157 protein-coding genes and 1 riboswitch are annotated in these 172342 nt (G+C 63.4%); of the genes, 101 read left to right on the forward strand and 56 right to left on the reverse strand.

The genetic code is table 11. From position 1 onward, the window contains the following. Positions 1-52: 52 nt before the first annotated feature. Positions 53-562 (reverse strand): peptidylprolyl isomerase, encoded by a 510-nt coding sequence (locus VME63_RS10330; RefSeq protein ID WP_325432947.1) that lies wholly within the window; start codon positions 560-562, stop codon positions 53-55. A 93-nt stretch (positions 563-655) separates the two neighbouring features. Then, the gene (locus VME63_RS10335) at positions 656-2407 is read right to left on the reverse strand and encodes a 3-hydroxybutyrate oligomer hydrolase family protein (RefSeq protein WP_325432949.1); all 1752 of its coding nucleotides are present in this window, start codon (positions 2405-2407) and stop codon (positions 656-658) included. A 176-nt stretch (positions 2408-2583) separates the two neighbouring features. On the opposite strand from VME63_RS10335, the gene VME63_RS10340 reads away from it, so the two are divergent. Together VME63_RS10340 and typA are read left to right on the forward strand one after the other, a co-directional pair. After that, on the forward strand, positions 2584-2865 hold the full coding sequence (locus VME63_RS10340) for a hypothetical protein (RefSeq protein WP_325432951.1): 282 nt from the start codon (positions 2584-2586) through the stop codon (positions 2863-2865). 250 nt (positions 2866-3115) lie between these two features. Beyond that, the gene (gene typA, locus VME63_RS10345) at positions 3116-4945 is read left to right on the forward strand and encodes a translational GTPase TypA (RefSeq protein WP_325432953.1); all 1830 of its coding nucleotides are present in this window, start codon (positions 3116-3118) and stop codon (positions 4943-4945) included. 103 nt (positions 4946-5048) lie between these two features. Here typA and VME63_RS10350 read toward each other — a convergent pair whose 3' ends face one another. The 5 genes from VME63_RS10350 to VME63_RS10370 all read right to left on the reverse strand — a co-directional run bounded on the left by VME63_RS10350 (position 5049) and on the right by VME63_RS10370 (position 12208). Further along, positions 5049-6926 (reverse strand): beta-galactosidase, encoded by a 1878-nt coding sequence (locus VME63_RS10350; RefSeq protein ID WP_325432955.1) that lies wholly within the window; start codon positions 6924-6926, stop codon positions 5049-5051. A gap of 140 nt (positions 6927-7066) precedes the next feature. Beyond that, positions 7067-9067, reverse strand: coding sequence for an enterotoxin (locus VME63_RS10355; protein ID WP_325432957.1), 2001 nt, complete (start codon positions 9065-9067; stop codon positions 7067-7069). Between the two features lie 110 nt (positions 9068-9177). Next, a complete protein-coding gene (locus tag VME63_RS10360) occupies positions 9178-10107 on the reverse strand; it encodes a 1-phosphofructokinase family hexose kinase (protein ID WP_325432959.1) in 930 nt (309 codons plus the stop codon). Beyond that, on the reverse strand, positions 10104-11045 hold the full coding sequence (locus tag VME63_RS10365; protein ID WP_325432961.1) for a carbohydrate kinase family protein: 942 nt from the start codon (positions 11043-11045) through the stop codon (positions 10104-10106). Before VME63_RS10365 ends, VME63_RS10360 begins: the two co-directional genes overlap by 4 nt. Then, positions 11042-12208 (reverse strand): tagatose-6-phosphate ketose isomerase, encoded by a 1167-nt coding sequence (locus tag VME63_RS10370; protein WP_325432963.1) that lies wholly within the window; start codon positions 12206-12208, stop codon positions 11042-11044. The genes VME63_RS10365 and VME63_RS10370 overlap by 4 nt, the downstream gene beginning before the upstream one ends. Before the next feature lie 92 nt (positions 12209-12300). Between VME63_RS10370 and VME63_RS10375 the strand changes: the two genes are divergently transcribed. From VME63_RS10375 to agaR, 3 genes are all read left to right on the forward strand, one after another. Beyond that, positions 12301-13218, forward strand: a complete 918-nt coding sequence (locus tag VME63_RS10375) for a fructose-bisphosphate aldolase (protein ID WP_325432965.1) — start codon at positions 12301-12303, stop codon at positions 13216-13218. Positions 13219-13416: 198 nt separating this feature from the next. Further along, on the forward strand, positions 13417-14685 hold the full coding sequence (locus VME63_RS10380; RefSeq protein ID WP_325432967.1) for an amidohydrolase family protein: 1269 nt from the start codon (positions 13417-13419) through the stop codon (positions 14683-14685). Next, entirely contained in the window at positions 14678-15484 is an 807-nt protein-coding gene (agaR, locus tag VME63_RS10385; RefSeq protein ID WP_325432969.1) for a transcriptional repressor AgaR, read from the forward strand. The genes VME63_RS10380 and agaR overlap by 8 nt, the downstream gene beginning before the upstream one ends. Here the strand turns inward: agaR and VME63_RS10390 are convergent. Next, complete coding sequence (locus VME63_RS10390; RefSeq protein ID WP_325432971.1) at positions 15481-16110, reverse strand: class I SAM-dependent methyltransferase; 630 nt, start codon at positions 16108-16110, stop codon at positions 15481-15483. The two genes, agaR and VME63_RS10390, sit on opposite strands and share 4 nt — an antisense overlap. A 160-nt stretch (positions 16111-16270) precedes the next feature. Between VME63_RS10390 and VME63_RS10395 the strand changes: the two genes are divergently transcribed. From VME63_RS10395 to VME63_RS10405, 3 genes are all read left to right on the forward strand, one after another. Next, positions 16271-17848, forward strand: a complete 1578-nt coding sequence (locus VME63_RS10395) for a DUF1800 domain-containing protein (RefSeq protein ID WP_325432973.1) — start codon at positions 16271-16273, stop codon at positions 17846-17848. A gap of 9 nt (positions 17849-17857) precedes the next feature. After that, a complete protein-coding gene (locus VME63_RS10400) occupies positions 17858-19057 on the forward strand; it encodes a DUF1501 domain-containing protein (protein WP_325432975.1) in 1200 nt (399 codons plus the stop codon). A 190-nt stretch (positions 19058-19247) separates the two neighbouring features. Further along, complete coding sequence (locus VME63_RS10405) at positions 19248-20777, forward strand: DUF1800 domain-containing protein (protein WP_325432977.1); 1530 nt, start codon at positions 19248-19250, stop codon at positions 20775-20777. 7 nt (positions 20778-20784) lie between these two features. On the opposite strand, the gene VME63_RS10410 is transcribed toward VME63_RS10405, so the two are convergent. The 3 genes from VME63_RS10410 to VME63_RS10420 are packed head-to-tail and all read right to left on the reverse strand — an operon-like array spanning position 20785 to position 22550. Further along, a complete protein-coding gene (locus VME63_RS10410) occupies positions 20785-21252 on the reverse strand; it encodes a DUF1579 family protein (RefSeq protein ID WP_325432979.1) in 468 nt (155 codons plus the stop codon). Positions 21253-21258: 6 nt separating this feature from the next. Beyond that, positions 21259-22188 carry a sensor domain-containing protein gene (locus VME63_RS10415; RefSeq protein WP_325432981.1) on the reverse strand — a complete coding sequence of 310 codons (930 nt, stop codon included), beginning with the start codon at positions 22186-22188 and terminating at the stop codon, positions 21259-21261. Further along, complete coding sequence (locus VME63_RS10420; RefSeq protein ID WP_325432983.1) at positions 22185-22550, reverse strand: PadR family transcriptional regulator; 366 nt, start codon at positions 22548-22550, stop codon at positions 22185-22187. The genes VME63_RS10415 and VME63_RS10420 overlap by 4 nt, the downstream gene beginning before the upstream one ends. Before the next feature lie 293 nt (positions 22551-22843). Here VME63_RS10420 and VME63_RS10425 point away from each other — a divergent pair, with 293 nt between their 5' ends. Continuing rightward, the gene (locus VME63_RS10425) at positions 22844-23260 is read left to right on the forward strand and encodes a hypothetical protein (protein WP_325432984.1); all 417 of its coding nucleotides are present in this window, start codon (positions 22844-22846) and stop codon (positions 23258-23260) included. 64 nt (positions 23261-23324) lie between these two features. Here VME63_RS10425 and VME63_RS10430 read toward each other — a convergent pair whose 3' ends face one another. Both VME63_RS10430 and VME63_RS10435 read right to left on the reverse strand, forming a co-directional pair. Continuing rightward, positions 23325-23981 (reverse strand): hypothetical protein, encoded by a 657-nt coding sequence (locus VME63_RS10430; RefSeq protein WP_325432985.1) that lies wholly within the window; start codon positions 23979-23981, stop codon positions 23325-23327. A 477-nt stretch (positions 23982-24458) separates the two neighbouring features. Continuing rightward, positions 24459-25172, reverse strand: a complete 714-nt coding sequence (locus tag VME63_RS10435) for an alpha/beta fold hydrolase (RefSeq protein WP_325432986.1) — start codon at positions 25170-25172, stop codon at positions 24459-24461. A gap of 388 nt (positions 25173-25560) precedes the next feature. Between VME63_RS10435 and VME63_RS18460 the strand changes: the two genes are divergently transcribed. Together VME63_RS18460 and VME63_RS10440 are read left to right on the forward strand one after the other, a co-directional pair. Beyond that, positions 25561-25971, forward strand: a complete 411-nt coding sequence (locus VME63_RS18460; RefSeq protein ID WP_414648241.1) for a DUF6228 family protein — start codon at positions 25561-25563, stop codon at positions 25969-25971. Between the two features lie 266 nt (positions 25972-26237). After that, positions 26238-26798, forward strand: coding sequence for a DUF998 domain-containing protein (locus VME63_RS10440; protein WP_325432987.1), 561 nt, complete (start codon positions 26238-26240; stop codon positions 26796-26798). Positions 26799-27064: 266 nt separating this feature from the next. On the opposite strand, the gene VME63_RS10445 is transcribed toward VME63_RS10440, so the two are convergent. Next, positions 27065-28483 carry a nitrilase-related carbon-nitrogen hydrolase gene (locus VME63_RS10445; protein ID WP_325432989.1) on the reverse strand — a complete coding sequence of 473 codons (1419 nt, stop codon included), beginning with the start codon at positions 28481-28483 and terminating at the stop codon, positions 27065-27067. Further along, a complete protein-coding gene (locus VME63_RS10450; protein ID WP_325432991.1) occupies positions 28480-29058 on the reverse strand; it encodes a TetR/AcrR family transcriptional regulator in 579 nt (192 codons plus the stop codon). The genes VME63_RS10445 and VME63_RS10450 overlap by 4 nt, the downstream gene beginning before the upstream one ends. A gap of 306 nt (positions 29059-29364) precedes the next feature. On the opposite strand from VME63_RS10450, the gene VME63_RS10455 reads away from it, so the two are divergent. The 18 genes from VME63_RS10455 to VME63_RS10540 all read left to right on the forward strand — a co-directional run bounded on the left by VME63_RS10455 (position 29365) and on the right by VME63_RS10540 (position 49151). Beyond that, on the forward strand, positions 29365-29592 hold the full coding sequence (locus VME63_RS10455) for a hypothetical protein (RefSeq protein ID WP_325432993.1): 228 nt from the start codon (positions 29365-29367) through the stop codon (positions 29590-29592). A 112-nt stretch (positions 29593-29704) separates the two neighbouring features. Next, positions 29705-29899 carry a hypothetical protein gene (locus VME63_RS10460; RefSeq protein ID WP_325432995.1) on the forward strand — a complete coding sequence of 65 codons (195 nt, stop codon included), beginning with the start codon at positions 29705-29707 and terminating at the stop codon, positions 29897-29899. Beyond that, positions 29896-30342 (forward strand): HIT family protein, encoded by a 447-nt coding sequence (locus tag VME63_RS10465; protein ID WP_325432997.1) that lies wholly within the window; start codon positions 29896-29898, stop codon positions 30340-30342. Before VME63_RS10460 ends, VME63_RS10465 begins: the two co-directional genes overlap by 4 nt. A 169-nt stretch (positions 30343-30511) precedes the next feature. Further along, complete coding sequence (locus VME63_RS10470; RefSeq protein ID WP_325432999.1) at positions 30512-31207, forward strand: response regulator transcription factor; 696 nt, start codon at positions 30512-30514, stop codon at positions 31205-31207. Continuing rightward, complete coding sequence (locus VME63_RS10475; protein WP_325433001.1) at positions 31200-32558, forward strand: HAMP domain-containing sensor histidine kinase; 1359 nt, start codon at positions 31200-31202, stop codon at positions 32556-32558. The genes VME63_RS10470 and VME63_RS10475 overlap by 8 nt, the downstream gene beginning before the upstream one ends. Positions 32559-32718: 160 nt before the next feature. Further along, on the forward strand, positions 32719-33897 hold the full coding sequence (locus tag VME63_RS10480) for an efflux RND transporter periplasmic adaptor subunit (protein ID WP_325433003.1): 1179 nt from the start codon (positions 32719-32721) through the stop codon (positions 33895-33897). A 44-nt stretch (positions 33898-33941) separates the two neighbouring features. After that, positions 33942-37145: a CusA/CzcA family heavy metal efflux RND transporter gene (locus VME63_RS10485; RefSeq protein WP_325433005.1), complete on the forward strand. Its 3204-nt coding sequence runs from the start codon at positions 33942-33944 to the stop codon at positions 37143-37145. After that, positions 37082-38602: an efflux transporter outer membrane subunit gene (locus tag VME63_RS10490; protein ID WP_325433007.1), complete on the forward strand. Its 1521-nt coding sequence runs from the start codon at positions 37082-37084 to the stop codon at positions 38600-38602. The genes VME63_RS10485 and VME63_RS10490 overlap by 64 nt, the downstream gene beginning before the upstream one ends. A gap of 555 nt (positions 38603-39157) precedes the next feature. Then, the gene (locus VME63_RS10495) at positions 39158-39964 is read left to right on the forward strand and encodes a hypothetical protein (protein WP_325433009.1); all 807 of its coding nucleotides are present in this window, start codon (positions 39158-39160) and stop codon (positions 39962-39964) included. Between the two features lie 1036 nt (positions 39965-41000). Further along, complete coding sequence (locus tag VME63_RS10500) at positions 41001-41627, forward strand: hypothetical protein (protein ID WP_325433011.1); 627 nt, start codon at positions 41001-41003, stop codon at positions 41625-41627. A gap of 101 nt (positions 41628-41728) precedes the next feature. Next, positions 41729-42223 (forward strand): hypothetical protein, encoded by a 495-nt coding sequence (locus VME63_RS10505; RefSeq protein ID WP_325433013.1) that lies wholly within the window; start codon positions 41729-41731, stop codon positions 42221-42223. 171 nt (positions 42224-42394) lie between these two features. Beyond that, positions 42395-42772: a DUF2946 domain-containing protein gene (locus VME63_RS10510; RefSeq protein ID WP_325433015.1), complete on the forward strand. Its 378-nt coding sequence runs from the start codon at positions 42395-42397 to the stop codon at positions 42770-42772. A gap of 276 nt (positions 42773-43048) precedes the next feature. Next, positions 43049-44068 (forward strand): transporter, encoded by a 1020-nt coding sequence (locus VME63_RS10515; protein ID WP_325433017.1) that lies wholly within the window; start codon positions 43049-43051, stop codon positions 44066-44068. A 55-nt stretch (positions 44069-44123) separates the two neighbouring features. After that, complete coding sequence (locus VME63_RS10520) at positions 44124-44651, forward strand: TlpA disulfide reductase family protein (RefSeq protein ID WP_325433019.1); 528 nt, start codon at positions 44124-44126, stop codon at positions 44649-44651. A 58-nt stretch (positions 44652-44709) separates the two neighbouring features. Next, positions 44710-45597 (forward strand): ferritin-like domain-containing protein, encoded by an 888-nt coding sequence (locus VME63_RS10525; RefSeq protein WP_325433021.1) that lies wholly within the window; start codon positions 44710-44712, stop codon positions 45595-45597. 246 nt (positions 45598-45843) lie between these two features. Continuing rightward, the gene (locus tag VME63_RS10530) at positions 45844-47079 is read left to right on the forward strand and encodes an SGNH/GDSL hydrolase family protein (RefSeq protein WP_325433023.1); all 1236 of its coding nucleotides are present in this window, start codon (positions 45844-45846) and stop codon (positions 47077-47079) included. Positions 47080-47127: 48 nt separating this feature from the next. After that, positions 47128-48123 carry a beta-propeller fold lactonase family protein gene (locus tag VME63_RS10535; RefSeq protein WP_325433025.1) on the forward strand — a complete coding sequence of 332 codons (996 nt, stop codon included), beginning with the start codon at positions 47128-47130 and terminating at the stop codon, positions 48121-48123. 23 nt (positions 48124-48146) lie between these two features. Then, complete coding sequence (locus VME63_RS10540; RefSeq protein WP_325433027.1) at positions 48147-49151, forward strand: sterol desaturase family protein; 1005 nt, start codon at positions 48147-48149, stop codon at positions 49149-49151. Positions 49152-50011: 860 nt separating this feature from the next. On the opposite strand, the gene VME63_RS10545 is transcribed toward VME63_RS10540, so the two are convergent. After that, positions 50012-50407: a carboxypeptidase-like regulatory domain-containing protein gene (locus tag VME63_RS10545; protein WP_325433029.1), complete on the reverse strand. Its 396-nt coding sequence runs from the start codon at positions 50405-50407 to the stop codon at positions 50012-50014. A gap of 258 nt (positions 50408-50665) precedes the next feature. Here VME63_RS10545 and VME63_RS10550 point away from each other — a divergent pair, with 258 nt between their 5' ends. From VME63_RS10550 to VME63_RS10565, 4 genes are all read left to right on the forward strand, one after another. Then, positions 50666-50935, forward strand: a complete 270-nt coding sequence (locus VME63_RS10550) for a hypothetical protein (RefSeq protein WP_325433031.1) — start codon at positions 50666-50668, stop codon at positions 50933-50935. 263 nt (positions 50936-51198) lie between these two features. After that, entirely contained in the window at positions 51199-52941 is a 1743-nt protein-coding gene (locus VME63_RS10555) for an alkaline phosphatase family protein (RefSeq protein WP_325433033.1), read from the forward strand. A gap of 138 nt (positions 52942-53079) precedes the next feature. Beyond that, complete coding sequence (locus VME63_RS10560) at positions 53080-54510, forward strand: cytochrome-c peroxidase (RefSeq protein ID WP_325433035.1); 1431 nt, start codon at positions 53080-53082, stop codon at positions 54508-54510. Positions 54511-54741: 231 nt separating this feature from the next. Continuing rightward, entirely contained in the window at positions 54742-55371 is a 630-nt protein-coding gene (locus VME63_RS10565; RefSeq protein WP_325433037.1) for a DNA-3-methyladenine glycosylase, read from the forward strand. Between the two features lie 12 nt (positions 55372-55383). Here VME63_RS10565 and VME63_RS10570 read toward each other — a convergent pair whose 3' ends face one another. From VME63_RS10570 to VME63_RS10585, 4 genes are all read right to left on the reverse strand, one after another. Then, positions 55384-56325, reverse strand: a complete 942-nt coding sequence (locus VME63_RS10570; protein WP_325433039.1) for an aldo/keto reductase — start codon at positions 56323-56325, stop codon at positions 55384-55386. 92 nt (positions 56326-56417) lie between these two features. Next, entirely contained in the window at positions 56418-57881 is a 1464-nt protein-coding gene (locus tag VME63_RS10575; protein ID WP_325433041.1) for an efflux transporter outer membrane subunit, read from the reverse strand. 15 nt (positions 57882-57896) lie between these two features. Beyond that, positions 57897-59396 (reverse strand): MFS transporter, encoded by a 1500-nt coding sequence (locus tag VME63_RS10580; RefSeq protein WP_325433043.1) that lies wholly within the window; start codon positions 59394-59396, stop codon positions 57897-57899. After that, the gene (locus tag VME63_RS10585; RefSeq protein ID WP_325433045.1) at positions 59393-60484 is read right to left on the reverse strand and encodes an HlyD family secretion protein; all 1092 of its coding nucleotides are present in this window, start codon (positions 60482-60484) and stop codon (positions 59393-59395) included. Before VME63_RS10585 ends, VME63_RS10580 begins: the two co-directional genes overlap by 4 nt. Positions 60485-60632: 148 nt before the next feature. On the opposite strand from VME63_RS10585, the gene VME63_RS10590 reads away from it, so the two are divergent. Both VME63_RS10590 and mug read left to right on the forward strand, forming a co-directional pair. Continuing rightward, positions 60633-61262 carry a TetR/AcrR family transcriptional regulator gene (locus VME63_RS10590; protein WP_325433047.1) on the forward strand — a complete coding sequence of 210 codons (630 nt, stop codon included), beginning with the start codon at positions 60633-60635 and terminating at the stop codon, positions 61260-61262. Next, positions 61259-61819 carry a G/U mismatch-specific DNA glycosylase gene (mug, locus tag VME63_RS10595; protein ID WP_325433049.1) on the forward strand — a complete coding sequence of 187 codons (561 nt, stop codon included), beginning with the start codon at positions 61259-61261 and terminating at the stop codon, positions 61817-61819. The genes VME63_RS10590 and mug overlap by 4 nt, the downstream gene beginning before the upstream one ends. 42 nt (positions 61820-61861) lie before the next feature. Here the strand turns inward: mug and VME63_RS10600 are convergent, their stop codons facing one another. Continuing rightward, a complete protein-coding gene (locus VME63_RS10600; RefSeq protein ID WP_325433051.1) occupies positions 61862-63076 on the reverse strand; it encodes a lipase family protein in 1215 nt (404 codons plus the stop codon). 184 nt (positions 63077-63260) lie between these two features. On the opposite strand from VME63_RS10600, the gene VME63_RS10605 reads away from it, so the two are divergent. From VME63_RS10605 to mfd, 8 genes are all read left to right on the forward strand, one after another. Beyond that, positions 63261-64202 (forward strand): peptidylprolyl isomerase, encoded by a 942-nt coding sequence (locus tag VME63_RS10605; protein ID WP_325433053.1) that lies wholly within the window; start codon positions 63261-63263, stop codon positions 64200-64202. A gap of 148 nt (positions 64203-64350) precedes the next feature. Continuing rightward, a complete protein-coding gene (locus VME63_RS10610; RefSeq protein WP_325433055.1) occupies positions 64351-66462 on the forward strand; it encodes an AsmA family protein in 2112 nt (703 codons plus the stop codon). A 110-nt stretch (positions 66463-66572) separates the two neighbouring features. Then, positions 66573-67502, forward strand: coding sequence for a DMT family transporter (locus VME63_RS10615; protein WP_325433057.1), 930 nt, complete (start codon positions 66573-66575; stop codon positions 67500-67502). 80 nt (positions 67503-67582) lie between these two features. After that, the gene (locus VME63_RS10620; protein WP_325433059.1) at positions 67583-68530 is read left to right on the forward strand and encodes a 23S rRNA (adenine(2030)-N(6))-methyltransferase RlmJ; all 948 of its coding nucleotides are present in this window, start codon (positions 67583-67585) and stop codon (positions 68528-68530) included. Between the two features lie 38 nt (positions 68531-68568). Beyond that, positions 68569-69084 (forward strand): Slp family lipoprotein, encoded by a 516-nt coding sequence (locus VME63_RS10625; protein WP_325433061.1) that lies wholly within the window; start codon positions 68569-68571, stop codon positions 69082-69084. A 99-nt stretch (positions 69085-69183) separates the two neighbouring features. Continuing rightward, entirely contained in the window at positions 69184-70092 is a 909-nt protein-coding gene (locus VME63_RS10630; protein WP_325433063.1) for a cation diffusion facilitator family transporter, read from the forward strand. Between the two features lie 140 nt (positions 70093-70232). Beyond that, positions 70233-70835 carry a GNAT family N-acetyltransferase gene (locus VME63_RS10635; protein ID WP_414648242.1) on the forward strand — a complete coding sequence of 201 codons (603 nt, stop codon included), beginning with the start codon at positions 70233-70235 and terminating at the stop codon, positions 70833-70835. Between the two features lie 101 nt (positions 70836-70936). After that, the gene (gene mfd / locus VME63_RS10640; protein ID WP_325433067.1) at positions 70937-74389 is read left to right on the forward strand and encodes a transcription-repair coupling factor; all 3453 of its coding nucleotides are present in this window, start codon (positions 70937-70939) and stop codon (positions 74387-74389) included. A gap of 61 nt (positions 74390-74450) precedes the next feature. Here mfd and egtD read toward each other — a convergent pair whose 3' ends face one another. Further along, a complete protein-coding gene (gene egtD, locus VME63_RS10645; protein WP_325433069.1) occupies positions 74451-75428 on the reverse strand; it encodes an L-histidine N(alpha)-methyltransferase in 978 nt (325 codons plus the stop codon). Next, a complete protein-coding gene (egtB, locus tag VME63_RS10650) occupies positions 75425-76630 on the reverse strand; it encodes an ergothioneine biosynthesis protein EgtB (protein WP_325433071.1) in 1206 nt (401 codons plus the stop codon). The genes egtD and egtB overlap by 4 nt, the downstream gene beginning before the upstream one ends. A 164-nt stretch (positions 76631-76794) precedes the next feature. On the opposite strand from egtB, the gene VME63_RS10655 reads away from it, so the two are divergent. Continuing rightward, entirely contained in the window at positions 76795-77340 is a 546-nt protein-coding gene (locus tag VME63_RS10655) for a DUF6491 family protein (protein WP_325433073.1), read from the forward strand. Between the two features lie 69 nt (positions 77341-77409). Here the strand turns inward: VME63_RS10655 and VME63_RS10660 are convergent, their stop codons facing one another. From VME63_RS10660 to VME63_RS10670, 3 genes are all read right to left on the reverse strand, one after another. Continuing rightward, the gene (locus tag VME63_RS10660; protein ID WP_325433075.1) at positions 77410-77793 is read right to left on the reverse strand and encodes a hypothetical protein; all 384 of its coding nucleotides are present in this window, start codon (positions 77791-77793) and stop codon (positions 77410-77412) included. A 64-nt stretch (positions 77794-77857) separates the two neighbouring features. Beyond that, on the reverse strand, positions 77858-80044 hold the full coding sequence (gene rlmKL / locus VME63_RS10665) for a bifunctional 23S rRNA (guanine(2069)-N(7))-methyltransferase RlmK/23S rRNA (guanine(2445)-N(2))-methyltransferase RlmL (protein WP_325433077.1): 2187 nt from the start codon (positions 80042-80044) through the stop codon (positions 77858-77860). Then, on the reverse strand, positions 80041-80568 hold the full coding sequence (locus VME63_RS10670; protein ID WP_325433079.1) for an alpha/beta hydrolase: 528 nt from the start codon (positions 80566-80568) through the stop codon (positions 80041-80043). Before VME63_RS10670 ends, rlmKL begins: the two co-directional genes overlap by 4 nt. Before the next feature lie 244 nt (positions 80569-80812). On the opposite strand from VME63_RS10670, the gene VME63_RS10675 reads away from it, so the two are divergent. The 4 genes from VME63_RS10675 (at position 80813) to VME63_RS10690 (ending at position 83520) form a co-directional block, all read left to right on the forward strand. Next, positions 80813-81379 carry an N-acetylmuramoyl-L-alanine amidase gene (locus VME63_RS10675; protein WP_325433081.1) on the forward strand — a complete coding sequence of 189 codons (567 nt, stop codon included), beginning with the start codon at positions 80813-80815 and terminating at the stop codon, positions 81377-81379. Positions 81380-81440: 61 nt separating this feature from the next. Continuing rightward, positions 81441-82307: an acyl-CoA thioesterase II gene (gene tesB, locus VME63_RS10680; RefSeq protein ID WP_325433083.1), complete on the forward strand. Its 867-nt coding sequence runs from the start codon at positions 81441-81443 to the stop codon at positions 82305-82307. Between the two features lie 14 nt (positions 82308-82321). After that, on the forward strand, positions 82322-82720 hold the full coding sequence (locus tag VME63_RS10685; RefSeq protein WP_325433085.1) for a hypothetical protein: 399 nt from the start codon (positions 82322-82324) through the stop codon (positions 82718-82720). Positions 82721-82809: 89 nt separating this feature from the next. Then, complete coding sequence (locus VME63_RS10690) at positions 82810-83520, forward strand: arginyltransferase (protein ID WP_325433087.1); 711 nt, start codon at positions 82810-82812, stop codon at positions 83518-83520. On the opposite strand, the gene VME63_RS10695 is transcribed toward VME63_RS10690, so the two are convergent. The 3 genes from VME63_RS10695 to VME63_RS10705 form a co-directional block, all read right to left on the reverse strand. Continuing rightward, positions 83521-85065 carry an FMN-binding glutamate synthase family protein gene (locus VME63_RS10695; RefSeq protein ID WP_325433089.1) on the reverse strand — a complete coding sequence of 515 codons (1545 nt, stop codon included), beginning with the start codon at positions 85063-85065 and terminating at the stop codon, positions 83521-83523. Between the two features lie 75 nt (positions 85066-85140). Next, a complete protein-coding gene (gene purT, locus VME63_RS10700; RefSeq protein WP_325433091.1) occupies positions 85141-86322 on the reverse strand; it encodes a formate-dependent phosphoribosylglycinamide formyltransferase in 1182 nt (393 codons plus the stop codon). Positions 86323-86391: 69 nt separating this feature from the next. Then, a complete protein-coding gene (locus VME63_RS10705; RefSeq protein WP_325433093.1) occupies positions 86392-86778 on the reverse strand; it encodes a DUF423 domain-containing protein in 387 nt (128 codons plus the stop codon). An 81-nt stretch (positions 86779-86859) separates the two neighbouring features. Here VME63_RS10705 and VME63_RS10710 point away from each other — a divergent pair, with 81 nt between their 5' ends. From VME63_RS10710 to VME63_RS10720, 3 genes are read left to right on the forward strand one after another with little or no spacing between them, the layout of a single operon-like run. Then, positions 86860-87474 carry an SCO family protein gene (locus tag VME63_RS10710; protein WP_325433095.1) on the forward strand — a complete coding sequence of 205 codons (615 nt, stop codon included), beginning with the start codon at positions 86860-86862 and terminating at the stop codon, positions 87472-87474. Further along, positions 87471-87926 (forward strand): copper chaperone PCu(A)C, encoded by a 456-nt coding sequence (locus VME63_RS10715; protein WP_325433097.1) that lies wholly within the window; start codon positions 87471-87473, stop codon positions 87924-87926. The genes VME63_RS10710 and VME63_RS10715 overlap by 4 nt, the downstream gene beginning before the upstream one ends. Before the next feature lie 24 nt (positions 87927-87950). Continuing rightward, positions 87951-88721 carry a metallophosphoesterase gene (locus tag VME63_RS10720; protein ID WP_325433099.1) on the forward strand — a complete coding sequence of 257 codons (771 nt, stop codon included), beginning with the start codon at positions 87951-87953 and terminating at the stop codon, positions 88719-88721. A gap of 21 nt (positions 88722-88742) precedes the next feature. On the opposite strand, the gene VME63_RS10725 is transcribed toward VME63_RS10720, so the two are convergent. The 7 genes from VME63_RS10725 to VME63_RS10755 all read right to left on the reverse strand — a co-directional run bounded on the left by VME63_RS10725 (position 88743) and on the right by VME63_RS10755 (position 96981). Then, positions 88743-89618: a cytochrome c oxidase assembly protein gene (locus VME63_RS10725; protein ID WP_325433101.1), complete on the reverse strand. Its 876-nt coding sequence runs from the start codon at positions 89616-89618 to the stop codon at positions 88743-88745. A 94-nt stretch (positions 89619-89712) separates the two neighbouring features. Next, positions 89713-91635, reverse strand: coding sequence for a GldG family protein (locus VME63_RS10730; RefSeq protein WP_325433103.1), 1923 nt, complete (start codon positions 91633-91635; stop codon positions 89713-89715). Then, positions 91636-92370: an ABC transporter permease subunit gene (locus VME63_RS10735; protein WP_325433105.1), complete on the reverse strand. Its 735-nt coding sequence runs from the start codon at positions 92368-92370 to the stop codon at positions 91636-91638. Further along, the gene (locus tag VME63_RS10740) at positions 92367-93305 is read right to left on the reverse strand and encodes an ABC transporter ATP-binding protein (RefSeq protein WP_325433107.1); all 939 of its coding nucleotides are present in this window, start codon (positions 93303-93305) and stop codon (positions 92367-92369) included. The genes VME63_RS10735 and VME63_RS10740 overlap by 4 nt, the downstream gene beginning before the upstream one ends. A 138-nt stretch (positions 93306-93443) precedes the next feature. Continuing rightward, positions 93444-94808, reverse strand: coding sequence for a polyketide cyclase (locus tag VME63_RS10745; protein ID WP_325433109.1), 1365 nt, complete (start codon positions 94806-94808; stop codon positions 93444-93446). Between the two features lie 225 nt (positions 94809-95033). Beyond that, positions 95034-95675, reverse strand: a complete 642-nt coding sequence (locus VME63_RS10750) for a response regulator transcription factor (RefSeq protein ID WP_325433111.1) — start codon at positions 95673-95675, stop codon at positions 95034-95036. An 82-nt stretch (positions 95676-95757) separates the two neighbouring features. After that, positions 95758-96981: a sensor histidine kinase gene (locus VME63_RS10755; protein ID WP_325433236.1), complete on the reverse strand. Its 1224-nt coding sequence runs from the start codon at positions 96979-96981 to the stop codon at positions 95758-95760. Between the two features lie 250 nt (positions 96982-97231). Here VME63_RS10755 and VME63_RS10760 point away from each other — a divergent pair, with 250 nt between their 5' ends. The 10 genes from VME63_RS10760 (at position 97232) to VME63_RS10805 (ending at position 104393) form a co-directional block, all read left to right on the forward strand. Continuing rightward, positions 97232-97855, forward strand: a complete 624-nt coding sequence (locus VME63_RS10760) for a GNAT family N-acetyltransferase (protein WP_325433113.1) — start codon at positions 97232-97234, stop codon at positions 97853-97855. Further along, complete coding sequence (minC, locus tag VME63_RS10765) at positions 97852-98625, forward strand: septum site-determining protein MinC (RefSeq protein ID WP_325433115.1); 774 nt, start codon at positions 97852-97854, stop codon at positions 98623-98625. The genes VME63_RS10760 and minC overlap by 4 nt, the downstream gene beginning before the upstream one ends. Before the next feature lie 68 nt (positions 98626-98693). After that, positions 98694-99509 carry a septum site-determining protein MinD gene (gene minD, locus VME63_RS10770; RefSeq protein WP_325433117.1) on the forward strand — a complete coding sequence of 272 codons (816 nt, stop codon included), beginning with the start codon at positions 98694-98696 and terminating at the stop codon, positions 99507-99509. A gap of 5 nt (positions 99510-99514) precedes the next feature. Continuing rightward, complete coding sequence (gene minE / locus VME63_RS10775) at positions 99515-99790, forward strand: cell division topological specificity factor MinE (RefSeq protein ID WP_325433119.1); 276 nt, start codon at positions 99515-99517, stop codon at positions 99788-99790. A gap of 34 nt (positions 99791-99824) precedes the next feature. Next, positions 99825-100304 carry a hypothetical protein gene (locus VME63_RS10780; RefSeq protein ID WP_325433121.1) on the forward strand — a complete coding sequence of 160 codons (480 nt, stop codon included), beginning with the start codon at positions 99825-99827 and terminating at the stop codon, positions 100302-100304. 32 nt (positions 100305-100336) lie between these two features. Then, the gene (locus tag VME63_RS10785) at positions 100337-101440 is read left to right on the forward strand and encodes a glycosyltransferase family 9 protein (RefSeq protein ID WP_325433123.1); all 1104 of its coding nucleotides are present in this window, start codon (positions 100337-100339) and stop codon (positions 101438-101440) included. A 43-nt stretch (positions 101441-101483) separates the two neighbouring features. Continuing rightward, positions 101484-101559, forward strand: a riboswitch (Fluoride riboswitch). Between the two features lie 68 nt (positions 101560-101627). After that, a complete protein-coding gene (gene crcB / locus VME63_RS10790) occupies positions 101628-102014 on the forward strand; it encodes a fluoride efflux transporter CrcB (protein WP_325433125.1) in 387 nt (128 codons plus the stop codon). 22 nt (positions 102015-102036) lie between these two features. Then, a complete protein-coding gene (locus VME63_RS10795; protein WP_325433127.1) occupies positions 102037-102399 on the forward strand; it encodes a DUF190 domain-containing protein in 363 nt (120 codons plus the stop codon). After that, positions 102396-103514 carry a cyclopropane fatty acyl phospholipid synthase gene (cfa, locus tag VME63_RS10800; protein ID WP_325433129.1) on the forward strand — a complete coding sequence of 373 codons (1119 nt, stop codon included), beginning with the start codon at positions 102396-102398 and terminating at the stop codon, positions 103512-103514. The genes VME63_RS10795 and cfa overlap by 4 nt, the downstream gene beginning before the upstream one ends. Before the next feature lie 6 nt (positions 103515-103520). Then, positions 103521-104393, forward strand: a complete 873-nt coding sequence (locus VME63_RS10805) for a TraB/GumN family protein (RefSeq protein WP_325433131.1) — start codon at positions 103521-103523, stop codon at positions 104391-104393. Between the two features lie 21 nt (positions 104394-104414). Here the strand turns inward: VME63_RS10805 and VME63_RS10810 are convergent, their stop codons facing one another. Next, positions 104415-104876: a hypothetical protein gene (locus tag VME63_RS10810; RefSeq protein ID WP_325433133.1), complete on the reverse strand. Its 462-nt coding sequence runs from the start codon at positions 104874-104876 to the stop codon at positions 104415-104417. Between the two features lie 266 nt (positions 104877-105142). On the opposite strand from VME63_RS10810, the gene parC reads away from it, so the two are divergent. The 7 genes from parC to VME63_RS10845 all read left to right on the forward strand — a co-directional run bounded on the left by parC (position 105143) and on the right by VME63_RS10845 (position 111518). Further along, positions 105143-107383: a DNA topoisomerase IV subunit A gene (parC, locus tag VME63_RS10815; protein ID WP_325433135.1), complete on the forward strand. Its 2241-nt coding sequence runs from the start codon at positions 105143-105145 to the stop codon at positions 107381-107383. Positions 107384-107522: 139 nt separating this feature from the next. Continuing rightward, complete coding sequence (locus VME63_RS10820; RefSeq protein ID WP_325433137.1) at positions 107523-108017, forward strand: hypothetical protein; 495 nt, start codon at positions 107523-107525, stop codon at positions 108015-108017. Positions 108018-108131: 114 nt separating this feature from the next. Beyond that, complete coding sequence (locus VME63_RS10825) at positions 108132-108971, forward strand: alpha/beta hydrolase (protein WP_325433139.1); 840 nt, start codon at positions 108132-108134, stop codon at positions 108969-108971. A 14-nt stretch (positions 108972-108985) separates the two neighbouring features. Next, on the forward strand, positions 108986-109345 hold the full coding sequence (locus VME63_RS10830) for a hypothetical protein (RefSeq protein ID WP_325433141.1): 360 nt from the start codon (positions 108986-108988) through the stop codon (positions 109343-109345). Next, positions 109342-109791 carry a DMT family transporter gene (locus tag VME63_RS10835; RefSeq protein ID WP_325433143.1) on the forward strand — a complete coding sequence of 150 codons (450 nt, stop codon included), beginning with the start codon at positions 109342-109344 and terminating at the stop codon, positions 109789-109791. The genes VME63_RS10830 and VME63_RS10835 overlap by 4 nt, the downstream gene beginning before the upstream one ends. Positions 109792-110044: 253 nt before the next feature. Beyond that, entirely contained in the window at positions 110045-110299 is a 255-nt protein-coding gene (locus VME63_RS10840) for an acyl carrier protein (protein WP_325433145.1), read from the forward strand. Between the two features lie 4 nt (positions 110300-110303). Further along, positions 110304-111518, forward strand: coding sequence for a beta-ketoacyl-[acyl-carrier-protein] synthase family protein (locus VME63_RS10845; RefSeq protein ID WP_325433147.1), 1215 nt, complete (start codon positions 110304-110306; stop codon positions 111516-111518). A gap of 24 nt (positions 111519-111542) precedes the next feature. Here the strand turns inward: VME63_RS10845 and VME63_RS10850 are convergent, their stop codons facing one another. Continuing rightward, positions 111543-112031, reverse strand: a complete 489-nt coding sequence (locus VME63_RS10850) for an 8-oxo-dGTP diphosphatase (RefSeq protein WP_325433149.1) — start codon at positions 112029-112031, stop codon at positions 111543-111545. A 94-nt stretch (positions 112032-112125) separates the two neighbouring features. Between VME63_RS10850 and VME63_RS10855 the strand changes: the two genes are divergently transcribed. Together VME63_RS10855 and VME63_RS10860 are read left to right on the forward strand one after the other, a co-directional pair. After that, complete coding sequence (locus VME63_RS10855) at positions 112126-112938, forward strand: phosphodiester glycosidase family protein (RefSeq protein WP_414648244.1); 813 nt, start codon at positions 112126-112128, stop codon at positions 112936-112938. Continuing rightward, on the forward strand, positions 112935-115358 hold the full coding sequence (locus VME63_RS10860) for a penicillin acylase family protein (RefSeq protein ID WP_325433151.1): 2424 nt from the start codon (positions 112935-112937) through the stop codon (positions 115356-115358). Before VME63_RS10855 ends, VME63_RS10860 begins: the two co-directional genes overlap by 4 nt. A 94-nt stretch (positions 115359-115452) precedes the next feature. Here the strand turns inward: VME63_RS10860 and dapE are convergent, their stop codons facing one another. Next, positions 115453-116604 (reverse strand): succinyl-diaminopimelate desuccinylase, encoded by a 1152-nt coding sequence (dapE, locus tag VME63_RS10865; RefSeq protein WP_325433240.1) that lies wholly within the window; start codon positions 116602-116604, stop codon positions 115453-115455. Positions 116605-116989: 385 nt separating this feature from the next. On the opposite strand from dapE, the gene VME63_RS10870 reads away from it, so the two are divergent. Continuing rightward, positions 116990-117838 carry a hypothetical protein gene (locus VME63_RS10870; protein WP_325433153.1) on the forward strand — a complete coding sequence of 283 codons (849 nt, stop codon included), beginning with the start codon at positions 116990-116992 and terminating at the stop codon, positions 117836-117838. A gap of 74 nt (positions 117839-117912) precedes the next feature. Here VME63_RS10870 and VME63_RS10875 read toward each other — a convergent pair whose 3' ends face one another. The 7 genes from VME63_RS10875 to map form a co-directional block, all read right to left on the reverse strand. Continuing rightward, on the reverse strand, positions 117913-118272 hold the full coding sequence (locus VME63_RS10875) for an arsenate reductase (protein WP_325433155.1): 360 nt from the start codon (positions 118270-118272) through the stop codon (positions 117913-117915). Further along, positions 118269-118544: a hypothetical protein gene (locus VME63_RS10880; RefSeq protein WP_325433157.1), complete on the reverse strand. Its 276-nt coding sequence runs from the start codon at positions 118542-118544 to the stop codon at positions 118269-118271. The genes VME63_RS10875 and VME63_RS10880 overlap by 4 nt, the downstream gene beginning before the upstream one ends. Next, positions 118544-119056: a ceramidase domain-containing protein gene (locus VME63_RS10885; RefSeq protein WP_325433159.1), complete on the reverse strand. Its 513-nt coding sequence runs from the start codon at positions 119054-119056 to the stop codon at positions 118544-118546. Before VME63_RS10885 ends, VME63_RS10880 begins: the two co-directional genes overlap by 1 nt. After that, positions 119053-119880, reverse strand: a complete 828-nt coding sequence (gene dapD / locus VME63_RS10890) for a 2,3,4,5-tetrahydropyridine-2,6-dicarboxylate N-succinyltransferase (RefSeq protein WP_325433161.1) — start codon at positions 119878-119880, stop codon at positions 119053-119055. The genes VME63_RS10885 and dapD overlap by 4 nt, the downstream gene beginning before the upstream one ends. 81 nt (positions 119881-119961) lie before the next feature. After that, positions 119962-120465 carry a PepSY domain-containing protein gene (locus VME63_RS10895; protein WP_325433163.1) on the reverse strand — a complete coding sequence of 168 codons (504 nt, stop codon included), beginning with the start codon at positions 120463-120465 and terminating at the stop codon, positions 119962-119964. A gap of 88 nt (positions 120466-120553) precedes the next feature. After that, positions 120554-123196, reverse strand: coding sequence for a [protein-PII] uridylyltransferase (gene glnD, locus VME63_RS10900; protein ID WP_325433165.1), 2643 nt, complete (start codon positions 123194-123196; stop codon positions 120554-120556). 194 nt (positions 123197-123390) lie between these two features. Then, positions 123391-124155, reverse strand: coding sequence for a type I methionyl aminopeptidase (gene map / locus VME63_RS10905; protein ID WP_325433167.1), 765 nt, complete (start codon positions 124153-124155; stop codon positions 123391-123393). A 593-nt stretch (positions 124156-124748) separates the two neighbouring features. On the opposite strand from map, the gene rpsB reads away from it, so the two are divergent. Both rpsB and tsf read left to right on the forward strand, forming a co-directional pair. Next, positions 124749-125645, forward strand: a complete 897-nt coding sequence (gene rpsB / locus VME63_RS10910; protein WP_325433169.1) for a 30S ribosomal protein S2 — start codon at positions 124749-124751, stop codon at positions 125643-125645. A 62-nt stretch (positions 125646-125707) separates the two neighbouring features. Further along, entirely contained in the window at positions 125708-126589 is an 882-nt protein-coding gene (gene tsf, locus VME63_RS10915) for a translation elongation factor Ts (RefSeq protein ID WP_325433171.1), read from the forward strand. Positions 126590-126661: 72 nt separating this feature from the next. On the opposite strand, the gene VME63_RS10920 is transcribed toward tsf, so the two are convergent. After that, the gene (locus VME63_RS10920) at positions 126662-127084 is read right to left on the reverse strand and encodes a VOC family protein (protein ID WP_325433173.1); all 423 of its coding nucleotides are present in this window, start codon (positions 127082-127084) and stop codon (positions 126662-126664) included. A 129-nt stretch (positions 127085-127213) separates the two neighbouring features. Here VME63_RS10920 and pyrH point away from each other — a divergent pair, with 129 nt between their 5' ends. From pyrH to tilS, 17 genes are all read left to right on the forward strand, one after another. After that, entirely contained in the window at positions 127214-127936 is a 723-nt protein-coding gene (gene pyrH, locus VME63_RS10925; protein ID WP_325433175.1) for a UMP kinase, read from the forward strand. 166 nt (positions 127937-128102) lie between these two features. After that, entirely contained in the window at positions 128103-128660 is a 558-nt protein-coding gene (frr, locus tag VME63_RS10930; protein WP_325433177.1) for a ribosome recycling factor, read from the forward strand. A gap of 274 nt (positions 128661-128934) precedes the next feature. Beyond that, complete coding sequence (gene uppS / locus VME63_RS10935) at positions 128935-129672, forward strand: polyprenyl diphosphate synthase (protein ID WP_325433179.1); 738 nt, start codon at positions 128935-128937, stop codon at positions 129670-129672. Positions 129673-129688: 16 nt separating this feature from the next. Then, on the forward strand, positions 129689-130510 hold the full coding sequence (locus tag VME63_RS10940; RefSeq protein ID WP_325433181.1) for a phosphatidate cytidylyltransferase: 822 nt from the start codon (positions 129689-129691) through the stop codon (positions 130508-130510). 10 nt (positions 130511-130520) lie between these two features. Then, on the forward strand, positions 130521-131693 hold the full coding sequence (locus VME63_RS10945; RefSeq protein WP_325433183.1) for a 1-deoxy-D-xylulose-5-phosphate reductoisomerase: 1173 nt from the start codon (positions 130521-130523) through the stop codon (positions 131691-131693). 35 nt (positions 131694-131728) lie between these two features. Beyond that, on the forward strand, positions 131729-133078 hold the full coding sequence (gene rseP, locus VME63_RS10950; RefSeq protein WP_325433185.1) for an RIP metalloprotease RseP: 1350 nt from the start codon (positions 131729-131731) through the stop codon (positions 133076-133078). Positions 133079-133296: 218 nt separating this feature from the next. After that, entirely contained in the window at positions 133297-135729 is a 2433-nt protein-coding gene (gene bamA / locus VME63_RS10955) for an outer membrane protein assembly factor BamA (protein WP_325433187.1), read from the forward strand. Between the two features lie 151 nt (positions 135730-135880). Further along, positions 135881-136909 (forward strand): UDP-3-O-(3-hydroxymyristoyl)glucosamine N-acyltransferase, encoded by a 1029-nt coding sequence (lpxD, locus tag VME63_RS10960; protein WP_325433188.1) that lies wholly within the window; start codon positions 135881-135883, stop codon positions 136907-136909. After that, entirely contained in the window at positions 136902-137375 is a 474-nt protein-coding gene (gene fabZ / locus VME63_RS10965; protein ID WP_325433190.1) for a 3-hydroxyacyl-ACP dehydratase FabZ, read from the forward strand. Before lpxD ends, fabZ begins: the two co-directional genes overlap by 8 nt. Next, complete coding sequence (gene lpxA / locus VME63_RS10970) at positions 137372-138145, forward strand: acyl-ACP--UDP-N-acetylglucosamine O-acyltransferase (protein ID WP_325433192.1); 774 nt, start codon at positions 137372-137374, stop codon at positions 138143-138145. Before fabZ ends, lpxA begins: the two co-directional genes overlap by 4 nt. Positions 138146-138186: 41 nt before the next feature. Continuing rightward, entirely contained in the window at positions 138187-139425 is a 1239-nt protein-coding gene (gene lpxB / locus VME63_RS10975; RefSeq protein ID WP_325433194.1) for a lipid-A-disaccharide synthase, read from the forward strand. 12 nt (positions 139426-139437) lie between these two features. Further along, on the forward strand, positions 139438-140088 hold the full coding sequence (gene rnhB, locus VME63_RS10980; RefSeq protein WP_325433196.1) for a ribonuclease HII: 651 nt from the start codon (positions 139438-139440) through the stop codon (positions 140086-140088). A gap of 232 nt (positions 140089-140320) precedes the next feature. Continuing rightward, the gene (locus VME63_RS10985) at positions 140321-140533 is read left to right on the forward strand and encodes a hypothetical protein (protein ID WP_325433198.1); all 213 of its coding nucleotides are present in this window, start codon (positions 140321-140323) and stop codon (positions 140531-140533) included. Positions 140534-140696: 163 nt separating this feature from the next. Then, positions 140697-144236, forward strand: a complete 3540-nt coding sequence (dnaE, locus tag VME63_RS10990; RefSeq protein WP_325433200.1) for a DNA polymerase III subunit alpha — start codon at positions 140697-140699, stop codon at positions 144234-144236. Positions 144237-144433: 197 nt separating this feature from the next. Beyond that, positions 144434-145390: an acetyl-CoA carboxylase carboxyltransferase subunit alpha gene (locus VME63_RS10995; RefSeq protein ID WP_325433202.1), complete on the forward strand. Its 957-nt coding sequence runs from the start codon at positions 144434-144436 to the stop codon at positions 145388-145390. A gap of 91 nt (positions 145391-145481) precedes the next feature. Further along, the gene (locus VME63_RS11000) at positions 145482-146234 is read left to right on the forward strand and encodes an NYN domain-containing protein (protein ID WP_325433203.1); all 753 of its coding nucleotides are present in this window, start codon (positions 145482-145484) and stop codon (positions 146232-146234) included. Beyond that, positions 146227-147531, forward strand: coding sequence for a tRNA lysidine(34) synthetase TilS (gene tilS / locus VME63_RS11005; RefSeq protein WP_325433204.1), 1305 nt, complete (start codon positions 146227-146229; stop codon positions 147529-147531). The genes VME63_RS11000 and tilS overlap by 8 nt, the downstream gene beginning before the upstream one ends. A 6-nt stretch (positions 147532-147537) precedes the next feature. On the opposite strand, the gene VME63_RS11010 is transcribed toward tilS, so the two are convergent. Continuing rightward, entirely contained in the window at positions 147538-148830 is a 1293-nt protein-coding gene (locus VME63_RS11010) for an MFS transporter (protein WP_325433206.1), read from the reverse strand. Positions 148831-149021: 191 nt separating this feature from the next. Between VME63_RS11010 and VME63_RS11015 the strand changes: the two genes are divergently transcribed. Both VME63_RS11015 and VME63_RS11020 read left to right on the forward strand, forming a co-directional pair. Beyond that, positions 149022-149279: an exodeoxyribonuclease VII small subunit gene (locus VME63_RS11015; RefSeq protein WP_325433208.1), complete on the forward strand. Its 258-nt coding sequence runs from the start codon at positions 149022-149024 to the stop codon at positions 149277-149279. Then, positions 149263-150147: a farnesyl diphosphate synthase gene (locus VME63_RS11020; protein WP_325433209.1), complete on the forward strand. Its 885-nt coding sequence runs from the start codon at positions 149263-149265 to the stop codon at positions 150145-150147. Before VME63_RS11015 ends, VME63_RS11020 begins: the two co-directional genes overlap by 17 nt. 48 nt (positions 150148-150195) lie before the next feature. On the opposite strand, the gene VME63_RS11025 is transcribed toward VME63_RS11020, so the two are convergent. The 3 genes from VME63_RS11025 to pmbA all read right to left on the reverse strand — a co-directional run bounded on the left by VME63_RS11025 (position 150196) and on the right by pmbA (position 152520). Next, entirely contained in the window at positions 150196-150567 is a 372-nt protein-coding gene (locus VME63_RS11025; protein WP_325433211.1) for a DUF4870 domain-containing protein, read from the reverse strand. Between the two features lie 48 nt (positions 150568-150615). Beyond that, complete coding sequence (locus tag VME63_RS11030; RefSeq protein ID WP_325433212.1) at positions 150616-151050, reverse strand: DUF4870 domain-containing protein; 435 nt, start codon at positions 151048-151050, stop codon at positions 150616-150618. 96 nt (positions 151051-151146) lie between these two features. After that, positions 151147-152520, reverse strand: coding sequence for a metalloprotease PmbA (gene pmbA, locus VME63_RS11035; protein WP_325433214.1), 1374 nt, complete (start codon positions 152518-152520; stop codon positions 151147-151149). A gap of 100 nt (positions 152521-152620) precedes the next feature. Between pmbA and VME63_RS11040 the strand changes: the two genes are divergently transcribed. Both VME63_RS11040 and yjgA read left to right on the forward strand, forming a co-directional pair. Next, positions 152621-152851: a DUF1653 domain-containing protein gene (locus VME63_RS11040; RefSeq protein ID WP_325433216.1), complete on the forward strand. Its 231-nt coding sequence runs from the start codon at positions 152621-152623 to the stop codon at positions 152849-152851. Further along, on the forward strand, positions 152848-153387 hold the full coding sequence (gene yjgA / locus VME63_RS11045) for a ribosome biogenesis factor YjgA (RefSeq protein ID WP_325433218.1): 540 nt from the start codon (positions 152848-152850) through the stop codon (positions 153385-153387). Before VME63_RS11040 ends, yjgA begins: the two co-directional genes overlap by 4 nt. Before the next feature lie 80 nt (positions 153388-153467). Here the strand turns inward: yjgA and tldD are convergent, their stop codons facing one another. Beyond that, positions 153468-154907, reverse strand: coding sequence for a metalloprotease TldD (tldD, locus tag VME63_RS11050; protein WP_325433219.1), 1440 nt, complete (start codon positions 154905-154907; stop codon positions 153468-153470). Between the two features lie 104 nt (positions 154908-155011). Between tldD and VME63_RS11055 the strand changes: the two genes are divergently transcribed. Further along, positions 155012-155254 carry a hypothetical protein gene (locus VME63_RS11055; protein WP_325433220.1) on the forward strand — a complete coding sequence of 81 codons (243 nt, stop codon included), beginning with the start codon at positions 155012-155014 and terminating at the stop codon, positions 155252-155254. Here the strand turns inward: VME63_RS11055 and VME63_RS11060 are convergent. Next, positions 155237-159100, reverse strand: a complete 3864-nt coding sequence (locus VME63_RS11060) for a YhdP family protein (RefSeq protein ID WP_325433221.1) — start codon at positions 159098-159100, stop codon at positions 155237-155239. The two genes, VME63_RS11055 and VME63_RS11060, sit on opposite strands and share 18 nt — an antisense overlap. A 12-nt stretch (positions 159101-159112) precedes the next feature. After that, entirely contained in the window at positions 159113-160600 is a 1488-nt protein-coding gene (gene rng, locus VME63_RS11065) for a ribonuclease G (RefSeq protein ID WP_325433222.1), read from the reverse strand. A gap of 199 nt (positions 160601-160799) precedes the next feature. Between rng and VME63_RS11070 the strand changes: the two genes are divergently transcribed. The 4 genes from VME63_RS11070 to VME63_RS11085 all read left to right on the forward strand — a co-directional run bounded on the left by VME63_RS11070 (position 160800) and on the right by VME63_RS11085 (position 167964). Next, positions 160800-161345: a mismatch-specific DNA-glycosylase gene (locus tag VME63_RS11070; protein ID WP_325433224.1), complete on the forward strand. Its 546-nt coding sequence runs from the start codon at positions 160800-160802 to the stop codon at positions 161343-161345. Between the two features lie 76 nt (positions 161346-161421). Next, positions 161422-163326 carry an LTA synthase family protein gene (locus VME63_RS11075; protein ID WP_325433226.1) on the forward strand — a complete coding sequence of 635 codons (1905 nt, stop codon included), beginning with the start codon at positions 161422-161424 and terminating at the stop codon, positions 163324-163326. A 245-nt stretch (positions 163327-163571) separates the two neighbouring features. Beyond that, positions 163572-166760, forward strand: coding sequence for an efflux RND transporter permease subunit (locus VME63_RS11080; protein ID WP_325433228.1), 3189 nt, complete (start codon positions 163572-163574; stop codon positions 166758-166760). After that, positions 166744-167964 carry an efflux RND transporter periplasmic adaptor subunit gene (locus VME63_RS11085; protein WP_325433230.1) on the forward strand — a complete coding sequence of 407 codons (1221 nt, stop codon included), beginning with the start codon at positions 166744-166746 and terminating at the stop codon, positions 167962-167964. Before VME63_RS11080 ends, VME63_RS11085 begins: the two co-directional genes overlap by 17 nt. On the opposite strand, the gene VME63_RS11090 is transcribed toward VME63_RS11085, so the two are convergent. Both VME63_RS11090 and VME63_RS11095 read right to left on the reverse strand, forming a co-directional pair. After that, on the reverse strand, positions 167965-169251 hold the full coding sequence (locus VME63_RS11090) for a cytochrome c (RefSeq protein ID WP_325433232.1): 1287 nt from the start codon (positions 169249-169251) through the stop codon (positions 167965-167967). After that, positions 169248-169955 (reverse strand): c-type cytochrome, encoded by a 708-nt coding sequence (locus VME63_RS11095; protein WP_414648245.1) that lies wholly within the window; start codon positions 169953-169955, stop codon positions 169248-169250. Before VME63_RS11095 ends, VME63_RS11090 begins: the two co-directional genes overlap by 4 nt. 139 nt (positions 169956-170094) lie before the next feature. Here VME63_RS11095 and VME63_RS11100 point away from each other — a divergent pair, with 139 nt between their 5' ends. Both VME63_RS11100 and VME63_RS11105 read left to right on the forward strand, forming a co-directional pair. Next, positions 170095-171714: an amidase gene (locus tag VME63_RS11100; protein WP_325433234.1), complete on the forward strand. Its 1620-nt coding sequence runs from the start codon at positions 170095-170097 to the stop codon at positions 171712-171714. Between the two features lie 167 nt (positions 171715-171881). Then, positions 171882-172342 (forward strand): hypothetical protein (locus VME63_RS11105; RefSeq protein WP_325433235.1); only part of this gene is annotated, 461 nt, incomplete at its 3' end.

Raw genomic sequence — 172342 nt, forward strand, 5'->3', positions numbered from 1 at the left:
AACCGGGCCTTGTGGACAGGACGGGCAGCCCGGTGTCTGCCCGCGCAGAATCTCAGCCGCGTGCGTCCAGCGTCTCGTTCCACTCCTGCACGCGGTCGGCCTTGGCGGCGAGCAGCGCATCCACGTCGCCCTCCACGGTGACCTTCTCGATGACGTCGTTCTGGCGGATCGCATCGACCACCTGCTGGTCGTTCGCGTCCACCACCTCGCCGAACACGCTGTGTTTGCCGTCCAGCCACGGCGTGGCGCCATGGGTGATGAAGAACTGGCTGCCATTGGTGCGGGGACCGGCGTTCGCCATGGAGAGCACGCCCGGTTTGTCGTGGCGCAGTGCCGGGTGGAACTCGTCCTCGAAGCGGTAGCCCGGGCCGCCGCGGCCGCTGCCTTCCGGGCAACCGCCCTGGATCATGAAGTCGGCGATCACGCGGTGGAACGACAGGCCGTCGTAGTAACCACGGCGCGCCAGATTGACGAAGCTGGCCACCGTCACCGGGGTTTTATCGTCATGCAGGCGCAGGTGGATCGGGCCGCGATTGGTGGTGAGGGTGACGTTGATGGCCATGGATATTCCTTCTCTTTGCTAGAACGGGATGCCTGCACAGGGCGGCGCGCTTAATCGATTAGGATACCGCCGACCCCGTGCCGTGCAACAGAATCAGTCCAGTCCCAGCATCCCCCGCTGCAACGGACCGGCCCCGCGCGGCGTCCCGGCCGGCGTGGGGAGATCGGCCGGCCACGGCCGCTCGGCGTAAAGATGGGCCCATAGACGGTCCAGCGCGGCGTAGCCATAAGGCAGCAGCGGCAGGTGCCGGTCGCCGAAACCGGGCAGCGCCAGGAAGGCGTCGAAGTGCTGGGCGTGCGGCAGTTTCCAATACAGCGGCTTACGTCCGTGCTCGCCAAGCCAGGCGACATAGGGTTCGGAGCTGAATGTGGTTGGAAGCAGGCCGTCGTCGGCGCCATGCAGCACCCACAGCGGCAGGTTCTCGCGCGGCAATCCCACGGCAACGGCCGCGACCGACGCGCGCAGCGTACGGGCCTGTGCGTCATCGCCGGTCCACAGGCTACGCAGTTGTTCGCAACCGGCCAGTTGCGGATCGATGCTGCCGTCGGTTTGGCCGAACAAGCCCACGCCGTTGCCGGGCGGAATGCCTGACGCGTCCGCCCACCAGCCTGCGCGCGTCGCCGCGTCGGCGACACCGGGCTTGCCGTCCGCGAGCGTGCCGGCGTAACGGTAGCCGCCGGGCATCTCGTGCGCGCCGCGCCGCAGATACGCCGAGGCATACGCCGCACCGAGGGTGCGCCACAGATCGAAAGCCACGCTCAGCGCCGCGGTCGCCATCGCCTGATCGGTCCAGCCCGCGCCACGCAAGCGTTCATATGCTTGCGCTGCCTGTGCGGGTGGCGTCGATGCACTCAACTGGCCACGCTCGCGCAGACTCGCGCCGCGCGCGGTCCACGCGGCAGGTGCTTGACCGTGCACATCGCGCGCGAACGGCACGGCAGCAAAGCGCGCATCGGTCAACGCGCACGGTAGCCAGATGGCCGCTTCGGTAGCGTAGTCATACAAGGCGCGTCCGCGCCCTGGCGTATACACGTTCGGCTCCAACGCCACCACGCCCGCGAGCATGCGCTGATCGTCGATGCCTGCAGCCTGCAACACCGCCCCGCCGCCGTTGGAAAGACCGGTGGCGATGATGCGCGTATTCTGCGGCGTGAATGGTGCCTGCCCCGGGAAGGCGCGATCGAGCATCGCCAAGCCGAACCGCGCGGCCTGCAGTACGTGGCGCCCCCAATCGGCCTCGGGGTTGTCGCCCGAATGCGCATGCTTGATCGCAATGCCCTCGCCGTGGGAGGCGGGCGGCTCGAACTCCAGCAACGCCGCACCGCGCTGTGCGCGCTCGCCACTCAAACCCACGCCGCTATCGTCGGAGAAATCGAAATAGCCCGTGCCCGCGCCCTTGTCGGTGTAAGCCACCGCGCACCCACGCGGCAAACCCCACGCACCGGCCAGCGCGATCGCGCCATAGATGCCGCGCGAACCCGACGAGGCCGTCACCACCAGGCAACGGTGCGCATGGTCAAAGTTGTCCGGCACCTGCAGCAGCACCCGATGCGGCGCATGCGCGCCAGAAAGCTTTGCGAAGGCGTGGTATTCGACGCCCGGAACGTGCGCAACCGCACCGTACACCGTGCCGTAACCACCAAGCGGGCCCAGGTCGGCAATCCCCTTCCAGCTGGTTTGAATCGCGCGTCGGCGCAACTCCTGCGCGCTGGGACGCTGCGCATCGGCGAACGCCGCCGGCGCGCCCCGCAAGCCGGCAAGGCCAAGCCCCGCGCTGAGCAGATCGTCATGCTCGCGATGCGCGGTGAGGCGAACTTCGCCTTGCACGATGTCGAGGTCCCGCATGGAAGACTCCGTTGAAGATGTCCATGCCGCGACGGCGGCAATCGGCCTGGCAACAGTAGCGCGGCATGCAGGGATATTCATCCGCGTGCAAACAACGCCAAGCAACGCAAGCTTGCGCGCTTGCGATCGTCATGAACGGCAGGCAAGCTTGCGCGCTTTCATCACGCGGAGCGGTCATGTCCAAGCAAACCAACATCCTGCAGATTCTTCCCGCCACCGGCTGGGTCGCCGTCTATGACGAGAGCGGCGAGGAAAGCGCCGCGAGCCTGGTGTGCTTCGCCCTGGTGGAAACGCTCGATGGCGGCAACAGGCAGCACGAGGTGCGCCCGATGCACGCCGACGGCAAGCGCATCGTGTTCGCCGATGAGGCGGCCAACTTCCTGCGTGTGGAAGAACTGTCCGAGTTCGCCGGGGACGACGACGAGGAAGAAGAGGTCGAGGACGACGCCGAGGCGTAATCGGCGCGATGCCGGGCCCCAGGGCCGCGCCAGCGCTTCGCGGCCCGGCAACCTGAACAGGGGCGCATGACGCATGCCGCCCCGTGTCCGCCGATACGGGGTTTTCATGCGGGAAACGGCCCCGCCCGGCCCGCGCCGAGGCCTCGCTCAGGCGGGGCAAGCAAGATGTCACATAACCCCGTATAATCCGTAGGTTAACCCTGACCCAAATCTGCGAGGCGGCCTTGCGGCCCGCCCAAGCCCTTTATCCATGTCCATCGAAAACTTGCGCAATATCGCCATCGTCGCCCACGTCGACCACGGCAAGACCACCCTCGTCGACCAGCTGCTGAAGCAGTCGGGCACCCTGTCCGAGCGCACCGTGCTGGCCGAACGCGTGATGGACAGCAACGACCAGGAAAAGGAACGCGGCATTACCATCCTGGCCAAGAACACGGCCATCACCTGGCGCGGCAACCGCATCAACATCGTCGACACCCCAGGCCACGCCGACTTCGGCGGCGAGGTGGAGCGCGTGCTGTCGATGGTCGACACTGTGCTGATCCTGGTCGACGCGATGGACGGCCCGATGCCGCAGACGCGCTTCGTGACCCAGAAGGCGTTCGCGATGGGCTTCAAGCCGATCGTGGTGGTCAACAAGATCGACCGCCCCGGCGCGCGTCCGGAGTGGGTGGTGGAGCAGGTGTGGGATCTGTTCGACCGCCTCGGCGCCACGCCCGAGCAGATGGAATTTCCGATCGTCTACGCCTCGGCGCTGAACGGCTACGCCTCGCTCGACCAGGACGCCCGCGAAGGCGACATGACCCCGCTGTACCAGGCGATCATGGACCACGCGCCCAAGCCCGACGTCGACCCCACCGGTTCTTTCCAGATGCGCATCAGCCAGCTGGATTACAACAACTTCGTGGGCGTCATCGGCATCGGCCGCATCCAGCGTGGCACCCTGAAAAAGAACATGCCGGTGGCGGTGATCGATCGCCACGGCAAGAAGCGCCAGGGCAAGGTGCTGCAGGTGCTGGGCTTCCTGGGCCTTGAGCGCATCGAGCAGGACACCGCCGAAGCAGGCGACATTGTCGCCATCTCCGGCATCCAGGAGCTGACCATTTCCGACACCGTGTGCGCGCTCGACGCGCCCGAAGCGCTGCCCGCGCTCACCGTGGACGAGCCGACCATCAGCATGACCTTCCAGGTGAACAACTCCCCGTTCGCCGGCAACAAGGATCTTTCCGGCGGCAAGTTCCTCACCAGCCGCCAGCTGAAGGATCGCCTGGACCGCGAGCAGGTGCACAACGTGGCACTGAAGGTCGAGCAAGGTTCCGATGCGGACAAGTTCCTGGTGTCCGGCCGCGGCGAACTGCATCTGTCGGTGCTCATCGAGAACATGCGCCGCGAAGGCTATGAGCTGGCAGTGTCGCGCCCGGAAGTCATCATCAAGGAAATCGACGGCCAGAAAATGGAGCCGATCGAACAACTGGTCGTGGACGTGGAAGAAAACCACCAGGGCCCGGTGATGGAACGCCTGGGCACGCGCAAGGGCCAGCTTAAGAACATGGAGCCGGACGGCAAGGGTCGCGTGCGCCTGGAATACATGATTCCAGCGCGTGGCCTGATCGGCTTCCAGAACCAGTTCAAGACCCTCACGCAGGGTTCGGGCCTGCTGTTCCACGTGTTCGACCATTACGGCCCGAAGGAAGAAGGCCAGATCGCCAAGCGCCAGAACGGCGTGATGATCGCCAACGCCGCCGGCACCACGCCGGCCTACTCGCTGGGGCCGCTGCAGGATCGCGGCAAGCTGTTCGCGGCCGAGGGCGACTCGGTCTATGAAGGCCAGCTGGTGGGCATCCACGCCAAGGACAACGACCTCACCGTCAACGCGATCAAGCCCAAGCCGCTGACCAACATGCGCGCCTCGGGCAAGGACGATGCGATCCAGCTGACGCCGGCCACCAAGTTCTCGCTGGAACAGGCGCTGGACTTCATCGACGACGACGAGCTGGTCGAAGTGACGCCGAAGGAAATCCGCCTGCGCAAGAAGCACCTGACGGAGAACGATCGCAAGAAGGCTTCGCGCAGCGCCTGATCGTTACCCCGCAGTTCAAATGAAAAGCCGCCGCCAGGCGGCGCCCCAACCCGGCCCTCCCCTGCCGCACGCAGGGGGAGTTGGGGTTGAGGCTAGCGGGCGATCACCATTTCAAATGTTCGCTGCTGCGTATCGTCGCCGGCGTGGTGCGGTGCATGTCGAACACCAGTAATTCATTGCTTCCCCGTGCAAACCACGATGCGGGGCAATACAGACGCTGCTGCGGCCCGATGCGCCAGTAGCGGCCCAACAGCTTGCCGTTCACCCACAGATAGCCCTTGTCCCACTCGCTCATGTCGATGTAGCAATCGCCGAGCTTGTCGAGGTTGAGGAATGCCTTGAAGAACAGTCCGGGACGAAGCTTCGAAGGCGAATCGGGCCTCATTGGCGGCAGTCCCGCCACGTACGCCTCGTCGATCGGCAGGCTGTGCGCCTGCCAGTCGTGCAGCTCCTCGCCGTCGAGCGTCACCGCGCCGACGATGCCCTTGAAGTCGTACATCGCCTGGCCGTAGCCCACGTGGCCAAAACTGTCCACGAGAATGTCCACGGTCGTGCCCGCGCCGTTGGCAGGCGGTGGAATGTCCACGTAGTGCTGCACGTGCAGGCCGGGCTTGTCCACGCGCGAGACGTAATCCAGATACGTGCCGTCGCTGAACACCGTGCCGTAATCGCGCAGGCCCTCCATGTTCAGCAAGCCGCCGTGCAGCAGCGTCTTGCGATACAGCACCATGCCATGATCCTGGGCAAACAGGATTTCGTTCGGATCTGGCTTCTTCACCGTGTGCGCCGGGATCGGCAGGTTGTCCCAGATCGATGCGAAGGGGTGCGCGAGCACCTCGGCGAACGTCATCGTCGGCGGCGCGGGCGGCGGCGCGGGCAGCGCATGCGGCACGTGCGCGGCGAGCAGCGCGCGGAACGCGTGATAGTCGGGTGTCGCTTCGCCGCGCTCGTTGATCGGCGCGCCGTAGTCGTAGCTGGTAATCACCGGCTCGAAGTTGGCGTAGTCGTCGCGCGCATTGGCGCCCGCGGTGAAACCGAAATTGGTGCCGCCATGCACCACGTACATGTTGAACGAACGGCCTTCGGCCAGCAGCTTGCGCAAGGTGGGCACGAAATTGCCGATCTGGAAATCCGGATCGCCCCAATGCGTGAGCCAACCCGGATAACCCTCGCCCATCCACACCGGCGCTTCACCGGCGATTTCCTGAGCGGCGGCGAAGTCGGTGTCGCCATCCAGGCCCAGTGCGGCGCCGGGCACATAGGTTTTCTGTTTCTCGATCGCGCCCAAGCCATCGGAAATGGAGAACGGCCCCTCAATGCCGCGTGCCTGCCACATCGAGCGCAGCTTCAGCAGATAGGCCAGATCGTGGCCGAACGAGGCGTACTCGTTCTCGATCTGCACCATCAGGATCGGGCCGCCGCGGCCGGCCATCAGCGGCGCGATCTTCAGCGCGATGGCATCCATGTAGCGCTGCACCGCCTGCATGTAGCGCGCATCGTCCTTGGTGCGCACGCGAATGGACGGATCGCGCAGCAGGTAGGCCGGCAGTCCGCCCAGATCCCACTCGGCGCATACGTAAGGACCGGGGCGCAGGTACACCCACATGCCTTCCTGCTGGCACAACTGGATGAAACGCACGAAATCGCGCCGCTCGGTGGTGAAGTCGAATACGCCCGGCTCGCTTTCCAGGTAATTCCACATCAGGTACAGGGAGATGGTGTTCAGCCCCATCGCCTTGGCCATGCGAATGCGATGCAGCCAGTATTCGGCGGGAATGCGCGCCGGGTGCATTTCGCCGCTGCGGATCTGGAACGGCACGCCGTCAAGCAGGAAATGCTGCTGGCTCAATTGGAAGCGGTGCGGCTTGCCGTTGGGAACCGGCTCGGCGCCGGATGCTTTGGAAATTTCGCCATAAGCCAGCGGCACGCTTGCCGCCAACGGTGTCAAAAGCGCAAATCGAAGAAAATCGCGTCGTTGCATGAAACCCTCACACCCTCGCCTCATCTGGCCGTCCAAATACCCTGCCCCTCCCCGATGTGCAGTCAGGGAGGGGCAACGTCAGCACGATGGATACGCAAGCGTTTACGCGACCCACCACGCAACGGAGGGCGCAGGGTACATCAAGGCGTCAATTGAAGGGTCAATACTTCAAACGGCGCCAGTGTGATCGTCCGCACATGATCGGCATCCAACTGCGAGGGCACCTCGCCGCCGCTGTGCCACACATCGCGCACGCTGAACCGGCGCGCCGCCCCCGCCGGCAACTCCAGTTGTCGCTGCAGATCGATCACCGCGGTTTGCGGATGCGCGTCGGGGTTGCGCAAGGTGATGATCGACCTCGCCGGCGACCATGCGGCCCAGCCGTAGACATCCAGGCGGCCGGGATCCCCGCCGATCCAGTGCGAGTCTTTCAGCACGTCGGCATTCGCGCGCGACCATTTGGCGGCGTCGGCCAAGGTATCCCAGTCTTGCTGAGTCAACAGCGAAGGCGTGATGTACATCTCCTGCAATTGCGTGCCGGTGGCGAAGTAGGAGTGCACCTCGTTGGCGAAGTCGTGCCCCGGATCGGTATTGAGGCGCTTGTTCATCTGCGCGTAGATGATGCCGTGAAGCATCAGCGATTGGATCGGGAACAGCGGCCCCTGCACCACGATGTTTTCGTAGGTCTGCTGGTCGCGATAGGTGATCCACTGCTCGCGCTCGCTGCCCACGCCCGCGTGCCAGTCGTCTTCGCCGCCGCGCCAGATCGAGTCGGCATAGCGCAGCCAGAACGGCGACGCCCAGGTACCGGTAGTGAGATTGATATAGATGTCCGGCTTGGCGGCGCGTATGTCGCCGATCAACGCTATCGCCGCGGCAAAATCGCTGTCGAAGCGGCTGCCGGGAAATACCTTGTCGGCATTGCCGGTGCCGTCGAACTTGAACTGGTTGATGCCGTCCTGGTTCACCAGCTGCATCACCACGTCGTGGAAACGCCGGTAATACTTGGGACCGGAAAGCGCCAACCCTCCGTCGATGATTTCGTAGCCGGCCGCCGCACCGTTTTTGACGCGCTCTTCCTTGGGCTTGCTGTAACCGCCCCAAGGCGACAGCCACATGCCCGGCGCCGCGCCGTACTTGGCCGCGGCCTCGCGCAGGGGCACGAAGCCGTGCGGAAAATCCTTGCTGAAGCGCCAGCTGCCGGAACGATCGTCCCAGCCGTCGTCAAACAGAAAGGAGTCAAGCTTCACACCGCGCTTCACACTCAGCTCCTGGCCAAACGCGTTGATGCGATCCAGCGCCTGCGCCTGGGTATAGGGTGTGAAATAGCCGATGTCGTACCAGGAGTTGTAATGCAGAAATGGGCGATACGGATGCGCCCGCTCGCGCTCGATGTAGGTGGCGAAATCGCGCCGCAATTGCCCGGCGCGCACCACGCCGACCACCGCCGAATAAGTGATCGACTGGCCCTTGCGCAGCGGCAGGCTACGCGCCATCGACAGCGTCACGTGGCCCCACGCATCGCTATCGGAAAGCGGATTTTCCAACCCAAGGTAGAACTGACCGGCGACCACGGGCGAACCTTTCACGGTGCCGACCACTTCGGCATGCGCCGGGGTGGCGCGCAGCAGGGAAACATCGGTCAACGGCTCGTCCTGCTTCAATGCGGTGATCGTGACGATCTCGCGCAGATAGGCCGAACCCGTGCGTTGCACCAGCCGCCAGTCCACGCGAAAGCGTCCGTCGGTATCGTTGAACGTGGCGCCGACGTCCTCGCCAGGCAAGCGCTCGGCGAGATTGGAGGCATGCGCATCCACGGGCAGCACATGCATCGCCAAGGGCGAGGCCAGATGCATGTCGCTGGCGCGGATGCTCTGCTTGGCCGGCAGATCCAGCGTAAACAGCTCGTCCACCCTCAACACCTGGCGATTGTCGCGATCGGTGACCGAGACACCCGTAAGCTTGCCATCCACCACGCTCCAGTCGGCAACGATGGCGGCATTGCCGAAGCTGGCCTGCTCACCGTGCGCGGCATACACGGGCGCACCGGGATCGACAATCGCGGCATCGCCGGCACACGCCGTGCCGGCACTGCCCAGCCAGGTGACGCATGCGGCGAGCGCGAGAGTTTTCCTGTACATGCGCGAACGCGGCCGGATGCGTGTCCAGTTCAGCGAAGAGCGATACCGATGGAGCATGCAAAACCTCTTGAGCCCGTGACGGAGCGCGCACCAGCGCGTGCTCCATCGATTTAGTCCAGACGGCGCACCTGCACCGCGCAAAGCAGCGCATCCACGCAGGATCGCTCCACGAAACCGGTTTCCTGCGATTGCGCATTGGCCACGCCGCAGGCCACGCCGAGCCGCAGCGCGTGTTCCAGTGATTGATTCCGTTGCAGCGCAACCGCGATGCCGGCGAGGAAGCAATCGCCCGAGCCGACACTGTTGCGTACCTGGGTCGCCGCAAGGTGCGCATGCCAGATGCCACTGTGATCGGCCGCGATCGCGCCCTGTTCGCCCAGCGTTACCACGGGCATCGCGATGCCCTGCGCGCGCAACGCATGCAACGCCTCCTTGGCTGCGGCAAGGTCGCTGACGGCATGGCCCGTCCATTCGCTGATTTCGTCACGGTTGGGCTTGACCAGAAAAGGATGGGCGCCGACCGCATGCCGCATCACCTCACCGCTGGCATCGACCAGGCAACGCTTGCCAAGACGGTTGACGTGCTCGATCAGCTGGGCATACACGGTGGCCGCAAAACCGCGTGGCACGCTGCCGGAAAGGATCACCAGCCCGCTTTCGTCCACCATCCGGCGAAAGTCGCGCAGCAACGCCTCGCGTTCGCCTTGTCCCAGCAAAGGCCCCTGCCCCAGCACTTCGGTGATGCTGCCGCCGGCATCCTGCAGTGCAAGGCAATGACGCAACGAAGCGGCAACCTCCACACCATGAAACCGTACGCCGCGCTCGCTCATGCGCTGTTGGATCAGGTCGCGATGCGGCGCGTCGGTCAAGCCCACCAGTTGCACGCTTTCGCCCAGCGCGGCGATGGTCTGCGCCACGTGCACGCCTTTGCCGCCGGGATAGACCTGCTCATCGCGTGCGCGATGCACCTGGCCGGGGATCAGCGCATCGAGATGAATGAATCGATCGATCGCCGTGTTGAACCCGGCAACCGCGATCATGGCGTACCCGCCACCAGCGCAAGCGCCTCGGCCGCCGTCGCCTGGCTTGCGGTACCGCCGACGCCGCGCGTGGACAAGCTGCCGCACGCGCTGCCCCAGCGCATGCCATCGGCCAGCGGCATGCCGCGCAGCCATGCATGCAGGAATCCAGCATCGAAGGAATCGCCGGCACCGGTGCTGTCGATCGCATCGACGGCATAGGCCGGCACCTCAAGCCACTGGCTCTGATGCAGCGCGCCGCATCCTTCGCGACCGCGCTTGACGATGGTCTGGGTGCGTCCGTTCTGCAGCGAGGCGAGGGCCTGGCGCACGTCGTCGTGGCCGGTGATGGCCTGCAGTTCCTGCTCGTTGGGCAGAAACACATCGACGTGGCGCAAGACCTCGAGCAAGTCGCCTTCCCATCCCTGTGCGGGATCGAAACCCGGATCGAGCGATGTCGTCAGTCCCGCTGCCGCGGCGCGCGCGAACAACTCGTGGCACCCCGGGCGCAGCGCTTTTTGCAGATAGTAGGAAGATACGTGCAAATGATCGGCGCTCGCCAACCACTCGTCCTTGATGTCCTGCGCGCGCAGTTGCGCTATGGCACCGGCAAACGTCACCAGCGCCCGATCCTGCGGCGTGGACAGCGATGCGGTCACGCCTGTACGCAGGCTGCTGTCCGGGCGCAGGGTGCCCACGTCGATGCCCGCTTCGCGCAACGCCTGCAGGCAGAACATGCCCGAGGCGTCCACGCCGAGCAGGCCATGAAACGCTACCGGGTTGCCCAACCGCGCAAGCCCCATCGCGCAGATCATCGAGGAGCTGCCTGGCGTCATGACGAAATCCTCGGCCAACACTTCCTTGCCCGGCATCGGCAAGGCGTGACAGCCCTTGAAGACGAAATCGACATTGATCTCGCCCACGATCAGGATGCGCGGCGTGCGCCCGTGCGAGGTCATTTTGCCGCTCCGTGGATGGCGAAGTCTTCGACCACGCGCGTCAGCACGCCCGCCGAAGGTGCGTCGGGGCGGCCGCTCAACGCCAGGCAGCGAAACAGCGCCAGCAGTTGCGCCACCACGACACCGGCCAGCAGCGCGGGGATCTCGGTATCGGCATCCAACACCGATGGCGCGATGCGGATATCCGCTGCGGCCAGCACATCGTCGGGCACCTCGTCGCCCACCACGATTTTGGCCATGCCCAACTGCTTGCGCGACAGCTCGCGCAGCACGTCGTATTCGTAGGCGCGAATCGACGGATCGGGAGCAAGCATCGCCACGATCACCGTGGACGGCTGGATGAACGACATCGGCCCATGCCGCAGGCCGAGAAACGTTTCGGCCATCGTCACGACTTTGCCGCCGGTCATCTCCAGCATTTTCAGCGCGCCTTCGCGTGCCGCGCCGAAAGCCGCGCCACTGCCCAGGTACACCACCGAGTCGACATCGCGTTGCGCCAGTTCCGCCAACACGTCGGCGTGCGTATCCAATACATGCTGCGTGCCGGATGCGGCGCGCCGTATGTCCTGGGCGGTCAACGCCGCGTGCGTGCCCTCGAGCAAGCCCGCGCCGCCCAACAGCAGATTGGTGAAGCTGCTGGTCATGACCAGGCTGCGATCGTTGGTGCGCTCGTCCAGTACCAGTACGGTAACGCGCGGATCGTCCCGGTAAAGCGTGGCCAGCTTGCCTTGCGCATTGCAGGTGATCACCAGGTGCCGCCACGCCGGCGCGTGCTGCAGCAAGTGGTTCAGCACGCCGGCACTTTCCGGACTGTCGCCCGAGCGCGCCAGCGAGATCAGCAGGCCCGGCCCGCGTGGCAGTACGCTGGACGCATGCGTCAGCAAGGTGCCGGCGGGGATGGCCTGCACCGGTACGCCAAGGCCTGCTTGCAGCAGGGGCGCCAGGGTCTGGCCGATGTACATCGAGCTGCCCGAGCCGGTCAGCGCCACGTGGCCGGGCCGCGCACCGAGCGCTTTGGCCAGCAGCGCCTGCGCCGCGGTGCCGCGCAACAAATCGAAAGTGTCCTGCCAGGTGGCCGGTTGCTGCAGAATTTCCCGCAGGGTGTCTGCATAACCGGCGTCCCGCTGGGCCTGCACGGGCATGTCGTGGAGCGCGCTCAGCATCGATCCATCTTTCGTTTTCTTTTGAAGTATTGACATTTTGCTCAATTCGAACGAATGTGAAACCATCCGATGACGCTCTCAGAGTATTCGAAATGAAAGATCACTTACAACACCTTTCGAAAGCTTCCGAAAAGTTTTCGCAGCTGTCTCTCTCGCACGGCAAGCGCACCCGCCTTTGGCGCCTGATGTACGGGTATGGCCCGCGCAACGGCAGCCTGCTGGTGTTGCCGCTGGACCAGGGCCTGGAACACGGCCCGAGCGATTTCTTTCCCAACCCGCCGGCGATCGATCCGGAGTATCAGTTCCGGCTGGCCGTGGAGGGTCGGTTCTCCGCCATTGCGCTGGGGGTGGGGCTGGCCGAAAAGTACATGGGCCAATGGTGCGGACAAGTGCCGCTGATCCTCAAGCTCAACGGCAAAACCAACATTCCCAGCGATGCGGAGGCCACCTCGCCGCTGTTCGCCTCGGTGGAAGACGCGGTGCGGCTGGGTGCCGACGCGGTCGGCTACACCATGTATGTCGGCTCGCCGCGCCAGCACGACGAATTCCGCCAGTTCGAAAAGGTGCGCCAGGACTGCGAGCGCCTGGGCATGCCGCTGGTGCTTTGGTCCTACCCGCGCGGCGCGGCCATCGACGCCAAGGGCGGCAAAGGCAGCCTGTACGCGCAAGATTACGCCGCGCGCGTGGCGCTGGAGCTGGGTGCGGACATCGTCAAACTGCACGAGCCGGACGACAGCCGCGGCAACGTCCCGGCGCCGTACCAGCCATTGCAGGAAGATGCGTCCGCCCGCACCCAGCGCGTGGTGCGCTCGGCGGGACGCACGATGGTGCTGTTTTCCGGCGGCGAAAAGAACGACGACGACGCGGCGGTGCTGCGCAAGGTCGAGTTCTACATGGCTTGCGGCGCGAACGGCGTGATGTTCGGCCGCAACATGTGGCTGCGGCCGCTCGACCAGGCCATTGCGCTGGTGCAGCAGGTGCATCAGATCATGGCCAGGCATCCGCGCTGAAAGGGCACTGGCGGCGCGCGTTCTCTGTCAGGCCCACTTGCCCGGCGAGTGTCCCCGCGGGCCTGTCTACACGGTTTGCGTGGCCCGCGCCGGGGAGCGCGCCAGCGCATTGGCGCCGCATCGGGCGCTTCACCCGCGACGTGCCTGGACCGACACTAGCGCAGAGTTTCCAGTCCGCCCTTGGGAAATACTTCGGCGATGACGCATAACATCCGCAAACCGCAAACCGCCCGGCCCGCGCCCTGGTCGTTCCGCCAGCAAACGCGCGGCGGCTGCTTCTGCTGCGCGCCGCCGCACGGCGCGGGCACCATCCAGGCCGGCGGCAAGAACCCGCTGCAGACGGCTCCCGACCAGGGCAAGGCCAGCTTGCCGCTGGAGGATTTCAAACCGCGCAGCATGCTGCGCGTTCCCAAAACCCGCATCGAGCAGCCGCGCTTTCCGGTGATCGACGCGCATACCCATCTGACATGGTCGAGCAAGGTCCGCAACGGTGTCTCGGTGGGCGAGGACATGGTCGTGTTCGCCAGGCCCCAAGACCTGCTGCCGGTGATGGACCGCAAGGGCGTGCGCACGCTGGTCAATCTCACCGGCGGCGTGGGTGCGGGCCTGGAGCAGACCATCGGCCTGTTCGACCAGGCCGCGCCGGGGCGCTTCATCACCCTTACCGAGCCTTCCTACGCGTACTTTCCCGAGCCGGACTATCCGCAGCGCCAGGCCGATGCCATCGACCATGCCCACCGGGTGGGCGCGCGCGGCCTGAAATTGCTCAAAACGCTGGGCCTGTATCTGCGCGAGCAGATCGACAGCGGCCCGCTGGTGGCGGTGGACGACCGGCGTTTCGACCCGATGTGGGAAGCCTGCGCCGCGCATGGCATGCCGGTATTCCTGCACGTTTCCGATCCGGAGGCGTTCTTCCTGCCCACCGACGAATACAACGAGCGTTACGAGGAACTGGCCAGGCATCCGGACTGGTCGTTCTACGGCCCCGAATTTCCCAGCAACGAAGCGATCCTGGCCGCGCGCGACCGCCTGATCGCCCGCCACCCCCGGACCACCTTCGCCCTGATGCACGTGGGCAACTGGGCGGAAAACCTCCAGGCCGTGGCCGATACCCTGGACCGCTTTCCCAATACCCTGGTCGACATCAGCGCCCGCATCGGCGAGCTGGGGCGCCAGCCGCGCGCGGCCAGGCGCTTTTTCGACCGCTACCAGGACCGGATCCTGTTCGGCACCGACGCGGTGCCCTCGCCCTATGGCGACGACGTACCCCAGCAGCTGTTCGGCGACGAGCTGTACGAGATCTACTACCGCTTCCTGGAGACCGAGGACGAATACTTCGACTACGCCCCGGCCCCGGTGCCGCCCCAGGGGCGCTGGTCGATCTACGGACTGGGCCTAACAGACAGCATTCTGCGCAAGATATACCATGACAACGCCGCCCGACTGCTAAGCATCCGCCATGAATGAAGCCCGCGCCTCCGCCCCCTCCCAGCGCCTGTTGGTCGAGGAGCGTCGACGCCTGATCGTCGAATACGTCGAGTGCAACGGCCGCGCCACCGTCGAAGAGCTGGCGGCGCGCTTTGGCACCTCCTCGGTCACCATTCGCAACGATCTGGAAACGCTGGCGCGCAATGCCGCGATCGCACGTTCGCACGGCGGCGCGCTGCCGGTCACGCAGGCCACCGCCAACGACATTCCGCTGAACATCAAGGAGACGCGCTCGCACGCGCAGAAAGTGCGCATCGGGCACGCCGCCGCCAAGATGATCCGCGAAGGCGAAACCATCATCCTCGACTCCGGCTCCACCACGGTGGAGATCGCGCGCCAGATCCGGCAGATGAAATTCGAATCGCTGACCGTAGTGACCAACGCGCTCAACATTGCACTGGAATTATCGACGCTGCCGCACGTGCGCGTGATGATGCTCGGCGGCATGCTGCGCCATACCTCCTATTCGCTGGTGGGGCCCGATGCGGAGCAGGCGCTGTCGCGCATTTCCGCCGATCGCCTGTTCCTGGGCGTCGATGGCCTGGATCCGGTGGTGGGCGTGACCACGCCCGATCCGCTGGAAGCCTCGCTCAATGCGCTGATGATCCGCGTCTCGCGCGAAACCGTCGCGGTGTTCGACGCGAGCAAGCTCGGCCAGCGCAGTCTCTCGGTCATTACACCGGTGCAAACGCTCAACACCGTGATCACCGACAGCAGTGCCGCGCCGGAGATGGTGGAAGCGCTGCAGGAAGCGGGCGTGCAGGTGATGCTGGTCTAGCGGGCCGACGTCCGGCCGCTCTTGTAGAGCTGCGCACGCTCCAGCGCGGCGATGTGCCGTTCCAGCCGCGGCCCAAGATAGCAATGCGATCCGCACGGCAGTAGCCCCACGTCGCCGAACGCGCGCAGATACCACGATGGCGAACGCAAATAGAGATCCTGGTGATCGCCATCCACGTCGTCGCGGTTGGTGAACACCTCCAGAAACGCCACGCCTTCGAGCATGTCGCCGATGCCAGCCATGCCCGCGCGCAGCTCGGCCGGGCGCAGGTAATGCAGCACGTCGGTGCACACGATCAGATCGAACCGCGTATCGAAGCGCAACTGCGCCAGCTGACCGAAACGCGCAAGGCCGATGTTGCGGCTGCGCCCAAAACGCCGCACCACATATTCGCTGGAATCCAGGCCCCGATAATGCACGCCCGGCCGCAACGCGCGCAGCGGTGCGCGCCATACGCCTTCGCCGCAGCCGACGTCGAGCACATTACGGATCGGCCGTCCCAGGTAATACTCCGCCTGCGCCACCGCCATCGCCACTTTGCGCTTGAGCACGGCCGCCGAGGTCACGGCGTGGCTGGGGTTTCGGTACCACTTGTCGAAGTACGCCTGGTCGTAAGTTTTGCGCATGCTTGGACTCCGCTGGGCCCTGCATGGTAACCCTGTCTTAACTCCTTGACCGGAATTTTGTGAATCACGGCGGAATATTCGCGTTTTCTGAAGATATTCGCGTCAGCCTCTTACGCACCCGCACGTTGAGGCGATAAGACACACAAAAGGGGCGTGTTCCATGCAAGCAGATTCAAAGCGGCACAAACCGACGCGAACCTTGCGGTGGCTGGGGCTATGCCTGCTCGCCGCGCCGCTTGCCTGGCCGCTGCTGGCCCAGGCACAAGGCGGCAAGGCACTGACCGCCGACGACATCGCCTGGCTGCGCCGCGATGGCTTCGGTCTCGACAGCGCCACCATCGAGCGCTACCGCGAACTGGGCCGTATACGCTTTCTCGACGAACAGCTCGCCGGTGGCGACGATCCGCTGCCGCCGGCCATCGCCCCACTGATCGACAGCTACGAAGCCTTCAACACCACGCCGGCCACACTCGTGGCCGATTACCGCCAGGAGCAGAAAAAAGCCAAGGAGGTCGATGCCGCCAACGCCAGTGCCAAGGAGATGGCCAAGAAAGACGTGCAGAAATATCGCCGCAGCATCTTCAAGCAAAGCGAGGAAGTGGAACTGTTGCGCGCCATCTACGGCCGTAACCAGCTCAAGGAACAGATGGTGTGGTTCTGGCTCAATCACTTCAGCGTCTACGCGCCCAAGGGTGGCGTAGGACTGTTCACCACCGACTACGAGGAAAACGCCATCCGCCCGCACGCGCTGGGCAAGTTCAAGGATCTGGTCATGGCCACCTTGGAAAGCCCGGCCATGCAGCTGTACCTGGACAACGCGCATAACGTGCGCGGCAAGACCAACGAAAACTACGCCCGCGAGCTGATGGAGCTGCACACGCTCGGCGTCAACTCCGGATACACGCAACAGGACGTACAGCAACTTGCCCTGATCCTTACCGGCGCCGGCATCGCGCCGCAACGCGGTCCCAACGTGATCGACGGCATCGACGGCAATTTCCTCAACCAGCGGCCGGGTGTAGTGCGCAACGGCCTGTTCGTTTTCCTGCCGGGACGGCACGATTTCTCCGACAAGCAGTTCCTTGGGCACGATATCAAAGGCAGCGGCTTCGACGAGATCGAGCAGGCGGTGGACATGATCGTGCACCAGCCGGCCTGCGCCAGGTTCGTGTCGCGGCAGATCGCGCAGTACTTCGTCGCGGACGATCCGCCGCCAGCGCTGGTCGATGCCATGGCCGCCACGTTCCAGCGCACCGACGGCGACATCGCCGCCGTGCTGCGCACCATGTTGTTGTCCAAGTACGTCACCGCCGGTGCCGGCAAGAAGTTCAAGGATCCCACCCAATTCCTGGTCTCGGCGATGCGCCTTGCCTACGACGGCAAGCCCATCAACGATGCCGATCCGCTGGTGAACTGGCTCAACCAGATGAACGAACTGGTATACGGCCACATCACGCCCGACGGCTGGGCGCTCGATAGTGCAAGCTGGTCCAGTTCCGGACAGATGGCCAAACGCTTCGACGTCGCGCGCGCCATCGGCAGCGGCCGCAATCGCCTGTTCGCCGACAGCGACGGCCAGGTCCGGCGCGCCGATCCGCCCATGCTCAATTCCACGCTGTTCCAGCAGACGATCGAACCGACCTTGTCAGCCGCCACGCGCGATGCGCTCGGCAAGGCCACCTCGCAAGTGGAATGGAATACCTTCCTGCTGTCTTCGCCTGACTTCAACTATCGCTGAGGTGATCGCATGAACCGCCGCGAATTTCTACTTGCTGCCGCAGCCGCCGCCGCAGCGCCCGCTCTTTCCTTTTCAGGCCGACTTTTCGCCGCGCCGGCCAACTCCCCGCGTTTCCTGTTCGTGTTCCTGCGCGGCGGCTACGACTGCAACAGCTTCCTGGTGCCCTATAGCAGCGACTTCTACTACGACTCGCGCCCGACCATCGCCATCGCCAGGCCCGATGCCAACAACCCCAACACCACGCTTCCGCTCGACGCGAACTGGGGCATGAATCCGGTGTTGCGCGATTCGATCTACCCCCTGTGGCAGAAAAAGCAGGCCGCGTTCATCCCCTTCGCCGGCACCGACGACTTGTCGCGCAGCCACTTCGAAACGCAGGACAACATTGAGCGCGGCGAACCGCTGCAACATGGCGGCAACTATCGCTCCGGCTTCATGGCGCGCCTGTCCGGCGTGCTGACCGGCGTGCCGGCGATCGCCTTTACCAACAGCCTGCCGCTGAGCTTCCAGGGCTCGGGCAAGGACATTCCGAACATTTCGCTCAAGGGCGACACCAAGGCGCACTTCGACGACAGGCAATCGGCGATTCTCGCCGGCATGTACAAGAACACCGCGCTCGCCTCCGCCGCCGCCGACGGGCTGAGCCTGCGCTCTACCGTCTCGATGGACTTGCGCAACGAGATGGTCGCCGCCAGCCGCGGCGCGCCGAACGCATCCGGTTTCGCACAGGAAACGCAGCGCATCGCCACCTTGATGCGCGACCAGTACCGCCTCGGCTTCGTGGACGTCGGCGGCTGGGACACGCACGTCAACCAGGGCAACGTCACCGGCGGCCTGGCCAACAACCTACGCAACCTCGGCCAGGGCCTGGCCGCCTATGCGGCGGCGCTGGGCAACGAGTGGAATAACACCACCGTGGTCGTCGTTTCCGAATTCGGCCGCACGTTCCGCGAAAATGGCGATCGCGGCACCGATCATGGCCACGGCACCGTGCATTGGGTGCTGGGCGGCAATGTCAGCGGCGGGCGCATTGCCGGCGAGCAAATCGCGGTCAACCAGCAGAACCTGCTGCAGAATCGCGACTACCAGGTGCTGAACAACTACCGCGACGTATACAGCGCCTTGCTGGGCCGTCTATGGGGCTTGCGCGGCCAACAGCTGCAGGTGGTATTCCCGCAGGCGCGGCCGCGCGATCTGCGCCTGGTGTGACGAACCTCACGATGCGAGGGCGACCGCATCGTGACAACAGGCGTCGCTGCGCACTCCCCGGCCGCGGCGATGCCCTGCGCGGCAGCGCGCGTAGCGCCACGTTTGCCCCCATGCAAACGAATTTGCTCTAATCAGGGCCCAGCTTGTTCCCGCTCCGCGCCCTCCACTACCGAACCGTGGAACTCAACGCATGCGTCCATCCACCGTGACCGCGCTGTCGCTGACGTTAACCTTGCTGATGACCCCGATCGCAGCGCAGGCATCGGGCAAGGCGGGCTTCAACCAGCAAGACGCGGCCTGGTTGAAGCGCGACAGCTTCGGGCTGGATACGGCCAGTGTGGCGGCCTACCGCGCACTCGGCCGCAAGGCACTGCTGCAAAAGCAGCTCGACGACCGCCTCGGCGACGCGCTGCCACCCGCGATCGCCGCGCAACTTGCCTCCTACGAATCGTTTTCCACGCCGCTGGAACAATTGCTCGTGTCGATACAACAGGCACAACAGCAAATCAAAATCATGCCCGACGGCCCCGAAAAAGTCGCCGCCAACAAGGCGCTGCAAACGCGGGGCAACCGGATCGGGCTGGAAGCGCAACAAGCCGAACTGCTGCAAGCCATCTACGGCCCCAATCAGCTGAAAGAGCAGTTGGTATGGTTCTGGCTCAACCATTTCAGTGTCTACGCGGGCAAGGGCCGCGTGCGCTGGGAACTGGCCGACTATGAGAAAAACGCGATCCGCCCGCATGCGCTGGGCAAATTCCGCGACCTGGTCATGGCCACCCTGCAAAGCCCGGCAATGCTCGAATTTCTCGACAACGCGCAAAACGCGAAAGGGCACGTCAACGAAAATTACGCCCGCGAGTTGATGGAACTGCATACGCTGGGCGTCAACGCCGGCTATACGCAGCAGGACGTGCAGCAGCTTGCCTTGATTCTTACCGGCGTGGGCATTGCGCCGGTCAATGGCAAGCCGCAGACATTCGCCCCCAGAATGGCGCCGCTGGTCATTCGCCACGGGCTGTTCGAATTCAACCCGCAGCGTCACGATTTCAGCGACAAGCTATTGCTTGGCCATACCATCCGCAGCGGTGGCTTCGACGAAGTCAAACAGGCGGTGGACCTGATCGTGCGGCAGCCCGCCTGCGCACGGTTCATCTCGCGCAAATTGGCCGAGTACTTCGTAGCCGACAACCCGCCGCCCGCGCTGGTCGCGAAGATGGCCGCCACCTTCCAACGCACCGACGGCGATATCGCGCAGGTCGTGCGCACCCTGTTCGAATCGCGCGAACTGCTCGCCAACGCCGGGAAGAAGTTCAAGGACCCGATGCGGTTCGTCGTCTCCTCCGTACGACTGGCTTACGACGGCACCCCCATCGCCAACGCGCAGCCCCTGGTGGGCTGGCTCAACCAGCTCGATGAACCGCTGTTCGGGCGTATCACGCCCGATGGCTGGCCGCTGGACAATGCGAGCTGGTCCAGCTCCGGCCAGATGGCCAAACGCTTCGACATCGCACGCGCCATCGGCACCGGCAACAACCAGCTGTTCACCCCCGCCGGCAGCACCGCGCGCGGCGCGGGCTTTCCAATGCTGACCACGCGCCTTTATTACGACGCGATCGAGCCCACGCTGTCGCAGGCCACGCGCGGTGCACTGGCCAAGGCGACATCGCAACAGGAATGGAACACGTTCCTGCTTTCCTCGCCCGACCTCAATTATCGCTAAGCCCGTTTCACTCGGCGTGATGCGCGCGATGGTAATCGCCGCGCATCACCTCTTGCCAATTTACACCGCCGTCAAACGAGCTCTCCAACCGCAGGCAATAGCTGTCGTCGCCGGGCATTTCGTAGATGTGCCGGGTCTGGCCGCGCGAAGACACGCGAAGAAAGACCAATCGGCTTCCGTCCCAATGCCCCAGCGCCGGCTGCGCGGGTGCGTAACCATAGCTGTCAAACCAATACAGCGCATATTCGCCAGGCTCGGGCCCTGCCATGAACACCGCGTGCGCCTGCAACGACGAAGCGCCATCGCGCTCCTCGCGATAGTCCTGCAACAGCACCTTGCCGCCAAGGTCGAAATGAGCGCTGACCCGCGCGCTCGCCGCACCACCCTGTCCCCAGCGCGTGGTAGCGATCTGCTCTTCGCCCAGCCAGTCGCCAGCCAGCGCGGCAAGCACATCGTTACCTTCCTGCGAGGTCATCGCGCACTACTCCCCCGCCGCATTGGCAACCAGCATGTGCCTGGCGATCTGCCCATGCAAATGCCCCAGGCCGCGCACCATGTGCAACGTCGCGAACAACAGCAGGATGCCTAGTACGCACAGGGTGAAGGCACCTGGCCAGCCGTTCCACCAGGACACAAAATCGCAGATGCGGCCCGAAGCGTCGCAGCTGTTGTAATCGAGGTGGTAGCTATCGGCCACCGCCTTTAAGATCGGCGCACCCGCAAAGCTGATCGAGATGCTTATCATCGTGATAGTGAGCGTGAAATAGATGATGCCCAGCGGAAGCATCAAAATCATGTAGAACAGCGTGCCCCACGTGCGCGGGTCGCTGAACATCGCGCCCACCCGCTTCCAGAACGACATGCCGCGCGTGGAAAACGATGGCCTGCGCGGCATGCGCACACCAAGCATGGTTTCCACGATGCGCCCCTCCACCAGCGACAGCACGCGCACCGAGCCGAAGAACAGCACAATGAACGGAATGCCGATGATCAGCACCGCCAGGCCAAAGGACAGCGAAATGCCCGTTACTGCCCAGGTGAAATAGAAGATGCCCGTCGCCAGCGCCAACACCATGTAGAACAGTGCACCGTAAGCACGAGGGTCCGCGGCGACGCCGAAAAAGCGTCCGAAAATCGAACGCTGCTTCGGCGGTACCGGCGTACGCAACGCGCGCTGGATCTTGATTTCCTGATCGCGGTAGATGTCGGCAACCTCTTCCGGTGCGCCGTAACTACCCACCACCTTGGTCAGCATGTCCGCTTCGCCGCGCCCCGGCTGCTCGGCAAGTTCGGCGCGCAGATGTTCCTCCGCGTCGTACAGCGCATCCTGGATCAACGCAGGATCCGCACCGCGCAGAGCCGCGCGCAGCTGATCCAGATATTCCGCAATGGTACGCGGCGTGCCTGTCATCGCAACTCTCCTTGCAAAACCCTATCGACCGAATCGCGCGTGGCTTCCCACGCCGCGACCCACTCACGCAGAACTTCGCGCCCCAACTTCGTGATGCGGTAATAACGGCGTGGCGGCCCGCTTACCGATGGCTCCACCTCGCTGCCCAGCAAACCGCCGGCCTCCAGGTTCCGCAACACCGGATACAACGCACTCTGCTTGCCCGCAAGCACGCCCTCCCCAAGCTCTTCCAGCCGCTTGGCGATCTGATACCCATATAACGGCTGCCGCGACTGCCCAAGCACCGCCAGCAACACCAGCGACACCGTGCCGGTGGAAAGCTCTTTCTGAAACTTCTTGAGTTGGCCCGCGCTATCGTCCACGGCTGACCCGCTCTTCCGCTTATGTTGGAGTGCACTGTAGTGTGAAGTAAATAATAGTGCATGGGCCTGAAGTCATGGCCGGTATCCCCCCTTTTTGGGCATGACACCAATGTATGTACACGTTGTACAAACATTGGTGTCAGAGGGGGTGTACATACATTGGTGTCAGCCGGCTCGGCTGGTCCTGAGACTAGGCACTAAAGAAGCCTGACACAGCCGCTCGGAGTATCTACATCCGCGCTAAATAGCGCCCTCCAGGAGTCCAACAGGACAATGTGCGGACTTAGGCAGGATTGAACAGCACTTTCGGCGAGCCCCCTTCACGAGTGCCTGATTTGAGGCAAGCCACATTCAACGCGATGCAGCTTCAGGCGAAAAATGAAACAACCGTAACCGCAATGGGTATTGGCAGCTTGGCGTCCTTGCCTGAATTCAATGGAAAGCCGAAGTACACCAGCGATGGATCCTTCCTGTTTTTCGATGGATCCGGTCTCTTTCCCGTTCAATGGCAGGGCGAGGTTCTGTTGGCCAACATCAGCAACTCCTGCTGGGGCTTCACTTCGGATGCCTGCAATGAAGATCTCCTGCTTGGCATTTGGCGCTGGGACGGTCGAGACTTTATGCCTGTGCTTGGCATGGTTCGGCATAAGCTACGCGGGGATTTTGTGTCTGACGAGTGGCTTCCGGCTGACCTTGAATTATCGAATTGAGTTATGTCAACAGCCAGTCTTTGGCAATGGCAGTGAACGCCAGCAGAATTTGGCCCGTTTTTAGCTAATTTGGTTTATAACCGAGAGTCTGCGATCTACGTTGGTCAAACTTGGGCATCTGCGCATACGGAATTTGGAAGTCAGGTAATTTCGAGCCGTTCTCACCCGCAATGTCTCCAATCGTCACCTCCTTACGAGACTCGGATAGTTTGACGCTGAAGAAAGGCGAGGGTCCATTGTCCTCCATGCACTCCCCACCGTATGAAAATCGCTGGCCGTTGATGAGTAACACTTTGTCGCGATACACGGTAAGTTTCAAATCCGGATCACCAGGCCCGCACTGCCCCTGCACCATGTTGTTCAAACTCCACGGAGAAATAACGATGAGGTAGTCATGCCCGCTTAGCCGGCAAGAGACTTTCCAATCCGCAATCTTTTCGCGATGAGTTCCGTGAACGGCATCATCAGGGACGCCCTCCGGCGGCGACACATATTTGACAAGCGATCCCAGCCACTTGGACTGATAGCCGGCGGGCGCTGAATACCCGGTTTCATCAAAATTATCGTAGTTTGCTTCTTGTATATCGATCGTGTTGGAGCTTTTGTTGCAGCTCACAAGAGCAAAGTTCCAAATGTTATCTGCAAGGACTGGTCGGCTGGCAAATGCGGATCCCGCCATCACTAGCATGGTCAAGAAGCGAAAAAAAATAGCGTAACGCACAGAAATATTCCTTCTTCTCTGTCAGAGATTACGATCTGAATGAAGAACGGAGACGGACCAGCTCAAGAAAGATCGACTGCCTCCGCCCCGTACGTATGTCTTAGAGCTCCCCGATTGATCGCGATTCTTCCAAAAATGGATGGAAAACACGCTGCGATTTCTAGCGAATTGAGGACTCCCCTACGCACAATAAGGGGCAAGAGAGCATGAGGCCAGTCATGATTGGTAAGGCCCACTCTGGGTTGCGGAGCGGACCTCCCTGTGCCGCAATCGATGTTTGGCTTTACGCCGGATTGTTAGCCAGACGTGGGGTAGGTAAAGTTCCTATAGGTCAGGGCTTCAGGGGGACGACCAAGCATGCACGTAACCTAAGGAGAAGGGATGGCAAAGGCAACACTCGCGCAATCCGAAGCTGGTGGCCGGAAGCGGCGGGGCCTGCAACGTAGGTCGCGCGCGCGGGGCCATCACCCCCCCTTCCTAGCAAGATGAGCCTTCCTTCAACCAGCACCGCATATGGCCAGTGACCACGGCCGGTTGCTCCAAGGGTATGAAGTGCCCGGCGCTGGGGACGATCGCCAGGCGCGCCCCTGGTATGTGCCCGGCCATATCCCGGTGGATCTGCGGGGGCGTTCGTTGATCCTCCTGGCCGGCCATAAGCAAGGTGAGACAACGGATGGCTGAGAGGTCGCCCGAAAAGCCCTGATAGCTAAGCAGCGCGCGCATCTGCCGCGCGGCGACGACCGCCCCCAGGGATCGCCCCATCGCAAAGAACAGCTCGCGCACATGAGGCGTCGCTTGATTGCAGGGCGCGACATACCCAGGAAAGGCCTGCTCAAGGTAGGCATCTATCTGCCCACCCTCGAGTTCGGCGATCACGCCCTGGTAGTGGTCGCGCACGTGTTGCGGCAAACCACGCGAACTCGTACTCATCAGCGCAAGACTGGAAACGCGGTGCGGCGCTTGGGCCACCACTTCCAGCGCGACACATCCGCCCATCGAAAATCCAGCCAATGCAAAGCTCTCCGGCGCCCTCGCCAGCACGGATTCAGCCATCGCGGCGATGGCGTCTTCCTCGATGACCTGGAGAACATGCGCATCTACGTCGGGAGCGAGGCCTTCGACCTGCGCCTGCCAAAGCCTCTCGTCACACAGCACGCCGGGAATCAGCACCAGTGATCGTCGAACCGACATAGTCGTTCCTGCCTAGCCTTGTCGCCCAGCATTCTCGCTGACAGAGTTCAGGCCGTCGACTGTCCGCTTCCGCAACCCGGAGCGGATGTTTGGTTAGAACCAAATTTGACCGCGGCAGCAACGTGTCCAACATCAGTACGTTGCATCGACTGAACCGCAAGTCTGTTCAAACACCATCTCAATCAAAAAATGCACACTTTCTTAGGCGCGTCCGACTCAAAGCGGACGCGTCGGTACTAGCGAGATGCCGACTAAACGGGGGCCTAATGTTCGCTGTGGCTTTGGTAGGTGTGCTTTTGGCGGTGTAATGGATGCCGTCGTGGATCGCCCTTGCGTTCTTTGCTCGCCCATAGCTTTACAATATAAAGAATAACTTGGAGCAACACGAATGATCGAATTTGAAATCAAGGACGTTGAAAGCAGTGCTTATCTTCGATTTGAGGGAAAAATAACTCAGGGACAGGTTGCGTACGACGGGTGCTCCTTTGCTCTGAAATTGCACTCGACGAATGTAAGTGCTACGACTCACGCATACGATTGTCAATTCAATAAATGGACTCGGTTCTTCGAAGAGCTTGCTTCGAATTCGGGCGGTTGGAATGGTGTAACTGATTGTGAGTCTCTGGAGGGCGATCTTCGCTTAGAGGCAACATCAGATTCCTTAGGCCACATTCGATTACGAATTCGACTTCGCAACGTAGATCCACGGACTATGTGGTCAGCTGAGACGTCAATCACCCTTGAGGCAGGACAGTTAGATACGTTGGCCAAACAGGCGAAGGCTTATTTCGGGTGTTGATGTCATGCCCACTTTTTGGTGGGCATGACACCAACGCGCGGATTTAAGCAAGATTGAACAAAAACTTCGGCAACGCCCTCTCACTAATGCTGATTGGCGGCAAGCCTGTCGGCCTGTCCGCCTGTCCGCAAATCTGTCCGCGGACACTCGATGTCGCAGATGGGCTGCATGCATTACATTGATACGTAACAGCCTTTTGGCATTCCTCTCAATGGTATGAGTTTTGCTGGTCGAGATATTTCGATGCTTGGCACTGGGGGAGAGTTATGCGTCAAATTTTGCTGCGTTTTGCTACGGTGTTGCCGCTGCTGGGGATGCTGATACCCATGATGGCCGGATTATTTGCGCCTGGATATTCATCGATTCACCAACACATGAGCGAATTGGAGCTTCTGTCTCCGAGCATTGCTCTGGCTTGCCGCTTCGGCGCCATAATCAGCGGCCTATCCATCATGGGTTTTGCCTTGGCATTGGTTTTACAGCAAGAATCAAGAATGCTGTTTACAGCCGGCATGGCCGTTATCTTTGGCATTAGTATGATTGCGAATGGGATATTCACCATGGGAAGCCCATGGCATGGCATGTATGCGATTGGCCTTTCAATCATTCTGGTTCCCGCTTTTTTTGCAGCGGAATCCAATAGAAATGATCGCATTTCGCTTGTAGTGAGCAGTATCACGCTGGTTTACATGTGGGCACTCATGACTGGGATCGATCCAAAGCCGATCCACGGGCTGACACAGCGCATTGCCACAATCCCGATGTTTGGATGGTTTAGTTACGCGAGCCTCACGCTGCTAGGCGGAGCGACGAAACGTGCTCGGTAGCCACGAGGTTGGCGTCAGGAAGTGTATGACATCACTGCAATTCGTAGTCATTTGATACAGCTGCACTGTCCGCTTCCGACTGCAGATTCAGCCGATCGATGCAACACATTAGAGGCTGCGTGAGCAGCATGTAGTATTGCATTGTCCCCCTGAATCCGCCGTCGGTAGCGGGCATCCCTGCCGAATCAGCGAACGACTCCGCAGTCACCACGCAACCTCACTACTGAAGCTTCGCGCTACTCAAAACCGGGGCGCCGGCATTCTGGTCAATGTTCGACGCTAGGCAACAAGGCGGCGCGTCGCAGCCGCCGCCAGACTGGCAGCCCTGCGCCAAGTGCCAGAGCGAAGATCCCGCATAGCCACGGGAAGGCGTTGCCGATCCGCGTATAGAGCGTTGACCCTGATCCCAGCGGCAGGTCGGCAACGATCATGGTCAAGCCCGTAGGCGCATCCTTCTTGAGAGCGACCAGGCGCCCTTGCGCGTCGCTGGCGAACACCAGGCCGTTATGGGCGGCCCGCACGATCGAAAATCCGCCTTCGACGCCACGCATCACGGACATGATTCCGTGCTGCCAGCCATCGATGCCCATGTCGCCCGCGGGCACGCCCATCAAGCGGATGCCCTCGGCGGCATCGGAACGAATGGTGTCGGGAAAATCCATGTCTTTGCAGATCTCCACGGCGCGGCCATCGCCCAGCCAACCTGAGACATGACCCGGTGTGAAATCGTCCTCCAGGCCCGGCACCGGGTGGCGCTTGTCGTAGCGCTGAATCCTGCCATCGGGCGCGATCGCAAGCGCGAAGTCGGCGACCGGCGTCTGGGAATGGAAGCCGGCAATGATCTGCACACCCGTATCCTTGGCGGCGGCAACGAGCGGCGCAACGATCGTGCTCAGTCCGGCGGGGGGCGATGCCATGCCGCCTTCCGGGGTAACCGCGAATCTGGCGCCTTCCCGGGCGGCTGCACGGATCTCGCGGGCGTAAATTTCGGTCACCGCGAGATCGGCGGACACGGTCTTCGCCCGCCAGGAATCCGCTACCGCCGTCTCATCGACGATTCCCGCCACCCGCAACACGTCGGGTTGCGGGTGCGTGAGCCGCACGATACCGAACACCAAATTGGCCGCGCAGATCGTCAGCCCGAGGCCGACCGCCGCCGTGTTTCGTTTGAGCCGCAGCGCCATGGCGAGAGTATTGGCGAAGAGGCAAATCAGGAACGTAACGGCGTACATCCCCAAGAGCGATGCGCCCTGAATCAGGACGGGCGCCGACATCGTGCTGTAGGCGAGCGATCCGTAGGTACCGTTCGGGGACTGCAGTTCCATCAGGAACTCGAACGCTGTCCAACACGCTGGAAACGCAAACAGCGTGAGGAGCGGTGGTGCCCTGTGCTGCACGAAGCGCGCAAACCATACCGCGACGCAAAACAGCCCGATATCGACCACCAGAATCGACGTCATGACGAGCGGTGGTATGAGGTGGAGGTAGGGGGATTGCAAAATATAGCCCGCACCGCTGAGGAGCGCGAGGGCGCTCGCCCCGATCACTTGCCACGTGCGCTTATCGCCATAGGCGAGCCACAACAGCGGCACGGGTGCGAACCAGACCAGGGGCCAGACGTGGTCGTATCCCTGTGAGAGATAAAACATGATGCCGCTCAACACGGCGGCCAGCACGGTGATCATTCGTTTTTCCCGGACGGTTTGAGGGAATCGAGGAACTGACGCTGCGCCGCACGGTAAAGCGCCTTGAACTGTTTTTCGCTCGCAAAACGCCTGGCGCGCTGCATCGACACGAATCCCTGTCCGTAAGCCGCGAGCGCCATAGCGATCCCGAGTGTAGGCTCGTCGCGGAACCGACCATCAGCCTTCGCCTGATCGATGCGAGCCATCGCGAGCGCAATGGCCGGCGAGCGGCCCGCGGCGAAATCATCAGGGAACCGGCGCGCCGCGGGCGCGGGCAGGAAGAACGCCGCGTCAAACCTGTGTGGCTGCGTGAGCGCGAAATCGAGATAGGCCTCCATGAGTGCCTCCAGCCACTTCACCGGGTCTTGGGTGCGGATGCCTCGAACGATCGCCTCCCATGCGGAGATGCCGTCTTGCATGAGGGCGTTGAGCAGTTCGTCCTTGTTCTTGAAATGACGGTAGAGCGCCATCGGCGAGAGGTCCGCCCGCTGAGCGACCCTGCGGATGGTCAGCCCTTCGAAGCCTGCGGATTCGAGCACAACTTTCGCGGCGGAGAGTATGCGGTCCTTGGTCATGCGTACACTGTACACAAATGAGTACTAAGTACGCAAGCTGGTCTTGCGACCATAGTCTCAGGGACCGAGGTACTCACTAAAGTGAATGCACTTCCGGAAACCAAAGTCTGTGCAGTTTGAAGTGGGCGTGCACGTGCCTTGCTTACTGGCGGACAGCCAAGTTTGTACACTTTCCACAAAAACAAATGCTTAGAATTCATGGGCACTCGCCTTAAGCGACCCTTTGACAACGAAAGTATGTGCTGAAAACATTTGGGAGAGCGTCGGTTTCCGACCGAGGCGGACATAAGCGAATGAGGGCACGCGATGAAAAATCCGAAAGCCTTTTATGGACTAACCATCACCGTATTGACCGTCGCAGGGCTGCTGATTGCGATTTATGGTGTGCCCATGCTCTCCGAACAGGACTCGCCGTGCCATTACGCTGGAACAACTTCGTTTGGCTGCTCCTCATCGTTCGGAACGTTTATGACATTTTTATCTGCGGGAGTTGCGTTGGCTATTGGTGGAATCTGGACCCTATTCGGCCGCTAGAGAGATGCGTGCCGCTAAAGCGATGCCTGATGATGGATTAATTCATGGCGCCCGATTCCCACCCGGAGCGGAGGCAAACCCTGCAAAACAAGGTTCAGCATGAGGAGGCATCGTGGGAAAGTGGCGGGAGCTGGAAGATTTCACGACACGCTTTGAGCACATGGGCGTCCCAGAGCTTATCCGTTGGAAAGCTTATTTCGCGCAACACGCACAATTTTTGCAGCCCAAAATCCGCAAGCAGGCAATGAAACGCGTATATAGCATCGACAAAGCCATTCATCAAAGATCTCAGGATGCAGATGAATGATGGTGGCCAAGCAGCCATACGAGTGTCCGTTCTGCGGTATAGCCAAGACGCTTCCATCGCCTGCTCTAGAATCTGCTGTTGTCCTGGTGGATGCCAACGTGTTCGCTTTGATTCCGACTCACCATTACGCGGGAATAAAAGGCAACTGCCTGGTGATACCTCGGGGCCACTACGAGAACGTATTGGACATCCCGGACAACCTTGGTAGCGAGTTCTTTCGCGCCACGCGTCGCCTGGCGCACGCCATGCAGAATGCCTTCAGGTGTGAAGGAATCTCCACTCGCCAACACAACGGTCCGGCCGGCGACCAAGATGTGTGGCACTACCATCTTCATGTATTTCCTCGCTACCCAAATGACGGGCTGCATGCGGGGCGTAAAGTGCCCTACTCTACCGAGGAGCGAATGGAGTTGGCAGCCAGCCTTCGCGCCGCTTTGCGGTAGCGCACCTTGCTTGCCGGTTGTACGGCCTGGATAGGGTGCTGCTACAAGGTTGATCCCAACATTTATAAACCACCCTTTTCCGATTGAGGCAATAATAGAAATAACAGTATCTGATCGTAGTTTCACGAGGAAAGTCGAGCATGTCGAACAACCCAAAGCGAGCTCACGCATGCGCTGCCTGCTGATCGAAGACGACATGCAAACCGCCCGCTTCATCCGCGACGGGCTGCTCCGTTCGGGTCATGAAGTCACCCTGTGCGGAGACGGCGCCACCGGGTTGCAGCAAGCGGCCCAGCCCGCGTGGGATGTGATCGTGCTCGATCGCATGTTGCCGGGTGGCATGGACGGCCTTGCGTTACTCGCAAAACTACGCGAGCAGGAAAATCGTACGCCAGTGCTTGTTTTGAGCGCGTTGGCCGGCCTGGACGAGCGCGTGCGCGGCCTGCGGGAGGGGTGCGATGACTATCTGGCCAAGCCGTTCGCCTTCGAGGAGTTGCTGGCCCGCATCGAAGCCCTCGGCCGGCGTGCTTCCATCGCGGACAGCGCCAACGTCCTTAACATCGCGGATCTGTCCATGGATACGCGCACGCGCCGAGCCTATCGCTCAGGAAAACTGATTGCGCTGCAACCGCGCGAATACCAGCTTTTGGAATATCTGGTACGCCACAAGGGTGAAGTAATCACGCGCAAGCGGCTACTGTCGGCGGTCTGGGGCTATCATTTCGATCCCGAAACCAATGTCATCGACGTCCAGATGAGCCGCCTGCGCAACAAAGTGGATCGCGATTTTTCCACCGCGCTAATTCATACCGTGCGCGGCGTTGGCTACACCATCCAGTCACCCGATGAGCCGGTGCATGACTAGCCTGCGCCACTCCATCGTTTTCCGTCTCGCGCTAAGTTACGGCCTGTTGTTTCTGCTATCACTCGCTGCCATCTCGTCGGTTTTCTACGTCGGAACCGCCGGCCTGTTGGCGCGCAATACCGACGGACAGATTGTCGCCATCGCTCACCAGTTGGAACAGGTACATGAACGCAGCGGCACGGGGGCGCTATTGCAGGCCATCCATACCCTGCTTACGGACGACAAGGACGTGGAAACCGAGGAGTACCTGGTACTCGATCCGCAAGGTAGAAAGCTAATTGGCAATCTCACCGCATGGTCCCATCTACCCACTAAAAACGATGCGCTGACGAAGGTGCAAGTACAACGTCTCGGACACGACTCGACCAGCCGCCTGCTTGTGCATCGCTTTGAAGACGGCAGCCTGCTGCTCGTTGGCCGTGACTTGCAGGAACAACACCAGCTCGAACGAATGATCCTCGGCGCGCTGGGCATTGGCGGCCTGCTGGGGCTGCTGCTAGCCATGCTGGGTGCACTGTTATTCCGCGCGCAACTGCAACCGCGTCTCACCGCCATCCAGCTCACAACGCAGGATGTTTCCGCGGGAAAACTCGACCGGCGCATCGCAACTAGCCCGGCCAAGGATGAGCTGGCGGGCATCGCGCGCGACGTCAATCGCATGCTCGATGACATCGAGCGACTGATGGACACGGCCCGCAATGTCTCCAACACCATCGCGCACGACCTGCGCACGCCGCTGGGCAGAATTCGCAGCGCCTTGGAAGAAACCTTGCAGCCTCCTGCTGAAACGGCACAATGGCAGCGCGCTGCACACTATGCGATCGATGAAATAGACACCTTGATCGGTGTCTTCGAAAAGCTGTTGCAAATCGCCGAAGCGGAATCCGGCGTGCGCCGGCAACGTTTCGAAATACTGCCGCTACGCGCCATGCTGGATGATCTGCTGGAACTCTACCAACCGGCCGCCGAAGCACAGGGCATGCGACTGACCTTGGACGTTGAGGGCACCCCCACCGTACTGGCCGATCGGGACCTGATGGCCAACGTGCTGGCCAATCTGCTCGACAACGCGTTCAAATACGCCGGCCAGGGCGCATGCGTCGGTGTTTCCGCCGTGCAGGCCGAGCAACACGTTTCCCTGGTAGTGCAAGACAATGGGCCGGGCATACCGCCTGATGTCATGGCCCGCGCCACCGAGCGTTTCTTTCGCGTGGATGACAGTCGCAGTCAGCGCGGCAACGGCCTTGGCCTATCCATCGTCGCGGCGGTGGTGTCGCTACATCATGGCGAATTGAAGCTGGAAGACGCACGGCCAGGACTGAGAGTGAGCATCCTGCTGCCACGAGCCTGAACTCCTCGCCTCCACTCACTCCGGCGCAGAGGGGCGCCCATGCTGGGCCGGCCGCCGTCAACCTTTCCAAATCGTAACTGTTTCGCACTTGCCGCCACCGGCTATGGTCAGGCGGGCGCCAGCGCGCCCGCTTCCCACCGCCGCGGACCAAGATCGTTCCATGCCCACCCAGCGCTCACGCATCCCCATCATTGCCGTCGCCGTCCTCGTCGTCGCGAGCCTTGGCTACATATGGTTCGCCCATCGTAGCTCATCTCCGGCGGCGGCAAGCGCCATAGCCGGCGCGGGCAGCATTACGCTGACCGATACCCAAGCCAAGCAAGTCGCCGTAACTGCGGTGGGTACGCATACGTTCGATACATGGCTCGATGCCGTCGGCAATATCGACTACGACCAGGACCATCTTGCACAAGTCTCCGCTCCCTACGCAGGCCGAATCGCGAGCGTGGCGGCCAAAGCAGGCGACAAGGTTCAGAAAGGGCAGTTGTTGTTCACCATCGATAGCCCGGATCTGCTGCAGGCGGAATCGACCTTGCTCGCTGCCGATGGCGTACTCACATTGAGCCGCAAGACGCTTACCCGCACGCAAAAAATGCTAGCCATCCAGGCCAGCGCAGAGAAGGACGTAGAACAAGCCACCTCCGACGAGCAGACGGCCGAAGCCAACTATCGCGCAGCCCGCAAGACCGTAATGCTGTTTGGTAAAAACGAGGCGGATATCGATCGCCTGCTCGCCACGCGCAAGGTGGACGGCGCGTTGCGGGTTCTCAGCCCTTTCGACGGCATAGTCGTCGCACGCACCGTAGCGGTGGGCGACTTGGCACAACCAGGCAATTCACCCTCACCCTTCACAGTGGCGGACCTCTCCACCGTGTGGATGGACGCCTATATGCCTGAAAACGATGCGGCCGCATTGAAACTGCATCAGCCAATGGCCATCACCCTGCCCGCGTTGCCGGGAAAAACCCTCCATGGCGAGGTGAGCTACATCGGCAAGGCGGTCGATCCCAACACGCATACCGTGACGGTGCGCGCCGATGTACCTAATCCGTCGGGTGAACTGCTGCCGCAAATGCTGGCCAACGCCGCCGTGCAGACGGCAACACCCGAGCATTCGCCCGCGGTGCCTGAAGACGGTGTCGTGCGCGAGGGTGATGGCACGACCATGGTTTACGTCACGCAGGATGGGCGCCGTTTCGAACAACGCGTGGTCAAGATTGGAAAGCGCCAGCATGGCCTGGACCAGATACTCAGCGGGTTGCAAACCGGCGAGCACGTCGCCGGCGAAGGCGCGCTATTCCTCGACAACATGCTGTCGCAGCAGCCGGACGACGATTGACCCGCCGACCCCCTACCCGCCCCGCTTCCGAATAAAGGCATCCCGTGTTACGAGGCATCATCGCTTTTGCGCTGTCCCGACGTTCCGTCGTGATCATGGCCCTGCTGGCGTTTTTCGTCGCGGGGCTGGTCGCATACGCCAAGCTCAACATCGAGGCTTATCCCAATCCGGCCCCGGTGATCCTGGAAATTACGGCACAGGCACCGGGCTTGTCCGCCGAGGAAATGGAGCGGCTCTATACGCGCCCGATGGAACTTGGCGTTGCCACCACGCCAGGCGTGGACAACATTCGCTCCACCTCGTTCTACGGCCTGTCGTTCGTGCGCGTAACGTTCAAGTACGGTGTCGACTACAACTTTGCCTATACGCGCACAGCCATCAATCTGCAGCAGAACGTCACTCTTCCCAACAATACGCAACCTCAGATCCAGGCGTCGAGCCTGGTGGGTGAAATTTTCCGTTATCAGTTGGTAGGTCCACCGCATTACGGCCTGACCAACTTGCGTACGCTGCAAGACTGGGTGGTGTCGCACCGTTTGCTGTCGGTGCCCGGCGTCGGTCAGGTGGTGACCTGGGGTGGCACCACGAAGGAATACCATGTCGATGTAGACATGTCCAAACTGGAGAGCTACAAGCTCACCCTGCCGCAGGTGATCAATGCGCTGGGCAATGCCAATGAAAACGTCGGCGGCCGCACCATCAACCTCGGCCAGCAATCGGTGAACGTGCGTGGCGTTGGGCTGATCACCGATACCAACGACATCAATCAGGTGGTTTTGTCGCAGAACAACGGCACACCTGTTCTGGTGAAGGATATTGCCACCACTTCTATCGGCTCTGCGCCGCGCCTTGGCAAGGCCGGCCGTGACGATCAAAACGACGTGGTGACGGGCATCGTGGTGATGAACCCCACCGAACGGACCAATGAAGTCATTGCGCGCGTAAAAGCAGAGGTAGACCGACTCAATCACGACGGCACCTTGCCGCCCGGCGTAAAAGTGGTGCCGTTCTACGACCGCTCCACACTGGTGGCAGTGACGACACATACGGTTCTGCACAACCTGCTCTTCGGCTGCCTGTTGGTGTTCCTGATCCAGTGGGTTTTTCTCGGCGACCTGCGCAGCGCATTCATCGTGAGCGCCAACATACCTGTCGCGCTGTTCTTCAGCATCATCATCCTCGTGATGTGCGGCGAATCGGCCAACTTGCTTTCGGTCGGTGCCGTCGACTTTGGCATCATTGTCGACTCGGCCGTGATCATGATCGAGAACATCTTTCGCAACCTGCAAAAGAGCGAGGACGAACAAAAGGAGCTGCTGCACTACTACGCCGAAAGTCGCGGCGGCGCGGGCCCTACCGGACCGGGTGGTCGCGGCTGGACCGATCGCATCCGCATGCTCTACGTCAGCGCCATGCAGGTGGATCGCGCGGTATTGTTCTCGTCTGCCATAACGGTGGCCGCCTTTATCCCCCTGTTCACGATGCAGGGCGTGGAAGGGCAGATCTTCAACCCGATGGCTCGCACGTACGCGTACGCCCTGTCGGGCGCATTGATCGCCACGTTCACGGTTACGCCTGTGCTTGCGTCGTTGTTGCTTCCTCGGCATGTCAACGAAGTGGAGACGATCTTCGTACGCCTCATTCGCCGCATCTATTCGCCGGTGCTTCGCTGGGCCTTGCACCGCCGCAAACTCACCGTGGGGCTTGGCTTGTGCTTTCTGCTGTTGGCTGCGCTGCTGCTGCCGCGCATCGGCACTGAATTCCTGCCCTCGCTGGAGGAGGGAAACCTTTGGATACGCGCCAGCATGCCGCCGACCATTTCGCTCGAATCCGGCATGAAAATGGTCGATCGTATGCGACACATCATAAAGTCCCATCCGGAAGTGATTACAGTGGTATCCCAGCATGGGCGCCCCGACGATGGCAGCGATGCGGCAGGCTTCTACAATGTAGAGCTGTTCGTACCGCTCAAGCCCGAAGACGACTGGCCAAGCGGCCATAGCAAGGCGAAGCTGATTGCGGACCTGCAGAAGCAGTTTGCGGCTGAATTTCCCGGCGTAGGCTTTAACTTCTCGCAGTACATCCAGGACAATGTGGAAGAGGCGCTATCGGGCGTAAAAGGCGCCAATGCGGTGAAAATTCTCGGCCCGGACCTGGGCGAACTGGAAAAACTGGCCGACGAGGTCATGCACCAAATGCAACAGGTGCGGGGCGTGCAAGATCTTGGCGTCTTCCACGTACTGGGCCAGCCCAACCTGAATATCACGGTCGATCGCGCCAAAGCGGCGCGGTACGGCCTTAACACCGGCGACGTCAATACCGTCATCCAGGCAGCGCTCGCAGGCGCGCAGGCCACCACCGTGCAGGAGGGTGAAAAGCAATTCGCCTTGATGGTAAGGCTCTCGCCGCGCTATCGATCCAGCATCGACGCGATTGGCAACATCATGGTCGGCTACACAAATTCCGCCGGCAATACGGCCTATGTGCCATTACGTGAAGTGGCCAACATTACGTTGGATACCGGCGCATCGTACATCTATCACGAGAGCGGCGATCGGTATATACCGGTGAAGTTCAGCGTGCGCGGCCGCGACCTTGGAAGCACCGTGGAGGAAGCGCAACGACGTATCGCGCAGAATGTGAAACTGCCCAGCGGCTATCACCTGTCGTGGGCGGGCGAATTTTCCGACCTGCAGGCGGCGAAACAACGGTTGGCGGTGGTGCTGCCGATCGCCATCGGCCTGATTCTTGCGCTGCTTTTCACGCTGTTCAATTCGATGCGCGATAGCTTGCTCACATTGGCTGCCATTCCGTTCTCGATCGCCGGCGGCATCATCGCACTGTATGTGTCGGGACTGAACTTGAGCGTTTCGGCCGCCATTGGCTTCGTATCGCTCTTCGGTGTGTCGGTGATGAACGGCATTCTTGTCATCACCTATTTCAATCATCTGATTTTCGAAGGCAAGCCGCCCGTAGAGGCGATGTACATGGCCGCCGAACAACGCATGCGTCCCATGCTGATGACGGCACTTTCCGCCTGCATCGGCCTGTTTCCGGCTGCCATTTCGCAAGGTATCGGAAGCCAAGTGCAACGTCCCCTTGCCACTGTGGTGGTGGGAGGTATGTTGCTGGGTCCCATCATGCTGCTGATTGTTGCGCCGGCATTACAAGTCATGGTGGTTGAGTGGTCGCAGGCGCGTCGCGCACGGCACCAACATTTGGCGGGCGAAGAAGGAGGTGCGGCATGAGTCGGCTTCCGCTTGCTCTTCGCGCCCGCCGCCTTGGAGCGTTTGCTCTCCTCGTGCTGTGCAATGGCTGCTCCGTCGGTCCGAATTACCAGCGGCCCGACGTGCCAACGCCGGATCGCTTCACGCGAGCCACGCGGCCAGGAGCTGTCGATAGCGCGCCCAAAGTGCCTGATGCCCAACACTTCGTGGAGGAAGCCGTGCCCCGGGATTGGTGGACGGCATTCAACTCGCCCGCATTGAACGATCTCGTCCAGCGTGCATTCGCGCACAATCCCACCATCGACGCGGCCCAGGCCGCGTTGCGCCAGGCGCAAGAAGATGTCGCCGCACAGCGCGCAAGCTATTTCCCCACCCTACAAGCCAGCTATTCCCCCTCGCGGAATCGTAACGCTGTCGGCACCATTTCCCCGACGCTTACCTCCGGTCAAACCTATTACACCCTGCATACGGCGCAACTCACCGTGGGTTATGTACCTGACGTGTTTGGGTTGAACCGTCGCACGGTGGAGTCGCTGCGTGCGCAAGCGGACATGCAACGCTATGAGTTGGATGCAACCTATCTCACCCTTGCCGCCAACGTGGTGAATACGACCCTGCAGGAGGCGAGCCTGCGCGAGCAGATCAAAGCGGCCAAGGCCACCATCGACGCCAACGTCCGTACACTCTCCATACTGGAACAGCAAGCCAAGGTGGGAGGCGCCACCGGCCTGGATGTAGCAGCCCAGGCCGCGGCGGTCGCGCAAGCCAGACAGGCGCTGCCTGCACTACAGAAGCAACTCGAACAGACACGTGATGCGCTTGCCGTGCTGATAGGCGAACCACCCTCGCAGATCGGCCCCACGCAAGTTGACCTGGCCACGTTGCATTTACCGGCAACACTGCCACTAAGCCTCCCGGCGGAGGCTATACGCCAGCGTCCGGATGTCTTGGCAGCCGATGCTCAAGTGCACGCAGCGTACGCCGAAGTCGGCATCGCGGTTGCCAATCGCCTGCCGCAATTCGCACTGTCGGCGCAATACGGTGGCAGCTCCACGCAATTCAGCCAGATGTTTGCCGATGACAATGTCTTCTGGAGCCTTACGGGTACTGTTTCGCAAACCTTGTTCGATTTCGGCGCACTGAAGCATCATCAGCGCGCGGCCGAAGCTGCCCTCGACCAGGCCAAAGCACAATATCGCAACGTGGTACTGACCGCCTTCCAGAATGTCGCCGATACCTTGTATGCACTCGATGAAGACAGCAAGGCACTCGCTGCCGCCACAGAAGCCGAAACCGCTACGCGTAAAACGCGCGACATCACTGAAAAGCAGCTTCACCTGGGCCAAGTCAATGCTCCCACACTGCTCGCCGCCGAGGAGGCCTATCAGCAAGCAGTGATAGCAAGGGTACAGGCCGCCACCGCGCGTTATACCGACACGGTAGCGCTTTACCAGGCACTTGGCAGAGGCGGGATATAGTCCATTCGCGGCGCGGATTTCGGTCCGGTTAACCAGTCATTGCGCAGAGCACCGCCTCGCCCATGCTGACTAGCAGAAGGTGAGCCCTCCCCCGCCAGGTCATTGGGCTATATTTTGGGGAGGGCTGTTTTCGACCCGAGGTGACCACCTTACTAGCACCAGCAAACAATCGGTGGATTTAGGCTTATGAAGGTGAAGGAATTGGTTGATAGAACGCAACGCCTCGCAAAAGGTTGGATGGACTATCGCCGCAGGCAATGGACCGCAGGTCTGATGACCATTGGTTCTGTTCCGTTGGCGATATTCATTGGCCTGAGCATTGAATCTCTATCCGGCTCAAACGGGCTTGTAACACCCTCTCTCGTCCTGCTCGCCCTACTTCTGTTCGGCTCGTGGAGTTGGTTTGTGCTGTATCGTTGCCCGAATTGTCGAAGGCACTTCCACGTAACTGTTGCGTGGCGTTTAACTAATGGGCGGCGATGCCCCCATTGTGGTTTAGAGCGCTATCAGATCAACTAAGCAACGTCTTGTTTCGGCTGAGCCTGGGGAGTCTACATGGCAGTGATCCCGCGACCGTCGTTTTTGGCGTTCTTGCTGGTGTTGCTCGTTTGTGGCGCACAGGCGCAGGACGTGAAGTCGCCCCCTTCACGGGGACGGCTCATCTCATCGATCGACTTGTCACAGCCTTTCGGCGCCAAATCAGGCTGGCGCTTCATGGCTTTGCAAGGCCCTGACACCTCTGAGCCGGTAATGATGGACTCCATCCCCGGAAAAATTCAGCTCTGTATTACCCGCGATGGCGGTGTATCTTGTTTTCCAGATCTTGATCGCGTCCTGCGTTTGTCTTCGGGAGACGACGGTTATTCCGATCCGCATTATTTGATCGATGCCCGAATCGTGCATCCTCGTGCCAATCGGCCGCTTCTCTTCATGCAGGTCGGCAGCGAACACTCCCTCGACGGTGACCAGCGCCTGGCAACCGTAGTGCTGGCCTATGATCAGATGCGCGAAAACTTCACTGTCGTATATGAAAAGCAGACCAACAAAAACAACAATCAGGAAACCCGCTATATCGCTGATGGCCCTCTGATGGGAGCCATCATTTCCGCCGAACCGACCGGCGACGCGCCTTTCGGTTTCTGGATCACCGTCGACAGGCTCGGAGCTGCTGGCAGATACAAGCAAGTTCTGCGCTACCGCAGTGCTACCCGATATGGGGATGGTAATCCTCTACGCGTCATCGATTCCGAAATGCCAGGAATCCTTAAGCGACTAAGCCTCTGGCATCCCGGCGATAAGTTGCCCTTGCCCCCTGGCGAATGCGCGAAACCACGCCTGATCGGTCAGGAGCTGTGGTGCTGAGGCTCTCCTGGGATGGATTTCGTGGCCTTAGAGAGCCAATCGTATGGCGTGCGCTCCGACCCAGGGTGGCACTGTGTGTATCGTAGTTTTCATGGTTAATGAGGGTACGCATGGACAGAAACACTACGTACATCATAAGCGCAGAACACCCATTTCAAGGAAAGGGGGATCAATGAACTATCGGCGGATCGCGATCTTTTCGTTGCTAGAGCTTTTGGCGCTGCTAATCCCTGGAACATTGTTGGCAGGAATGTTCGGCTGGAAGCCTCTTTCCTTTGGCCCAGACCTTGAACAAGCAGTGGCGACATGCAGATTGATTGACCGTGCGGTTACCTAACACTTCGTGTAGGTGAAGTGTGGAAAGCGGGACGAAGGCAGTAAAGGAGTGCTTGAGGGTTGAATTAGCTCTCTCAACAGTGCCTGCATGAAGACGCATGGTGGTCAATAGTCGTGTACGCTTCTCTTTTTGAGTTGCGTTCGCTGCATACCTATTCCGATAAAGGTCATACGAGGCACATAAACGACAGCAAGAACGCCCGCCAGGCATGCTTATTGTGGAATCTTAAGAAGACACGAATGTTAGCTTTCGGCAATCCATGACGAACATTGAGATGGAGCATGATGAAACTGCGAGCCCGATTTCGTGCATGGTGGGATGCCAGGAAGCCACTATCGTTAAACAAATGCCTGGCGGTGGAATTTGATGCCGACATTGTTTGCGTCCATGTCCTTCAGCGGATATCCGCGAGCTGGGAGCAGGCTTTTCGTTGGGACGAAATCGTAAGAGTGTGCTTCAAGGATGGCGGGATATATAGCTCCGACATTCTTTTCATTGAACTCCGCGGCAGGGAAAAACCGGCTGTGGTTCCCACCGAGGCACGGGGAGGGAGCGAGTTTTTTGCTGACCTCTGTGGGAGAGGACTGTTCCCGCTGGATGTTATGCGCTCTGCAATTCGGGAAACTGGTGGCAAGACGCATTGTTGGCCGCAAAAGTAGCGACCGCCTCCCACCCGATATCGCATGAAAAAGGAGTGTTATGGAATACCGTTATCCGAAGTGGTTACCCTATACGCTGCTGGCGTTTTTCGCTGTCCTTGCGGGCGCGGGTCTTTTCGCCCTTGGAACGATCCCATCAACACCTTCATGCATGCGGGGCGAGATCGCTTTTGGGATAGCCTGGATGCTCCTCCTTGCACTTCTACTAATCGGCTACTTTTATCTCCGCAGCTACTGTATTTCGGTGAACGGCGACGCGGTGATGATCAAGGGTTCTCTTCATACGAGGACAATCGCAATTTCGTCGATAGCACAGATCGTGACAGTCAGTACGCCACGTGGAGGTACAGATTCCTGGCTCTTAAGCGAGCACAATAAGGTGCTGGCTAAACTTGACGGCTCGCTGGATGGCTTCGACTCTCTGCTCTATGACCTTGAGCAGCACGGACGCCCGTATCAGACCACGGTGTTCAGACGGGGATCGTCAGGGTCCTGGGAATGGCGGATCGCCGGCGATACGCATTGGGTATCTAGCAATGGACCAAGCCTATTTCGCAAAAATGATCAACGAATACGCATCATTTTGCTCGTCGGTTTTTCTTTGATGACGATCATGGCTGGCATTGCATGGTGGCTTAACCAAGGCGGTTTTGATGCGTTACTGTAAGGTCCACTCCCCATAGCTGACATGCGGTGGGCGATAAGCGACGATGCCCGCTTCCGTAACCTGGAGCGGACCTTTCGTTACGAAGCATTTAGGTGGAATTGATGAGCGAAGTCATAACAGTGTCTGCAAGACGTACCTTCAAGCGAAGCTTCGTCGTTGCAGTGCAGCTCTGGTTTGGTGCGCCTTCCGGATACGCTGCCACAATTGGCTTGGCAGCATTGATGGCATATCTCTTCTATGACGGTCGCTCACCATGGATGACCGGCATTACCGGCATAGCGTGGGTCGCCCTAATGATCCCGTTTGTTCTTGCCATGCAAGCGTGGAAGATCACGCGTTGGTATCACGCTTTGGGGCAGCCAATCCTTAGCTTTGATGCCGAAAGTGCGACTTTGAGAAGTGGCGACATTGTGACCCGAATTCCGTGGTCCGGAGTAAAGCGCATCAAACTCACTGGCAAGACCTGTTTTATATACATAACACCCCGTTTGGCGTGGTATTTCGCGCGGGACGAAGCCAACAGGCAGGACGAGAAGGGCATATTGAATTTCGCTCAGAGAGCAAACGTGCAACTGGTTGGAAAGGATACTGAATAGCGTCCGCGTTCGACCTGAAGCGGACGTCTTAGCCTCACCAGACCAAGCCTAACTAGCCCGTTCCGTGGAAAAATGCCCATGAGCGGCATCGTGTCGCGTCGTAGTAAGCGCCCAGCTACCCGTAATAGAATGTCCCGCACTGCGGTTTCGCCGCTGCTTTAGGGATTTATCGTGCTCCGTGCGAAGGGCCCACAACGGTACGTGGCATGGCTGGCGATGCTGGCCATGGCGCTTATTGTGGTCGTGCCGCTCGTTACCCGGCTGATACCGGGTGCCCAGACCATGGGCGCCGACGATGCGTCCTGCCCCTACCATTCGGCCGCAGATTCCGCCCATTCGCGCTCGCCGCACATGCCTGCCCACCCGATGGAGTGGTGCGGCTACTGTTGCCTGCTGCACCATAATCCGTTGCTTGGCTCAGAAACGGTGGTTCATTGGGTCGCCGTGGTGCTGCCCGCCGTCATTCCGGCTCCGCATGCGGCATTAGACGCTCCCCACCTTTTGCGGCTCAGCGCCGATCCTCGCGGGCCGCCGGTCGAATTGAGCTAAAACGGCCTTAACCCCGCCGCGGCCGCATCGCGGTCGTTAGCGCCGTACCCGCCTATCCATTCGCCTCAGCCGCAATCGGCCAGGATTGCGTCAGTTTGGCGTAAGGATTCGACTGCCACCACTCATCGGTGATCGACCTTGCGTCGATCCCGATCCATGGATCAATCAAGCGTGCCCTACTCAAACACTATCCAAGACGCTCCCGCCGGCGCCCAGCGGCGGCGTCGGCAATATCCCTATTTGCCCACGAAGTTGATCGTTTCGCACACAGCATGCGTGGCTTTATTGCTGCTTCCGCTGGGAGCGCAGGCATGCGCAACCTGCGGCTGCACGCTGAGCACCGATGCCGCAACGGGCTATTCCACCGCATCAGGCTGGCGCGTGAACGTGGACTACACCTTCATCGACCAGAACCAGTTGCGGCACGCAAGCAGCACCGCTACGCCCGAACAAGTCGTCAATCAGCCCTCCGCCCCTTCATTGGGAGGCGGCGAAATTGAACGGGGTACGATCAACCGTTACATCAATGTCTCGGCAACTTATCGATTCAATGCAGACTGGGGCGTCACTTTCCTGCTGCCTTATGTCATTCGCGACCACTCCACCTACGGCACGCAGCTGGCGCCGTACACACCCAGCGAGAGCGCACCGAATCAGATCAGCGATGCACACGTGTCGGGAGTCGGCGACGGCAAGATCATCGCCAGCTACCAGGGATTTCTGCCGACCCACAACCTGGGTATACAATTGGGCGTCAAGCTGCCCACCGGCGATTACGGTGGCCAAGACATCAACGGAAACCTGGTGGGTCACCCGGTGACGTTCAAAACAGGCCCCGGTCTTGGCCAGTCTCTGGACACCAGCCTGCAGGCCGGCACGGGCAGCACCGATCTGATCATCGGCGGCTATTATTTCCAGCCGGTCAGCCAGAATTTCGATGCTTTCGTGAATGGTCAATTCCAGGCGGCGGTGAAAGAAAACCTGGACCAGCCCGGTGCCGATTTCCGCCCCGGCAACACCACGACCATCAGTTTTGGCGTGCGCTATGAGAAGCATGCCAACTGGGTGCCGCAGTTGCAGATCAATTGGCTGCACAAGATGGCCGACCAGGGTTTCTTGTCCGATCACCCGGATACCGAAGGCGAAGTGGCTTACCTGAGTCCGGGCATCAGTGGCAGCCTGAGTAAAAATTTACAGCTGTATGCCTTTGTGCAGGTGCCCGTTTACAGCCATTTACAAGGCTACCAGCTGTTTCCCGGATGGACCGGTACGGTTGGCTTGAGCATGAAACTATGACGGCAACAGCCGGTCGGATGTTCTGATTTACCTATAACCAAACCAAGCACAGGCAATGTTTAACGGCATTCACTCTCTACGGCACCGAATCACGCTTGCGATCGCGCTTGCGATCGTGATGTGCCCGTTGCATGCCAACAGTCTTGCGGTGGGGAAACCTGCGCCGATGATCACTTTGAATACGCTCGACGGCCAGCATGTTTCACTGGCGGACCTGCATGGCAAGGTAGTGATCGTCACGTTCTGGGCGACCTGGTGCGGCCCCTGCCGCGAAGAATTGCCGCTGCTGTCACACTTTGCCAGCAAGCATGCCAAGGATGGCCTGGTGGTACTTGGTTTCAGCCTGGACAGCCCGGATGATTTGAAGCAGGTGCAATCGGTTGCCGATACACTGAGCTTCAAAGTCGGCCTTCTCGGCGACCCCCACGTTCCCGGCTATGGGCGCATCTGGCGCTTGCCGGTCAGCTTTACGGTGGACCGCAACGGATTGCTCGTCGACAATGGCTGGGAGGATAAAAACCCCGCCTGGACCCAGGCGCGGCTACAGAGCCTGGTGCTGCCGCTGTTGCGCTCATCGCCATGATTATCCCAGTACCACGATGCGCTCCGTTCTTGGCGGCGGCTGCCCATAGGAAATCGATATGAAAACAAACATCAAAGCTGGATCAGAAGACCACAAGGCGCTTTTCTGCAAGCAGTTCATCGATACGTATCAGGATTACGATCCCAGTACGCTGCCCTGGCCGGAACTCAGCGATAAGGACTTGGAACGGCTGCGCGGCGTGCCCTTCTGGCAGGAGGTGTACCACACCGAGCGCCGCGCCGGCGCGATCGTGGATGCGTTCACCCCGCACGTGGCCGATCCGGTCGTGCGTGAAGCGATCGCCTTGCAGGGGTTCGAGGAACGCCGGCACGCGGACCTGATCCGCGTGATGATCGAGCGCTACGGCATCGATGCGACCGCCCAGCCGCTGGAAGACCTGCCGGCCGATCTGGAAACAGCCTTCATCGACTTCGGTTTCGGCGAGTGCCTGGATTCGTTTCTTGGATTCGGCGCGTTCAAGACCGCTCGCCAATCCGAATTCCTGCCGGACAAGCTGTTCGACATCTTCGATACGCTGATGTTCGAAGAAACACGGCATATCGTGTTTTTCATCAACTACATGGCCTGGCGCGAGCGACAGCGCGGACTCGGGCCGATTCGTCGCGCGGTGAAGTCGCTGCGTTTCTACGGACGCGCCGGCGGCCGGCTGGTGGGCATGGTCAAGCGCGGCCAGGAACCCAACGACGGCAAGGATTTTGCCGTCACTCAAACCAGCATGTTCCTGGAGGGGTTCTCGTTTACGCGATTCGTCGAAGATTGCTATCGCGAGAACGCACGCCGCATGAGCGCATTCGATCCGGAGCTGATGCAGCCGCGCTTGCTGCCGTCCATCGCCGGCATGGCGCTGCGCGGCATGAAGGCATGGGATGCCGCGCGTCCCTGGCGCAAATCCAAGCCCAAGGAAGCGCAACGCGAGGCGGCCTGATCCAGGCCAGTCACGCGCAAGAGGCGTACCCATGGAAACCTTATGGATGCTAAGCATGCTCGGCAGCCTGGTTCCACCACTGCTGGCCTTGCCAATAGTGTGGCGCGTTCCTAAAGCCGGGCGCATGCGCCCGGCTGCATAACGAGCAAGATGATGTCTGAAGAAAACCATGCATGCGTAGCCCCGCGCCACGGTGAATGCGGCTCGCATCGAGTCACGGCGCCATGGGTACGGCACGTCCTGGCAATGGTGCTGTTGACGGGGGCGGCGCTCTCATCCAGCTTCGCACGGGCAGCCGACAGCGAACGCTGGGTGGCCGCCTGGACCACGTCGCTGCAGGCGATCCCGCAACTCAGCCATCCACCGCCGTTGTATCGGGCACCGGATGTCAGTGGCCGCACGCTGCGGCAGATTGTTTATCCGACGCTCGACGGCAACATGCTGCGCATCCGTATCAGCAACCGTTATGCGCGCGAACCACTGCGCATCCTGGCCGTAAAAATCGCAGCTTCCGCACGAGGCACTGCCGCCACGGACGGGGAAAGTGTGGCGGTAACGTTTGCAGGCGCCTCACGTGCCACCCTTGCTCCCGATGCGGATATCGAAAGCGATGCGGTGCACTTGCCCGTACATCGCGGGAAGCCGTACGCAGTGAGCATCTACCTGGGGCAAGGACAACATCTGCAGGCGTGGCATCGTGTGGCCAGTCAGTTCAACTATCTTTCCTCGCCAGGCGATCACACACAGGACAGTTCGGCGGCCGCGTTCCGTTCGCGCATCACGCAATGGGCATGGCTTGCTACCGTCTCGGTCGCTTCGCCTTCGGCCAGAAGTATTCTTGCAATCGGTGACTCCATCACCGACGGCATGGCCTCCAGTCTCGGCATGAACCATCGCTGGCCCGACGATCTGGCGCGCCGCGTAGCGAAGGAAGGGTACGGTCCGGTCGCCGTATTGAATGCCGGGATCAGCGGCAATCGCCTACTGTCCGATTCGCCATGTTATGGGGAAAGCCTCTCCTCCCGATTCGAGCGGACCTTGGCGGACACCCCTGGCGTGCAGTCGGTCGTTGTCCTGATCGGCATCAACGACATCAACTTCGCCCACATGCCGCCCCGCCGGGTCCTGGATTGTGACGCACCGCATACGTTGGTGAGCGTGTCGAGCCTTATCGCCGGCTATCAGGCACTGGCGGCCACGGCGCATCGACACCATGTGCGGTTGTTTATCGGCACCTTGACCCCTGCAAGCCTGCCTGCGGAGCGGGAGGCCATTCGTGCCGGCGTGAATCGCTGGATTCGCGCAGGCAGAGGTTTCGACGGGGTGATCGATTTCGACGCTGCGTTGCGCGATCCCGCGCAACCGCAGCGCCTGCGTACCGTCTACGACAGCGGCGACCATATCCATCCTAGCGATGCAGGATATGCCGCGATGGCGCAAGCAGTGCCATGGCGTACCGTGCTGGAGGCATCGCCGCGATGACCATGCCCAAGCACGTTGATCCATCTTTCCATGCGTAATTCTATGCCGATGCCATACCTCCACCGCGTGGCCTGCTACACCCTGGGATGCGTGTTCGCCCTGATCGGCCTGCGCGCCCGGGCCACAGACCAGGTGATCGTGCTCGACTCGGCCCAAGCCCAAATCACCTTGATCGATCCGGTCACGCACAAGGTCACCGGCGTCATCCCGGCCGGCAAAGAGCCGCACCACTTGATGATTACGCCCGACCACCGTTCGCTGATCATCGCCAACTCGGTTTCCAATAGCCTGCTGTTCGTCGATCCGCACACCGGGCAAATTCAACACACGCTCGAAGGCGTGGAAGATCCTTACCAGCTTGCCTTTTCACCCGACCATAAGTGGTTCGTCACGGCAGCGCTGCGCCTTAACCGGGTGGACATCTATCACTACGACGGCAAGAACTTCACCATCGCCAAGCGTATTCCGCTTGCCGATATCCCCAGCCATCTCAATTTTTCTCCGGATGGACAGTTGGTATTCGTTACCCTGCAGGGTTCTGGCGAACTGGCCGCAATCAACCTCGCCACCCAGACACTGGCCTGGCGCATGCCTGTCGGCCGGGCGCCCGCTGGCATCTGGGTGGTTCCCGACAGCAACGACCTGCTGATAGGCATGACCGGCGAAGACGACGTGGCCGTTGTCGACTGGAGCAAACGCCAGGTGATCAAGCGCATTCCCACCGGTCGTGGCGCGCACAACTTCCGCTCGCTGGACGATGGCGTACACGTGGCGGTGAGCAACCGTGTCGCCGATACCATCAGCCTTATCGACTACCGCACGCTTACCCGGTCGTCCGATATCACGGGGCTGCTGCCCGGCCCGGACGATATGGAACTGAGCGCCGACCGTAAATACTTGTGGGTCACCTTTCGCTTTGCCCGCCATGTCGGTGTGATCGACATGACCACCGGCAAGCTGATCGACACGATCGCCGTTGGGCGCTCGCCACACGGGATCTATTTTTTCGACCGTGCCCCCGTAATCAGTCCAAATCCGGATTGACCCGTGGAAAAGGTACAAGCGCGATGATTCCGGACATCTTGCAGGGCGTTCTTAACGGCATCGGCTCGGTGCAAACGATGCTGTTTACCGATGTCGTACAGCCGGCCCTGTACCACTTCGGCTTCATGGACTACGACGAAGACGCCTACGATGCCATTTATTGGGTACTGGTCGGTGCGTTGCAGATCCTGTTTATGTACGCACTGCTCCGCCCGCTGGAAGCGTGGCGACCGGCGGAGCCCTGGAGCGACCGCAAAGCAACGCGGGTGGATATCCTGTACACCTGGATCACCAAACTGGGCCTGTTCAATCTCGTCTTCTTTGTGCTGCTGCAACCGGCCTTCGACCGCCTGCAAAGCAGCATGGTCCTGCATGGCATCCCCACGATCGAACTGGACGCCATGTGGCCGGGACTTACCGACAGGCCGCTCGTGTCGTTCTTCCTTTACCTGATAGTGCTCGACTTCGCCGGCTACTGGTATCACCGCTGGCAGCACCGCTTCGGCGTGTGGTGGGAATTGCACGCCGTACATCACAGCCAGCGGCAGATGTCGCTGTGGACGGACGACCGCAACCATGCGCTCGACACCCTGATCCAGTCGGCCTTTTTCGCCGCCCTCGCTTTGCTGATCGGCGTGGAGCCTTCGCAATATGTGTGGCTGGTTGCATTCAGCAACCTCCTGCAAAGCGTGCAGCACATCAACGCACATCTGCCGTTTCGTTTCGGCTTGCGCCGGCTGCTGGTGAGCCCCGCCTTCCACCGCCGCCACCACGCCATCGGCTATGGACATGAAGGCACGCACTACGGCTGCAACTTCGGCGTGCTCTTTCCATGGTGGGACATGCTATTCAAAACCGCGTCCTGGAATGAAGCACCCGAATCGACAGGCATACGCGACCAGCTTCAGGCACCGGCAGGCACGCAGCGCTGCTATGGGGAGGGTTGGTGGAGCCAGCAGTACCTGGCCTTCATGCGCATTGCACAAAGAATGGGCCATTTAGGCCGCGGCAATGTCGTAAAAAATTAGGCCGCAATATCCTCCCGAGCGCGGCGCGATAACGCTCAAGCAACCGCCCCCGTTACGCTACGCACCCCTTACAACGTCCGATGTTCCATGTTCACTCTGCAAAAAGATCGCATGCTCAGCGGCGATGTCGACGACGAATGCGCAATTAACGCGATACCCGCAAAACGGCCAAGACCAACCCGCGCATAGAGCCACTCTTGGCTTGCGCACCGTTAACCGGCCAGGGTCCCGGGTGCAACCCGGCTCGCACGAAGCGCCGTGCCGAACACGGCACTGACGGAAAACACGGTGAAAGGCCACCTGATGCCTGGTCGCGCCCGCCTTAAGTCCATGGTTCATGGCTTGATCGGAACATCACATGAAAAGCATGACACCTCCTGCTTAAACCAGGCCATGATCAATGCATAGCAGATGGATGAACAGGCAAAAAGGACAAGCGCGAGGGTACTCCGACGCCTGCATTTGCCACCGACGCATTTGTCAGCCGAGTCGTCGCGCGCGGCCTGTCTGCCCCGCTTCGCCATTCGCTGCCCGCCGGCTTTGCCGCGCGGGTGGCCGACCGCGCACGTCAGCAAACGCCCCACCGGGAGTGAGATGGACTGCTAGCGACTGTCTGCGTTTTTCTCGCCCTTACATCCACGCTCCTGTGCGGACGATAGAAACCAGCTTTCCGCAGATCTCTCGATCGAAGGGCACCGCTTGGCCGCAGGGAACATATAGTCAACTGCATCCTTCGGATACAAATGAACATAGAAGCGCGCGACTGTACGTGTCTAATCAGCTAATGGGCGTAGGCGGCCCAGGCTCGGGTCCCGATACCTGATGTCATGCCCGAAGGCATGACACCGAGGCCTACACCATCAGCGCGCGAGCGACCCCGTGCACTGATCGTTGTCGCAAACAAAATCCACTTCGGACGACCTGCTTGCAAAGAGCGGAACGCCCAGCACTTGGGCGACGGTCTTGCCGTTCTTCTCCAGCGACACCAGGTAGGTTCCGGGCAACAGCGAGTGGAGACTGTAGCGACCTTTGTCGTTGGGAGCCCCCTTGCGGGTAATGCCGTTGTCGCTGTGCACCGTAATGGTGCTGTCAGCGGGCGCCTTACCCATGATGCTGGAGCTGGTTGACTGCGCGTATGCAGCGTGAAATGTGAAGGCACCGAATGCACCACAGGCTATGGCCGTCATGAGCTTGAGCGCGTGGCGGCGGCTTTGATGCCGATACGCAACGGTTGCGTTTTTTTGCATGGTCTTCATGTGGGTACTCGTGGGTTGGGGGCACGACAAACCGTTCAACCGCTTGCGCAGCAGTCGGCTTGCGATCGATGTCCATGGCATCGCGGCAGTGGGGTGGCTGCCGGGTTACACATCTTCCTTGTTGGTGAAACGTCCGTTCCTGTGACGCGTTGATCCACACCAGATCGCTTGAATCGACGTGTTGGATGATCCATGACGACGGTGGGTTTAAATTTACCGAGCAGGCTTGCGACCGGCATGTGAAGGTCGTAATGCTTTTTGCATGACGTAAGCCATGGTGCCAAGGCGCTTGATCGCACGCGCGGCCGCATCCTTGCAATGCCTTTCGCGCGCGTTTGCGCATGTCTCCATGACACGACTATCGGTTCAGGATGCGTTGCGCATTCCAACAGCGTAGAGGATATCGTCAAGCACGCGCTCGACGGACTTGAAGCGAGCCAGGACAAGGTGCTGACCGACCAGCGCGCCATGCACGTGAAGCAAGGCCTGGCGGCAATCGGACTCAGCTATTTGCCGCAGGTTTCCTGAAGCCCGCCTCTACGCGAACACGTCACATTTTGCACGCGCTTCTCGCTGGAACCGACTGAACTTGCGGGGGAAAGCAACTCGTGCACCGCACCACGGCATGGTGGCCCAGCACTGTCCCGGAACCTTCATACAAGGGTGGTTCAATGCCGCGTATGCCACAGGCGGCGCGGTCAGCGCGGCCTGCGGCTGGCTGCAAGGGGGAATCCGCAGAAATGGGTGCTGTACCAACCCTGTGTCGTCGTACCCACTCCAGGAGCTTTCACATGTTTAGTCTTCGCAGTTTCCGCAAGGCGCTGCTGCCTGCGTCGATCGCTTGCATGGCATGCGCGTTCGCCGCCTATGCCCAGCCCGACACCGCTTCGAGCCAGAGCGCCGATAACGTTCAGTATTCCCCTTGGCATGGACATGGGCGTTCGCCGCAAGACGAATTGCCCACCGCCACGCCCATCAAGCACCTGGTGGTGATCTTCGACGAGAACCGCTCGTTCGATCATTACTTTGGTACCTATCCGGTGGCGGCCAACCCGCCCGGCGAGCCTCAATTCAAGGCGCGGCCCTTCACGCCGCAGGTGGAGGGACTCACCCCGGCGCTGCTCAATGACAACCCGAACAAGCTCAACCCGATCAACGGCGCCAATGCGGTAAACCCGTTCCGCCTGGATCGCACGCAGGCCAACACCGAAGGCCAGAACCACAGCTACACGCCTGAACAGCTTGCCTACGACAACGGCGCTGCCGACCGCTTCCCCGCCTACACCGGCAATAACACCGTGACCACCACCGGCGCCTTCGGTACGCACGGCCTGGTGATGGGTTACTTCGACGGCAACACGGTGACGGCGATGTGGAACTACGCGCAGAACTTCGCCATGGACGACAACAGCTACACCGACACCTACGGCCCCTCGACGCCCGGCGCGATTGCCGTGGTCTCGGGAACCAACAACGGTGCCAAGGTGGTGCTGGGCTCCGCTTCCACCATTCCCGATACCCAGGGCGGCCTCACCCTCATCGGCGACACGGATCCGGCCTATGACACGTGCTCGTCCAAGACCAGCACGGTGGAGATGACGTCCAAGAACATCGGCGACCTGCTCAACGCCCATCACATCACCTGGGGCGGCTTCATGGGCGGCTTCGATCTCACTGCCACCAATGAAAACGGCACCACCAATTGCCAGCGCAGCACCTACTCCAGCGTGCTCAATGCCACCGAAACCGACTACGTGCCGCATCACAACTGGTTCCAGTATTACGCCTCCACCTCCAACCCCGCGCACACCCGGCCGACATCGGTCGCCCAGATCGGCTACACCGACTCGCAGGACAGCGGCGCCACCCCGGTGCACCACGAATACGACGTCAACGACTTCTTCAAGGCCGTCTCCGAGGGCAACTTCCCGTCGGTGAGCTACATCAAGCCGCCGGCCGTCGGCGATGCACATCCGGGTAACTCCGATCCGCTGGACGAACAGTCCTTCGTGGTGAAGGTGCTCAACTTCCTGCAGAAGCAGCCCGATTGGGATAGCACCGCCGTCATCATCACCTACGACGACTCCGACGGCTGGTACGACCATCGCTACGCCGCGCCCACCACCTCGTCCTTCGATGCCACCAGCACGGAAGGCTCGGTCACCGGTGCCGACCAGCTCAACGCCCCGGGCGTTTGCAATGCTGCTCATGCCAAGCAGGGCGTAGGTGTGAACGGCGGCGCCGTCAACGGCCGCTGCGGCCCGGGTACGCGCATACCCTTCCTGGTGATCTCGCCCTACGCACGCGTCAACTATGTGGACGACACGCAGATCACGCAGGCCTCGGTGGTTCGCTTCATCGAAGACAACTGGCTGCATGGCGAACGCCTCGGCGATGGCTCCAACGATGCCAACACCGGCAGCATCATGGGCATGTTCGACTTCAGCCGCGCACCGTTCGAACAAGCGCCCAAGTTGTTCCTGGACCCCAGCACCGGCACCCCGGTGGACAAGCATCGTCCCTGGAACTTCTAAGCGCCGGCCGCGCTGCCGGATCATGATCTGATCCGGCAGCGCCCCAAGCGGATAACGTCCATCACGGCTCCGCGATGCATCGCGGGGCTGTGATGTTTTCCAGGCCGTATCGCACGCCATCACGTCATTGCCTTGGACATGCCATTGAGATTCCAATCGTCTCCCGCTCGCGCATCGATGCCGCGCGAGCCGTTTCGCTGGCTTCCCCTATTGCTTGGCGCCGCTTGCGCACTCAGCTGCCTGACCGGCTATGCCTTTCTCGACCAGGCGGCGACAGCACAGGACGCCACCGGCCCTGACAGCGGCATCAACCCGCATCCGGTACATCTGCGCTTGCCGCAAACACAACCGCTGAGCGCGGTGGCGCAGCTTGGCAAGTCGCTGTTCTTCGATCCGATGCTGTCCGGCTCGGGCAAGCAATCGTGCGCGTCGTGCCATAGCCCCGACTACGGTTACAACCCGCCCAACGCGCTCACCGTGCAACCGGGCGGCGTGAATCTGCACAAGGCGGGTTATCGCCCTCCGCTATCGCTTGGCTATCTGTATCGGCAACGACCTTTCAATATCGGGCCCGATACCGGCAACGACGAGGTGGCACCCAACCTCAACGCATTGGCCGCCTCCGCGCGCAACGATCCGCGTGCGCGCAAGCAAGCCGGCGTAACGCCAGCCGTTCCCGCGATGGTGGCGCAGGGCGGCTTGTTCTGGGACGGCCGCGCGGACTCGCTGCAACGGCAGGCGTATTTGCCGCTGCTCAATCCCGTGGAAATGGCCAACACCAGCATGGACGAGGTGGTCGACAAACTGTTGCGTAGCCGCTACCGCCAAACCTTTACCATGTTGTTCGGGCCCGGCATCGTCAACGATCGTGGGCAGCTTATCGATGAAGCGATGTTCGCCATCGGCCGCTTTCAGATCGAAGACCCCTCCTTCCACCCCTTCACCAGCAAGTACGATGCGTGGCTGCAAGGACAGGCACACCTGACCCCGGCGGAAATGCGCGGCCTGCGCCTGTTCAACGATCCGCGCAAAGGCAACTGCGCCGGCTGCCATCTTAGCCAGCCCACGCGCGACGGCCTGCCGCCGCTGTTCACCGACACCCAATACGAAGCGCTGGGCGTACCGCGCAACACAACGCTGGCGGTTAACCGCGACCCGCACTTCTACGATCTGGGTATCTGCGGGCCGCTTCGAAAGGATCTGGCCAAGCAGACGCAATATTGCGGCATGTTTCTCACGCCGACGCTGCGCAACGTGGACAGGCGCGCGGTATTTTTCCACAACGGCGTGTATCACTCGTTGACGCAGGTGTTGGATTTCTACAACCTGCGCAACGTCGCGCCGGAGAAAGTCTACCCGCGCGGCGCCAACGGCAAGCCCGATATCTACAACGACATGCCGGCCGCCTACCGCGCCAACATCGACAACACCGACGCCCCCTTCGACCGCCGCCCCGGCGATCCGCCCCCGCTCACCGCGCAAGACATCCAGGACATCATCGCGTTCCTGCATACGCTTGATGATGGTTATTCGACGCAGGCGTCGGATGAGCGAAAGCTCAAGAGGTAAAATGAAGTCTCCTGTCTCCCTGTGAAAGGATAGCTTCGCGGCCGGTCACCCGCGAAGCTCGCAGCTCCGGCAAAAGGCGTTGAAGAAGCTCGCGCAAAACGCTGAGCGAGATCTTCGGCCAATGCGTGATTCAAGCGGCGCCCATCCGGCTCTTGTACGATTTCGCGAGAACGCGCCGGGCATTTTCCGGCGACGTGCGGCAATCACGACAACGGCGGCGGGAGCATCCGGATGGCTAAACGGAAATCGGCATGGGTCGCTTGGCCAGGTGAGCCGTTGCCGCGCGCCTTCTACGATCGGCCCGCCACCGCCGTGGCGCCGCAACTGCTCAACAAGATCCTGGCGGCGGCCGACGGCCGCGCCGGGCGCATCGTGGAAGTGGAAGCTTATGCCGGCGCGATCGATCCGGCAGCGCATACCTATCGCGGCAAAACGCAACGCAACGCGGTAATGTTCGGACCGCCCGGGCATATGTATGTGCACTTCACCTACGGCCTGCACTGGTGCTGCAACTGTGTGAGCGGCCCCGAAGGCGCCGGATGCGGCATGCTCATCCGCGCGCTGCAACCGCTACACGGGCTAGAACAGATGCGCGCAGCACGCCCGCGCGCGGCGAGTGATCGCGATCTTTGCCGTGGCCCAGCCCGGCTGGCACAGGCGATGGGCATCACCGGCGTTCATAACGGCCTGGACCTTGCCGGCGCCAGCGATCGCTTCACCATCGTCGATGACGGCATGGCGCCGCCTGAAAACCTGGTGGGCAGCCTGCGTATCGGCATCAGCGTCGGCAAGGATTTTCCGTGGCGCTGGAGCGTACCCGGCAGCCCTTATGTATCGGGCCCCGGCAGGCGGCGGGGCTGATCCAGGCTCCCTTTACTTGGCTCGCGGCACGAAACCGGGCATGCCCGTCTCCACCACCGCGTTCAAGCGAATATGGGTCGTGATGCCATGTTGTATTTCCTGCATGGCTTCCTGCGGCAGCAGGGCAATCTCGAAATTTTCCCTGATGTGCAACGGATGGGTCGAGGTGGTGAGAAACGCTCCGCCGCGCTGTACCGCCCACGCCAGCGCCACCTGGGCCGGCGTCTTGCCGATGCGCGTGGCGATGCCCTTGATGACCGGATCGTCGGTTATCCGTGGCTCCATGCCATGTCCCAGCGGCGCGAACGCCAGCAGCACGATGCCATGCTTCTGGCAAAACGCGAGCAGCTCCCATTCGGGCAGATAAGGATGGCTTTCGACCTGCACCACGGCGGGCTTGATGCGCGCGATCTCGACGATTTCCTTCAGCTTGTCCAACGTGATGTCCGACAACCCGATGAACCTGCAGCGTCCCTCGTCCACCAGGCTTTCCATCGCCCGCCAGGTATCGATCAAGGTCACGCCCGGATCGTAGACCGGTTCGCCGCGATCGTTCATGGGGTAGTAGTCCTCGCCAGGCTGGAACGCGAACGGCGTGTGGATCAGGTAGCAGTCCAGATAATCGAGCTGCAGGCGGCGCAAGCTTCTTTCGAAAGCGAGCCTGACTCGCTCGGGGCGATGGTTGTTGTTCCACAGCTTGCTGGTGACGAACAGTTCGTCGCGCTTGACCGTGCCCGCTTCGAACGCCTCGCGCAACGCGTCGCCCACGACCTCTTCATTGCGATAAACGTCAGCGCCATCGATATGCCGGAATCCGACTTCCAACGCGGACCGGATGGCTTTCCTGGCCGCCTCGGCATCGGCGATCAAGGTGCCGAACCCGACGGCGGGAATGGTGCTTGCGCCGTCGGCAAGCGGAATTTGCGTATGTGGCAATGACTCCAGGCGATGCATGGTCGTGACCTCTGATGGAGCGCCATCCGTGGCGGGGTTGGCCCCTTGTACGGGGCGCGGGGATGCGGGGTAAACGTGAATCGAGCGCACGTTCATGGTTTGTCACCATATGCCACGCGCTGCTGGGAAACGCCGCTGGCGTTGCCGCCCAGGGCTATGGAAAGCTGCACGGTGTCGAGGTAGCGCGCGGTATTGGCCTGGATCTGGCCAATCAGGGCGCGCTGATAGCTACGCTGCGCATCCAGCACCTGCAGCACGCCGGTTTCACCCACCTCATAACCCTGCCGGTTCAACCTCAGACTGGTGTCGGCGGCGCTCAAGGCGCGTTCCTGGGCGGCGTATTCTTCGGCATCGTGATCGACCGCCTGCAACACGTCCGCGACCTGGCCGAATGACTGGATGACAGTCTGCCGATAGTTAGCGAGCGAGGCCTTGTAGGCGTCGACCGAGGCGCGCTGGTTCGCCTTGAGCGTGCCGCCTGCGTAAAGCGGGCCGGCCAGTGCGCCCGCGACACTCCACAAAGTGCCGACGCCGGAGCCGCTCAGCGCGGACGACAGCGTCAGGTGCGGATACATGTCCGCCGTGGCCACGCCAATCGCCGCACTGGAGGCATGCAGTTCGGCTTCCGCTTCAAGGATATCGGGACGATTGCGCACCAGTTCGGATGGCAGGCTGACGGGCATCGCCTGTGGCAGCGCGAAATCGCTGAGGTTGAAGTCCGGCGCGGTCCAGTCGCCGGGGCTTTTGCCGACCAGGATCGACAGCGCATGCCGCGCCACGTCGCGCCGCTGCACCAGTGGCGGCAGCAAGGTCTGGTCTTGTGCCAGCTGCGTGTTGGCCAGCGCGACGTCCACTTGCGTGGCGCTGCCGACCCGATGCGCCGTAGTCACCAATTGCAGGTTTTTCTGGTCGTCGGCGATCAGCACATTGACCGCGTCGATCTGCGCGCGGGCTGAGGCAAGTTCGATTGCTTCGTTAGCGACGTTGCCGGTTACGGTCAGGTACGCCGCATCGAACTTGTGCCGCTGCAGTTCGGCCAGCGCCGTGCTTTCCTCGACCCGGCGCTTGTTGCCGCCGAAGATATCCAGATCAAAGCTCACTTGCGGGCCGACCGCGTAGAAATGGGTCGTCACGTTTTCCGTGCCGACATTCGCACGCTCGCGACCGCCTTGCGCGCCCATATCCACCTGCGGACGCAGCGCGCCCTGCGCGGCGGCAACGGCTTGGTCGGCCTGCGCGATGGTCGCGTCGGCCGCTTCCAGGTCGAGGTTGCCGGCAATGGCCCTTTGCATCACACCATCGAGCTTGGGTGAACCTAGCGCCAACCACCAGTCGCCCTGCATCTTTTTGCCGATGTCCACGTGCTGCACATCGGCGGACGTGTTGGCGCCGCTCAGCGCCTGCTCGGCGTGTGCATCGTAGTGCCGTGTGGCTGGTGCGGCGGGCCTTTCAAAGTTTGGCCCGACCATGCAGGCCGACAGCAACAGGGACAACGCCGTGGGGACAAGTGTCGTCCGCGCCACGCGCTTGAGCAATTTAGAGGTAATCAGTTTCATGTTGTGACTCCACAACTATCGGTTGCCGGTACGCGGCTTGCGAAGGAATAGAACAAGTGGCGTGGCGATCAGGCCAGCCATCAGCAGGACCTTGAATTGATCGATGATGCCGACCATCGCGGCCTGGCCCGTCACCAGATCGTTGAGCGAGGCCAGCGCTTGCGCCGACATCGTGTTGGCCGCTTCGCTGCCGATAAGGTACGGCCGCAGGTTCTTGGCGAGCGCCAGATGCATGCTCTGGGTGTTGTTGAAGAAATAGATCTGTACGATCGCGATGCCGATCGTGCTGCCGTACAAGCGCACGAGGTTGAAAAACGCGGTGCCTTCCGGGCGATACACCGGCTCCAGCGTGCTGAATGCCGCGCGGGTCAATGCAGGCAACAGCACGCCCAGGCCCGCGCCTTGCAGGACACCCGCCTCCACCACCGCCTGCCAATCCATCAACGGCGAGTAGCACATCATGCGCCAATTGCCGTAGATCACCAGCGCCAGGCCGCCAAGCAGAAACAACCGGTTATCCAGGCGCGGCGAGGGCTTGAAGGTCAGTATGACCGCGCCTACCAAAGCGATGCCGCGCGGAATGGTCACGTTGCCGGCGGTATGCGCCGGATAGCCGAGCAATTCCTCCAGCATCGGCGAGGTCAACGCCAGGGTGGGCAACAGGATGAAGCCGACTGCGAAGTACATCACCGTTGCCACGCTGAAGTTACGATCCTTGAACAGCGCCTTGTTGAGGAAGTGATGCTCCTTGGTCAACACGTGCACGAAGAACAGATAGAAACCGAGCGCCGCCATGATCGCATCCGCCCAGATCTCGGGCGAATCGAACCACTCCATGCGCTCGCCACGGTCGAGCATCATCTGCACGCCCATGATGCCCATGGCAAAGGTGATCAGCCCGAAGAAGTCGAACGCGGCGAGTTTTTCGGCCTTTTTTTCCTTCAGGTAAAGACTCATCGTCAACGCGATGAAAGCAGACAGCGGCAGGCTGACATAGAAGATGGAAGGCCAGCCGAGGTATTCGCTGAGCACGCCGCCGATGCCTGGGCCGCTGAGCATGCCCAGCAGCGAGGTCACGTTCCACACCATGCCGGTCCTGCCCTGGCGTTCGGCCGGCTGTCCATCAAGCAGGATCGCCAGCGAGATCGGCGCAAGCGTGCCGCTCGCGGCGCCCTGCAGGATGCGGGCGGCGACGCACTCCAGCGGCGTCTTCACCATGGCATCGAGAATCAGCGCGAGGCTGAACAAAGCGATCGAAGTCAGCAACACGTTCTTACGGCCGAATCTTCCGGCCAGCCACGCGGTCATCGGCATGACGGTCGCGCCGGAGGCGATGTAAGCGGTGAAGACCCAGCCGATCTCGTCGTCCGCCATGGACATCGTGCCTTGCATGTACAACAGCGCCGCGTTCGGGATCGAAATGTTCATCGACTGCATGAAAGTGGCGAGCAGCGCGGCGATGACCAGTAACCGGCGCGACGTAGCCTCGTTGCCGGCCGCGAGCGCGGTGTTCATGGTGCGGCTCCCGCGACAGCGCTCGCCACGGGCGTGCTCGGACGGACATCGACATGTGCTGTAACGCTCATGCCCGAATACAGCGGCCATTTCGGATCGATGTGATCGAACTCCAGCCGCACCGGCATGCGCTGCACTACTTTCACCCAGTTGCCGGTGGCGTTTTCCGGCGGCAACACCGCCAGTTGCGAGCCGGTGCCGGGGCTGATGCTGACCACGTGCGCCTTGAAAGCGTGGCCCGGATACGTATCCACATCGATGACCGCAGCCTGGCCTGGACGCATGTGCGTCATGCCGGTTTCGCGAAAGTTGGCCTCGATCCAGATATTGCGGCTGGACATCAGCGCGAACACCGTGGCGCCGCCGTTGACGAAGTCGCCCACCTGCAGATCGTCGACTTTGGTGACCACGCCCTCTTCAGGCGCCACCACCGTGGAATAGGAAAGATTGAGTTTGGCGCGATCCAGTTGCGCCTTCGCCTCGCGCACCGAGGGATGTTGATCGACATCGATATCCGGATTGCCATCCAGTTCGGCCACGGTGTTGGATACGTCTTGTTGGGCGGATGCGATGTGCTGGCGTGCGACCTGCAGATCCATCTCGGCTTGTTCATAGGCCGAGCGCGAGGTGAAATCGGTGGCAAGCAATGCCTTCTTGCGGTCGTACTCGCGCTCGTCGAAGGCAGCCGTGGCCTTGTCGGACTCCACGTCGGCCACTTGCCGGCGATAGGTCGCCTTCAACGCCTGGACCTGCAGGCGCGCGTTGTTGAGCTGCGCCTGGGCCTGTTCCACCGCAATGCGATAGGGCTCCGGATCGACCTGGAACAGCAGTTGGCCCTGGCGCACCCGCTGGTTGTCCTTCACCGCGATCCGCACCACCTGGCCGGGCACACGGGCGTTGATGGAGACCGTGGCGGCCTCCACGAAGGCGTCGTCCGTGATGACTTCGTGCGCCAGGGAGAGGTAGGCGATGCCGCCGGCCAGCGCCAGCACCAGCGGTAGCCCCGCCATCAGGGGCAGGCGCAGCTTCGACGTGATGCTCCGGCCCGGGGCCGGTCCATCGTCGATTTGATCAGATTGCGTACTCACGACATTTTCCTCAATTATTTCAGTAATTTGAAAGTAAACATTGGCTCTACCCCATCCCGACCGGCCCCGTTTCCCAGATCCCGTGGATGTTGAATTTTGTACTGCATCGAATAATAATCATCGGCACAAATCGGAGTCAAGCATTTTTATGCAAATTGGTACAAAAAAAGATCCGGCCACGAAAAGGCCCCGCGGACGCCCCCGCGCCTACGACCCTGACACCGCCCTGCGGCGAGCCGCGCAGGCGTTCTGGAAAAGCGGTTATGCAGGTACCTCGCTCGACGACATTTCCGCCGCGACCGGCATGAACCGGCCCAGCCTCAGCGCCGCGTTCGGCGACAAGCACGCGATCTACGTCAAGGCGCTGAGCAGCTACTGGGATTTCAAATTCGCGGCGATGCGCAAAGCCTTCGAAGGCGGCGGCAAGCTGACCGACACCTTGATGAAGGTCTACGACGCGGCGCTATCGATCTATTTCGCCGATGACCAACAGGCGCTGGGCTGCTTTGTGGTCAGCACTGCCATTACCGAAGCACCCGGCGACGCCCAGATCCGCGAGATCGTCGCCAAGGGCTTCGATGCCCTCGATGCCGATTTCGAAGCGCTATTCCGGCGCGCGCGCGACAACGGCGAGTTGAACGCGGGTGCCGATCCGACCGTGCTCGCCCAGCTTGCCGTCGCGACCATGCACAGCATTGCCGTACGCGCACGATCGGGCAGCTCGCGCAGCGCGTTGAGGAAGCTCGCGCAAAATACGACGGCCGCGCTCTGCAAGTGAGCGGCCAGCTCCCCGACATCATCGCCGAGGGGCTGGAAGTGTTGTCCTGCGGTATCAATCCCGGCATGCTGGCCGCCGCGACGGGGCATCACTTCGCCCATCCAAGCAATCGTTTCTGGCGCGTGATGCATCTGGCCGGTTTTACGCCGGAAGAAATATCGCCGCAGGACGGCCGCGCGATACTGCACTACGGCTACGGCCTGACCACGGTGGTACAACGGCCGACGGCGGCCGCCGATCATCTGGCTCCAGCGGAATTCAAAACCGCCATGGCGGCATTCGAACGCAAAATCGCGCGTTACGCGCCGCGCTTCGTCGCCTTTCTGGGCAAGGCGGCGTACAGCGGCATGTCAGGCCAACGCGGGGTCGCATGGGGATTGCAACCCCGGCGCATGCAGGCTGCCGCCGTCTGGGTGCTGCCCAACCCCAGCGGCAGAAACCGCGCGTTCAATCTCGCGCAACTGGTCCAAGCGTACCGCCGGCTTCATCAGCAGATGGCCACGACACGCGCAACACGCACGCACGACCCATCCCGTTTCGACAACAACGCTTGCTAAGCGCAAAGGATTGAATCGTCGGCGCCCCTTTCCACGGACAGGTTATCTCGCCTGGGCCATGCAGCCGCTGACCGCGGCGACGCCGTCGAATCGGTCTTGCGTCCAGTTCACCAGATCCGTTTCCAGCCGCGCGCCGGGTGCAAGTAGCGACAAATGATCTTTCCCGGCATAAGTGGCATAGGTGATCGGTTGACCGCGTGCGCAATCGCCTTGCACAAATGCCTGCTGTATCGAGGGCTTCACCAGCGGATCGTCCAGGCCCTGGGCGATAAACACCGGCGCATGAATCGCTCCGTCCGGAATGTTTTCGCGCAAATGCCGCCCTAGCGGCCCTGACGCGGGATCGTGCTTGAAGATGGCGCCATGGACAATCCATGCATCGGCGATGAGCGGAAGCACGCCCGGCCCATCCAGGCAGCGGCGCGCCATGTCGCGCACCGGCAGCGAAGCACCAAAACGCAGCGTGTCCGTGCGTGAGACATCTGGATACGTTTCGCTGTAAGCCATGACGATGTAGGACGACAGGATCCTGCCGATCAACATGTCCTGCGTGTAATCCTCCAGCGCCGGCAGATCGGTGGCCGGCGCAAGTGCGGCGATGCCGGCCACGCGCAGCTCCGGCGCATAGGTCGTCGCCAGCATGCCAGTCCACAACGCCGCGTGTCCGCCTTGCGAATGTCCCCACACGACGACGTCATCGGCCAACCTCAACCCGCTTATCTGCCGTGCGGCGCGCACGGCATCCAGCACGGAGTGCGCTTCATCGGCGCCGACGAGATAGGCTTGCATGCCGGCCGTGCCCAGCCCCGCATAATCGCTCGCCACGATCGCCCAATGGCGCTGCATCGCCAGCGCGACCGCCGGCATGCCGTCGAGCGGCTGCGGCGAAAGCGAGGGCGCGCACGCCGGCACGATGCCGGTGGTGCCGTGCGCCCAGGCAATGATCGGATTGGGCTCGGCGGTATCGCTGGCCGGCGCCACGACGATCGCGCTGGCCAGTGCGGGCGATCCATTCGCGTGGGCCGTTGCGTAGAGTATTCGCCATCCCTTTGCGCCAGCAGGGATGCCGCGCGTGAACGGTTCGGCGCGCAAAAGTTTTCCCGGTTGCGCGGGAATCGCGGACGGCCATACGTAGAACGCATCCGACTGCGCGGGCAGCGTCGCATGCCAGTACACGCCCGCGCCGACAACCGACAAGCCCACGAGCACGGCAAGCGTGCGTAGCAACAGCTTGAACGACCTGCGCCAAGACATCATCCACCGCCCCTGCGCTGCCCGGGTTCGCAACAGCATGGCACGCCTGCCCGGGCTGGATAACAAACCTTTGTATTCCATAATGTTTTTACAAGATCGCGAGGCGGGAATCGAAACGGCAGGCGGCATCCGCGCGCGTCTCTGCTACCGTGGCGCACCGGTCCATCCGATCCATCAGGGGAAGCTCATGCACCTGCGTCTTGTTTCGGCCGCGCTGGCCGTCGCGATCAGTCTGTCGGTCCTGCCGGCCATGGCCGATACACCCAAATCCACGCCCACCGCGAAGGAATTGATCGCCAGGTCCAAGCCGCAGGAATGGCGCACGCCCGATCCGCAGAACCTGCTCTACATGCAATTGCCGCAGGGCCGCGTGGTGATCGAGCTGGCGCCCGACTTCACGCCGCTGCACGCGGCCAACATCCGCACGCTGGTGCGCGAGCATTACTTCGACGGACTGGCGATCATCCGCGTGCAGGACAACTTCGTCACGCAATGGGGAGATCCCAACGACGACGACAGTGGCGACAAAAGCAAGATCAAGCCGCTGGGCACGGCGAAAAGCAAAGTGCCGCCGGAATACACGCGCGCGATCGATCCCAAGCTGCCATGGACGCCCCTGCCCGACGGCGACGTATATGCGCCGCAAGTCGGCTTCACGGAAGGTTTCCCGGCGGCGCGCGATCCCGCCACGGGGCGCGAATGGCTGACCCATTGCTACGGCATGGTCGGCGTGGCGCGCGACATTGCCCCCGATAGCGGCAACGGCAATTCGCTATACGTGGTGATCGGCCAGGCACCGCGCGGGCTGGATCGCAACCTGGCTATCGCCGGCCGGGTGCTGCAAGGCATGCCTTATCTGTCGGCGCTTACGCGCGGCACCGGGCCGCTGGGCTTCTACACGCAGGCGGCGCAGCGCACGCCGATTCTTTCCGTGCGCGTGGCGGCCGACCTGCCGCCGGCCGAGCGCGAAAACCTTCAGGTACTGCGCACCGACAGCGCCACCTTCGCCGCCATCGTCGAGGCCAAGCGCAATCGCCGCGACGCGTTCTACACCTTGCCGGCCGGCAAGATCGATGTATGCAATATCGACATTCCCGTGCGCACCGAGCCGGCCGTGGCTGCGCATTGAGGCAGCACCCAAACAAGCGATAAACCGGCCCGGACGCGTGAACCGGGCCTGAGCGCTTACATGCATTACACAAATTTTTTGCCTGCCTCGTAGTTAGGTGTCGGTGTACCGGCTGTCACCGGCGGCACCGACACGGAGGCGCGCAAGCATGAGGCTCTTCTACAAGTTATCGGCGTGGATCGCGGGCGTGCTGCTGGTGCTGCTGCTCGCACTGATTGCGATCGTCGCGCTGTTCGACTGGAACCGGCTCAAGCCGGTGATCGACGACAAGATCAGCGCGGCCATTGGCCGCCCATTCACCATTCAGGGCAACCTGAGCGCAACCTGGCAGCGCGAACCCGCCGAGCATGGCCTGGCCGCCTGGGTGCCGTGGCCCACGTTCACCGCGCGCGCTATCCAGGTCGGCAATCCGTCCTGGGCCAAACAGCCGAAGTTCGCGCGGCTGGACGCTTTGCAATGGCGCCTTTCGCCGTGGGGCCTGTTGCTGCACCACATCGATGCGCCCACCATTCAATTAATGGGGCCGCAGGTCGATCTTGAACGCGACGCGCACGGCCAGGCCAACTGGTTGTTTGCGCTTGGACAAAGCAATCAGCCTTCCAATTGGACACTGAACCTGGGCGCGATCGGTTTCGATAAGGGCCGTATCGTGCTGGACGATGCGCAAAACCGGCTCCAGCTGGATATAACGATCACGCCGCTGCAACACGCCATTCCCTATGACCAGATCGTGGCGCAAGCCTCCCAGGAAGCACGCGTCGACGTTGGGCACGGCGTCGGCACGGCGGCCGAATCGGATCAGACCAGGCCGGACATGTCGGCCAACGCCAACCGCACGAGTTATCAATTTGCGTGGACGGTCCATGGCAGCTATCAAGGTGCGCCAGTCAACGGCTGGGGCAAATCCGGAGCGGTGCTGGCGCTTGAACAAACCAACCTGCCCTTCCCGATCCAGGCACGCATGCATATCGGCGACAGCAAGATCGCGCTGGTCGGCACGCTCACCGACCCGATCCATCTGGGCGCGCTGGATCTGCGCGTGTGGTTCGCGGGCACTAGCATGGCCAAGCTGTATCCCATTACCGGCATCGCCCTGCCCGATACGCCGCCCTACGGCACCGAAGGCCACCTGATAGCCCAACTGCATCGGCACGGCAGCCGTTTCGACTATCGCGATTTCCGCGGCCGCGTCGGCGACAGCGATCTGGAGGGCGACATGCTGCTGGTCACCGGCGGCGCCCGTCCCACACTGTCGGGCGATCTCCATTCGCAGCAGTTGCGTTTTGCCGATCTGGCGCCGCTGATCGGCGCCGACAACAAAGCCCAAAAGCGGCAACGCGGCGACACCGCCCGGCAACCGGCCGACAAGGTGCTACCGGTGGAACCCTTCCGCACCGACCGCCTGCGCACGATGGATGCGGACGTCACCTTCGACGCCACGCGCATCGAGCATCCCGTCAGCACGCCGATCGATGCGCTCCATACGCACATCCTGCTCGACAGCGGCTTGTTGCAGCTCAATCCGCTGCACCTGGGCATGGCCGGCGGCACCGTCGACGGCCGTATCCGTGTCGAGGGCGGCGTGCAACCCATGCGCGGCGCGCTGCAGCTTAGCGCGCGCCGCCTCCAGCTCAAGCAGCTGTTTCCGACCTTCGGGCCGATGAGCACCAGCTTGGGCGAAATCAACGGCGACATGGCGCTGAAGGCACAGGGCAATTCCGTGGCCGCGCTGCTGGGCGATGCCGACGGCAACGTGAAGTTGTTGATGAACGATGGCGCGATCAGCAAGACGCTGCTGGAAACGGCCGGCCTCAACATGGCCAACGTGATCGTCGAAAAGATGTTCGGCGACAAGACGGTGAAGATCCATTGCGCGGCGGCCGACCTCGACGGCGACAATGGCCTGTTTACCAGCAAGTTGTTTGTGTTCGATACGGACGATGCCACCATCGACGTCAATGGCACGGTGAACTTCGCCAACGAGCACATGGATCTGAACATCGTGCCGCACACCAAGGGCCTGCGCATCTTTTCGCTGCGCTCGCCACTGTATGTCCGGGGTACCTTCAAGCAGCCTGACGTGGGCGTGCATGCCGGCCCCTTGCTGTTGCGCGGCGGGGGCGCGGTGGCGCTGGGTGTGCTGGCACCGCCGGCGGCATTGCTGGCCCTGATCGCACCCAGCCATAACGAGCAGGCCAACACCTGCGCCAAGGTGCTGTCTTCGCTGCACGGCAGACCGCCCCATTCCATCAACAAGTAGGGCAAAGCTGCTGCCGCTATAGGCGTAAGCCGATACATCGGGCCGGCCGCACCAAGCGTGCTGAACTGGCCCTAGAATGGCGGGCTTATCCACTTCGCGTCCCGGTCGCCATGCAGCCCGTCAACCAGGCCCGCCTGCAAATCCACTTTTGCGTGCTGTTGTGGGGCTTCACCGCCATCCTCGGCAAATTGATCACGCTGCCTGCGCTGGCGCTGGTGTGGTGGCGCATGCTGCTGGTATCGGCCGCGCTGCTGCTGATGCCGCGGGTGTGGCGCGGCCTGCGCGCGATGACCATGAAACTGCGCCTGGCCTATGCCGGCATCGGCGTGCTGGTGTCGCTGCACTGGCTGACGTTCTATGCATCGATCAAGCTTGCCAACGCGTCGGTGGGCGCAACCTGCATTGCGCTCGGGCCTGCTTTCCTGGCGTTTATCGAGCCATGGGTGGCGCGCCGCCGCTTCGACCCGCGCGAACTGCTGATTGCCATCGCCGTGGTGCCCGGCGTGGCGCTGGTGGCCGGCGGCGTACCGGCGCATATGCGTCTTGGGATTGCGGTGGGCGTGCTTTCGGCGTTGTTCGTGGCATTGTTCGGTTCGTTCAACAAGCGCCTGGTCGAACACGGCGATCCGCTCACGGTGACGTGCATCGAACTGGGCACGGGCGCAGCGTTTCTCACCGTGCTCGCTCCGTTGCTGCCGCACACGGGCGCCGCCTTCGTGGTGCCCAGCACGCACGACGCCACGCTGCTTTTGATTCTGGCCTTCGGCTGCACGCTGCTGCCCTTTTCGCTGGCGCTGGTCGCGCTGCGCCATATCAGCGCGTTCGCCACGCAGATGATCACCAACCTGGAACCGGTCTACGCCATCGTGCTGGCGATCCTGTTGCTGGGCGAACAACGGCAGCTCGATGCATGGTTTTATCTCGGCGTGGCGGTGATCCTGGCCGCGGTGTTCGCCCATCCGCTGCTGCACCGGCGCGAGCGCAAGGCCTCGCAGCCGGAGCTGCTCGGTACCGCCGAAAGCCACAATATCGTCGATTGACCCCAGGGCGGCCGGCCAGCGGCCGCGCATTGGTCGGCGGCGGGGACTTATACTCAGCTTCCCAGCCTGCCGCAATCGCCATGAATTATCGCCACGCCTACCACGCAGGCAATTTCGCCGACGTCCTCAAGCACAGCGTGCTGTTCGCGCTGATCCAGGCACTGCAAGCCAAAGACGCTCCCTTCGCCTTGATCGACACGCATGCCGGCAGCGGCTGCTACGCGCTCGACAGCGAGGAGGCCGGCAAGACGGGCGAATATCGCCAGGGCATTGCGCGCCTGCTGTTTCCCGATCTGCATCCATCGTCGAACGCCACCGGCGCGACGCTGCCGCCGCTGTTGCGCCATTGGCTCGATACCATCCTGTCGCTGCCAGGCAACGAACATGGCCTGAAACTCTACCCCGGCTCGCCGCTGCAGGCCGCGCGCGCCATGCGCGACACGGACAGTGCGCAGCTGTGCGAACTGCATCCGGACGAAGCGGCGCGGCTGCGCGAACTGTTCCACCACGATCGCCGCGTGCACGTGCACAACCGCAATGGCTACGAAGCGCTGAAGGCACTGCTTCCGCCCAAAGAGAAGCGCGGACTGGTGCTGATCGATCCGCCCTACGAAGCACAGGAAGCGGAGTACCGCCTGATCGAAGCTGCGCTGAAGACGGCCTTGCAGCGCTGGCCCACCGGCATCTACGCCATCTGGTATCCGATCAAACTGCGCAGCCAGGTACAGCCGTTTCTGCGCGGCTTGCAGCACAGCGGCGCGCGGCGCGTGCTGCGTGCGGAGCTGCTGGTGCATCCGGACGATTCGCCACTGCGCCTGAACGGTTCGGGCATGGCCGTTCTCAACGCGCCCTGGAATCTTGACCAGGTGCTGCGCGAACCCTTGCAGGCGATGGCGCAGCTTTTGTCGCAGGAACGTGCCGCGACATGGCGGCTCGACTGGCTGCTGCGGGACGACGATGCGTCGGCCCCAATCAAGCCCAAGCTGGCCCATCCGACCCGGCTACCACCGCCAAAGCGGGGCCGCTAAGCTCAAGCCCCGAGAGGCTGCACGCAAGGATCAACGCTATGCCGATTCGCCTTTTCTCCCGTCCGCTGCGCTGGACCGCATCGCTGCTTGCACTGACACTGTCGGCCTGCGCACCGGCACCGATCTACAAACCCGCGCCCGGCACGCTCACCGCGCTGCCCGCCCAGGTCGCGCAGTCGCCACAGCCATACGGCCATGGCCAGGTGATCTGGGGCGGCAGCGTGATCGGGGTGCGCAATTTTTCCGATCACAGCGAGGTGGAAATCCTCGCCTATCCGCTCGATTCCTCGCAGCGCCCGCAGCCCGATGCCCACGCCGCGGGTCGCTTTATCGCGATTTATCCGGGTTATCTGGAAGCATTCAATTATCCCGGCGGTTCGCTGATCACCGTCAGCGGGCAATTGAACGGCATCCGCTCAGGCATGGTGGACCAGGCGGCGTACGTGTATCCGCTGGTCAACGTTGCGCAGTCGCACGTATGGACGCCGGCGCAAATGCGCCAGGGGCATCCGGATATTCATTTTGGTGTAGGTGTGGCCGGGGGCATACGCTGAGGTCGGCGTTTCTTATCCAGGCGCTTTTGTCGAGGCGTCTTTTATCGAGGCGTCTTTTATCCAGGCGTCTTTTATCCAGGATGGGCAAGGAGTGGCCGCATGTCCGGACATGCCAATTCGCTGAAAGCCATCCTGCTCGCACTGGGCGCGAACTTCGCGATTTTCGTCGCCAAGCTTGTGGCCGCTGTCATTACCGGATCGGGCGCGATGCTGGCCGAAGCCGTGCATTCGCTGGCCGATTGCGGCAATCAGGGTTTGTTGCTGCTGGGCATGCGGCAGGCAAAAAGGCCACCATCCGATGAATATCCGCTCGGCTGGGGTCGCGCGCTGTATTTCTGGTCATTTGTGGTAGCGATCCTGCTGTTTGCGGTGGGCGGCCTGTTTTCGATCTACGAAGGCGTGCACAAGCTCAATGCGCCGGAGCCACTGAAATGGCCATGGCTGGCGTTGGGCGTGTTGCTGTTCGGCATCGTGGCCGAGAGCATCTCGATGCGCGGCTGCATGCAGGAGGTCAATCGCGCGCGCGGCGATCAGGGTCTGTGGCAATGGTTTCGCGAAACGCGCTCCAGCGAATTGCTGGTGATCTTCGGCGAAGATCTCGCCGCCCTGCTCGGCCTGTGCTTCGCCGCCGTGGCGATCGGCGCGACCATGCTTACCGGCAACCAGCTGTTCGATGCGCTGGGAACGATCGCCATCGGCGTGCTGCTAGTGGTGGTGGCGATGGCACTGGCGATCGAAGTAAAGGCGCTGCTGATCGGCCAGGGCGTGGAGCCGCGCCGGCGTGCCGAGCTGCTGGCCTTTCTCGCCGGTCGGCCCGAGGTGGACCAGGTGCTCAACCTGATCACCTTGCAGATGGGTCCGGACGTCATGGTGGCGATCAAGGCGCGCATGGCGCCCACCGCGGACAATCTGAGCCTGATCGAGGCCATCAACACGGTGGAACGCGCCATGAAGGCCCAATTTGCCGACGTGCGCTGGAGCTTCTTTGAGCCGGATGTCACCGATTGAGGAATATGCTGTATCGCAGCATTAAATTCGCATCGAAAGGTTTCAAACGTTTACGGAAACGCGTAAAGGCCGGGAAAGTGCCAAAATAACGGTTGTGGCGCATTCATGCTGCAGTGCACACTATACGCTATAGTATGGTCATGCCGATGACCTCTGCCCGCTCATCCAATCCCCCCGCCCTCCCGCCTCGCGGCAGCGAGCGCTTTGCCAGCCCGCGCATTGTGGCCACGCCCCAGGGCGAGGTCGTGCGAACCGCCGACGGCCGCGAACTGGTCATGCGCGGTATCGAGCCCGGCGACGTGGCCGCCATCCAGCGCTGCTTCAAGCGCCTGTCGCCGCAGGACGTGCGCCGCCGCTTCATGCATGCCATGTCGGAATTGCCGCCTTCGATGGCGCAGCGCCTGTGCCGCATCGATCCGGCCCTGGAAGTGGCCTATGTGCTGATGGACGAGACGGTCAAGCCGGCGGAATTGCGCGGCGTGGGCCGCATTTACGTCGACGAGGCCAGCAACACCGCCGAATTCTCCGTGCTGGTGGAGCTGGAATGGACGCGGATCGGCCTGGGCGCGCTGCTGATGCAGCGCCTGGTCGATGAATCCCGCCGCCGCGCTTTAAGCGAGCTGTGGGGCTATGTGCTGATGGAAAACCGCCCGATGTTGCAGCTGTGCAAGGAACTGGGCTTCGTGGCCAAAATGCTGCCCGGCGAGGGCAGCACGGCGCAGATCAGCCTGCTGTTGCAGTAACCGGCGCGGCGCCCGTCACGGGAGGTCAGGGGGACGACGCGCTACACTTGCGCGCTCGATTGGCGCGCCATGAGGGCTGCGCCCGCCTACACCGCCTGTCCATGCCCAACCCGATCAGTCACCCTCCCCTTCCCAGCACCCCCAAGCACCGCCGCTTCTGGACCGCGCCGCACGGTTCCGCGCGCGCGTTGCTGGTCGCCGAAGCCGCACAATCGCACCAGGGCCTGCTGGTGGCGGTAACCCGCGATACGCAGCGCGCGCATGCGCTGGAAGAGGAACTGCGCATCTTTGCCGGTTCGCTGCCGGTGCTGCATTTCCCGGACTGGGAAACGCTGCCTTACGACGTCTTCAGTCCGCATCCTGACATCGTTTCCCAACGTATCGCCACGCTCTACCAGTTGCCGGGCGTCAAGCGCGGCGTGCTGGTGGTATCGGCCGCCACGCTGATGCAGCGGATCGCGCCGCGCGCGCACATCACCGGCTCCGGCCTGATGCTGCGCAAGGGCCAGAAACTGGACTTGGCGGCCGAGCAGCGCCGCCTCGAAGCGTGCGGCTACCGGCACGTGCCGCAAGTGGCGGAACCTGGCGATTTCGCCGTGCGCGGTGCTTTGATCGACATCTATCCGATGGGTGCGACCGAGCCCTACCGCATCGAGCTGTTCGATGACGAAGTGGAATCGATCCGCAGCTTCGATCCGGAAACGCAGCGCTCGCAGCAACAGGTCGAAAAAGTCGAACTGCTGCCCGCGCGCGAATTTCCGGTCAGCGACGAGGCGGCCAAGGCCTTCCGCAGCCGCCTGCGCGAACGCTTCCCGATCGACGTGCGCCGCTGCCCCCTCTATCAGGACATGAAAGAAGGCGTCACGCCCGGCGGCATCGAATACTACCTGCCGCTGTTCTTCGAACAGACCGCCACGCTGCTGGACTATCTCGCCGACGATGCACTGTTCGTGCTTGGCGAGGGTACGGGCGAATCCGCCGAGCAATTTTGGATTCAGACGGCCGAACGCTACGACCAGCGCGCGCACGATATCGAGCGCCCGGTGCTGCCGCCGGCCGAGCTGTATCTTTCGCCCGAGCAACTGCGCGAGCAGCTCAACAAGCGCCTGCGCGTGGAGGTGGTCGACAGCGGCCACGAACATGCCCTCGCCGTCGGCACGCAGCCGGCTCCGGAACTGCCGCTCAACCGCAAGGGCGAAGAGCCGGGCACCTCGCTGCGGCACTTCATCGACAACTATCCCGGACGCGTGCTGATCGCCGCCGATTCGGCCGGACGGCGCGAGGCATTGATCGAACAGCTGGCCACCGCGGGGTTGAAGCCGCAGATCGTCGAGGGCTGGCGCGCATTTCTCGACGGGGCCACGCGGCTGGCCATCGGCATCGCGCCGCTGGAACAGGGTTTCGCGCTCACCGATCCGGCCATTACCGTATTGACCGAACGCGAATTGTTCGGCGAGCGCGTGCGCACCGAACGCAAGCGCAAGCGCGGGGCGGCGCGCGATCCCGAATCGATCATCCGCGACCTGACGGAACTGTCCATCGGCTCGCCCATCGTGCACGTCGATCACGGCGTGGGCCGCTACCAGGGCCTGGTGTCGATGGAGCTGGGCGGCATGGAGGGCGAGTTTCTCACCATCGAATACGCCAAAGGCGACAAGCTCTACGTGCCGGTGGCGCAACTGGGCCTGGTCAGCCGCTACTCCGGCACCGCGCCCGAACTGGCGCCGCTGCACTCGCTCGGCGGAGATGCCTGGGAGCGCGCACGCAAAAAGGCCGCCGAGAAAGTACGCGACGTGGCCGCCGAGCTGCTGGCCATTTATGCGCAACGCCAGGCGCGCGGCGGCGAATCGCTGCCGATCGACCGTCAATTGGTCGAGGAATTCGGTAGCAGTTTCCCGTTCGAGGAAACCCCGGACCAACTGTACGCCATCGACGCCGTCTTGAACGACCTGGCCGCGCCGCGCGCGATGGATCGCGTGATCTGCGGCGACGTGGGCTTCGGCAAGACCGAAGTCGCGCTGCGCGCCGCCTTCGCCGCCGCCACCGCGGGCCGGCAAGTGGCCGTACTGGTGCCCACCACGCTACTGGCGCAACAGCACTACCGCAATTTTGCCGATCGCTTCGCCGACTGGCCGGTGCGCGTGGACGTGCTGTCACGCTTCCGCTCCACCAAGGAAGTGAACGAGGCCTTGAAACGCCTGGCCGAGGGCCAGATCGACGTCATCGTCGGCACGCACAAACTGCTGCAGCCGGACGTGAAATTCAAGCAGCTTGGCCTGGTCATCGTGGACGAAGAGCAGCGCTTTGGCGTGCGCCAGAAAGAACAGCTGAAAAAGCTGCGCGCCGAAGTGGACCTTTTGACCATGACCGCCACGCCGATCCCGCGCACGCTCAACATGGCGATGAGCGGATTGCGCGATCTATCGCTGATCGCCACGCCGCCGGCGCATCGCATGGCCGTGCGTACCTTCATTTCCGCCTGGGAGCCTGCGTTGATCCGCGAAGCGTTCCAGCGCGAGCTGCAGCGCGGCGGCCAGGTGTATTTCCTCCACAACGAGGTGGAAAGCATCGAGCGCAGCGCGCGCGAGGTGCAGGAACTGATCCCCGACGCGCGCATCGGCATTGCCCACGGCCAGATGCCCGAGCGCGAGCTTGAACAGGTGATGGCCGACTTCCACCGCCAGCGTTTCAATGTACTGGTGTGCACCACCATCATCGAAACCGGCATCGACATTCCCACCGCCAATACGATCGTCATCAACCGTGCCGACCGCTTCGGCCTCGCGCAACTGCATCAGCTGCGCGGACGCGTGGGACGTTCGCACCATCGCGCCTATGCGTACCTGATCGTGCCCGATCGCAAGGCCATCACCGCGGATGCGGAAAAACGCCTGGAAGCGCTCGCTTCGCTGGAAGAACTTGGCGCCGGCTTTACCCTGGCCACCCACGACCTGGAGATTCGCGGCGCGGGCGAACTGCTTGGCGACGAGCAATCCGGCCAGATCCAGGAGATCGGATTCGGGCTCTACACCGAACTGCTGGAACGCGCCGTGCGCGCGCTCAGGTCCGGCAAGGTGCCGGACTTCGACCTCACCAGCGAACACGAAACCGAAGTGGAACTGCACCTGCCCGCGCTGATTCCCGACGATTACCTGCCCGACGTGCACGCGCGCCTGACGCTGTACAAGCGCATCGCCAGCGCGCGCGACGCTGACACGCTGCGCGAACTGCAAGTGGAAATGATCGATCGCTTTGGCCTGCTGCCCGATCCGGTCAAACAACTGTTCGCCATCGCCGGATTGAAGCTGATGGCCACGCCGCTGGGCATCCGCAAGCTGGACTTTGGCGCCAATGGCGGACGGGTGACCTTCCGCGAAAAGCCCGACATCGACCCGATGGCGGTGATCCGCCTGATCCAGAGCCAGCCGCGCGTCTACAAGCTGGACGGTCAGGACAAGCTCAAAGTGAATATGGAACTGCCTGGCGCAACCGAACGCATCCGCGCGGCCGAAGAGGTTCTGGGCCGGCTGGGTGCGCGCAAAGTCGCGGCCTGAAGGTATTACCCAGTTTTGTTCACGCTATGAGCGTCCACTACGCCCGTAGCGTGAACGCGCCCTAGCTTGCGCTGCTTCGCGTCAGGTATTGCAGGCTGAACAGCCCTTGCGCATCCATCCACACGTGCTGGACGGTCAGGCCCGCGATCGCGGCCAGGGCGGCGAAGTCTTCCAACGAGTATTTGCAGCTGTATTCCACCAGCATCGCTTCGTCTTCGCGAAACAGCACCTGCAGCCTGCCCACGCGCACGCGCTGTTCGCGCTTGCTGAGAATATGCGTCTCGATGCGCCCGGCCATGGTGTTGTAACGCGCGCGATGGCGGAACCCGCCAAGCTCGAAATTGCAGCCCAGCTCGCGATTCAAGCGTGTGAGCATGTTGAGCGTGAATGCCGCGGTGACGCCGGCGGCATCGTTGTAGGCGGCTTCGATGGTGGCGCGATCTTTCTTTACGTCCACGCCGACCAGGATGCCGCCGTTGTCACCCATCTCGCCGCGCATCTTGCGCAGCAGTTGCGCCGCTTCGCGTTCGTCGAAATTGCCGATGGTGGAACCCGGGAAATACACCACCGTGCGGCGCGGTGCGCGCGGCGGTACCGGCAGCCGCATGGGCCGGGTGAAATCCACCGAAATCGGCTGGATCGGCAACTGCGGAAAATACGCGGCCATGCGCTCGCTGCTCAGTCGCAAGGCTTCGGTGGCAAGCTCGACCGGCACCCACGCCACCGGTGCCTCCAGGTGCTCCAGCAGCAGCCGCGTCTTGATCGCATGTCCGCTGCCGTATTCGACCAGGCGCGCGTCCGGCCCCAGCACGTGGGCGATGTCGCCGGCATGCTCTTTCAGCAACGCGATCTCGGCACGCGTAAGGTAATACTCCGGCTGCTCGCAGATCTGCTCGAACAAGGCCGAGCCCTGGTCGTCGTAGAACAGCCACGATGGCAATCGCTTGGGTTGCGAACGCAAACCGCGCTGGACAACTTGCAGCAGGGCGTTATCGGGTGGACGCTGTTCGTCCCCTACGACATAGGCTTGTACGCTCATCGGTCCTGTCCCAGACGGATGCCCGCAAACTGCCAGCGGGCATGGGGCGGAAAAAAGTTGCGATAGCTCGCGCGGATGTGATCGTGCGGGGTGGCGCAGGAACCGCCGCGCAACACCCATTGGCCATTCATGAACTTGCCGTTGTATTCGCCCAGCGCACCGGGTAGCGGCTTGAAGCCCGGATAGCTTACGTAGGGCGACGTGGTCCACTCCCACACGTCGCCGTACATTTGCCGCAAGCCGTCGCCATGCGGCGCGGCAACGGGATGGAAGCGGTGCGATTCCTGGAAATTGCCCGTCACGGGCAGATCCGCCGCGGCGCTTTCCCACTCGGCCTCCGTAGGCAGGCGCGCACCCGCCCAGCGCGCGAAGGCGTCGGCTTCGAAATAGCTGATGTGGCAGACCGGTGCCTGCGCCTCCAACGGGCGAATACCGGCGAGCGTGAATTCGCTGGCCAAGTCCTCCTGCCAGTACAGCGGCCGCTGCCAGCCTTCGCGCTGCACGATGGCCCAGCCGTCGGAGAGCCAGAGGCTGGCGTCGCGATAGCCGCCATCGCGCACGAAAGCCAGGTACTCGTTATTGGTCACCAGCCGATTGGCCAGGGCGTGGGGCGTCAACCAGACGCGATGGCGCGGCGTTTCATTATCGTAGGCAAAACCGCTGCCATGGCGATGGCCGATGTCGAACGGCCCTTCGCGGCCAGGCAGGAAATGCATGGGCGAGGATGCATGCCCGCTCGCCGGCGTTTCGCTATCCCGATAGGCCGGATGCAACGGGTTGCACCAGAACGCATGTTTCAAATCGGTAAGCAATAATTCCTGATGCTGTTGCTCGTGCTGCAAGCCCAGTTCGATCCGCTCGGCAAGCTCGGCGTTGACGCCGCGCGCGATGAGTTCGCCCACCGCCTCGTCGATGCGCGAACGGTAATCGCGCACCTCCTCCAACGTCGGGCGCGACACCAGGCCGCGCCGTGGACGCGCATGCATCGGGCCGACCGATTCGTAGTAGGAATTGAACAGGTAGTCCCACGCCGCATGGGGCGAGCGGTAGGCGGGGTCGTAGCCCAGCACAAATTGCTCGAAGAACCACGTGGTGTGGGCCAGATGCCATTTGCCGGGACTGGCGTCGGGCATCGATTGGACCATCAGGTCCTCGGCGCTAAGCCCGGTGCAAAGGGCAAGCGTCTGCCGGCGAACACGCATGAAGCGTGCTAGGCCGTCCTCGGTCTTTACGACAAATATGGGAGCAGTCATGGCACAGGGGGATCTAGGCAAACGTGCTGCGATACACCTTGTGGGGGGCGGGCCAGCGGAAGATCATACACCTCACCATGCCGTATGTATTGTTCACTTTGTGTGATATGGGCATGGCAGGAATATGGGCGCGGCGTCATGCCGCGCGATCATTGCGTATCAATCAATACTGCATTGAGGTGACCGTTATGAAACCCGTCATTACCGTACTCCTGGTATTTGCCCTCGCATCAGGCACGGGCACCGTGCTGGCACAGTCGCAATCGGCAGCGCCAGCATCGACGCCGCCCGCAAGAAACATCCTTCCCAACAATGACTGCATGCGCGTGGACAAGATCAACGAATGGCACGTCGTGGACGACAAGACCGTGATCGCGCGCACCGGGCCTTATCAACGTTACCTGATCAACCTTCAGGCACGATGCCAATGGCTTGGCATTGCCAATAATCCTTTGCGGTTCACGCCGAACATGAGCGAAAAAGCGACGAACAATCGCATCTGCGGTCAGGTCAACGAAAAGGTCAGCTCCAGAAACCAGCCGCCTTGCGGCATCCAGTCAGTGAGCCTGATCAGCGAGGCCCAGTTCGACAACTATCGCGCGCACGCCAAATACCACAGTGTTACCGCACAAAAGCCCAGCAAGACCCAAACGCCTTGAGCCCAAGACCGCGACAAAAAAAGAGCCCGGCATGGCCGGGCCCTTTTTGTTGGGTACCGCTGCGGACGATCAGTAGCCCGTGGCCGGACCGATGTAGCGGGTCTGGTACGGATCGCTGGTCACCACGGTGGTGACCACCGGCGGCGGAGCCGTCTGATACACCACCGTGCCCGGGGCATACACCACGGCCGGCGGCGGTGCGTAATAAACCGGCGGCGGAGCGGTTACCGCCCCAATGACCGCGCCAGCCACCACACCACCCACGATCGCGCCGGCGATCCAACGGCCACCGCTCCAGTAACCGCCGCGGTAGCAGCAGCCACCGTGGTAGCCATAACCGCCGTGCCAACCCGGGCCGCCCCACGGGTGCGCCGAGGCGCCCACCGGCAAAGCTACCGCCGCGGTCAGAGCCAGGCCGATTGCAACGAACTTGCCGATATTACGTTTGGACATGACACACCTCCGTCAAGATGGCTCCAATGGTCGGTCTCGCGCGCTTAATCGGTACTGAAGGTTTTCACTTCTTTACACGGGCGTTTTGCCAAGGATTTAACCCGCCCTCAGGCGGGCGCGGGCGCATCAGCCAGCAGTCGTGGATGTTCGCCCGGCGCGAGAAATCGAACGGGATGCTCCCCGCGCCCCAGTTCTCGATGGTCAGGCGCTCTTCCAGCGCGGCGCGATCCAGGGTGAAGCGGCGGAAGTTATTGGAAAAAACGATGATGCCATCGTGCGTAAGCCGATCCGCGCAAGCGAGCAGCAGCGCAACGTGGTCGCGCTGCACGTCGAAATCCTCCGCGCGCTTGGAGTTGGAGAAGGTCGGCGGATCGACATAGATCAGGCCGAAATGTTCGCGCGCCTGCTTGAGAAAACTGGCGGCGTCCGCTTGCACCAGCCGGTGCCTGGCGCCGGAAAACCCGTTCAGCGCAAGATTGCGCGAGGCCCACTCCAGATACGTCGCCGACAGGTCCACGCTGGTGGTGTCGCGAGCCTGGCCGGCCGCGGCGTACACGCTGGCGGTGGCGGTGTACGCGAACAGATTGAGCACACGCCGGCCCGCGGCCAGCTCGCGCAATTTCGCTCGAACCAGGCGATGATCGAGGAACAGGCCGGTATCGAGGTAATCATGGAGATTGACCTGGAACTTCAAGCCACCCTCTTTCACCTCGATAAACTCGCCGCGCTGGTCGAACTGGCCATACTTGGAACCGCCCTTGCCCCGCTCGCGCGTTTTCAGCGCAATACGCGCGCGGGGTGTTTGGAACACGTCGCCGGCCACGCGCGCGATCTCGCGCATGCGCGTGCGCGACACCTCCACCGGCACCTCTGCGGGCGCGCGGTATTCCTGGATGTGCAGATAGGTGCTGCCGGCAGTGTCGCGATAAACGTCGATCGCGGCGGCGTATTCGGGCAGGTCCTGATCGTAGGCGCGCCATGCGTGAATACCTTCGCGCTCCAGCCGCTTGCGCAGATGGCGGACATTTTTCTCCAGCCGGTTTTTCAGCATCTGCGCGCCGTCCGACAACGGCGCTTTTTCGCGCGGCGACTCATCGCGCGGATGCAGCTCGAAAATCAGCAGCACGGTTTCGAGCGCGCCGTTATACAGCACGTATTTTTTCTCCGGCCGCAGCGTGGTGGCGCGGCCCAGTTCCGCATCGCCGGCAAGGATGGCGGCGCGCCAGCCGGTAAAGCGGTCGCGCAGGGTTTCGCCCAACATGCGGTAGAGCCTGGGCATGCTTTCGCGCTCTCCCAGCCGTTCGCCATAGGGAGGGTTGGTGATCACCAACCCCTGGGCGACACCGGGCGGCGGCGCGACATGCAGCGCGTCGTGGCGATCCAGCGTGAAGAACCCGGCCACGCCCGCTTCTTGCGCGTTGCGCTTGGCCGTCTGCACCATGCGCGCGTCCGCGTCCGAACCGAAGAAGCAGGCGCGCAGCGCGGGCAAGCCGGCATCCGCGCGCTTGCGAGCTTCCTCGATCAGGCTTTTCCACAGTGCGATGTCGTGCTGCTTCCAGCCCAGGAAGCCGTAGTACAAACGGCGCAGGCCCGGCGCGACGTCGGCCGCCATCAAGGCCGCTTCGATCAGCAGCGTGCCCGAGCCGCACATCGGATCGAGCAGCGCGCCGCCTTGCGCATAGATCGCCGGCCAGCCCGCGCGCAGCAGCATGGCGGCGGCGAGGTTTTCTTTCAGTGGCGCTTCGCCCTGCTGCTCGCGCCAGCCGCGCCGGTGCAAGGGTGCGCCGGCCAGGTCGATCGACAGCGTGGCGCGGTCGCGGCGCAGACGCAGGTTGATGCGCACGTCCGGCTCTTGCGTATCCACCGCCGGGCGCTCCTGCCCGCGCTGGCGGAATTGATCGACCACCGCGTCCTTCACCCGCTGGGCCAGGAACTGGCTGTGCGTCAACTTGCTTTGCGCGGTGTTGGCATCCACCGCCAGCGTGGCATGCGGGGCCAGATGTTCGGACCAGTCGATGGCCTGCACCCCGGCGTAGAGCGCCTCGTCGGAAGCGGCCTCGAAGTCGGCCACCGGCAACAGGATGCGGCTGGCCAGGCGCGACCACAGGCAGGCGCGATAGGCCGTCTCCAGACTGCCGGAGAAGCGCACGCCGGCAAGCGCCTCGTGCACGTCCGCGCCGCCCAGGGCCATCAATTCGTCGCGCAGCAGGTATTGGAGCCCCTTGGGGCAGGTGGCAAAGAAGTGATTCAAGCGTTTGTAGCCAACTGTTGCAGAAAGAGGCCGAACTGCCGGCCGATGGCATCGAGGTGCGTGGCAAGGCGATGATCGTCGTCCAGCACCAGCAGCGGAAGCTGGCGGCGGCCGGCGAACTCGTAGATCTCATCGAGCGGACAAACCTCGTCCTGCCAGCCATGGATAAGCAGGGTGGGCACGTCCAGGCGCACATCGAGCGCCAGGTCGCTGCCCGGAATCAACGCCGGCGTGGCGAGCAGAAACAGGCCGGCCACCGGCAGCTCCAGCGAGGCCAGGCCCGATACGAAGGCGCCCATGCTCGAGCCGACCAGCACCGGCGGCACGCCGCAGGCGGCGATGCGCTGGTGCAGGCGCGCGATGCGCGGCGCTACCGAGCCGGCATGGCCCAGCGCATCGTCTTCCCGGTAATCCGGGCGCTCGGTGCTCCATCCCATCGACTGGGCGATCTTCGCCAGCGCGCTCACTTTGGTGGCATCGGGACCGGAATCGGAACCATGGGAGAGAATGATGTGTCCGGGCATGGCGATCTCCGAATAGGGATGCTCTGATTCATTTTGCGCAGGTGTCACCGCCGCTGTCCGTACGCAGACCACAGGACCATCGGCGAAGGCAGACCCGATGTCTGTCGAGACGAGGGGCCGAAGGGATGCGGACGGACGGAGCCGGCCTCGACGTACTCAATTTTAAAATGATGCGGCGATGTCCAGAAGGCCCTCAGGCTCGGCAGGACGCGCATGATAGCCCCGCTCATGCGAGACTGCCGTCATGCCGATGCTCGCCGTTCATGACCAGCCCCTTCCCTACGTCGCGAAATTGCCCGAGCGCCCGGCAAGCGCCGTGACATTGGTGGTGATCCACTGCACGGAACTCCCCGACCTGGCGACCGCCCGCGAATACGGCGAAAAAGTGCTGTACGAAAGCGGCACCGGCAACAGCGGGCACTATTACATCGATCGCGACGGCCAGGTCTATCGTTATGTGCCCGGCACCCGCATCGCCAATCACGTGCGCGGCTACAACCCGTCGTCGATCGGCATCGAGCTGGTCAACCGGGGACGCTACCCGAACTGGTTCGACGCGCAGCACCAGGCCATGACCGAGCCCTACACCCAGGCGCAGATCGACTCCCTGCGTGCCTTGCTCGCGCAGTTGCGGACCGATTACCCCAACCTGCATCAGATTGCCGGTCACGAGGACTTGGACCGGGCCCGGGTGCCGGCCAGCGACGATCCGCACAAGGAGGTGGCCCGCAAGCTCGATCCCGGCCCGCTGTTCCCCTGGGCGCAGGTGCTGGCCGGCAGCGGCCTGACACGCATCGAAACCGGCCCATAGCCCGAGGGCATCGGACGACCCTTATAATCGCTGACCTCTTTTCGCCACCTGGGTTAGCGGCATGCCGGAAAAACACGTCAGCGAACTGGTCGAGCTGTTGGAGCTGGAACGGCTGGAAGACAATCTTTTCCGCGGCCAAAGCCGGGATATCGGCACGCGCTTCGTGTTCGGCGGACAGGTGCTGGGCCAGGCCCTGTCGGCGGCGCAGCAGACGGTCGATCCTTCGCGCCAGGCGCATTCGCTGCATGCCTACTTCCTGCGCGCCGGCGACATCGACGCGCCGATCGTGTACAGCATCGAGCGGGCGCGCGACGGCGGCTCGTTCTCCTCGCGCCGGGTGGTGGCCATCCAGCACGGGCAGCCCATCCTCAACGGCGCCGTTTCGTTCCAGGTGCCGGAAAAAGGCGTGGAACATCAATCCAGCATGCCCGAAGTGCCTGCCCCCGAGGACCTGGAGCCGATCCACCAGGTCTCGCGCGAGGAACTGGCGCGCCTGCCGGTGAAGCTGCAGCGCTGGCTGGGCCACGACGGTCCGTTCGAATTCCGCCAGGTGTGGCCGCGCGACGAGCTGCATCCGGCCAAGCGCCCGCCGATCCAGCACATCTGGTTTCGCCTCACCGCCCCGGTGAACGACTCGGCGGTGCTGCACAGCGCCCTGCTGGCGTATGCCTCCGACTTCCACCTGATCGGCACGGCAACGCTGCCGCACGGCATTTCCTACGTCACCCACAACATCCAGATGGCCAGCCTCGACCACGCGCTGTGGTTCCACCGCCCCTTCCGGGTGGACGAATGGCTGCTGTATTCCTTCGACAGCCCCACCGCACAAGGCGCACGGGGGCTGGCGCGAGGGCAGATCTTCAGCCGCGACGGGCGGCTGGTGGCCTCCACCGCGCAGGAAGGGTTAATCCGCTTGCGCGGCGACTGACTTAGACTGAACCCATGCGCCTGCTCTATACCTCGCCCCGCCAGGAAAACATCGACCGCGTTGCCGCCTTCATGGCCGAAAACGGGGTGGAAACCACTATCACCAACCGTTCCAACTGGAACCGGCCGAGCTACCAGCGCTTCAGCTACCAGCAGCGCCGCGAGAATCGCGACAGCTGGCCGCAGGTGTGGATCAGCCGCGCGGACGACTACACCCGCGGCCGCGAGCTTTTGCGCCAGCTCGGCATCGACCCGATCGTCCGCCACGGCGAGGAGCTGAACGTCGCACGCAATCCGGCCGCCTCCGTCTACACCCGACGCGAACATACGGTGGCCAGGGTGCGGCGTATCGTGCTGCTGTCGATCCTGGGCGTGTTCATGGTGCTGGCGCTGCACTACCTGCACGTGTTCTAACCACTTGCCCCGTACGGACCGTGGCACGGGCCACGGAACGCCCGCGTGGCGCTTGCCATGACCGCCGTAGGCGGTCATAGAATCGGGCCATGCGCTCCGACCACGTCCGCCTGTTCCAGACCCTGCCGCACAGTTGCGGCTATTTTGCCGGGCGCACGGCACAGAACCTGGTGATCGACCCGGCAGCGCCCCAGCTGGACCGGCTGTACGGCGCGGCCCTGGAGCACGGCTTCCGCCGGGCGGGCGGGCACCTGTACTTTCCGCACTGTCCCGGTTGCCACGCCTGCACGCCGTGCCGTATCGACGTGGCCCATTTCCGGCCCGACCGCTCGCAGCGCCGCTGCCTGAAGCGCAACGACGACCTCACCGTGACCGAGCGCATGGCCGGCTACAACAGCGAACGTCACGCGCTCTACTCGCGCTATTTGCGCACCCGCCATCCCGGCGGCGGCATGGACGAAGCCGAGGCCAGCGACTTCCGGCGTTTCCTGACCGCGCCCTGGAGCCCCACGCTGTTTCTGGAGATGCACCTGCGCGACCGCCTGCTCGCCGTTGCCGTGACCGATGTGTGCGCAACCGGCATTTCGGCCGTCTATACGTTTTACGACCCGGATGAAGCGCAGCGCGGCCTGGGTACGTTCGCGATCCTGCAGCAGGTGGAAGTGGCGCGGCGCAATGGCATTGCGTGGGTGTACCTGGGCTTTTGGATCGACGGTCATCCGAAGATGGACTACAAGCGCCGCTTCCAGCCGCTGCAGGTTCGCACCATGGACGGCTGGAACGCGCTCAAGCGCGACTGATCAACCCGCGAACGTGCGTTCGGCCGCGGTGGGCGCAGGGCTTGCCCTGGCCGGCGGATACGGGAACAGCTTGATCAGCGGTACCGAGATGCCGTCATCGCCCACCACACGGCAATGCGTGCGATCGAGTTCGCGCGGATCGTCCACGCCGCAGCTGTGCGCGATGATGCCCACTTCGTGCATCACGTTTTGCGCATAGTTGGCCACGCGCTCGCGCTTGTCGGCAACCACCAGCCCGCGCTGCAGCCGCGGATTCTGCGTGGTGATGCCAGTGGGACAGGTGTTGCGGTTGCATTGCAGCGACTGGATGCAGCCCAGCGCAAGCATGAATCCGCGCGCGGAATTGACGAAATCGGCCCCCATCGACAGCGCCCACGCCACGTCGTAGGCGGTGATGCACTTGCCCGAGCAGATCACCTTGATGCGATCGCGCAGACCCTTCTCGATAAGCGTATTGACCAGCGCGGGCAACGCTTCGTGCAACGGCAGGCCGACGCCTTCCATCAGCGTCTGCGGCGCGGCGCCCGTGCCGCCTTCGGAACCATCGACGATGATGAAGTCCGGCGCGCTTTCGACGCCGCGCCGGTGCACTTCCTCGCACAGCTGCTCGATCCATGCCATGCCGCCGAACACCGCCTTGAAACCGGTCGGCTTGCCGGTGAGTTGGCGGATGTGCGTGATCGCATCCATCAGCTGCGGCACATTGGCAATGTCCAGGTGCCGGTTTGGGCTCTGCGAATCCTGGCCGACGGGAATGCCGCGGATCTGGGCGATTTCCGGCGTCACTTTGGCCGCCGGCAACAAGCCGCCCATGCCCGGCTTGGCACCCTGGCCAAGCTTGATGCTGACCATCTTCACTTGCTTGTGCGCGCAGATGGCCAGCAGTTTGTCGTCATCGAGCTTACCGTCGGGCGTGCGCACGCCATATTTGGCCGTGCCGATTTCGAACACGATGTCGCAACCGCCTTCCAGGTGATACGGCGCCAGACCGCCCTCGCCAGTATCCATCCAGATGCCCGCCTTGGCCGCACCGTGGGACAACGCACGCACCGCCGGGGCGGAAAGCGCGCCAAAGCTCATCGCGGAAATGTTGAAGAATGCCGCATGATCGTACGGCTCGCGGGCGAACGGCCCGATGCGCACGGGCTTGGGCTTGACGTGATGATCGCCGAGTGCCGGGAACGCCGCGTTGACGAAAAACGGTACGCCCTCGCCGCGCAGATCGCGTGTGGAGCCGAACGCATTGGTGTTCTCCGAATTCTTCGCCGCGCGATAGACCCACATGCGTTCGGCGCGGTTGAACGGCAATTCCTCGCGGTCGCTGGAAAACAAGTACTGGCGGAAAAATTCGCCCAGGTGCAGAAAGAAGTAACGGAAGTGCCCGATCACCGGGTAATTGCGCAGCACCGAATTATGGGTTTGGTTGCGGTCGGTCACCCACACCACCATCACCACCAGCACGGCGATGACCAGCAGCAGCACGAACAGCAGCGCAAAGGTCTCCACCAGCACGACCAGCCAATGCGAAAAGCCTGTCGGTTCCATCTTCGCTCTCCCTTCAGCGACCGCTGCCGCCGTTGTCGTCCCGCCCATGTGTTTGGTGCGGGCGTGCCCAAGATTCTATAGCTGCGTGCGAATGGCCTTCGCCGCGCGAATGGCCTTCGCCTTGGCGGCCTCCACATCGGTATCGCGCGCCAGCGTGACCGCCATGCGACGGCGCCCTTTCACTTCGGGTTTGCCGAACAGGCGCAGTTGCGTATCGGGTTCGGCCAGCGCATCGGCCACGCCGTGATAGCGCGGCGCACGCCCCTCGCCCTCCACCAGCACAGCACACGAGGCAGAGGCGCCAAGCTGGCGGATCACCGGAATCGGCAAGCCCAGGATGGCGCGCGCATGCAGCGCGAATTCGGAAAGATCCTGCGAAATCAGCGTTACCAGCCCGGTATCGTGCGGGCGCGGGCTGACTTCGGAAAACACCACGTCGTCGCCCTTGACGAAAAACTCCACCCCAAACACGCCCCAGCCGCCCAGCGCCGAGGTCATCGCCTGGGCCTGCTGTTGCGCCTGCGCGAGGGCGGCGGCGCTCATCGGCTGTGGCTGCCAGGATTCGCGGTAATCGCCGTCTTCCTGGCGATGCCCGATCGGCGCGCAAAACACGGTGCCATCCTTGTGCCTGACGGTAAGCAAGGTGATTTCGTAATCGAACGCCACGAAGCCCTCGACAATCACTCGCCCCTTGCCCGCCCGGCCGCCCGATTGGGCGTAATCCCACGCTTTCTGCAGCCCGGACGCATCGCGCACGATGCTTTGTCCCTTGCCCGACGAACTCATCACCGGCTTGATCACGAAGGGGTAGCCGATCGCCGCGACGGCATCGCGATATTCCGACTCGGTCTGGCAGAAACGGTAAGGCGAGGTGGGCAGCCCCAGTTCCTCGGCGGCAAGCCGGCGGATACCTTCGCGATCCATGGTCAGCCATGCGGCGCGGGCCGTGGGAACGACGCGCAGCCCTTCCTTTTCCAGCTCCACCAGCGTGGCCGTGTGAATGGCCTCGATTTCCGGCACTACCAGGTCGGGCTTCTCACGCGCGATCACGCTGCGCAGCGCGGTGCCGTCCAGCATGTCGATCACATGGCTGCGGTGCGCCACCTGCATGGCCGGCGCATCGGCGTAGCGATCGACCGCGATCACCTCCACGGCATAGCGCTGCAGCTCGATGGCGACCTCCTTGCCAAGCTCGCCCGACCCCAGCAGCAGCACCTTCAAGGCATGTTCCGAATGAGGCGTGCCGAACGGCTTCATCAAGGTCTCCGGTAAAAGCCCTATTCTACCTCCAGGGCGTCGCGGCACCGCCGATACCTCGCGCAGCGGTTACTGGTGTGCCCGGCTTGTTGCCTTAAACGCCCAACCCAGCGCAATCCATCCCACGATGAAGGCCACCCCGCCGATGGGCGTGATGAGCCCGACCATGCGATTGGCACCCAGCGCAAGCGCGTAAAGACTGCCGCTGAACAGCACGATGCCGAGCCCGAAAGCGAACACGGCGACGCGAGCCGCCCTTGCGCGGCCGCAAAGCAGCGCCAGGACGAGCGCCAGCGCATGCCAAAAATGGTATTCCACCGCGGTATGCCACAGCTCATAGTGCGACGCATCCAGCACGGCGCGCAGGCCGTGTGCGCCGAAGGCACCCAGCACTACGGCACTCGCACCCGCCGTGCCGGCCAGCAAACCATCGCAATCATGGACAAGTTGTCGCATGAAAAACCTTCCTTCGCCCGAAAAAACCATCGGCCACCGAGTGTGGCGTATGCTCGGCGGGTCAACTACTGGAATTCTTGCATGAAGCTGCTGCGCGTCGCCCGCCTGGCCTGTCTGTCGATGGTATTGCTGGCAAGCCTGTTGATCACCGCCTGCCACCAGGATCAACCCTCGCCGTGGCAACTGGCGGACATCTCCGGGCACATGCCCGATCTGACGTTCCAGCTCACTGACGATCTGGGCAAAACCGTCACGGCGGACACGTATCGCGGCAAGGTCGTGCTGTTGTATTTCGGCTACACGCATTGTCCGGACGTATGTCCGTTGACGATGGCACATTTGCACGTGGTGATGCAAAGGCTGGGCAAGCTTGCCGATAACGTGCGCATACTTTTCGTAAGCGTCGACCCCGCGCGCGACACGCCGGCGGTCTTGCACGGCTACGTGACCGCGTTCGACCCGCACGCCGTCGGCCTCACCGGCTCGCCCTCGGACATCGAAGCATTGACCAAGCGCTATCGCGCCGCCTTCACCCGCGAACCGGGCAAAGCCGACGGCAGCTATGACGTCAGCCACAGTTCGGGCATCTATATCTTCGACAGCCACGGCAAGGCGCGCCTGCTGGCCACTTCTTCGGACCCGCTGGACAAGGTGGTACACGATTTGCGGCTGCTGCTGGGCGGAGATGCAACGTGACGGCGCGGCGCCTGCTTTTTGGGCTGACATGGGGCCTGTTGCTCAGCGGCAGTGCGCATTGCACGCAAGCCGGACAAATCGCTGCGAGCCACGCATGGATCCGCCTGCTGCCCGGCGATTTGCCTGCCGGCGGCTACGTCGCGCTACGCAACAGCGGTGCAGACGGCGTCGTATTGATCGGAGCGCACAGCAAAACGTACGCGTCGGTGATGCTGCACCAAAGCATACGGGATGCCGCCGGCATGGACCGCATGGTCATGGTGCGCCACCTGGCCATTCCGGCGCACGGCCAGGTGGCGCTGAGCCCGGCCGGCTATCATCTGATGTTAGAGCAGGCCAGCAGTGCGCCCAAGGTAGACGGCACGGTGCAGATCACCCTGGATTTCGCCGATGGCAGCCACCTGCCCGTGGCGTTTCTTGTTCGTCCCGCCAATGCAACCGATGCAAATTGAGCCGTCTGCCGCGACCAGGCATTCATGCGCGTCTTCGCCGTCTCCGATCTTCACCTGGACTACGCCGCCAACCGTCAATGGCTGCAGCAGCTATCGCGGCATGAGTATCGGCACGACGCGCTGATACTGGCCGGAGACATCTCCGATCGGCTGTCCCTGCTGATCGAAGGATTCAAGACGCTGACGGACCGGTTCTCGGCCGTGCATTACGTGCCCGGGAATCACGATCTGTGGGTTTCGCGCGATGGCGTGGGCGACTCCATCGAGAAGTTCGAAGCGGTGCGCGAGGCGGCCTCCCAACATGGCGTGCATGTGGACCCTTACCGCCATGGCGAGCTGGCGATCGTGCCGTTGCTCGGCTGGTACGACTATTCCTTCGGCGAGCCTGACGATTTCCTGCTTGGCGCGTGGGTGGACTATCGCGCGTGCCGTTGGCCGGAGGGTTATGACGCGGCCGCCATCACGCGCTTCTTCACCGGACGCAATCCGCTGCCGTCTTCACTGCCGATCGAGGACACCGGCAAGATCATCACTTTCTCGCATTTCCTGCCGCGCATCGACCTGATGCCCGATCGCATCCCGGCGCGCCATCGCAAGGTTTATCCCGTGCTCGGCACCACCATTTTGGAAACGCAACTCAGACAATGGGGTTCGAGCATGCATGTGTACGGGCACAGCCACGTCAACCGGCGCATCGTGCGTGAAGGCGTGGACTATATCAACAACGCATTCGGCTATCCGTCCGAGGCACACTTCACCGGCCGCCGCCTCGCACTGGTCCATACCGAGCCCTGACGCGGCGATACAAAAAAGCCCTCAACGGCTGCCGCCCGCCGGCGTCGCCCGCATCACCGGTTGTGCCGCGCGCGACGGACGACGCAGCCGGCCGCTGCGCGAAAGACGCAGCCATTGCCGCATTGCGAGCAATCCGCCGATGGTCTCGATGGTCGCCGCCGGCACCCAGATGATGATGCCGCCGATCAGCTGGCCGGTGAAAACATTGAAGTCGAAGGCGCGCCCGCAGATCTCGAAAATCGGGTAAAGATCGGTCTTGGAAAAAGTAATGATGGCGCCGGCCAGGATCTGCGGCGTCATGGTGAGGCCGGGCGAAAGCACGCGCAGCCCTGGAATCATGCGTCCCGGCGGACGCGGCCGATGGTCGAGCACCAGCCACCAATAGATGAACCCGCTGACTATCATCGACCAGTTCATGAAGCGATAGATGCGCCAGTCGAGCATCGCCATCGTCTGCATGGAAGGCACCAGCCAGATCAAGATGAACACGACGAACAGCACCGTGGCAACGGTGGGATTGAGCATGACCGCGCGCACCAGGCGCCACGGCCAGCTGCGCAAGAACGGACGCAGCACATGCACGCGCCAGCGCAACGGCATGCCCGCGCGCAATACCGAACCCGGATACGACGCCATCACCACCAGCGGTGCCAGATGGTGCAGCAACAATTGCTGAAGGCGGTGCATGAAAAATTCATGCTCGGCGTAGAAATCGAAATACGTATGCAGCGTCACGTAGACGATCGCCATGCCCGTCCAGAACGCCAGCCGCCGGCCGCCGCTTACCGTCAGCTTGCGGCAGCCGCGCCAATACAACACGCACGCCGCCAGGAAGGTCGCGAGAAAAACCCACGAAAATTCCCAAGGCACAATCCATTTGAGCAAGATGGCGATCATCGGCCCGATCCACGCCACGATGTGGCGACAGCAGCCCAGCTTAAATCACGGCCTGTTTTGCCCGGCAACCGAGGCTTGCGGCATATTGCCACCCTCACGCGCGCTGTCGCCGGTTGCTGCGATAGCGGCGCCAGCCATACAGCAGGCCGCCCAGAGTGATCAGTATCGGCAACAGTACAATGTTGATCACCTTCAGCCGCGTGCCAAGCGCATCGATTTCCGCATTGAGCTGATGCTGCACGTCGCGCAATTCCTTGCTGATTTCCAGTTCGCGCTTGAGGAATTGCTCGATTTCGCGTTTCTGCTCCATGTTGGTGGCTTCGTCGCGCGCGCCCTTGGTCGGTTGCAGCTCATCCAGCCGCTGCTTGGTGTCGGCCAGCTTGCTTTGCAGCTCCTGCTCTTTCTGCAGAAACTTTCGGTCGGCGGCACGCTGCAATGCCTGCACACGCGTGAAGGGGCGTTGCGAGCTGGAACGGCCACGGATGGAAAGCAAGGCCGAGGAACCGCTGAGGTTGTCCACCAGGTTGCTGATGAAGTCCCCGTTGTTCGCCAGCGCGACACCACCGATCGCCTGCCCCAGATAGGTCTGCGTCTCCACCCATAGGCGATCGGTCAGCAGGTCCGTGTCGGCAACAAGGATGATCTCGGCGTTGGGTGCCGACTCGGCCAGGTGCCCGGGCTTTTTCGCATCTTCCGGAAACGCGCTGACAAAGGGTCCGCGCAGGCGCGCGGCGATCACGTAGTTCTGTCCTTGCGCCTGGTAACCCTGCAGCAGACTGGTGGGATTGTTGGCTGCGTCGATAACGCGCTGGGTGGGCACCACCTCCGCCTCGGCACTGCTTTGCAGCAGCGGTATCAGGCGTGTCTGGGCGTTCGGCAAAAGATCGAAATGACCCGCCGAGGACACATAGATGCGCTGCAGGCTGGAGGTTACGACATCGTCGCGATTAAGCTCTTGCGCACCGAGCCCCAGCATGGCCGGATGGGAGAGATTCGCGCCCGCCAATTCGATCTGCAACGCGCGCCCGCGATCGAGGACCACCTGGTCGGGGCTGTAGGAAACGCCCCAGTCGGCGAACAGGCGCGGCAGGTTGGAGCTATGGTTGTTGGTGGCGCTGGTCGCGTCGTCGAGGAACGGAGTGGGATCGGATTCGGCCAGCGGATCGACGAATACCACCAGATGCCCGCCGCCCAGGACGTATTGATCCAGCGCGTACTGCGCATCGTTGGACAGGTTCTTGGGGTGAATCAGCAGCACGACCTGGATGCTCTTGTCGATCTGCCGAAGCTTGTCCGGATTGAGCACCCGCACGTCGAAAAGCTGCTGCAGCTGCCGCATGACTGTCCACGGCTGCGTGCCCTGCGCGGGATCGCCCATCACCGGCAAGCTGCTGATCACGCCGATGCGCGGCCGTTGCGGTTCGCTCAGCTGATACAGCAGCTTGGCGATGTCGTACTCGAGGAAGGTTTCGCGGCCCTGATCGAAAAAAGGAATGGAAAGCGTGCGGTCGGCCGATTTTCCATCGCTGTCCTCGGGCAGGTCGTTGTTGGCATCCTGGGCACTGTCCGCACCGGCCTGCCGCGTGGCCCCGACCAGGCCGAAAAAGATGCGTTCGCCGTTGGTACCGCCGCTGATGGGCGTAAGGCCGTTGCCTTCGGCACGCGCTTCGTCATCGGAATACGGCACCGGATCGACCACTTGCAGGCGGATGCGTCCGTGCGAACGGGCCACCATTTCCTGCAGCATCTCGTTGACGCGCTGTTCGTAGCTGCGTAGCGAGGGCAGGTCGCGCGTCGCATGCTGGGAGAAATACAACGTCAGCCATAGCGGCCGATGAACCCCATCGATGATCTGCTGCGTGCCGCGGGACAGGGTGTAGAGATGATCCTGGGTCAGGTCGAAGCGCTCCGGTTCCAGCCACCGGCTGGTGAGCAACGCCAGGGTGCAGTAGGACACGATCAAGGCGATCAGCGCGCTGAACAGCAAGGTGCGTCGACGCAGCAACGGACGGATCATTCAATGGCTCCGCTTGAGGTCGAGCACCAGCACGCCGGCAGTCAGCCAGGCGCCGATGGTCAGCACGAAATACAACAGATCGCGCACATCCAGCACGCCACGTGCAATGGCCTCGTAGTGACGCACCATGGACAAGTGCGCCACGCCGTTCACCAGCTTGCGCGGCAGGCCGCCCTGGAAGAAATCCAGCACCTGCGACTGCCCGGCCAGGATCAGCAGCACGCACACCACCGCCGTGAGAATGAAGGCCACGACCTGGCTGCTGGTCAGCGTCGACAGGCACGCGCCGATGGCCAGAAACGCCCCGGCCATCAACCAGCTGCCGATGTAGCCGGCGACGATGATGCCGTTGTCGGGCGACCCCAGGTAATTGACCGTGATCCAGATCGGAAAGGTCAGGAACAAGGCCAGCCCGATGAAAAACCACGCTGCCAGAAACTTGCCGAGCATGGACTGCCACAACGTCACGGGCAGCGTCATCAGCAATTCCATCGTGCCGGACTTCGCTTCCTCGGCCCACAGGCGCATCGACACTGCCGGCACCAAGATGAGATAAAGCCAGGGATGCATGACGAAGAACGGCTGCAGATCGGCGATGCCGCGATCGTAGAAGTCGCCGATGTAGAACGTCATGATGCCCGCCAGCACCAGAAAGATCACCAGGAACACGTAGGCGACCGGTGTTACGAAATAGCTGCGCAGCTCGCGGCGCGCGACGGCCATGATGGGACTCATAGGTGCGCCTGCGCCTGGCTACCGAGGGTGATCTGGCGGAACACCTCATCCAGGCGCCCGCGTTCGAGCTGAATCTCCGACACTTCCAGGCCCTGTTGGCGAAGCAGCGTTTCCACCGGCTCCAGGATGCGCTCGCCGGGCTTGGGAAACACCGTGATGCGGCCATCCAGCGGATCGACTTCGATTCCGGCCACCTGCGGCAGGCGTCCAAGCATTTCCTGCGAGATGGCACTGCCGGCCGCGCTGAACGACACCGCGCCGTGGTAACGCGAGCGCGCCTCAAGTTCGGCGGGCGTGGCATCGGCGCGCAAGCATCCACCGGCGATGATCACCACGCGATTGCACAACGCATGCACTTCTTCCAGCAGGTGGGTGGAAATGAGAATGGTGCGTTCGCGCGCCATCGCGTCGATCAACTGGCGTACCGTGTGTTTCTGGTTGGGATCGAGACCGTCGGTGGGCTCGTCCAGCATCAGCACCGGCGGATCGTGCACGATGGCCTGCGCAAGCCCCACGCGCCGGCGCAGCCCCTTGGAGAGATTTTCGATGCTGACATTCAATGCGTCCTCCAGTTGCAGCCGGCCGACGACGTCGTCGAAACGGCGGCGGCCCGCATACGAACGCAAGCCGCGCATGCGCATGACGAAGATCAGGAATTCGCGCACCGTCATCTCGCCATAGCTTGGCGCGCCTTCGGGCAGGTAGCCCAGCGCACGCCGGGCCTTGAGCGGCTCTTTGATCACATCGTGGCCGCACACGCGCGCCGTGCCCGCGGTGGGAACGAGAAAGCCGGCGATCATGCGCATCGCCGTGGTCTTGCCGGCGCCGTTGGGACCCAGCAGGCCCAGCACCTGCCCCGGCTCGGCGTAGATGCTCAGCGCATCCACGGCCGTCAAATGGCCATAGCGCTTAGTGAGCTTGTCGGTCTCGATCATGTCCGGTCGCAAAGAGAACTGTCATGCAATGTACCGCAAGCACCGCGCAAAGTTCGCGGCGGGCGGCCGCTTGCGCGATGGCAAACAAAAAAGCCCTCCGCGAGGGAGGGCTTTTCGACGCTGCGCGGAAGCTGGCGCTTACTGGCCGGCTGCAGTGCTGGCCGGAGCCGGCGCCGTGCTGCTGGAGGCCGGCTGGGCATTGATCACGCCCGGCTGCTTGATGCCGGCCATCTGCTCGGGCGTCTGCTGCGGCAACGTGCCGCCGTCGGCGGAATCGGTGATCGGCAGGTACACGCCGTACTGCGCGTAGGTGGTGATGTTGCCGCTGTTATCCTTCACTTCCGGCTGGGTCAGGATGTCGTACAGGCGGTTGGTCACTTCATCGAACTTGTAGCCGTGCGTCTGGGCGTAGGCCTTGAGCATGTCGCGGGTCTGCGGCACGCCGGCAGCGGTGCCGTTCCACGGCGCTTCCAGGGCGGGGCCACCGAACGCAAGCACGCCGCGCACGTTGCTGTCGATCACCAGGCGACCGTAGCGATCCTTGCTGCCAGGCTGGTTGTCGTTGGCATTGGCCGGTGCGGCGGCGGTGCTGCTGGAAGCCGGGGCACCGTTTTCATCCAGCGTCGGCGGCGTTGCGGCGGCGAGCTGGTAGCTCTGGCCGGCGACGGTGAGACTGGTGGCATCGATCGGCATGCCCACGTCGAAGGTGTAGGTCTGGTCACCGTAGTTGGTGGTGAAGATCACGCGCGGACCGGTGATGTTCACGCCAAGCTTCTTGGCGGCAGCCTGGATCTGGCTGATCGCGGTATCGGTTGCCGCGTTCAGACCATCCAGGCCGTCCTTGCGCTGCATGGAGGTGGACACCACCAGCATCGGCGTCGGCTTGGTCTGGACGATGTACGGGTCCAGCGCGCTGTAGTCGATGTTGGGCACGCCCGCCAGCACGTTCTGCAGGTTGTTCAGGCTGTACTGGATGAAGGCGTCCGGCGCGCCGTGGATGTACATGTTGGAGTAACGGTTGATGATGCTGAAACCGTAGCTCACGTCATACGACCAGGTGATCTTGGTCAGCTTGCCGGTGCTGCCCTGGCGCAGCAGGTCCAGGGTGAAGTGCTTGTCGTTGCCGCGCCAGTCGTTGTCGACGTTCCAGATGATCTCGGCATCATTGACCGACGGGTCGATCTTGTCGAAACCCGGCTGGGCGCTGGCGACGGTCAGCTTGCCATCGCCCACTTTCGGATCCTGGCTGCTCCAGCTGATTTCCGCGCCCGGGCCGTAGGCATTGCCGGACAGGGTGTATTTGGTGCTGGGATCGTACGCGCGCAGCACGCCGTAGTCGGGGAAGGTACGGAAGTTCGCCAGTACGTCATAGACCTGGCGCAGGTCTTTGCCCACCGTCAGCGTGCGCTCGACGTGGCCGCTAGCGGGCATGATGAAGCCCACCACCACGCCACAGATGGCGACGATGATCAGGGCAACGATGAATTCCAGGACACGCGTCATTCCAGGTTTCTCCGAGACGTCTCTCTAGTGCAGTGGAAAGCGCAGGTCGGGGTGGGTCCGCCAGAGATGGCTTCCTAGGGGGGAAATCGCATCAGACGGGGGGGTCGGCCGGCGCCTAAGCTGCCGATGGTACTTGCTCGCGCGCAGGAACGCTACGGGCCGCGAAGGCCCGTCCCCACGCTGCTTCGCAGCATTCCCTGATTGCGCCCGGAGGGGCTTGTCTGGCTAGACGATGCCCAATTCCAGCGCTTTGAGAACGGCGCGGGTGCGGTCGCGCACGCCCAGCTTGGACAGAATGTTGGAAACGTGGTTTTTCACGGTCCCTTCGGCCACTTTCAGCGAATTGGCAATTTCCTTATTGCTATAGCCGCCCGATAGCAGGCGCAGGATCTCGGTTTCGCGCTCGGTGAGTGGATCGGGCTGTTCCAGGCTGGTGAACTGGTTATGGATGCGGCCCACGCCCGCCAGCAGCCGCTGGGTCACCATCGGCGCCACCAGCGAACCGCCGCTGGCCACGGTGCGCACGGCTTCGACGAGCTGTTCCAGCGAGACATCCTTCAGCAGGTACCCGCGGGCGCCCGCCTTCAGACCCTGCAGCACCAGCTGGTCGTCGTCGAAGGTGGTGAGGATGATGGTCGGCGGCAGCTCGTTTCGCGCGGACAACGCCTGCAACACCTCCAGGCCGCTCATGTTCGGCATGCGCAAGTCCAGCAGCACCACGTCCGGCTTGATCCGGGGAATGTCCTGCACGGCCTGCACGCCGTCGGCGCATTCGGCCACCACGCGGATGTCCTGGGCCAGATCGAGCAGGGAACGCACTCCCTGCCGGACCAGGTTCTGGTCGTCGACGAGACAAACGGAAATCATCGTGGATCCTCGCAACGTGGGTGGTCCATCACTGAACGCATTGATACAACGAACACGGACGACAGGTCATTCTTACAGGGCATCATGTCAGGCTCAACGCCGGGGGCTCGAAACGCGAGGGGGTGTGCGCCAGCACCGACGCCTCACCCAGGGGTAGACGCACGTGGAGGGCAAAACCCTGCCCCGCCCCGCTCTCGACCGTCACATCGCCGCCGAACTCGGCCAGCCGCTCGCGCATGCCCGACAGCCCGTTGCCGGGCAGGATCGCCGCGGTGCCGCGCCCGTCGTCCCGCGCGTGCAGGTTCAGCCGGTTTTCGTCATCGTAAGTGAAGGCCAGCCAAAGGTTGCGCGCGCTGGCGTGCTTGGCGGTGTTGGTAATGATCTCCTGTACGCAGCGCAGCAACATCTGCGCCCGGCGGGGATCCTCGACGCTGAAACGCGGCGGGGTGTTCAAATGAACGCTCATGCTGGGCACGCCATCGATCAGGCTTTGCAAGGCCTGGGTCAGGTCGATGGCATCGTCCTGGCGCAGCTCGCTGACCGCTTCGCGCACGTCCGCCAGCAGCAGGCGCGCGGTGCTTTGCGCCTTGCGCACGTGCTCGGCCGCCGATTCGTTGCTGAGATGGCTGGCCACTTCCAGGTTGAGGCTGAGGGCGGTCAGGTGATGGCCGACCAGGTCGTGCAGTTCGCGCGCGATGCGCATGCGCTCGGCGATGCGCGTGGATTCGGCCAGCAAAGCACGGGTGGCGCGCAGCTCGGAGTTGAGCCGCCGCTGGGCCTCGCGCTCGTCGGCCTGCTGGCTGGCCACCATCGAGGCCACGAAGCCCGGCATGGCCAGTGCCGTATACAAGCATGCCTGCAGCAGGCTAAACAAAATGTTGGCCTTGAACTCGGCGAAGGTCGAAAACAGGGCGGTCAGGCAAATCGTCTGCAGCACGATCCACGCCACGCCGACCCGGGACGGCACCAGCCAGGGCAACACCACCGCCACCACCACCAGCATCGTGGCGGACAGGCCGCTGTGGCTATACCAGCCTGTCATCAGCGCGGCCGCCGTCATCAGCAGCAGGCCGAACAGGCGCACCCCCACATGACTGCGCGAACCAAGGTTCTCGGTGATCAGCAAATACAGAATGCCAAAGACCAGGTAGGACAGCGTCCAAAGCAGCAACGCGAAGCTGGGGCTATGCAGCAGATCCAGGCGGTGGGTCGCCCAGCTGGTGAGCAGCGGAGTCCCGGTGCACAGGTAAACGATCAGCCCCGTAAGGCGCAGTACCCGGATGTGGTTGAAATTGGTCATTCCCATGGCCTGCATGATAGGCCCGCGGCAAGGGCGTGGTATGCGCGGGAAGTCACCCTCTTCAGCCGGCGCGGGGCGCCCAAAAGCCGGCCCGCGGCCACGTGCGCGCGCCGGGCGGCTCGCTTCAAGCACCGGCTTTACAAAGGTTTTACATGCGGCAGTACGGGATGTGCCGCCTGATGCCGCATGCCATAATGCGCTACGAGCTGGGCCGTCAGTCGGTCTTAACTAGCAACCCATCACTGCGGAGCAACGAATGGCCCTTGCCATCCGCGACGTGCGCGAGCACGACTTGGATGCCGTACTGGCGCTCAACAACACCGCCGGTCGCTCCATTCTGGTCCTGGACGCCGCGCAGTTGCGCTACTTCTACGAGCAAGCCGACTACTTCCGCGTCGCGGAGATCGACGGCGAACTGGCCGGATTCCTGATCGCCCTGCGCGACAGCCGCGATTACGGCAGCCCGAACTATCGCTGGTTCGGCGAACACTACCCGTCCTTCGTCTACATCGACCGCATCGTCATCGCCAACGCCTACCGCCGGCACGGCCTGGGCCGCATCTTTTATTGCGACGTGAACAGCTTCGCCGAGGTGCGCGTACCCCTGCTCACCTGCGAGGTGTTCCTGGAGCCGATCGACGACGTGGTGGTGCTGTTCCACGGCACCTATGGCTTCCAGGAAGTGGGCCAGCAGCGCATGGGCGAGCACGGTCCGCAGGTCAGCCTGCTGGCCAAGGACCTGCCCAGCTTCGCGTACGTGCGCGACACCTACCTGGAACACGACGGCCTGCCCGACCTGCCCTGGCTGGCCAGCCGCGTGCCCTACTTCACCCACAACGATTCCCACCCGCGCCGCCTCGCCGGAGAGCGGGGCTCATGACGGTAAAAATGGATACAACAGAAGCCTGTGACCTGCGTTTCGGCCAGGTCGGCATTGCCTGCGTACGCGTGAAACGGCCGGATGCCGCCGCCCTCTGCGAAGAACTCGAACGCCGCGTGCGCGCCGCGCCGCAGTTGTTCAGCCGCGCCGCCGTGGTGCTGGACCTCAGCCACCTGCTGAACCTGCCCGATGACGGCACCGTCGACGCCCTGCTGGAAGCCGTGCGCAGCGCAGGCATGCTGCCGGTGGGCCTCGCTTACGGCACCAGCGCCACCGAAGCGCTCGCCCAGCGCATGGGCCTGCCGCTGATCGCCAAGTTCCGCGCCGCCTACGAACCCGCCGACGGCGGCAGTATCGCGCCGCCCGCGCCGAGCGCCACGCCGGCACCGGCACCGGCACCGGTGCGCGAGCCCGTACTTTCCGCCCCCGCACCCGGCAGCACGCTGGGCGCACAGCATCACGAGGGCGCGGTGCGTTCCGGGCAGCAGGTCTATGCGCGCGATCGCGACCTCGTCGTCACCGCCGCCATCGCCAACGGCGCAGAAGTGATCGCCGACGGCAGCATCCACATCTACGGCAGCCTCAAGGGGCGCGCCATGGCCGGGGCGCAGGGCGATGCGAAAGCGCGCATCTACGTTTCGGATTTCCGCGCCGAGCTGGTGGCCATCGCCGGCCACTACCGCGTGTTTGAACAAATACCCAAAGACCTGGAGGGCCAGTCTGTGCAATGCTGGCTCGATGGGGAAAAATTGCTGATCGCGCGCCTTTGAGCAAGGCCGCGCCGCGGCCGCCACTTATTAACCACTACCTATTACAAGAACACCAGCGGAGATGAGCCTTGAGTGCTGAGATTATCGTAGTGACGTCCGGCAAGGGTGGCGTCGGCAAGACCACCACCAGCGCATCGCTTGCCACCGGCCTGGCCATGCAGGGCAAGAAGGTGGCGGTGATCGACTTCGACGTCGGCCTGCGTAATCTCGACCTGATCATGGGCTGCGAACGCCGCGTGGTGTATGACTTCGTCAACGTCATTCACGGCGAGGCGACGATCAAGCAGTCGCTGATCAAGGACAAGCGCTACGAAAACCTCTACGTGCTCGCCGCCAGCCAGACGCGCGACAAAGACGCGCTGACCCAGGAAGGCGTGGAGAAAGTGCTGGACGATCTGGCCAAGGACGATTTCGACTACATCGTCTGCGATTCGCCCGCCGGCATCGAAAAAGGCGCGCACCTGGCGATGTACTTCGCCGACCACGCGGTGGTGGTGGTCAATCCGGAAGTGTCCTCCGTACGCGACTCGGACCGCATCCTGGGCCTTCTGGCCAGCAAGACGCGCCGCGCCGAACGCGGCGAAGGCGCCGTGTCCCAGCACCTGCTGCTTACCCGCTACAACCCCGCGCGCGTGGAACAGGGCGAAATGCTCAGTGTGAAGGACGTGGAAGACATCCTGGGCATCAGCGTGGTCGGCGTGATTCCGGAATCGGAAAACGTGCTCGCCGCATCCAACTCCGGCGTACCGGTGATCCTGGACGAAAATTCGAACGCCGGGCAGGCCTATCGCGACACCGTGGCCCGCATCCTCGGCGAAACACGCCCGATGCGCTTCCTTGACGCACCGAAGAAGGGCTTCTTCCAGCGCGTATTCGGAGGTTGACCGCGATGGGTATCCTGGATTTTCTCAAGCGCAAGCCCGAGCCCACGGCGGTCGTCGCCAAGGAACGCCTGCGCATCATCGTCGCGCAGGAACGTTCCAATCGTGGCGCGCCCGACTACCTGCCGTTGTTGCGCAACGAATTGCTCGAAGTCATCAAGAAGTACGTGAACGTCGATCTGGAAGCCATCAGCATCAACGTCGAGCGCGATAGCGGGCACGAAGTGCTGGAGCTGTCCGTCGCCCTGCCCGACGGCAAGCCCGCCGGCAACGCCGCTACCTGACCTTCCCCTCTCCCCGGCGGGGAGAGGGAGTCCCATGCACACCGCTGTATTACGCCTTGCCGACGTCGATGGAAGCGCGATCCAATCGCTGCTCGCGCGTTACGGCCTCAGGCTGATCAAGGTCGATGACGGCACGGCCATCCCCGGCAGCTTCTGGGGCGACGAGGAGGCCGGCATCATCGGCCACACCGTTTACGCGCGCGGCGACACGCCCGTGCATTCGGTGCTGCACGAAGCCGGCCATCTGATCGTACTGCCGCCCGAGCGCCGCGCCGAGGTCCATACCGACGCCACCGACTCGATCGAGGAAGAAGACGCCGTCTGCTACCTGCAGATCGTGCTGGGCGGCACGCTGCCCGGGGTCGGCCGCGCGCAGCTGATGGCGGACATGGATGCATGGGGCTATTCCTTCCGGCTCGGTTCGGCGCAGGCGTGGTTCGAGCACGACGCGGAAAACGCCCGCGCATGGCTGGTGGCCCACGGACTGCTTACCCAAGCCGGGGACCCGGTATAGTCGCCCTCGCCCTATTCCGAGCAAGCCCCATCGTGCTGAAGAACACGCGCTACTACGACCCCATCAACGACTTCCGCCGCCGCGTGGCACGCCGGCTCATGCGCCTGGTGTTCGGCAATCATGGCCAGCCCACCTCCGCGCCGCTGCCGGCCAAGGGCATCTATCGCATCCTGGTCTGCCATGTCAGCCACAGCCTGGGCAATACGCTACTGCTGACGCCGCTGTTGTCGGAGCTGGAAAAGGTCTACCCCGCGGCGGAAATCGACATTCTTACGCGCAGCCCGATCGCATCGGAAGTCTACGGCCACTTCTTCAATGTGCAGCGCATCTTCCGTCTTCCCGCACACGGGGTGGGACATCCGTTCCAGTTCTGGGGCACGATGCGCCGCATGCGCAGGATCCGCTACGACCTGGCGATCGATGCCGACCCCTTGTCGCAGACCGGCCGCCTGCTGATGCTGTTGTCCCATTCGACCTGCACGCTCGGCTTCAGCAGCCCGAAGAAACACGGCGAAATCACCCACGCCGTGCCCTTGCCGCCGAATGTGCAAAGCAAGGGCCGCCGGCCGGTGTACCTGCTGCGCAGTGCGATGGGAGGCCATGTCGCGGACGACTATCCGGTGCCCGATATCCGCCTGGGCGCCGGCGAGCGCGAGCAAGGTCGCGCGGCGCTGAGCCGCTCCCTGGCGGCGGCCGGCATCGCCACGCCGGGCCGCGGCATCATCGGCATTTTCGCCAACGCCACCGGACCCAAGCTGCTGGGCGAAGCGTGGTGGACGCGTTTTATTCAGGTGCTTGAGGCGCAGCACCCGGAGCACCGCATCGTGGAGATCCTGCCTGCCTCGGGCCAGTCGATGCTCAGCTCGAAATATCCGGCCTACTACTCCAGCGACCTGCGCAAGCTCGCCAGCGTGCTTTCCGGTTTGGCCGTCTATATCAGCGCCGACTGCGGAATCATGCACCTGGCCTGCGCCTCGGACGTGCCGACGATGGGCATCTTCACCACCACCAGCGCGTCCGAATGGGGCCCTTACGGCCCGGGCAGACACGTCATCGCCGGTTACGAGAAGTCGCCCGAAGATATCGCGCGGATGATCGCCGCCATGCCCGAGCTGACCTCCGGCACCCGCATGTGACGCAAGGATGCCCCCAAACCCTGCGGCATGGGCTAGCATGATGGTCCATGAGGGAGATGGCATGCCTCCCGCTCCAGCCCGGAGCGAACCACCGAAAGGTTGATGATGCCTGCACCACCGGTTTCCGGCGGCGCGGGCATGCCTGTTGCCGTGGAATGGATCCATCGCAAGCAGGAGACGACACAACGTGAGCATCGCTGGATTTCTGGCCGTCGGCATCGGCGGCATGCTGGGCTGCTGGCTGCGCTGGATGCTGGGCATGCTGCTCAATCCGATCTTTCCCACCATCCCCCTGGGCACGCTGGCGGCAAACCTCGGCGGCGGCCTGCTGATGGGCTGCATGATGGGTATCTTCGAACACTTCCAGACCCTTCCGCCGGAGCTGCGGCTGCTGATCATGACCGGCTTCCTCGGCGGCCTGACCACCTTCTCGACCTTCTCCGCCGAAGCCGATACCTTGCTGTTGCGCGGACAATACCTGTGGTTCGCAACGCACGTGGTCGTGCACTTGCTCGGCAGCCTCGGCATGACGATCCTGGGCATCTTCCTGACGCGCGGCCTGTTGCGTCATTGATTGATATGGAGTGGGCAACGTCATGAGCCAAGAAACTTCGTTCGGCGCATATCCAGCCAATGGCGTGTTCCTGCGTTTTTACACGCATGTGCACGCCAAGCACGACGGCTTGCTGATTTCCGAATGGCTGCTGGGACTGGCCAGGCGCCACAAGCTGGGCGGCGGCTCGGTGTTCCGCGCCACGGCAGGATTCGGGCGGCACGGCATCGTGCACCATGAGGCTTTTTTCGAACTCGCCGACGACCTTCCGCAGAAAATCGAATTCCTGCTCAGCGAGCAGCATGCGCAAACCCTGCTGCAACTGGTGCGCGAGGCGGGCGTTAACCTTGTTTATGCATGGTCGCCGGTAAACTTCGGCTTATTGGGCAAGGATCGAGATGCATGAGCCAGGAATCCCTGCGTCAACGCGCAGCCGAACTGCTTGAGCTGGCCGGTGTGCACATCGACGGACGCGCGGCCACCGACATCCGCGTCCACGACGAGCAGTTGTATGCCCGCGTGTTCGCGCACGGATCGCTGGGCCTGGGCGAAGCTTACATGGACGGCTGGTGGGACGCCGAAGACCTGCCCGGCTTTTTCACCCGGATCCTGACCACGCATCTGGACGAGCACCTGAAAACGCTCGACACCCTGATCGCACACCTGAAAGCGCGCTTCATCAACATGCAGCGCGGCCAGCATGCGTTCGAGATCGGCAAGGTGCACTACGACCTGGGCAACGATCTGTTCAAGGCCATGCTCGGCAAACGCATGATGTATTCCTGCGGCTACTGGGCCGAGGCGAACGATCTGGACCAGGCGCAGGAGGCCAAGCTCGACCTGATCTGCCGCAAGCTGAAGCTGAAACCGGGCATGAAGGTGCTGGACATCGGCTGCGGCTGGGGCGAGGCGCTGAAGTTCGGCGCCGAGCGCTACGGCATCAGCGGCGTTGGCATCACCGTGTCGCACGAGCAGGCGGAGCTGGCGCGCGACCTGTGCCGCGGCCTGCCCGTCGAGATCCGCCTGCAGGACTATCGCGAGCTCAACGAGCCGTTCGACGCGATCATGTCGATCGGCATGTTCGAGCACGTGGGCGGAAAGAATTACCGCGAATACTTTGAAGTCGCGCGCCGCTGCCTGAAGGACGACGGCCTGTTCCTGCTCCACAGCATCGGCACCAACCAGGCGCCGGGACGGCCCGATCCGTGGATCGAAAAATACATCTTCCCCAACTCGATGATTCCGGCCGGCAGCCAGGTCGCTGCCGCCCTGGAAGGGTTGTTCGTGGTCGAAGACTGGCATAATTTCGGCGCCGACTACGATCGTACGCTGATGGCCTGGCGCGCCAACGTCGATACGGCGTGGCCCGAGCTTTCGGCGCGCTACGATGAACGCTTCCGTCGCATGTGGTGTTTTTACCTGGCGGTTTCCGCCGCCGTTTTCCGCAGCCGGCGCGATCAGCTCTGGCAACTTACCCTGAGCCCGCACGGCGTACCCGGCGGCTACCGCGTTCCCCGCTGAGGCGCCATGCACATCCCCCGTCGTTTTTTGACCGTGCTGCTACCGCTGCTGTTCTTGCTGTGCGGCAACGCACTGGCGCATCCGGCGCTGTGGCAGGTGAAGAGCGGCAACAGCACCATTTATCTGTTCGGCACCGTGCACGTGCTGCCCAACGATACCGACTGGCATTTCCAGGCGCTCAACCAGGCGCTCGTCCAAAGCCACGCGCTGTACCTGGAGCTGACCGACGATGACCAGGCGAACATGGCGGCATTGGTGATGCGCTACGGCCTGGACACCGCGCACCCGCTGTCCACGCAACTGAGTGAAAGCGACAATGCCGCGCTGGCCCGCGCCGCCCAGGTAGCCGGCCTGCCCGGCGGCACCGCCACCCTGCAGCCCATGAAACCGTGGCTGGCGGCACTGACCCTGACGGTGGCGCCGCTCATGAAAGCAGGCATCGATCCGGCCCAAGGCGTGGACAGGCAACTGAAGCTGCAGATGACCGCCGCGGGCAAGCCCGTGCGCGGCCTTGAAACCGCCGAACAGCAGATCCAGTTTCTCGCCGACATGCCACAAGCGCTGCAGCTTGCCTTTCTGCGCGACACCTTGCGCGATACCGACAAGGACGTCGCCGAACTGCGCTCGCTGATCGATGCCTGGAAACGCGGCGACGTTGGCGCCATCGCCAAACTGGAAAACGATGAGCTGAAAACCCAGGAGCCCGCGCTCTATCAGTCCCTGCTGGTGCAGCGAAACACCGCCTGGGCGGCGAAGATCAAGGACATGCTCAAGCAGCCCGGCACCGTGTTCGTGGCGGTCGGCGCCGCGCATCTGGCCGGCCCCGACAGCGTGCAGGCCCAGCTGGCAAAACTGGGCATTACCACCCAGCAGGAATGAACCGCCGCCTTGACCGCGCGATCAGAAATGCGCCGTGACCGGCTTGGGCTTCAACGGCAGGCGGGGGATATGGATGGTATAGGCATCCATTTTGCCCAGATCCACGTATGAAGCGGTCAACGCCTTGCCATCGAACGCGACGTCCACACGATAAACATGCCCTGCCTGGGCGTTGTCGAGCTTGAACCAGGGGCGGTTGACCAGATGCCCGTTGGAGAGCGTGAGCCTGATCACCCGGGTACCCGGCAACACGCGTACCCAAGGCGTCTTGCCGCCATCCCAGCGGGTCCAGGTGCTCGTCTGGTCCACGCCGGTGATGCCGCAGATGTATTGCGGCTGCTCGGCACAAACCACGATCGCGGTATCGGACTGCGGATGATCCTTGTCCTTGTAGCCCTTGATGGGGTGCCTGCCGCCTATCAGCGCGCATCCGGCAAGCAGGACGCAAGCCGTCGCAACGGCAACCGAGCGTTGAAATGGCATGGTTGGAAGCTACCCCGCGATACGTGCACTGCCGGCATTCTAGCCGAACGCGCCCGCCATCTGGCACCATCCTCCGCGCCCAAGGTGTCTAGGGATGCTCTGATTAATGCTTCGCAGGTGGCATGATGTCCAGAAGGCCCGTGGGCCTTCTGGACATCACCCCATCAAGTAAAATTCAGAGTGCGGGGGCCAGCGCGGCCTGCGGACAGACAGCGCTGGTGACACCTACGAAGCATTAACCGAAGCATCCCTAGACGAATACCCCGATGAACCTGCAAGCCAATTACGAACAGATCCCGCTCAAGGAATACGCCGAGCGGGCCTATCTCGATTATTCGATGTACGTGGTGCTGGACCGCGCCCTGCCCTTCGTCGGCGACGGGCTCAAGCCCGTGCAGCGCCGCATCGTGTATGCGATGAGCGAGCTGGGCCTGGCCGCCAGCGCCAAGCCGAAAAAATCCGCGCGCACGGTGGGCGATGTGATCGGCAAGTTCCATCCGCACGGCGACAGCGCCTGCTACGAGGCCATGGTGCTGATGGCGCAGCCGTTCTCGTACCGCTATCCGCTGATCGACGGCCAGGGCAACTTCGGCTCGCCCGACGATCCGAAAAGCTTCGCGGCGATGCGCTACACCGAGTCCAAGCTCAATCCCATCGCCGACGTGCTGCTGGGCGAGCTGGGCCAGGGTACGGTGGATTTCGTGGCCAACTTCGATGGCACCCTGGAAGAACCCAGCTGGCTGCCGGCGCGCCTGCCGCACGTGTTGCTCAACGGCTCGATGGGCATCGCCGTGGGCATGGCCACCGACATCCCGCCGCACAACCTGCGCGAAATCGCCAGCGCCTGCATCCGCCTGCTGGACGATCCGGACGCGACCGTGGCGGACCTGTGCGAGCACGTGCGCGGCCCGGATTATCCGACCCCGGCGGAAATCATCACCCCGCGCAACGAACTGATCGGGATGTACCAGAGCGGCAACGGCTCGGTGCGCGCACGCGCGGTGTATGCGCACGAAGACGGCAACATCGTCATCACCGCGCTGCCGCACCAGGTCAGCCCGTCCAAGATCCTCGAGCAGATCGCCGCGCAGATGCGTGCGAAGAAACTGCCGATGCTGGAAGACCTGCGCGACGAATCCGATCACGAAAACCCGATCCGCCTGGTGCTGGTGCCGCGCTCGAACCGTGTCGACGTGGACGAAATGATGCAGCACCTGTTCGCCACCACGGACCTGGAAAAGAGCTTCCGCGTCAATCTCAACATGATCGGGCTGGACGGCCGCCCGCAGGTGAAGGATCTCAAGCGCATCCTCACCGAATGGCTGAGCTTTCGCATCGAAACGGTTACGCGGCGCCTCAGCCATCGCCTGGCCAAGGTCGAACGCCGGCTGCACCTGTTGGAAGGTCTGCGCATCGCCTACCTCAATCTGGACGAAGTGATCCGCATCGTCCGCACCGAGGACGAACCCAAGCCGGTGCTGATGGCGCGCTTTAAGCTCAGCGAGGAACAGACCGACTACATCCTCGAAACCAAGCTGCGCCAGCTGGCCCGCCTGGAAGAGATGAAGATCAACGCCGAGCGCGACCAGCTCGAAGAAGAACGCGCCAAGATCAACGTGCTGCTGAAATCGCCGGCCAAGCTCAAGGGCCTGATCAAGGAGGAACTGCGCGCCGACGCCGCCAAGTACGGCGACGAGCGCCGTTCGCCGCTGGTGCAGCGCGACGCCGCGCAGGCGCTGGACGAAAGCGCGCTGGTCGCCAGCGAACCGGTCACGGTGGTACTGAGCCAGAAAGGCTGGATCCGCGCGGCCAAGGGCCACGACGTGGACGCCGAAGGCCTGTCCTACCGCGAAGGCGACAGCCTGCTCGCCACCGTGAAGACGCGCACCACGCAGCACGTGGCGGTGATCGACTCCACCGGCCGCAGCTATTCCACGCCCGCGCACACCCTGCCTTCCGCGCGCGGCAACGGCGAGCCGCTGACCGGCCGCTTCACCCCGCCCGCCGGCGCCCGCTTCGATGCCATCGCCGCCGGCGACAACGACACCCGCCTGGTGCTCGCCACTGACTTTGGCTACGGCTTCGTCACGCGCTTCGAAGCACTCACCGGCCGCAACAAGGCCGGCAAGCAGATCATCACGCTCGGCGACGGTGCGCGCGTGCTGGCGCCGCAGGTCAGCGCCGATCCGGCGCGCGACCGCATCGTGGTCGTCACCACCGAGGGCCATCTGCTGATGTTCTCGGTCGCCGAGCTGCCCGAGCTGGACAAGGGCAAGGGCAACAAGCTGATCGAGATTCCAAAGGCGAAGCTGGGCAGCGGCGAAGAACGCGTGGCCGGCGTGGCCGTGGTCACCGAGGGCAAGGGCGAAGTCACCCTGTTCGCCGGCGCGCGCAAGTTGACGTTGAAGTGGTCGGACCTGGTCGAATACGGCGGCAACCGCGCTACCCGCGGCGGCCTGCTGCCGCGCGGCCTGCGCCGGGTGGAGCGGATCGAGAGCACCGGCTGACCGTTTGATGGAAAGGTTGGCGCGGACGCTTGAAAGGAACTTCGCAGGACAGCAAGTCATCCAAGGAATGTGTGCACGGCAAGGCATGGCCGTGCGTTAAAGATATCCATCCCCGGCCTAACGCCCCACCGGAGCCACTATGAACAGACCAGCCATTACCGCCCTGGCGGCCAGCCTGCTGGCCACCACGGCTTGGGCGCAATCGGCCAGTCAACCGCTGAACCTGAAGCTGCCGCCCAACAGCGTCACGTCTTCAACCGCGGCGGCGCCGGCCTCGCCGCCGCCGGCCAGCGCGTCGAGCAGCCAGCCCAATCCCAGTGCCATCACGATCAACGGCAAGCCGCCGACGGCCAGCGACGCGCCCGGCGTCTACTACGGCGACCACAGCAACACCACGCGCGCCGACAGTACCGCCCAGGCAGGGCCGCCGGCCTGCGACGATTCCACCTACAACAAGCCCCAGGTCCACGGCGATGTCGGCATGGGTGTAGTCAGCGGCAGCCACATCGGCACCGGCAGCTATCAGTCGGGCAACATCACCATGGTGCAGAACACCGGCAGCTGCGACCATCCCACCGGTTCGGTCGGCATTTCCATCGGCGTCAGCCGGTTCGGCGGATTGAACGGTCATTAGGCATGAATGAGGCAGGCCCGCGGCGCAAGCCCCGGGCCTGACCGAAAGCGCATGGAAAGCCTCTGACCGCAGACTGTCGGGCCATTCCGTCGTCAGTGCGCTGTAGAGAACCCTGTGATCCAAAATGTCGAGTTCCGCTTCGAAGGCGGCCGTTGCGGCGTCCTTCTCATTCACGGGTTGACGGGCACTCCCACCGAAATGCGCCTGGTCGGCAAAGGGCTGAACAACGCCGGCTTCAGTGTCCGCGGCATGCAGCTGGCCGGGCACTGCGGCGACGCCCGCGACCTGATCGCCACCGGCTGGAAAGACTGGTATGCCAGCGTGGAAGCGGCGGCCGAATCCTTCCGCCATGAGGTGGATCACCTGTTCGTGGCGGGCCTGTCGATGGGCGGTATCCTGGCACTGAAGCTTGCGGCGGAACGTCCCGAATGGATTGCCGGCGTAGGCGTCTACGGCGCCACCTTCCGCTACGACGGCTGGGCGGTGCCGTGGTATGGACGCTTGTCCTTCCTGTTGCCGCTGCTGCACCGCCTGGGCATCGGCAGGCACCGCATGGTGCATGAAAACGAACCTTACGGACTGCGCGACGAACGCCTGCGCAAGCAGGTGAGCGGCCTCATGCTTGGCGGCGACAGCGCCGCGGCGGGCTTGCCCGGCAACCCGTGGCCGTCGCTGGCGGAGATGTACAACATGGCCGCCGTAGTGCGCCGCGAGCTGCCGAAGGTGACGGCGCCGTGCCTGATCGCGCACGCCACCGAGGACGATGTCGCCAGCGTGGAAAACGCCTACCTCGTCGCGCGCTCGGTGTCCGGTCCCGTAGACATGCTGCTGCTGGAAGACAGCTACCACATGATCACCATCGATCGCGAACGCCGCACGCTGATCCATCGCTCGGCCGAATTCTTCTCCAAGGTCGCCGCCACCCGCACACCTGCCGCGCGCGCCGTCGCCTGAGGAGCATCCCCCGCGTGTCCCCTCTCGTCGCCACGCTGTGGCTGGTCAACGTGACGCTCGACACCGGCGGCCAGCTCGCTTTCAAGGCCGCCGCCAGCGATCCACGCGCGGGCGATGGCCTGGCGCGTTGGCGCTACATGGCCAGCCGGCCGTGGATCTGGCTGGGGATCGGGGCCTACCTTACGCATCTGTTGTCGTGGATCGCCTTTCTTTCGCTGGTGGATCTCTCGCAGGGCGTGTTGCTGGCGTCCATCAACATCGTGGCCATCATGCTTGCCGGACGCTTTTTGTTTCGCGAAAAGCTGACGCCCTTGCGCGCCGCGGGCATCGTGCTGGTCAGTGCAGGCGTAGCGGTGGTGGGGATGGCCGGATGAGCGGCCCGGCGCGCACCTGGCGCTTTTATCTTTGCGGCTTCGCGGTGTTGCTGGCCTTCGACACGGTGGTGCAGCTGAGTTTCAAATACGCTGGCGCGCATGCTTTTCCGCCCGAAGCGAACTGGGCGTGGGTGATGCGCATTTTCGGCCATCCCTGGATCTACATCGCGTTGATCGGCTATGTCGGCAACTTTTTTACCTGGATGAGCCTGCTCAAGCACGCGCCGATCGGGCCGGCCTTCGCCGCCACGCACCTGGACGTGGTCACGGTGATGCTTGCCTCGGCGTGGTTGTTCCATGAGGCGCTGACGCCGCTGCGGCTGCTCGGCGCGGGCATCATCGTGCTTGGCATCGTCTGCCTTGCCTGCGCCGAAAGCGGCGCGCACCCGGAACATGACGCGCCCACCCAAGCCAAGGGCGCACTGGGTGTCGCGGCCGGCGACTGATCGAACCGGCCGCCGTTGCACACATACTCCCCAGTTCGGTAATCACCGCGCACGCGCGGGCGGGTTCACTTCGTCTATGCGCGCCGCTGATCCTGCCTCGACATAAATCAAGCATTTGTCGATAAAGCAGCGGCAAACCGGGCCAAAGGCACCGCCGGGACGATACCGCAGGTAACTGCGACCATCCGCTGTCTGGACAATACGCAGAGACTTACGTCACGCTTGGAGCGAGGACCGACCGGGGAACCGATACATGAGCAACGTGCAGCAGGACGTTTTCCAGATCATCGCCAAGCAGGCGAAGATCGACATCGCAACGATCAAGCCGGAGTCCACGCTCAAGGATCTCGGCGTCGCCTCGCTGGATGCGATCGAAGTGATCTTCGACATCGAGGAACACTTCAACATCAATCTCCCCAACGAAGACACCGATTTCGATACCGGCACCGTCGGTCATTTGATCGAAGCCGTCGAGCGGCAGCTGGCCCAGAAGCCAGACAGCCATTGATTCCATGCGCCGTATCGTGATCACCGGCATGGGCGCGATCTGCGCGCTCGGCCACAACGCCACCGACATCTGGCAGGCCATGACCGAAGGTCGCGGCGGCATCGGTCCGATTGGCCATTTCGATACCAGCTCGCTGCGCACGCCGCCGATCGCCGCCGAAGTGCACGATTTCGAACCGCGCGCCTACATCGAGGAGGCTCGCCTGCCGTTTCTCGATCCGCTCAGCCAGTACGCGCTGGTTGCGGCGAACGAGGCGGTTCGCCAGTCCGGACTGGCTTTGGGTCATGAACACGCCGCGCGCACGGCGGTGGTGGTAGGCGTGGGCTCGGCCGGCGAGGAAACCCGCGAAGGCCTTTACCAGAAGCTTTACGGCGAACAGGCCGGCCGGTTCCATCCGCTGGGGATCGTGCGCATCATGAGCAATGCGCCGGCCAGCCAGATCAGCATGGCGCATGGCATCACCGGCCCCACCTTTTCGGTGGCCAGCGCCTGCGCATCGTCCAATCACGCGATAGCGCAAGCGGCGCTGATGATTCGCGCCGGCCTGGTCGACAATGCCATCGTGGGCGGCACCGAAGCATGCATCACGCTGGGTATTTTCCGCGCCTGGGAAGCGATGCGCGTGCTCGCGCCGGACACCTGCCGTCCTTTCAGCATCAACCGCCGCGGACTGGTGCTGGGCGAAGGCTCGGCGATGTTCGTGCTGGAAACCCTGGAGAACGCGCAGGCGCGCGGCGCCACCATCCTGGCCGAACTGGCCGGCGTGGGCATGAGCGCGGATGCCGGCGACATCGCCGCGCCTTCGGACGTCGGCGCGGCGGCGGCGATGAGCGCCGCGCTGCGGGACGCCGGCATGCAACCGCAGGAGTTCGACTACATCAACGCGCACGGCACCGGCACCGCTGCCAACGATTGCACCGAAACCCGCGCCATCCATAAAGTTTTCGGCGAACATGCGCGCCGTCTGGCCGTGTCCTCGACCAAACCCATGCACGGCCATGCGTTGGGCGCGGGCGGCGCGCTGGAGTTGATCGCCACGCTCGGCGCGTTGCGCACGGGCATCGTGCCGCCAACCTTGAATTATCTCGGCCCCGATCCCGCCTGCGATCTCGATTACGTGCCGCACCAGGCGCGCGCCATGCCGGTGCGTGCGGCGCTGAGCAATTCATTCGCGTTCGGCGGCCTGAACGCGGTGGTGGCGGTACGACAGGCGCGCTGAGCGCCTGTTCCGGCGTTTACGCGTTTACAGGCGCGTAAACGACCACGATTGCATACGGCCATCCTTGTACGGCATCACGCCATGGAAGGGGCGCGGATCGCCGTCGAACACCAGCGGCAGAAAGTGCCGGTCGCCTTCCCACATGGGCAGCGCCATGATGCGATCGACCGCGATCCACTCCAGCGTGCCTTCGGGATTTTCCGTGTAGGGCTCGCCGCTGAAACGGTCGATGACGAAAATGAAACCGAGCCAGTCTTCACCCTGCTTGCCGAAGCCCGGCCAGTTCAAGGTGCCGCGCAGATGCATCGATTCGCAGGCGATGCCGGCCTCTTCGCGGATTTCACGGTGCATGCATTGGGCGATGTCCTCGCCGGGCTCCATCTTGCCGCCCAGGCCGTTGTACTTGCCCAAGTGCTGGTCGTCCGGCCGGGCGTTGCGGTGGATCATCAGTACCTTGCCGCGATCCGGCGACAGCACATAGCCAAGCGTGGCGACGATGGGTGTATAGGGCATGGGTCCGTGCACTGGCATGCAAAGCTGAAGTTTAAAGCCTATGGCGCGCAAATAGGTCTTGCATCGGCAACCGCTGCCCGGTGACCATCCTCGCATGCACCCGACCAGGACCGCTCAACGGTTGCGCCGCAACCTGAAGCCGATGCTGCTTACCCTGCTGGCGGCGGCCGCGCTGGCGGCAGGCTGCGATTATCAGGTGCAGCCGATGGAAAGCCGCCAGGTGTCGTTCCAGGACCAGGAATTTACCGTGGTCAGCCTGGACCTGCGCCGCGAATCGCTCAGCCTGCACTGGCGCAATCCCGACAGCGGCCAGCCGTTCGGCGACATCCAGAGCTTGCGCGAATGGGGTGCCGCCAACGGCAAGCGCCTGATGTTCGCCGCCAATGCGGGCATCTACGACCAAGCCGGCGCGCCGCTGGGCTTGTACGTGGAGAACGGCAAAACGCTGGTATCGCTGAACCTTTTCCACGGCAACCCGGCCGCGGGCAATTTTTCCATCCGCCCCAACGGCGTATTCGCGATCTATCCGGATGGCCATGCGGCGGTGCGCACCAGCACAGATTTCAAGGCCGATGGCAAAGCCGCGGACTGGGCCACGCAGTCGGGCCCGATGCTGGTGATCGACGGACAGATCAACCCACAGTTCGTCGATGACTCCACCAGCACCAGGTGGCGCAGCGGCGTGTGCGCGCACGGACCTTACCAGGTGCTGTTCGTGGTGAGCGAATCGCCGGTCAACTTCCATACGTTTGCGTCCCTGTTCCGCGACAAACTCGGTTGCCGCGATGCTTTGTACCTGGATGGCAGCATTTCGCAGTTCTACATCGACGGCACCGGCTACACCGGTGCTCCCACCTTCATGGTGAAGCCCTACGCGGGCATTTTCGCGGTGTTTGCAAACCAATGACCGACCATCGCCGTTCCCGCTGGTTGCGTGCACTGCTGATCGCTCTTGCCACGCTCGTTGTCGCGCTGTTGGGCACCGGATGGTGGCTGCTCGCCGGCAGCCGTGCCCAGCTCGACGGCGAGCGGCGGGTGGCGGACTTGAACCATGCGGTGACGATCGAACGCGACGCCCTGGGCACCACCACGCTGACCGCGCAAACACGCCAGGACATCGACTTCGCGCTCGGCTACGTGCACGCGCAGGAACGCTTCTTCGACATGGACCTCATGCGCCGCATCTCGGCGGGCGAGCTGTCGGAACTGGTCGGCCGCGCAGCGCTCGACACGGACATCCGCCACCGCCGCCACCGCCTGCGCGCGGTCGCGCAAGCGGCCTATGCCGCGATGACGCCGGCGCAGAAGCGCACGCTCGACCTGTACCGCGATGGCGTCAATGCCGGTCTTGCCGCCCAGCGCGTGCGGCCCTGGGAATACCTGCTGCTGGGAACCAAGCCGCAACCATGGCGCTCGGAAGACACGCTGCTGGTGATCGCGGCGATGTACCTGGATCTCAACGGCGACGGCCAGAACCAGCGCGAACTGGACATCGCGCGCATGCACGCCGTGCTGCCTGACGCACTCGCCAACTTCCTGCTCTCGCCCGATCCCAACTGGGAAGCGCCGTTGAAAGGCGACGTATCGCAATCGCCGGTGATTCCCGGCCCCGATGTCTACGACCTGCATCGCCTTGGCAAAACCGCGGGCGCCGAACAGGTCGCTTCGCTGTCGCATATGAACGTGGAAGAGGCGTTCCCCGGCAGCAACAGCTTCGCCATCGCCGGCAACCTCTCGCGCAGCGGATCGGCGATGGTCGCCAACGACATGCACCTGACGCTGCGCGTGCCTGATATCTGGTTTCGTGCGCGCCTGCGTTATCCCGACGCCAGCGCCCCCGGCGGCGAGCGCGACGCGGTGGGCGTCACCTTGCCCGGCACGCCCGCGTTGGTGGTCGGCTCGAACGGCCAGATCGCGTGGGCCTTCACCAACAGCTATGGCGACTGGCTGGACTGGGTGCGCGTGCTGCGCGATCCGCACGATGCCACGCGCTACAAGGTGCCGGAGGGTTGGGCGACGATCGAGAAACACGAGGAGACCATCCGCATCAAGGGCGCGCCGCCATACACGCTGCAGGTGCAAGACACGCGCTGGGGACCGATCATGGCGACCGACACCGACGGCACGCCGCTTGCGCTGGCCTGGATAGCCGACCTGCCCCGTGCCTACAACTTGGCCCTGATGCAACTGGAACACGCAAGCAGCGCATCGGCGGCACTGGACCTGGCACCGACCTTCGGCATACCGCCGCAAAACTTCCTCGTCGCCGACCATGCCGGCCACATCGGCTGGACCATCGCCGGCAACAGCATTCCGCTGCGCACAGGCTACGATCCGCTGCGTCCGGCCGATGGGTCGCAACCCGATACCGGCTGGGTCGGTTGGGCCGCTCCGGCGCAATACCCACGCGTGGAAAACCCCGACGACGGACGTCTATGGACGGCCAACAACCGCACCGTCGGCGGCGACGATCTCAATCTGCTGGGTAACGGCGGGCATGACCTGGGCGCCCGCGCGCAACAGATCCGCGACGACCTGCACGCGCGCGCCAATTTCGGCCCTGGCAATCTGTTGGATATCCAACTGGACGATCACGCGGTGTTCCTCACGCGCTGGCAGCAACTGCTGCAGCAGACGCTCTCGGGCCCGCAAAACCGCGATCTGGATCAACTACGCCAACTCACCGCCAACTGGCGCAACGAGGCGGCCGTCGACAGCGTCGATTACCGGCTGGTGCATGCGTTTCGCGAAGAGGTGCACGCGCTGGCACTCGCGCCCTTCGAGGCGCAGATCAAACAGCGCTTCGCGGATTTCCAATGGCCCGGCCCCGGCAACCAGGAAGCGGCCGTGTGGGCGATGATCCAGGCACAGCCGGCCAACCTGCTCGATCCGGCCTATCGCGACTGGCATGCACTGTTGCTGAAAGCGGCGCAGAACGTTGCCGATGAACTGGGTAAACAACCCGGCGGCCTCGCCGCGCGCAACTGGGGCGAGGTCAATCACGCGCAGATCGACCATCCACTGGCACGCGCATTACCCGGTTTCATCGGACACCTGCTGAACATGCCCAACGACGAACTGCCCGGCGATCACAACATGCCACGCGTTGCCGCCCCGGCATTCGGCGCGTCCGAGCGCTTCGACGTCGCGCCCGGGTACGAGGACCAGGGCATCCTCGAAATGCCTGGCGGACAAAGCGACAACCCGCTCTCGCCGTTCTATGGCGCCGGCCATGAAGATTGGGTGCAAGGCCATCCCACGCCGCTGCTGCCTGGAAAGACGGTGTACACGCTGACGCTGGAACCAGCCTCTCATCACACGCCATGAGCGCGGCGCCGCGGCACGCACCTGCCGCATCGCCGCTCACTTTGAATTGCCACAGCATGGCATGCATGCATCATCGGCATGCACGCGAAAAAGGTTAATCCAGCAGCATGCGTTCGCAGATCGCGTAATACAGATCCGGCAGGCGCTCCAGTTGCGCCACGTCCACGCACTCGTCCACCTTGTGGATGGTGGCGTTGACCGGCCCCAATTCGACCACCTCCGCGCCCAACGGCGCGATGAAGCGCCCGTCCGAGGTGCCGCCGCCGGTGCTCTGCTCCGGTTCGGTGTTGCACAGATCGCGGCATACCGCTACCACGACCTCGCGCAGGCGGCCCCCGGGCGGGGTCAGGAACGATTCGCCCGATAGATTCCACGCAATCGTGTAATCCACGCCATGGCGCGCGAGAATCGCCTCGGTGCGCTTGCGCAGATCATCCGCCGCGCTCGCCGTGCTATAGCGGAAATTGATCAAGGCGGTGAGCGAGCCCGGTATCACGTTGTTCGCCCCGGTGCCGGCATTGAGATTGGAAACCTGGAACGACGTCGGCGGAAAATCCGCGTTGCCCTCGTCCCAGCGTTCGGCCGTCAGCGCGGCGAGCGCGGGCGCGAAGGCATGGATCGGATTAAGTGCCTTTTCCGGATAAGCCACGTGCCCTTGCGTGCCGTGCACCGTCAACGTAGCCGACAAGGAGCCGCGCCGTCCCACGCGGATCAGGTCGCCAAGCCGTTGCTTGGCGGAAGGCTCGCCTACGACACACCAGTAGATGCGCTCTCCGATCGAAACGAAGTGCTCGGCGACACGCCGCACGCCATCGAGATTGGTGGGGCCTTCCTCATCGCTGGTCAGCAGCAGACCCACGCGCCCAGCATGATGCGGATGCGCCAAGACGAAGCGCTCAAGCGCCACCACCATCGCCGCCACGGAACCCTTCATGTCCGCCGCGCCGCGGCCGTATAGACGGCCATCGCGCACCGTGGGCTCGAACGGTGGACTGCGCCACGCATCTTCGGGACCGGAGGGTACGACATCCGTATGGCCGAGGAAAATCAGCAGCGGCCCCTGCCCTGGCTGGTTGCTTTCGCCATGCGTCGCCCAGAGATTGTCCACCTCGCCGTAGCGCAAATGCTCGATGCGAAAGCCAAGGCGCTGCAATCGTGCGCCGATCACCTTAAGGCAGCCTGCATCCTCCGGCGTGACGGAACGGCGGCGGATCAGGTCGCAACTGAGTTCAAGAACGTCGGACATACGTGTCATAGCGGTCATCGGCCTGCGCATTGCCGCAGCATAGCAAGCTCGCGGTTTCCAGGCATCCGCGCGCCTTGCGCAAGGTGTGGGATGGCGGTGACGCACATCCATTCGCCTGGCCGCTTACACCACGCCCGCGTTGCATGCGCTAACAGCGCTTAACCCGCCGTGCACGCGAGATCGACCCATCAGTAATCCACTAGTTGCTATACCTGCGCGGCGTTCAAACCCTGCCTGTCTTAGCGCTAGGCAAGGGCCGCGGGGGACAAGTCATGGTCGCTGCCGGCGAAGGCGTCTCAACACGCGTTGCGCCGTGCCACCACACCGTTGCTGCTTGCAGCGGGCAGGCAACGCCATTAACGCGTTACCGAACCGGGGGTGTCTCATGCGCTCAAAGATGTTCGTTCCAACGCTATGTGTGACCTTGTTAGCCGGCCTCTCGGCGGGCTCGGTCCTGGCTCTGAACCTATTACCTGTTGCGTTCGATGTCACCGAGAGTGCCTTGTCCGGCACCGTGGCCTGCAATGGAGGCCAGGCACAGCCCATTGAAGCGGTCGATGCCTCGATCTCGGACGACAACGGCGGCCTCAACGATGTGTCGGCATCCAGTCTTTCCGCAGACGCATGCCGATTGCCGCTCTATACCATCCAGACGGCGCAGGATGCTTCCTATTCCGCCGATACGGACAGCTCGGATGTCGGCAATGGCGGCAATGGCGTCGAACAGGTCAGCCTACTGGGCGGCATACTTACCTACGAGGCGAAAACGGAATACGACCTTTGCGCCGCCACCGCATCTGGCGAAACGGATACCATCCATTGCCAGGACGCCACGCAAATTCAAAACCTGGTCTTTGCCGGCGAGCCCATCACGGGAACATTCACCCAGACCACGACATTCGATGCCGTCGATGCGCAAGTGCAACTGTCGCCTCGTTACTGCACAGGCGTCGCCTTGTTCACTGGCAGCCTGACGGTCAATGCGGTGTCGCAGCAGCAAAGCGGCAGCATAGGCTCCATCTCCATGGCACCGATTGCATTGCAAGGAACCTTGTCGTGCGTCGGTCTTCCGCTCGGCAGCATGACGGTGAATCTGCAGGATACGGACATTATCCAATACCAATTGTTAGCGGGCAGCCTTTATAGCCCTCCCACGACGTCGCTCGTCTTGATATTTGGTGCAAGTCCGCCGCCTTCGTTCATCCCTGAATCCGTTGCCAACCCGAATCAGTAGCACAATTAGACCTGTGCCATGACCCCGCGACACAGGGATGTGTCGCGCTATAAGGACCACGCCAAAAAACGGGCCTAACGCCCGAATACTTTCTTAAAGCCATTATCGGTGAAGCCCACGCTCACCGAGCCGTCGGCCTGTACAACCACGGGACGGCGAATCAAGGCCGGATATTCCTTCAGCAACAAGGTCCACTCGGGATCGGAGCCGGGGTTCTTGCGTTGCGGCAACAGATTGCGCCACGTAGTGCTCGATTTGTTGACCAGTTTTTCCCAACCGCCCAGTTGCTGCGCCCATGACGTGAGCGTGGCAGGCGGTAGCGGCTTGGCGCGGTAGTCGACAAACTCGTGCGCAATCTCGAAGCGGTTGAGCCAATTGCGCGCCTTCTTGCAGGTGTCGCAGTTGGGCAGGCCGTAGAGGGTGGGGGCTGTCATCGATTCTGATCCGTTTTCGGTTGTTGTCGCTGCAGCATGCGCAGGATGAAGTAAAACGCCGCGGCTGCGAGCAGATGCTTGACGGTGTGCCCGCTGACGATGCCGCCGCTCCAGCGGAAAATGTCCAGATCCAGCTTTTCGCTGACGAAGGCCACCGCATAGCAGCCAAGGGCCGGCCACAGCATGCCGCGTTGCGTCCACGGCGTGGGCAGCAGTGCCAGCGCCAGCACGATCCATAGCACCGCCCCGCCCTGCGCTATCAGGTAGGGCATCAGGTTATCGCTGTATTCCAGTACACCACGCTGCCCACGCCCAATAACGTGAGCACCCACAGCAGCAGATCCGAGCGCAACCGCAGGCGTTCGATATAGGTGGCCGCGAGCAACGGCATGAACACCAGTGTCATGGGCAACCGATCCCACACCAGCCGCTCGTCTGAAGGCGCCCAGTGGTAGTACGCGGAACCGAAAGCGGTGAAGACCAGGCCGAGAAACATCACGCCATAGGCACGGCGCGGCGCCGCTTCCATCGCACCCACCGCAGGCGTGCGCATCGCCGCCAGTCCCACTAGCCCGACCACCAGAAACATGACGTTCGAGGCGACGTTGCCATAGTTGGGAATGCCCAGCCAGCCGCGCGTGTCCGCAAAATCATGGTAACTCTGCGGCTGTGCGAACGGCGGCATGATGCATGCCGTGATCAGTACCACCACGCCCAGCGCGGCCAGTGCGAAGGCACGGCCACGCACGGGACGAACGGACTTCGATAGGGAACGCTTGCTCACTCGCCGCTGCGTAGCAGTTCGTTGATGCCGGTCTTGCTGCGGGTTTTCTCGTCCACCTGCTTGACGATGATCGCCGCGTACAGGCTATGCGTGCCGTCCTTGGCCGGCAGGTTGCCCGCCACCACCACGCTGCCCGCCGGCACGCGGCCGTAGCTGATTTCGCCGGTGGCACGGTTGTAGATGCGCGTGGACTGGCCGAGAAACACGCCCATGCCGATCACGCTGCCGCGCTCCACCACCACGCCTTCCACCACTTCCGAACGCGCGCCGATGAAGCAATGGTCTTCGATGATGGTCGGGTTGGCCTGCAACGGCTCCAGCACACCGCCGATGCCCACGCCGCCGGACAGATGCACGCCTGCGCCGATCTGCGCGCACGAACCCACCGTGGCCCAGGTATCGACCATCGTGCCCGCGCCCACGTGCGCACCGATGTTCACGTAGCTGGGCATCAACACCGCGTCCTTGGCCACGTGTGCGCCGCGGCGCACGAGCGCGCCGGGCACCACGCGCGCACCGAGGTTTTGCAGCTCCGCATCGTTGCCGTGCGCAAAGCGCAAGGGCACCTTGTCGAACGCCTGTGCCGGGCCGCCATCGACCACGCGGTTCTGATTGATGCGAAAGTACAGCAGCACCGCCTTTTTCAGCCATTGATTGACCTTCCAGCCACCGTTGTCATCGGGCTCGGCAACGCGCTGCTCGCCCGCTTCGAGCAAGTCCAGCACTTGCCCCAGCGCGGGACGCAGATGGGTTTCGATTTCGCTCTGGGTGAGGTCGGCGCGACGCTCGAAGGCATCGTTGATCAGGCTTTCGATGGACTGCATGACAAATGGCTCGCTTTCAGATCAGTACAGAAGATTACATCCACACGCCCCGGCAAGCGTGTATGTCGTGTCATAGGGAACTTAGACAAACGCAAGCGCGATCGGCAATAACACCCCGACCGCCAGGATGAAGGAAACCAGCCCGGGCCTGCGGGTGTAGCGGTAGGCCATGTAAATGCCACCCAATGTCGATAGAAACAAACCAAGCGCGACCAGCGCGAAGAAGATCTTCAGCGGCAGCGGATGCCTGCCGTTGTCGTGCTGGCCATCCGGTTTCGCCTGCATCGGCGGCGCAAGATCCGCCGGCGCACCCGCTGCCGCGGCGCCCTGGGGCACCTGATGACTGTCGGCATCCACCGGCCGCGCCTTGTGCACGGGAACGACGGTGGTTTGCTTCTTGTGCACCTGGGCCAGCGTCACCAGCCATGCCGGCGGCTTGTAATCGCTGCCACGGGTGGTTTCATGCAGGCTGAAAACCTGCAGGCCGCCGGTGAATGCAAAGAAGAGTAAAGCCGGCGCAATAAAAACGCCGACATACAGATGAGCCTGACGTACGAACTTGAGAACTTGATGGGATGCGGACATGCGCCTGCGGCCTTCTCGGCTTGCCAAGCCAAACGGGAAAAAGGGGGGGGTATCAAATGTCAGGCCGCTGACGCGGCCCGGCGGGAAATCATTCCTTGGCAGGTCCGATCCGCTCCACTAAAGCCTGCCACAGACGCTGCTGCTGTGTCTCCTCCAGCGGGGCATTGCGACGGTCGGTCAGCTGGAAGAAGTCTTCCACCCGCTCGCCGAAGGTGGCGATGCGCGCGTCGTGCACGCGAACGCCACAGGCCATCAGTACCTGCGTGACCGCCGCCAGCAGGCCGGGGCGGTCGCTGCACACCAGGGCCATCTGCGTGCGCCCGCCGGCCTGCTTGAAATCGATGCGCGGCACCATCTGGAAGTGCTTGAGATGGCGCGACATGCTGCGCCGGGGCGGCATGATCGGCGCCGATTGCGCAAGTGCGCGCTGCAGGCGTTGACGCAGTTCTTCGGCGCGCTCCTGGCTGGCGGGCTTCTGGTTTTCCGCCTCCAACAGAAGGAAGGTATCCAGTGCCTTGCCGTCGGGCGAACTGAGCACGCGCGCTTCCATCACCGAAAAATGCAGGCGGTCCAGCATTGCCGTGACGTTGGCGAACAGGCCGTCGCGATCGGGCGCGTACACCAGCAGCTCCGTGCTGCCTCGCACCGACATCGGGTGCACGGCGATCAACGGCAGCTTGCCATCGGCCTTGAGGATCGCATCGGTCTGCCAGGCGATCTGCTGTGGATGGTGGCGCAGGAAACTCAGATCGGGAAACCCGGCCCACACCTGCGCGACCGCGGCGGGCGCGTAACCTTGCGCGGTCAGCAGCGCCAGCGCCTGTTCGCGGCAATGTTCGATGCGCACCGACGCGTCGCGCGAAGGTTTGGCATCGCGGCGCAATGCGTAGCGCGTGGCGGTGTAGAGATCGGCCAGCAGGCGATCCTTCCACGCGTTCCACAAGCGCGGACTGGTGCCGATGATGTCGGCGATGGTCAGCAGATAAAGCTGACCCAGCCGCTCGCGCCCGGCCACCGCCTCGGCAAAGCGGTGCACCACGTCCGGATCGGTGATGTCCTGCCGCTGCGCGGTGGTGCTCATCAGCAGATGCCAGCGCACCAGCCATGCCACGCGTTCGGTATCGTCCTGGGCAAGGCCGAGCTTGGCGCAAAAGGCGCGCGCGTCTTCTTCGCCCAGCACGGAATGGTCGCCGCCGCGACCCTTGGCGATGTCGTGGAACAACGCGGCCAGCAGCAACACTTCCGGTTTGGGCAACGTCGGCCACACCTCGCAGGCAAGCGGAAATTCCGCCTGCGTGGCCGGATCGGCAAAGCGCGCCACGTTGCGCAGCACGCGCAAGGTGTGTTCGTCCACGGTGTAGACGTGGAACAGGTCGTACTGCATGCGGCCGAACACCTGGCCGAAAGCAGGCAAGATCGCCGCCAGCAGACCGTGGCGGTTCATGCGCCACAAGGCATCCACCGCTGGCGCACCACGCCGCAGCAACTGCAGGAAAGAGGCTAGCACCTGCGCATCGTCGGCAAGCGCGGCGCCGTGCGCGGCGGTGGCTTGGTGGATGCGGCGCATGGTGTCGGCGCTGAAGCCGATCAGCCCTTTTTCGTCCAGCCGCGCGATGAAAATGTCGACCAGCGCAGCGGGCCGATGCATGAAAAGATCCGGATCGCGCGCGGCCATGCGCGCGCCGTAGCGGATGAAATCGGCGCCGACCGGCTGTGGCGTGCTCGGTGCCTCGAGCATCTCCTCGAAGCGGTCGGCGATCTGTATCCCCAGGCGCTCTACCTGGCTGGCCGCACGGTAATAGCCCTGCATGAACTGTTCGACGCCGAGGTTTTTCTCGTGCTCATCCTCAAAGCCAAGCCGTGCCGCGATAGCGCGCTGATAGTCGAACAGCAGGCGCTCTTCCGCGCGCCTGGCTTCCAGGTGCAAGGCAAAGCGATAGCGCCGCAAGGTCGCTTGCGCGCCCAGCAGGCTGTCGCATTCGGCCGGATCGAGCAAACCCTCGATGACCATGTCGGCAAAGTCGTTCGCATGCGCGACGCGCTGTCCAAGCCAACGCAGGGAATCGAGCGTGCGCAAGCCGCCAGGACCATCCTTGATGTTGGGTTCCAGATTGTTGGCGGTGTCGTCGAAACGCGCGTGGCGCGCGTCGCGATCGGCCAGGCGCGCACGCAGATAATCGCGCGGCGGCCACATGTCCGGCGCATCGACGATCTGGCGAAGCTGCGTATCCATCGCCGGATCGCCCGCCAGCCGACGCGCATCGAGCAAGCTGGTGAACACGCTCGCGTCGGCAGCGGCCAGCGTGCGGCATTGCGCGGGATCGCGCACCGCATGCCCCACTTTCAGGCCGATGTCCCATAGCGTGGCGAAGCATTGTTCCAGCGCGCGCAGCCGTGCGGTATCGGCCTGCTCCACCAGCGCCAGCAAATCGATGTCCGAATATGGAAAAAGCAGGCCGCGCCCGAAACCACCGATGGCGAACAACGCCGCATGACTGACCTCGCCCAGGCATGCCGTCCACACGTGCGCCACGATGCGTGTGACCGATTCGCCGCGCCGGCGGGCCAGCGCCGTGGCGTCGGCGCCATCGCGAAACGCCACCGCGATGTCGCGATCGAGGTCGCCAAGCAACTGCCGCAAGGCGCGCCGCGCATCGCCGGACACGCCCGAACGCGGAACGGCGACCGGCAGGCGCGGAATGGGAGGAAGGGCGATGGCGGACGCATTCATTCGGTGGGAGTCTGCCCTATCCGCTGCTTTAAAATACGGGCCCGGCCGTCATGGACCGGCTTCACTGTCCAAAAGCGCCGCGGCCGGGTCCGGTGCGAAGCCTTGCGCGGCAGGCATCGAACCGATGCCGGATACGTCGCGCAAACGGGCTGTACCCGATGGCGGTTTCGCCGGCACGACCAGGCGGCGAACGCTTACGCGTCCGGCCAGGGCGTGAGGATCTCGTAGCCGTCGTCCGTCACGGCAATGGTGTGCTCCCACTGCGCGGACAGCGAGTGGTCCTTGGTGACCACGGTCCAGCCATCGGGCAGCTGCTTGGTATGCGGCTTGCCCGCATTGACCATCGGCTCGACCGTGAAAGTCATGCCCTTCTGCAGCACCACGCCCGTGCCGGGCTTGCCGTAGTGCAGCACCTGGGGTTCGTCGTGGTAGACCTTGCCGATCCCATGGCCGCAATACTCGCGCACGATCGAAAACCCCGCCGCCTCGGCGTGCTTCTGGATCGCGTGACCGACATCGCCCAGCGTCGCACCGGGGCGCACGGTCTGGATGCCGCGCATCATCGCCTCGTGGGTGGTGTCCACCAGCCGCTTGGCCAGCACGCCCGGCGCACCGACGAAGTACATGCGGCTGGTGTCGCCATGCCAGCCGTCTTTGATGACGGTGACATCCAGATTGATGATGTCCCCGTCCTTGAGCACCTTGCCGGGACTGGGAATGCCGTGACAGATCACGTGGTTGACCGACGTGCACAGGGTCTTGGGGAAGCCGTGGTAGCCCACGTTGGCCGGGGTCGCCTTCTGCACGTTGACGATGTGCTCGTAGGCGAGCCGGTCCAGATCCTCGGTGGTGACGCCGGGCTTGACGTGCTCCTTTAGCATGGCCAGCACTTCGGCCGCCAGCTGGCCGGCGACGCGCATGCCTTGGAGGTCTTGGGCGGATTTGAGCGTAATGGTCATAGTTCCAGGGATCGTCTGATCCATTCTGCGTGGGTGTCGCCAGCGCTGTCTGTTCGCAGGCCCTGGGGCCATCAGAGAAGGCAGGCCGGCCGTCTGTCGAGCCGATGGACCGCGGGGCTGCGGACAGACAGCGCTGGCCCCTCGATTGAATTCGAATGACGGGGTGATGTCCAGAAGGCTCGCGGGCTGTGCCGCGCGGCTTGGCAAGACGGACAGTCTTCCCGGCGCCACGCTACGCAGCCTGTAAGCCTTCTGGACATCATGCCACCCACGCAGAATGGATAAGACCATCCCTCCATATGGCGGCAAAGTCCCCAAAAACCAGCGACTTGCCGCGAAGTCTCGGCCCCGGCTATAATTTCCGGGTTTTGCAGACCCCGCCCAGCCCTTTGGAGGCCCGGGCGGCGCAAAGCGAATGGGGATTGTAACCGTCTCGCGTTACAAGCCCAACCAATGCCACACACGTATCGGCACCGTCTTCGGGGTGCTGTAGCCCCATTCTCCAAGCCATGGGCGCTACGGTCGAAGCCGGGGGTACGTGGAGGTCCCAACCCCCCGGGCCACTCGAAAAGGCCCATTGCAGGAGTATCACCATGGCTCAAGTCACCATGCGCCAGATGTTGGAAGCTGGCGTGCATTTCGGTCACCAGACCCGCTACTGGAACCCGAAGATGGCCCCGTACATCTTTGGCGCCCGCGGCAAGATCCACATCATCAACCTCGAAAAGACGCTGCCGCTGTTCACCGACGCGATGAACTTCCTGTCGGCGATCGCCCAGAAGCGCGGTACCGTGCTGTTTGTCGGCACCAAGCGCTCGGCGCGCGAAGCGCTGGCCGAAGAGGCCGCCCGCGCCGGCATGCCCTTCGTCACCGCCCGCTGGCTCGGCGGCATGCTCACCAACTTCCGCACGGTCAAGCAGTCGGTCGCGCGCCTGAAGGAGCTGGAAGCGGCCGAAACCGACGGCAGCTTCGACAAGCTGGTCAAGCACGAAGTGCTGGCCCTGCGCCGCGAACGCGGCAAGCTGGAAAACTCGCTCGGCGGCATCAAGAACATGAACCGCCTGCCCGACGCGCTGTTCGTGGTCGACATCGGCCATGAAAACATCGCCGTGCAGGAAGCCAAGAAGCTCGGCATCCCGGTGATCGCCGTGGTCGACACCAACTACAACCCCGAACTGGTCGACTACGCCATCCCAGGCAACGACGACGCCATCCGCGCGATCCAGCTGTACGCCCGCGCCGCCGCCGACTCGATCCTCGAAGGCAAGGCCGCCGCCCCGGCTGCCGCCCAGGGCGATGCCAACGAATTCGTCGAACTCGACGAGGAAGGCAACCCGGTCGCCAAGGACGAGGAGCGTCGCGCCGCGGCTCCCCGCCGCAATGCACCGGCCAAGAAGGGCGCCCCCCGCGGCGGCGAGCGCGACGACCGCCGTGGCGGCCGCGGCGGTCGCGGCGGCCGCTCGAACAACGAGTTCGGCGACGCCGAGTAAGCCTTACCCGCTGCCGTGGCGGCCCGCCGCCACGGCAAACCAAGATTTCCGAGGAACTGTCAATGGCTGAAATTTCCGCCCAACTGGTCAAGGAACTCCGCGAGCGCTCCGGCGCCGGCATGATGGAGTGCAAGAAAGCCCTGGTCGAAAACCACGGCGACATCGAAGCGGCGATGGAATGGCTGCGCAAGTCGGGCCTGGCCAAGGCCGACAAGAAGGCCGGCCGCGTGGCCGCCGAAGGCCGCATCGTTGCCGCCCAGGCCTCCGGCAACGCCGTACTGGTCGAAGTGAACAGCGAAACCGATTTCGTCGCCAAGGACGCCAGCTTCGTGAAGTTCAGCGACACCGTCGCCGACGTCGCGCTGAAGTCCGGCGCCAAGGATGTCGAGTCGCTGAAGGCCGCCGCCTACCCCGACGCCGCCTCGGTCGAAGAGGCCGCCAAGGCGCTGGTCGCCACCATCGGCGAAAACATCCAGGTGCGCCGCATGGCCCGCGTGTCCAACGACGGCGTCATCGGCAGCTACATCCATGGCAACCGCATCGGTGTGCTGGTTGCGCTCAAGGGCGGCTCCGAAGAGCTGGCCAAGGGCATCGCCATGCACGTGGCCGCGATGAATCCGGCCTATGTGCGCGCCGACGACGTGCCGGCCGATTTCCTGGCAAAGGAAAAGGAAATCGCGCTCAGCCAGATGTCCGAGAAGGAAAAGGCCAAGCCGGCTGAAATCCTCGAGAAGATCATCGGCGGCAAGGTCAACAAGATCGTGTCCGAAGTGACCTTGCTCGGCCAGCCCTACGTGATGGATACCAACACCTCCGTGGCTGACGTGCTGAAGAAGGAAGGCGCCGACGTGATCTCCGTGGCCCGCCTGGCCGTGGGCGAAGGCATCGAGAAGGTGCAGGACGACTTCGCCGCCGAAGTCATGAAGCAGGCCGGCCTGGCGTAACAGGCCAGCCACGCGGTTGCACGAAGGGCCACGGGAAACCGTGGCCTTTTCGTTTGCGCGCAGAGCTGCGGCTCAGACCGATCGCAACGGCACCGGATCGGGCTTCGGGGCCGGTTGCAGCAAGTCCCAGCGGTTGCCGTAAAGGTCCTCGAACACGGCGACCGTGCCGTACGGTTCGTGACGCGGCGCTTCCAGGAAACGCACACCGCGTGCACGCATGGCCGCATAGCGTGCGTGGAAGTCATCCACGTGCAGAAACAGAAAAACCCTGCCGCCCGCCTGCTCGCCCACGCATAGATCCTGCTCGGACGTCGTGGCCTGGGCCAACAGCAGGCGCGTTTCGCGTGCGCCGGGCGGGGACAGCAACACCCAGCGCTTGCCGCCGCCCAGGGGGGTATCTTCCACCAGCTCGAAATCCAGGCACTGGGTATAGAACGCGATCGCCTCATCGTAGTCGCGCACCAGCAGCGAAACGGCGGCGATGGCATGTTGCATACACAAACTCCCTACATTAACCACGGGCCACACGGCCCCTGGCGTGCAGCATAGACCGATGGCGCGCTGACGTTCGCATCGGCCTCCGCTACAATGCACGCGTTTTGCGCCAAACAATCCGGAGCCTCCATGAGCAACCCGCTAAAGTACCGACGCATCCTGCTCAAGCTCTCCGGTGAAGCATTGATGGGCGAGGCCGACTACGGCATCGACCCCAAGGTTATCGGCCGGCTGGCGGACGAGATCATCGAGATACAACAAGCCGGCGCGCAGATCGGCGTGGTCATCGGCGGCGGCAACATTTTCCGCGGCGCGGGCCTGGCCGCGGCCGGCATGGACCGCGTCACCGGCGACCACATGGGTATGCTGGCCACCGTCATGAACGCGCTGGCCATGCAGGACGCCATCGAAAAACGCGGTGGTTACGCCCGCGTGATGAGCGCCATCCAGATTCACGACGTCGCCGAGGACTTCATCCGCCGCCGCGCCATCCGCCACATCGAAAAAGGCCGCATCGCGCTGTTCGCGGCGGGAACCGGCAACCCGTTCTTCACCACCGACTCGGCCGCGGCGCTGCGCGCGGTCGAAGTGGGCGCGGACCTGCTGCTCAAGGCCACTAAGGTCGATGGCGTCTACACCGCCGACCCGGCCAAGCACAGCGATGCCAAGCGCTTCGAGCAGCTGAGCTACGACCAGGTCATCGAACGCAAGCTCGCCGTCATGGACACCGCTGCCATCGCGCTTTGCCGCGACCACGGCATGCCGCTGCGCATCTACGACATGACCGTGCCCGGCAACCTGATGCGCATCATGCGCGGCGAGGCGGTCGGCACGCTGGTCGCCGACACCTGACACGCTCACACGACGCCGCGAGCGCCAAGGCGAGGCGGCCCGTCCCAGGATCAGGCGCAAGGAATGAAGGCAGCCGGAAAGAGCCCGCGGGCGAACTTTCCGGCTCCCAATGTGCCTCCTACGCCCTGCTATACTTATCGGCTTGCACGCCACCGGGTGATTTCTCATGCTCAACGACATCAAACACGATGCCCAGACCCGCATGGGCAAGAGCATCGATGCTCTCAAGCACGACCTGTCCCGCCTGCGCACGGGCCGCGCGAGCACCACATTGGTCGATCACATCAAGGTGTCCTACTACGGCTCGGACATGCCGCTCAACCAAGTCGCCACGGTCGCGCTGGCCGACGGCCGCTCGATCGTGATCACGCCGTTCGAAAAAAACATGGTTGCCACGGTGGAAAAGGCCCTGCTTGCCTCGGACATCGGCATCACGCCGACCACCGCCGGCACGGTGATCCGCCTCAACATGCCGCCGCTGACCGAAGAGCGCCGCCGCGAGCTGGCCAAACACGTGTCGCACGAAGGTGAAAACGCCAAGATCGCGATCCGCAACGTGCGCCGCGACGCGCTGCAGCATGTCAAGGATCTGCTCAAGGAAAAGCAGATCACCGAAGACGATGAGCGCAAGGCCGACGATGAAATCCAGAAACTCACGGATCGCTTCGTGAAGGAAGTGGACACCATCGCCAAGGCCAAGGAAGAGGAACTGATGGCCATGTAACCAACGGCCATCGGTGCCGCGCCGCAGCGGACATCGCTGGCGCGGCCATTCCCGTTCTCCTCGGGGGAGAGGACAAGGGTGGGGGGTACTACATCTTGTACGATCGCCGCATCCGCCTCAGCCCTGGCCAACCGCACGGCACCGGTCTGCATCTGGCCGCGCCGGCTGCCCCGAAGAGGCACCCAGGCGAAGGGAAGTGGCTATTTCATGGCAATTCCTTCTCCGGCACCCCCACCCACGAGGCAGACGTCGCCGTTGCGGCTACTCTCCATCGATGACCAGTACTGAGCACAAATTCGTACCTCGCCATATCGGCATCGTGATGGATGGCAATGGCCGCTGGGCCAAGGCACGCCATCGCCCGCGCAGCTTCGGCCACAACGCCGGACGCAAGGCCGTGCGCGAAGTGGTGGAAGGCTGCCTGCGCCAAGGCGTCGAATCGCTCACCCTGTTTGCCTTCTCCAGCGAAAACTGGCTGCGGCCGGCCGATGAAGTGAGCGCATTGATGGACCTGTTCGTGCGCGCGCTGGACAAGGAAGTGGACGAGTTGCACGGCAACGGTGTGCGCCTGCGTTTCATCGGCGAACTGGGTGCTTTCGACGAGCAACTGCAAAAACGCATGCTCGGCGCCATGAAACGTACCGAAGGCAACGACAAGCTGCATATGAACGTCGCCGTCAATTACGGCGGCCGCTGGGACATCGTGCAAGCCGCCCGCAAGGCCGCGATCGCCGTCGCCCAGGGCCAGTTGTCGCCGGAGGCGATCGACGAGGCGGCATTCAATCAATGGACCTGCCTGGCCGAATTGCCCCCGCTGGACCTGTTCATCCGCACCGGCGGCGATCGCCGGGTCAGCAATTTCCTGCTCTGGCAGCTGGCCTATGCGGAGCTGTATTTCACCGATACGCTGTGGCCGGACTTCAACCAGGCCTCGCTGCAGCATGCCATTGATGACTTCGCCCGCCGCGAGCGCCGCTTCGGCCGCACCGGCGATCAGGTCGCCCAGGCCTGACCGCTAAGGAATCTTCATGCTGCGCCAGCGCGTCATCACCGCCCTGCTTCTCGCCCCCCTTGCCATCCTGCTCATCCTGTTGTTGCCGACGAGCGTCTTCGCGTGCCTGCTTGCCGTGGCGTTCCTGGCGGCGAGCTGGGAATGGACGCGGCTGGCCGGCATGAAAAGCCGTGCGACACGCGGCTCGCTGCTTGCGGCGGCAGCGGTGGTGTTTGCCGTGCTCTGGACGTTGCGGACATCGACCTGGGCATGGCATGCGTTGCTCATTGCCGGCGTCGCGTGGTGGCTGCTGGTATGCGTGTGGTTGCGCCATTTCGCGTTCGGCGCGGCGCCCACGCCGGAGAATCGCAACCTGAAACTGCTGGCGGGCGTGTTCGTGGTGTTTCCCGCCTGGGTCGCGACCGTAGGTATCCATGGCAGCGCGCCGCACGGCCATGTGTGGACTTTCCTTGCCATGCTGCTGGTATGGGCGGCCGATACCGGCGCTTATTTCAGCGGACTCTTTTTCGGCAAGCGCAAGCTCGCTCCACAGATCAGCCCGGGCAAGACCTGGGCCGGCGTGTATGGCGCTTTCGCCACCAGCGCGGCAGTGGCCACCGCCGGTGGCTGGCTGCTCGAGGTGCGCGACATGCGCCTGCTTGGGCTGGTAGTGCTGTCGGTGCTGACGGTGGCCGGCTCGATCATCGGCGACCTGCTCGAAAGCCTGATGAAGCGCCACGCCAACGTGAAAGATTCCGGTGTGCTGTTCCCCGGGCACGGCGGCCTGCTCGACCGGCTCGACAGCGTGTTCGCCGCACTGCCGATCTTCGCGCTCGGCAAGTGGCTGCTGGGGCTCTGATCGCGCCGGCATGACGCGCCGCATCGCCGTCGTCGGTGCCACGGGCTCGATCGGTTCGGGCGCGCTGCAGATCATCGCGCAACATCCCGGCCGCTTTCGCGCCAGCGTGCTGGCCGCCCACCGCAACGTCGAAGCCCTGGCTGTGCTGTGCACACGCCATCGGCCCGTACTGGCCATCATCGCGGACAAAACCCTGGAGGCCGCACTGGCGCGCCGGCTGGCCGCCGCCGGCGTGCGTTGCGAGGTCGCCGGTGGCGCCGAGGCCATCGCCCAGGCAGTGGCGTCGGGCGCTTGCGACGACGTGATCGCGGCCAGCAGCGGTATCGCCGGCATCGCGCCGGCACTGGCGGCGGCCCGCGCCGGTAAACGGCTGCTGCTGGCCAATACCGAATCGATGGTGACCGCTGGCGTCCTGCTGCGGCAGGCACTCATACAGGGCGGCGGCCAGCTGATCCCCCTGGATGGCCGCCAGCATGCGATCTTCCGCTGCCTGTCGTCCTGCAGGCCGGTCCAGGCCGATGGCCTTACGTTGACGCTGGTGGGCTCGGGTGGGGTATTCCGGGGCTGCAGCCGCGCCCAACTGATGACCGCCGGCCCAGAGCACATCGGCCCTTCGCCGCCATACCCCGGCAAGGCGCTGGACAGGGTCAACGCGGCCAGCCTGATGGATCTGGGCCTGGGTCTTATCCAGGCCCATCACCTGTTCGCCGTGCCGGCGGATCGCCTGCGCGTGATGCTGCAAGCCGACGGGCAAGTGCGCGGCATCGTAGAGCGCCCTGGCAGCGAGGCCCCGATTCAAATCGGCCAGCTGGACCCCCGCCAGTCTGTTGGGGCCGCCCTGGCGTGGCCCGAGCGTATCGATCAGGCCCAAAGCCCGCCCGAGCCTCTCCAGGCAACACCAGCGGCCTTCGAAAAACCGGACGTAAAAACCTTCCGCTGCCCATCCCTCGCGCTCCAGGCCCTGCGTGCGGGCGGCGACGCCGGCACCATCCTGAATGCGGCCAACGAGGTGGCCGTCACGGCCTTCCTGGCCGGCTCCCTGCCGTTCCTGTCCATCGCCGACCTGATCGAGCAGGCCCTGATGGAACTGCCGCCGCAACCCGTGGTCGATATCCAAACCCTGAGCGAACGCGACCGGACAGCTCGTGAAGCCGTCCGGCGGGTACTTCGCAACGCTTGCTGATAAGCTTTAAGTTCCCAAGAGACGTACCAGATTTAATGAATCCCTTTTTCGGCTCGGTGTTCTGGTTGGCGGTCACGCTCGGCGTGCTGGTGACCTTTCACGAATTCGGACACTACTGGGTCGCACGGCGTTGCGGCGTGAAAGTGCTGCGCTTCTCGGTCGGCTTTGGTCCGGCCATCTGGAAGCGCGTGGGCCGCGACGGCACCGAATACCAGATCGCATCCATTCCGCTCGGCGGCTACGTCAAGATGCTTGATGCGCGCGAGGGCGAGGTCGATCCGGCGCTGCTCGGCCAGGAATTCACCCATCAATCGATCTGGAAGCGCATTGCCATCGTGGCGGCGGGACCGGGTTTCAACATCATCTTCACCATCGCCGCATTCTGGCTGATGTTTGTGCTGGGACGCACCGACTACGCACCGATCGTCAGCGCCGCGCCGCAAAGCATCGCCGCGCAAGCGGGCATACGCCCCGGCGATCGCTTGCTAAGCGTCGGCGGCACGCCCGTGGCGACGTGGACCGATTCGTTCGAATCGATCGCCAACGGCATGCTGAGCCGCACTCCGCTTGCCATCATGGTACGCGGCACCGATGGCGCGGACCGTTCGCTGGTGTTGCCACTCAACCAGTTGCCGCCGGGCGAGGATGTCGGCCATTACATGGACAAGCTCGGCCTGCTGCCCGCGCCGGAGCCGCCGGTTGCCGCCACGGTCAAGGCAGGCGAACCCGCGTCGCTGGCCGGCATGCAGGGCGGCGACCGGATCGTCAGCATCGACGGCAACGCCATTGCCACCTTCGGGGATCTGAGCAAACAGATCGCGGCCGCCGCGGCACATTCGCCGGCGCTGTCGGTGGATGTCGAGCGCAACGGCAAGCCCATGCACTTCACCGTCACGGCCCGCATGGAATCGCAGAACGGCGAAACCCCGCACTGGGTCATCGGCATCACCGAGCCGGCACCGGAAACCGCCATCCAGCGCTACAGCCCGTTAAAGGCGTTGGCTGCCTCGCTGGAACTGACCTGGCAGCGCACCACCGAAAGCTTCACCATGGTCGGCAAGATGATTACCGGCCAGGCCGCCGCCAGCAACCTCACCGGCATCATCGGCATCGCCCAGGTCGCCAACGCCGCCGCACAGATGGGCCTGGACCGGTTCCTGGATTTCCTGGGCCTGGTCTCGCTCAGCCTGGCCATCGTCAACCTGCTGCCCATTCCGATCTTGGACGGCGGGCACCTGCTGTATTACCTTATCGAGCTGGTCAAAGGCAGCCCAGTCAGTGAGCGGACCATGATCGCGGGCCAGTACGTGGGCATCGCCTTGCTGTTCACGTTGCTGGGGCTGACTTTCTACAACGACATCCATCGCATCATCCTGCCCTCGTGAGACGGATGCGCGCCGCCGACAACATCATGTTGCCTGCAGGCCGCGGCTTCCTCATTGCGTGGCAACCCACCCGCATCGCGGCGCCCGGCACCCTGTTGCCGGATCCGCCAAGTGCGGGTGCGAACTAAAACACGGGGGCGGGCTCGTTCCAGCCCCAGAAAAATACAGCGGGGCGGCCGGATTGGCCGCCCCGTCCGAATAACACAACGGAATCGACGATGAAGCGTATCGCCGCCCTGATCCTGCTTGCCTCCCTTTCCACGAGTGCTTTCGCACTTGAACCGTTCGTCGTTTCCGATATCCGTATCGAAGGCCTCAACCGCATCTCGGCCGGCACGGTGTTCAACTACCTGCCGGTCAACAAAGGCGATCGCCTCACCAGCGAAGAAGCCCAGCAGGCCATCCGTGCCCTGTACAACACCAAGTTCTTCAGCGACGTCGAACTTGAGCGCGACGGCAACATCCTGGTGGTCAAGGTGGTGGAGCGTCCGTCCATCGCCAAGCTGACGATCCGCGGCAACAACGACATCAAGACCGACGACCTCAAGAAAGGCCTCAAGGACATCGGCCTGACCGAAGGCGAAACCTTCGATCGCCTCGCGCTGGACCGCGTGCAGCAGGAGTTGATCCGCCAGTACTACAACCGCGGCAAATACAACGTGTCGGTGACCCCGCACGTGACCCAGCTGGACCGCAACCGCGTGGCCATCGACATCGAAATCCGCGAAGGCAAGGTCGCCAAGCTCAAGGAAGTGAACATCGTGGGCAACACGGCGTTCACCACCAAGCAGATCGAGAAGAACTTCGAGTCCGGCACCACCAATTGGCTGTCGTGGTATTCGAAGAACGACCAGTATTCGCAGGACAAGCTGTCGGGCGACCTCAAGAAGCTGCAGTCCTATTACATGGACCGCGGCTACGCCGATTTCAACCTGGATTCCTCGCAGGTGACCATCTCGCCGGACAAGCGCGCGATGTACATCGCCGCCGACGTTGTCCAGGGTGACATCTACCACATTTCCGACACCCACCTGCTGGGCCAGCTGATCCTGCCGGAAGACACGCTGCGCAAGCTGGTATACGTGCACAACGGCGACCTGTTCAACCGCCGTGCGATCGAAGCAACCTCCGATTCGATCAAGGCGCTGCTGGCCAACATCGGCTACGCCTTCGCCAAGGTGAACTCGGTTCCCAAGCTGGACAAGGTCAACCACACCGCGGACATCACCTGGTACATCCAGCCAGGTCCGCGCGTGTATGTGCGCCGCGTGATCTTCCAGGGCAACACCCGCACCGAAGACGACGTGCTGCGCCGTGAAATGCGCCAGCTGGAAGGGGCCTGGTATTCGCAGGCGGCGATCGACCGCTCGAAGATCCGCCTGCAGCAGCTGGGCTACTTCAAGACCGTCACCATCGACAAGCAGACCGTGCCCGGCAGCGACGACGAAGTCGACCTGACGGTGAAGGTGGAAGAACAGTCCGCCGGCAGCCTCACCTTCGGCGTGGGCTATTCGCAGTACTCGGGCATCATCCTGTCCAGCTCGGTTTCGCAGAACAACTTCCTCGGCACCGGCGACCGCTTCAGCGTCAGCGGCGAGCGCAGCGACTACCTGACCCAGATCAGCGCCAGTTACGGCAACCCGTTCCTGACCGAAAACGGCATCGGCATCGGCTACAACGCGACCTTCTCGCGCGCGGACTACACCGACCTGGGCAGCCAGTACGCCAGTTACTCCAACAGCACCAAGTCGTTCTCGACCACGCTGGGTTTCCCGATCACCGACTTCGACCGCGTCAGCGGCAGCCTCGGCATCGGCAGCACCAAGATCAACACCTATGTCGGCTACACGCCGCAGGTGCTGGTGGACTACATCAACGCGCTGGGCCACGACACCATCCACACCTGGACGGGCTCGATAGGCTGGGTGCACGACACGCGCAACTCCTACTGGGCACCCACGCACGGTGGCCAGCTGTCGGCGTCCGTCAACGTCGCCCTGCCCGGCTCCACCGTGCAGTACTGGACCTTCAACGGCGAGGCCAACCATTACTGGCCGATCGGCAAGGGCTTCGTGCTGTACCTGGATGGCAAGGTGGGCTACGGCAGCACCTACGGCAACCAGACCTACGAGTTCACCACGGCCGACTACAACATTTCCCCCGGCGTCGGCTACAAGGCGGGACAGAATGTCGCCTTCCCGTTCTGGATGAACTTCTACGCCGGCGGCGTGACCGACCTGCGCGGCTTCCAGGACAACACCCTGGGTCCGCGCGCCTGCGCCGGCACGGCGGCCAACGGCGGCCCGATCACGGCGCTCTCCAACGGCTACTGCCCGGGCAGCACCTACTCGTACGCACAGCCGATCGGCGGTGCGTTCAAGGTGCTGGGCACGGCCGAGATGTACCTGCCGCTGCCGTTCCTCAAGGACATCAACACCGCGCGCGTCTCGTGGTTCGTCGACGTCGGCCAGGCGTATTCCTCGATCAGCAACTTCCGCGCTAGCCAGCTCGATGCCTCCACCGGTGTCTCGCTGCACTGGCAGGCGCCGATCGGGCCGCTGATCATCAGCCTCGGCTTCCCGTTCCGCTCGCAGCCTGGCGATGCCCAATACGAGGAGCGCATCCAGTTCACCTTCGGCAGCCAGTTCTGATCCGATCGACGCTGATCGGATCGAGCACCGCTCGATCTCAAGGAACTGCCTACAGAAAGCGCGGCCATGCCGCGCTTTCTTTTAGATCCGCAAAATCATGCGCGCGATGGGCAATGCCCCCTACAATGCGCCGCATGCCGGGGAGGCCTGCATGAGCACCATCCACTACAGCATCGCCGAGCTTGCCGAACGCTTCTCGCTCCAGTTCCAGGGCGATGGCGCGCGCCTCATCGACGGCGTCGGCACCCTGGCGGGAGCCGGCCCCAGCCAGCTGAGCTTTCTGTCCAACAGCAAATATGCCGCGCAGCTGTCGGCCACGCGTGCCGGCGTGGTGGTGCTTGGCAAGGATGCGCTGCCCAACTGCCCTACCGCGTCCCTGGTCGCACGCGACCCCTATGTGGCATACGCCCATATCGCCGCGCTGTTCGAACGCCTGCCCGCCGCCGCCCCCGGCGTGCACCCCAGCGCGGTCGTCGCCGCGGGAGCGCGCGTGAGCGCCACGGCAAGCATCGGGCCCTGCTGCGTGATCGAAGACGGCGCCGTCATCGAGGACGGCGCGGTGCTGGGTCCGCACTGCATCATCGGCCCCGAGTGCACGGTCGGTGCGCAATCGCGGCTGGTCGCCCGCGTGACGCTGGTTACGCGCGTCACGCTCGGCAAGCGCGTGCTGGCCCATCCGGGCGCAGTGATCGGCTCGGATGGATTTGGCCTGGCCTTCGATCGCGATCACTGGGTGAAGCTGCCGCAGCTGGGCGGCGTGCGCATCGGCGACGATTGCGAAATTGGTGCCAACACCACCATCGATCGCGGCGCCCTGGACGATACCGTGCTGGAAGAAGACGTGCGCCTGGACAACCAGATCCAGATCGCCCATAACGTCCACATTGGCGCGCACACCGCCATGGCGGGCTGCGCAGCCGTCGCCGGCAGCGCGAAAATCGGCCGCTATTGCATGATCGGCGGCAATGCCGGCGTGCTGGGCCATCTGGAACTGGCCGACCGGGTTACCATTACGGCCAAGAGCCTGGTGACACATTCCATTCGGGAGGCCGGCGAATACTCCTCCGGCGTGCCACTGCAGGAAAACCGCCATTGGCGCCGCAATGCTGCGCGCTTCAAACACCTGGACGAGTACGCGCGCCGGCTGTCGGCGCTGGAAAAGGATAAGAACGATGACTGACAACACCGCTTCGATCACGCTGCCGGTGAACGTGGAGCAGATCCAGCAACTGCTGCCCCACCGCTACCCCTTCCTACTGGTCGACCGCGTGATCGAGATCGTGCCCGATCAAACCGTGGTGACGCTCAAGAACGTCACTATCAACGAGCCGTTTTTCAACGGGCACTTCCCCGGCCATCCGGTCATGCCCGGCGTGCTGATCGTCGAAGCCATGGCGCAGTCCGCCGGCCTGCTCACCCAGCTCAGCGAGCGCGCCAAGGGCAATGCCGCCAGCGCGCTGTTCTATCTGGCAAAGGTGGACAACGCACGCTTCAGCGCACCGGTGGTGCCTGGGGACCAGTTGCGCATGGAAGTGAAGCTCAAGCGCCTGCTGCGCAGCATGGGGCTGTTCGAAGCGCGCACCCTGGTCGATGGCAAGGAAGTGGCAAGCTGCGAACTGATGTGCGCCGCGAGGACGGAAAAATGATCCATCCGACCGCGCAGATCGATCCCACTGCCGTCATCGGTTCGAACGTGCGCATCGGCGCCTACACGGTGATCGGCGCCCAGGTACATATCGGCGAGGGCACCGTCGTCGGGCCGCATGTGGTCATCGAAGGTCCCACGCGCATCGGCAAGGATAACCGCATCGCCCAGTTCGCCTCGCTCGGCGGCGATCCGCAGGACATGAAGTTCAACGGCGAGCGCACGGAACTGGTGATCGGCGACCGCAACCTGATTCGCGAATTCGTCACCATCAATCGCGGCACCGGCGACGGCGGCGGCATCACCCGCATCGGCAACGACAACTGGCTGCTGGCCTACGTGCATGTCGCGCACGATTGCACGATCGGCAACCACACCATTTTCTCCAACTATTCGGCGCTGGCCGGGCATGTGGAAGTGGGTGACTGGACGGTGTTTTCCGGCTATTCCGGCGCGCACCAGTTCTGCAAGATCGGCGAGCACGCCTTCATCGCCATGGGCTGCCTGCTGGGCGCCGACGTACCGCCGTTCCTGATGATGGCCAACGACCAGGGCGGCCGCCCGCGCGGCTTGAACACCACGGGCCTGAAGCGCCGCGGGTTCGAGTCGGACCGCATCACCGCCATCAAACGCGCCTACCGCACGCTGTACACCTCGGGCCTGTCGCTGTCGGAGGCGCGCGAGCAGTTAGCCGAGCAGGCCAAAGACAGCGAGGACGTACGCGCGATGCTCAGCTTCATTGATCGCAGCGAGCGCGGCCTGGCACGCTGACGGCGCAGCCGCGCGTTCCCCGCGACGTGGGAGGTTTGGATATGCAAGCTCCTGATGTCGTCCAAGGCGATGCCGGCGCCAGCCAGCCGTTGATCGTGCTGCTGGCCGGCGAGGATTCCGGTGACCAGCTGGGCAGCGACCTGATTGTCGCGCTGCGCCGCCACTACCCGCATGCGCGCTTCGCCGGCATCGGCGGCAAGCGCATGCAGGAGCAAGGCTTTCAGTCGTGGTACGACATCCGCGAACTGTCGCTGTTCGGCTTCGCCGAAGTGGTCAGCCATTTGCCGCGCCTGCTTAAATTGCGCAAGGCACTGGTCGCGCGCGTCATCGCCGAAAAGCCCATCGTCGTGGTCGGTATCGATGCGCCCGATTTCAACCTTGGGGTGGAACAGCGGCTCAAGGCGGCGGGCCTGCGCACCGTGCACTACGTCAGTCCGTCGATCTGGGCGTGGCGCGAAAATCGCGCGGAAAAAATCGGCCAAAGCGCCCATCGCGTGCTGTGCCTGTTCCCGATGGAACCGCCCATCTATGCCCGGCACGGCATCGATGCACGCTTTGTCGGCCATCCGCTCGCCGATCGTTTTCCGCTCGTCTGCGACCGCATCCCCGCGCGGCGCGCCTTGCAGTTGCCACTGGACGTTCCCGTGCTGGCGGTGCTGCCGGGCAGCCGGCATTCGGAGTTGGAACGCCTGGGTGTACCGTTTCTCGATGCCGCCAGGCGCGTGGCCGCCGCCCTGCCGGGTCTGCGCATCATCATTCCCGCCGCCAATGCGCGCGCGCTCGCCACGCTCAAGACCATGCTCGCGCGCGGCCCGCACGACGAAATGATGCCGATACTGCTCGATGGCCAGGCACACGATGCCATGCTCGCGGCGGACGTAGTGCTGCTCGCCTCAGGCACCGCCACGCTGGAAGCCATGCTGGCGAAGCGGCCGATGGTGGTGGGTTATCGCGTGTCGCCGTTGAGCTACCGCATCGCGCGCATGCTCAACATGCTCAAGACCGACGTGTATGCGCTGCCCAACATCCTGGCGCGCGCCTGCGGCATGGGGCCGAAGGCCATGCTGGTACCCGAGCTGATGCAGGAGCAATGCACGGCGGCGAATCTGGCCAAGGCCGCACTGGAACTGTTTCGCGACAGCGATCGGCGCGGCGCCATCGTTGCCGCGTTCGAACAGCTGCATGAAACGCTGCGCGGCCAATTGCACGGCCACGCGGGCGATCATGCTGCGGCGGCCATTGCCCAATTGCTCGATGCGCCCGCTGTCAATGCGCGCTAACATCGGCGCCGCATGAAGTCGAGCTACGATTCAGCCCCCGCATCGCCGCGCCTGCCGCCGAACGGCGACGAATCAGCCCTAGCCCCGCTGGTCGCGGGCGTGGACGAAGCCGGACGCGGACCGCTGGCCGGCCCACTGGTCGTCGCTGCGGTCATACTGGACCGGCAACGCCCTATCGATGGATTGAACGACTCCAAGAAGCTCAGCCACGCCAGGCGCGAGTCGCTGTATCCGCTGATCGTCGAACGCGCGCTGGCGCATTGCGTGGTGGTGATCGAGGTGGAAGAAATCGACCGCCTCAACATCTTCCAGGCCACCATGGCCGGCATGAGCCGCGCGGTCAGAGGCTTGTCGCCCCTCGCCAACGAGGCATGGATCGACGGCAATCGTCTGCCCAAGGACCTGCCCTGCCCCGGTCGCGCCATCGTTGGCGGCGATGCGCTGGAGCCGGCAATCAGCGCCGCATCGATCCTGGCCAAGGTGAGCCGCGACCGCTTGATGATCGCGATGGAAACGCAACATCCGGGCTACGGCTTCGCCACGCACAAGGGTTATGGCACGCCTGCGCATCTTGCCGCACTGGAACGGTTGGGCCCTTGCGTCGAGCATCGCCGCAGCTTCGCGCCGGTCAAGCTGTTGCTCGATCAAGGCAAGTTGTTCTGAGCGAGGCATAGGCGCGCATTTGCCGCGCACCATGTTCAGCCATCTGTGCAACCTTTCCTATTGCACGCGCATCTGAAGGGGTATGCAATGGTGCTGCAAGATCGCCGCAACGGACCGCATGCACCGATGCGGCGATATTCCGCACGGACGCCAACAATAACCATCCGATGCCCATGAGCGCGCGCGTAACAAGCACGCCGTCTCATGCATACCGGATCCCAAGGAGCGTGCCATGATGCTTCCTTTCCGTCGCCGACCGACCTCGCCGAAACCTTCGTCCAAGAGCCGGGACATCGACACTGCCAACCGGGCGGTCGAAACCTCATCGGCCCATCACTCTGCCGCCGGGCTGCATCACCTGGACTACAACCTCGAACCGCTGGCCGTGGAGAGCCTTTCGCACTACACCCAGCCGATGGCCGGCGAACGCTTCCGCGTGCACTGAGCGTACAACGGCGCAGTCGCCCCGGCGGGCTATCGAAGCCCCGGCCCGGGCTCAAGCTGGCCGCCGGGCGGGCATGATTCCGATGACGGCGCCCGCGGGCTTGTCAATTCTTGCCCGCCATCGATCACACCGTTAGGCTGGGACATTGCTTCGCGCGCGAGCCATGTCCCTCCGTTTCGCTCATCTGCACCTGCACAGCGAGTATTCGCTGGTCGATTCGACCATCCGCATCAAGGCGCTGGTCGAGGCCTGCGTGCGCGACGGTGCACCGGCGGTCGCGCTCACCGACGAATGCAACATGTTCGCGCTGGTGAAGTTCTACAAGGCGTGCAGCGCGGCCGGCATCAAGCCCATCGGCGGATGCGATCTGTGGATCAGCGCGCCGGACGATCCGCGGCCGTGGCGCCTGACCGTGCTATGCCAGAACCGCGACGGCTATCTCAACTTGTCCCGCCTGATATCGCGCGCATGGCGCGAAGGCCAGCACGGCGGTCGCGCGCTGGTCGATGCGGGCTGGCTCACGGCCGATGCGACATCGGGCCTGATCGCGCTGCTTGGCCGCGAGAGCGAAATCGGCCGTATCGCAGTGCATCAAGATACCCACACCGCCACGCCGCGCCTGCAGGCGCTGGCGCGGCTGTTCGACGATCGCCTGTACCTGGAGCTGACCCGCTGCGGCCGCGAGGGCGAGGAGGCGTGGAACAATGCCGCGCTCGCGCTCGCCACCGAAGTCGATTTGCCGGTCATCGCCAGCAACGACGTGCGCTTCATCAAGCCGGAAGATTTCGAAGCCCACGAAGCGCGCGTGTGCATCCACCAGGGCCGCGTGCTGGCCGATCCCAAGCGTCCGCGCGACTACAGCGAAGCACAGTATTTCAAACGCCAGGACGACATGGCCGCCTTGTTCGCGGACATCCCCGAGGCGCTGGAAAACACCCTGGAGCTGGCCAAGCGCTGCAATCTCGAGCTGAGCTTTGGCACCTATTACCTGCCCAACTTCCCGGTGCCCCAGGGCCACGACCTGGACAGCTACATCCGCCAGACCGCGCGCGAAGGCTTGAAAGAACGCCTCACCAGCGCCCCGCTGGCCGACGGCTACACGCTGGCCGACTACCAGGCGCGGCTGGAGCGCGAGCTGGACGTCATCATCAAGATGGGCTTCCCCGGCTACTTCCTGATCGTGGCGGACTTCATCAACTGGGGTAAGCACAACGGCATCCCGGTCGGCCCCGGCCGCGGTTCGGGCGCGGGTTCGCTGGTGGCGTGGGTGTTGAAGATCACCGATCTGGATCCGCTGCAGTTCAATCTGCTGTTTGAGCGCTTCCTCAACCCCGAGCGCGTGTCGATGCCCGACTTCGACATTGACTTCTGCATGGACCGCCGCGATGAGGTGATCGACTACGTCGCGCGCAAATACGGCCGCGACCACGTCAGCCAGATCATCACCTACGGCTCGATGGCGGCCAAGGCGGTGCTGCGCGATTCCGGCCGCGTGCTCGGCATGGGGTACAACGCGGTCGACCGCATCGCCAAGCTGATTCCGGCGCGCCCGCTCGATTTGACGCTGTCGTGCGTGCTGGGCCGGTCGGAGAAGGCGCAAAAAGAACCCGACCGCGTGGTCAAGGAGTTCTGCGAACTCTACGAGCAGGACGAGGAAGCGCGCTCGCTGATCGACCTGGCGCTAAAGCTGGAAAACCTCACCCGCAACGCCGGCAAGCACGCCGGCGGCGTGGTGATCGGCCCCAAGCCGCTCACCGAATTCGCACCGCTGTTCTGCGAACCGGGCGGCACCGGCGTGGTCACGCAGTACGACAAAGACGACGTGGAAGCCGTCGGCCTGGTGAAGTTCGACTTCCTGGGCCTGCGCACGCTCACCATCATCGACTGGGCAGTGAAGGCGATCAACGAGCGCCGCCAAACAAGCGGCGAAGCGCCACTGGACATCGCCACGCTGCCGCTGGACGATCCGGCGCCCTACAACCTGCTGAAAAAAGCGCAGACGGTCGCCGTGTTCCAGCTCGAATCCTCGGGCATGCAGCGCATGCTCAAGGATGCGAAACCTGATCGCTTCGAAGACATCATCGCGCTGGTGGCACTGTATCGCCCCGGCCCCATGGACCTGATTCCCAGCTTCGTCGCGCGCAAGCACGGCCGGGAGGAAGTGGAATATCCCGACCCGCGCGTTGAGCCCATCCTGAAAGAGACCTACGGCATCATGGTCTACCAGGAGCAGGTGATGCAGATGGCGCAGATCGTGGGCGGCTATTCGCTCGGCGGCGCCGACCTGCTGCGCCGCGCGATGGGCAAGAAGAAAGTCGAGGAAATGGCCAAGGAGCGCGCCAAGTTCCGCGAAGGCGCGGCCAAGGACGGTCTGAGCGGCGAAAAAGCCGACGCCATCTTCGACCTGATGGAAAAATTCGCCGGCTACGGCTTCAACAAGTCGCACGCGGCCGCTTACGCGCTGGTCTCCTACCAGACCGCGTGGCTGAAGGCGCACTACCCCGCCGAGTTCATGGCCGCGACGATCTCCTCGGACATGGACAACACCGACAAGGCGGTGACCTTCCTGGACGAATCGCGCGCCATCGGCCTGACCATCCTGCCGCCGGACGTGAACGCATCGGCGTTCATGTTCGTGGCGGTCGAACCGAAGGTGATCCGCTATGGCCTGGGCGCGATCAAAGGCGTCGGCCAGGGCGCGTGCGAGGCCATCGCCCAGGAGCGCCAGCAGGGCGGCGTCTACAAGGATCTGGCCGACTTCTGCCGGCGCGTGGACCCGTCCAAGCTCAACCGGCGGGTGCTCGAAGCACTGATCCTTTCCGGCGCGCTCGATGCACTGGCGCCCACGCGCGCCAGCCTGATGCTGCAACTGCCCGACGCCATCAAGGCCGCCGAGCAGCACCTGCGCGACCGCCAGTCCGGCCAGAACGACATGTTCGGCGCCGCCATGGGCTGCACCGCGCCAGTCGTGCAGGTAGACCTGCAGACCGCGCCCGAATGGCCGCTGGAGCAGAAGCTGCAGGGCGAGCGCGATACGCTCGGCCATTACCTGTCCGGCCATCCCACCGATCCGTGGCGCGAGGAACTGGCCCAACTGGCCACCTGCCCGCTCGGCGAGATCGCCGACCGCTACCAGCCGCCCAAGCCGCGCCGCAACGACGATGGCGACAACAACCGTTTCCGCCGTGGACCCGACACGCCCTGGACCGTGGCCGGCATGGTGGTGGCCGTGCGCAAACGCGGCGACAGCGACGCCTTCGTACGCCTGGAAGACGGTACCGGCAGCGTCGAGGTGAGCTTCTTCGGCGAGCTGTACCAGCAGGTGGCGCCGCTGCTGACGCGCGACGAGCTGCTGGTGGTGGAAGGCGGCCTGCGCATCGACGAATTCTCCGGCGGCGGCTTCCAGCTGCGCGCCCGCAACGCCTACACGCTGGCCGACGCCTGCCGGCGCTTCGCGCGCTTGATGCGCGTGAAGATCAACGGCATCGGCCCCGATTTCATCACCCAGTTCCGCCAGGCCCTGGCCGGCCACCGCGGCGGCAACGCCAGCGTGGTGCTCAGCGGCTACCACAACGCCATCGCACAGGCGGACTTCGAATTCGGGCAGGAATGGAAAGTCAACGCGATTCCCGAGCTGCTGCGCGCCGTGCGCGGCATGCCTGGGGTGACGGGCGCCGGCCTGAGGATCGTCAAAGGCGACTGACTCGCCAACGCTCTCCCCTGCATGCAGCGGGGGCCTGGGGAGGGGTGAAACCCTACACGTCATCGCGAGATTCAATGCCCCCTCGCAACCTCCCCTGCACGCAGGGGGAGGGGCAAAAGCCGTCCCATACGCCCCCGTTCCCGCCACGTCACCCACCCCGGGTATACTGCGCGGCTTCCGTGCCACTTCGCGCCCGAATGAATCACAATTTCCTCGATTTTGAACAACCTATTGCCGAGCTGGAGGCCAAGATCGAGGAGCTCCGGCACGCCAGCACCGGCCATGACGTCAACATCGACGACGAAGTCGGCCGCCTGCGCGAAAAGCTCAAGCTGCGCACGGCGGACATCTTCCGCACCCTCACGCCCTGGCAGATCACCCAGCTCTCGCGCCACCCCGCGCGCCCCTACACGCTCGATTACATCGGCGTGATGTGCGAGGAATTCCACGAACTGGCCGGCGACCGCGCCTATGCCGACGACGCCGCCATCGTGGGCGGCCTGGGGCGCATCAACGGGCGCCAGGTAGTCATCATCGGCCACCAGAAGGCGCGCGATACCAAGGGCAAGGTGCGGCGCAACTTCGGCATGCCCCGCCCGGAAGGCTATCGCAAGGCGCTGCGCCTGATGAAGCTGGCCGAGCGTTTCAAACTGCCGCTGCTCACGCTGATCGACACGCCCGGCGCCTATCCGGGCGTGGGCGCCGAGGAACGCGGCCAGAGCGAGGCCATCGCGCGCAACCTGCTGGAAATGGCCGAGCTGAAGGTGCCGATCATCTGCACCGTGATCGGCGAAGGCGGTTCGGGCGGCGCGCTGGCGATCGGCGTGGGCGATCGCACGATCATGCTGCAATATTCCACCTATTCGGTGATCTCGCCCGAAGGCTGCGCCTCGATCCTGTGGAAGAGCGCCGAAAAAGCCCGCGACGCCGCCGAAGCACTGGGCCTGATCGCCCCGCGCCTGCTCGAACTTGGCCTGATCGACAAGGTCGTGCGCGAGCCCCTGGGCGGCGCGCATCGCAATCCGCAGTCCATGGCCATCCGCCTCAAAGCCGTGCTGCTCAACGAGCTGGACAAGCTCCAGGCCATACCGGTCCCCGAGCTGTTGGAGCAACGCTACCAACGCCTGCGCGGCTACGGCGCGTACCAGGAATAAACCGGACGATCTTTCCTCCCGCGAGGGAAGATCCACCGCAGCCATCACGCCCACGCGCTACCATCCCGACCATTCCCCGGGACGCACGCCCATGGCCAACGATCAAACCAACAAACTTGCCGTATTGATCGATGCCGACAACACCCAGCCGTCGATCGCCGACGGCTTGCTGGCCGAGGTGGCCAAGTACGGCACCGCGCACGTCAAGCGCGCCTACGGCGACTGGACCGGTACGCAGCTGAAAAGCTGGAAGGAACAACTGCTCACCCAGTCGATTCAGCCAATCCAGCAGTTCAGCTACACCAGCGGCAAGAACGCCACCGACTCGGCCATGATCATCGATGCGATGGATCTGCTTTATTCGGGCCGCTTCGACGGTTTCTGCATTGTCTCCAGCGACAGTGACTTCACCCGCCTGGCCGCGCGCATCCGCGAATCGGGCCTGATCGTGTATGGCTTTGGCGCACGCAAGACACCCGAGCCCTTCGTGGCCGCGTGCGACAAGTTCATCTACACCGAAATACTCGCCGCCAAGCCCGACGAGGAACAACCGCTCAAGCCGCGCACCGCCGCGCAGCTGAAACAGGACAGCGGCCTGATCAACCTGCTGCGCAACGCCATCGACGCCGCTTCCGACGAGGAAGGCTGGGCGGGGCTGGGCGGCGTCGGCTCGATCATCACCAAGCAACGGCCCAATTTCGACTCGCGCAGCTACGGCTACGGCAAGCTCAGCGAACTGATCGAGGCGGTCAAGCTCTTTGAGGTGGACCGCCGCAGCCCCGGCGACGGGCGTCCCAAGTCGATCTATGTGCGCAACAAGAAAAGCCCGGTGGCGCGTGGCTGACGACGATGCCCTGCGGGACATCCTGCGGCAGGCATTGGATGCGCATCCGCACCAGCCGTTATGCGTGGCCTACAGCGGCGGCCCCGATTCCACCGCCTTGCTGCACGCCCTGGCGCATCTGCCCCAAGCGCGCGCACGCGGCCTGCGCGCCATCCACATCGATCACGGCCTGCACGCGCAAAGCAGGCAGTGGGCGGCGCATTGCCAAGCGTTCTGCGCCACGCTCGGCCTGCCATGCGAGGTGCACGTGGCCAACGTGGATCGCACCGCCGGCATCGGCCTGGAAGCAGCCGCGCGCCATGCGCGTTACGCCATTTTCGCCCAACAACTGCATACGCACGAGCGGCTTGCGTTCGGCCACCACCGCGATGATCAGGCCGAAACCGTACTATTGAAATTGCTGCGCGGCGCGGGTCCGGAAGGACTCGGCGGCATGCGCGCCGAACGGCCACTGGGGCGCGGCACGATCTGGCGTCCCTTGCTGGATACGCCGCGCCAACTTTTGCGCGATTACGTTGCCGCACACGGCCTGTCCTGCATTCACGACCCGTCCAACGACGATGCGCAACTGGCGCGCAATCACCTGCGGCACGGCATCATGCCGCTGTTGCACGCACACTGGCCGCAGGCCGCGATCGCCATAACGCACAGCGCCAGGCTATGCCGCCAGGCCGCCGACACGCTGCAGCAGGATTGGCACGCCACCTACGAGCGCCTGCGCGAGGAGCAAACCAACAGCCTGGATGCACGCGGCTGGCTTGCGCTGGCGCCCGCTTTGCGCGGGCCGCTGCTGGCCCACTGGCTGCATACGCAAGGCCTGTCCGCACCGACGACCGCGCAGCGCGAGCAAATTGAACGCCAATGCACCGCCGAGCACGGCCAATTGCCATGCATCCAATGGCCTGGCACCGAAGTGCACGTATGGAAAAACCGCTTGTGGGCCATGCCCCGGCGCCAGCACACCGTCTGGCCGGCCCAGTTGCACTGGCAGGGCGAACGTTTGCCGCTGCCCGATGGCAGCCTGCTGAGCATGGAACCGCCGGTGCAACTTCCCATTCCATTGCGCGTGCGCTGGCGCAATGGCGGCGAGCAGATCAAACCGGCCGGCGACCGCCACACCCGCGATCTGCGCACGCTGTTCCAGGCCGCAGCCATTCCGCCGTGGCAGCGCGAGGCACTGCCGCTGCTCTATGAAGGCGACGAGCTGATCGCGGTGGCCGACCGTTGGCTCAGCGCGCGCGCCGAGGCGCTATTCAAACCGCTCGGCGCACGCCCACGCTGGCAGCCGGCGGCCTAAGGCGCGTCAGGGCTTCTGTCCAACCTTGCCTTCCAGCCCCTGCGACGGTATCGCGGACGAACCGGCCACCTTGCGTTGGACGAAGTACATCAGCACGAACGACAGCAACGTCGTGCACACCAGGACGTCGCCCAGCACATCGAAGTGCAACAGCCTCCCATCGGCCAGCTGCTTGACGACCAGCCCGCCCAGCATGGCCGCCAAGCCGCCGGACATCTGCTGCAGCGAGGAACTGACCGACATGTATGCGCCGCGATCGGACGGCGTAGGCAACGCCGACATCAGCGCCGAAGACGAAATCATGCGCGAGAAAATACCGATCTGCAGCAGCGCGCTCACCGTCACCAAGGTCCAGAACGCCACGTTGGACATGCGCGTATAGATCAGCACCATCACGATCGTCACCGCGCAACCGAACGCAAACACGCGGAACTTGCCGAATTTATCGCTGGCGCGGCCGATCAGCGGCCCCATGATCGCCGACACGGTGCCGGTGATCAGATACACCAGCGACAACTGATCGATCGGAATGCCCACGTTGTGCACCACGAACAACGTCGAATACGGCATCAGCAGGAATCCGCCCATGGTCAGCATCGCCGTGGTGACGAAACCGATCAGGTACGAGCGGGTGGTGAGCGTATGCAGCAAGTGATGCAGCGGATGCTTATCCGGACGCAGCGCCAGGTGCGCATTGACCGGGCGCAGGCGGCCGAAGATGGTGCCGCTGACCAGGGCGCACACGGTCACGATCAGGAAAAACGGTGCGTTCCAGCCCCAACGGCTCGATAGCGCCAGGCTCAACGGCAAGCCGAGCACGGTGCTGGCCGCGAAGGCGGACTGGATGAATCCCATCACGCGCCCGCGCATCGACAGCGGAAACAGATCGGTGACGATCGCCATCGACGCGGCGCCCACCACGCCCGCGAACAAACCGGTCACCATGCGCGCCAGCAGCAGTGCGAGGTAGGTGTGGGCCAGCGCGCAAAACAAGGTGCCCACCATGAAGCCGGCGTAGAAAACCAGCAACAGCTTCTTGCGGTCGAACCGATCGGCGAAACCCGCCGCGAGAATGCCCGATACGCCGGCAGCGAATGCGTACGCCGACACCACGTCGCCAAACTGCGCCGGGGTGATGTTCAAAGCCGGGATCACCATCGCCCCCAACGGCGCCAGCAGCATGAAATCCAGCACGATGGTGAACTGCAGGAACGCCAGCACGGCCACCACAAACTTCTGGTAGCCAGAAAAGCCCGTACCGCCTGTTTCGGCGGCCCGCAACGACGCATTCCCGGTCACGAAAACTCCCAGGCGACCCACATGGGCGCCGCACGATGGTTGACGATCTTGCTAAGATAGTATTTCGATATATCTATTTCAAGCCTCCCAGCCATCATGCCCGCCTCAATCGCCGGCCGCCATGCCCGCCTGGCATCCACGGCCTGCTCGGCAATTGATTCCACTCCTGCGCTGCGCTAGCGTTGCCGGCCATGGCCAAGCCCACTCCCGCCCCCGCTGAAACCGCACCCGTCGCCGACTTCGAACACTCGCTCGACGAACTCGAACAACTGGTAGCGCGCATGGAAGGCGGCGACATGAGCCTGGACGAATCGCTGAGCGCCTTCGAGCGCGGTATCGGCCTGTACCGCCATTGTCAGCAGGCGCTGGACCAGGCCGAGCTGCGTGTGCGCCTGCTGCTGGACCCCGACGCCCCCGAAACCGCCCAACCGTTTGAACCCGAAGCATGAACTAGGTCCGGCCCTGCGGGCACTGATTTCCCGCGCCGAGCGCGCGCTGGAAAGCGTGCTGCCGCCCGAGCATGCCCCACCGGTCGAACTGCACCGTGCCATGCGCTACGCAGCGCTTGGCGGCGGCAAGCGGCTGCGGCCGCTGCTCACCTACGCGACCGGTCGCGCGCTGGGCTGTGACGGTCCCGAGCTGGATGCGCCGGCCTGCGCGGTCGAACTGATCCACGCCTATTCGCTGGTGCACGACGATCTGCCCGCCATGGACGACGACGCCATGCGCCGCGGCCGGCCCACCTGCCATATCGTGTTCGGCGAGGCGATGGCGATCCTGGCGGGCGACGCCCTGCAGGCGCTGGCGTTCGAGATGCTCGCGCGCGGCAACCGCGAGCGAGGCATGGCGATGCTGGACACGCTCGGCCATGCCTGCGGCGCCGAAGGCATGGCCGGCGGCCAGGCACTGGATCTCACCGCCACCGGCCGCGTGCTCACCCTGCACGAACTGGAACACATGCACGCTTGCAAAACCGGCGCGCTGATCCGTGCCTCCGTGCGGCTGGGCGCACTTACCGCCGATGCGGACGCGTCCGCGCTCGCCGCCCTGGATCGCTACGCCGCCGCCGTCGGCCTCGCCTTCCAGGTGCGCGATGACATACTCGACGTGGAAGGGGCCACCGCGGTGTTAGGCAAGACTGCGGGCAAGGATGCGGCGGCGGGCAAGCCGACCTTCCCTTCCATCATCGGCCTGGACGCGTCGCGTGCGCGGCTGGACGAACTGACCGGCGTAGCCGTGGATGCCATCGCACCGCTGGGCGAGCGCGCCGATTGGCTGGGCGAACTGGCGCACTACGCGGCGCACCGCATGCGCTGATGCCACCCCGAGCACGCGCGACCAGGTCCGCGTCGCCGCGGGACCGGTTCAGCTGACCAGCCGCAGCGTGAAGGGATAACGGTAATGCCCATCCGAACTCACCTTCACCGCCGCCAGGATGCAGAACACCGCGTTCACGATCCACAGCACCGGCATCAGCAGAAAGCCAATCAGGACGATCTGCAAAATGCAGCAGACGAAGGCAGCAAGCGTAATCGTCAGCTGGAAATTCAGCGCCTCTTTCGCTTCGCCGACCATGTACGCCTTGTCCGTGCGATCCTTGTGAACCAGCCACACGATCAGCGGCACGATAAAGTAAAAAAGCAGCCCGGAAAGATGGGTCAGCATGGCCAGGTTGCGGTCATTGCTCGATACCATCGGCTCGCTGGGCGGCGAGATCTGGTCGGACGGTGTGCTCATGACATTCCCTCCGTCGATGGATGCTTGTCTTAAGCAAGCATGCTCAGGCTACTTGATCAGTCGCAGCGTGAACGGATAACGGTAACGCACCCCTTCATTGGCCTTCACCGCGGCAATGATGGTGAGCACGAACCAGCCGATGCCGATCACCACCCACATGGGGATGGCGATAATCAAGCCGATGCCGAAGGTGACCGCTGACAACACCAGCAGCGCGAAGGTAATGATCGCCACGCTGATGTTGAAGTTGAGCGCTTCTTTACCCTGGTCGGCAACGAAAGGCATGCTGTCTTTCTTGATCAGCCAGACGATCAGCGGCCCGAGGAAGCAGGCGACGCCGCCGCCATGCACGGAAGTGACAACGGCGCCGAGCAGGGCCGAAAGATGGGCAACCATGGCCCAGGTTCGCTCCTGGGCGGGAATGTCGCTCGGCGATGATGGCTCGCTTGGCGGCGGTACGACGGACTCAGGCGGAACGCTCATGCGCATCTCCTTGCAAGTCGTGCAAAACGCCGGCCCCTTCCCGGTGGAGTGATCCTAGCAGGGCTCGCAGGAACTTGCCGGCCCCTGCGGCGGCCTTTATTCGCCGGCAATCGTCATGCGATCGAGCAGGACGGAACCGGTAAGCAGGGGCGAGCGCCGGTCCACATCCGCGCCCACCGCCACGATGCCGGTGTACATGTCGCGCAGATTGGCGGCAATGGTGATTTCTTCCACCGGGTAGGCGATCTTGCCGTGCTCGACCCAGAAGCCCGCCGCCCCGCGCGAATAATCACCGGTGATGGTGTTGACGCCCTGGCCCATCACCTCGGTCACCAGCAGGCCGGTGCCCAGGCGCTGCAGCATGCCATCGAAGTCCAGCGGCGCGCCGCCGTCGGCATGGCCGGGCTCGACGATCAGGTTATGAATACCGCCCGCGTTGCCGGTCGACTCCAGGCCGAGCTTGCGCGCCGAATAGCTGCCTAGGACATAACGCGCCAGCACGCCGTTCTCGATCAGCGCACTGTCGCGCGTGGCCACGCCTTCGGCATCGAACGTGCCCGAGCCCTGCCCGCGCGGCAGAAACGGACGCTCCACGATGTTCAGCCACGCAGGCATCACCTGCTTGCCCGCGTGGTCGAGCAGGAAGCTGGCGCGCCGATACAGCGATCCGCCGCTGACGGCGCCGACCAGATGGCCGATCAGGCCGCGCGCCACGTCCGGCGAAAACATCACCGCGGATTGACGCGTGGACAGCCGCCGTGCACCCACGCGTGCCAGCGTGCGCTGGGCGGCGATGTCGCCCAGGGCCTTCGCGCTCATGAAATCGTCGGCGCTGCGTGCGCTGTCGTACCAGTAATCGCGCTGCATGCCCGCTTCGTCGCCGGCGATCAGCGACAGCGACAGCGAATGCCGCGTACCGCGCTCGCGCCCCACGAAGCCGTGCGAATTGGCGTACACCGACACGCTCTGGCCCATCTGTACGCTGGCGCCCTCGGAATTGCTGATGCCCGCATGCGAACGGCCGGCCGCTTCGATCTGCTGGCCCAGCGCAATCGCGCCGGCCGTATCGATGGCCCAGGGGTGCCACAGGTCCAGATCGGGAAACACGGTCGCCATGCGCGACGCATCGGCCAGACCCGAGGCGGGATCTTCTTCCGTGTAGCGGGCGATGGCACAGGCCTGGTCCAGCGTGGCCTGGATCGAATCGGCGTTGAGATCGGCGGTGCTCGCCGAGCCCTTGCGCTTACCGAAATACACGGTGAGGCCGAAACCGCGATCGCGCGTGTGCTCGACCGTTTCCACCTCGCCCAGGCGCACGTTCACGTTCAGGCCGGTGTCGATGCTGGCCGATACCTCCGCCTGGCTGGCGCCCGCGGCGCGGGCACGGCCGATGACGTCTTGGGCCAGCTCCGCCAGACGATCGAGTTCGCGCCGGCTGGCGTCCTGCTGTTTGATGGCAACGTCGCTCACTTGGGTTTCCTGGAGAAATGGCAGTTACAATAGCTGGACATGGGGCCGCCCAGACCCATTGCCAACACTTAAAGTCGCCAAGGTTGCCACGGGAGCTGCCATGTCCATAGCCACCGGCATCTATCGTCACTACAAGGGTCAAAGTTACCGCGTGCTGGGTACGGCCCTGCATAGCGAAACCATGGAAGAACTGGTCGTCTACCAGGCCCTTTACGGCGACCATGGCCTGTGGGTGCGTCCCGCCGCCATGTTCGCCGAAAGCGTCGAGCTGGATGGCGAACCCATCCCGCGCTTCGCCCTGGTCGACGCACCCGAACGGAAAGCACTGTGAACCGCACGTACACCGACGACCCCGAGCACGACTACGGCCCCACCCGCACGCAGCAGCGTCGCGACGCACTGGCTGTGCTGGCCTTCGCCACGCAGTTGTCCGAACTGCCGCAAAGCAAGCTCGCCCGCGCCGATCTGCCTGAAGACGTGCTGCGCGAAATCGACAACCTGCGCCGCATCACTTCGCATATCGCGCGCAAGCGCCAGCTGGGTTTTCTCGCCAAGGTGATGCGTCGCCACGACGACGAAGCGTTCGACACCGCGCGCGCGCTGATGGGCGAAAACCGCGAGCAGCAACGCAAGGAAACCGCGGCGATGCACCGGCTGGAAGCCTTGCGCGAGCGCATCATCGCACACGACGACGCCTTGCAGGAGCTGATCGATCAATACCCGGGCATCGATCGCCAGCACCTGCGCTCGCTGATCCGGCAGGCGCGGCTTGAACGCGACGGCAACAAGCCGCCGCGCGCGTATCGCGAGATCTTCCAGCTGTTGAAAACGGTTACGGCAACCGTTGACAATGAAGACGCCGGCTGACGGCGTCTTCTAAGGATCGCTTTACGGATTGGCGCGGCGCGCGCCACTAGCGTGTAAACAGGCCCTGGCGCAGGCGTCCGTCAGGACGCCGTACCGCCCACGGTCATCGCCTCCACGCGCAAGGTCGGCTGACCCACGCCGACCGGCACGCTCTGCCCTTCCTTGCCGCAAACGCCGATGCCTTCGTCAAGTGCGAGGTCGTTACCGATCATCGACACGCGCGTCAGCACGTCCGGGCCGCTGCCGATCAGTGTGGCGCCTTTCACCGGCGCGGTGATCTTGCCGTCTTCGATCAGATACGCCTCGCTGGCGGAGAACACGAACTTGCCGTTGGTGATGTCCACCTGGCCGCCGCCGAAATTCACCGCGTACAGGCCTTTCTTCACCGAGCGCAGGATCTCCTGCGGATCGTGCTGGCCGGCCAGCATGTAGGTGTTGGTCATGCGCGGCATCGGCAGTTGCGCGAACGATTCGCGCCGGCCGTTGCCGGTAGGCGCCATGCCCATCAGGCGTGCGTTGAGCTTGTCCTGCATGTAGCCCTTGAGGATGCCGTCCTCGATGAGCGTGGTGCATTCGGTCGGCGTGCCTTCGTCATCGACGCTGAGCGAGCCGCGGCGGCCCGGCAGCGTGCCGTCGTCGACGACGGTGACGCCCGGCGCCGCCACACGCTGGCCGATGCGTCCGGCAAAAGCGGAGCTGCCCTTGCGGTTGAAATCGCCCTCCAGGCCGTGGCCGATGGCCTCGTGCAGCAGCACACCGGGCCAGCCTGGCCCAAGTACCACGGTCATCGTGCCGGCAGGCGCATCGACCGCATCGAGATTGACCAGCGCCTGCCGCACCGCCTCGTCGGCAAACGCCATGGCACGGCCGTTTTCCAGCAGCTCGCGATAGTCGTAACGACCGCCGCCGCCGGCATAGCCTTGCTCGCGGCGGCCATCCTGCTCGGCGATCACCTGCACGCCCAGGCGTACCAGGGGGCGCACGTCGGCCGCCAGCGTGCCATCGGATCCGGCCACCAGTACGGTATCGAGGGTGGCGCTCAAGCTCACGATGACTTGCTTCACGCGCGGATCGCGCGCGCGCGCATACGCATCGACCTCGCGCAGCACGGCGATTTTGTCGGGATTGGGCAGGCTATCGACCGGATCGATGGCCCGATACAGCGCCTTGCCGCCATGCAGGGCCAACGGCTTGCCGGCGCCGTTGCCGCCGTGGGCGATCGCACGCGCCGCTTTGGAGGCCTCCAGCAGCTGCGGCAGCACGATTTCGTCGGAGTAGGCGAAGCCGGTCTTCTCGCCGCTGATGGCGCGCACGCCAACGCCCTGTTCGATGGCGTGGCTGCCGTCCTTGACAATCCCCTCCTCCAGCACCCAGGACTCGCTGCGCGAGTGCTGGAAATACAGGTCCGCCGCATCGATGGACGGCCCCATCAGCTGGGTAAAGACACGGTCGAGGTCGCCGGTAGCCAGTCCACCGGGGGTAAGCAGGCGGCTCTCGGCCTGTGCGATCAGGGAATTCATGAATAGGGCCAGGTCAGCGGAGATGGGAGATGTAAAAGGCAATCTGGGGTCGAGCGGACCAGTTTAAAACCCGCCCGGGCGAGCGGTCGACGATGCCATTTAGCATGGACCTTGTGACACCCGGCCTCCATCGCGGCCATCACGCCTGCGACGACGCCGCGCACTACGCCTTGCTCGACGACGTGTTCGGCACGTCGGTGAAATCGAAGAACACATTCCCCGAGCAGGACGGCGTGGCCGGTGCCGGCAGGTCGGACGAATTCGTGCGGCAGCCATCTTTTCCGTTCCATGGAAACTCGCAAACGGCACGTCCATCGACTGACGCTGCGCTATCGTCCCGCGCTTGAGGCGGGCGCCGGCGCCCTTGCCGACGCAGCCGGCGCCGGTGCCGCCGGCACGGGTGTTATGGCCGCATCGCCGGAGGTGACGACCGGTTTGTCCCAACTGCCGGTAATGCGCAGCCGTTGTACGGCCATATGGCTTAAGCCCCGGCCCAGCACACCCTGCACGGCAAAGCCCGCCGCCGCGCCGATGGGCCCGGCAACGACCGCGCCTACTACCGGCAGGCTGCTGCCGACGTGCGGAAGAATCACTACTTGCTGGTCGTAGTCGCGCGCGCGCAGACCCGTGCGGCCGGTAATGGTGATTTCGGCGGCGGGGCCATGAATTTTCACGTTGCTGGTGTAGGCGTTGCCGTCTTTCAGGCGGAAATCGCCACTGATCTGGTCGAAAGCGAAACCCTTGCCGAAGACGTCGTTGAAATTCAGCGACAGCCGGCGCGGGAATTCGGCGATCGAGGCCAGGCCGAAGAATCGTCCGCTCACGCCCGGCGATGCCTTGGGAATGAGTCCGTTGGTGACATTGACCTTCAGCGTGCCGTCCATGTTGCCCAGCTCGAACGCCCATGGACCGCCGGGCCATGTCGCATCGAGTTCGTCGTGCGTCTTGCCGCCCTGGAAGATGTCTTCGTAGCCGAACTCGCCGAGCATGTCGCCGAGGTTGTCGGCATCGAACGTGACACGCAGACGCGTGGCGCTGTTGCTTGGCGAACCGTTCCAGTCGCCGCTGGCGTTGACCTGCACGCTCCTGGAATGCGTGGACAGTTCGTCGATATGCATGCCTGTGGCGGTCGGCCAGGTTTCCAGGCGCGCGTCGCCGAGTTTGCTGTCGCCCAGCCGCAGGTCGTGGATCCAGATGTGCAGCGGCGAAATGCCGGCCGGATCGATGCCGGTATTGGCCGGATCGGACACCGGCACCGGCGCGGCGCCGGGATTCTTCGCCGGCTTGGTCGGCTCCTTGGGCCAGTACAGGCGCTGCAAGCGTCCGGTGATGCCGCGCTTGGCCAACTCCACGGTCGGCACGCTGAAGTGGCCCGCGGCGGCGGCGCTGTCCACGTCCAGTTCCAGCGTGTCGCCCTTGGGCGCCGCCCGGATGTGCATCTGGGCAAAATCGCGGCCAAAGACCTGCGCGTGCTCGGTGGTGACGTCGATGGTTTCCAGGCTGATGCCGCTGCTGGCGCTGCCGCCGATGGATTGACGTACCCAGCCGGTGACGTCCAGCTGCGGCGCATCGCCGCGAATGCGCATACCCTTCGCCGGCAGGCTGTCGGGAATCTGATTGCCGAAGGCGAAGGTGGCCGCGACGGGTGTCTGATCGTTCACGGGAAGGCGGATGTGCCCGCTCATCACCGAGCCCAGCGCAAGCTGCAGATCGCTGCCCGCCATCGGCAAGCTCATGCTCAGGCGCAGCGGCAGGCTTGCATCGTCGGCCGGCTTGCTCAACGGCACCGGGAAGTTCAGCGCGATGCCGGTCATCGGCGATTGGATGCTCAGTGTCTGTGCACCCTGCTCGCCTTCGTCCGCATGCGCAATCTGATAGCCGATGGTGAACTGGCTGCGGCCGCTGGCGACGTCGCCGAGCCATTTGAGCTGCGAATAATCTTTAATGAGCTCGGGCACGGTGTAGTTGCCGCTGAGCTTGGCCGACAAGACCGTATTGGGATCGCCGGTGGCACCGGCGATGGCCAGGTCCAGTTGCGAAGGCTCGCCGCGGAATCCAGCCGCCAGCGGGCCCGCGTGAAAACCGTGCGCATCGAACGTCGCCGGGCCGTTGAGCTTGTCCAGTTGCAGGTGCCAATCGGGCGCATTGAAATCGACGTTGTTGAATTGCGCGTTCCCCGCAAGCAGGAAATCGTGCATATCGTGTGTCGGCAAAGACAGATGAAAATCGAAACTGCCGGTGCCGTCGAGCTTGATCTTGGCCAGCGCATCGGCCTGCTTGCGCGCGATGGGGCTGTTGCCGACGAAGTTGAGCATATCGGCGGCTTTGCCGGTGCCGCTGACATTGAGATCGAGTGTGGTGTGCGCCAGTTCCGGAATCACCGCAACCGCGTTGGTCACGTTTACATTCATCGATTGACCGCTGGTCGCCTGCACCATCATGCCCGCATCAATGAAGTTGGCGACCGCGTTAATGTGCTCGGCGACCGGCCAGCTCTTGCCGTAGCTGAGCGTCAGATCGCTGATCTGGGCACGTGCCTCGAAGCGGCCTTCATTGTGATGAAACGGCCAGTCGGCAAGGCTGCCGCGCACCAGCACGGCGGCGTTGTCGAGCTTGCCCGCTACGAACGCCTGGTCCAGCCAGGCGACAGCGGGCGGCGCCAGGGAATTGACCGGCCAGAACAACCGGGCTGCCGAGACGTCGGCGTGCGTGAGCGCTACGTAGAGGTCCAGGAACGGGCGTCCGCCGTCGCTGGGCAACTGCACCTCGCCCTGCGCATTGCCGCCATAGTTTTCGCCTTCGAAATCCATATCGGCCACGCCGATGTGCGTGGCGTCCTCGTCATGCCACAGCGCGATATCGCCGGCCAATTCGCTCATCACGAACGGTTTGCGGAAGGTATGCGGAAAGCTGATGGTGGCGGCCTGCGAAGGCAGCTCCAGCGACACTGCCTCGCCATCGCCGCGCGCCTCGCCGCGCAGATGATCCACCCCCGGCAGCTTGCCGACCGGTGCAATGCCGAGGTCGCCGAAGGTCGCATCGAGTTTTTGCAAACCCGCCGCGGCATTCCAATGAAATACGGCACGCTGCAGCTGGCCGTGCGGCTGGCCATCGGCCAGCCATTGCGCAAGTCCCGGCGAAAGCCCTGGCTTCAGGCCCAGCCACGGCAACAGCGGCGCCAGTTGCAGCTGGTTGGCGACACCGGTGATGTCGGCTTGGGGCGTGCCAGGATGATGGATATCCACCCCCATGGCGCCACCGTCGCTGCCGGCCCAACGCAACGCGAAGCCGCCATCGTAGCGGCGTAACTCCGCCAGGCCGCCGAGCACCGGCACGCTCGCCTTGACGCCTGCCGGGCTGGTCACGGCCAGATCGCGCAAGCTGATCTGGAACAGGTCGCGCACGATCTGCTCGTGGCTCCAGTCCATCCACACGGCCAAGTCGCCGTGACCGCTGTCGATGGTGTAGCCACCCAGCCCCAGGCCTGCGGCGAGGCCACGCAGGTCGGCATTCTGGATCGCTACCCAGACCTTGCCGCTGGCGCCATCGTCGCGAAAGCGCCCCGCCGCCTGCAGCTCGCCGGTCGCGCCCACGCGGTGCATGCGCGCGCCGATGCGGATGTCATTGCCCTGGTGGGTGACGCGCAACTGGTCGGCCAGCATGACGTAGCGCTGGCCCAGCAATTGGTCGTCGATATCCACGCGCAGGTTGTCCAGCCACAGCTCGATCGAAATCCGCCCGAACGAGACGTTCTGGCGTTCCGGGCCGCCCGCCACGCCGATGCCGTTGATGTGCCACTGGTTGTTCGCGTCGCGGGTGAGATCCAGCTCCAGGTCATTGGCCTGAAGGTTCAGCAGATGGCGCGAGGGGAGCAGCCATGCGCCGAAATCCAGCTTCAGGTCGACCTCGGGCACATGCAGCGGGTTGCCGCCCGCGCCGGGCCCCAGGGTGACGCCGCGCATGACGAAGCGCGGGCCGGAAGGCTCCCAGCGCCCCTGCAGCGATGTGAACGTCACCGGGCGCTGCAGCTTGCTGCTGAGCTCGGCCGCCACCCATTGCGGATGTTTGGCGAGCAAAGGCAACAGCACCTGTGCGAGCGCGGCGCTCACCGCCAGCGCGATCACCAGCACGCCAACGATCCAGGCCAGGCTGCGGCCCAGCCAGCGCGTCCATCTTTGCGGCGCCTTGCTCACCAATGGCCCGGATCAAAGTAGTACGACATCGAATTGTTCCTGCGAATAATGCTCTTCGGCCTGGAAGCGTATGCTTTTTGAAATGAACTCTTCCAATTCGGCCACCGCGGTGGATTCTTCCTCAAGGATGCGTCCGACCACTTTGGGGCTGGCCATCACCAGCAGCTTCTGCGCGTTGAACTGGCGCACGGCGCGGGTGATTTCGCGAAAAATTTCGTAGGTGACGGTTTCGGCCGTCTTTACCGCTCCACGGCCCATGCAGGCCGGACACGGTTCGCACAGCTGGCGCTCCAGGCTTTCGGTGGTGCGCTTGCGCGTCATTTCGACCAGGCCCAGCTGCGACATCGGGTAGACGGTGGTCTTGGCATGATCGCGGGCCAGGCCTTTTTCGAGCATGCGGATCACTTGCCGCTTGTGCTCTTCGTCGGTCATGTCGATGAAGTCAATGATGATGATGCCGCCCAGGTTGCGCAGCCGCAGTTGGCGCGCCGCCGCCTGCGCCGCTTCCAGATTGGTCCGGTAAACGGTTTCCTCCAGATTGCGTGTACCCAGATAGCCGCCGGTGTTGACGTCGATGGTGGTCATCGCCTCGGTCTGGTCCACGATCAGGTAGCCGCCGGATTTCAACGGCACTTCCTTGCGCAGCGCACGCTGGATTTCGTCCTCCACGCCGTACAGGTCGAAGATCGGGCGCTCGCCGGAATAGTGTTCGATGCGATCGTCCAGGCTCGGCATGAACTTGTGCACGAACTTGGCCACTTTTTCGAACGTCTCGCGCGAATCCACCCGTACTTTCTCGATATCGTCGTTGAGCAGATCCCGTAGTGCGCGCAGCGGCAGCGAAAGTTCCTCGTACACGCGCTCGCCGACCTTGGCCTTGGCAATATTTTCCTGCACCACGCGCCACACCTTGCCCAGGTAGGTCACATCGAAGGCAAGCGACTCGGCCGACTGCTCTTCGGCGTTGGTGCGCACGATGTAACCCAACGGGTTGTCGCCGATGAGCGGGGTGAGCACGTCCTTCAGCCGCTGCCGCTCGGTTTCGTCCTCGATGCGCGTGGAAATGCCCAGCGTGCGGGCGTGCGGCAGCAGCACCAGATAGCGCGAGGGAATGGACAGGTGCGTGGACAGCCGCGCGCCCTTGGTGCCGATCGGGTCCTTGACCACCTGCACCACGATTTCCTGCCCCTCATGCACCAGCTCGCTGATCGAGGGCATGTGGCCATTGCCGTTGCCGCCGGCCGGTGCCTCGGCGGCGCCGTCGGGCAGGGGCGGACGGACGATGTCCGAGGCGTGCAGGAACGCGGCGCGCTCCAGGCCGATGTCCACGAACACCGCCTGCATGCCCGGCATGACCCGCTGCACCCGCCCCTTGTAAACGTTGCCGACGTATCCGCGCCGCGACGTACGCTCGACATGCAATTCCTGCAGCATGCCGTTCTCCACCACGCCCACTCGCGTCTCGCGCGGGGTGACATTGATCAAAATTTCTTCGCTCACCGACATCCCCAAGTTCAAGCGACCTTTATAGCGGCAGCACGCGAGGCATGTCGATGCGCAACGCACAGCTACTCCTGTACTTGCGCGTTTTGTAAAGTCTCGGCAAGCCTGCTGCCGCTGCGCACCGCTCCGTGGCTCCTTGACGCAGCCTGAACCTATCCGCCCCAATGCATCCGCCCCGCTCAAGCCGTATCGACCGATGCCCAAGACCCCACCCCCGCCGCCTCCCCTGCCCATCCTGCCCGACGTGTTGCAGCCGCGCCTGCGCGTCGTGTTCTGTGGAACCGCCGCCGGCAGGCGTTCAGCTGTGGAGGGCGCCTACTATGCCCATCCCGGCAACCTGTTCTGGCGCGCGCTATTCCTGGCCGGATTCACCCCAAGGCTGCTGACGCCTCAGGAATTTCCCAAGCTTCCTCCATTCGGCCTTGGCCTTACCGACCTAGCCAAGCACCACGCCGGCAACGATGACGAACTGCCCCTGGGCGCGTTCGACGTCCCCGCGCTGGTGACCAAGGTCGAAAAGTACGCCCCCGGCATCCTGGCCCTGACCAGCAAGAACGCAGCCCGGGCGCTACTGGGGCGGGCGGCGGCCTATGGCCTGCAAGGCAGCTCTATCGGCGGCACGCGCCTGTTCGTGCTGCCATCCCCATCCGGACAAGCGCGAGGCCATTGGCAGTTGGAGCCATGGATGGTCCTCGCAAGACTGGCCACGAGCCCGGGAATACCTTCAAACGCCATGCCATGAGCTCATCGCCCCGAGTGGCGCAGAGCAGGGGCCGGCGGCATGATGGAAGATAACCATGCGACAAAGGGGGGAGCGGATGATTTTGCCGTGGCTTGCGAAGACGTACCGCGCTGTCTTTTTCCTGGGGTTGCTGGTCGCCTACGTGCTCGTACTGTACCTCTTCGCGACGCCAACGCATGACGATGCCTTCATGTCATGCGTCCGTTTCGCCGCCCCCGCCATCGAGTTGGCTTGCGCATGGCTGATCTGCGACGTGCTGCTGGCGCTAGCCCGACGCCGAGGGAGCCGCCTGGCGCTGGGTTTGCCATGGGCCGTGGCACTTACGATCGCCCTTGTCTACGCCGCACAGATCTATTCGATCTACCTTTCGGGCAATTTCATCAGTGTGCTGGCGATACAAAATCGCGCGGAAAGCCGCATCGTGCGAAATGCCACCATGTATATGTCGATCGCACTCGCCGTGGCGTGGTGGCTGGTCTTTGTCGTGGGACAGCTTTGCGAACAAAAGCTCGCTGCCGCCAGCGATCAAGACAACGTCGCCCCATTGCAAGGCAGGACACGGCTGGCGATCGCCGTGCTCTTAGGATTATCGGCCGCGCTTTTGTTCCAACGGCAGCACGATACTGGCATGCTCGAAGTGGGCTACACACAGTCACCGGTCATTACCTTCGTGCGCAACGTTTTCGATTCGACGCGAAGCGTTGGCGACGCAGATCGCGCAAACTCGCTCAACGCACCATCCGCCGCGCCGAGCCGCGAACGCTTTCCCCTTGAAAAGTCCCTGATCTACGACACGCCACTGCCCTATCAGGCGAAAGGCGTTGCCGGTACACGGCCCAACGTCATCGTCATCTTCTCCGAAGGCGTATCCGCGCGGCTGCTTGGCTGCTATGGCGGCAAATATCCTGGACTGACACCGAACATCGACCGGCTCGCCAGTGTTTCAATGCGCGTCATCGATTACTACAACCACACCGCGGCCACGTATCGCGGCCTGCGTGGACAAATGGTGTCGGGTTACCCGCAAGCCGGCGGCGATGACGACAAAACCCAGGCCACCGATGCCGCGACAATGGCGTCGCTTTCGATTCAATACCGATCCGTACCCATGATGCTCAAACAGGAGCATTACAATACCTACTTCATATCCCCGCATTACAACCGCGTCGGGCTCAACGATTTATTGCGCTCGCTTGGATTCGACAAAGTTTATTCATTCGAAGACGTAAGCCGGACGGTCTTGCCCGGCAACAAGCTTTACTACGTGGAAGGAGCGCTGAGCGATGACGACGAGTTTGGTGCACTGCGCGCGCTGATGACCCGGGGCGAGCTGAACGGCAAGGATCGCCCGTTCTTCATGGGTCTTTACAATTTCGGGACGCACGCGTTCATCGATATCATGCCCAACGGTGCGAAGTACGGCGACGGCGGCAACTCCGCGCTCAACAAGCTGCATAACTTCGATCACGCGCTGGGCGCATTTCTCGATTACTTCTTCGCTAGCCCCTACGCGAAAAACACCATCCTTGTACTAACCGCCGATCACGCTACCTATCCGGATCAGGATTACCGTGCCGTAGCGGGCGACGGCTACAAGCCACTGCTGGTGGATCGCATTCCGCTGATCATTTACGACCCCACGCACAAGCTCCCCGCGATACTGGATGCACGAGCAAGAACATCCATCGATCTGGCCCCCACCCTCATGCAACTGCTCGGCATCCAGAAGGAAACCAACAGCTTCCTGGGCACATCGCTGTTTGAACCCACACCCAGCTTGATCGGCATGGCGGCCATCGGCGACGAGTTTTTCGCGACCGACCCCGCCGGCGTCTATCCTGAGGCTGACGTACCCGAGCAATACAAAAAAGCCTTCTTGCAGAAAAAGCAGCTGGTCGAGCGCTATTACCAACTGGAGGCGCAAAATAGGTTGTTTCCGACCATCGCCAGCCCATCCGCAGCAGAGACCGCCAAGCACTGAGAACCCGCAAAAGGGGGCGTTCGACCGCGGCGGGGACGGGGCAACACGCATCGCGATAGCGTTGGCATATCGACATGAGCCGGAGAACTTGCGCCGCCGCAAATATTTGCGCAATTTCCAATGGCCTCCGGCCTATGGTTGCCAACAAGAAAATTGTCTAGGCTACTATCTTCCCGGCAACCCCTCATGTCAGTCCTCACACAGCGGCACGCCGTGCGTTGGAGGGCTGATGGAAATCATCGGTTATGTGGATCGTCAAAATCGCGCTTGAGCGGCCGCTCACCTTCATCGTTCTGGCGCTGCTGCTATTGATCCTGGGGCCCCTGGCCATTCTTCGCACGCCGGTCGACATCTTCCCGAACATCGACATTCCCGTGGTTTCGGTGGTGTGGCAATACACGGGGCTTCCCGCCGAAGACATGAACAACCGCATCGTCTCCGGTTATGAGCGCGCACTGACCACCACCGTCAATGACATCGAGCACACCGAGACCAACTCGCTCAACGGCGTGGGCCTGATCAAGGTCTTCTTCCAGCCGAACGTGAAGATCGACATGGCCGTGGCGCAGGTGACGGCGATTTCGCAGACGGTGCTCAAGTCGATGCCGGCCGGCACGACGCCGCCGCTGATCCTGGTGTACAACGCTTCCACCGTGCCGGTGCTGCAGTTTGCGTTGTCGTCCAAGCAATTGTCGGAAACCACGATCTTCGACGACGCCAACCAGATCGTGCGCACTTTCGTCACTTCCGTGCGTGGCGCGGCCACCCCCTATCCCTATGGCGGCAAGCAGCGCCAGGTGGAGGTGGATCTCAATCCGCAGGCCCTGCTTGCGCACGGCCTGGCTGCGTCCGACGTAGTCACCGCGATCGCCGACCAGAACCTGATCCTGCCGGCGGGCACGGAAAAAATCGGCGATACCGAGTACAGCGTGCGCTTGAACGGCAGCCCGCTCAACGCCGAGGACCTGAACAACGCCCCGATCAAGACCGTCAACGGCATCACCATCTACGTGCGCGACGTGGCGCACGTGCACGATGGCTCGCCGCCGCAGACCAACATCGTGCGCGTGAACGGCCAGCGCGCGGTGCTGATGTCGATCCTGAAGATCGGCGATGCTTCCACGCTCGATATCGTGGACAGCCTGCAGGGCATGCTGCCGGCCATCCGCGCGGCCATTCCCAAAGCGCTGCAGATCAACTCGCTGTCCGACCAGTCGCTGTTCGTGCGCGCGGCAATTTCCGGCGTCATCCGCGAAGGCGCGATCGCGGCAGGCCTCACGGGCCTGATGATTCTGCTGTTCCTGGGTTCGTGGCGCTCTACGCTGATCATCGCGATCTCGATCCCGCTGTCGATCCTCGCCTCGATCATCGCGCTGTCGGCGCTGGGCGAGACGATCAACATCATGACGCTGGGCGGCCTTGCGCTGGCCGTGGGTATCCTGGTCGACGATGCCACGGTGACGATCGAAAACATCAACTCGCACCTGGAAGAAGGCAAGGAGGTCTACGACGCGATCATGGAAGGCGCGCACCAGATCGCGGTGCCGGCGTTCGTGTCCACGCTGTCGATCTGCATCGTGTTCGTGCCGATCTTCTTCCTCGGCGGCGTGGCGAAATACCTGTTCGCACCGCTGGCCGAGGCAGTAGTGTTTGCGATGCTGGCCTCCTACGTGCTGTCGCGAACGCTGGTGCCCACGCTGTCGCTATTCTGGCTGCAGAAGCACGAGCACGATAAAAAGCCCACCGGCGCGCTCAGTCACTTCCAGCACGGTTTTGAAACCCGCTTCGAAAAGATTCGCGAGGGCTATCGCCATGCGCTGGAAACGGCCGAACGCCATCGCGGCCTGTTCACGATCCTGTTTTTCGCCAGCTGCGCACTGTCGGTGGGATTGCTCGCGCCGTGGCTGGGGCGCGACTTCTTCCCGTACGTGGACGGCGGCCAGATCAAATTGCACTTCCGCGCCCCGACGGGCCTGCGCATCGAAGAAACGGCGAGGCAGGCCGACGGCATCGAAAATGTGATCCGCCAGGTCATTCCCAAGGCGGAATTGGCAAGCATCGTCGACACGCTCGGCGTGCCCTACAGCGGCATCAACCTGTCCTACAGCAACACCGGCGTCATCGGCACGTCCGACGGCGATATCTTCGTGACGCTCAGCGAAGACCATCACCCGACCATCGAGTACGTGCGCAAGCTGCGCGATGAACTCAAGCACAAATACCCAAGCGTGGTGTTCTCGTTTTTGCCCGCCGATATCGTGGGCCAGATCCTGAACTTCGGCGCGCCCGCACCGATCGACGTACAGGTGTCCAGCCACGATTCCAACGCTTCCACGAGGATCGCCAAAGAGATCTACAGCGATCTGCTGCACGTGCCCGGGCTGGTGGATTTGCGCATCCAACAGGCGCAGAACCTGCCGCAGATCAACGTGAACGTGGATCGCACGCGCGCCAGCATCGTCAACCTCACCACCAACGACATCGCCAGCAACCTGCTCACCGCGCTGGCGGGGTCCTCGCAGGTCAATCCCACTTTCTGGGTCGATCCCAGGACCGGCATCAGCTACACGCTCGCCACGCAGGCGCCGCAATATCGCCTCGATACCTTGCAGGCACTGAAGAATCTGCCGATCACCAGCGTGTCCGGCGCAACGGCGGCGAATGCGAGCAGCGCCACCCCGGGCGCACCCAGCCAGATTCTCGCCAATCTGGCCAGCTTCGGGCGCAGCTTCGGCCCGGCCGAGGTATCGCACTACAGCACGCGCCCGCTGATCGACATCTACGGTTCGGTCGATCGCACGGACCTGGGCAGCGTGGCCAGCGACGTGCAACGCATCGTGGAGCAACATTCGAAGAACCTGCCGCGCGACGTGAATATCAACATCCGCGGCCAGGTGCAGACGATGCAGGCTTCCTACAAGGGATTGCTGGGTGGCCTCGCGTTCGCAATCATCCTGGTGTACTTGCTGATCGTGGTGAATTTCCAGAGCTGGCTCGATCCGATGATCATCATCGCCGCGCTGCCGGCGGCCTTGGCGGGCCTGGTGTGGATGCTATTCCTCACGCACACGCCGCTGTCGGTCCCCGCGCTGATGGGCGCGATCATGTGCATGGGCGTGGCAACGGCGAACTCGATCCTGGTGATCAGCTTCGCGCGCGAGCGCCTGGCGCATCACGACGACCCGGTGAAGGCCGCGCTCGAAGCGGGCTACCAGCGGTTCCGTCCCGTGTTGATGACGGCCCTGGCGATGATCATCGGCATGGTGCCGATGGCGCTGGGCCTTGGCGAAGGCGGCGAGCAGAACGCGCCGCTGGGCCGTGCCGTGATCGGCGGCCTGCTCTTGGCCACCGCCGCCACCCTGTTCTTTGTCCCGACCTTTTTCAGTCTGCTGCATCGGCGCCGCAAGGCGCGCCGCGATGCGGCTGCCGCGTGAGATCACCTACATGTCCAGCGCCAACGCCCCCGCTCCGCATCACTCCGGCAAACCATCGCACGGTGCCAGGCTGGTTCTCATCGGCATCGGTGTCGCGCTGGCGGCGCTTGCCGTCTACGGCATCATCACCCGCGTCCAGGCCCGCCATGCGCTGGCCGAAGACACCAACCGCGACGCGGTGGCCACGGTCAACGTAACGACCGTCCAGTCGGCACCCCAGGACCAGCAACTTACCCTGCCCGGTACCGTCGCCTCCTGGCAGGACGCGCAGATCTACGCGCGCACCACCGGCTACGTCGCCAAGTGGAACGTGGATATCGGCACGCGCGTGAAGAAAGGCCAGCGCCTGGCCGAGCTGGACACACCCGATGTCGATAACCAGCTGCTGCAAGGCAAGGCGCAGATGCGCACCGACGTGGCCAACATGAACTTCGCCAAGATCACCGCCGATCGCTACGAGAAGCTGGTCCAGCAGGGTCTGGTGGCGGCGCAAACGGGCGATCAGTACGTGGCGCAATACAAGGCCGACCTGGCTACCGTGCAGGCCGATGAAGCCAACGTGGCGCACCTGCAGAACCTGGAAGACTTCAAACACATCACCGCGCCGTTCGACGGTGTGATCACGCAGCGCAACCTCGACATCGGCGCCTTGATCGACGCCGGCTCCACCGGCAGCAATCTGTTCGTGATCGCCGACACCAGCAAGCTGCGCGTGTATGTCGACGTGCCGGAAAACTACGCCGCCAGCATCCGGGTCGGCATGCCCGCCGAAGTCTCTCTAAACACCTACGGCGCCAAGCCGATCGCCGGCACCGTGGCGCGCACGGCCGATGCACTGGACCCCACCACGCGTACGCTGCGCACCGAAATCGACGTGGACAACGCCAGCCAGGCACTGGTGCCGGGCGTGTATGCCAACGTCAAGCTGGCCGTGTCGACGGCAACCAGGGATTTCATCGTGCCGGCCAACACCTTGCTGTTTCGCAGCGAAGGCATGCGCGTGGCACTGGTCGATAGCCAGCAGCATATTCATCTGCAGCCCATTACGCTGGGGCGCGATTTCGGCAGTACCGTGGAAGTGGTCGACGGCCTCCACGACAACGACCGCATCGTGATCAGCCCGCCCGATTCGATATACGAGGGGCAGCAAGTGAACGTCAACAAGGGCCAGGCCAGCCCGCCCCGGCAAGCCGCTGTGAAGTGATCAGTCCACCGGCGTATGCCGGTACGTGACGACGTCGCGCTCTTCCACTGCAGCGGCGCGATTGGACCAGGCCTGGCGAACGTAGGTGACGACGGCGGCGACATCCGCGTCGCTCAGTTGTTGCGCGTACGGCGGCATCGAATACGGACGCGGGTTGCCCTGCGTCAGCGGTGCAAACCCGCCCAGCAACACCGCGCGGGTGGCGTTCATACCGGTGGGTTCGAGCACCGTTGCATTGCCGTCCAGCGGTGGGTAGACACCGGCTATCCCTGCGCCATCCTTGCCATGGCAGCTCGCGCAACGCTGCGCATAAATACCCTGCCCCCGCTCGATCAGCGGTTTGCTATCGAAGCTGGGCTTGGTCGTCAAAGGCTTGGGGCGTGCCGGCAACGATTGCAGATAATCGGCGATCGCCTGCAGGTCTTCATCGCGCAGGTGTTGCGTGCTGCCCACCACCACGTCCGCCATCGGCCCCAGCGCGCTGCCCTTGGACGCCTGGCCGGTCTTGAGCAGATCGACGATGTCCTGCTTGCTCCATCCCTGCAGGCCACCGTGTGCCTGCATGCTCAGATCCGGCGCATACCAGTCCACTTCCGGAATACGTCCGCCGGAAAGCGGCGCGCGCGGCTCCACGCCGCCCCATGTGCCGCGCGGTGCGTGGCATTCGATGCAATGCCCAAGCCCCTGCACCAGATAGGCGCCGCGATTCCACGACGCCGATTGCGCCGGATCGGCTTGATAGACACCTTCCTTGAAATAAAGCGCGCGCCAGGCCGCAAGCGTGGCACGCACGTTGTAGGGAAAGCGCAAACCCAGCGGCGTGGCTTGCTGACGCACCGGCGGCAAGGATTTCAGATACGCGAAGATCGCGATCGCATCCTCACGTGTGACCTTGGTAAAGGAGGTGTAGGAGAACACCGGATAAAGCAGCTCACCGTGGCGGCCCACGCCGCTGTGCAATGCGCGCCAGAAATCCTCCAGGCGCCACTGTCCCAGCCCGGTTTGCGGATCGGGCGTGAGGTTGGACGATGGAACATTGCCGAACGGCGTGGGTAACAAACGCCCGCCCGCATAGCGAGCCCCGCCTTGGGCGGTATGGCACGACACGCAATCGCCAGCCGTGGCCAGATAGCGGCCTTTGGCGATCACGGTCGGATCTTTCAGCATTGCCGCAATCGCCGGATCTTCCGCCATGCCGGGCGCCGCGTTCGACCGGTGCGCCAGCCACCACCACAACGCAAGCGCCAGCACCGCCAGCACCAGTGGAATCCACAGCAGACGCTTCATGAGCCGCCTCCCGCGGCATCGAGCACACCGCAGCGCAAGGGCGGCGTAATGGAACCGGCGGGTTGCGGATGCGTATCGGCAGGCACCTCATGGCTGGCCAGCCATGCGGCGACAGCGCTGATGTCCGTCGGCGCAAGGCGATTGGCGATGATGGCCATGCAATCGGGTGCCGCCGATGCACGCGTACCTGTTCGCCAGGAACCGAGCTGGGAACTGATGTAGTCGTACGGCAAGCCGACCAGCCCGGGCACCGACGGCTCGGTGCCGGTCAACGCCTTGCCATGGCAGGCCTGGCATGGCGGCACCTTGAGCGCGGGATCGCCCAGGCTCACCAGCTGCTGCCCGCGTTGCAGCAATGACGGCGCGATATCCGGCACGGGTGCACGCTCATACGGCACCTGCTGCGCGGCGAAGTATTCGGCGATTTGGTGAATGTAGGCCGGACTCAGTTGCCGCACCGTGTATTCCATCGGCGCGTAATGGCGGCGCCCGCGCTGGAAGTTCTGGATTTGCAGCGCCAGGTATCCAGCCGGCTTTCCGGCTAAACGCGGAAAGAAGCCGCTGCCGGGCGAACCCTCGCCATGCAAACCGTGGCAAGCCGTGCAAGCGGCGATGCGTTGCTTCAGCGTATCGGGCACGGACGCTTGATCGGCATAGGCGATACCGCCGGCAACCATACCGGCCAGCACAAGCACCCATGACATGATGCGGCGGTATCCGAACGGCAAGACGGCTCTCCCCATGCCCGCAGTATAAGGCGGCCGCGTGCGCCAGCCGCGCCATGTGCGGTTATGCTGCGGCATCGTGCCACAACCCTTGTGCTGATTCGCTTCGGAGGTCGTCATGGTCCGTTTGTTGCCGTTGTGCACCGCGTTGGCGCTTGCCCTCGCATCGGTCACCCCGCTTGCCGCCAAGGACGACCACCAGGGCGTGGCCTGGCAAACCGTTCCCGAACTGCGCAAACAAATGGATGCCGGCAAGCTGAGCAGCAAGACGCTGGTACAGGACGACATCGCGCGGATCAGGAAGATCGACCAGGCCGGGCCGACCCTGCGTTCGGTGCTGGAGTTGAATCCCGACGCGCTGAAAATTGCCGCCGCGCTGGACAAGCGGCACGGCGCCGCGCACGGTCCGCTTTACGGCATCCCCGTCTTGCTGAAAGACAACATCGACACCGGCGACCGCACGCTTACCACCGCCGGCTCGCTCGCCTTGGCCGACGCACCCGCGCCCAAGGACGCCGCGCTGGTGGTCCGGCTGCGCCAGGCGGGCGCGGTCATCCTGGGCAAGGCCAACTTGAGCGAATGGGCGGATATGCGTTCGGCCCATGCCAGCAGCGGCTGGACGGGCCGTGGCGGACAGACGCGCAACCCCTACGCGCTGGATCGAAACCCCTGCGGTTCGAGCTCGGGCTCGGCCGTCGCCGTGGCGGCAGGGCTCGTTCCGGTGGCGGTGGGCACGGAAACCGACGGCTCGATCATCTGTCCGGCATCGATGAACGGCATCGTGGGCATCAAGCCGACGCTGGGCCTGGTCAGTCGCAGCGGCATCATCCCGATCAGCCACAACCAGGACACCGCGGGCCCCTTGGCGCGCGACGTCACGGACGCAGCTATTCTGCTCAGCGCCATGGCGGGCAGCGATCCCAACGATCCGGCCACCGTCGATGCGGACAAACACGCCACCGATTACACCCGCTTTCTCGACCCGAACGGATTGCGCGGCAAGCGCATCGGCGTGGTGCGCGCGCTGGCCGGCAGCGAACCCAATGCCGACCGCGTGCTCGACGAAGCCATCGCCGCGATGAAAGCGCAGGGCGCGATCATCGTCGATCCGGTCGTCCTGCCGCATCTGTCGGAACTGGGCGATCCGGAAATGACCGTGATGCTGTATGACTTCAAGCACGATCTCAACGCCTATCTCGCCACCCGCACCGGGCTGCAGGTAAAAACGCTGGCCGACGTGATCGCCTTTGACCAGCGCCACGCGCAGCAGGAAATGCCGTGGTTCGGCCAGGATCTGCTGGAACAGGCGCAGGCCAAAGGGCCACTGACCGACAAGGCGTACACCGATGCGCTGACCAAAGCGAAACAACTTTCCGGTCCGCAAGGCATCGATGCCGCGCTGCAGGCCAATCATCTGGATGCGCTGCTCTCGCCTTCGTGGGGCCCCGCTTACCTCACGGACCTGGTACTGGGCGATCACATCGTCAGCGGCAATCCCACCATTGGCGGAGCCTCACAGCCGGCGGCCGTGGCGGGTTACCCATCGATCACCGTACCGGCGGGCTGGGCACATGGGCTTCCGGTTGGCATCGTGTTCTTCGGCACGAAGTGGAGCGAGCCGACGCTGATTTCCATCGCCTATGGCTTTGAGCAACACACCCATGCCTGGCAAGCGCCAAAATTCCTGCCCACGGTGGATGGTCATTCTTATGCGCCGGTGACCGTAGCCGGCCACTGAGCGTTGTGGGCGAAGCGTAACCCGATATCTCATTACCACAGCATCGAGCGTCCACGCATTTACGTTATAGCAACCTTCCACTGCCACGGATCGACTGAATCGGATGGAGTTGCAGCTGGTGACCAATCGTTTTGCGTCCCGGCGACATGACGTGTCTGGTGTTCCAGATGGAACGCCAGACACGTTTTAATAATCAACATAACGTAAAAGATATTCTTATGCGTATTGATAAACTTCCTGGCGCCAACGGCGCTTATCTTTCGTGCGATTTGCCCAACTCATCCACCGCCGCCGCCGCAGAACCGGCCACAACCTCCAATACGAAAAACACCACGGCTCAAACCAACCTCCAGCACCATGACCCCATCGGCGGTGGCACCGGCATCGATACAAAACCGGTGGATTACCAGACCTGGCTGAACCATACCGCGCCCGAGCCTTGGGCGGCCGGCCGGACATATAAACCTGGCGACCAGGTGATTTACGGCCAGAATGTTTATCAATTGGTGGGCGCATGGGATAGCCATGACATCCGGCCCGACACCTGGCGCAGCAACTGGTGGTATAGCGGGAGCGTCCAGAACAATTACAACTATTACGCGAAGCTGCCGCCTGGAACCGCCAGCTA

The sequence above is a fragment of the Dyella sp. genome (assembly GCF_035503745.1).
In the GTDB taxonomy this organism is placed as follows: domain Bacteria; phylum Pseudomonadota; class Gammaproteobacteria; order Xanthomonadales; family Rhodanobacteraceae; genus Dyella_B.

Excerpts from the sequence above, each read along its gene's own strand:
- rpsB (WP_325433169.1), top strand. The coding sequence starts at position 124,749 with ATGGCTCAAGTCACCATGCGCCAGATGTTGGAAGCTGGCGTGCATTTC.
- VME63_RS11070 (WP_325433224.1), top strand. The coding sequence starts at position 160,800 with ATGCCCAAGACCCCACCCCCGCCGCCTCCCCTGCCCATCCTGCCCGAC.
- VME63_RS10745 (WP_325433109.1), bottom strand. The coding sequence starts at position 94,808 with ATGACGCGTGTCCTGGAATTCATCGTTGCCCTGATCATCGTCGCCATC.
- VME63_RS10845 (WP_325433147.1), top strand. The coding sequence starts at position 110,304 with ATGCGCCGTATCGTGATCACCGGCATGGGCGCGATCTGCGCGCTCGGC.
- VME63_RS11030 (WP_325433212.1), bottom strand. The coding sequence starts at position 151,050 with ATGAGCGTTCCGCCTGAGTCCGTCGTACCGCCGCCAAGCGAGCCATCA.
- VME63_RS10690 (WP_325433087.1), top strand. The coding sequence starts at position 82,810 with ATGCGCTCCGACCACGTCCGCCTGTTCCAGACCCTGCCGCACAGTTGC.
- VME63_RS10615 (WP_325433057.1), top strand. The coding sequence starts at position 66,573 with ATGCAGCCCGTCAACCAGGCCCGCCTGCAAATCCACTTTTGCGTGCTG.
- VME63_RS11055 (WP_325433220.1), top strand. The coding sequence starts at position 155,012 with ATGGACCTTGTGACACCCGGCCTCCATCGCGGCCATCACGCCTGCGAC.
- minE (WP_325433119.1), top strand. The coding sequence starts at position 99,515 with ATGGGTATCCTGGATTTTCTCAAGCGCAAGCCCGAGCCCACGGCGGTC.
- VME63_RS10410 (WP_325432979.1), bottom strand. The coding sequence starts at position 21,252 with ATGACCTCGCAGGAAGGTAACGATGTGCTTGCCGCGCTGGCTGGCGAC.
- VME63_RS11000 (WP_325433203.1), top strand. The coding sequence starts at position 145,482 with ATGGCCAACGATCAAACCAACAAACTTGCCGTATTGATCGATGCCGAC.
- VME63_RS10470 (WP_325432999.1), top strand. The coding sequence starts at position 30,512 with ATGCGCTGCCTGCTGATCGAAGACGACATGCAAACCGCCCGCTTCATC.
- VME63_RS10720 (WP_325433099.1), top strand. The coding sequence starts at position 87,951 with ATGCGCGTCTTCGCCGTCTCCGATCTTCACCTGGACTACGCCGCCAAC.
- VME63_RS10540 (WP_325433027.1), top strand. The coding sequence starts at position 48,147 with ATGATTCCGGACATCTTGCAGGGCGTTCTTAACGGCATCGGCTCGGTG.
- VME63_RS10355 (WP_325432957.1), bottom strand. The coding sequence starts at position 9,067 with ATGTACAGGAAAACTCTCGCGCTCGCCGCATGCGTCACCTGGCTGGGC.
- VME63_RS10375 (WP_325432965.1), top strand. The coding sequence starts at position 12,301 with ATGAAAGATCACTTACAACACCTTTCGAAAGCTTCCGAAAAGTTTTCG.
- VME63_RS11075 (WP_325433226.1), top strand. The coding sequence starts at position 161,422 with ATGATTTTGCCGTGGCTTGCGAAGACGTACCGCGCTGTCTTTTTCCTG.
- VME63_RS11040 (WP_325433216.1), top strand. The coding sequence starts at position 152,621 with ATGTCCATAGCCACCGGCATCTATCGTCACTACAAGGGTCAAAGTTAC.
- VME63_RS10620 (WP_325433059.1), top strand. The coding sequence starts at position 67,583 with ATGAATTATCGCCACGCCTACCACGCAGGCAATTTCGCCGACGTCCTC.
- VME63_RS10760 (WP_325433113.1), top strand. The coding sequence starts at position 97,232 with ATGGCCCTTGCCATCCGCGACGTGCGCGAGCACGACTTGGATGCCGTA.
- VME63_RS10390 (WP_325432971.1), bottom strand. The coding sequence starts at position 16,110 with ATGCGCAAAACTTACGACCAGGCGTACTTCGACAAGTGGTACCGAAAC.
- VME63_RS10570 (WP_325433039.1), bottom strand. The coding sequence starts at position 56,325 with ATGCATCGCCTGGAGTCATTGCCACATACGCAAATTCCGCTTGCCGAC.
- VME63_RS10365 (WP_325432961.1), bottom strand. The coding sequence starts at position 11,045 with ATGACCTCGCACGGGCGCACGCCGCGCATCCTGATCGTGGGCGAGATC.
- VME63_RS10380 (WP_325432967.1), top strand. The coding sequence starts at position 13,417 with ATGACGCATAACATCCGCAAACCGCAAACCGCCCGGCCCGCGCCCTGG.
- VME63_RS10475 (WP_325433001.1), top strand. The coding sequence starts at position 31,200 with ATGACTAGCCTGCGCCACTCCATCGTTTTCCGTCTCGCGCTAAGTTAC.
- VME63_RS10495 (WP_325433009.1), top strand. The coding sequence starts at position 39,158 with ATGGCAGTGATCCCGCGACCGTCGTTTTTGGCGTTCTTGCTGGTGTTG.
- agaR (WP_325432969.1), top strand. The coding sequence starts at position 14,678 with ATGAATGAAGCCCGCGCCTCCGCCCCCTCCCAGCGCCTGTTGGTCGAG.
- VME63_RS10350 (WP_325432955.1), bottom strand. The coding sequence starts at position 6,926 with ATGCAACGACGCGATTTTCTTCGATTTGCGCTTTTGACACCGTTGGCG.
- bamA (WP_325433187.1), top strand. The coding sequence starts at position 133,297 with ATGAAGCGTATCGCCGCCCTGATCCTGCTTGCCTCCCTTTCCACGAGT.
- VME63_RS11095 (WP_414648245.1), bottom strand. The coding sequence starts at position 169,955 with ATGTCATGGGTGCTTGTGCTGGCCGGTATGGTTGCCGGCGGTATCGCC.
- VME63_RS10520 (WP_325433019.1), top strand. The coding sequence starts at position 44,124 with ATGTTTAACGGCATTCACTCTCTACGGCACCGAATCACGCTTGCGATC.
- parC (WP_325433135.1), top strand. The coding sequence starts at position 105,143 with ATGAACCTGCAAGCCAATTACGAACAGATCCCGCTCAAGGAATACGCC.
- glnD (WP_325433165.1), bottom strand. The coding sequence starts at position 123,196 with ATGAATGCGTCCGCCATCGCCCTTCCTCCCATTCCGCGCCTGCCGGTC.
- VME63_RS10730 (WP_325433103.1), bottom strand. The coding sequence starts at position 91,635 with ATGATCCGTCCGTTGCTGCGTCGACGCACCTTGCTGTTCAGCGCGCTG.
- VME63_RS10450 (WP_325432991.1), bottom strand. The coding sequence starts at position 29,058 with ATGACCAAGGACCGCATACTCTCCGCCGCGAAAGTTGTGCTCGAATCC.
- lpxD (WP_325433188.1), top strand. The coding sequence starts at position 135,881 with ATGAGCACCATCCACTACAGCATCGCCGAGCTTGCCGAACGCTTCTCG.
- VME63_RS10675 (WP_325433081.1), top strand. The coding sequence starts at position 80,813 with ATGCCGATGCTCGCCGTTCATGACCAGCCCCTTCCCTACGTCGCGAAA.
- VME63_RS10880 (WP_325433157.1), bottom strand. The coding sequence starts at position 118,544 with ATGCCCTACCTGATAGCGCAGGGCGGGGCGGTGCTATGGATCGTGCTG.
- VME63_RS11090 (WP_325433232.1), bottom strand. The coding sequence starts at position 169,251 with ATGAAGCGTCTGCTGTGGATTCCACTGGTGCTGGCGGTGCTGGCGCTT.
- VME63_RS10560 (WP_325433035.1), top strand. The coding sequence starts at position 53,080 with ATGCCATTGAGATTCCAATCGTCTCCCGCTCGCGCATCGATGCCGCGC.
- VME63_RS10635 (WP_414648242.1), top strand. The coding sequence starts at position 70,233 with ATGCCGATGACCTCTGCCCGCTCATCCAATCCCCCCGCCCTCCCGCCT.
- VME63_RS10705 (WP_325433093.1), bottom strand. The coding sequence starts at position 86,778 with ATGCGACAACTTGTCCATGATTGCGATGGTTTGCTGGCCGGCACGGCG.
- VME63_RS10870 (WP_325433153.1), top strand. The coding sequence starts at position 116,990 with ATGCGCTCAAAGATGTTCGTTCCAACGCTATGTGTGACCTTGTTAGCC.
- map (WP_325433167.1), bottom strand. The coding sequence starts at position 124,155 with ATGACCATTACGCTCAAATCCGCCCAAGACCTCCAAGGCATGCGCGTC.
- VME63_RS10995 (WP_325433202.1), top strand. The coding sequence starts at position 144,434 with ATGAATCACAATTTCCTCGATTTTGAACAACCTATTGCCGAGCTGGAG.
- VME63_RS11100 (WP_325433234.1), top strand. The coding sequence starts at position 170,095 with ATGGTCCGTTTGTTGCCGTTGTGCACCGCGTTGGCGCTTGCCCTCGCA.
- dapD (WP_325433161.1), bottom strand. The coding sequence starts at position 119,880 with ATGCAGTCCATCGAAAGCCTGATCAACGATGCCTTCGAGCGTCGCGCC.
- VME63_RS10875 (WP_325433155.1), bottom strand. The coding sequence starts at position 118,272 with ATGACAGCCCCCACCCTCTACGGCCTGCCCAACTGCGACACCTGCAAG.
- typA (WP_325432953.1), top strand. The coding sequence starts at position 3,116 with ATGTCCATCGAAAACTTGCGCAATATCGCCATCGTCGCCCACGTCGAC.
- VME63_RS10735 (WP_325433105.1), bottom strand. The coding sequence starts at position 92,370 with ATGAGTCCCATCATGGCCGTCGCGCGCCGCGAGCTGCGCAGCTATTTC.
- VME63_RS10400 (WP_325432975.1), top strand. The coding sequence starts at position 17,858 with ATGAACCGCCGCGAATTTCTACTTGCTGCCGCAGCCGCCGCCGCAGCG.
- purT (WP_325433091.1), bottom strand. The coding sequence starts at position 86,322 with ATGAAGCCGTTCGGCACGCCTCATTCGGAACATGCCTTGAAGGTGCTG.
- VME63_RS10395 (WP_325432973.1), top strand. The coding sequence starts at position 16,271 with ATGCAAGCAGATTCAAAGCGGCACAAACCGACGCGAACCTTGCGGTGG.
- VME63_RS10370 (WP_325432963.1), bottom strand. The coding sequence starts at position 12,208 with ATGCTGAGCGCGCTCCACGACATGCCCGTGCAGGCCCAGCGGGACGCC.
- VME63_RS11015 (WP_325433208.1), top strand. The coding sequence starts at position 149,022 with ATGGCCAAGCCCACTCCCGCCCCCGCTGAAACCGCACCCGTCGCCGAC.
- VME63_RS10340 (WP_325432951.1), top strand. The coding sequence starts at position 2,584 with ATGTCCAAGCAAACCAACATCCTGCAGATTCTTCCCGCCACCGGCTGG.
- VME63_RS10580 (WP_325433043.1), bottom strand. The coding sequence starts at position 59,396 with ATGAACACCGCGCTCGCGGCCGGCAACGAGGCTACGTCGCGCCGGTTA.
- VME63_RS10330 (WP_325432947.1), bottom strand. The coding sequence starts at position 562 with ATGGCCATCAACGTCACCCTCACCACCAATCGCGGCCCGATCCACCTG.
- frr (WP_325433177.1), top strand. The coding sequence starts at position 128,103 with ATGCTCAACGACATCAAACACGATGCCCAGACCCGCATGGGCAAGAGC.
- VME63_RS10535 (WP_325433025.1), top strand. The coding sequence starts at position 47,128 with ATGCCATACCTCCACCGCGTGGCCTGCTACACCCTGGGATGCGTGTTC.
- VME63_RS18460 (WP_414648241.1), top strand. The coding sequence starts at position 25,561 with ATGATCGAATTTGAAATCAAGGACGTTGAAAGCAGTGCTTATCTTCGA.
- VME63_RS10780 (WP_325433121.1), top strand. The coding sequence starts at position 99,825 with ATGCACACCGCTGTATTACGCCTTGCCGACGTCGATGGAAGCGCGATC.
- VME63_RS10555 (WP_325433033.1), top strand. The coding sequence starts at position 51,199 with ATGTTTAGTCTTCGCAGTTTCCGCAAGGCGCTGCTGCCTGCGTCGATC.
- VME63_RS10525 (WP_325433021.1), top strand. The coding sequence starts at position 44,710 with ATGAAAACAAACATCAAAGCTGGATCAGAAGACCACAAGGCGCTTTTC.
- VME63_RS11085 (WP_325433230.1), top strand. The coding sequence starts at position 166,744 with ATGCGGCTGCCGCGTGAGATCACCTACATGTCCAGCGCCAACGCCCCC.
- dnaE (WP_325433200.1), top strand. The coding sequence starts at position 140,697 with ATGTCCCTCCGTTTCGCTCATCTGCACCTGCACAGCGAGTATTCGCTG.
- VME63_RS10755 (WP_325433236.1), bottom strand. The coding sequence starts at position 96,981 with ATGGGAATGACCAATTTCAACCACATCCGGGTACTGCGCCTTACGGGG.
- VME63_RS10860 (WP_325433151.1), top strand. The coding sequence starts at position 112,935 with ATGACCGACCATCGCCGTTCCCGCTGGTTGCGTGCACTGCTGATCGCT.
- tsf (WP_325433171.1), top strand. The coding sequence starts at position 125,708 with ATGGCTGAAATTTCCGCCCAACTGGTCAAGGAACTCCGCGAGCGCTCC.
- VME63_RS10360 (WP_325432959.1), bottom strand. The coding sequence starts at position 10,107 with ATGATCGCGGTTGCCGGGTTCAACACGGCGATCGATCGATTCATTCAT.
- VME63_RS10695 (WP_325433089.1), bottom strand. The coding sequence starts at position 85,065 with ATGGAACCGACAGGCTTTTCGCATTGGCTGGTCGTGCTGGTGGAGACC.
- rseP (WP_325433185.1), top strand. The coding sequence starts at position 131,729 with ATGAATCCCTTTTTCGGCTCGGTGTTCTGGTTGGCGGTCACGCTCGGC.
- VME63_RS10725 (WP_325433101.1), bottom strand. The coding sequence starts at position 89,618 with ATGATCGCCATCTTGCTCAAATGGATTGTGCCTTGGGAATTTTCGTGG.
- rnhB (WP_325433196.1), top strand. The coding sequence starts at position 139,438 with ATGAAGTCGAGCTACGATTCAGCCCCCGCATCGCCGCGCCTGCCGCCG.
- VME63_RS10480 (WP_325433003.1), top strand. The coding sequence starts at position 32,719 with ATGCCCACCCAGCGCTCACGCATCCCCATCATTGCCGTCGCCGTCCTC.
- VME63_RS10505 (WP_325433013.1), top strand. The coding sequence starts at position 41,729 with ATGAGCGAAGTCATAACAGTGTCTGCAAGACGTACCTTCAAGCGAAGC.
- VME63_RS10590 (WP_325433047.1), top strand. The coding sequence starts at position 60,633 with ATGCAAATTGGTACAAAAAAAGATCCGGCCACGAAAAGGCCCCGCGGA.
- VME63_RS10895 (WP_325433163.1), bottom strand. The coding sequence starts at position 120,465 with ATGTCCGCATCCCATCAAGTTCTCAAGTTCGTACGTCAGGCTCATCTG.
- VME63_RS10820 (WP_325433137.1), top strand. The coding sequence starts at position 107,523 with ATGAACAGACCAGCCATTACCGCCCTGGCGGCCAGCCTGCTGGCCACC.
- VME63_RS10335 (WP_325432949.1), bottom strand. The coding sequence starts at position 2,407 with ATGCGGGACCTCGACATCGTGCAAGGCGAAGTTCGCCTCACCGCGCAT.
- uppS (WP_325433179.1), top strand. The coding sequence starts at position 128,935 with ATGACCAGTACTGAGCACAAATTCGTACCTCGCCATATCGGCATCGTG.
- VME63_RS10530 (WP_325433023.1), top strand. The coding sequence starts at position 45,844 with ATGGTGCTGTTGACGGGGGCGGCGCTCTCATCCAGCTTCGCACGGGCA.
- VME63_RS10740 (WP_325433107.1), bottom strand. The coding sequence starts at position 93,305 with ATGATCGAGACCGACAAGCTCACTAAGCGCTATGGCCATTTGACGGCC.
- VME63_RS10575 (WP_325433041.1), bottom strand. The coding sequence starts at position 57,881 with ATGAAACTGATTACCTCTAAATTGCTCAAGCGCGTGGCGCGGACGACA.
- cfa (WP_325433129.1), top strand. The coding sequence starts at position 102,396 with ATGAGCCAGGAATCCCTGCGTCAACGCGCAGCCGAACTGCTTGAGCTG.
- lpxB (WP_325433194.1), top strand. The coding sequence starts at position 138,187 with ATGCAAGCTCCTGATGTCGTCCAAGGCGATGCCGGCGCCAGCCAGCCG.
- tldD (WP_325433219.1), bottom strand. The coding sequence starts at position 154,907 with ATGAATTCCCTGATCGCACAGGCCGAGAGCCGCCTGCTTACCCCCGGT.
- VME63_RS10985 (WP_325433198.1), top strand. The coding sequence starts at position 140,321 with ATGATGCTTCCTTTCCGTCGCCGACCGACCTCGCCGAAACCTTCGTCC.
- minC (WP_325433115.1), top strand. The coding sequence starts at position 97,852 with ATGACGGTAAAAATGGATACAACAGAAGCCTGTGACCTGCGTTTCGGC.
- VME63_RS10835 (WP_325433143.1), top strand. The coding sequence starts at position 109,342 with ATGAGCGGCCCGGCGCGCACCTGGCGCTTTTATCTTTGCGGCTTCGCG.
- VME63_RS10750 (WP_325433111.1), bottom strand. The coding sequence starts at position 95,675 with ATGATTTCCGTTTGTCTCGTCGACGACCAGAACCTGGTCCGGCAGGGA.
- VME63_RS10660 (WP_325433075.1), bottom strand. The coding sequence starts at position 77,793 with ATGTCCAAACGTAATATCGGCAAGTTCGTTGCAATCGGCCTGGCTCTG.
- lpxA (WP_325433192.1), top strand. The coding sequence starts at position 137,372 with ATGATCCATCCGACCGCGCAGATCGATCCCACTGCCGTCATCGGTTCG.
- VME63_RS10465 (WP_325432997.1), top strand. The coding sequence starts at position 29,896 with ATGATGGTGGCCAAGCAGCCATACGAGTGTCCGTTCTGCGGTATAGCC.
- VME63_RS10850 (WP_325433149.1), bottom strand. The coding sequence starts at position 112,031 with ATGCCCTATACACCCATCGTCGCCACGCTTGGCTATGTGCTGTCGCCG.
- VME63_RS11080 (WP_325433228.1), top strand. The coding sequence starts at position 163,572 with ATGTGGATCGTCAAAATCGCGCTTGAGCGGCCGCTCACCTTCATCGTT.
- mfd (WP_325433067.1), top strand. The coding sequence starts at position 70,937 with ATGCCCAACCCGATCAGTCACCCTCCCCTTCCCAGCACCCCCAAGCAC.
- VME63_RS10670 (WP_325433079.1), bottom strand. The coding sequence starts at position 80,568 with ATGCCCGGACACATCATTCTCTCCCATGGTTCCGATTCCGGTCCCGAT.
- VME63_RS10445 (WP_325432989.1), bottom strand. The coding sequence starts at position 28,483 with ATGATCACCGTGCTGGCCGCCGTGTTGAGCGGCATCATGTTTTATCTC.
- VME63_RS10710 (WP_325433095.1), top strand. The coding sequence starts at position 86,860 with ATGAAGCTGCTGCGCGTCGCCCGCCTGGCCTGTCTGTCGATGGTATTG.
- VME63_RS10685 (WP_325433085.1), top strand. The coding sequence starts at position 82,322 with ATGCGCCTGCTCTATACCTCGCCCCGCCAGGAAAACATCGACCGCGTT.
- pyrH (WP_325433175.1), top strand. The coding sequence starts at position 127,214 with ATGAGCAACCCGCTAAAGTACCGACGCATCCTGCTCAAGCTCTCCGGT.
- fabZ (WP_325433190.1), top strand. The coding sequence starts at position 136,902 with ATGACTGACAACACCGCTTCGATCACGCTGCCGGTGAACGTGGAGCAG.
- VME63_RS10795 (WP_325433127.1), top strand. The coding sequence starts at position 102,037 with ATGAGCCAAGAAACTTCGTTCGGCGCATATCCAGCCAATGGCGTGTTC.
- VME63_RS10565 (WP_325433037.1), top strand. The coding sequence starts at position 54,742 with ATGGCTAAACGGAAATCGGCATGGGTCGCTTGGCCAGGTGAGCCGTTG.
- VME63_RS10610 (WP_325433055.1), top strand. The coding sequence starts at position 64,351 with ATGAGGCTCTTCTACAAGTTATCGGCGTGGATCGCGGGCGTGCTGCTG.
- VME63_RS10605 (WP_325433053.1), top strand. The coding sequence starts at position 63,261 with ATGCACCTGCGTCTTGTTTCGGCCGCGCTGGCCGTCGCGATCAGTCTG.
- VME63_RS10415 (WP_325432981.1), bottom strand. The coding sequence starts at position 22,188 with ATGACAGGCACGCCGCGTACCATTGCGGAATATCTGGATCAGCTGCGC.
- VME63_RS10655 (WP_325433073.1), top strand. The coding sequence starts at position 76,795 with ATGGCAGGAATATGGGCGCGGCGTCATGCCGCGCGATCATTGCGTATC.
- dapE (WP_325433240.1), bottom strand. The coding sequence starts at position 116,604 with ATGTCCGACGTTCTTGAACTCAGTTGCGACCTGATCCGCCGCCGTTCC.
- VME63_RS10940 (WP_325433181.1), top strand. The coding sequence starts at position 129,689 with ATGCTGCGCCAGCGCGTCATCACCGCCCTGCTTCTCGCCCCCCTTGCC.
- VME63_RS10440 (WP_325432987.1), top strand. The coding sequence starts at position 26,238 with ATGCGTCAAATTTTGCTGCGTTTTGCTACGGTGTTGCCGCTGCTGGGG.
- VME63_RS10945 (WP_325433183.1), top strand. The coding sequence starts at position 130,521 with ATGACGCGCCGCATCGCCGTCGTCGGTGCCACGGGCTCGATCGGTTCG.
- VME63_RS10625 (WP_325433061.1), top strand. The coding sequence starts at position 68,569 with ATGCCGATTCGCCTTTTCTCCCGTCCGCTGCGCTGGACCGCATCGCTG.
- tesB (WP_325433083.1), top strand. The coding sequence starts at position 81,441 with ATGCCGGAAAAACACGTCAGCGAACTGGTCGAGCTGTTGGAGCTGGAA.
- VME63_RS10435 (WP_325432986.1), bottom strand. The coding sequence starts at position 25,172 with ATGTCGGTTCGACGATCACTGGTGCTGATTCCCGGCGTGCTGTGTGAC.
- VME63_RS10920 (WP_325433173.1), bottom strand. The coding sequence starts at position 127,084 with ATGCAACATGCCATCGCCGCCGTTTCGCTGCTGGTGCGCGACTACGAT.
- VME63_RS10600 (WP_325433051.1), bottom strand. The coding sequence starts at position 63,076 with ATGATGTCTTGGCGCAGGTCGTTCAAGCTGTTGCTACGCACGCTTGCC.
- VME63_RS10840 (WP_325433145.1), top strand. The coding sequence starts at position 110,045 with ATGAGCAACGTGCAGCAGGACGTTTTCCAGATCATCGCCAAGCAGGCG.
- egtB (WP_325433071.1), bottom strand. The coding sequence starts at position 76,630 with ATGCGTGTTCGCCGGCAGACGCTTGCCCTTTGCACCGGGCTTAGCGCC.
- VME63_RS10545 (WP_325433029.1), bottom strand. The coding sequence starts at position 50,407 with ATGAAGACCATGCAAAAAAACGCAACCGTTGCGTATCGGCATCAAAGC.
- VME63_RS10630 (WP_325433063.1), top strand. The coding sequence starts at position 69,184 with ATGTCCGGACATGCCAATTCGCTGAAAGCCATCCTGCTCGCACTGGGC.
- VME63_RS10805 (WP_325433131.1), top strand. The coding sequence starts at position 103,521 with ATGCACATCCCCCGTCGTTTTTTGACCGTGCTGCTACCGCTGCTGTTC.
- egtD (WP_325433069.1), bottom strand. The coding sequence starts at position 75,428 with ATGAGCGTACAAGCCTATGTCGTAGGGGACGAACAGCGTCCACCCGAT.
- VME63_RS10405 (WP_325432977.1), top strand. The coding sequence starts at position 19,248 with ATGCGTCCATCCACCGTGACCGCGCTGTCGCTGACGTTAACCTTGCTG.
- VME63_RS10455 (WP_325432993.1), top strand. The coding sequence starts at position 29,365 with ATGAAAAATCCGAAAGCCTTTTATGGACTAACCATCACCGTATTGACC.
- VME63_RS10500 (WP_325433011.1), top strand. The coding sequence starts at position 41,001 with ATGGAATACCGTTATCCGAAGTGGTTACCCTATACGCTGCTGGCGTTT.
- VME63_RS10855 (WP_414648244.1), top strand. The coding sequence starts at position 112,126 with ATGCACCCGACCAGGACCGCTCAACGGTTGCGCCGCAACCTGAAGCCG.
- VME63_RS11025 (WP_325433211.1), bottom strand. The coding sequence starts at position 150,567 with ATGAGCACACCGTCCGACCAGATCTCGCCGCCCAGCGAGCCGATGGTA.
- VME63_RS10810 (WP_325433133.1), bottom strand. The coding sequence starts at position 104,876 with ATGCCATTTCAACGCTCGGTTGCCGTTGCGACGGCTTGCGTCCTGCTT.